Origin of the sequence: Streptomyces sp. NBC_00210, from assembly GCF_045160975.1 — a bacterium.
Taxonomy (GTDB): Bacteria; Actinomycetota; Actinomycetes; order Streptomycetales; family Streptomycetaceae; genus Streptomyces.
This window is the reverse complement of record NZ_CP108120.1, coordinates 5402844-5629984: the sequence shown is the minus strand read 5'-3', so window position 1 is coordinate 5629984 and position 227141 is coordinate 5402844. Positions and strand designations below refer to the sequence as shown.

Annotated in this window: 213 protein-coding genes, 5 tRNA genes, 4 pseudogenes and 1 riboswitch; of the genes and pseudogenes, 105 read left to right on the top strand and 117 right to left on the bottom strand. The window is 69.6% G+C overall.

Features of this window, described 5'->3' with window-relative positions; genetic code table 11:
- Positions 1–264: 264 nt before the first annotated feature.
- On the top strand, positions 265–414 hold the full coding sequence (locus OG729_RS25525) for a hypothetical protein (RefSeq protein WP_405808220.1): 150 nt from the start codon (positions 265–267) through the stop codon (positions 412–414).
- Positions 415–469: 55 nt separating this feature from the next.
- Here OG729_RS25525 and mmsA read toward each other — a convergent pair whose 3' ends face one another.
- The 5 genes from mmsA to iolC are packed head-to-tail and all read right to left on the bottom strand — an operon-like array spanning position 470 to position 6857.
- Positions 470–1969: a CoA-acylating methylmalonate-semialdehyde dehydrogenase gene (mmsA, locus tag OG729_RS25520; protein ID WP_405808219.1), complete on the bottom strand. Its 1500-nt coding sequence runs from the start codon at positions 1967–1969 to the stop codon at positions 470–472.
- An 11-nt stretch (positions 1970–1980) separates the two neighbouring features.
- Positions 1981–3861, bottom strand: a complete 1881-nt coding sequence (gene iolD, locus OG729_RS25515) for a 3D-(3,5/4)-trihydroxycyclohexane-1,2-dione acylhydrolase (decyclizing) (protein WP_405808218.1) — start codon at positions 3859–3861, stop codon at positions 1981–1983.
- The gene (gene iolB / locus OG729_RS25510) at positions 3858–4874 is read right to left on the bottom strand and encodes a 5-deoxy-glucuronate isomerase (protein ID WP_405808217.1); all 1017 of its coding nucleotides are present in this window, start codon (positions 4872–4874) and stop codon (positions 3858–3860) included. Before iolB ends, iolD begins: the two co-directional genes overlap by 4 nt.
- Positions 4875–4890: 16 nt before the next feature.
- Entirely contained in the window at positions 4891–5775 is an 885-nt protein-coding gene (locus tag OG729_RS25505) for a deoxyribose-phosphate aldolase (RefSeq protein ID WP_360875917.1), read from the bottom strand.
- Complete coding sequence (gene iolC, locus OG729_RS25500) at positions 5772–6857, bottom strand: 5-dehydro-2-deoxygluconokinase (protein WP_405808216.1); 1086 nt, start codon at positions 6855–6857, stop codon at positions 5772–5774. The genes OG729_RS25505 and iolC overlap by 4 nt, the downstream gene beginning before the upstream one ends.
- A 129-nt stretch (positions 6858–6986) precedes the next feature.
- On the opposite strand from iolC, the gene OG729_RS25495 reads away from it, so the two are divergent.
- On the top strand, positions 6987–7898 hold the full coding sequence (locus OG729_RS25495) for a sugar phosphate isomerase/epimerase family protein (RefSeq protein ID WP_405808215.1): 912 nt from the start codon (positions 6987–6989) through the stop codon (positions 7896–7898).
- A gap of 215 nt (positions 7899–8113) precedes the next feature.
- Positions 8114–8314 (top strand): MerR family transcriptional regulator, encoded by a 201-nt coding sequence (locus OG729_RS25490; protein WP_360875911.1) that lies wholly within the window; start codon positions 8114–8116, stop codon positions 8312–8314.
- A gap of 7 nt (positions 8315–8321) precedes the next feature.
- Here OG729_RS25490 and OG729_RS25485 read toward each other — a convergent pair whose 3' ends face one another.
- On the bottom strand, positions 8322–10760 hold the full coding sequence (locus OG729_RS25485) for an MMPL family transporter (RefSeq protein ID WP_405808214.1): 2439 nt from the start codon (positions 10758–10760) through the stop codon (positions 8322–8324).
- A 345-nt stretch (positions 10761–11105) separates the two neighbouring features.
- On the opposite strand from OG729_RS25485, the gene OG729_RS25480 reads away from it, so the two are divergent.
- From OG729_RS25480 to OG729_RS25470, 3 genes are all read left to right on the top strand, one after another.
- The gene (locus OG729_RS25480) at positions 11106–11696 is read left to right on the top strand and encodes a TetR/AcrR family transcriptional regulator (protein ID WP_405811282.1); all 591 of its coding nucleotides are present in this window, start codon (positions 11106–11108) and stop codon (positions 11694–11696) included.
- Between the two features lie 175 nt (positions 11697–11871).
- Positions 11872–12180 (top strand): heavy-metal-associated domain-containing protein, encoded by a 309-nt coding sequence (locus OG729_RS25475; RefSeq protein ID WP_405808213.1) that lies wholly within the window; start codon positions 11872–11874, stop codon positions 12178–12180.
- A 164-nt stretch (positions 12181–12344) separates the two neighbouring features.
- Positions 12345–14540 (top strand): heavy metal translocating P-type ATPase, encoded by a 2196-nt coding sequence (locus tag OG729_RS25470; protein ID WP_405811280.1) that lies wholly within the window; start codon positions 12345–12347, stop codon positions 14538–14540.
- Positions 14541–15032: 492 nt separating this feature from the next.
- Here the strand turns inward: OG729_RS25470 and OG729_RS25465 are convergent, their stop codons facing one another.
- The 5 genes from OG729_RS25465 to OG729_RS25445 all read right to left on the bottom strand — a co-directional run bounded on the left by OG729_RS25465 (position 15033) and on the right by OG729_RS25445 (position 22201).
- Entirely contained in the window at positions 15033–16322 is a 1290-nt protein-coding gene (locus OG729_RS25465; protein WP_360882905.1) for a citrate synthase, read from the bottom strand.
- Between the two features lie 133 nt (positions 16323–16455).
- On the bottom strand, positions 16456–18756 hold the full coding sequence (locus tag OG729_RS25460; protein WP_405808212.1) for an ATP-dependent RecD-like DNA helicase: 2301 nt from the start codon (positions 18754–18756) through the stop codon (positions 16456–16458).
- A gap of 282 nt (positions 18757–19038) precedes the next feature.
- On the bottom strand, positions 19039–19845 hold the full coding sequence (locus tag OG729_RS25455) for a sugar phosphate isomerase/epimerase family protein (RefSeq protein ID WP_405811279.1): 807 nt from the start codon (positions 19843–19845) through the stop codon (positions 19039–19041).
- 32 nt (positions 19846–19877) lie between these two features.
- A complete protein-coding gene (locus OG729_RS25450; RefSeq protein ID WP_405808211.1) occupies positions 19878–21053 on the bottom strand; it encodes a dihydrodipicolinate synthase family protein in 1176 nt (391 codons plus the stop codon).
- Positions 21050–22201, bottom strand: coding sequence for a Gfo/Idh/MocA family protein (locus OG729_RS25445; protein ID WP_405808210.1), 1152 nt, complete (start codon positions 22199–22201; stop codon positions 21050–21052). Before OG729_RS25445 ends, OG729_RS25450 begins: the two co-directional genes overlap by 4 nt.
- Positions 22202–22350: 149 nt before the next feature.
- Here OG729_RS25445 and OG729_RS25440 point away from each other — a divergent pair, with 149 nt between their 5' ends.
- From OG729_RS25440 to OG729_RS25430, 3 genes and pseudogenes are all read left to right on the top strand, one after another.
- Positions 22351–23415 carry a LacI family DNA-binding transcriptional regulator gene (locus OG729_RS25440; RefSeq protein WP_405808209.1) on the top strand — a complete coding sequence of 355 codons (1065 nt, stop codon included), beginning with the start codon at positions 22351–22353 and terminating at the stop codon, positions 23413–23415.
- 395 nt (positions 23416–23810) lie between these two features.
- Positions 23811–24746, top strand: a complete 936-nt coding sequence (locus OG729_RS25435; RefSeq protein WP_405808208.1) for a GNAT family N-acetyltransferase — start codon at positions 23811–23813, stop codon at positions 24744–24746.
- Positions 24747–24756: 10 nt separating this feature from the next.
- Positions 24757–25527, top strand: a pseudogene (locus OG729_RS25430) (sugar phosphate isomerase/epimerase family protein); the annotation flags it as partial.
- Here the strand turns inward: OG729_RS25430 and OG729_RS25425 are convergent.
- Positions 25421–26377 carry an EamA family transporter gene (locus OG729_RS25425; protein WP_405808207.1) on the bottom strand — a complete coding sequence of 319 codons (957 nt, stop codon included), beginning with the start codon at positions 26375–26377 and terminating at the stop codon, positions 25421–25423. The pseudogene OG729_RS25430 and the gene OG729_RS25425 overlap by 107 nt on opposite strands.
- An 89-nt stretch (positions 26378–26466) precedes the next feature.
- Here OG729_RS25425 and OG729_RS25420 point away from each other — a divergent pair, with 89 nt between their 5' ends.
- The 3 genes from OG729_RS25420 (at position 26467) to OG729_RS25410 (ending at position 31149) form a co-directional block, all read left to right on the top strand.
- Complete coding sequence (locus tag OG729_RS25420) at positions 26467–27384, top strand: LysR family transcriptional regulator (RefSeq protein ID WP_405811277.1); 918 nt, start codon at positions 26467–26469, stop codon at positions 27382–27384.
- Positions 27385–28413: 1029 nt separating this feature from the next.
- Positions 28414–30309 carry a glycoside hydrolase family 3 protein gene (locus OG729_RS25415; RefSeq protein WP_405808206.1) on the top strand — a complete coding sequence of 632 codons (1896 nt, stop codon included), beginning with the start codon at positions 28414–28416 and terminating at the stop codon, positions 30307–30309.
- Positions 30310–30513: 204 nt separating this feature from the next.
- On the top strand, positions 30514–31149 hold the full coding sequence (locus tag OG729_RS25410; protein WP_405808205.1) for a hypothetical protein: 636 nt from the start codon (positions 30514–30516) through the stop codon (positions 31147–31149).
- Positions 31150–31236: 87 nt separating this feature from the next.
- On the opposite strand, the gene OG729_RS25405 is transcribed toward OG729_RS25410, so the two are convergent.
- The 6 genes from OG729_RS25405 to OG729_RS25380 form a co-directional block, all read right to left on the bottom strand.
- Positions 31237–32670 (bottom strand): S28 family serine protease, encoded by a 1434-nt coding sequence (locus OG729_RS25405; RefSeq protein ID WP_405808204.1) that lies wholly within the window; start codon positions 32668–32670, stop codon positions 31237–31239.
- A 96-nt stretch (positions 32671–32766) separates the two neighbouring features.
- Entirely contained in the window at positions 32767–33132 is a 366-nt protein-coding gene (locus tag OG729_RS25400; protein ID WP_360882878.1) for a hypothetical protein, read from the bottom strand.
- 154 nt (positions 33133–33286) lie between these two features.
- Positions 33287–36997: an ABC transporter ATP-binding protein gene (locus tag OG729_RS25395; RefSeq protein WP_405808203.1), complete on the bottom strand. Its 3711-nt coding sequence runs from the start codon at positions 36995–36997 to the stop codon at positions 33287–33289.
- Between the two features lie 101 nt (positions 36998–37098).
- On the bottom strand, positions 37099–38055 hold the full coding sequence (locus OG729_RS25390; RefSeq protein ID WP_360882872.1) for a serine hydrolase: 957 nt from the start codon (positions 38053–38055) through the stop codon (positions 37099–37101).
- Between the two features lie 96 nt (positions 38056–38151).
- Complete coding sequence (locus tag OG729_RS25385) at positions 38152–39198, bottom strand: esterase-like activity of phytase family protein (RefSeq protein ID WP_405808202.1); 1047 nt, start codon at positions 39196–39198, stop codon at positions 38152–38154.
- A gap of 106 nt (positions 39199–39304) precedes the next feature.
- Entirely contained in the window at positions 39305–40795 is a 1491-nt protein-coding gene (locus OG729_RS25380) for a UDP-N-acetylmuramoyl-L-alanyl-D-glutamate--2,6-diaminopimelate ligase (protein WP_405808201.1), read from the bottom strand.
- A 400-nt stretch (positions 40796–41195) separates the two neighbouring features.
- Between OG729_RS25380 and OG729_RS25375 the strand changes: the two genes are divergently transcribed.
- On the top strand, positions 41196–41666 hold the full coding sequence (locus OG729_RS25375) for a hypothetical protein (protein ID WP_405808200.1): 471 nt from the start codon (positions 41196–41198) through the stop codon (positions 41664–41666).
- A 198-nt stretch (positions 41667–41864) separates the two neighbouring features.
- On the opposite strand, the gene OG729_RS25370 is transcribed toward OG729_RS25375, so the two are convergent.
- The 7 genes from OG729_RS25370 to OG729_RS25340 all read right to left on the bottom strand — a co-directional run bounded on the left by OG729_RS25370 (position 41865) and on the right by OG729_RS25340 (position 46501).
- Positions 41865–42314 carry an NUDIX hydrolase gene (locus OG729_RS25370; RefSeq protein WP_360882862.1) on the bottom strand — a complete coding sequence of 150 codons (450 nt, stop codon included), beginning with the start codon at positions 42312–42314 and terminating at the stop codon, positions 41865–41867.
- 21 nt (positions 42315–42335) lie between these two features.
- The gene (locus OG729_RS25365; protein WP_360882859.1) at positions 42336–43127 is read right to left on the bottom strand and encodes an STM4013/SEN3800 family hydrolase; all 792 of its coding nucleotides are present in this window, start codon (positions 43125–43127) and stop codon (positions 42336–42338) included.
- A 4-nt stretch (positions 43128–43131) separates the two neighbouring features.
- Positions 43132–43635: a hypothetical protein gene (locus tag OG729_RS25360; RefSeq protein ID WP_360882856.1), complete on the bottom strand. Its 504-nt coding sequence runs from the start codon at positions 43633–43635 to the stop codon at positions 43132–43134.
- Complete coding sequence (locus OG729_RS25355; RefSeq protein WP_360882853.1) at positions 43628–44263, bottom strand: thymidylate kinase; 636 nt, start codon at positions 44261–44263, stop codon at positions 43628–43630. The genes OG729_RS25360 and OG729_RS25355 overlap by 8 nt, the downstream gene beginning before the upstream one ends.
- Positions 44260–45297, bottom strand: coding sequence for a radical SAM protein (locus tag OG729_RS25350; protein WP_405808199.1), 1038 nt, complete (start codon positions 45295–45297; stop codon positions 44260–44262). Before OG729_RS25350 ends, OG729_RS25355 begins: the two co-directional genes overlap by 4 nt.
- Before the next feature lie 247 nt (positions 45298–45544).
- On the bottom strand, positions 45545–46060 hold the full coding sequence (locus OG729_RS25345; protein ID WP_405808198.1) for an NUDIX hydrolase: 516 nt from the start codon (positions 46058–46060) through the stop codon (positions 45545–45547).
- A 27-nt stretch (positions 46061–46087) separates the two neighbouring features.
- The gene (locus tag OG729_RS25340; RefSeq protein WP_405808197.1) at positions 46088–46501 is read right to left on the bottom strand and encodes an ATP-binding protein; all 414 of its coding nucleotides are present in this window, start codon (positions 46499–46501) and stop codon (positions 46088–46090) included.
- Between the two features lie 216 nt (positions 46502–46717).
- Here OG729_RS25340 and OG729_RS25335 point away from each other — a divergent pair, with 216 nt between their 5' ends.
- On the top strand, positions 46718–47491 hold the full coding sequence (locus OG729_RS25335) for an aminotransferase class IV family protein (RefSeq protein ID WP_405808196.1): 774 nt from the start codon (positions 46718–46720) through the stop codon (positions 47489–47491).
- Positions 47492–47552: 61 nt separating this feature from the next.
- Positions 47553–48503, top strand: coding sequence for an SUMF1/EgtB/PvdO family nonheme iron enzyme (locus OG729_RS25330; RefSeq protein ID WP_405808195.1), 951 nt, complete (start codon positions 47553–47555; stop codon positions 48501–48503).
- 119 nt (positions 48504–48622) lie between these two features.
- Here OG729_RS25330 and OG729_RS25325 read toward each other — a convergent pair whose 3' ends face one another.
- Genes OG729_RS25325 through OG729_RS25315 form a run of 3 tightly spaced genes read right to left on the bottom strand, consistent with a single transcriptional unit; the run spans position 48623 to position 52783 of the window.
- The gene (locus tag OG729_RS25325) at positions 48623–50305 is read right to left on the bottom strand and encodes a thiamine pyrophosphate-binding protein (protein ID WP_405808194.1); all 1683 of its coding nucleotides are present in this window, start codon (positions 50303–50305) and stop codon (positions 48623–48625) included.
- Positions 50302–51270 (bottom strand): agmatinase, encoded by a 969-nt coding sequence (gene speB / locus OG729_RS25320; protein ID WP_360882833.1) that lies wholly within the window; start codon positions 51268–51270, stop codon positions 50302–50304. Before speB ends, OG729_RS25325 begins: the two co-directional genes overlap by 4 nt.
- A 43-nt stretch (positions 51271–51313) precedes the next feature.
- The gene (locus OG729_RS25315; RefSeq protein ID WP_360882830.1) at positions 51314–52783 is read right to left on the bottom strand and encodes a sodium:solute symporter; all 1470 of its coding nucleotides are present in this window, start codon (positions 52781–52783) and stop codon (positions 51314–51316) included.
- Positions 52784–52910: 127 nt separating this feature from the next.
- On the opposite strand from OG729_RS25315, the gene OG729_RS25310 reads away from it, so the two are divergent.
- From OG729_RS25310 to tesB, 3 genes are all read left to right on the top strand, one after another.
- The gene (locus OG729_RS25310; RefSeq protein ID WP_405808193.1) at positions 52911–54362 is read left to right on the top strand and encodes a PucR family transcriptional regulator; all 1452 of its coding nucleotides are present in this window, start codon (positions 52911–52913) and stop codon (positions 54360–54362) included.
- Between the two features lie 110 nt (positions 54363–54472).
- Positions 54473–55630, top strand: coding sequence for an acyl-CoA dehydrogenase family protein (locus tag OG729_RS25305; RefSeq protein ID WP_360872418.1), 1158 nt, complete (start codon positions 54473–54475; stop codon positions 55628–55630).
- A 34-nt stretch (positions 55631–55664) separates the two neighbouring features.
- On the top strand, positions 55665–56525 hold the full coding sequence (gene tesB / locus OG729_RS25300) for an acyl-CoA thioesterase II (RefSeq protein WP_405808192.1): 861 nt from the start codon (positions 55665–55667) through the stop codon (positions 56523–56525).
- Between the two features lie 4 nt (positions 56526–56529).
- Here the strand turns inward: tesB and OG729_RS25295 are convergent, their stop codons facing one another.
- Both OG729_RS25295 and OG729_RS25290 read right to left on the bottom strand, forming a co-directional pair.
- Positions 56530–57309, bottom strand: coding sequence for a phosphatase (locus tag OG729_RS25295; RefSeq protein ID WP_405808191.1), 780 nt, complete (start codon positions 57307–57309; stop codon positions 56530–56532).
- A gap of 101 nt (positions 57310–57410) precedes the next feature.
- On the bottom strand, positions 57411–58004 hold the full coding sequence (locus OG729_RS25290) for a TetR/AcrR family transcriptional regulator (RefSeq protein ID WP_360872429.1): 594 nt from the start codon (positions 58002–58004) through the stop codon (positions 57411–57413).
- 88 nt (positions 58005–58092) lie between these two features.
- Here OG729_RS25290 and OG729_RS25285 point away from each other — a divergent pair, with 88 nt between their 5' ends.
- The 10 genes from OG729_RS25285 (at position 58093) to OG729_RS25240 (ending at position 71095) form a co-directional block, all read left to right on the top strand.
- A complete protein-coding gene (locus OG729_RS25285) occupies positions 58093–59709 on the top strand; it encodes a carboxyl transferase domain-containing protein (protein ID WP_405808190.1) in 1617 nt (538 codons plus the stop codon).
- A gap of 14 nt (positions 59710–59723) precedes the next feature.
- Positions 59724–61784, top strand: coding sequence for an acetyl-CoA carboxylase biotin carboxylase subunit (locus OG729_RS25280; protein ID WP_405811276.1), 2061 nt, complete (start codon positions 59724–59726; stop codon positions 61782–61784).
- Positions 61781–62722 carry a hydroxymethylglutaryl-CoA lyase gene (locus tag OG729_RS25275; protein ID WP_405808189.1) on the top strand — a complete coding sequence of 314 codons (942 nt, stop codon included), beginning with the start codon at positions 61781–61783 and terminating at the stop codon, positions 62720–62722. Before OG729_RS25280 ends, OG729_RS25275 begins: the two co-directional genes overlap by 4 nt.
- Positions 62723–62724: 2 nt before the next feature.
- Complete coding sequence (locus tag OG729_RS25270) at positions 62725–63885, top strand: acyl-CoA dehydrogenase family protein (RefSeq protein ID WP_405808188.1); 1161 nt, start codon at positions 62725–62727, stop codon at positions 63883–63885.
- 196 nt (positions 63886–64081) lie between these two features.
- Entirely contained in the window at positions 64082–65107 is a 1026-nt protein-coding gene (locus OG729_RS25265; RefSeq protein ID WP_405811274.1) for an ABC transporter substrate-binding protein, read from the top strand.
- Between the two features lie 2 nt (positions 65108–65109).
- Positions 65110–65961, top strand: coding sequence for a siderophore-interacting protein (locus OG729_RS25260; protein WP_405808187.1), 852 nt, complete (start codon positions 65110–65112; stop codon positions 65959–65961).
- A gap of 119 nt (positions 65962–66080) precedes the next feature.
- Complete coding sequence (locus OG729_RS25255) at positions 66081–67523, top strand: aspartate aminotransferase family protein (RefSeq protein ID WP_360872440.1); 1443 nt, start codon at positions 66081–66083, stop codon at positions 67521–67523.
- Complete coding sequence (locus OG729_RS25250) at positions 67507–68790, top strand: lysine N(6)-hydroxylase/L-ornithine N(5)-oxygenase family protein (protein ID WP_405808186.1); 1284 nt, start codon at positions 67507–67509, stop codon at positions 68788–68790. Before OG729_RS25255 ends, OG729_RS25250 begins: the two co-directional genes overlap by 17 nt.
- Complete coding sequence (locus OG729_RS25245) at positions 68787–69317, top strand: GNAT family N-acetyltransferase (RefSeq protein ID WP_405808185.1); 531 nt, start codon at positions 68787–68789, stop codon at positions 69315–69317. The genes OG729_RS25250 and OG729_RS25245 overlap by 4 nt, the downstream gene beginning before the upstream one ends.
- Positions 69314–71095 (top strand): IucA/IucC family protein, encoded by a 1782-nt coding sequence (locus tag OG729_RS25240; protein ID WP_405808184.1) that lies wholly within the window; start codon positions 69314–69316, stop codon positions 71093–71095. Before OG729_RS25245 ends, OG729_RS25240 begins: the two co-directional genes overlap by 4 nt.
- Before the next feature lie 131 nt (positions 71096–71226).
- On the opposite strand, the gene OG729_RS25235 is transcribed toward OG729_RS25240, so the two are convergent.
- Positions 71227–72894 (bottom strand): beta-N-acetylhexosaminidase, encoded by a 1668-nt coding sequence (locus tag OG729_RS25235; protein WP_405811272.1) that lies wholly within the window; start codon positions 72892–72894, stop codon positions 71227–71229.
- Positions 72895–73018: 124 nt separating this feature from the next.
- Between OG729_RS25235 and OG729_RS25230 the strand changes: the two genes are divergently transcribed.
- The 3 genes from OG729_RS25230 (at position 73019) to glmS (ending at position 76117) form a co-directional block, all read left to right on the top strand.
- Positions 73019–73891, top strand: a complete 873-nt coding sequence (locus OG729_RS25230; protein ID WP_405808183.1) for a DUF4429 domain-containing protein — start codon at positions 73019–73021, stop codon at positions 73889–73891.
- A gap of 77 nt (positions 73892–73968) precedes the next feature.
- Positions 73969–74256, top strand: a complete 288-nt coding sequence (locus OG729_RS25225; protein ID WP_360872458.1) for a hypothetical protein — start codon at positions 73969–73971, stop codon at positions 74254–74256.
- A 43-nt stretch (positions 74257–74299) separates the two neighbouring features.
- The gene (gene glmS / locus OG729_RS25220; protein ID WP_405808182.1) at positions 74300–76117 is read left to right on the top strand and encodes a glutamine--fructose-6-phosphate transaminase (isomerizing); all 1818 of its coding nucleotides are present in this window, start codon (positions 74300–74302) and stop codon (positions 76115–76117) included.
- A 204-nt stretch (positions 76118–76321) separates the two neighbouring features.
- Here the strand turns inward: glmS and OG729_RS25215 are convergent, their stop codons facing one another.
- Positions 76322–76891, bottom strand: a complete 570-nt coding sequence (locus OG729_RS25215; RefSeq protein ID WP_360872464.1) for an acetate uptake transporter — start codon at positions 76889–76891, stop codon at positions 76322–76324.
- Between the two features lie 179 nt (positions 76892–77070).
- On the bottom strand, positions 77071–77592 hold the full coding sequence (locus OG729_RS25210; RefSeq protein WP_360872467.1) for a universal stress protein: 522 nt from the start codon (positions 77590–77592) through the stop codon (positions 77071–77073).
- Between the two features lie 405 nt (positions 77593–77997).
- Between OG729_RS25210 and OG729_RS25205 the strand changes: the two genes are divergently transcribed.
- From OG729_RS25205 to OG729_RS25185, 5 genes and pseudogenes are all read left to right on the top strand, one after another.
- Positions 77998–78402, top strand: coding sequence for a hypothetical protein (locus OG729_RS25205; RefSeq protein ID WP_405808181.1), 405 nt, complete (start codon positions 77998–78000; stop codon positions 78400–78402).
- 386 nt (positions 78403–78788) lie between these two features.
- Positions 78789–79994: a helix-turn-helix domain-containing protein gene (locus OG729_RS25200; protein WP_360872470.1), complete on the top strand. Its 1206-nt coding sequence runs from the start codon at positions 78789–78791 to the stop codon at positions 79992–79994.
- 35 nt (positions 79995–80029) lie between these two features.
- Positions 80030–80632 (top strand): oligoribonuclease, encoded by a 603-nt coding sequence (orn, locus tag OG729_RS25195; protein ID WP_404723553.1) that lies wholly within the window; start codon positions 80030–80032, stop codon positions 80630–80632.
- Between the two features lie 92 nt (positions 80633–80724).
- A tRNA-His gene (locus tag OG729_RS25190) sits at positions 80725–80797 on the top strand.
- Positions 80798–81666: 869 nt separating this feature from the next.
- Positions 81667–82017 (top strand): annotated as a pseudogene (locus OG729_RS25185) (hypothetical protein); the annotation flags it as partial.
- Between the two features lie 312 nt (positions 82018–82329).
- Here the strand turns inward: OG729_RS25185 and OG729_RS25180 are convergent.
- The 3 genes from OG729_RS25180 to OG729_RS25170 form a co-directional block, all read right to left on the bottom strand.
- Positions 82330–82878, bottom strand: a complete 549-nt coding sequence (locus OG729_RS25180) for a helix-turn-helix domain-containing protein (protein ID WP_405808180.1) — start codon at positions 82876–82878, stop codon at positions 82330–82332.
- A gap of 239 nt (positions 82879–83117) precedes the next feature.
- Positions 83118–83603, bottom strand: a complete 486-nt coding sequence (locus tag OG729_RS25175; protein ID WP_405808179.1) for a hypothetical protein — start codon at positions 83601–83603, stop codon at positions 83118–83120.
- 289 nt (positions 83604–83892) lie between these two features.
- Positions 83893–84474 carry a hypothetical protein gene (locus OG729_RS25170; RefSeq protein WP_405808178.1) on the bottom strand — a complete coding sequence of 194 codons (582 nt, stop codon included), beginning with the start codon at positions 84472–84474 and terminating at the stop codon, positions 83893–83895.
- Positions 84475–84598: 124 nt separating this feature from the next.
- On the opposite strand from OG729_RS25170, the gene OG729_RS25165 reads away from it, so the two are divergent.
- The 5 genes from OG729_RS25165 (at position 84599) to OG729_RS25145 (ending at position 87455) form a co-directional block, all read left to right on the top strand.
- Positions 84599–85102 (top strand): hypothetical protein, encoded by a 504-nt coding sequence (locus OG729_RS25165; RefSeq protein ID WP_405808177.1) that lies wholly within the window; start codon positions 84599–84601, stop codon positions 85100–85102.
- A gap of 666 nt (positions 85103–85768) precedes the next feature.
- Positions 85769–86089 carry a PadR family transcriptional regulator gene (locus tag OG729_RS25160; RefSeq protein ID WP_405808176.1) on the top strand — a complete coding sequence of 107 codons (321 nt, stop codon included), beginning with the start codon at positions 85769–85771 and terminating at the stop codon, positions 86087–86089.
- Positions 86086–86766, top strand: a complete 681-nt coding sequence (locus OG729_RS25155) for a hypothetical protein (RefSeq protein ID WP_405808175.1) — start codon at positions 86086–86088, stop codon at positions 86764–86766. The genes OG729_RS25160 and OG729_RS25155 overlap by 4 nt, the downstream gene beginning before the upstream one ends.
- 93 nt (positions 86767–86859) lie before the next feature.
- Positions 86860–87180 carry a DUF6233 domain-containing protein gene (locus tag OG729_RS25150; RefSeq protein WP_405808174.1) on the top strand — a complete coding sequence of 107 codons (321 nt, stop codon included), beginning with the start codon at positions 86860–86862 and terminating at the stop codon, positions 87178–87180.
- Positions 87181–87206: 26 nt separating this feature from the next.
- Positions 87207–87455 (top strand): hypothetical protein, encoded by a 249-nt coding sequence (locus OG729_RS25145; RefSeq protein WP_405808173.1) that lies wholly within the window; start codon positions 87207–87209, stop codon positions 87453–87455.
- 29 nt (positions 87456–87484) lie between these two features.
- Here OG729_RS25145 and OG729_RS25140 read toward each other — a convergent pair whose 3' ends face one another.
- The 3 genes and pseudogenes from OG729_RS25140 to OG729_RS25130 form a co-directional block, all read right to left on the bottom strand.
- Positions 87485–88162, bottom strand: coding sequence for a hypothetical protein (locus tag OG729_RS25140; protein WP_405808172.1), 678 nt, complete (start codon positions 88160–88162; stop codon positions 87485–87487).
- 181 nt (positions 88163–88343) lie between these two features.
- On the bottom strand, positions 88344–88925 hold the full coding sequence (locus OG729_RS25135) for a hypothetical protein (RefSeq protein WP_405808171.1): 582 nt from the start codon (positions 88923–88925) through the stop codon (positions 88344–88346).
- 386 nt (positions 88926–89311) lie between these two features.
- Positions 89312–89395, bottom strand: a pseudogene (locus OG729_RS25130) (Lsr2 family protein); the annotation flags it as partial.
- A 925-nt stretch (positions 89396–90320) separates the two neighbouring features.
- Here OG729_RS25130 and OG729_RS25125 point away from each other — a divergent pair.
- From OG729_RS25125 to OG729_RS25100, 6 genes are all read left to right on the top strand, one after another.
- Complete coding sequence (locus OG729_RS25125; protein ID WP_405808170.1) at positions 90321–90524, top strand: hypothetical protein; 204 nt, start codon at positions 90321–90323, stop codon at positions 90522–90524.
- Positions 90525–90526: 2 nt separating this feature from the next.
- The gene (locus OG729_RS25120; protein WP_405808169.1) at positions 90527–91063 is read left to right on the top strand and encodes a DUF6879 family protein; all 537 of its coding nucleotides are present in this window, start codon (positions 90527–90529) and stop codon (positions 91061–91063) included.
- Positions 91060–91902 carry a helix-turn-helix domain-containing protein gene (locus OG729_RS25115; RefSeq protein ID WP_405808168.1) on the top strand — a complete coding sequence of 281 codons (843 nt, stop codon included), beginning with the start codon at positions 91060–91062 and terminating at the stop codon, positions 91900–91902. The genes OG729_RS25120 and OG729_RS25115 overlap by 4 nt, the downstream gene beginning before the upstream one ends.
- A gap of 87 nt (positions 91903–91989) precedes the next feature.
- The gene (locus OG729_RS25110; protein WP_405808167.1) at positions 91990–92193 is read left to right on the top strand and encodes a hypothetical protein; all 204 of its coding nucleotides are present in this window, start codon (positions 91990–91992) and stop codon (positions 92191–92193) included.
- Positions 92184–92354 (top strand): hypothetical protein, encoded by a 171-nt coding sequence (locus tag OG729_RS25105; RefSeq protein WP_405808166.1) that lies wholly within the window; start codon positions 92184–92186, stop codon positions 92352–92354. The genes OG729_RS25110 and OG729_RS25105 overlap by 10 nt, the downstream gene beginning before the upstream one ends.
- Positions 92355–93417: 1063 nt before the next feature.
- Positions 93418–93636 (top strand): hypothetical protein, encoded by a 219-nt coding sequence (locus tag OG729_RS25100; RefSeq protein WP_360872476.1) that lies wholly within the window; start codon positions 93418–93420, stop codon positions 93634–93636.
- A gap of 296 nt (positions 93637–93932) precedes the next feature.
- Here OG729_RS25100 and OG729_RS25095 read toward each other — a convergent pair whose 3' ends face one another.
- Both OG729_RS25095 and OG729_RS25090 read right to left on the bottom strand, forming a co-directional pair.
- Complete coding sequence (locus tag OG729_RS25095; protein WP_405808165.1) at positions 93933–94166, bottom strand: hypothetical protein; 234 nt, start codon at positions 94164–94166, stop codon at positions 93933–93935.
- A 283-nt stretch (positions 94167–94449) separates the two neighbouring features.
- Entirely contained in the window at positions 94450–96237 is a 1788-nt protein-coding gene (locus tag OG729_RS25090; protein ID WP_405808164.1) for a trypsin-like serine protease, read from the bottom strand.
- Between the two features lie 114 nt (positions 96238–96351).
- On the opposite strand from OG729_RS25090, the gene OG729_RS25085 reads away from it, so the two are divergent.
- Together OG729_RS25085 and OG729_RS25080 are read left to right on the top strand one after the other, a co-directional pair.
- The gene (locus OG729_RS25085) at positions 96352–97203 is read left to right on the top strand and encodes a hypothetical protein (protein ID WP_405808163.1); all 852 of its coding nucleotides are present in this window, start codon (positions 96352–96354) and stop codon (positions 97201–97203) included.
- Between the two features lie 243 nt (positions 97204–97446).
- Entirely contained in the window at positions 97447–98874 is a 1428-nt protein-coding gene (locus OG729_RS25080) for a S41 family peptidase (protein ID WP_405808162.1), read from the top strand.
- 81 nt (positions 98875–98955) lie between these two features.
- On the opposite strand, the gene OG729_RS25075 is transcribed toward OG729_RS25080, so the two are convergent.
- From OG729_RS25075 to OG729_RS25065, 3 genes are all read right to left on the bottom strand, one after another.
- Positions 98956–100431, bottom strand: a complete 1476-nt coding sequence (locus OG729_RS25075) for a cellulose binding domain-containing protein (protein WP_405808161.1) — start codon at positions 100429–100431, stop codon at positions 98956–98958.
- Positions 100432–100653: 222 nt separating this feature from the next.
- The gene (locus OG729_RS25070; protein ID WP_360872489.1) at positions 100654–102048 is read right to left on the bottom strand and encodes a HAMP domain-containing sensor histidine kinase; all 1395 of its coding nucleotides are present in this window, start codon (positions 102046–102048) and stop codon (positions 100654–100656) included.
- Positions 102045–102776: a response regulator transcription factor gene (locus tag OG729_RS25065; RefSeq protein ID WP_360872492.1), complete on the bottom strand. Its 732-nt coding sequence runs from the start codon at positions 102774–102776 to the stop codon at positions 102045–102047. Before OG729_RS25065 ends, OG729_RS25070 begins: the two co-directional genes overlap by 4 nt.
- 96 nt (positions 102777–102872) lie before the next feature.
- Here OG729_RS25065 and OG729_RS25060 point away from each other — a divergent pair, with 96 nt between their 5' ends.
- Positions 102873–103427: a hypothetical protein gene (locus OG729_RS25060; RefSeq protein ID WP_405808160.1), complete on the top strand. Its 555-nt coding sequence runs from the start codon at positions 102873–102875 to the stop codon at positions 103425–103427.
- A gap of 14 nt (positions 103428–103441) precedes the next feature.
- On the opposite strand, the gene OG729_RS25055 is transcribed toward OG729_RS25060, so the two are convergent.
- Both OG729_RS25055 and OG729_RS25050 read right to left on the bottom strand, forming a co-directional pair.
- The gene (locus OG729_RS25055; RefSeq protein ID WP_405808159.1) at positions 103442–104338 is read right to left on the bottom strand and encodes a spermidine synthase; all 897 of its coding nucleotides are present in this window, start codon (positions 104336–104338) and stop codon (positions 103442–103444) included.
- Positions 104339–104431: 93 nt separating this feature from the next.
- Positions 104432–104899 (bottom strand): hypothetical protein, encoded by a 468-nt coding sequence (locus tag OG729_RS25050; protein ID WP_360872500.1) that lies wholly within the window; start codon positions 104897–104899, stop codon positions 104432–104434.
- Positions 104900–105151: 252 nt separating this feature from the next.
- On the opposite strand from OG729_RS25050, the gene OG729_RS25045 reads away from it, so the two are divergent.
- Positions 105152–106558 carry a tetratricopeptide repeat protein gene (locus OG729_RS25045; protein ID WP_405808158.1) on the top strand — a complete coding sequence of 469 codons (1407 nt, stop codon included), beginning with the start codon at positions 105152–105154 and terminating at the stop codon, positions 106556–106558.
- Between the two features lie 46 nt (positions 106559–106604).
- Here OG729_RS25045 and OG729_RS25040 read toward each other — a convergent pair whose 3' ends face one another.
- Positions 106605–107201, bottom strand: coding sequence for a histidine phosphatase family protein (locus tag OG729_RS25040; protein WP_360872504.1), 597 nt, complete (start codon positions 107199–107201; stop codon positions 106605–106607).
- 207 nt (positions 107202–107408) lie between these two features.
- Between OG729_RS25040 and OG729_RS25035 the strand changes: the two genes are divergently transcribed.
- The 7 genes from OG729_RS25035 (at position 107409) to OG729_RS25005 (ending at position 113566) form a co-directional block, all read left to right on the top strand.
- Positions 107409–108296, top strand: a complete 888-nt coding sequence (locus OG729_RS25035) for a phosphatase PAP2 family protein (protein ID WP_360872507.1) — start codon at positions 107409–107411, stop codon at positions 108294–108296.
- Positions 108226–109347: a hypothetical protein gene (locus OG729_RS25030; protein ID WP_405808157.1), complete on the top strand. Its 1122-nt coding sequence runs from the start codon at positions 108226–108228 to the stop codon at positions 109345–109347. The genes OG729_RS25035 and OG729_RS25030 overlap by 71 nt, the downstream gene beginning before the upstream one ends.
- A complete protein-coding gene (locus OG729_RS25025) occupies positions 109338–110924 on the top strand; it encodes a hypothetical protein (protein ID WP_405808156.1) in 1587 nt (528 codons plus the stop codon). Before OG729_RS25030 ends, OG729_RS25025 begins: the two co-directional genes overlap by 10 nt.
- Positions 110921–112273, top strand: coding sequence for an AAA domain-containing protein (locus tag OG729_RS25020; RefSeq protein WP_405808155.1), 1353 nt, complete (start codon positions 110921–110923; stop codon positions 112271–112273). The genes OG729_RS25025 and OG729_RS25020 overlap by 4 nt, the downstream gene beginning before the upstream one ends.
- Positions 112274–112335: 62 nt before the next feature.
- Complete coding sequence (locus OG729_RS25015) at positions 112336–112677, top strand: hypothetical protein (RefSeq protein ID WP_360872514.1); 342 nt, start codon at positions 112336–112338, stop codon at positions 112675–112677.
- Between the two features lie 168 nt (positions 112678–112845).
- Entirely contained in the window at positions 112846–113502 is a 657-nt protein-coding gene (locus OG729_RS25010) for a bifunctional DNA primase/polymerase (RefSeq protein ID WP_360872516.1), read from the top strand.
- Positions 113493–113566 (top strand) — tRNA-Lys (locus OG729_RS25005). Before OG729_RS25010 ends, OG729_RS25005 begins: the two co-directional genes overlap by 10 nt.
- A 438-nt stretch (positions 113567–114004) precedes the next feature.
- On the opposite strand, the gene OG729_RS25000 is transcribed toward OG729_RS25005, so the two are convergent.
- Complete coding sequence (locus tag OG729_RS25000) at positions 114005–115261, bottom strand: M6 family metalloprotease domain-containing protein (protein ID WP_405811270.1); 1257 nt, start codon at positions 115259–115261, stop codon at positions 114005–114007.
- Between the two features lie 344 nt (positions 115262–115605).
- Between OG729_RS25000 and OG729_RS24995 the strand changes: the two genes are divergently transcribed.
- Complete coding sequence (locus OG729_RS24995; RefSeq protein WP_405808154.1) at positions 115606–117420, top strand: putative bifunctional diguanylate cyclase/phosphodiesterase; 1815 nt, start codon at positions 115606–115608, stop codon at positions 117418–117420.
- 235 nt (positions 117421–117655) lie between these two features.
- Here OG729_RS24995 and OG729_RS24990 read toward each other — a convergent pair whose 3' ends face one another.
- The 4 genes from OG729_RS24990 to OG729_RS24975 form a co-directional block, all read right to left on the bottom strand.
- Positions 117656–119365 carry a glycosyl hydrolase family 18 protein gene (locus tag OG729_RS24990; RefSeq protein ID WP_405808153.1) on the bottom strand — a complete coding sequence of 570 codons (1710 nt, stop codon included), beginning with the start codon at positions 119363–119365 and terminating at the stop codon, positions 117656–117658.
- Positions 119366–119595: 230 nt separating this feature from the next.
- The gene (locus tag OG729_RS24985; RefSeq protein ID WP_360872524.1) at positions 119596–120693 is read right to left on the bottom strand and encodes an LLM class flavin-dependent oxidoreductase; all 1098 of its coding nucleotides are present in this window, start codon (positions 120691–120693) and stop codon (positions 119596–119598) included.
- A 62-nt stretch (positions 120694–120755) separates the two neighbouring features.
- On the bottom strand, positions 120756–121502 hold the full coding sequence (locus tag OG729_RS24980; protein WP_405808152.1) for a decarboxylase: 747 nt from the start codon (positions 121500–121502) through the stop codon (positions 120756–120758).
- A complete protein-coding gene (locus OG729_RS24975; RefSeq protein WP_405808151.1) occupies positions 121499–122317 on the bottom strand; it encodes a decarboxylase in 819 nt (272 codons plus the stop codon). The genes OG729_RS24980 and OG729_RS24975 overlap by 4 nt, the downstream gene beginning before the upstream one ends.
- Positions 122318–122502: 185 nt before the next feature.
- Between OG729_RS24975 and OG729_RS24970 the strand changes: the two genes are divergently transcribed.
- Together OG729_RS24970 and OG729_RS24965 are read left to right on the top strand one after the other, a co-directional pair.
- On the top strand, positions 122503–123465 hold the full coding sequence (locus tag OG729_RS24970; RefSeq protein WP_405808150.1) for a D-2-hydroxyacid dehydrogenase: 963 nt from the start codon (positions 122503–122505) through the stop codon (positions 123463–123465).
- A complete protein-coding gene (locus tag OG729_RS24965; RefSeq protein WP_405808149.1) occupies positions 123446–124858 on the top strand; it encodes an amidase in 1413 nt (470 codons plus the stop codon). The genes OG729_RS24970 and OG729_RS24965 overlap by 20 nt, the downstream gene beginning before the upstream one ends.
- A gap of 232 nt (positions 124859–125090) precedes the next feature.
- On the opposite strand, the gene OG729_RS24960 is transcribed toward OG729_RS24965, so the two are convergent.
- Positions 125091–125591, bottom strand: a complete 501-nt coding sequence (locus OG729_RS24960) for a DUF3830 family protein (RefSeq protein WP_405808148.1) — start codon at positions 125589–125591, stop codon at positions 125091–125093.
- Positions 125592–125633: 42 nt separating this feature from the next.
- Here OG729_RS24960 and ehuB point away from each other — a divergent pair, with 42 nt between their 5' ends.
- From ehuB to OG729_RS24935, 5 genes are all read left to right on the top strand, one after another.
- Positions 125634–126515, top strand: a complete 882-nt coding sequence (ehuB, locus tag OG729_RS24955) for an ectoine/hydroxyectoine ABC transporter substrate-binding protein EhuB (RefSeq protein WP_360872540.1) — start codon at positions 125634–125636, stop codon at positions 126513–126515.
- On the top strand, positions 126512–127186 hold the full coding sequence (gene ehuC / locus OG729_RS24950; RefSeq protein ID WP_405808147.1) for an ectoine/hydroxyectoine ABC transporter permease subunit EhuC: 675 nt from the start codon (positions 126512–126514) through the stop codon (positions 127184–127186). The genes ehuB and ehuC overlap by 4 nt, the downstream gene beginning before the upstream one ends.
- Complete coding sequence (ehuD, locus tag OG729_RS24945) at positions 127183–127833, top strand: ectoine/hydroxyectoine ABC transporter permease subunit EhuD (protein ID WP_360872546.1); 651 nt, start codon at positions 127183–127185, stop codon at positions 127831–127833. The genes ehuC and ehuD overlap by 4 nt, the downstream gene beginning before the upstream one ends.
- Complete coding sequence (ehuA, locus tag OG729_RS24940) at positions 127823–128608, top strand: ectoine/hydroxyectoine ABC transporter ATP-binding protein EhuA (RefSeq protein ID WP_360872549.1); 786 nt, start codon at positions 127823–127825, stop codon at positions 128606–128608. The genes ehuD and ehuA overlap by 11 nt, the downstream gene beginning before the upstream one ends.
- A 167-nt stretch (positions 128609–128775) precedes the next feature.
- Positions 128776–129534 carry an IclR family transcriptional regulator C-terminal domain-containing protein gene (locus OG729_RS24935; protein WP_360872552.1) on the top strand — a complete coding sequence of 253 codons (759 nt, stop codon included), beginning with the start codon at positions 128776–128778 and terminating at the stop codon, positions 129532–129534.
- A gap of 110 nt (positions 129535–129644) precedes the next feature.
- Here OG729_RS24935 and OG729_RS24930 read toward each other — a convergent pair.
- The 6 genes from OG729_RS24930 to OG729_RS24905 form a co-directional block, all read right to left on the bottom strand.
- A tRNA-Lys gene (locus OG729_RS24930) sits at positions 129645–129718 on the bottom strand.
- Positions 129719–129779: 61 nt separating this feature from the next.
- A complete protein-coding gene (locus OG729_RS24925) occupies positions 129780–132923 on the bottom strand; it encodes an amidohydrolase family protein (protein ID WP_405811269.1) in 3144 nt (1047 codons plus the stop codon).
- A 172-nt stretch (positions 132924–133095) separates the two neighbouring features.
- Positions 133096–134757 carry an AMP-binding protein gene (locus OG729_RS24920; RefSeq protein ID WP_405808146.1) on the bottom strand — a complete coding sequence of 554 codons (1662 nt, stop codon included), beginning with the start codon at positions 134755–134757 and terminating at the stop codon, positions 133096–133098.
- A gap of 26 nt (positions 134758–134783) precedes the next feature.
- The gene (locus tag OG729_RS24915; RefSeq protein ID WP_360872557.1) at positions 134784–135371 is read right to left on the bottom strand and encodes a lytic polysaccharide monooxygenase auxiliary activity family 9 protein; all 588 of its coding nucleotides are present in this window, start codon (positions 135369–135371) and stop codon (positions 134784–134786) included.
- 122 nt (positions 135372–135493) lie between these two features.
- On the bottom strand, positions 135494–136651 hold the full coding sequence (locus OG729_RS24910; protein ID WP_360872560.1) for an SPFH domain-containing protein: 1158 nt from the start codon (positions 136649–136651) through the stop codon (positions 135494–135496).
- Positions 136652–136774: 123 nt separating this feature from the next.
- On the bottom strand, positions 136775–138187 hold the full coding sequence (locus OG729_RS24905; protein WP_405808145.1) for a peptidoglycan-binding protein: 1413 nt from the start codon (positions 138185–138187) through the stop codon (positions 136775–136777).
- Positions 138188–138334: 147 nt separating this feature from the next.
- Here OG729_RS24905 and OG729_RS24900 point away from each other — a divergent pair.
- The 3 genes from OG729_RS24900 to OG729_RS24890 all read left to right on the top strand — a co-directional run bounded on the left by OG729_RS24900 (position 138335) and on the right by OG729_RS24890 (position 142750).
- A tRNA-Lys gene (locus tag OG729_RS24900) sits at positions 138335–138408 on the top strand.
- Positions 138409–138878: 470 nt separating this feature from the next.
- On the top strand, positions 138879–140801 hold the full coding sequence (locus tag OG729_RS24895) for a glycosyltransferase family 2 protein (RefSeq protein WP_405808144.1): 1923 nt from the start codon (positions 138879–138881) through the stop codon (positions 140799–140801).
- Complete coding sequence (locus tag OG729_RS24890) at positions 140798–142750, top strand: galactose oxidase-like domain-containing protein (RefSeq protein WP_405808143.1); 1953 nt, start codon at positions 140798–140800, stop codon at positions 142748–142750. The genes OG729_RS24895 and OG729_RS24890 overlap by 4 nt, the downstream gene beginning before the upstream one ends.
- Positions 142751–143091: 341 nt before the next feature.
- Here the strand turns inward: OG729_RS24890 and OG729_RS24885 are convergent, their stop codons facing one another.
- From OG729_RS24885 to OG729_RS24855, 7 genes are all read right to left on the bottom strand, one after another.
- Entirely contained in the window at positions 143092–144099 is a 1008-nt protein-coding gene (locus tag OG729_RS24885; protein WP_405808142.1) for a glycoside hydrolase family 6 protein, read from the bottom strand.
- A 170-nt stretch (positions 144100–144269) separates the two neighbouring features.
- The gene (locus tag OG729_RS24880) at positions 144270–144935 is read right to left on the bottom strand and encodes a class F sortase (RefSeq protein WP_405808141.1); all 666 of its coding nucleotides are present in this window, start codon (positions 144933–144935) and stop codon (positions 144270–144272) included.
- A 1-nt stretch (position 144936) separates the two neighbouring features.
- Entirely contained in the window at positions 144937–145527 is a 591-nt protein-coding gene (locus OG729_RS24875; protein WP_405808140.1) for a hypothetical protein, read from the bottom strand.
- 198 nt (positions 145528–145725) lie between these two features.
- The gene (locus tag OG729_RS24870; RefSeq protein ID WP_405808139.1) at positions 145726–146505 is read right to left on the bottom strand and encodes an HAD-IIA family hydrolase; all 780 of its coding nucleotides are present in this window, start codon (positions 146503–146505) and stop codon (positions 145726–145728) included.
- 160 nt (positions 146506–146665) lie between these two features.
- A complete protein-coding gene (locus tag OG729_RS24865; RefSeq protein WP_360872580.1) occupies positions 146666–147424 on the bottom strand; it encodes a GntR family transcriptional regulator in 759 nt (252 codons plus the stop codon).
- Positions 147425–147454: 30 nt separating this feature from the next.
- Positions 147455–148387, bottom strand: a complete 933-nt coding sequence (locus OG729_RS24860; protein WP_405808138.1) for a hypothetical protein — start codon at positions 148385–148387, stop codon at positions 147455–147457.
- Positions 148388–148472: 85 nt separating this feature from the next.
- Complete coding sequence (locus OG729_RS24855; RefSeq protein WP_405808137.1) at positions 148473–149777, bottom strand: ROK family protein; 1305 nt, start codon at positions 149775–149777, stop codon at positions 148473–148475.
- 48 nt (positions 149778–149825) lie between these two features.
- Between OG729_RS24855 and OG729_RS24850 the strand changes: the two genes are divergently transcribed.
- Together OG729_RS24850 and OG729_RS24845 are read left to right on the top strand one after the other, a co-directional pair.
- Positions 149826–150947 (top strand): Gfo/Idh/MocA family oxidoreductase, encoded by a 1122-nt coding sequence (locus OG729_RS24850; protein ID WP_360872586.1) that lies wholly within the window; start codon positions 149826–149828, stop codon positions 150945–150947.
- Positions 150944–151420, top strand: coding sequence for a heme-degrading domain-containing protein (locus OG729_RS24845; RefSeq protein ID WP_360872589.1), 477 nt, complete (start codon positions 150944–150946; stop codon positions 151418–151420). The genes OG729_RS24850 and OG729_RS24845 overlap by 4 nt, the downstream gene beginning before the upstream one ends.
- On the opposite strand, the gene OG729_RS24840 is transcribed toward OG729_RS24845, so the two are convergent.
- The 5 genes from OG729_RS24840 to OG729_RS24820 form a co-directional block, all read right to left on the bottom strand.
- Positions 151404–152153 carry a dienelactone hydrolase family protein gene (locus OG729_RS24840; RefSeq protein WP_360872592.1) on the bottom strand — a complete coding sequence of 250 codons (750 nt, stop codon included), beginning with the start codon at positions 152151–152153 and terminating at the stop codon, positions 151404–151406. The two genes, OG729_RS24845 and OG729_RS24840, sit on opposite strands and share 17 nt — an antisense overlap.
- A gap of 170 nt (positions 152154–152323) precedes the next feature.
- Positions 152324–153184: a fumarylacetoacetate hydrolase family protein gene (locus OG729_RS24835; protein WP_360872594.1), complete on the bottom strand. Its 861-nt coding sequence runs from the start codon at positions 153182–153184 to the stop codon at positions 152324–152326.
- Positions 153185–153309: 125 nt separating this feature from the next.
- Entirely contained in the window at positions 153310–154047 is a 738-nt protein-coding gene (locus OG729_RS24830) for a YidC/Oxa1 family membrane protein insertase (RefSeq protein WP_405808136.1), read from the bottom strand.
- A gap of 107 nt (positions 154048–154154) precedes the next feature.
- Positions 154155–154475 carry a DUF6412 domain-containing protein gene (locus OG729_RS24825; RefSeq protein ID WP_360872601.1) on the bottom strand — a complete coding sequence of 107 codons (321 nt, stop codon included), beginning with the start codon at positions 154473–154475 and terminating at the stop codon, positions 154155–154157.
- A 43-nt stretch (positions 154476–154518) separates the two neighbouring features.
- Positions 154519–155298 (bottom strand): class E sortase, encoded by a 780-nt coding sequence (locus OG729_RS24820; RefSeq protein WP_405808135.1) that lies wholly within the window; start codon positions 155296–155298, stop codon positions 154519–154521.
- Positions 155299–155403: 105 nt separating this feature from the next.
- Between OG729_RS24820 and OG729_RS24815 the strand changes: the two genes are divergently transcribed.
- Both OG729_RS24815 and OG729_RS24810 read left to right on the top strand, forming a co-directional pair.
- Positions 155404–156423 carry an SEC-C metal-binding domain-containing protein gene (locus OG729_RS24815; RefSeq protein WP_405808134.1) on the top strand — a complete coding sequence of 340 codons (1020 nt, stop codon included), beginning with the start codon at positions 155404–155406 and terminating at the stop codon, positions 156421–156423.
- Between the two features lie 106 nt (positions 156424–156529).
- Positions 156530–157426 (top strand): restriction endonuclease, encoded by an 897-nt coding sequence (locus OG729_RS24810; RefSeq protein WP_405808133.1) that lies wholly within the window; start codon positions 156530–156532, stop codon positions 157424–157426.
- Positions 157427–157471: 45 nt separating this feature from the next.
- Here OG729_RS24810 and OG729_RS24805 read toward each other — a convergent pair whose 3' ends face one another.
- Positions 157472–158128 (bottom strand): ATP-binding protein, encoded by a 657-nt coding sequence (locus tag OG729_RS24805; RefSeq protein WP_405808132.1) that lies wholly within the window; start codon positions 158126–158128, stop codon positions 157472–157474.
- 206 nt (positions 158129–158334) lie between these two features.
- On the opposite strand from OG729_RS24805, the gene OG729_RS24800 reads away from it, so the two are divergent.
- From OG729_RS24800 to OG729_RS24790, 3 genes are all read left to right on the top strand, one after another.
- Complete coding sequence (locus OG729_RS24800) at positions 158335–159180, top strand: helix-turn-helix domain-containing protein (RefSeq protein ID WP_405808131.1); 846 nt, start codon at positions 158335–158337, stop codon at positions 159178–159180.
- Positions 159180–159374: a DUF397 domain-containing protein gene (locus OG729_RS24795; RefSeq protein ID WP_405808130.1), complete on the top strand. Its 195-nt coding sequence runs from the start codon at positions 159180–159182 to the stop codon at positions 159372–159374. The genes OG729_RS24800 and OG729_RS24795 overlap by 1 nt, the downstream gene beginning before the upstream one ends.
- Positions 159375–159519: 145 nt before the next feature.
- The gene (locus tag OG729_RS24790; RefSeq protein WP_405808129.1) at positions 159520–160314 is read left to right on the top strand and encodes a hypothetical protein; all 795 of its coding nucleotides are present in this window, start codon (positions 159520–159522) and stop codon (positions 160312–160314) included.
- 63 nt (positions 160315–160377) lie between these two features.
- On the opposite strand, the gene OG729_RS24785 is transcribed toward OG729_RS24790, so the two are convergent.
- Positions 160378–160659 carry a hypothetical protein gene (locus OG729_RS24785; RefSeq protein ID WP_405808128.1) on the bottom strand — a complete coding sequence of 94 codons (282 nt, stop codon included), beginning with the start codon at positions 160657–160659 and terminating at the stop codon, positions 160378–160380.
- A gap of 165 nt (positions 160660–160824) precedes the next feature.
- Entirely contained in the window at positions 160825–161481 is a 657-nt protein-coding gene (locus OG729_RS24780) for a flavin reductase family protein (protein WP_405808127.1), read from the bottom strand.
- Positions 161482–161548: 67 nt separating this feature from the next.
- Between OG729_RS24780 and OG729_RS24775 the strand changes: the two genes are divergently transcribed.
- The 5 genes from OG729_RS24775 (at position 161549) to OG729_RS24755 (ending at position 166413) form a co-directional block, all read left to right on the top strand.
- The gene (locus OG729_RS24775) at positions 161549–162298 is read left to right on the top strand and encodes an ArsR/SmtB family transcription factor (RefSeq protein WP_405808126.1); all 750 of its coding nucleotides are present in this window, start codon (positions 161549–161551) and stop codon (positions 162296–162298) included.
- A gap of 46 nt (positions 162299–162344) precedes the next feature.
- Entirely contained in the window at positions 162345–162659 is a 315-nt protein-coding gene (locus tag OG729_RS24770; protein ID WP_405808125.1) for a hypothetical protein, read from the top strand.
- Complete coding sequence (locus OG729_RS24765) at positions 162649–164061, top strand: family 2B encapsulin nanocompartment shell protein (protein WP_405808124.1); 1413 nt, start codon at positions 162649–162651, stop codon at positions 164059–164061. Before OG729_RS24770 ends, OG729_RS24765 begins: the two co-directional genes overlap by 11 nt.
- Positions 164062–164271: 210 nt before the next feature.
- Positions 164272–165522, top strand: coding sequence for a family 2 encapsulin nanocompartment cargo protein terpene cyclase (locus tag OG729_RS24760; RefSeq protein WP_405808123.1), 1251 nt, complete (start codon positions 164272–164274; stop codon positions 165520–165522).
- A 33-nt stretch (positions 165523–165555) separates the two neighbouring features.
- Positions 165556–166413: a geranyl diphosphate 2-C-methyltransferase gene (locus OG729_RS24755; RefSeq protein ID WP_405808122.1), complete on the top strand. Its 858-nt coding sequence runs from the start codon at positions 165556–165558 to the stop codon at positions 166411–166413.
- 275 nt (positions 166414–166688) lie between these two features.
- Here OG729_RS24755 and OG729_RS24750 read toward each other — a convergent pair whose 3' ends face one another.
- Together OG729_RS24750 and OG729_RS24745 are read right to left on the bottom strand one after the other, a co-directional pair.
- A complete protein-coding gene (locus OG729_RS24750) occupies positions 166689–167480 on the bottom strand; it encodes a DUF5753 domain-containing protein (protein WP_405808121.1) in 792 nt (263 codons plus the stop codon).
- Entirely contained in the window at positions 167390–167803 is a 414-nt protein-coding gene (locus OG729_RS24745) for an NUDIX hydrolase (protein WP_405808120.1), read from the bottom strand. Before OG729_RS24745 ends, OG729_RS24750 begins: the two co-directional genes overlap by 91 nt.
- A 123-nt stretch (positions 167804–167926) precedes the next feature.
- Here OG729_RS24745 and OG729_RS24740 point away from each other — a divergent pair.
- Positions 167927–168858, top strand: a protein-coding gene (locus OG729_RS24740; protein WP_405803601.1) for an IS5 family transposase whose coding sequence is annotated in 2 segments (ribosomal slippage) — positions 167927–168274 and positions 168277–168858 — 930 coding nt in all. Because the reading frame shifts where the segments join, the coding sequence is not laid out codon by codon here.
- A gap of 291 nt (positions 168859–169149) precedes the next feature.
- Here the strand turns inward: OG729_RS24740 and OG729_RS24735 are convergent.
- The 5 genes from OG729_RS24735 to OG729_RS24715 form a co-directional block, all read right to left on the bottom strand.
- Positions 169150–169983 (bottom strand): aminoglycoside phosphotransferase, encoded by an 834-nt coding sequence (locus OG729_RS24735; RefSeq protein WP_360872677.1) that lies wholly within the window; start codon positions 169981–169983, stop codon positions 169150–169152.
- A gap of 23 nt (positions 169984–170006) precedes the next feature.
- Positions 170007–170729 carry an aldo/keto reductase gene (locus OG729_RS24730; RefSeq protein WP_360872680.1) on the bottom strand — a complete coding sequence of 241 codons (723 nt, stop codon included), beginning with the start codon at positions 170727–170729 and terminating at the stop codon, positions 170007–170009.
- On the bottom strand, positions 170726–171940 hold the full coding sequence (locus OG729_RS24725) for a JmjC domain-containing protein (RefSeq protein ID WP_360872683.1): 1215 nt from the start codon (positions 171938–171940) through the stop codon (positions 170726–170728). Before OG729_RS24725 ends, OG729_RS24730 begins: the two co-directional genes overlap by 4 nt.
- 9 nt (positions 171941–171949) lie before the next feature.
- Positions 171950–172117: a hypothetical protein gene (locus tag OG729_RS24720; protein WP_360872685.1), complete on the bottom strand. Its 168-nt coding sequence runs from the start codon at positions 172115–172117 to the stop codon at positions 171950–171952.
- 536 nt (positions 172118–172653) lie between these two features.
- Complete coding sequence (locus OG729_RS24715; protein WP_405808119.1) at positions 172654–173145, bottom strand: ATP-binding protein; 492 nt, start codon at positions 173143–173145, stop codon at positions 172654–172656.
- Positions 173146–173394: 249 nt separating this feature from the next.
- On the opposite strand from OG729_RS24715, the gene OG729_RS24710 reads away from it, so the two are divergent.
- The 4 genes from OG729_RS24710 to OG729_RS24695 all read left to right on the top strand — a co-directional run bounded on the left by OG729_RS24710 (position 173395) and on the right by OG729_RS24695 (position 177036).
- Entirely contained in the window at positions 173395–174738 is a 1344-nt protein-coding gene (locus tag OG729_RS24710) for a transcriptional regulator (RefSeq protein ID WP_360872691.1), read from the top strand.
- 137 nt (positions 174739–174875) lie between these two features.
- Entirely contained in the window at positions 174876–175355 is a 480-nt protein-coding gene (locus tag OG729_RS24705) for a hypothetical protein (protein ID WP_360872694.1), read from the top strand.
- A 196-nt stretch (positions 175356–175551) separates the two neighbouring features.
- A complete protein-coding gene (locus OG729_RS24700) occupies positions 175552–175851 on the top strand; it encodes a hypothetical protein (RefSeq protein WP_360872696.1) in 300 nt (99 codons plus the stop codon).
- Positions 175852–176262: 411 nt separating this feature from the next.
- On the top strand, positions 176263–177036 hold the full coding sequence (locus tag OG729_RS24695; protein ID WP_360872699.1) for an excalibur calcium-binding domain-containing protein: 774 nt from the start codon (positions 176263–176265) through the stop codon (positions 177034–177036).
- 235 nt (positions 177037–177271) lie between these two features.
- Here OG729_RS24695 and OG729_RS24690 read toward each other — a convergent pair whose 3' ends face one another.
- A complete protein-coding gene (locus OG729_RS24690; RefSeq protein ID WP_360872702.1) occupies positions 177272–177763 on the bottom strand; it encodes a hypothetical protein in 492 nt (163 codons plus the stop codon).
- 170 nt (positions 177764–177933) lie between these two features.
- Between OG729_RS24690 and OG729_RS24685 the strand changes: the two genes are divergently transcribed.
- Together OG729_RS24685 and OG729_RS24680 are read left to right on the top strand one after the other, a co-directional pair.
- Entirely contained in the window at positions 177934–178890 is a 957-nt protein-coding gene (locus OG729_RS24685) for a CHRD domain-containing protein (protein WP_405808118.1), read from the top strand.
- 61 nt (positions 178891–178951) lie between these two features.
- Complete coding sequence (locus OG729_RS24680; protein ID WP_360872707.1) at positions 178952–179257, top strand: hypothetical protein; 306 nt, start codon at positions 178952–178954, stop codon at positions 179255–179257.
- A 144-nt stretch (positions 179258–179401) separates the two neighbouring features.
- Here OG729_RS24680 and OG729_RS24675 read toward each other — a convergent pair whose 3' ends face one another.
- Positions 179402–180898 carry a DUF445 domain-containing protein gene (locus OG729_RS24675; RefSeq protein WP_405811268.1) on the bottom strand — a complete coding sequence of 499 codons (1497 nt, stop codon included), beginning with the start codon at positions 180896–180898 and terminating at the stop codon, positions 179402–179404.
- A gap of 126 nt (positions 180899–181024) precedes the next feature.
- Between OG729_RS24675 and OG729_RS24670 the strand changes: the two genes are divergently transcribed.
- From OG729_RS24670 to OG729_RS24660, 3 genes are all read left to right on the top strand, one after another.
- Positions 181025–181534 carry a hypothetical protein gene (locus tag OG729_RS24670; protein ID WP_405811470.1) on the top strand — a complete coding sequence of 170 codons (510 nt, stop codon included), beginning with the start codon at positions 181025–181027 and terminating at the stop codon, positions 181532–181534.
- Positions 181535–181875: 341 nt separating this feature from the next.
- Entirely contained in the window at positions 181876–183135 is a 1260-nt protein-coding gene (locus OG729_RS24665) for an SGNH/GDSL hydrolase family protein (protein WP_405808117.1), read from the top strand.
- A gap of 26 nt (positions 183136–183161) precedes the next feature.
- Complete coding sequence (locus OG729_RS24660) at positions 183162–184304, top strand: hypothetical protein (RefSeq protein WP_405808116.1); 1143 nt, start codon at positions 183162–183164, stop codon at positions 184302–184304.
- 6 nt (positions 184305–184310) lie between these two features.
- Here OG729_RS24660 and OG729_RS24655 read toward each other — a convergent pair whose 3' ends face one another.
- From OG729_RS24655 to OG729_RS24635, 5 genes are read right to left on the bottom strand one after another with little or no spacing between them, the layout of a single operon-like run.
- Positions 184311–185375 carry a hypothetical protein gene (locus OG729_RS24655; RefSeq protein WP_405808115.1) on the bottom strand — a complete coding sequence of 355 codons (1065 nt, stop codon included), beginning with the start codon at positions 185373–185375 and terminating at the stop codon, positions 184311–184313.
- 53 nt (positions 185376–185428) lie between these two features.
- Positions 185429–186100 carry a DUF1707 domain-containing protein gene (locus OG729_RS24650; protein ID WP_405808114.1) on the bottom strand — a complete coding sequence of 224 codons (672 nt, stop codon included), beginning with the start codon at positions 186098–186100 and terminating at the stop codon, positions 185429–185431.
- 44 nt (positions 186101–186144) lie between these two features.
- Positions 186145–187107 (bottom strand): ATP-binding cassette domain-containing protein, encoded by a 963-nt coding sequence (locus tag OG729_RS24645; RefSeq protein WP_360872725.1) that lies wholly within the window; start codon positions 187105–187107, stop codon positions 186145–186147.
- Between the two features lie 2 nt (positions 187108–187109).
- Positions 187110–187886, bottom strand: coding sequence for an ABC transporter permease (locus OG729_RS24640; protein ID WP_405811267.1), 777 nt, complete (start codon positions 187884–187886; stop codon positions 187110–187112).
- Between the two features lie 19 nt (positions 187887–187905).
- A complete protein-coding gene (locus tag OG729_RS24635; protein ID WP_360872728.1) occupies positions 187906–188706 on the bottom strand; it encodes an ABC-2 family transporter protein in 801 nt (266 codons plus the stop codon).
- A gap of 203 nt (positions 188707–188909) precedes the next feature.
- Between OG729_RS24635 and OG729_RS24630 the strand changes: the two genes are divergently transcribed.
- Entirely contained in the window at positions 188910–191312 is a 2403-nt protein-coding gene (locus tag OG729_RS24630; protein WP_405808113.1) for a transglycosylase domain-containing protein, read from the top strand.
- A gap of 13 nt (positions 191313–191325) precedes the next feature.
- Here OG729_RS24630 and OG729_RS24625 read toward each other — a convergent pair whose 3' ends face one another.
- The 3 genes from OG729_RS24625 to OG729_RS24615 form a co-directional block, all read right to left on the bottom strand.
- Positions 191326–191646 (bottom strand): DMT family transporter, encoded by a 321-nt coding sequence (locus OG729_RS24625; protein ID WP_405808112.1) that lies wholly within the window; start codon positions 191644–191646, stop codon positions 191326–191328.
- Positions 191647–191680: 34 nt separating this feature from the next.
- Positions 191681–191748, bottom strand: a riboswitch (guanidine-III (ykkC-III) riboswitch).
- Between the two features lie 73 nt (positions 191749–191821).
- Positions 191822–192178 carry a GroES family chaperonin gene (locus OG729_RS24620; RefSeq protein WP_404723631.1) on the bottom strand — a complete coding sequence of 119 codons (357 nt, stop codon included), beginning with the start codon at positions 192176–192178 and terminating at the stop codon, positions 191822–191824.
- Positions 192179–192242: 64 nt separating this feature from the next.
- A complete protein-coding gene (locus OG729_RS24615; protein WP_360872871.1) occupies positions 192243–192563 on the bottom strand; it encodes a DUF3618 domain-containing protein in 321 nt (106 codons plus the stop codon).
- Between the two features lie 139 nt (positions 192564–192702).
- Here OG729_RS24615 and bcp point away from each other — a divergent pair, with 139 nt between their 5' ends.
- From bcp to OG729_RS24595, 4 genes are all read left to right on the top strand, one after another.
- Complete coding sequence (gene bcp, locus OG729_RS24610) at positions 192703–193170, top strand: thioredoxin-dependent thiol peroxidase (RefSeq protein ID WP_360872740.1); 468 nt, start codon at positions 192703–192705, stop codon at positions 193168–193170.
- A gap of 135 nt (positions 193171–193305) precedes the next feature.
- Positions 193306–193971 (top strand): HNH endonuclease, encoded by a 666-nt coding sequence (locus OG729_RS24605; RefSeq protein ID WP_405808111.1) that lies wholly within the window; start codon positions 193306–193308, stop codon positions 193969–193971.
- 2 nt (positions 193972–193973) lie between these two features.
- Positions 193974–194642 (top strand): HNH endonuclease, encoded by a 669-nt coding sequence (locus OG729_RS24600; protein ID WP_405808110.1) that lies wholly within the window; start codon positions 193974–193976, stop codon positions 194640–194642.
- A 50-nt stretch (positions 194643–194692) separates the two neighbouring features.
- Positions 194693–194779 (top strand) — tRNA-Leu (locus OG729_RS24595).
- Positions 194780–194835: 56 nt separating this feature from the next.
- Here OG729_RS24595 and rdgB read toward each other — a convergent pair.
- The 4 genes from rdgB to OG729_RS24575 all read right to left on the bottom strand — a co-directional run bounded on the left by rdgB (position 194836) and on the right by OG729_RS24575 (position 197120).
- Complete coding sequence (gene rdgB / locus OG729_RS24590) at positions 194836–195438, bottom strand: RdgB/HAM1 family non-canonical purine NTP pyrophosphatase (RefSeq protein ID WP_405808109.1); 603 nt, start codon at positions 195436–195438, stop codon at positions 194836–194838.
- 19 nt (positions 195439–195457) lie between these two features.
- Positions 195458–195844, bottom strand: coding sequence for a hypothetical protein (locus OG729_RS24585; RefSeq protein ID WP_360872752.1), 387 nt, complete (start codon positions 195842–195844; stop codon positions 195458–195460).
- A gap of 93 nt (positions 195845–195937) precedes the next feature.
- Positions 195938–196675, bottom strand: a complete 738-nt coding sequence (gene rph, locus OG729_RS24580; protein ID WP_360872755.1) for a ribonuclease PH — start codon at positions 196673–196675, stop codon at positions 195938–195940.
- A gap of 211 nt (positions 196676–196886) precedes the next feature.
- The gene (locus tag OG729_RS24575; RefSeq protein WP_360872758.1) at positions 196887–197120 is read right to left on the bottom strand and encodes a PTS glucose/sucrose transporter subunit IIB; all 234 of its coding nucleotides are present in this window, start codon (positions 197118–197120) and stop codon (positions 196887–196889) included.
- A 242-nt stretch (positions 197121–197362) separates the two neighbouring features.
- Here OG729_RS24575 and OG729_RS24570 point away from each other — a divergent pair, with 242 nt between their 5' ends.
- Together OG729_RS24570 and OG729_RS24565 are read left to right on the top strand one after the other, a co-directional pair.
- Positions 197363–198661, top strand: coding sequence for a PTS transporter subunit EIIC (locus OG729_RS24570; protein ID WP_405808108.1), 1299 nt, complete (start codon positions 197363–197365; stop codon positions 198659–198661).
- A 286-nt stretch (positions 198662–198947) separates the two neighbouring features.
- Positions 198948–200216, top strand: coding sequence for a PTS transporter subunit EIIC (locus tag OG729_RS24565; protein WP_360872764.1), 1269 nt, complete (start codon positions 198948–198950; stop codon positions 200214–200216).
- A gap of 79 nt (positions 200217–200295) precedes the next feature.
- Here the strand turns inward: OG729_RS24565 and OG729_RS24560 are convergent, their stop codons facing one another.
- Entirely contained in the window at positions 200296–201048 is a 753-nt protein-coding gene (locus tag OG729_RS24560) for an MBL fold metallo-hydrolase (RefSeq protein ID WP_360872767.1), read from the bottom strand.
- A gap of 179 nt (positions 201049–201227) precedes the next feature.
- On the opposite strand from OG729_RS24560, the gene OG729_RS24555 reads away from it, so the two are divergent.
- Complete coding sequence (locus OG729_RS24555; RefSeq protein ID WP_360872770.1) at positions 201228–201689, top strand: type II toxin-antitoxin system PemK/MazF family toxin; 462 nt, start codon at positions 201228–201230, stop codon at positions 201687–201689.
- A 397-nt stretch (positions 201690–202086) separates the two neighbouring features.
- Here the strand turns inward: OG729_RS24555 and OG729_RS24550 are convergent, their stop codons facing one another.
- The 7 genes from OG729_RS24550 to clpS all read right to left on the bottom strand — a co-directional run bounded on the left by OG729_RS24550 (position 202087) and on the right by clpS (position 206882).
- Positions 202087–203037, bottom strand: coding sequence for a PLP-dependent cysteine synthase family protein (locus OG729_RS24550; protein WP_405808107.1), 951 nt, complete (start codon positions 203035–203037; stop codon positions 202087–202089).
- On the bottom strand, positions 203037–203315 hold the full coding sequence (locus OG729_RS24545; protein ID WP_360872774.1) for a MoaD/ThiS family protein: 279 nt from the start codon (positions 203313–203315) through the stop codon (positions 203037–203039). Before OG729_RS24545 ends, OG729_RS24550 begins: the two co-directional genes overlap by 1 nt.
- Before the next feature lie 88 nt (positions 203316–203403).
- The gene (locus OG729_RS24540) at positions 203404–203520 is read right to left on the bottom strand and encodes a putative leader peptide (RefSeq protein WP_360872777.1); all 117 of its coding nucleotides are present in this window, start codon (positions 203518–203520) and stop codon (positions 203404–203406) included.
- A gap of 80 nt (positions 203521–203600) precedes the next feature.
- Entirely contained in the window at positions 203601–204023 is a 423-nt protein-coding gene (locus OG729_RS24535; protein WP_405808106.1) for a Mov34/MPN/PAD-1 family protein, read from the bottom strand.
- 162 nt (positions 204024–204185) lie between these two features.
- Positions 204186–205622 (bottom strand): amino acid permease, encoded by a 1437-nt coding sequence (locus OG729_RS24530; RefSeq protein WP_405808105.1) that lies wholly within the window; start codon positions 205620–205622, stop codon positions 204186–204188.
- Between the two features lie 352 nt (positions 205623–205974).
- Positions 205975–206568 (bottom strand): DUF2017 domain-containing protein, encoded by a 594-nt coding sequence (locus OG729_RS24525; protein WP_360872785.1) that lies wholly within the window; start codon positions 206566–206568, stop codon positions 205975–205977.
- The gene (clpS, locus tag OG729_RS24520; RefSeq protein WP_360872788.1) at positions 206568–206882 is read right to left on the bottom strand and encodes an ATP-dependent Clp protease adapter ClpS; all 315 of its coding nucleotides are present in this window, start codon (positions 206880–206882) and stop codon (positions 206568–206570) included. The genes OG729_RS24525 and clpS overlap by 1 nt, the downstream gene beginning before the upstream one ends.
- Before the next feature lie 80 nt (positions 206883–206962).
- On the opposite strand from clpS, the gene OG729_RS24515 reads away from it, so the two are divergent.
- Together OG729_RS24515 and OG729_RS24510 are read left to right on the top strand one after the other, a co-directional pair.
- Positions 206963–208291 (top strand): nicotinate phosphoribosyltransferase, encoded by a 1329-nt coding sequence (locus OG729_RS24515; protein ID WP_360872791.1) that lies wholly within the window; start codon positions 206963–206965, stop codon positions 208289–208291.
- 262 nt (positions 208292–208553) lie between these two features.
- Positions 208554–209141 (top strand): nicotinamidase, encoded by a 588-nt coding sequence (locus OG729_RS24510; protein WP_360872794.1) that lies wholly within the window; start codon positions 208554–208556, stop codon positions 209139–209141.
- Positions 209142–209341: 200 nt separating this feature from the next.
- Here OG729_RS24510 and OG729_RS24505 read toward each other — a convergent pair.
- Positions 209342–209644: pseudogene (locus tag OG729_RS24505) on the bottom strand (hypothetical protein); the annotation flags it as partial.
- A 122-nt stretch (positions 209645–209766) separates the two neighbouring features.
- The gene (locus OG729_RS24500; protein ID WP_405808104.1) at positions 209767–212184 is read right to left on the bottom strand and encodes an immune inhibitor A domain-containing protein; all 2418 of its coding nucleotides are present in this window, start codon (positions 212182–212184) and stop codon (positions 209767–209769) included.
- A 372-nt stretch (positions 212185–212556) separates the two neighbouring features.
- On the opposite strand from OG729_RS24500, the gene OG729_RS24495 reads away from it, so the two are divergent.
- Positions 212557–212901: a hypothetical protein gene (locus tag OG729_RS24495; protein WP_405808103.1), complete on the top strand. Its 345-nt coding sequence runs from the start codon at positions 212557–212559 to the stop codon at positions 212899–212901.
- Here OG729_RS24495 and OG729_RS24490 read toward each other — a convergent pair.
- Both OG729_RS24490 and OG729_RS24485 read right to left on the bottom strand, forming a co-directional pair.
- A complete protein-coding gene (locus tag OG729_RS24490) occupies positions 212890–213615 on the bottom strand; it encodes an RDD family protein (protein ID WP_405808102.1) in 726 nt (241 codons plus the stop codon). The genes OG729_RS24495 and OG729_RS24490 overlap by 12 nt on opposite strands.
- Positions 213616–213784: 169 nt before the next feature.
- Positions 213785–215338 (bottom strand): RDD family protein, encoded by a 1554-nt coding sequence (locus OG729_RS24485; RefSeq protein WP_405808101.1) that lies wholly within the window; start codon positions 215336–215338, stop codon positions 213785–213787.
- Between the two features lie 232 nt (positions 215339–215570).
- On the opposite strand from OG729_RS24485, the gene OG729_RS24480 reads away from it, so the two are divergent.
- A complete protein-coding gene (locus OG729_RS24480; RefSeq protein ID WP_405808100.1) occupies positions 215571–216047 on the top strand; it encodes an SsgA family sporulation/cell division regulator in 477 nt (158 codons plus the stop codon).
- A gap of 29 nt (positions 216048–216076) precedes the next feature.
- Here OG729_RS24480 and OG729_RS24475 read toward each other — a convergent pair whose 3' ends face one another.
- Both OG729_RS24475 and OG729_RS24470 read right to left on the bottom strand, forming a co-directional pair.
- On the bottom strand, positions 216077–216457 hold the full coding sequence (locus OG729_RS24475) for a VOC family protein (protein ID WP_405808099.1): 381 nt from the start codon (positions 216455–216457) through the stop codon (positions 216077–216079).
- 99 nt (positions 216458–216556) lie between these two features.
- Positions 216557–217924: an FAD-binding oxidoreductase gene (locus tag OG729_RS24470; RefSeq protein WP_405808098.1), complete on the bottom strand. Its 1368-nt coding sequence runs from the start codon at positions 217922–217924 to the stop codon at positions 216557–216559.
- Between the two features lie 108 nt (positions 217925–218032).
- Here OG729_RS24470 and OG729_RS24465 point away from each other — a divergent pair, with 108 nt between their 5' ends.
- Entirely contained in the window at positions 218033–219697 is a 1665-nt protein-coding gene (locus OG729_RS24465; protein WP_405808097.1) for a hypothetical protein, read from the top strand.
- 30 nt (positions 219698–219727) lie between these two features.
- On the opposite strand, the gene nthA is transcribed toward OG729_RS24465, so the two are convergent.
- The 5 genes from nthA to hppD all read right to left on the bottom strand — a co-directional run bounded on the left by nthA (position 219728) and on the right by hppD (position 222211).
- Entirely contained in the window at positions 219728–220315 is a 588-nt protein-coding gene (gene nthA / locus OG729_RS24460) for a nitrile hydratase subunit alpha (RefSeq protein WP_360872820.1), read from the bottom strand.
- Positions 220312–220590 carry an SH3-like domain-containing protein gene (locus OG729_RS24455; RefSeq protein WP_360872823.1) on the bottom strand — a complete coding sequence of 93 codons (279 nt, stop codon included), beginning with the start codon at positions 220588–220590 and terminating at the stop codon, positions 220312–220314. The genes nthA and OG729_RS24455 overlap by 4 nt, the downstream gene beginning before the upstream one ends.
- On the bottom strand, positions 220583–220864 hold the full coding sequence (locus OG729_RS24450) for a hypothetical protein (RefSeq protein WP_360872826.1): 282 nt from the start codon (positions 220862–220864) through the stop codon (positions 220583–220585). The genes OG729_RS24455 and OG729_RS24450 overlap by 8 nt, the downstream gene beginning before the upstream one ends.
- Before the next feature lie 88 nt (positions 220865–220952).
- On the bottom strand, positions 220953–221063 hold the full coding sequence (locus OG729_RS24445; protein ID WP_405811264.1) for a pentapeptide repeat-containing protein: 111 nt from the start codon (positions 221061–221063) through the stop codon (positions 220953–220955).
- A 2-nt stretch (positions 221064–221065) separates the two neighbouring features.
- Positions 221066–222211: a 4-hydroxyphenylpyruvate dioxygenase gene (gene hppD, locus OG729_RS24440; RefSeq protein ID WP_360872829.1), complete on the bottom strand. Its 1146-nt coding sequence runs from the start codon at positions 222209–222211 to the stop codon at positions 221066–221068.
- A gap of 133 nt (positions 222212–222344) precedes the next feature.
- Between hppD and OG729_RS24435 the strand changes: the two genes are divergently transcribed.
- Complete coding sequence (locus OG729_RS24435; RefSeq protein ID WP_360872832.1) at positions 222345–222821, top strand: Lrp/AsnC family transcriptional regulator; 477 nt, start codon at positions 222345–222347, stop codon at positions 222819–222821.
- Positions 222822–222941: 120 nt separating this feature from the next.
- Here the strand turns inward: OG729_RS24435 and OG729_RS24430 are convergent, their stop codons facing one another.
- The 3 genes from OG729_RS24430 to OG729_RS24420 all read right to left on the bottom strand — a co-directional run bounded on the left by OG729_RS24430 (position 222942) and on the right by OG729_RS24420 (position 226724).
- Entirely contained in the window at positions 222942–223730 is a 789-nt protein-coding gene (locus OG729_RS24430) for a S16 family serine protease (protein WP_360872835.1), read from the bottom strand.
- 233 nt (positions 223731–223963) lie between these two features.
- Positions 223964–224605, bottom strand: a complete 642-nt coding sequence (locus OG729_RS24425) for a helix-turn-helix domain-containing protein (protein ID WP_360872838.1) — start codon at positions 224603–224605, stop codon at positions 223964–223966.
- A 325-nt stretch (positions 224606–224930) separates the two neighbouring features.
- Complete coding sequence (locus OG729_RS24420) at positions 224931–226724, bottom strand: DEAD/DEAH box helicase (RefSeq protein WP_360872841.1); 1794 nt, start codon at positions 226722–226724, stop codon at positions 224931–224933.
- Between the last annotated feature and the right edge of the window lie 417 nt (positions 226725–227141).

Genomic DNA, 227141 nt, shown 5'->3' with positions numbered 1-227141 from the left:
CCCGGCCACACGTAGCATCGCGCCCATGACGATGAAGAACCCTGGGGGTCGTGCCGCGTAGGCGGCCCTGGCGTGTGCGTGCCGAGCTCGCGGTGCGGCGCAGATGCCGGAAGAACGAGCTGAATCCGATCCGCGGGCTCTCACGGCAGACTCTGACCGAGATCGTCCGGATCGAGGAGACCCGCAACTACCTCTGGCCCGGCGCCGTGGGCGAGTCGCTGCGGCGGTGGCGGTGCTTCGTGTACGAGCCGCATCACCGGCTCTATGATCCCCGCCATCCCGGCTGCACCGAGTGGTTGTGCCGGGGATCCCGTCCTGGCGCGGGGGAATCTCGAAGGCGCGATGCGGGCGCTGCCGCGGCGTGCCGCGCGTGAACTGCGGGTTCTTGTCCTTGAGTTGGACGAGGCGTACTGAACGGGCCCGGCCCGTACGGATGAGGAGTCCGTACGGGCCGGGCCCCGGGGTGCCGTCAGTGGTTGCGCGGGAAGCCCAGGTCCACGCCGATGTGGCCCTCGGCCGGGTCCGGCCAGCGGGTCGTGACGACCTTGCCGCGGGTGTAGAAGTGCACGCCGTCGTTGCCGTAGATGTGGTGGTCGCCGAAGAGCGAGTCCTTCCAGCCGCCGAAGGAGTGGTAGCCCACCGGGACCGGGATCGGTACGTTGACGCCGACCATGCCCGCCTGGATCTCCAGCTGGAAGCGGCGGGCCGCGCCGCCGTCGCGGGTGAAGACGGCCGTGCCGTTGCCGAACGGCGAGGCGTTGATCAGGGCCACGCCCTCCTCGTACGTCTCCGCGCGCAGCACGCACAGCACCGGGCCGAAGATCTCGTCGCGGTAGGCGTCCGAGTCGGTGGAGACGCGGTCCAGCAGCGAGAGGCCGATCCAGTGGCCGTCCTCGAAGCCCTCGACCGTGTGGCCGGTGCCGTCCAGGACGACGTCCGCGCCCTGGGCCGCCGCGCCAGTGACGTACGAGGCGACCTTGTCCCGGTGGACCTTGGTGATCAGCGGGCCCATCTCGGACTCCGGGTCGTTGCCCGGGCCGATCTTGATCTTCTCGGCGCGCTCACGGATCTTGTCCACCAGCTCGTCGGCGATGGAGCTGATCGCGACGACGGCAGAGATGGCCATGCAGCGCTCGCCCGCTGAGCCGTACGCCGCCGAGACCGCCGCGTCCGCCGCCGCGTCCAGGTCCGCGTCCGGCAGGACCAGCATGTGGTTCTTCGCCCCGCCGAGCGCCTGGACGCGCTTGCCGTTGGCGGAGGCGGTGGTGTGGATGTAGCGGGCGATCGGGGTCGAGCCCACGAAGGAGACCGCGGCGACATCCGGGTGCGCGAGCAGCGCGTCGACCGCGACCTTGTCGCCGTGCACGACATTGAGCACGCCGTCGGGCAGGCCCGCCTCGGCGGCCAGCTCCGCCAGCAGGTTCGCCGCGGACGGGTCCTTCTCACTCGGCTTCAGTACGAAGGTGTTTCCGCACGCGATCGCCAGCGGGAACATCCACATCGGGACCATCGCCGGGAAGTTGAACGGCGTGATGCCCGCGACCACGCCGAGCGGCTGGCGGATCGAGGAGACATCGACCCGGTTGGAGACCTGGGTGGACAGCTCGCCCTTGAGCTGGGTGGTGATGCCGCAGGCGAGCTCCACGATCTCCAGACCGCGGGCGACCTCGCCGAGCGCGTCGGAGTGCACCTTGCCGTGCTCGGCGGTGATCAGCTCGGCGATCGAGTCCCGGTTGGCGTCCAGCAGTGCGCGGTAGCGGAAGAGGATCGAGGTGCGCTGCGCGAGCGAGGACGTTCCCCAGGTGGCGTAGGCCTCCTTCGCCGCCGTGACGGCCGTGTCGACCTCCTCCGCCGAAGCCAGCGCGACCTGAGTGGTGACGGCGCCGGTCGCCGGGTCGGTGACCGGGCCCCAGTTGCCGGACGCGCCCTCGACGGTCTTGCCACCGATCCAGTGGTTGACGGTCTTCATTTCGTGCTCCTTCAGAGATGGCGGCGTCGGGCTGCGACTTGCCGGTCGTACTCCTCCCGAGCCTTGACCGCCGACGGGCGGGTCGCGGTCTCGGCCACTGGAACATCCCACCACGCCTGTGCGGGGGGCGCGCCCGACACAGTGTCTGCCGTTTCGGTCTCGACGTAGACACCTGTGGGAACGGTCGCCTCACGCGCCTCGGCGAGCGCTTCACGCAGGTCACGCACCGTCTTGGCGCGGATCACGCGCAGCCCGAGCGCGGCCGCGTTGGCGGCCAGATCGACGGGGAGCGGCGCGCCGGTGTATGTGCCGTCGCCGGCCCGGTGGCGGTAGGCGGTGCCGAAGCGCTCGCCGCCCACGGACTCGGAAAGGCCTCCGATGGAGGCGTACCCGTGGTTCTGCAGGATGACCACCTTGATGGGGACGTTCTCCTGGACAGCGGTGACGATCTCGGTGGGATTCATCAGATACGTGCCGTCGCCGACGAGCGCCCAGACGGGGCGGCCCGGCGCGGCCATCCCGACGCCGATGGCCGCGGGGATCTCGTATCCCATGCAGGAGTAGCCGTACTCGACGTGGTACTGGTCGGCGCTGCGGGCGCGCCACAGCTTGTGCAGATCACCGGGCAGCGAGCCCGCGGCGTTGATCACGATGTCGTCCCCGGTCACGAGCGCGTCCAGAACGCCGAGCACCTGGGGCTGGGTGGGGCGGGTGTCCGGGTCCTCGGCCTCGTAGGCGGCATCTACGCGGTACTCCCAGCGCTCCTTGTCGTCGCCGTACTCCGTCTCGTACGCGGGCTCGACCCGGCGGCGCGTGCCCAGCGCGCCCGCGAGGTCGTCCAGAGCGGCGCGGGCGTCCGCGACCAGCGAGAGCCCGGCCATCTTGTGGGCGTCGAAACCGGTGATGTTGATGTTCAGGAACCGGACCGCGGGGTTCTGGAAGAGGGTCGCGGATGCGGTGGTGAAGTCGGACCAGCGCGTGCCGACGCCGATCACCAGATCGGCAGTACGGGCCAGCTCGTCGGCCGTCGCGGTGCCGGTGTGGCCGATGCCACCGACGTCGCAGGGGTGGTCGTACGGCAGCGAGCCCTTGCCCGCCTGGGTGGAGGCGACCGGGATGCCGGTCGCCTCGGCGAAGGCGCGCAGTGCGTCCTCGGCCTCACTGTGGTGGACTCCGCCGCCGGCGACGATCAGCGGCCGTCGGGCGGTGGTCAGGGCACGGCAGGCTGCGTCGAGAGCGTCCTGGTCGGGCCGGGGACGGCGTACGTGCCAGACACGCTCGGCGAAGAACTCCTTCGGCCAGTCGTAGGCCTCGGCCTGTACGTCCTGCGGCAGCGCGAGCGTGACCGCGCCGGTCTCGGCGGGGTCGGCGAGGACGCGCATCGCCTGCAGCGCCGCCGGGATCAGTGCCTCGGGGCGGGCGATGCGGTCGAAGTACCGGGAGACCGGGCGCAGCGCGTCATTGACCGACACATCGCCCGCGTACGGGACTTCGAGCTGCTGGAGAACCGGATCGGCGGGGCGGGTCGCGAACACGTCGCCGGGCAGCAGGAGCACGGGCAGCCGGTTGATGGTGGCGAGGGCCGCGCCCGTGACGAGGTTGGTGGCGCCGGGGCCGATGGAGGTGGTGACGGCGTGGGCGGAGAGGCGGCGGGACTGGCGGGCGTAGCCGACGGCGGCGTGCACCATGGCCTGTTCGTTGCGGCCCTGGATGTACGGCATGTCCGTGGCGGACTCGAGGAGTGCCTGGCCGATTCCGGCCACATTGCCGTGTCCGAAGATGCCCCAGGTGGCGTTGACCAGGCGGTGGCGGTGGCCGTCGCGCTCGGTGTACTGGCGGGCGAGGAAGGCGACGAGGGCCTGGGCGACGGTGAGTCGGCGCGTACTGCTCATCGGGGGCCTTCCTCGGTTTCGGCTTCGATTTCGGTTGCGGCTTGGGTTGCGTCTTCGGCTTCCCTGGCGGCTTGGGTTGCGTCTTCGGCTTCCCTGGCGGCTTGGGTTGCGTCTTCGGCTTCCGTCACGGCTTGGGTTGCGCCTTCGGCTTCGTACAGGGGCAGTCGGGGGTCGACGGACTGCGTCGGCCAGGTGTCGCGGATCCAGCCGTGCTCCGGGTGGTCGCAGATCAGCCACTCACGGGTCGCGCCCGGGCCCGCCATGACATTGAGGTAGTACATGTCGCGGCCGGGCGGGGCGATGGACGGGCCGTGCCAGCCGTCGGGGATGAGGACGGCGTCGCCGGTTCGGACCTCGGCGAGGACGTCCGTACCGCCGGGCCGGGAGGGGGAGACCCGGTGGTAGCCGATGCCGCCGCGGTCGATCTCGAAGTAGTAGATCTCTTCGAGCTCGGACTCGACGCCGGGGCGGTGCTCGTCGTGCTTGTGCGGCGGGTACGAGGACCAGTTGCCGCCGGGGGTGAGCACCTCGACCGCGATCAGCTTGTCGCAGTCGAAGGTGTCCGCTGCCGCGAAGTTGTTGACCTGTCGCGAGCAGCTGCCCGAGCCGCGCAGCTCGACGGGCACCTCCGGCGCGGGGCCGTAGCGAGCGGGGAGTCGTCGCTCGCACTTCGCTCCTGCCAGGGCGAAGCGGCCTCCCGCGCCGGAGGCAATCTGTGCATGGGCATCGCGGGGTACGTAGGCGAAGTCCGTGACTCCGCTGAACACGCTTTCCCTGCCCTGCAGTTCAAAAAACTCGCCTTGCGTGTGCACCGTGCAGCCACCGCTGAGCGGCAGCACGATCCACTCGCTGTCCCCGGCGGCGAAGGAGTGCGAGGCGCCCGGCGCCAGCTCCAGCACACGCAGGCTGGAGTAACCCCAGCCGGCCTGCTCGGGGTCGATCCGGAGGGCGTAGGGCCCCTCGGCCGCACTGCCTGCCGGCAGGTACCGGCCCTTGTCGTCGTGGTCGCTCATGACTTCTCCGTACCCCCTACAGCAGTCCTACGGCCGTATCGACCGCCCCGGAAACGTCCCCGTCGACCGGATAGAGCAGCGAGCGTCCTACCACCAGTCCCTGGACGGTGGGCAGTTGCAGCGCACCACGCCATTTCTCGTATGCGCCGTCCTGGTCGTCGCCGACCTCGCCCCCGAGGAGGACCGAGGGCAACGTCGTGGTCTCCATCACGGCCGCCATGTCGTCGGGGTCGTCGGTGACGGGGACCTTCAGCCAGGTGTACGCGGAGGTACCGGCAAGCCCGGACGCGATGGCGATCGACCGGGTGACTGCTTCGGCGCTGAGATCGTTTCGGAGCTGTCCGTCGATCCGGTGACATATGAACGGCTCGATGAAGACGGGAAGCTGACGCTCCGCCATCTCGTCGACGGCGCGGGCGGTCGCTTGCAGTGTGTCGAGGGAGCCCGGGTCCTGGTAGTCGATGCGGAGCAGCAGTTTGCCCGCGTCGAAGCCGAGCCGGTCCAGGTCCTGGGCGCGGTGGCCGGTGAAGCGGTCGTCCAGCTCGAAGGTGGCGCCCGCGAGGCCGCCGCGGTTCATCGAACCCATGACGACCTTGTCGTCGAGGGCGCCGAGGAGGAGCAGGTCGTCCAGGATGTCGGCGGTGGCGAGTACACCGTCGACGCCGGGGCGGGAGAGGGCCAGGCAGAGCCGTTCGAGCAGGTCGAGGCGGTTGGCCATGGCGAAGGGGCGGTCGCCGACGCCGAGGGCGCCGCGGGCCGGGTGGTCGGCGGCGATGATCATCAGGCGCCCGCTGTCGCCGATGAGCCGGGGCCGCCTGCGCCGTCGGGTGGCGGCCTCGGCGACGGCCTCGGGGTGGCGGGTGCGGATCCCGACGAGCTCGGCAATGTCGACGCGGCTCACGACGCGGCTCCTGGCGGGACTGGGGCCGGCGGGGGTGTCGGCGGGGTCGAGTGGTGGGCGGGCCCGTCGCCCGGCGGCGGGGTCGAGTGGTGGGCGGGCCCGTCGCCCGGCGGCAGGGTCGGGGAGGGCGGGACCGGGGCGCCGGAGAGGACCTGGTCGACCTCGGCCGCGTACGGCATCGCCGTGGAGCAGGCGAGGCGGGCCGCGACGATGGCCCCGGCAGCGTTGGCGTACCGCATGATGCGCTCCAACTCCCAGCCGGAGAGCAGACCGTGGCAGAGCGCCCCGCCGAACGCGTCGCCCGCGCCGAGACCGTTGACCACATCGACGGGGACGGGCGGGACCTCCGCCTGCGTGCCGTCCCGGTGGACGGCGAGAACGCCTTTGGGCCCCTGCTTGACGACGGCGAGTTCGACCCCGGCGGCGAGGAGCGCACGCGCCGCCGCATGCGGCTCGCGCTCACCGGTGGCGATCTCGCACTCCTCGAGATTGCCGACGGCGACCGTCGCGTGCGCCAGCGCCTCGGCGTAGTACGGCCGCGCCTCGTCCGGGTCCGTCCAGAACATCGGCCGCCAGTCGAGGTCGAAGACGGTCGTGCCGGAGCGGTCCCGGTGGGCAAGCGCCGTGAGCGTCGCCGTACGGCTCGGCTCGGCGCACAGCCCGGTCCCGGTCATCCAGAACACACGCGCCGCCCGGATCTCCTCCAGGTCCAGCTCATGGTCATGGATGTCCAGGTCGGGGGCCTTCGGCTGCCGGTAGAAGTAGAGCGGGAAATTGTCCGGCGGGAAGATCTCGCAGAAGGTGACCGGGGTCGGGTAGGCGGCCACCGGCGTCACCCAGCGGTCGTCGACCCCGAACTCCCTCAGCGCCTGGTGGAGATACTCCCCGAAGGCGTCCTGGCCGGTGCGGGTGATCACCGCCGTCCGCCGGCCGAGCCGGGCAGCACCGACCGCGACGTTCGTGGCCGAGCCGCCGAGGAACTTCCCGAACGTGTCGACCTGCGCCAACGGGACCCCGGTCCGCAGCGGATAGAGGTCCACCCCGATCCGGCCCATCGTGATCACGTCGTACGGCTGAGGCATGCGCGTCCCTTCGGTTCGACGCCGGCTGTGCTCAGGTCTAGTGGTCCTCCATGAACCCTGTCAACATTTTGTCCTTACATTCGGACGAAGCCTTGACACCCTTCTCCGGCGGCCGGAAAGCTGCTCGGCATGACCTCCACCGTCCCCTCCCTGAACCGCATCCGGGTCGGCTCGGCCCCCGACTCCTGGGGGGTGTGGTTCCCCGACGACCCCCAGCAGGTCCCCTGGCAGCGCTTCCTCGACGAGGTCGCCCAGGCCGGCTACGAGTGGATCGAACTCGGCCCCCACGGCTATCTCCCGAGCGATTCCGCCCGTCTCACCGAGGAGACGGCCCGGCGGGGGCTCAAGGTCTCGGCCGGCACGGTCTTCACCGGACTGCACCATGGACCGGCCGTTTGGGAGAAGACCTGGGCACATGTCTCCGACATCGCGGCGCTCACGCAGGCCATGGGCGCGGAGCATCTCGTCGTCATCCCCTCCTTCTGGCGTGACGACAAGACCGGGCAGGTTCTGGAGGACCGCACCCTGACCCCCGCACAATGGCGCGATCTCACGAGCCAGACCGAACGGCTGGGCCGCGAGGTGCGTGAGCGGTACGGACTGAAGATCGTCGTCCACCCGCATGCGGACACCCATATCGACAGCGAGGAGAACGTCAGCCGGTTCCTCGACGCCACGGACCCCGAACTGGTCTCGCTCTGTCTGGACACCGGGCACTACGCCTACTGCGGCGGCGACAGCGTCAAGCTGATCGAGACGTACGGGGAGCGGATCGGCTACCTCCACCTCAAGCAGGTGGACCCGGAGATCCTCGCCGAAGTGGTCGCTGACGAGGTGCCGTTCGGGCCGGCCGTCGGCAGGGGCGTGATGTGCGAGCCGCCTGCCGGGGTGCCCGCACTGGAGCCCGTACTGGCGGCGGCGCAGGCGCTGGACGTCGAACTCTTCGCCATCGTCGAGCAGGACATGTACCCCTGCCCGCCCGACAAACCCTTCCCGATCGCCCAGCGAACCCGCCGTTTCCTGCGCTCTTGCGGCGCGTGACGCGAACGGGCCGGCTCCGTCGTGGTTGTCCTCTCCTCGTCACGCATGTCTCCATTACGCGGGTCTTCTGTCACAGCCGATCAACAGCCCGCCCCTCCACCTCAGCGCATTCGTTCAACGGGCACAGGCTCAGTGATCGCCAGCGTCTGCGCTGCAGCTCCCCCGACGGTCCCCCCGGCCGCCGCTGTTTGCGCACGCAGGGAGGTGCCACACCCATGACGGACAGAAGACTCTGGTCCTACAAAGAGATCGCCGCGCACATCCGGGTGCAGCCGGACACGGTCCGCTCCTACCGCAAGCACGGCCTTCTCCCGCCGCCCGACCATGTGGAGACCGGCAAGCCCTACTGGTACGAGGACACGATCCGTGTCTGGGTGGCCAATCGCCCTGGGAACAGGGGCGGCCGCAGGGAGTAAGGCCGAATCACGTCCTGACCGTGTCCCGTGCCGCGTCCGGGTCCTGCTCGGTGTCAGGATCCGGCGCGCTCTCCGGGTCCGGCTCGATGCCAGGATCCGGCGCGGTGTCGGCGGGATCCGGCGCGGTGTCGGGATCGAGGTCAACCTCGAGGCCGGGCGTCGGTTCCGGCTCCTGATCCGGGTGCGGCGCGGTCTGCGGTATCTCCCCCTCGCTCAGGCCGAACCGCTGATGGAACCGGCGCAGCGGCCCCGGCGCCCACCAGGTCGAGGCGCCCATCAGCTTCATCACCGAGGGGACGAGCAGACTGCGGACCACCATGGCGTCCATCAGCACGGCCAGCGCGATTCCCAGGCCGAGCATCTTGGTGTTGGTCACCCGTGAGGTGCCGATGCCCACCATCACGACAGCGAGGATCACGGCCGCCGCGGTGATCAGACCGCCGGTGCGCTGAAGACCGAACCTCACTGCGTACTCATGGTCGCGGGTGCGGTCGTACTCCTCCTTGATACGGGAGAGCAGGAAGACGCCGTAGTCCATGGACAGCCCGAAGGCGATGCAGAACATCAGCACAGGGAGCGTCGTCTCGATGTCTCCGGTGGAGGTGAAGGCGAGCAGCCCGGAGAGGTGCCCGTCCTGGAAGACCCAGACCACCGCGCCGAACATCGCCGTCAGGCTCAGGGCGTTGAGCACGACCGCCTGGACGGGGATGAGCACACTGCCGGTGAGCAGGAAGACCAGCAGCAGTGTCACTATGGCGATGATCCCCAGCGCCAGTGGCAGCCGGTCGGCTATGGCGGCCTTGGAGTCCTCCAGCACCGCGGCCCGGCCGGTCACCGAGGTCTCGAACGGGGCCGGTACGTCGCGCAGTTCATGCACGAGCTTCTGGGCCTCCTCGCCCACCGCCTCGCCCTTGGGCTGCACCGTGAGGTAGGCGGTTCCGCCCGAGGTGACGGGCCCGTCCACCCGCAGCACACCCGGGAGGGCGGCGATCTTGCCGCGGTACGCGGCGTACTCGGCGGGGGTCGTCGCGGAGCCGGAACCGGTGTCCTCGGCGAAGACTTCGAGGCCGCCGGCTGGGCTGCCGGGGAAGCCGTCCCGTATCTGCTGCTGAACCACATGGACCTCGGAGGTCGACGGCAGCTGGCGGTCGTCGGGGGTACCGAACTTCACGCCCAGGAAGGGCAGTCCGAGCAGCACAAGACCGGCCACGGTGGCGAACGCGAACAGCGGAGCCCGGCGCATCACCAGCCCGGCGACCCGTGCCCACCCGGCTCCGGCCGCCTCCTGGTCCGCAGCCGCTCGCCGGTCCGCGGCCGCTTTCTGGTCCTCGGCCGGCGCCTTGTCCGCCCCAGCCTCGTCGGACGATGTGCCGTCGCGCCGGCTCCGCTTGAACAGGCGGCGCAGATCCAGCGCATTGACCCGGTGTCCAAGCAACATCAGGGCGGCCGGGAGAAGAACCAGCGCGGCCCCCGCCGCCAGAAGCACCACCGCGATCCCGGCGTAGGCGAAGGACCGCAGGAAGTACTGCGGGAAGACCAGCATCGCGGCCAGCGACACGGCCACGGTCAGCGCGGAGAACAGAACCGTGCGGCCCGCGGTGCGCAGGGTGATGCCGATCGCCTCCCGCACCTCGGCCCCGGCGGCCAGCTCCTCGCGGAATCGGCGCACGATGAACAGGGCGTAGTCAATGGCGAGTCCGAGGCCCAGAGCCGTGGTGAGGTTCTGTGCGAAGACCGAGACTTCGGCGAACTCTGTGATGCCGCGCAGGACGGCGTTCGTCCCCAGGATGGCGACGATGCCGACGCCCAGCGGGAGCAGTGCGGCGATCGCGCTGCCGAAGACCATGACCAGCAGCACCAGCGTCACCGGCAGGGCGATCAGCTCGGCCCGCAGCAGGTCCTCCTGGATGGTCACGGTCATCTCGTGCTGCAGGGCGACGGGGCCGCCGATCGAGACCTGCACCGGGCCGTGCGCCCCCCGGAAGTCCGGCGCTATCCGTTCCAGCACCTCGGAGGTGGCTTTCTCGTCGCCCTCGATCCGGGCCGCGATCAGCGCCTGATGCCCGTCGCCGGCGCGCAGCGCGGGTGAGCGGGTCCCCCAGTACGAGCCGACGCCCGTGACGTCCTTCTCGGCAGCGAGCCGCTCCCCGAGCCGCCGCCCCTCGGCGGCGACGGCCGGGTCGTCCACGCTCGCCCGCCCACTGTCCACGAGCAGCAGCAGATTCGGCTGGGAGGCCGGGAACTCCCGCTCCAGCGCCTCTGTCGCGTACGTCGACTCGGCGGCCGGGTCCTGCCAGCCGCCGCTGCCCATGCGCTCGGCGACCCCGCTTCCGGCGAACACGGCGAGTGCGGTGAGCACCAGCGCGGCCAGCAGCGAGAGCCGCGGCCGCGCGGTGACGAAGCGGGTCCATCCCCCGACCGGCGGTGGGCTGTTGACTTCGGACATGGTGCAGTGTCCCCTTCACCGTGGCTCAAGCGCAGGCTTCCCGGCAGGCAGCAAGAACCGACCATTGCCAATAGACTGGCAAACACGAGCTGTCACTCGCATTGACCAAGAATGCGAGCGACCACTCGCGTTTGTCAACCACTCCAGGAAGGCTGGGGATTTCACGTGCCGGAGCCCGCGAAGGTCGAGCCCAGGACGCCCGCGCCCACGCGGGCCGCGACGCCCGAGCCCACCGCCACCCCCAAGCCCGCCGAGCCCGCCGAGCCCGCCGCGACCCCGCGGACCGCCGAGGCCACCGCGCCCGCCGCCAGGCCGCGGCGCCGTCAGGCCCGTGGAGAGCGCCGGATCGCCCAGCTCCTCCAGGCCGCCGCAAACGTCTTCTGCTCTTCCGGCTACACCGCCGCCAGCACCAACGCCATCGCCCGCGAGGCGAGCGTCTCCCCCGGCACGCTCTACCAGTTCTTCCCGAACAAGGAGGCCATCGCCGTCGAGCTCGGCGAGCGCCTGATGCACGAGATGCGCGAGGCCCACGGCCAGGCCTTCACCCCGGCCAACCTCGCCCTCCCCCTCGACCAGATGCTGGACGCCGTTCTCGATCCGATGATCCAGTTCAACTGCGAGAACCCGGTCTTCTTCGCCCTGATGCACGGCTCCGACGTCCCCGGCCGCATCGCAGAGGAGCACGACGCCCTGCACGCCTCCCTGCTGTCCCGGGTCGAGGAGCTGCTGGCCCACTATCTGCCGGACATGCCGGCCGCCGAGCGCAGCCGTACGGCGGACATGACCTTCGCCCTCTTCAAGGCCGGCCTTGACCTCGTACTCGCCCATGAGGACGCGGAACGGGACGCCTACATCGCCGAGTTGAAGCGGGTCATGTTCCGCTACCTCGACCCGGTGGTCGGCAAGGCCGTGCTCACCACGCCTCCGTCCGGCTGACCCGCTCCTCCGGCAGCGCCTCACTCCTCCCCGCCAGCAGCCTGAGCGCCACCATCGACATTCGCTTGATACCCCCTAGGGGTATAGTATGGTGAGTGTTGGAGGGTACCGGGAGTCACCGAGACCTCTGCTACACCATGAGTGCACCTCTTGTAAGCGCTGCGAGGAGAACGACATGACGGCCGAGACCGAGACCCCTCAGACGGCTCCCACCTCCGGCTGCTGCGGCGGCGGTGCCTGTGGCACCGCCGCGGCCGACGTGCAGATCGGCGGCGTCACCGCCGTCTACCAGGTCACCGGTATGACCTGCGGCCACTGCGAAGGCGCGATCTCCAGCGAGCTCTCCGAGCTTCCGGGCGTCACTTCGGTGACGGCGGTCGCCGCGACCGGCCGGGTGACGGTTGTCTCCGAGGCTCCGCTCGACGAGACCGCCGTACGCGAGGCCGTCGACGAGGCCGGATACGAGCTGGTCGGCCAGGCCTGAGCGCCCGAGTCCCGAGCGTTTGAGCGCCTGATCGCCGACCCGCTCCCGCACAGCCCGCAGCCGGGCCGTACCCGACCAGTCCGATACTGACCGGGTACGGCCCGGCCCCCGTTTTTGGAGTCCCGAACGTGGAAACCACTCAGGTCGAGCTCACCATCGGCGGGATGACCTGCGCCTCCTGTGCCGCTCGCGTGGAGAAGAAGCTCAACCGCATGGACGGCGTCAGCGCCACGGTCAACTACGCGACCGAGAAGGCGAAGATCTCCTACCCGCCCGGGCTGGAGGTCTCCGACCTCATAGCCACCGTCGTGAAGACCGGCTACACGGCCGAGCAGCCCCCGCGGCCCGAACCCGCACCCGCACCCGAGCCCGCCACTGCCTCCGGTACGGCCGCCGCCGCACACCCCGACCCCGAGTCGGCCGCCCTGCGCCAACGCCTCACCGTCTCCGCCGTACTCGCCGCGCCCGTCGTCCTCATGGCGATGATCCCGGCCCTGCAGTTCGACAACTGGCAGTGGCTCTCGCTCGCCCTCGCCGCCCCCGTCGCCGTCTGGGGAGCGCTCCCCTTCCACCGGGCCGCCTGGGCCAACCTCCGGCACGGTGCGGCCACCATGGACACCCTCGTCTCGGTCGGCACGCTCGCCGCCTTCGGCTGGTCGCTCTGGGCGCTGTTCCTCGGCGACGCAGGGATGCCCGGCATGCGCCACGGCTTCGATCTGACCATCTCCCGAACCGACGGCGCTTCGACGATCTATCTCGAAGTCGCCGCGGGCGTGACCACGTTCATCCTCCTCGGCCGCTATCTGGAGGCCCGCTCCAAGCGCAAGGCGGGCGCGGCCCTGCGTGCCCTGATGGAGCTGGGCGCGAAGGACGTCACGGTCCTCAGAGGCAATACCGAGATACGGATACCGGTCGGCCGGCTCGCGGTCGACGACCGCTTCGTCGTACGCCCCGGGGAGAAGATCGCCACCGACGGCACAGTCGTCGAAGGCACCTCGGCCGTCGACGCCTCGATGCTCACCGGCGAGTCCGTGCCGGTCGATGTGGCCGCGGGCGACCCGGTCACCGGCGGCTGCGTCAACGCAGCAGGCCGGCTCGTCGTCAAGGCCACCAGGATCGGTGCGGACACCCAGCTCGCCCGGATGGCCCGGCTGGTCGAGGACGCCCAGAACGGCAAGGCGGAGGTGCAGCGCCTCGCCGACCGGATCTCGGCCGTCTTCGTACCCGTCGTCCTCCTGATCGCCCTCGGCACGCTGGCCGGCTGGCTGCTGGCCACCGGCGACGCCACCGCGGCCTTCACCTCCGCCGTGGCCGTATTGATCATCGCCTGCCCCTGCGCGCTGGGCCTGGCGACCCCGACCGCCCTCATGGTCGGCACCGGGCGGGGCGCCCAGCTCGGCATCCTGATCAAGGGGCCCGAGGTGCTGGAGTCCACCCGCAGGGTCGACACCGTCGTCCTGGACAAGACCGGGACGGTCACCACCGGCCGGATGCACCTTCAGCGGGCGTACGCCTGCGAAACCGCCGATGAGGATGAACTGCTCCGCTTCGCGGGCGCATTGGAGCACGCCTCGGAGCACCCCATCGCCCGCGCCGTCGCCGCGGAGGCCGAGGAACGGGTCGGCCCGCTGCCCGTGCCGACGGCCTTCGAGAACATCCCAGGGCTCGGCGTACGGGGCGTTGTCGACGGACAGAAGGTACTCGTCGGGCGCGCCCGGCTGCTTCAGGACGCGGGCGTGGAGCTCCCCCCGGCCCTCATGGCCGCCGATGGGCGTACGGCCGTCTTCGTCGCCCGGGACGGCAAGGCGCTCGGCGTGCTGACCGTCGCCGACACCGTCAAGGGGACCAGCGCCGAGGCGGTGGAGCGGCTGCGGGCCCTCGGCCTCACTCCGGTGCTGCTGACCGGAGACGGCAGGGCAGTGGCCGAATCGGTCGCGGCCGAGGTCGGCATCGACGAGGTGTACGCCGAGGTCACGCCCGAGGAGAAGGTGGCCGTGGTCAGGCGCCTCCGGGCGCAGGGCCGCAGCGTCGCGATGGTCGGCGACGGGGTCAACGACGCGGCCGCGCTCGCCACCGCGGATCTGGGCCTGGCGATGGGCACCGGCACGGATGCCGCCATCGAAGCCGGGGACCTCACCCTCGTACGCGGAGACCTGAGGGTCGCCGCCGACGCGATCCGTCTCGCCCGTCGGACTCTGGCCACCATCAAAGGGAATCTTTACTGGGCTTTCGGCTACAACATTGCCGCACTGCCGCTCGCGGCATCTGGCCTGCTCAACCCCATGATCGCCGGATTTACCATGGCCTTTTCGTCCGTATTTGTGGTGACTAACAGCCTGCGGCTGCGCTCCTTCTCGTGACTACAGATGGGTCACAAGACCTTCACAAGGAGACCTAGATCACAGATATTTAGGGGTAACCATTGAGGCTCCTCGCGAGTCTGAATGGGCGATGCCGAGAACGTCTTGGGGGACGTTCATGGGATGTCTTGGGGGACGTCCCAGGCAAGCTGTTGGCCGGGGCACGTGCCCGGGGAGCTTTGAGCGGCCCTCCCGTGCGTACGTACCCCGGCAGACCGCGTGAGGAGCTTCTGCAACCAGCAGACGCCCGGCCGGATCCCGTGGGGGGAATCCGCTCCGGGGATATGGGAAGCGCCCCGCCCGCCGACCCGTGGGGGGATCGGCAGCGGGGCGCTTTCCGCTGTCTGCGCCGGTGCTGACCGGCACCAGGCAACCAAGCCCGGCACCCGGCCAGAAGCTGACCGGCACCCGGCTACGAAGGCGCGTACGCGCCACGTACCGGGCTCAGTGCCTCCGTCAGCGGGCCTTGTGTCAGCGGGCCAGGGCCTTCCGTCAGCGGGCCTCGACCGGGACGAAGTCGCGCAGGACCTCGCCCGTGTAGATCTGGCGCGGGCGGCCGATGCGTGAACCCGGCTCCTTGATCATCTCGTGCCACTGGGCGATCCAGCCCGGCAGCCGGCCGAGCGCGAAGAGCACGGTGAACATCTCGGTCGGGAAGCCCATGGCGCGGTAGATAAGGCCCGTGTAGAAGTCCACGTTCGGGTAGAGGTTGCGCGAGACGAAGTAGTCGTCGGAGAGCGCGTGCTCTTCCAGCTTGAGCGCGATGTCGAGCAGCTCGTCGGACTTGCCGAGCGCCGAGAGGACATCGTGCGCCGCAGCCTTGATGATCTTCGCCCGCGGGTCAAAACTCTTGTAGACCCGGTGGCCGAAGCCCATCAGACGGACGCCCTCCTCCTTGTTCTTCACCTTGCGGATGAAGGAGTCGACGTCGCCGCCGTTGGCCTGGATGCCCTCGAGCATCTCCAGGACCGACTGGTTGGCGCCACCGTGCAGCGGGCCCCACAGGGCGCTGATGCCGGCGGAGATCGAGGCGAACATGTTCGCCTGCGAGGAGCCGACCAGACGCACGGTGGAGGTCGAGCAGTTCTGCTCGTGGTCCGCGTGCAGGATCAGCAGCTTGTCGAGCGCCGAGACGACGACCGGGTCCAGGTCGTACTCCTGGGCGGGGACCGAGAAGGTCATCCGCAGGAAGTTCTCCACGTACCCGAGGTCGTTGCGCGGGTAGACAAAGGGGTGGCCGATCGACTTCTTGTACGCATATGCCGCGATCGTCGGCAGCTTGGCGAGCAGCCGGACCGTGGAGAGGTGGCGCTGCTTCTCGTCGAACGGGTTGTGACTGTCCTGGTAGAACGTCGACAGCGCGCTGACCACGGAGGACAGCATCGCCATCGGGTGGGCGTCGCGCGGGAATCCGCCGTAGAACCGCTTGACGTCCTCGTGCAGCAGCGTGTGCTGGGTGATCTCGCCCTTGAAGGCGGAAAGCTCGTCGACCGTCGGAAGCTCGCCGTTGATCAGCAGGTACGCCACCTCGAGGAAGGTGGAGCGCTCGGCCAGCTGCTCGATGGGGTAGCCGCGGTAGCGCAGGATGCCCTGCTCGCCGTCGAGGTAGGTGATCGCGGATTTATATGCGGCGGTGTTGCCGTATCCACTGTCCAGGGTCACCAGACCGGTCTGGGCTCGGAGCTTCCCGATGTCGAAGCCCTTGTCACCGACGGTGCTTTCGACCACCGGGTAGGTGTGTTCACCGTCCGCGTACCGCAGTACTACAGAGTTGTCGCTCACGTCATCCCTCACCGACGTAGTGCCTCTTCTTCGAGGTGCCCTGACTGTCTCTACCATCCCCCATTTGGCTGAGGAGAGTGCACTCGGGGTCGACCATTGGGCCTATTGGCGGCACTGAGTGCCGCCAACCTGCTCATCTTGCCCCCTTCGCCCTGGTTCCGGAAGCTGGGGTGGCATTTCCCACCCCGGGGGCCCCCGCCACCTCGCCCGGCCGGCTCAGCACCGGCACCGGGCCGGCCAGCCGGTGATCGAGCGCGGTGAAGCGTCTGCCTGCGGAAACAGTGCGCACTGCCTGTCCTATCGCCTTGCGGGAGCCGACCAGCACGACGAGCTTTCTGGCCCTGGTGACGGCCGTGTACAGGAGGTTCCGCTGGAGCATCATCCAGGCCCCGGTGGTGACCGGAATCACCACGGCCGGATATTCGCTGCCCTGCGAGCGGTGGATGGTCACGGCATAGGCGTGTGCCAGCTCGTCCAGCTCGTCGAAGTCGTACGGAACCTCTTCGTCCTCGTCCGTCAGCACCGTCAGCCGCTGGTCCTCCAGGTGCAGGGAGGTGACCACGCCGACCGTGCCGTTGAAGACGCCGTTCTTGCCCTTCTCGTAATTGTTGCGGATCTGGGTGACCTTGTCGCCGACGCGGAACACCCGGCCGCCGAAACGCTTCTCGGGGAGGTCGGGCCGTGCGGGCGTAATCGCCTGCTGGAGCAGGCTGTTGAGCGTGCCGGCGCCGGCCGGGCCACGGTGCATCGGCGCGAGGACCTGCACATCGCGCCGCGGATCAAGGCCGAATTTGGCGGGAATCCGGCGGGCCGCCACATCGACGGTGAGTTTTCCCGCGTCCTCCGTCTCCTCCTCCACGAAGAGGAAGAAGTCGGAAAGGCCCGAAGTGAGGGGCTGGACGCCGGAGTTGATGCGGTGGGCGTTGGTGACGACGCCGGACTGCTGGGCCTGGCGGAAGATCCTGGTCAGCCGGACGCTGGGCACCGGGCCGCCATCGGCGAGCAGATCGCGCAGCACCTCGCCCGCGCCGACGCTCGGCAGCTGGTCCACGTCCCCGACCAGCAGCAGATGCGCGCCCGGGGCGACTGCCTTGACCAGCTTGTTCGCCAGCAGCAGATCGAGCATGGACGCCTCGTCGACCACCACGAGGTCCGCGTCCAGCGGGCGGTCCCGGTCGTACGCCGCGTCCCCGCCGGGCTTGAGCTCCAGCAGCCGGTGCACGGTGGACGCCTCGGCGCCGGTGAGCTCTGCCAGCCGCTTGGCCGCGCGCCCGGTGGGAGCCGCGAGCACCACCTTGGCCTTCTTGGCCCGGGCCAGTTCCACGATGGAGCGGACCGTGAACGACTTGCCGCAGCCGGGGCCGCCGGTGAGGACGGCCACCTTGCTGGTGAGCGCGAGGCGGACCGCCTGCTCCTGCTCGGGTGCCAGCTCCGCGCCCGTCCGCTCCGCGAGCCAGGCCAGCGCCTTGTCCCAGGCGACGTCCTGGAAGGCCGGCATCCGGTCGTCCGCGGACCGCAGCAGTCGGCCCAGCTGGGCAGCCAGGGAGATCTCGGCGCGGTGGAAGGGCACCAGATAGACCGCGGTCAGCGGCTCCCCGCCGTCGGGGGCCGGCACCGTCTCCCGTACGACGCCTTCCTCCTCCGCAGCGAGCTCGGCGAGGCACTCGATGACGAGGCCGGTGTCCACCTGGAGCAGCTTCACCGCGTCCGCGATCAGTTGCTCCTCGGGCAGGAAGCAGTGTCCCTGGTCGGTGGACTGCGACAGGGCGTACTGCAGGCCGGCCTTGACCCGCTCCGGGCTGTCGTGCGGTATGCCCACCGCCTGGGCGATCTTGTCGGCGGTGAGGAAGCCGATGCCCCACACGTCTGCCGCCAGGCGGTACGGCTGGTTCTTCACGACCGAGATCGAGGCGTCCTCGTACTTCTTGAAGATGCGCACCGCGATGGACGTCGAGACGCCGACTCCCTGGAGAAAGATCATGACCTCCTTGATGGCCTTCTGCTCCTCCCAGGCGGCGCCGATCAACTTCGTACGCTTCGGGCCGAGTCCGGGGACCTCGATCAGCTTCTTGGGCTGCTGCTCGATGATGTCGAGGGTGTCGATGCCGAAGTGCTCGACGATGCGCTCGGCGATTTTGGGGCCGATGCCCTTGATCAGACCGGAGCCGAGGTAGCGGCGTATGCCCTGGATGGTGGCAGGGAGGACCGTCGTGTAGTTCTCCACGGTGAACTGCTTGCCGTACTGCGGGTGGGAGCCCCAGCGGCCCTCCATACGCAGGGACTCGCCCGGCTGCGCGCCGAGCAGCGAGCCGACCACCGTGAGGAGATCACCGCCGCCGCGTCCGGTGTCGACGCGGGCGACCGTGTAGCCGTTCTCCTCGTTGGCGTAGGTGATCCGCTCCAGGACCCCTTCGACCACTGCCTGATTGGACATGATCCGACGCTACCGCCGGGGTCGGACAGTGCGGGGTGCCTGTGGACAACCGGACAGTCAGCGGGACGGTCACCAGGATCGGCACCCGGACGGTTGCCGGGACAGCCGCCCGGATCGGCACCAGAGCAGCCACCCGGACAGTCATGGGGGCCCGGTCCTGCCGACCGGGCCCCTTTCCCCCTCCGTCAAGAGCTCCCTCGATCCCCCCAGATCCCTCCCCCGGGAGCCTTGACGCCAGGTACGACCCACCTCACCCGGAAAGGGTTGTAGGACTGCGGGCAGTTATTTTTTCGGAACTACGTGCTCCACAAAACGGATCACCGTCTCCCTCAGCACCTCCACGCCGTCCCGCGCCCACAGCCCGTCGTTGAACAGCTCCACCTCGATCGCGCCCTCGTAACCCGCCGCGTCCACCAAGTCCCGCCACGCGCGCAGGTCGATCGCGCCGTCCCCGATCTGGCCGCGGCCGTTCAGCACGCCCGCCGGCAGGGGCGTTGTCCAGTCCGCCAGTTGGAAGGCGTGGATGCGGCCCGCCGCGCCCGCCCGCGTCACCGCCGACGGGGCCGTGTCGTCCCACCAGATGTGGTACGTGTCCACCCCCACGCCCACCTGGGACGAGGGGAAGCGCTCCGCGAGGTCCAACGCCTGCGTCAGCGTGGAGACCACGCAGCGGTCCGACGCGTACATCGGGTGCAGCGGTTCGATCGCCAGGCGTACACCCCGGTCTGCCGCGTGAGGAGCCAGTACGGACAGCGCGTCCGCGATGCGTTCACGGGCCGCCGCCAGGTCGCGGCTGCCCGCCGGGAGACCACCGGAGACCAGGATCAGCGTGTCCGTGCCGAGGGTCACCGCCTCGTCGATCGCCGCGCGGTTGTCCGCCAGGGCGCGGGCCCGTTCCGCCGCGTCGATCGCCGTGAGGAAGCCGCCGCGGCACAAGCTGGTGACCGTCAGACCTGCCTCGCGTACGAGCTTCGCCGCCGCGTCGACTCCGTACGCCTGGACCGGTTCCCGCCACAGGCCGACCCCTCCGATACTCAGGCGCACACACGCCTCGGTGAGTTCGGGCAGCGTCAGCTGCTTCACCGTCATCTGGTTGATGCTGAAGCGGCTCAGGTCATCGGTCACTGGTCGATTCCGTACATCGTCAGCAGGGTCTTCATCCGCTGCTCGGCCAGGGCGGGGTCCGGGAACAGGCCGAGACCGTCCGCCAGTACGTACGCCCGGCACAGATGCGGCAGCGAGCGCGCCGACTGCAGGCCCCCCACCATCGTGAAGTGCGACTGGTGACCCGCCAGCCACGCCAGCAGCACGACACCCGTCTTGTAGAAGCGCGTCGGCGGCTGGAACAGATGCCGGGACAGCTCCACCGTCGGGTCGAGGATCTTGCGGAAACCGTCGGCGTCGCCCGTGTCCAGGACTCGCACCGCCTGTGCCGCAAGCGGACCCAGCGGGTCGAAGATGCCGAGCAGCGCATGGCTGAAGCCCCGCGCGTCGCCGGCGATCAGCTCGGGGTAGTTGAAATCGTCGCCGGTGTAGCAGCGCACGCCCTGCGGGAGGCGGCGGCGCAGGTCGATCTCGCGCCCGGCGTCGAGCAGCGAGATCTTGACGCCGTCGACCTTGTCTGGGTGCGCGGCGATGACGTCCAGGAAGACGGCGGTGGCCGCGTCGAAGTCGGCGGAGCCCCAGTAACCCTCCAGCGCCGGGTCGAACATCGGGCCCAGCCAGTGCAGGATCACCGGTTCGGACGCCTGGCGCAGGAGGTGGGAGTAGACGCGGAGATAGTCCTGCGGCCCCTTGGCGGCGGCGACGAGGGCACGGGATGCCATCAGGATCGCCTGCGCGCCCGACTCCTCGACCAGCGCGAGTTGTTCCTCGTAGGCGGCGCGGACCGTGGCCAGATCCGCGGGCCCGGTCAGCTGGTCCGTGCCGACGCCGCAGGCGATCGCGCCGCCCACCGCCCTCGCCTCCGCCGCCGAGCGCCGGATCAGCTCCGCCGCGCCCGGCCAGTCCAGGCCCATCCCGCGCTGCGCCGTGTCCATGGCCTCCGCGACGCCGAGCCCGTGCGACCACAGACGGCGGCGGAAGGCGAGCGTCGCGTCCCAGTCCACGGCGGCGGGCGAGTCCCACGTCGTGTCGGCGTACGGGTCGGCGACGACATGCGCGGCCGCGAAGACCGTACGGGAGGCGAGCGGGGCGCCTGTGGCGAGGGCAGCGCCCCTGGCAAGGGCAGCGCGCCCGGCGAACACGGCCGGTTCGGTGCGGGGTTCGTACGTCCCGTGCGGGAGGCGGATCGTCACAGCGCGAGCTCCGGCACCGCAAAGCGGCGGCCCTCGGCCGAGGACTTCAGGCCCAGTTCGGCCAGTTGCACTCCGCGCGCGCCAGCCAGCAGGTCCCAGTGGTACGGCTCGCCGAGCACCACATGGCGCAGGAACAGCTCCCACTGCGCCTTGAAGCCGTTCTCGAACTCGCCGTTGTCCGGCACCTCCTGCCACTGGTCGCGGAAGGACTCGGTGGCGGGCAGGTCGGGGTTCCAGACCGGCTTCGGGGTGGCGGAGCGGTGCTGGGCGCGGCAGCGGCGCAGGCCGGCGACCGCCGAGCCGTGTGTGCCGTCGACCTGGAACTCGACGAGCTCGTCACGCATCACCCGGACCGCCCAGGAGGAGTTGATCTGGGCGACGGCGCCGCCCGCCAGCTGGAAGATGCCGTAGGCGGAGTCGTCCGCGGTCGCCTCGTACGGCTTGCCGCGCTCGTCCCAGCGCCGTGGGATGTGCGTGGCGACCTGCGCCGTCACGCTCGTCACCCGGCCGAACAGCTCGTGCAGTACGTACTCCCAGTGCGGGAACATGTCGACGACGATGCCGCCGCCGTCCTCGGCGCGGTAGTTCCAGCTCGGGCGCTGAGCCTCCTGCCAGTCGCCCTCGAAGACCCAGTAGCCGAACTCTCCGCGCACGGAGAGGATTTCGCCGAAGAAGCCGCCGTCGACGAGGCGCTTCAGCTTGAGCAGGCCAGGCAGGAAGATCTTGTCCTGGACCACTCCGTGCCTGATGCCCGCGGCGCCGGCGAGGCGGGCCAGCTCCAGCGCGCCGGCGAGGTCGGTAGCAGTGGGCTTCTCGGTGTAGATGTGCTTGCCCGCCGCGACGGCCTGCTTGATCGCGGCAACGCGGGCGGAGGTGACCTGCGCGTCGAAGTAGATGTCGATGCTGTCGTCGGCGAGTACGGCGTCGAGGTCGGTGGAGACATGCGCGAGGCCGTGCCGCTCGGCGATCGCGCGCAGTGCGGGTTCACGGCGGCCGACGAGGACGGGTTCGGGCCACAGGACATCGCCGTCACCGAGGTCGAGGCCGCCCTGTCGGCGGATGGCGAGGAGGGAGCGCACCAGGTGCTGGCGGTATCCCATCCGACCCGTGACGCCGTTCATGGCGATCCGCACTGTCCTGCGTGTCACGAAGGTGCCTCCCTGTTCCCCTCGATTTCCCTCATTACGGCCGTGTTGCCTCGATACAGTCGTAGCAAGCGCTTTCTACGGGGTATGACGCTAGCCTGCCGACAGTGACCCGGACAAGGGCCCTGTTCCATCTCCAGCGAAGGAAAGCGATGACAGTCACCCTGGCGGATGTGGCGGCGCGCGCCCGGGTGTCCCCGGCCACCGTCTCCCGTGTGCTCAACGGCAATTACCCGGTCGCGGCATCGACGAGGGAGCGGGTACTTCGGGCGGTCGACGAGCTCGACTACGTACTGAACGGGCCCGCGAGTTCGCTGGCCGCGGCCACGTCCGATCTGGTCGGCATACTCGTCAACGACATCGCCGACCCCTTCTTCGGGATCATGGCCGGGGCCGCGCAGACGGAGATCGGCGGGCAGGAGGGATCAGGGCGCGCGGGCGGCGAAAAGCTCGCGGTCGTCTGCAACACCGGGGGCTCGCCGGAGCGCGAACTCACCTATCTCACACTGCTGCAGCGGCAGCGGGCCGCGGCCGTCGTGCTGACCGGCGGCGCGCTGGAGGATCCGGATCACATCGAGGCGATGGCCGCGAAGCTCGCGAGACTTGCGGATGCGGGGACGCGGGTGGTGCTGTGCGGGCGGCCGCCACTGCCCGGCAGTGAGGCGATCGTGGCCGCGCTCGCCTTCGACAACCGGGGCGGGGCACGGCGGCTCACCGAGCATCTGCTCACGCTCGGGCACCGGCGGATCGGCTATGTCGCGGGGCCGACGGAGCGTACGACGACCCGGCACCGGCTGGAGGGGCACCGGGCCGCGCTGGCGGCGGCCGGGGTCGACGAGGACCAGGACCGGCTGACCGTGCACGGTCCGTACGCCCGGCGCTCCGGCTATGACGCGACACTCGAACTGCTGCGCCGCGACCCCGACTTGACGGCGATCGTCGCCGCGAACGACACGGTGGCGCTGGGTGCCTGTGCGGCCCTGCGCGACCAGGGGCTGCGGATCCCCGAGGACATCTCGGTGGCGGGCTTCGACGACCTGCCCTTCTCGGTGGACGCGGTGCCGGCGCTGACGACGGTACGGCTGCCGCTGTACGAGGCGGGGGCGCGGGCGGGGCGGCTGGCGATGGGTAAGGAGGCGCCGCCGCCGGGGGGTATCGCGACGATCGCGGCGGAACTGATGGCCCGGTCGTCGACGGCGCCGCCGCGGAAGGGGTGACGGGGGTCGTCCGGGGTGCGAGGCTTCGGACCTGTCCTGGTTGCCCGGGCAAGCGGGTGCGGGCGTTCCTGGTGCGGGTCCCGGGGCCCCGCGGCTCTCCCGCGAAACCACCCACCGGACCGCAACCACCAACGCCCCCTGGCCCACGCCTGCCACGAACCCGGTCACTTGCCGCTACGGGGCTCGAATTCTGGACTGCTTTCCTCACCGCGCTTCGCGCGAGCTGCGCCGCTTTACGTCCAGAACACGACCCCTACGCGTCCCCCTGCACCTCAAGGCTCACAGGCACCCCCAAGCGACTCGGGAGGCGGGGCGGTTACCACCGGCTCTTGCCGGGATCCGACCCCCGCCCTACCGTTGACTCAGTCAAAGGAAATCGCCGCCCGGAGTCGCTCATGCCGATCCACGAGATCCGCGCCTTCAACCGCTTCTACACCAACCTCATCGGCGCCCTCGACTACAGCAAGCACCTCTACACCCCGTACACCCTCACCGAGTCCCGCGTCCTGTACGAGCTCGCCCACAGCCCCCGCACCGACGCCGCCGACCTGCGCGGCGAACTCTCCCTCGACGCCGGGTATCTGAGCAGGCTGCTCGCCAAGTTCGAGCGCGACGGGCTGGTGGAGCGGGCGCCCTCCGAGGTGGATTCGCGGCGGCAGCGGATCACCCTCACTCCCCGCGGGCGCGAGGCCGCCACGCTGCTCGACGAGCGGTCGCGGGAGGCGGTGGGGGCGCTGCTCGCCAAGGTGCCCGCCGAGGAGCGGTCGCGGCTGGTCGAAGCGATGGGGACCGTACGCGAGATCCTCGGCAGCGGCCGGGCGGGGCACCGCGAAGGCCCGGTGCTGCGGGACCCGGGGCCCGGCGAGCTGGGGTGGGTCGTGCAGCGGCACGGAGCCCTCTACGCCGCCGGGTACGGGTGGAACGCAGACTTCGAAGGGCTCGTCGCCCGCATCGTCGCGGACTTCGCCCAGGACCACGACCCTCATCTGGAACGGATGTGGATCGCCGAGCTGGACGGCCGCCCGGTGGGGTCGGTCATGTGCGTACGCGACGACGCCCCGGCCACCGCGCGGCTGCGGCTGCTGCTCGTCGAGCCCGAGGCGCGCGGTCAGGGACTCGGTGACCGACTCGTCCGTACGGTGGTGGATTTCGCCCGCGAAGTGGGGTACCGGGAACTCGTGCTGTGGACCAATGACGTACTGGCCGGAGCCCGCCGGATCTATCAGCGGGCCGGATTCACCCTCGTCGCCGAGAAGCCGCACCGCTCGTACGGCGTGGATCTGGTCGGCCAGGACTGGCGGCTGCTCCTGCAGGAAGAAACGGACAAGTGAGGACGGTCAAGTGAAGTTCGCCTTCTCTACGCTCGGTGTGCCGGGCATGCCCATCCCGGACGTGGTGCAACTCGCCGCCGACACCGGTTACCAGGGGGTGGAACTGCGGGCCGACCCGGAGGAGCCGGTGCACCCCGGGATCGGGGCGCCGGAACGGGCGGCCGTGGTCCGGGAGTTCGAGCGGGCGGGCGTGGAGATCCTGACCGTGTGCGGATACACCGGCGTCGCGGCGGAGGGCGACGACGCTCCCGTGCTCCGGGAGATCGAGGAACTGCTCCAGCTGGCAAAGGATGTGGGCGCGCCACATGTGCGCGTCTTCCCCGGCGGCGGCGACCAGGACCCTGATGTCGCCGAGGCCGTCGCCGCCCGCCGGCTGGGCGCGGCCGCGGAGACCGCGGCCACGCTGGGCGTACGGATTCTGCTGGAGACCCACGACTCGCACCGGGCCGGGGCCGATGTGTCCCGCATCCTGGGACCGGTCGGCCACCGGTACGCGGGCGCGATCTGGGACGTGGTGTCCCCTTGGCTGGAGGGCGAGGAACCCGCGGCTGCCCATGCCGCACTCTCGCCGTTCCTCGGCTATGTGCAGGTCAAGGACGTCGCCTCGGCCGACGACCTCGCGCCGCTCCCCCTCGGCGAGGGCGTACTGCCGCTCGCCGAATGCCTGGCGACGCTCACCGAGGAGACGTGGCTGTGCTGGGAGTACGAGAAGCGCTGGTATCCGAAGGCGGCGGACCTGCCGGGGCTGCTGACGCCGGGGCGGGAGTACCTGGAGCAGCTGCTCGCGACAGCGAGGTGAGCGCGACCCCGCCGACCAGCAGCACCGCGGCGCCCCAGCGCAGCGGACTGACCGACTCGTCGAGCAGCAGAGCCGCGGAGGACATGCCGAAGACCGGCACCAGCAGCGAGTAGGGTGCGACGGCGGAGGCGGGATAGTGGCGCAGCAGATAACCCCAGGCGCCGAAGCCGAAGACCGTCGCGCCCCAGGCGACATAGAGAATCGTCCCGGCGCCGCTCCAGTCCAGCGAGCGCAGCGCGTCCGCATCGGCCCGCGGGCCCTCGAAGAGCAGGGAGAGCGCGAGCAGGGGCAGTACGGGGACGGTGGAGACCCAGATCATGAAGTTCAGCGCGTCCGGCGGGGACGCCTTGCGGGTCAGCACATTGGACACGCCCCAGCAGGCCGCGGCCGCGATGACCAGCAGGAAGGCGAGGACGGGTCCCGAGGTCCCTTCGTCGACGGCCGCGAGAGCGATGCCGGACAGGGCGACGGCCATGCCCAGGACCCGTACACCGCCCGGGCGTTCGCTCAGCGCGAGGGCGGCGAAGAGAGCCGTGAAGACTGCCTGGATCTGCACGACGAGCGAGGACAGGCCGGCCGGCATACCCCGGTCCATGCCGATGAAGAGAAGGCCGAACTTCGCGACGCCCAGGGCGAGTCCGACGCCGATCACCCATTTCCAGGCGACCTTCGGACGGCCCACGAAGAAGACGGCGGGCAGCGCCGCGACGAGGAAACGCAGGGCGGAGAAGAGCAGGGGCGGGAAGTGGCCGAGCCCGAGCTCGATGACGACGAAGTTGACTCCCCAGACCGCGGTGACCAGGACGGCGAGTGCCATGTGTACGGGACGCATGGACCGAGGATCACCGGCCTGAACCATGTAGCACCAGCGCGGATTTCTTCATGGTGGAATTGAGCATTGCTTACGAATGGGAGTCGGCGATGCTCGATCTGGGGCGGCTGAGGGCGCTGCACGCAGTCTCGGTACACGGTTCGGTGGCAGCGGCGGCGACGGCTCTCGGGTACACCCCGTCCGCGGTGTCGCAGCAGATCGCCAAGCTGGAGCGGGAGACTCGTACGACGCTGCTCGAGCGGCAGGGGCGGGGGGTCGCGCTCACCGAGGAGGCGCGGCATCTGGCAGCGACGGCGCAGCAGTTGCTCGCGATCGTGGAGCGCGCGGAGACCACGCTCGAGGAACGCCGGGGGCAGCCGACCGGGCGGCTGGTGATCGGGGCCTTCGCCACGGCGGCACGCGGGCTGCTGCCGGGGGTCCTCGCGGAGCTCGGCCGACGCCATCCGGGGCTCGATGCGCGGATGACCGAGGTCGATCCGCATCTGTCCATCGATCTGGTGGCCCGCGGCATGATCGACCTGGCGGTGGCGCACGACTGGGACATCGCGCCACTGCCGGCGCCGGAGGGCGTCGAGCAGGCGGTCATCGGCGACGACCTTTGCGATTTGCTGGTGCCGGAGGGGCATCCGCTGGCCGCGCGGGCGTCTGTGCGGCGGGAGGATCTGGCCGGGCAGCGGTGGATCTGCCAGCCGCCGGGCACGGTGTGCCACGACTGGCTGGTCCGTACGCTGCGGGCGGCGGGGTGCGAGCCCGAACTGGCGCACCAGGCGGAGGAGTACCACACCCAGGTCGCGCTGGTCGGGGCCGGACTGGGCATAGCGATGATTCCGCGGCTGGGGCGGGGGGCGCTGCCGGCGGGGGTGGTGGCGGTGGCGCTCGATCCGGTGCCGAAGAGGCGGCTGTACGCGCTGTGGCGGACGGGGGCGGCGAGGCGGCCGGCGATCACGGTGACGGTGGGGGCGTTGCGGGGGCACTGGGTGGGGGTGGGTGCGGATGCGTCGGCGTGACGCGCGTCCGGGGGTGCGGGCGGTCCCGGGCGGTTCGGGGTGCGGGCGTCCGGGGCCCGGGAGGTTTGGTCCCCCACCCCGCCCCTTCCCGAAACCGGGGGATGCCCCCAGGCCCCCTGGAGGGAGGAGTACGCGGGGGCTGACGCCCCCACACCCCGGATGCGCCGGCTTCGCGGCGCGGGGGCGCGTGCCCGCCGATTCGCCAGCTTCGCGGCGCGGATGTACGACCCCGCCATTGCGGCGGCTCGGGTGTGCGGCCCCGCCGATTTCGCCGACTTCGCCGCGTGGATGTACGAGCCCGCCATTGCGGCAGGCTCGCAGTTCGGGTGCACCGCAGTGCGGACATACGAGTCCGTCGTTGCGGTGGCTTCGCGGCGCAGCTGGACGCGGGGTGCCCGTGAGCCTTGGGGTGCAGGGGGACGCGCAGGGGTCGTGTTCTGGACGTAAAGCGGCGCAGCTCGCGCGAAGCGCGGTGAGGAAAGCAGTCCAGAATTCGAGCCCCGTAGCGGCCCCCGGACCCGCACCCGCGGACCCTGGCACGCCCTGACACGCCCCCCGGACGCCCGCACCCCGGCCCCCCGCACCCGGGCATCACGGACAACCCCAAGACCCGCACCCGCGGACCCGGGCAACCGGACAAGCCCAAACGCCCGCACCCCGAACAAGCCCAAGACCCGCACGGCAGCCCCGCCCCACCCGTACCAATTCGCCCCTTAACGGAACCCATCGCGAACACCCTCCGTCTAACCCGCCGTACTGCTGGGTGAGTCTCCGCAACGCGGTGTCGGCCCTCGCTGCTGGCTGCGATCGCTGACCACCCCTCTCCAGCCGCCTGCGGCCGGCAGCACACCGCCACCGGTGCGCCCCCTCCGACAGCACCGGTGGCGGGCCCCCGTCCCAGTGAGCTTTCGCGCGTCGCGCGCCCTTTCTGTTGCCACACCCTTGACCTGGCAGTAATTTTCGGGCTATCCGTGAGTCCTTGGAAGTTTCCTTCAACTCCCTTGTCGAGCAAGGCCGGAAGGAGCACCCATGCACGACCGGAGCCACGCCCGGGGTCATGACCGGAGTCACGACCGAAGTCATGACGGGAGCCATGGCCGGAGCCATGACCGGAGTCTCTCCAGACGCACCCTCCTCACCGCAACCGCCACCGCCGCCACCGCCGTCGCTGCCGGCGCCGTCGCCAGCGCATCGCCCGTGTTCGCCGGCCCCTCCCACCACGACCGTCTCAAGCGGCTGATCGCCCGGATGAGCCTGGAGGAGAAGGTCGGCCAGCTCTTCGTGATGCGGGTGTACGGGCACTCCGCCACCGCCCCCGACCAGGCCGACATCGAGCTGAACCTCAAGGAGATGGGCGTCCGCACGGCCGCCGAGCTGATCGCCAAGTACCACGTCGGCGGCATCATCTATTTCGCCTGGGCGCACAACACCCGCGATCCGCACCAGATCGCCGGGCTGTCCAACGGGATCCAGCGGGCCGGGCTCGCCCAGCCGACCCCCGTGCCGCTGCTGATCTCCACCGACCAGGAGCACGGGATAGTGACCAGGGTCGGCAAGCCCGCCACGCTGATGCCGGGGGCGATGGCGCTGGGCGCGGGCGGGTCCCGCTCCGCCGCCCGTACGGCCGCGCGGATCGCCGGGGCCGAGCTCGCCGCGATGGGCATCGTCCAGAACTACGCCCCCGTCGCCGACGTCAACGTCAATCCCGCCAATCCGGTCATCGGCGTACGCTCCTTCGGCGCCGACCCGGACGCGGTGGCCGGCCTCGTCGCTGCCCAGGTCCGCGGCTATCAGAGCGCGGGCATCGCCGCGACCTCCAAGCACTTCCCCGGCCACGGCGACACCACCGTCGACAGCCACACGGGCATCCCGGTCATCACCCACACCCGGCAGCAGTGGGAGGACATCGACGCCCCGCCGTTCCGGGCCGCGATCGCCGCCGGGATCGACTCGATCATGACGGCGCACATCCAGTTCCCGGCGCTGGACCCCAGCAACGACCCGGCCACGCTCTCCGCCCCCATCCTCACCGGCATCCTGCGCGAGGAGCTCGGCTACCACGGCGTGGTCGTCACCGACGCGCTCAATATGCAGGGCGTACGGGACAAGTACGGCGACCACCGGGTGCCGGTGCTCGCCCTCAAGGCGGGCGTGGACCAGCTGCTCAACCCGCCGGACCTGGCCGTCGCATGGAACGGCGTCCTCAACGCAGTCAGGAGCGGCGAGCTCACCGTCTCCCGGCTCGACGAATCGATCCTGCGCATCCTGCTCCTGAAAGAGAAACTGGGCCTGTTCCAGGACCCGTTCGTCTCCCTGCGGCAGCTGGACCGCATCGTCGGCGCCCGCTCGCATCTCGTCATCGCCGACAAGATCGCCGAGGGGACCACGACCCTGCTGGTCAACGACGGCGCACTGCTGCCGCTGAGCCGGCGCAGCCGGCAGAACCTGCTGGTCGTCGGCGCCGATCCGGCCTCGCCGACCGGGACGACCGGACCGCCGACCACGGTGCTGGCGCAGGCCTTGGCCGAACTCGGCTTCACCGCAACCGCGCTGTCCACCGGCATCACGCCGACCGCCGCGAAGATCGACGAGGCGGTGGCTGCGGCGAGCGGCAAGGACGCGGTGATCGTCGGCACGTACAACGTCACCGACACCAGCACCCAGCGCACCTTGGTGGCCCGGCTCGCCCGGACGGGAGTCCCGGTCGTCGCGCTCGCCATCCGCAATCCGTACGACATCGCCAGGCTCGAAGGCGTGGGGGCGGCGCTGGCCACGTACTCCTGGACCGATGTCGAACTGCGCGCCGCCGCACGGGTGATCGCGGGCCGCGCGGAGCCCGAGGGACGGCTCCCCGTGCCCATACAGAGCGCGAGCGACCCCGCCCAGGTGCTGTATCCCATCGGCCACGGCCTGTCCTACGACTGAGCTGCGCACACCGACCGGGGTACCCAAACCGACCGAGATGCCCAAACCGACTGAGCCGCACAAACCGACCGAGTTGCGCAAACCGGCCTCACACACCGGCGTACTCCCGCACACTGTCCCCATGCACGACGCACGTCTGGCGTGGCCCGCTCCGGCGGGCCACGCCTGAGGGACCGGCCGGGTGGCCGGGGCTCGGGGGTCCGTATGGCACAACAGCAGCGGTCCGCCGGGGCGGTGAGCGCCCTGGTACTGGTACTCGTACTGGCGGCAGCGCTCACCACGGGCTGCCAGCAGGCGACGGGCCGCGCGGGAACGGCCGCCGGCACCGTCGATGGCCCCACCGCCACGCCCTCGGGATACGGCCTGGTCTTCCTCGGACCCGGAGACTGCGCATCGCGCGGCCGCGACTTCCATGAGGTGCCCTGTACGAGCGAGAAGGCGGTGGCCCGGGTGACCGCCCGGTACGGCGGGCAGCCTGCGGGCGGCCCCGGCTGCCCCACGACGACCGACTTCGTACTGCACATCTCCGCGAGCCGCCCGGCGACCGACGAGGACGGCGACGGGGAGGCGGGTCAGGGGTACGCCTGTATGCGCAATCTGGAGCCGCCGCATCCGGGCGACCCGGGCGGGGGCGGCGGCCCGCACACCATCGTCGGCGACTGCGTCTACGGCGCGAGCAAGGGGCAGGTGAAGGAGACGGCGTGCGACGGATCGGGCGGGCGGGCCCCGGAGTTCACGGTGACGTCGGCGGTGACGAGCCGGGCGCAGTGCCCGCCGTCCACGGCGCTGTATGTGCGGCTGGGCGGCCACACGCCGGTGGGCTGCGCCCGCCGTGTGTGAGGGTCACTCACACAGCGGCGGGCACAGCCCACCGGGTTACCGGCGGAGCTAGGGCGTGTACTTCCAAAACACGCCCGAGGCGCAGGGTTACGGCCGCAGCGCCGGCTCCCGCTCCACGTCGCGCTTGTCGAGCTTCGCGTCGTACTTCGTCAGCGGCTTCGCCTTCGCCGCGTCCTGCTGGACGGCGGCCGGTGCGACGCCCGCCCACTTCAGGATCGCGGCGGTGGCCGCCGCCTTCTGGTCCGGCACCAGGCCGGCCACATTGGATCCGTGGTTGCCTCCGGGCACGACGTACACATAGCTGTCGCGGGTGCCCTTGCCGAGCCGGAACTGTTCGGCGCCCCACGGGTCGTTCTGGCCGTAGACGAACATCATCTGACGGGCGTTGTGCCGCACCCAGCTGTCCACGGAGCGCATGACCCACGGCTTGAAGTGCATGGGGATGTCACGCGGCACGAAGTTCCGCGGCGGCTGGTACCCGTACCGGCTCAGGCCGCCGAGGTGCGGCTGCTTGATGTCGGGCGAGCCCAGCTCGGTGCCTGCCTGGTAGTAGTACGGCGTGTACGGCGTCAGGCCCTGGTCGGCGTAGAAGGAGAAGCCGGAGATCGCATCCACGCTGTCCCAGATCTGCTGGTCGGTCGCGGTCTTGGCGACCGGGATCGCTTCGCAGTCGGCCAGCAGGCTGTACTGCCAGAAGGCCCAGACGTAGTCGAGGACGACCGCCTCGTACGCCCTGTCGAGGGAGCCGACCGTCTTGAAGGTGTAGCCGTTGTCCGCCGCGTACTTGGCGTAGATGGCCTCAAGCGGCTCGCGGCGCACCAGCGCCTCGCGCTGCACGGCGTTGAGCTTGTCGCGGCACTCCTTGGTGCCGACCTTCTCGAAGAACCGGTCGTACGCCGAGTCCTCCTTGTTCACCACGTCGTTGGGCGCGACGTAGGCGACGACCCCGTCCATGTCGCGCGGATAGAAGCGCTCGTAATACGTGGCGGTCATGCCGCCCTTGGAGCCGCCGGTGGTGAGCCAGTTCTTGGTGTAGATCTTCTTCAGCGCGGCGAAGATGCGGTGCTGGTCGCTCGCGGCCTGCCAGATGTCGAGCTTGGACCAGTTGGCCGGGTCGGGCCGCGACGGGGTGAAGAACCGGTACTCCACGGAGACCTGGTTGCCGTCGATGATGGCCGTCGGCTCACTGCGGCGAGGCGTGGTGCTCACGTTGTAGCCGGAGGTGAACATCACCGTGGGGCGGTTGGTGTCCTTGTGCAGCAGGGTGATTCGCTGCTTGAAGGTGCCCTTGTCCGGGTGCCGGTGGTCGACCGGCTGTGTGTAGTTGAGAACGAAGTACCGGTAACCCGCGTACGGCTTCTCCTCGATAAGACTCATGCCCGGTATCGCGAGGACCCGGTCCTTGATGTCCGTGCCGGTCGTCGGCTCCGCGGCGGTAGCCGCACCGGCCGTCGCGCCGGCCGCGCTCACGGTGCCAATGAGCACCACGAGCGACAGCAGCCATCTGAGCGCCTTGCGCATTCACCCTCCCCTTGATTCACCTGTGGTCGCGGTGAACCTAGCGGGGTCAATGCCCGAGCCGCCAGCCCCAGTTGACTCCCGATTGACCGGGAGAGGTCAGCAGAGGATCCAGCCGGTCGAGCGCGCGACGCCGGAGATGGCGCCGGTGGCCCGTACGCAGCGGTTGAGTGCGTGCACGGTGACAGGCCCCGCCTGGCGGGTGAAGGTGCCCTTGTCGACGGCGGCGTGGCCGCCGCGCGCCTGGAGAGAGAGGGACATGGCGCGCCGCGTGCCCGGCTTGTTGGATACGACGACGGCGCAGGCGTAGTACCGGTTCTTGTAGACGCGCAACTCGCCGGTGGCGAACTTGACGGTCTTCAGCGGCCGGCCGGCGCAGTTGGACGCCACGGCCTCGGCGCGTGGCGTGCCCGGTCCGGCGATGGTGAGGGCCGCCACGGCCATGAGCAGGGCGAGGCCGTGCATGAGCAGCCGCCGCCAACGTCGTCTGTTTCCCGCCCCACCGAACACTCTCACACCCCTTTGCCACTTGTGCGTACATGCGTACGACGCAGCCGGTGTGAGAATGGTTGCGGCTCCGACGAATCCGCTCTCCGCAGGAATCCGTACCCGCCCTGCGTCATACGGTGGCGGGCTCGTCCTCCCCTATGAAGCTGCGCCAGAGCGTGGCATAGGTGCCGCCCCGGGCCAGCAGCTCGTCATGGGTCCCGTCTTCCGCCACCCGGCCCGCATCCATCACGACCACCCTGTCTGCGCGCGCCGCCGTGGTCAGGCGGTGGGCGACCACCAGCGTGGTGCGGCGGCCGGTCAGCCGGTCCGTGGCCTGGTTGACCTGGGCCTCGGTGGCCAGATCGAGGGCCGCCGTGGCCTCGTCGAGCAGCAGGACGTCCGGGTCGACGAGTTCGGCGCGGGCCAGCGCGATCAACTGGCGCTGCCCCGCGGACAGGTTGCGGCCGCGCTCGGCGACCTCGTGCATATAGCCGCCGTCGAGAGTGGCGATCATGTCGTGGGCGCCGACGGCGCGGGCCGCGGCCTCCACCTCGGCGTCGCTCGCGCCGGGACGTCCGTAGGCGATGGCGTCGCGGACGGTGCCCGCGAAGAGATACGCCTCCTGGGGGACGACGCCGAGCCGGTGCCGGTATGCCGTCAGATCCAGCTCGCGCAGGTCGGTGCCGTCGGCCGTGACCCGGCCGCCTGTCGGGTCGTAGAACCGCGCGACCAGCTTGACCAGCGTCGACTTGCCCGCGCCGGTCTCGCCGACGAAGGCGACGGTCTGGCCGGCCGGGATGCGCAGATCGATGGAGTTCAGGGCCGCTTCGTCATCCCCGTACGCGAAGTCGACGTTCTCGAAGGCGATCTCGCCGCGCAGCGAGAGCACATCGAGGGGCTCGCGCGCGGAGGCGGTCGAGGTCGGCTCCTGGAGCAGCTCCTGGATGCGCCCCAGGGACACCGTCGCCTGCTGGTAGCCGTCGAAGACCTGGGACAGCTGCTGCACGGGCGCGAAGAACAGGTCGATGTAGAGGAGGTAGGCGACCAGCGCGCCGGTGGTGAGGGTGCCCGCCTCGACGCGGCCAGAGCCGACGATCAGCACGGCGGCCGCGGCCACCGAGGACAGCAGCTGGACGAAGGGGAAGTAGACCGAGATCAGCCACTGGCCGCGCACCCGGGCCTTGCGGTAGTTGTCGCTGCGGGCGGCGAAGCGGCTCGCGCCGTCGCGCTCGCGGCGGAAGGCCTGGACGATCCGCAGCCCGGACACGGACTCCTGGAGGTCGGCGTTGACGACGCTGATGCGCTCGCGGGCCAGCTCGTACGCCTTCACGCTCTTCTTGCGGAAGAAGTACGTGCCGATGATCAGCACTGGCAGCGTCGCGAAGACCACCAGCGCCAGCTGTACGTCGATGACGAGCAGGGCGACCATGATGCCGAAGAAGGTGACCACCGAGACGAACGCGGTGACCAGGCCCGTCTGCAGGAACGTGGACAGGGCGTCCACGTCCGTCGTCATCCTGGTCATGATCCGGCCGGTCAGCTCGCGCTCGTAGTAGTCGAGTCCGAGCCGCTGGAGCTGGGCGAAGATCTTCAGACGCAGGGAGTAGAGGACCCGCTCGCCGGTGCGGCCGGTCATCCGGGTCTCGCCGGTCTGCGCGGCCCACTGCACGACCACGGTGATCAGCGCGAGTACGGAGGCCGCCCACACGGCGCCGAGCGCCATCTGCGTGACGCCCTTGTCGATGCCGTGCCTGATCAGAATGGGAAGCAGCAGGCTCATGCCGGCGTCGACGGCCACCAGCAGCAGGCTGATCAGCAGCGGGAGGCCGAAGCCGCCAAGCAGCCGGCGCAGTCCGTACGACTCCTCGGGCCGCACCGCCCGTGCCTCGTCGATGGCGGGGGTGTCAGTCGCCGGCGGCAGGGCCTCGACCTGGGCGAGCAGCTCGGGGGGCGCGCCGGGGGCCGCAGACTCCTCGGCGTTCTCCTCGCGCTCCCACAGGCGGGGCGTAATGCCGCGGTTGGCGTCGAACTCCGCCTCGAGCTCGTCGCGTACGGTGCGGTCTTCCTCGGGTTCGGCGGCCGGCAGCGGGGTGTGTCCGGGCGAGACCGCGCCGAGTTCGTCCGGGTCGGTCAGCAGCCGCCGGTACAGGGCCGAGCGACGCGTCAGCTCCTCGTGCGTGCCGATGTCGGCGAGCCGTCCGCCGTCGAGCACGGCGATGCGGTCGGCGAGACCGAGGGTGGAGCGGCGGTGGGCGATGAGCAGGGTCGTACGCCCGGCCATGACGGAGCGCAGGGCCTCGTGGATCTCGTGCTCGACGCGGGCGTCCACGGCGGAGGTGGCGTCGTCGAGGAGCAGCAGCCGGGGGTCGGTGAGGATCGCACGGGCGAGCGCGATGCGCTGGCGCTGGCCGCCGGAGAGGGTGAGGCCGTGCTCGCCGACCTTGGTGTCGTAGCCCTCGGGCAGCTCGGCGATGAAGCGGTCGGCCTGGGCGGCACGCGCGGCGGTGTCGATCTCCTCCTGGGTCGCGTCCGGCTTTCCGTACGCGATGTTGGCGCGCACGGTGTCGGAGAAGAGGAAGCTGTCCTCCGGCACGAGCCCGATGGCGGCGCGGAGCGAGTCGAGGGTCAGCTCGCGCACATCGTGGCCGCCGACGAGGACCGCGCCGTGCGTCACGTCGTAGAAGCGTGGCAGCAGGAGGGAGACGGTGGACTTGCCGCTGCCTGAGGAGCCGACGACGGCAACGGTCTCGCCGGGTCTGATCTCCAGCGAGAAGCCGTCGAGAACGGGCCGTTCCTCGTCGTATCCGAAGGTGACGTCGTCGAACTCCACGGTGGCGGGGGCGTCGGCCGGGAGTTCCTTGGTGCCGTCCTTCATCGTCGGCTCGGTGTCGATGAGTTCGAGTACGCGCTCCACGCCGGCCCGTGCCTGCTGTCCGACGGTCAGCACCACGGCGAGCATCCGGACCGGGCCGACGAGCTGTGCCAGATAGGTCGAGAAAGCGACAAACGTACCGAGGGTGATCTGGCCGCGGGTGGCCAGCCAGCCGCCGAGGGCCAGCATCGCGACCTGTCCGAGCGCGGGGACGGCCTGAAGGGCCGGGGTGTACCTCGAATTGAGCCTGACGGTCCGCAGCCGGCCCGCGAAGAGCTTCCTGCTGACCTCGCGCAACTTGCCGGTCTCCTGGTCCTCCTGGCCGAAGCCCTTGACCACGCGTACGCCGGATACGGCGCCGTCGACGACGCCCGCGACGGCGGCCGCCTGGCTCTGGGCGTACCAGGTGGCGGGATGCAGACGGGTGCGGCTGCGCTTGGCGATGTACCAGAGGGCGGGGGCGACGGCGACGGCGATCAGGGTGAGCGGCAGCGACAGCCACGCCATGATCACGAGGGAGATGAGGAAGAGGAGGACGTTCCCGATGGTCATCGGGAGCATGAAGAGCAGGCCCTGGATGAGCTGGAGGTCGCTGGTGGCGCGGCCGACGACCTGGCCGGTGGAGAGCTCGTCCTGGCGTCGTCCGTCGAGGCGGGTGATCGTTCCGTACATCTCGGTACGGAGGTCGTGCTGGACGTCGAGGGCGAGCCGGCCACCGTAATAGCGGCGTATATATGTCAGGACATATACGACGACGGCCGCGACCATCAGCAGCCCGGTCCAGACGGCGAGGGATCTCGTTCGGTCGCCGATCACATCGTCGATGACGACCTTGGTGATCAGCGGGACGAGCGCCATGACGGCCATACCGGCCAGGGAGGACCCGAGCGCGAGCAGCACATTGCGCCGGTAACGCCAGGCGTATCCGGACAGCCGCCGTGCCCAGCTCTGCTCTGCCGACGCCGCCACGTGGTGCCTCCCGATTGTTTTGATCCGCCGGAAGGCACCAACGCCGCGAGCAGCGGATTTCATCCCGCTGCAACAATTGGGGCCGCACCGAACCCTCTGGGTCAGCGGGTGGCGGGGACCGCGTCCCTCGGAGCCGTCTCCGGGGTGCCCGGCAGAGCCTCCTGCGGGACGGCGGGCGGCGTGAAGACCTCGGACGCCGCAGTGGCCGTGGGGGCCAAGTCCTTGTGGACCGCGCGGGCGACCCGCTGGATGGTGTCGACGCCGTACTGCATGGAGCTGTTGTCGTGCGTCAGCACGGAGATCGTGTAGCTGTGACCGCCGCTGGTGAAGGCGCCGACGCTGTGGACGCGCCAGCCGTGGGTGGCCCGGGAGAGCCAGCCGTTCTTGAGCTGGACGCGGGCCGTGCTGGGGGCGCCGGCCGAGACGCCCCAGCGCTGCGAGGTGACGACCTTGTACATGAGGCCGAGGGTGTAGCCGCGCGAGGCGTCGGTGAGGACGGTGTTCTTCAGGGCCAGCAGATTCAGCAAGAGCATCTGGTCGCCGGCGCTGATCTGGGTGAGGCCCCAGTAGCCGCCCGAGCCGGGGATGGTGCGGGACATCTTGGCGACGTTGAGGAAGCCCTGGATCTTGGTGACGCCGAGCTGCTTCCACAGCGCGCTGGTGGCGGCGTTGTCCGACTTGGTGATCATGTCGGAGGCGAGCTGCTTCTCGCGGTCGGTCAGCTGACGACCGGTCTTCTGGGCATCCCACAGGAGCGTCGTCAGGACGGTGACCTTGACGACGCTGGCGGAGTCGTAACGATCGCCGATCCGCAGCCCGCAGGTGGTGTTCGTGGTGTTGTCGCGCACGGCGACGGCGGTCGTGGACGCGCGGCCCGCGAGCGAGGCGGTGATGTCCTGGGTCAGCTTGGCGGCGAGTCCCGACTTGCCGGAGGTGCAGCTGACCGTCGGCGTGACGGCGGCCGCGGGCGAGGCGCCGGTGGCGAGCGGCACGAGCGTCGCGGCGGCGAGAACCGCGGCGGCGGCGCGTGCGCGACCGCCTATTCGGTGGTGAGTCATGGAGGCTTTTCCCGTCCCCTGTGTGCCTGGTGCGGGCGCGCCCTTTCCGGCGCGCCCGCCACTCATGACTCACGACTGGCCGAAAAGTTGTACAGATCAGTGGCGTGGCAACTGAATCGTCATCCGGTAGAGCCGGGTGGTCTGGGCGGCGTTCTGGTTGTCGTCACTGGCGAGCAGGACGTGCAGCCGCCCGCCGGGACCTCGTGAAGTGACGGCCAGGGCCTCGATGTTGTCGAGCAGAGGATTGGGCTGGGGCTGCTTGGCGGGCGCACCGAGGGAGGGGCAGTCGACGAGGTCGGCGAGCAGTGTCTTGCGTACGAGCCGGACGCCTTCCTGCCCTGCCTGCCCTGTGACGTACGCGACATCGCTGACGTCGGTGGCATGCCGCAGGTCGGCGAGGTAGAGCCGGACGGTGTTGCCGACCCCGGCGGTGAACCCGCGCTCGAGCACCAGCAGCCGCCCGTCGCCGGTGGCGGTGGTCTCGCTGATCCCGAGCTTGGCATCGGCCGGATACGCGTACTGGGCGGAGAGCCGGAAATCGTGTCGGGGGGTGGCCCGCCGCCAGGTCTGCATCCGTACGATCCCCGCGCCGTCTCCGGCGATCGGGCTCTCCATGGCGGCGACGAGAGCGCGGCCACCGGACTGCAGGGTCAGCCCCTCGAAGGTGAGGTTCCGGACCGCTCGCCCGGCCGGAGCGACCTTGAGAGCGTCGGGCACGGGCAGCCTGCCGAGGAGGGTCCCGTCCCGTCCGTAGTGGCGTACGGACGGCTCGGTCTCCGAGGTGACGAGCCGGCTGCCGTCGCGCTCGACGACGAGCCCTTCGGAGTCGAGCTGCGCGCCGTTCTCGTCGGCGAGGGGGACGACGGTGCGGGGCGCGTAGGTACGCGCGTCCAGGGTGAACAGCTCGGACCGGTCGGAGAGCGCGGCGATGCGGCCGTCCCGGTCGACGGCGAGAGCGGAGAGGTTGCCGACGAAGGAGCCCTGGAACTGGGTCTTGTCGAGCACGTCGGAGTAACTGTCGATGCCGACGCGGGCCGAGCAACTGCCGGACGGGGGGTACCCGTTGCCCGAGGGGGCGGCGGCCACAGAGCCGACGACGGCCAGCACGGCACTGACGGCGGCGAGTACGTTTCGCAGACGCATGCCGCCACGTTAGGTCGCGAGGGGTCGAGCCCGGGCGGACTTCCCATGAACGTTCGGCCGCACGGTCCGGACTCGCGTGGCCGCCGCGAACGGCGTCCGCCGCGTACTACTCCTGCACGGCAGCGAGTTCGCGCACCGTCGCCATGTCGCTGAAAGGGAGCAGCTGTTCGCCGACGATCTGGTACGGCTCGCTGCCCTTCCCCGCGACCAGGACGATGTCGTCCCGCTCCGCGGCGGACAGCGCGAAGGCGATGGCCCGGCGGCGGTCGGCGACCCGCTCGAACCGGGTGCCCGTCACCGTGAGACCTGGCGTGATCTGATCCATGATCGTCTCGGGGTCTTCGTTCCGCGGGTTGTCCGAAGTGAGGACGCACAGATCGGAGAGAGTCCCGGCGATCTCGCCCATCCGAGCGCGCTTGGTGATGTCCCGGTCGCCTCCGCAGCCGAAGACGGTGATGACCCGGCCGGTGGCGAAGTCCCGGATGGCCGTGAGCACCTTGTCCAGGGAGTCGGGAGAGTGTGCGTAGTCCACGATCACGGACGTGCCGCGGGGCGTCTCGAAGCGTTCGAACCGCCCCGGAACCGGAGGCATCCGGTCGAGTGCCGCGACCAGCCCTGTCAGGTCGTGCCCCAGGGCATGGCAGGCGGCCACGGTGGCCAGCGCGTTGGCCACCGAGAACCGGCCGGGGACGCGGATCGCAGCCGGGTACTTGCGTCCGGCGTGGTGGAGGATGAAGCGCGTACCGAGGGCGTTCATGCTGAGGTCGCTCGCCCGGTAGTCGGCATCGGCGTCGAGCGCGTACGTGGTGACCGCGCCCGGCATCATCGCCCGGATGCCTGCGCCCACAGGGTCGTCCGCATTGACCACCGCGCGCCGGCACAGCCCCTGGAACAGGCGCAGCTTGGCGTCCCGGTAGTTCTCCATGGTGCCGTGATCGTCCAGATGGTCCTGGGTGAGGTTGGTGAAGATCCCCACGTCGAGGAACGCGTGGTCCACGCGGTGGGTCAGCAAGCCCATGGACGTGGCCTCCAGGACCACGGTGCCCACCTCGCGGTCGCGCATGTGTCCCAGCAGGTACTGGAAGTCCGGCGACTCCGGTGTGGTCAGCACGGATCGCGGCATCGGGATCAGTTCGTCGCCGATCCGGCTACCGGCCGTCCCGATCACCCCTACCCGCGCGCCCTCGGCGATGCGCAGCACGGACTCGACCATGTACGACACCGACGTCTTCCCGTTGGTGCCGGTGACGGCCACCATGTCCATCTCCCGCCCGGGGTCGCCGTAGTAGCGGGAGGTGACGACCGCGGCCGCCTGCCGCGTGTCCGGCACCCGTACGACACACACTCCGGCGGCCGACGCCCGCACGGCCGCCGGGAGATCGGGTACCGCCTCGTCGACGAGTATCGCGACCGCGCCACGCGCCAGAGCGGGTCCGACGAGCTCGGGGCCACCCTCGCAGTGACCGGGCACCGCGATGAACAGCGAACCCGGCGAGACGCGGTGGGCGTCGAAGCACGTTCCCGCGGTGATCCTCGTCTCCGGATCGCCCAGAAGCACCTCATGGTCGTGCCCGGCCAGCAACTCACTCAACTTCACAAGGGTCCTCTCGAGGGTGCGGCAGCCGGCCGTCCGGCCGTCGCCGAGGGCGATGCCGGCGGCACACCGAGAAGCCGCGGGGGTGGTGCTCAGGAGACAGAAAAGTGGTGCGGTGTTCCGCAAACCGAAAAGAGGGCCTGACAGCGCGGAGAAGCTCCACGGGCGGGGCAGGGGCCGGGCTGGGCCCGTAGGGAACTGATCAGCCGTGGCCGTGCAAGGCGCGGCAGCGGGCCCCGGGGCCGGTGGTGCACAGCGCGCGAGGTGCCTGTCGCAGGCCCTCTGTCACCGCATGTGTGCAACCCATGGGTGGAGTGTACGTCCCACGGAGCGGCCCGGGCTCCGCGCTGCTGTCGCCCCCCGGGCGGACGGGGACGGACGTTCTGCGCCCTACACTCGCCCCGTGGGTTTGTCGGCGGCTCTGCCCGCTCTGCTCGGCACGATCCTCGGCGCTCTGGTCACGTTGCTGGCAGACCGGGTGCGGTGGCGCCGTGAGCTGGCTCTCCGCTCACACGAGGCACGGCGTGACGCCTACGCCGGCTACCTCGCCGCGCTCCACACGGGCAGCGAGGGCATACGTTCGGTCGCGCTGGGCGACACCGCTGCGGCCGGTCGGCTGTCCGAGGCCGGGGAGGCGTTCCGGACGGCAGGCGTTTACCAGGCGCGCGAGCAGGTCTCACTGCTGGCGCCTGAGGCGGTAACGCGGTTTGCCGGTACGGCACTTCACCGTTTGCGTGACCTCAGGGACCTTGCGTCCCGCGGTTGCGCCGTCGAATCGCCCGACTACCAGCGGGCTCTGGCGCTGTACGACGAGGCGGTGGCGGGCCTGCGGACGGCCATGCGCAGGGACATCGGCAGCGCGCCTTCCTCTTAGCTCACGGTCGGCCGACCACCCCGGGGCTGCCGGGCCGAGTGCTTCTCGCCATGGCCGGCATAGCGGCGGTGTTCATCTGCTCCCGTCGGCTGTCGCCTGAACCAGGGCTGCCATCGCAGACAAAGGGGTCGGCAGCCCGGAGGAAGGCTTCGGCACCACCGTCGTAGGGATGGTGACTGCGCTTCATCCGAGTGTCGCTCAGTAAGCCTCAGCCAACCTGTCGGCGAGGAGCAGGGCCAACGGCCCGGCGGGTAGGAGAAAGCGTCCATCAGACGCCGCCGTGATCGCGTCGCTCATGGGCCACCAGGCGAGCTTGAAGTCCTCCTCGGTGGGGGTGAGCTCCTGCCGGCCGTACGTCAACTGGCGAGCTACGAAGAGGTGGACGCGCGCCGTGGAGTCGAGGGTCATGGCGTACGAGCCGAGCGACCTCCACGACTCGGCGGTGATGCCGGCCTCTTCACGCAGCTCGCGGCGTGCACACTGCTCCGAGGTCTCACCGTCTTCCCTCCGCCCGCCCGGCAAGAACAAATACTCGCCGCCGTGACGGGGAAAACCGGAGCTCAGGAGGGCCACCAGGCCATCAGCGTCGAGGGCCACCACAACGGAAGCGTCGCGTACTGGCCCGCGGCCTTGGAGGTCGTCGCTCATGCCTGCCGAGGGTAGCGGTCATCAGCGCACCATCGCCGCGAACGGCACGTTCATGACGACGGGGTGAGCGATGCCCCGGCCGCGGAATCCGTCATCGCCGAAAGCGTCGCCGTGGTCGGCGCACATGATGATCAGCCACCGTTGCTTCGCGGTCAGAGTGGCGATCAGGCGCCCGAGGTGATCGTCGGCGTAGGCGAGCGCGGCACACTGGGACGCGAGGGTGTCTCGGCTGTCGCCGAGGTAGTGGCCGTGAGGGACGTGGGTGGCCGAGACGTTGACGAAGAGGTACAGCGGGCGGCCGTGGTACTTCTCGGCGATCTCCAGGGCCTGGTCGACTTGGTGGCGTGTGGAGTCCATCTCGGGCGAGCAGAACTCCGGCCGCCAGTGGTCCTCGTCGAACATGTCGGGCAGGACGGCGCCGAGCGGTGTCTCGCGCGAGAAGTAGGTGACGCCGCCCATGCAGACGCTTCGGTAGCCGTGCTCCGCGAGGCCGCCGAGAAGGTTCGACGCCTCAAAGACGAACGTCTCCTTGGCGACTGCCTTGAAGGCCGGCGGGCGGCACTCCCACAGGCGCGGCGGCTGCTCGGGCTGCGGAAGCTTGGGTAGGAACCCGGAGAAGAACGCCATGTGCGCGGGGAGCGTGAAGCTGCCGGGGGTGTGCCGACGCTCCCAGCCTCCCTCGGGCAGCAGGCTCGCCATGCGTGGCGTCAGCCCGTCGTCGAGAGCCGTGCGGGCAGCGTCGTACCGTAACGAGTCGAGGGTGAGGAACAGGATGCTGGTACCGGTCCGGATGATCTCGGCTGCGTCGATCACTCCATCACCCCTTCCTCGAACGATGCGGGACGTAGTCCTCCACTCGGCCCTTGGCCTGACCATTGACGGGGATCGGCACACGATCCTCCGCGATCATTCGGCGAATCCGGGCCAGCCCAGCCTCTTCGCCGAGTGGCTGCCCTTCACAGTCGTACAGCGAGATCCTCACGGTCTCGGCGCCGTCATCGCCTACCGTTGTGGTGACCAGCGCGCCCGGTAAGGAGCCCAGCTCCTTCATGGTCCAGATCAGCGAGGCCTCGTCAGCTACATGGAGGTCGGCGACGCTGCAGGCGAAGTGCTGGGCATTGATGGCGCCCCGGCAAAGGCGCTTGTAGAACGCGGCACTGGTCTCGTGGCCGTCGCGAGCGACCGCGATTCGGTTGGCCTTGGCGGTGACGACGAGGCAGGCGCCCACCCACCAGCCGACGCCTTCGTGGATCTCACCGGGAAACCGGCCGATGGCGCCGCCGTCGCGGATGACGGCTTCGGTGTTGATGGGGTTAAGCACCCTGGCCCTCCAGATGGGCAATGATCCCGTCCGCGAGATCGTCGGGCGTCTTGTCGTCGGTTTCGACGACAACGGCCGTACTGTCAGCGGCCGCCACCGCCTCAAAGTTGGCCAGCAGTTGCGCCAGTCGTCCGGGGACGGAGAAGAGGTCTGTGTCGTCCTGCTTCATGTCCGGTTTACTGGCCATTCGCTCTCCCAGCACCGATTCTGAGCAGCGCAGGTAGAACGTGTGGGTGGGGATCTCCAGATACGGCCGGAAGGGATCCAAGAGCTCGGTGACCGCTTCTGTCTGCACGCCATGAACGGCGCCGTGACACGCGATGACCGAGGAGATGTAGCGGTCAGCGACCACGGGGCCGATCATCCGGGATTGGCGGATGCAGTCGGCGGCGTGGAGGACTCCCGAGAGGTAGAAGGCAAACTGCGGCAGGGGCCGCAGCCGCTTGTTCACTGACGAAGACCAGCGGGAGTGGGGCATCGGGAGAGTGTGCAGTTTGGTCGCCTGCAGGCGCTTGGCCAGGGTTGCGGCGAGCGTCGACTTCCCTATCCCGGAGACACCTTCGAGGACGACGAACGGATTGTGGGGACCGTCGAAGTCGATGGGCAGGTACGAGTGCAGAAGGCTCATAGAGTCCCCTCGGTGAACGATGTGACGTGCCCGGCAACGACCTCCGCGAGCCGGGCCGGATCAGTCAGGAGTTCCTTGATGTCCAGGCGCAGGTCATCGCGGAGCAAGCAGGGCTGGATGCCACCGTCGTGGTCAACTCGCAGCGCCCAGAACCCCTCGACGCACTTCGTGCGAAGTTGGCATGCGCCACACTGGCCGACGTGGTGGCGCCCGAGGTTGCGGTGGATGACATCGATCTCGATGCCATCGACGGTGAAGACCCGTCGGCCCTGCCCAACGCCCGCCACTTCGGTGTGCTCGTCGCTGGTCAGCGTGCGCAGGTAGGTAACGATCTCGTCGGCCGACACGGCAGAAGACGCCCGACCTTCGTTGAAGTCGGTGCCAACGAGTTCGATGAACTGCACTGGCATCCGCCGCCCCAGCGCGAAGTCGAGGATCTGCCGGACCTCGTGAGCGTTCTCCGTTTGAAGGAGGGTGTTCAGCTCCACCCGCTCGAAGATTTCCCGCGTGGCCTCGATGCCGTCCAGAACCGCGTTGATCCCGATTCGGGTTCCGGCGATGGCCTGCAAGGAGTCGTCGGAGAAGTAGTGCAGGGACACCTTCACCTTGTCCAAGTGTGTCTTGGACAGCCAGGACCGATGCGTACGGATACGGGTGCCGTTGGTGATCAAGGTATACGAGGCGTCCGGGCCGGGCTCGGGGAGCTGCTCCAATACTGGGCGGGCCATGGGGGAGGTCAGGGGCTCGCCGCCGGTGAAGTAGACGCGCTTCAGCCCTGCTTCCATCAGGGAGGTGATGAGCGCGACGTACCCCTCCGGGGCGAGTCCTCGAGGGCGCGGCTGTTGCGAGCGGTCCTGCCGGGTCAGCGGGGGCGGTACGTCGCCCTCGTTATGGCAGAACCAGCAGGCGATGTTGCAGCGGGGGGTGAAGGACACCCTGAGCTGGCCCCGAAGAGCAGCAAAGTTCCGTAGGGCAGTCCAGTCGACTTCGGAAGTAGCAATTGGAAGGTGAGCGGTATGCACGGCAACCTCCACGGAGGGAGCGAACTCGCTTTGGACAGCAACGGCGACGGCCGGGCCTGCTCGCCGTTGATGAGCTAGGGAAGGGCTGTAGATGGCGTGTGGCTCGTCCATATGCCAGGTCGAGTTGTCGGGGAAGATCAAGACCTTTGGCCGACGGGCCCGGTGACTCATCAGTTGCCGCCCCTGAGGAAGGCCCAGACCAGCGAGCCACCGATCGCCAAGACGGTTAGGACGTAAGCGACTTGCTGAGCTCTGGGGCTCATGGCGCAGCTGCCAACTGAGACAGCAAGCGATCCTGAATAGGTGGGGTCCCAATCTCAGGCATGAGAAGCCAGCGCACCTCGCCCATCTCGATCACGCTGGGGCAAATGGCTCTGGAGTGAGCACGGAAGAAGTAGCGGAACCCTACGCGTAGGCGGGGGCCGAGCTCTGGGGCCGCCATCGATACATCGATCACCAACGGGCCCTCGCTTCCGGGGACCGTCCATACGTCGCGGACGCCTGCGAACTCTTCCAGGACGCGGAGCGCCACGTGGCTCAGCGATTCGTCCTCCTCTCCAGGAACACCCTCGGCGAACGCCCACCGATTCCCGTCCCGCAGGGCAAATACGCGGTCCTGCTCATTGACGAGGAGGGCTCCGGCAGTGACCAGCGGGCACCTGTTGTCGTGGAGACAGGTGCCTCGCATCGCGTGATCGCGTGTCGCGTCGTAGAGCGGCAGTAGCGCCAACGCCTCGTCCGGATGTTGGTGAATGTACTGCGAGAGCTCCCTCACGATCTGGCTTCCTTCGAGGGCCACAGGTCACCCCTCCCGAGTCGGCCGGCTCGTGATCTTGAACATGCAGGTGACGACCTTCCCGGAAACCGTGATCGTCGTCTCCCAGTGCTCTGTCAGGGCGTCCACCAAGAGAAGCCCCCGCCCTCCTTCTGCGGTGCTTGAGTGAGGGCTTATGGACGGCGGATCAATCACCGTGTCGCTGACGCTGACGAAGAGCTGATCCGCCAGGGCCTGGATCTCCAGATCGCAGGTGCCTTCGGCGTGCTCAAAGACGTTGGTCAGCAGTTCGACAACAACTGAAACCACATCGTCGGCCATGGCCCCGAGGCTCCACTCGCCCAGACGGCTTGCGATGTCATGGCGGATGGCCCGCAGCCCAGCAGGCTCGACGGTGAGGTTCATGCTCAGTCTTTGCTCGACACTCACCACGGTGGCCACGGGATCCTCCTGCGTCTTGTGGGCGCGAGTCGTCTGCAAGGTCTCCGCTCTCAAGTGGATGGAGCGTGACCTCAACCTTGGGTCACCAGCCTGGCGCGCACAGTTATGCGGTCGGAATGTCGTCCCACTGTCGTGGCCCTGAAGTTTCACCGAAGTTCGAGCCCGCGCGAGAGCTCGCAGCAAAGGCGCGCGGGGCGCGACTGCCATGCTGGGCCCATGGCAGAACTCAACGGACGCCCCGTCAGCCTGGATGAGCTCCAGACGCTCGCCCTCACCAACTACGGCCACTTCACGAGTCTCCGAGTGGACGAAGGCCGAGTCCGCGGCCTCTCACTTCACCTGGACAGGCTCGCCCGCGACTGCCGTGCCCTGTTCGGAGCTGACCTCGACGCCGAGCGTGTACGCGAACTCATCCGGCGGATGGCACCTGCCCACGGGTCGACCACGATCCGCGTCACGGTGTTCGACCCGACCACGGACCTGGGACATCCGGACCACGCCACGGACCCCAAGGTCCTCGTCACGCATAGGCCGGCCGCCGCCCTGCCCCTCCCACCTCTGCACGTGCAGTCGTCCTTGTACGTACGAGACGCTCCCGAGGTGAAGAGCGTGGGGCTCTTCGGACTGCTCCGCCATCGGCGAGCGGCTCAGCTCAACGGATTCGACGACGCGCTCTTCGTAGACGAGGGAGAACTCATCTCCGAGGGCGGCACCTGGAATATCGGCTTCTTCGACGGCGAACAGGTGATCTGGCCGGAGGCTGACTGCCTCGTAGGCGTGACGATGCGGCTCCTCCAAGAAGCCCACGAACACCAGGGCGCACCCGTCTCTCTCGGTGACCTCGCTTCCATGGAGGCGGCCTTCGCGACCAACGCCGCCATCGGAGTGCGCGCCATCACGCGCATCGATGACACACAGATGCCCGGCGATCACCCCATCATCAGCATTCTCCGCAAGGAATACATGGACGTAGCCGGCGACTCGATCTGATCCAGAAACCGAGCATGGGGCTGGTGGCTAGGCTTGGTCACGCAGAAAGCAGGGAGGACGGGTGGCCACGGTAGAGCGCTGGACGGGCCGAGAGGCCAAAGCATTACGCAAGGCGAAGCGCATGAGCCTTGAAGCTTTCGCTGCTCACCTCGGAGTCAGCGAGCGAACCCTCTCCACCTGGGAGCTCCGAGGCGAGACGATAGCCATTCGCGAAGTCAACCAGGCTGCCCTGGACACGTCGTTGAAGGCATCCAGTCCAGACGTCCACGAACGCTTCGTCAGCCTCACGGGTGGCTACGAATCGGTCTTGCCGGGCCAGAGTCCAAACGGTACCCATGACCTTCCACAACAACAGCAAGAAAGGCACCCGAACGACGGCAAGCAAATGGCGTTCGTCGATGCTGGCGTCTACTTGAGCGGGGCCGGCAACAAGCCTGTCTGGCTCCCCGCCTTCTACATCGACATCTTCCCGGTAACGAACTCCGATTACGCGCGGTTCGTTGCTGCAACGGGACGCCAACCTCCAGAGCATTGGCCCAAGGGTAAGTGTCCAGACACGCTCTTCGATCATCCGGTTACCTTCGTCACCTGGTGCGATGCGGCGTCGTACGCCTCCTGGGCAGGTAAGGAGCTGCCGAGCTCTCAACAATGGGAGAAGGCGGCCAGGGGCGTAAAGGGCAATGTGTATCCGTGGGGGAACGGCGCTACACCCGCGAAGTGCAACGCCAGGGAGAGCGGGATCGGCACCACCACGCCCGTAAGCCGCTTCCACAGTGGTGTAAGTCCGTACGGGGTGTACGACATGTGCGGCAACACTTGGGAATGGTGCAGTACTCGGAGCGCTGCCAGCCGCTACGAGTTGAAGGCCGGCGCGTTCACCAGCCCCTTCTCTCGTGCCACGCCCTCATCGTTCAATGATGCCTCGTCGACCATGCTCGACGACGACACCGGATTTCGGTGCTGCATCGCTGGAGCCGCGCTCCAGGCGCTGTTGAAACCCCGATCTGCCTGAGAAGAATCCGCGCCCTCCATGTCCTCGTAACTGTCCACGTTTCCTGGGCCGTTCAGAGATGACCTGGCCCCGCTGCCCAGGGGGATGGGGCAGCGGGGCCAGGGATTCAGAGCGACGTCTCAGGCGTGCGTCGCAGCGAACATCCGCAGGAGTGCCGGGAGCACCACCACCGACGGGCCCGGCTCCATCAGCGCCTTGCCCAGGTCTTCCGTCAGGGACTGGGGAGTCGTACGGACCGCCGGCACCCCGAAGGACTCCGCCAGCGCCACGAAGTCGGGGCGGGACAGTTCCGTCGCCGTCGCCTCGCCGAACGCGTCCTCCATGTACTCGCGCAGGATGCCGTAGCCACCGTCGTCCACGATCAGCCAGGTGACCGGGAGGTCGTACTGGCGGGCCGTCGCCAGCTCCGCGATCGAGTACATCGCGCCGCCGTCGCCCGAGACCGCGAGGACCGGGCGGGAGCGGTCCGCCGCCGCCGCGCCCAAGGCCGCCGGGAAGCCGTAGCCGAGGCCGCCCGCGCCCTGGGCCGAGTGCATGGTGTTCGGGTGGCGGGCGTCGAAGGCCGACCAGGCCCAGTAGGCCAGGATCGTCATGTCCCAGAAGCTCGGAGCGTCGTCGGGCAGGGCCTCCCGTACCGACGCGAGCACCTGCTGTTCCAGGGTGAGGGACTGGGAGTCGATGCGGGCTCGGACCTCGGACAGGACCGTGCGTACGGACTCCGCAGCCGACTCGTCGGAGCGCTCCTCCACCGTCTCCAGCAGCGCCGACAGCGCGAGCCGCGCATCCGCGTGGATGCCGAGGCCCGGGTGGTTGGACTCCAGCTTGCCCGCGTCCGCCTCGATCTGGATGACCCGGCCGCGCGGCGCGAACGTGTGGTAGTTCGAGGACAGTTCGCCCAGGCCGGAGCCGACGACCAGCAGTACGTCCGCGGACTCCAGGAAGTCCGTGGTGTGGCGGTCCTCGAGCCAGGACTGGAGTGAGAGCGGGTGCTCCCACGGGAACGCGCCCTTGCCGCCGAAGGTCGTGACGACCGGGGCGTGAAGCTTCTCCGCGAGTGCGAGCAGCTTGCCGGACGCGTCGGAGCGTACGACTCCGCCGCCCGCGATGATCGCCGGACGGGAGGCGCGGGACAGCAAGTCGGCCGCCACCGCGGTCAGTTCGGGGCGCGGTACGACCTCGTGCGGGGTCGCGTCCATCGCCGTGACGACCGGCAGTGTCGTCTGGGCCAGCAGGACGTCCTGGGGGATCTCCACCCACACCGGTCCGTGCGGAGCGGTCAGTGCCGACTGCCACGCCGCCGCGATGGCCGACGGGATCTGGGACTGCTTACGGGCCGTGTGGACCGACTTCACCACATCCCTGAACGACGCCTGCTGGTCGCGCAGTTCGTGAAGGTAGCCGTGCCGGCCGCCGCCGAGACCGGCGGTCGGAACCTGGCTGCCGATCGCGAGCACGGGTGCCGAAGCCGCGGCCGACTCCTGGAGCGCGGCCAGCGACATCAGCGCACCCGGGCCGGTGGAGAGCAGCAGCGGGGCCACCTCACCCGTCACTCGGCCGTACGCGTCGGCCGCGAAGCCCGCGTTGTTCTCGACGCGCAGTCCGACGTACTCCAGCTGCGAGCGGCGCAGTGCGTCGAACATGCCGAGCGCGTGCTGGCCGGGGAGGCCGAAGACGGTGGTCGCGCCCAGGCCGGCCAGGGTCTCGACGACGAGATCGCCGCCGTTGCGTCCGGGCGGAGGAGACAGCGCGGCCGCCGTCTGGGCCTTTGTCGGACGCAGTACGAGGTCGTGGTCGTGCGTCACTTGGCGCGACCCTCCGCGATCTGGCGGGACATGATCGTCGTCAGCTCGTACGCCGTGTGCGACGCCGCGACCGAGGTGATCTCGGCGTGGTCGTACGCCGGCGCGACCTCGACGACGTCCGCCGAGACCAGGTTGCAGGAGGCCAGTCCGCGCAGAATCTCCAGCAGCTCGCGGGAGGTCATGCCGCCCGCCTCGGGGGTGCCGGTGCCCGGGGCGTGGGCCGGGTCGAGACAGTCGATGTCGATGGAGATGTAGAGCGGACGGTCACCGATGCGCTGGCGCAGCTGGTCGGCGACCTCGTCGGCGCCCCGGCGGTAGACGTCGGAGGAGGTGACGATGCCGAAGCCCATCTTCTCGTCGTCGGTCAGGTCCTGCTTGCCGTACAGCGGGCCGCGGATGCCCACATGGGAGAGGGCGGAGGTGTCGAGGATGCCCTCCTCGACGGCCCGCCTGAAGGGAGTTCCATGGGTGTACTCCGCGCCGAAGTACGTGTCCCAGGTGTCCAGGTGCGCGTCGAAGTGCAGCAGCGCGACCGGGCCGTGCTTCTTGGCGACCGAGCGCAGCAGCGGCAGCGCGATGGTGTGGTCGCCGCCGAGCGTCATCATCCGCGCGCCGGTGCCGAGCAGGTCGTCGGCCGCGGCCTCGATCGTCTCGACGGCCTCGTTGATGTTGAAGGGGTTCGCGGCGATGTCACCCGCGTCCGCGACCTGCGCGAGCGCGAAGGGCGAGGCGTCCTGCGCCGGGTTGTACGGGCGCAGGAGCCTCGACGCCTCGCGGATCGCGTTACCGCCGAAGCGTGCGCCGGGACGGTAGGAGACCCCGGCGTCGAAGGGAACACCGACCACGGCGACGTCGGCGCGGCCGACCTCGTCCAGCCGGGGCAGCCGGGCGAACGTCGCGGGTCCGGCGTACCGCGGAATACGGGACGAGTCGATCGGGCCGCGCGGCTGCTCGTTGCTGCTCATGTGAATTGCCTTCTTTCGTACGCTTCGTTGCGGTAATTCGACTTTAGCTCGGGACAGCCACTGGCTCGGCCGCGGCCTCTTCGTCCTCGGTGGACCGGCCCGCCAGGCGCTCACGCCAGTTGGCCAGGATCGCGGGGTCCGTCGGCCTGGTCGCCAGAGAGACGATCACGTACGCCGCCAGCGACAGCAGCAGGCCGTAGTAGACGGGCTCGTTGGCGAGAATTCCGTACGACGCCATCAGACCGATGACCGCGACGCCGCCGACGACCACCGAGGCGAGCGCGCCGTACACGGTGCCGCGCTTCCACAGCAGGCCGCCCAGGATGGGCACGAGCAGACCGCCGACGAGCAGGTTGTACGCGACGGTGAGGGCCTCGATGACGTTGTTGAGCGCGATGGCGATACAGATCACCGCGACGCCCATGATCAGGATGAAGGCACGGTTGCCCTTCACCTCGTCGTGGTCGTCACCGCGCCGGGACGTGAGACCGCGCAGCCGCGACCAGATGTCGTTGTTGGCGACGGTGGCGCAGGCGATGAGCGCGCCGGAGGAGGTGGACATGACGGCGGCGAGGGCCGCGGCCAGCACCAGACCGCGCACACCGATGGGCAGTTCGTCCTTGACGATGGTGGCGAAGGCGTCGTCGGCGTTGGACAGCTTCGGGTAGAGAACCCGGGCGGCGGTGCCGATCACGGCGCCGGCCAGGGCGTAGACGAGGCAGTACGTGCCCGCGACCGTGCCGCCGTAGCTCGCGACCTTGTCGCTGCGCGCCGTGAACACCCGCTGCCAGATGTCCTGGCCGATCAGCATGCCGAAGGTGTAGATCAGGACGTACGTGAAGATCGTCTCGCCGCCGATGCCGAGAGGAGAGAAGTACTCGGTGGGCAGCTGCGCCTTCATCTCGGCGAAGCCACCGGCCTTGACGACCGCGATCGGCAGCAGGAGCAGGAGCACGCCGACCGTCTTCACGACGAACTGCACCATGTCGGTGAGGGTGATCGACCACATGCCGCCGAGGGTCGAGTACGCGACGACGATGGCGCCGCCGAGGATGATCGAGGCGGTGCGGTTGATGTCGAAGAGGACATCGAAGATGGTGGCGTAGGCGATGGTCGAGGTGACCGCGAGCATCAGTGTGTACGCCCACATCACGACGCCGGAGATGAGGCCGGCCTTGCCGCCGTAGCGCAGGTCGAGCATCTCGGAGACCGTGTACACCTTGAGGCGGGCGATGCGGGCCGAGAAGAAGATGCTCAGCGCCAGCAGGCCGAGGCCGATGGTGAAGACCATCCAGGCACCCGAAAGGCCGTACTTGTAGCCGAGTCCCACGCCGCCGATGGTGGAGGCGCCGCCGAGGACGATGGCGGCCATGGTGCCGGAGTACATCGTGGGGCCGAGGCGACGGCCCGCGACCAGGAACTCGCTCTTGGTCTTGGCGCGGCGCATGCCCCACCAGCCCATGCCGAGCATGCCGGCCAGATAGACAACGATCACTGCGTAGTCGACAGCCATCGGCTTTCCTTCCGTCTCGTCCCCCGGGGTCCTCAGGTCTTGTTGTCTGACGACGCTAGGTGGCCGGAAAGAAACGCTGAAGTGTACGTTTCATCCATTGTTGATACCGCCTATGGATGGACTGTCCATGCCGGAGACCGCGGCAGCCCCGCCCACCCCACCGATCCCTCTCGTCGCACTGCTCGCACGCGAGGAACTGGGCCTGCGGCAGATCGCCGGGCCGGTGGAGGCGGGCGCGGCGGTGCACATGGTGCACACCTCCGAGATGGAGGATCCCTATCCGTATCTGCTCGGCGGGGAGCTGCTGCTGAGCGCGGGGGTGCTGCTGAAGGACCCCGACAGATATGTGTCACGCATCGTGCAGGCGGGCGCCGCGGCGCTGGGATTCGGGCTCGCGCCGGTGTACGACACGGTGCCCGCGGCCCTGATCGAGGCGTGCGACCGGCATGGGCTGCCGCTGCTGGAGGTGCCGCCGCAGACCACGTTCACGGCGGTGGCACGGGCGGTGTGGCGGCTGATGGCGGAGGCACGCCACCGGGAACTGCGCCGGGTCACCCAGGCCCAGCAGGGCCTCGCCGCGGCTGCGGCCCGCCCGGACCCGGTTCCGGCGGTCCTGCACCAACTGGCATCCCGCCTGGAAGGCCAGGCGGTCCTGCTGGGCCCGGACGCCACAGAACTGTCCACGGCGGGCCGCGCGCCCGTCCCGGAGGCGGCGGCGGCGTTGGCGCGCCTGGCGCGCGTGGTGAACCCGCCGTCGGGCGGGGCGGAAGGGCCCGCGCCCGCGTCCGCCAGTGACAGCATCCCCGGGGCGCATCTCGCCGCATACGCCCTCGGGGGCAGCCAGGGGTTCACCCTCGGGCTTGCCACCCCCGCGCGGGAGGCCGGCGATCACACTGTCGCCGGGGTCGCCGTCGTGCTGCTCTCGTTGCTGACCGCGCCCCACCAGGGCGCCGACGGCACCGGGCGCAGTGCCGCACTCGTACGGCTGCTGCTGGGGGCCGGGCCCGAGGAGGCCGCGCGGCTGCTCGGGGCCGAGCGGTGGACCGTCGTACACGCGCGTGGCGGCCGCGGCACCCGCTTGGACGCGTCCGCGCTCGGCGCCGCGCTCGGCAGCGCGCTCGTCGACCCCGCCGACGACGGGACCGTACGCATCCTGCTGCCGGCCGACCACGAGGTCACCCCGCAGCCCGGCTGGATCCTGGGCGTCAGCGCCCCCGTGAGCCCGCAGGAACTTCCCGCCGCCGACACCCAGGCGGCCAGAGCCGTCCACCGCGCAGCGGCCACCCGTACCGACCTGGTCAGACACCGCGGGACCTCGCTGTCCGCACTGCTGTCCCCCGAGGAGGCCGCTGCCCACGCGCGTCTGCGCCTGGCCCCTCTCGCGGACTCCCCCGCCCTGCTCGACACGCTGCGCAACTGGCTTTCCCTGCACGGCAGCTGGGATCGCACCGCCACCGCGATGGAGGTCCATCGCAACACCGTCCGCCAGCGCATCGCGCGCTGCGCGACGCTGCTGGAGGAGGACCTGGACGATCCGGACGTACGGATGGAGCTGTGGTTCGCGCTGCGCTCGCTGTGACGCGGACGACCACTCACGACCCTGGACAGCACTTGCGACCGCCGGGTAACTTAGAGCTGAGCAAGCGCTTAGACAGCGCAGCGTACCCACACAGTCACGAGGAGGCGTCCGTGCGCCGTACCGTTTTCAACGAGGACCACGAGGCGTTCCGCGAGACCATACGCGCCTTCATCGAGGCCGAGGTCGTTCCGGTCTACGACGAGTGGTTCGCGGCCGGCCAGGCGCCTCGCGACTTCTACTACAAGCTCGGTGAGCTGGGCGTCTTCGGCATCAACGTCCCCGAGGAATTCGGTGGCGCAGGCCTGGACACGCACAAGTTCGAGGCCGTGCTCTACGAGGAGACCTCGCGGGCGGGCGTCAACTTCGGCGGCTCCGGCGTACACGTGCTGCTCGCTCTCCCCTACATCAAGCTGCTCGCCACCGATGAGCAGAAGAAGAACTACCTGCCGAAGTTCGTCACCGGCGAGGAGATGTGGGCCCTGGCGATGACCGAGCCGGGCACCGGCTCCGACGTCGCGGGCATGAAGACCACCGCCAAGCTCTCCGAGGACGGCACGCACTACGTCCTCAACGGCGCCAAGACCTTCATCACCGGTGGTGTGCACGCCGACCGCGTGATCGTGTGCGCCCGCACCTCCGCCCCGCGCGAGGACGACCGCCGCTTCGGCATCTCGCTGTTCGCGGTGGACACCAAGTCGGAGGGCTACTCGGTCGGCCGCAAGCTGGACAAGCTCGGCCTGCGCACCTCCGACACCGCCGAGCTGGCCTTCGTCGACGTCAAGGTCCCGGTCGAGGACCTGCTCGGCGAGGAGAACAAGGGCTTCTACTACCTCGGCCAGAACCTGCCGTCCGAGCGCTGGGGGATCGCGTTCGGCGCGTACGCGCAGGCCAAGGCCGCCGTCCGGTTCGCCCAGCAGTACGTGCAGGACCGCACGGTCTTCGGCAAGCCGGTCGCGCACTTCCAGAACACCAAGTTCGAGCTGGCCGCCTGCCAGGCCGAGGTGGACGCCGCCGAGGCCGTCGCCGACCGCGCCCTGGAGGCGCTGGACGCGGGCGAGCTGTCCGCCGCCGAGGCGGCGTCCGCGAAGCTGTTCTGCACCGAGGTCGCGCACCGCGTCATCGACAAGTGCCTTCAGCTGCACGGCGGTTACGGCTACATGAACGAGTACCCGATCGCCCGGCTGTACACCGACAACCGCGTCAACCGCATCTACGGCGGCACCAGCGAGGTCATGAAGTCGATCATCGCGAAGTCCATGGGCCTGTAAGGCAGTTGAGTAAGCATTCAACTACCTTCACCTCATGAGCTCAGCACTTGACGCCCTGCTCGATCTGCTCGACCTCGAGCGGATCGAGCAGGACATCTTCCGGGGGCGGTCGCGCTCCGCCGTGGTACCGCGCGTCTTCGGCGGCCAGGTCGCCGCGCAGGCGCTGGTCGCCGCGGGCCGCACCGTCCCCGAGGACCGCACGGCCCACTCCCTGCACGCGTACTTCCTGCGCATGGGCGACCCCGGGGCGCCGATCGTCTACACGGTCGACCGCATCCGCGACGGCCGCTCCTTCACCACGCGCCGGGTCGTCGCCGTCCAGCACGGCCAGCCGATCTTCCATCTCTCGGCGTCTTTCCAGACGTACGAGGAGGGCCTGGAGCACCAGGCGGCGATGCCGTCCGCGCCGGCTCCGGAGACGCTGCCGACCGCGGCCGAGATGCTGCCCCGTCATCTGCCACCGCACGTCGCCAAGCGGCTCGTGGAGGCGCGGGCCGCGGTGGATCTGCGCTACGCCGACGTACCCCCGTGGGGCAGCGTCGGACAGCCCCGCGAGCCGCGCTCGCAGGTGTGGTTCCGTACGAACGGCAAGCTTGCCGACGACCCCCTGCTGCACGTCTGCCTCGCCACATACGTCTCCGACATGACGCTGCTCGACTCGGTGCTGCTGGCGCACGGGCGCGGCGGCTGGGCCGTCGGCGACGTGGTGGGCGCGTCGCTGGACCACGCGATGTGGTTCCACCGGCCCTTCAGGGCGGACGAATGGCTGCTGTACGACCAGGAGTCGCCGTCGGCGTCCGGCGGCCGGGGCCTGGGGCAGGCCCGGATCTACACGCAGGACGGGCGTCTTGCGATCACGGTCATCCAGGAGGGCGTGGTCCGCGTCCCCCGCTGACGGTTCAGACGAGCCCCGCCGCGTCCAGCAGATAGGCCGTCATCGGGTCGTAGAAGCGCGGGTCCGTGACATGGTCGTCCAGCGGGACGGTCACCTGGAGGGTGCCCTCCGCCTCGCCGATGAACAGCGCCGGGTCGTTGCTGTCCGCATACCCGACCGAGTCCAGGCCGCGCTGCCCCGCGCACCCGGCCCAGCCGTGGTCGGCGACCACGAGGTCGGGCTGGGGTCTGCCGTCCCTCTCCAGGCCGTCCAGGATCGCGGCCATGGGTGCCGGTGAGTGCGTGTGCCACAGGGTCGCGCCGCGCTCCAGCATCGCGACGTCCGCGAACTGGAAGACCATGCCCTCGTCCGCCGTGAGCCCGCCCGGAATCCGTACGATCTCGCACCCGGCCGCCCGCAGCGCGTCGGCCGTCTGCCGGTGCACGTCCAGCAGCCCGCCCGGATGCCCGGTCGCGAACAGCACCCGCTCCTGCCCGGCGACGGCCTTGCGCAGCCGCGCGGCGAGCCGCTCCAGCGCGTCGACGGTCAGCTCCGGGTCGATGGTGTCCTGTCCGCTCCGGTGCTCGGGGTCGTCGCTGACACCGCACCGCTCGGCCATCACTGCCAGCACGTCCTGCTCGTCGGTCCAGCGGTCCCCGAGCTCCAGGCCGAGCCAGTAGTGGCGGTCGCCGTTGGCGAGCTTGCGGTAGTGGGAGAGGTTGTTGTCGCGGGGGGTGGCGACATCTCCGGCGATACGTGAGCGGACGAGGTGATCGACAAGGGCGGCACGGCTGGGTATCGGCATGAAGCCCATTGTGCCGTCAGGTGCCCCGCCGGCACCCGTCGTCCCGAACCCTGGACGTGTCGCGCGCGGACCTGCGGCGGGCCACGGGCGGAACCCAGCCGTCAGCCCGTGAGCGAGGCGAACGCCCCGTGCGCCAGACGGCGCAGCAGCGTCTCCGTCGCAGCGCGGCCCGGCAGGCCGCTGCCGTACGAGCCCAGGTGCGGCGTCGAGTTGAGCAGGCCGAAGACCGCGTGGACCGCCGCGCGGGCTTCCGATTCCGCGACGTCCGGGTGCAGGTCACGGACCGCCGTGACCCACAGTTCGACGTACTGCCGCTGCAGCTGCCGCACCAGCTTGCGGTCGCTGTCCCGCAGGCGGTCCAGCTCCCGGTCGTGCAGGGTGATCAGTGGACGGTCGTCGAGCGCGAAGTCGATGTGGCCGTCGATGAGGGCGGCCAGCAGCACCTCGGGGTCGGCCGCCGCCTCCTCGACCCGCAGCCGGCCGCCGCTCAGCAGGCGCTCACTGATGCCCACGAGCAGTTCCGCGAGCATCGCGTCCTTGCCCGGGAAATGGCGGTACAGACCCGGGCCGCTGATACCGACCGCGGCTCCTATCTCGTCGACGCCCACGCCGTGGAAGCCGCGCTCGGCGAAGAGGCGCGCGGCCTCCTTGAGGATCTGCTCGCGTCGCGTCGGTGCCGCGGTCCTGGTGCTCATGAGAATTCATTCTAGACAGAGGTGTTAGCGGTCGTTAACCTAGGTGAAACACGTTAACGCTCATTAACCGAGCAAGGGAGCTCGAGCGATGCAGCAGGCACCTGTGCTGGCGAGCGCGGCAGATCCCGCCTCCCCGGCCTGGCAGGCCAATGAGGCGGCGCACCAAGAACTGGCCGACGCCCTGCGCGCCAAGCTCGTCGCGGCCCGCGAGGGCGGCGGCGAGAAGGCCCGCGCGCGCCACACCGCGCGCGGAAAGCTGCTGCCCCGCGACCGCGTGGACACCCTCCTCGACCCGGGCTCGCCCTTCCTGGAGCTGGCGCCCCTCGCGGCCGAGGGGATGTACGGGGGTCAGGCCCCGGCGGCAGGCGTCATCGCGGGCATCGGCCGGGTCAGCGGCCGCGAGGTCGTCGTCGTCGCCAATGACGCCACCGTCAAGGGCGGCACGTACTACCCCATGACGGTCAAGAAGCATCTGCGCGCCCAGGAGGTGGCGCTGGAGAACCGCCTGCCCTGCGTCTATCTCGTCGACTCCGGCGGCGCCTTCCTGCCCATGCAGGACGAGGTCTTCCCCGACCGCGAGCACTTCGGGCGGATCTTCTACAACCAGGCCCGGATGTCCGGCGCCGGCATCCCCCAGATCGCCGCGGTCCTCGGCTCCTGCACGGCCGGCGGGGCGTATGTCCCGGCGATGAGCGACGAGGCCGTCATCGTACGCAACCAGGGCACGATCTTCCTCGGCGGCCCGCCCCTGGTGAAGGCCGCGACCGGCGAGGTCGTCACGGCCGAGGAGCTCGGCGGCGGCGAGGTCCACTCCCGTATCTCCGGAGTCACCGACCATCTCGCCGAGGACGACGCCCACGCGCTGCGGATCGTACGGAACATCGTGGCGACGCTCCCCGAGCGCGGCCCGCTCCCCTGGTCGGTCGAACCGGCCGAGGAGCCCAAGGTCGATCCCGCCGGTCTTTACGGCGCGGTGCCGGTGGACTCCCGCACCCCCTATGACGTGCGTGAGGTGATCGCCCGGGTCGTGGACGGCTCCCGGTTCCAGGAGTTCAAGTCCGAGTTCGGACAGACCCTCATCACCGGCTTCGCCCGCATCCACGGCCACCCGGTCGGCATCGTCGCCAACAACGGCATCCTGTTCTCCGAATCCGCCCAGAAGGGCGCGCACTTCATCGAACTGTGCGACCAGCGCGGCATCCCCCTGCTCTTCCTGCAGAACATCTCGGGCTTCATGGTCGGCCGCGACTACGAGGCGGGCGGCATCGCCAAGCACGGCGCCAAGATGGTCACAGCCGTGGCCTGCACGCGCGTGCCGAAGCTGACGGTCGTCATCGGCGGTTCTTACGGCGCGGGGAACTACTCGATGTGCGGCCGGGCGTACTCCCCGCGCTTCCTGTGGATGTGGCCCAACGCCAAGATCTCGGTGATGGGCGGCGAGCAGGCCGCCTCGGTGCTGGCCACGGTGAAGCGCGACCAGTTGGAGGGCCGCGGCGAAACGTGGTCCGCGGAGGACGAAGAGACCTTCAAGAGCCCGATCCGGGCCCAGTACGAGTCCCAGGGCAATGCGTACTACGCGACGGCCCGGCTCTGGGACGACGGTGTGATCGACCCGCTGGAGACCCGCCAGGTGCTCGGTCTCGCGCTCACCGCCTGCGCCAATGCCCCGTTGACCGACCCCGCCTTCGGCGTCTTCCGGATGTGAGACGGACCATGACGATGTTCAGCACAGTCCTTGTCGCCAACCGGGGCGAGATCGCGGTGCGCGTCATCCGCACGCTGCGCGCGATGGGCATCCGCTCGGTCGCCGTCTTCAGCGACGCCGACGCCGATGCCCGGCATGTACGGGAGGCGGACACCGCGGTCCGCATCGGCCCCGCACCCGCGGCCGAGAGCTATCTCTCGGTGGAACGCCTGCTGGAGGCCGCCGCGCGCACGGGCGCGGAAGCGGTCCACCCTGGCTATGGCTTCCTCGCGGAGAACGCGGGCTTCGCGCAGGCCTGCGCGGATGCGGGCCTGGTCTTCATCGGCCCGTCCGCCGAAGCCATCTCCCTGATGGGCGACAAGATCCGCGCGAAGGAGACGGTGCGGGCGGCGGGTGTGCCCGTGGTGCCCGGCTCCTCGGGATCGGGCCTGACCGACGATCAACTGGCCGATGCCGCACGGGAGATCGGCATGCCGGTGCTGCTGAAGCCCTCGGCGGGCGGCGGCGGCAAGGGCATGCGGCTCACCCGGGTCGAGTCCGCGCTGCTCGAGGAGATCGCGGCGGCCCGCCGCGAGGCGCGCGCCTCCTTCGGCGACGACACGCTGCTCGTGGAGCGGTGGATCGACCGGCCCCGGCACATCGAGATCCAGGTCCTGGCGGACGGCCATGGCCATGTGGTCCATCTCGGCGAGCGCGAGTGCTCCTTGCAACGCCGCCACCAGAAGATCATCGAGGAGGCGCCGTCCGTCCTGCTCGACGAGAAGACCCGCGCCGCGATGGGCGAGGCGGCGGTGCAGGCGGCCCGCTCGTGCGGCTACCGGGGGGCGGGCACGGTCGAGTTCATCGTCCCGGGCAATGACCCGTCCGCGTACTACTTCATGGAGATGAACACCCGCCTCCAGGTCGAGCACCCGGTGACCGAGCTCATCACCGGTCTTGACCTGGTGGAGTGGCAGCTGCGGGTCGCGGCGGGCGAGCAACTGCCGTTCGCGCAGGAGGACATCACGCTCACGGGCCATGCGATCGAGGCCCGTGTCTGCGCGGAGGACCCGGCACGGGGCTTTTTGCCCTCCGGCGGTACGGTGCTCGCGCTGCACGAGCCACAGAGCGACGGTGTGCGCACCGACTCCGGGCTCACCCAGGGCACCGAGGTCGGCAGCCTGTACGACCCGATGCTGTCGAAGGTCATCGCGTACGGCCCGGACCGCGCGACGGCACTGCGCCGGCTGCGGGCGGCCCTCGCGGACACGGTCACCCTCGGCGTCCCGACGAACGCGGGCTTCCTGCGCCGGCTGCTGGCCCATCCGGACGTGGTCTCGGGCGACTTGGACACGGGGCTGGTGGAGCGGGAGGGGCCGGGCCTGGTGCCGGTGGGTGTGCCGGACGAGGTGTACGCGACGGCGGCGCTGCTGGCGCAGGGGGAATTGCGGCTCCGCGGCGTGGCTGCCGGGGGCTGGACGGATCCTTTCGGGGTGGCCAACGGCTGGCGCCTGGGCGGCGTCCCCGCCTGGACGGTCCGCGACTTCCGGGTACCGAGCCACGACCCGGTGACGCTTCGCGTGCGCGGCAGAGCGACGGACGCGGAACTCCTGCCCGGCGAAGCCGTGGCAGCACCCGGCGAGGTGAGGGCAGCACCCGGCGAGGTGGAGGAAAAGCTCCCCGCCCGCACCCGGCTCGTCCACGCCGCCGCAGGCCACGTCACCGTCGAACTCGACGGTGTCACCCACACCTTCACCCACGCCCCCTCCCCGGAGGGGACCTGGCTCGGGCGGGACGGCGACAGCTGGCATGTCCTGGACCACGACCCCGTCGAGGCGAGCCTCACCGGCGCCGCGCGGGCCGGTGTGGACACGCTCGCCGCGCCCATGCCCGGCACCGTCACCGTCGTCAAGGTCGGCGTCGGGGACGAGGTCGACGCGGGCCAGAGCCTGCTCGTCGTCGAGGCGATGAAGATGGAGCACGTCATCTCCGCCCCGCACGCCGGCACCGTCACCGAGCTCGACGTCACACCCGGCACGACCGTCGCCATGGACCAGGTCCTGGCCGTCGTCACCCCGAGGGAGGAGGAGGCATGACCGACGGGCTGCCCATGGAGGTCCCCGCGCAGGATCTGCCGCCCCGCGTCCGTATCCACGAGGTCGGCGCCCGCGACGGGCTGCAGAACGAGCAGTCGGTGGTCCCCACCGAGGTCAAGGCCGAGTTCATCCACCGGCTCGCCGACGCCGGGCTGACCACGATCGAGGCGACCAGCTTTGTGCACCCCAAGTGGGTGCCCCAACTTGCCGACGCCGAGCAGCTGTTCCCCCTCCTCGGCGACATCGAGGGCGTCGCGCTGCCCGTCCTCGTGCCGAACGAACGCGGCCTGGAGCGGGCCATTGCCCTCGGCGCGCGCAGGATCGCCGTGTTCGGGTCCGCGACCGAGACCTTCGCGCAGCGCAATCTCAACCGCAGCGTCGACGAGTCGCTCGCCATGTTCGAGCCGGTCGTCGCCAAGGCGCGCGCCGACAAGATCCATGTCCGCGGCTATCTCTCCATGTGCTTCGGCGACCCGTGGGAGGGCCCGGTCCCGGTCCACCAGGTCGTGCGGGTGGCCAAGCAGCTCATGGATCTCGGCTGCGACGAGCTGAGCCTCGGCGACACCATCGGCGTGGCCACGCCCGGCCATGTGCTGGCGCTTCTCGCGCAGCTCAACGAGGAGGGCGTGCCCACCAGCGCCATCGGTGTGCACTTCCACGACACCTACGGCCAGGCCCTGGCCAACACTCTCGCCGCGCTCCAGCACGGAGTGGGAACCGTGGATGCCTCCGCGGGCGGCCTGGGCGGCTGCCCGTACGCGAAGAGCGCGACCGGAAACCTCGCCACCGAAGACCTCGTGTGGATGCTCGACGGCCTCGGCATCGAGACCGGGGTCGACCTCGGCCGGCTCACCGCCACCAGCGTGTGGATGGCCGAACAGCTGGGTCGTCCCAGCCCCTCCCGCACCGTACGTGCCCTCTCCCACAAGGAGTCGTAGCAATGTCGCTCGACCATCGCCTCACCCCTGAACACGAGGAACTGCGCCGCACCGTCGAGGCGTTCGCGCACGACGTCGTCGCGCCGAAGATCGGCGACTTCTACGAGCGCCATGAGTTCCCGTACGAGATCGTCCGCGAGATGGGCCGCATGGGCCTGTTCGGGCTGCCTTTCCCCGAGGAGTACGGCGGCATGGGCGGCGACTATCTCGCTCTCGGCATCGCCCTGGAGGAGCTGGCCCGCGTCGACTCGTCCGTCGCGATCACTCTGGAGGCGGGTGTCTCGCTGGGCGCGATGCCCGTGTACCGCTTCGGCACCGAGGAGCAGAAGCAGGAGTGGCTGCCCCGGCTCTGCTCGGGCGAGCTGCTCGGCGCGTTCGGGCTGACCGAGCCCGGCGCCGGCTCGGACGCGGGCGGTACGCGGACGACGGCCGTCCGCGACGGCGACGAGTGGGTGATCAACGGCTCGAAGTGCTTCATCACCAACTCCGGCACGGACATCACCGGACTGGTCACGGTCACCGCGGTAACCGGTCGCACGCCCGAGGGCAAGCCGCTGATCTCCTCGATCATCGTGCCGTCCGGCACCCCCGGCTTCACGGTCGCGGCCCCGTACTCCAAGGTCGGGTGGAATGCCTCGGACACCCGGGAGCTGTCCTTCGACGACGTCCGGGTGCCGCTGGCCAATCTGCTGGGCGAAGAGGGCCGTGGATACGCCCAGTTCCTGCGCATCCTCGACGAGGGCCGGATCGCCATCTCGGCGCTCGCGACCGGGCTCGCGCAGGGCTGTGTGGACGAGTCCGTGAAGTACGCCAAGGAGCGGCACGCGTTCGGCCGCCCGATCGGTGACAACCAGGCCATCCAGTTCAAGCTCGCCGATATGGAGATGCGGGCGCACATGGCCCGGGTCGGCTGGCGGGACGCGGCCTCGCGTCTGGTGCTGGGCGAGCCGTTCAAGAAGGAGGCGGCGCTCGCCAAGCTGTACTCCTCCACGGTCGCGGTGGACAACGCCCGGGAGGCCACCCAGATCCACGGCGGCTACGGCTTCATGAACGAGTACCCGGTGGCCAGGATGTGGCGCGATTCCAAGATTCTGGAGATCGGCGAGGGCACCAGCGAGGTGCAAAGGATGCTGATCGCGAGGGAGTTGGGCCTGACCGGCTGAGGCCGCCCGGAGGGCTGATACGGCCCGAGGGCAGGAACGGGGACGGCCGGCTTCCGGTCGTCCCCGGTGCGGGTTCGGTCCCCGACCACCGGACGTGCCCGGTTTCCGGCTGCGCACTGGACAGCGAGTGAGGTTAGGCTAACCTATCCTCGAACTGCCAGTGGCCGAACCGGCACGTACGAAAGCGGACATCATCATGCCCAACGCCCGCCCCTCCCACCCCACCCGCCGCGGCGTGCTCGCCGCGGGCAGTGCCCTCGGGCTCGGCGCCGTGCTGGCCGCCTGCGGCAGCGGGGACACCAAGGACAGCACGGGCAAGTCCGCCGAGAAGTCCGGCCCCTGGTCCTTCAAGGACGACCGCGGCACGGATGTGAAGCTGAAGTCCACGCCGAAGAACATCGTCGCCTTCACCGGCACCGCCGCCGCCCTCCACGACTACGGCGTCGAGGTCAAGGGCGTGTTCGGCCCGACCAAGACCAAGGACGACAAGCCCGACGTCCAGGCCGGCGACCTCGACGTCACCAAGGTCACCATCCTCGGCAACGTCTACGGCAAGTTCAACATCGAGCAGTACGCGGCGCTCAACCCCGAGCTGCTCATCACCAACATGTGGGCCAAGAACGACCCGTGGTACGTACCGCCGCAGTCCAAGGACAAGATCATGAAGCTGGCCCCCAGCGTTCTGCTGTGGGCGGCCGAGACGACGATGGCCAAGGCCCTGCAGCGCCACGCCGAGCTCGCCGAGTCGCTCGGCGGTGACGTCAAGGGCAAGAAGGCGGCCGATGCCAAGGCCCGCTTCGAGAAGGGCGCGGCCCGGCTGCGCGCCGCCGCCAAGGCCCGGCCGGACATCAAGGTCCTGATCGGATCCGGCAGCCAGGACCTTCTCTATGTCTCCGTACCGAAGATGTCCGCCGACACCCTGTACTTCCAGGAGCTTGGCGTGAAGTTCGTCGAGCCCAAGCCGAACGCACAGGGCTTCTTCGAGGAGCTCAGCTGGGAGAACGCCGGCAAGTACGGCGCCGACCTCATCATCCTGGACAACCGCACCGGAACCCTGCAGGCCGACTCGCTGAAGACCAAGCCGACCTGGGCCGGGCTGCCCGCCGTCAAGGCCGGCCAGGTCATCCCGCGCGTCACCGAGCCGATCTACTCCTACGACAAGTGCGCGCCGATCATCGAGGACCTGGCCAAGGCCATCGAGACCGCGAAGAAGGTCGCCTGACCATGACGACGACTGCCGAGCTCGCCCCGTTCCGCTTCTTCGACCTGCAGGTTGTACGGACCAGGCGGCTCGGCCCGTCCATGGTCCGCATCACTTTCGCTGGAGAGGCCCTCAAGGACTTCGCCGCCGGAGGCCGCGACCAGTCCCTCTCGCTGTTTCTGCCGCACCCGGGCCAGCAGGCCCCGGTCGTGCCCGTGGACGCGGGCGACGGCAGTGCGATATTCGCGGCCTGGCGCGCGCTGCCCGACGACGTACGGGCCGTGATGCGCTCGTACACCGTGCGGGAGCAGCGCCGGGACTCCGATGAGGTCGACATCGACTTCGCGCTCCACGCCGATGGCGGGCCCGCCTGCCGTTGGGCCCAGCAGGCCGCGCCCGGGCACCGCGTGATGGTGCTCGGCCCCGCGATCGCCGACAACACCGCCGTACGCTTCCGGCCGCCCGAGGACACCGACTGGGTGCTGATCTGGGCCGACGAGACGGCCCTGCCGGCCGCCGCGGCGATCCTGGAGTGGCTGCCCGCCGGGACGAAGGCCCGGGTCTGGCTGGAGGTGCCGCACACCGAGGACCGCCAGGACCTGAAGACGGCGGCGGACGCCCGCATCACCTGGCTCGTACGGGACGAAGGCGCGCTCTCGGCCCTGGAGGCGGTGAGCGGGGCCGAGTTGCCCGAAGGCACTGCGTATGCCTGGATCGCGGGCGAGTCGGGCAGTGTGAAGGCGCTGCGCCGTCATCTGGTGCGTGAGCGTGAACTCGACCGCCGCCGCGTCACGTTCGTCGGCTACTGGCGGCGCGGCGTGAGCGAGGACGGCCTGCGCGAGGAAGCCGCGACAGAAGAGTCCTCCGACATGTGAACCACGGCAGGAGCGCCGTACCCCGAGGGGGCGAGGATCCACTGCCGAAGTAAGTTAGGTTAGGCTAACCTTGCTTCGACAGTCCCTCGCCCCCCTCGCTTGTCCGGAGGACATTTGCCATGCGCTCGCACCTGCTCAATGACGTAACGGCGGAGAGCTACCGGCGCTCCGTGACCGAAGGAGTCGAGCGGGTGGCGAATCGACTCGCCACAACCCGGCGGCCGTTCACCGGCGTGAGTGCCGACGATCTCGCTCCGGTGATCTCCGCGGTCGACCTCGACCAGCCGCTCGGCGACGCCTCCGCCGCGCTCGACGAGCTGGAGCGGGTCTATCTGCAGGACGCCGTCTACTTCCACCACCCCCGCTACCTCGGCCACCTGAACTGCCCGGTCGTTATCCCGGCCGTCCTCGGCGAGGCGGTGCTCTCCGCGGTCAACTCCTCGCTGGACACCTGGGACCAGAGCGCCGGCGGCACCCTCATCGAGCGCCGCCTCATCGACTGGACCGCGCAGCGCATCGGCCTCGGCACCGCCGCCGACGGGGTCTTCACCAGCGGCGGCACCCAGTCCAACCTCCAGGCGCTGCTGCTCGCCCGCGAAGAGGCCAAGACGGGCGACCTCGCGAAACTGCGCATCTTCACCTCCGAGTGCAGCCACTTCAGCGTGCAGAAGTCGGCGTCCCTGCTCGGCCTCGGCCGTGAGGCCGTCGTATCGATCCCGGTCGACCGCAACAAGCGGATGCAGACCGTCGCACTCGCCGCCGAGCTGGCGCGCTGCTCGCGCGAGGGCCTGGTCCCGATGGCGGTCGTGGCGACCGCCGGCACCACCGACTTCGGCTCCATCGACCCGCTGCCCGAGATCGCCGAGCTGGCGGAGCAGTACGGGACCTGGATGCATGTGGACGCCGCGTACGGCTGCGGCCTGCTGGCCTCCCCCAGCCGCCGCCATCTCCTGGACGGCATCGAGCACGCCGACTCGGTCACCGTCGACTACCACAAGTCCTTCTTCCAACCGGTGAGTTCTTCCGCCGTGCTGGTGCGGGACGCGGCCACGCTCGGCCATGCCACGTACCACGCGGACTACCTCAACCCGCGGCGCACCCTTGAGGAAGGCATCCCCAACCAGGTCGACAAGTCCCTGCAGACCACGCGCCGCTTCGACGCGCTGAAGCTGTGGATGACGCTGCGCGTGATGGGCGCGGACGGCGTCGGGCAGCTCTTCGACGAGGTCTGCGATCTGGCCGGGGCGGGCTGGGAGCTGCTGGCTGTCGACCCGCGCTATGAGGTGGTCGTCCAGCCGCAGCTGTCGACGCTGGTCTACCGCTACATCCCCGAGGCCGTTACCAGCCCCGCGCTGATCGACCGGGCCAATCTCTATGCCCGCAAGGCGCTGTTCGCGTCCGGTGAGGCGGTGGTGGCCGGGACGAAGGTCGGCGGCCGCCAGTACCTGAAGTTCACCCTGCTCAACCCCGAGACGACGACCCAAGACATCGCCGCCGTACTCGATCTGATCGCCGGCCACGCCGAGCAGTACCTGGGAGCAAATCTTGTCCACGCCTCTTGAGCCCCGTGAGTCTCTTGAGCCCCTCGATTTCATCGGCATCGGGCTCGGGCCCTTCAACCTCGGCCTGGCCTGCCTGACCGAGCCGATCGACGAACTGGACGGCCTCTTCCTGGAGTCCAAGCCGGACTTCGAGTGGCACTCGGGCATGTTCCTGGAAGGCGCTCACCTCCAGACGCCGTTCATGTCGGACCTGGTCACCCTCGCCGACCCCACGTCCCCGTACTCCTTCCTCAACTATCTGAAGGAATCGGGGCGGCTGTACTCCTTCTACATCCGCGAGAACTTCTATCCGCTGCGGACCGAGTACAACGACTACTGCCGCTGGGCCGCCGCCAAACTGAGCTCCGTCCGCTTCAGCACGACGGTCGAGCGGGTCGAGTACGAGAACGAGCTGTACGTCGTCCACACCACGGCCGGCGAGCGGTTCCGCGCCCGCCGCCTCGTCCTGGGCACCGGCACACCGCCGTACATACCCGAGTCCTGCCAGGGCCTCGGCGGCGACTTCCTGCACAACTCGCGCTACCTCGACCACAAGGAGGCGCTCCAGCAGAAGGAGTCGATCACCCTCGTCGGCAGCGGGCAGAGCGCCGGGGAGATCTACTACGACCTGCTCTCCGAGATCGATGTGCACGGCTACCGGCTCAACTGGGTCACGCGCTCCCCGCGGTTCTTCCCGCTGGAGTACACCAAGCTGACGCTGGAGATGACCTCTCCGGAGTACATCGACTACTTCCACGCGCTGCCCGAGGCCACCCGCTACCGCCTGGAATCGCAGCAGAAGGGCCTGTTCAAGGGCATCGACGGGGAGCTGATCGACTCGATCTTCGATCTGCTCTACCAGAAGAGCCTGAAGGGTCCGGTCCCGACCAGACTGCTGACCAACTCGGCTCTGCACAGCGCGACTTACAACGAGGGGTGCTACACGCTGGGGCTGCGCCAGGAGGAGCAGGGCAAGGACTTCGAGCTGCAAACCTCCGGCCTGATCCTGGCCACCGGCTACAGATACGTCACCCCGCAGTTCCTCCGGCCCGTGCTCGACCGGATCCGCCGGGACGGGCAGGGCCGCTTCGACGTCGCCCGCAACTACGCGATCGACACGGCCGGACGCGAGATCTTCCTGCAGAACGCGGGTGTGCACACGCACTCCATCACCTCGCCCGACCTGGGCATGGGCGCATACCGCAACGCCTACATCATCGGCGAGCTGCTGGGGTCCGAGTACTACCCCGTCGAAAAGTCCATCGCGTTCCAGGAGTTCTCGGTATGACCTTCACCGTCCGCCCCCTCGATCCTTTCGCCGACGCCGAGCTGGTGCACGGGTGGGTCACCCACCCCAAGGCCGCCTTCTGGCTGATGCAGGACGCGAAACTGCAGGACGTCGAGCGCGAGTACATGGCGATCACCGCCCATGAGCACCACGACGCCTTCATCGGGCTGAAGGACGGCGTGCCCGTCTTCCTGATGGAGCGCTACAACCCGGCGGAGGTGGAGCTGAAGGGTCTGTACGACGCCCAGCCCGGCGATGTCGGCATGCACTTCCTGGTCGCGCCGGCCGACACCCCCGTGCACGGCTTCACCCGCGCGGTGATCACCGCGGTGATGGAGACGCTGTTCGCCGACCCGGCCACCGAGCGTGTCGTCGTCGAACCGGACGTGCGCAACAAGGCCGTGCACGCGCTCAACGAGGCCGTCGGCTTCGTACCCGCACGAGAGATCAAGAAGCCGGAGAAGGACGCCCTGCTGAGCTTCTGCACCCGCGCCCGGTTCGAGACAGCACGAGGAGTGACGGCATGACCCTGTCCGACGCCGTATCGCATCTGACGCCCGAACTGTGGGAAAAGGCCAACCGGCTGCTCATACGCAAGGCACTGGCGGAGTTCTCGCACGAGCGGCTGCTGACCCCTCAGTCCCTCGGCGAGGACCACTACCGGGTCCTCAGCGACGACTCCGCCACCGAATACCGTTTCACCGCACGCCGGTTCGCGCTGGACCACTGGCAGGTTCTCGCCGACTCCATCACCCGGCACCGGGACGGCGAGTACCAGCCCCTGGACGCACTGGACTTCTTCATCGAGCTGCGCACCTCGCTCGGCCTGAGCGAGACGATCCTGCCGGTCTACCTGGAGGAGATCTCCTCCACACTCTCCGGCACCGCGTACAAACTGGCCAAGAAGCCGGTGACATCCGCCGAGCTGGCCACGGCCGGATTCCAGGCCATCGAGACCGGCATGACCGAGGGCCACCCCTGCTTCGTCGCCAACAACGGCAGGCTGGGCTTCGGGGTGCACGAATACCTCTCGTACGCCCCCGAGACGGCTGCCGATGTCCGCCTGGTCTGGCTCGCCGCCCACCGCGACCGCGCCACCTTCACATCGGGCGCGGGACTGGACTACGAGTCGCTGGTGCGCGCCGAACTCGGCGAGGCGGCCCTGGCCCGGTTCGGCGGACAGCTGAACGCGCTGGGCCTCGACCTCGCCGACTACTTCCTGCTGCCCGTCCACCCCTGGCAGTGGTGGAACAAGATCTCCGTCACCTTCGCCGCCGAGATCGCCCAGCAGCGCCTGGTCTGCCTGGGCACGGGCGACGACGAGTATCTGGCGCAGCAGTCGATCCGCACCTTCTTCAATACGAGCGAGCCGGCGAAGCACTACGTCAAAACCGCCCTGTCCGTCCTCAACATGGGCTTCATGCGGGGCCTTTCGGCCGCGTACATGGAGGCGACCCCGGCGATCAACGACTGGCTCGCGGGTCTGATCGAGCGCGACGACGTCCTCAGGGCGGCCCGCTTCTCGATCATCAGGGAGCGGGCGGCGATCGGCTACCACCACCGCCAGTACGAGCGGGCGACCGACCGCTACTCCCCGTACCGCAAAATGCTCGCCGCGCTGTGGCGGGAGAGCCCGGTGCCGCAGCTGCGGGAGGGCGAGCGGCTGGCGACCATGGCGTCGCTGCTGCATGTGGACCACGAGGGCGCCTCGTTCGCGGGCGCGCTGATCGACGAGTCGGGTCTGCGCCCTGTCGATTGGCTGCGTGGCTATCTGGACGCGTATCTCACGCCCGTACTGCACAGCTTCTACGCGTACGACCTGGTCTTCATGCCGCACGGCGAGAACGTCATCCTCGTCATCGGCGAGGACGGCACGGTCCAGCGGGCGATCTTCAAGGACATCGCCGAGGAGATAGCGGTGATGGACCCGGACGCGGTGCTGCCGCCGGCGGTCGAGCGGATCCGCGCGGACGTGCCCGAACCCATGAAGCTGCTGTCGATCCTCACCGATGTCTTCGACTGCTTCTTCCGCTTCCTGGGGGCGGTGCTGGTGTCGGAGGAGCGGCTGGACGAGGAGACGTTCTGGCGGACGGTGGCTCAGAGCGTCCGCGGGTACCAGGAGTCGGTGCCGCATCTCGCGGACAAGTTCAGTCAGTACGACGTGTTCGCGGACGAGTTCGCGCTCTCCTGCCTGAACCGGCTCCAGCTGCGGAACAACGAGCAGATGGTGGATCTGGCGGATCCGTCGGGCGCGCTGCAGCTGGTCGGCGCGCTGGAGAACCCGATCGCGAGGTTCGCCCACTGAGCGGGACGGGCGCGCCGGTGACTACGGTCCCTCACCGGCGCGCCCGTCTCTTGTGGGGGCAACGGCCCCGGCAAATCAAGCCCCGTGGGGTCCCCCGGGAGATTGAGGCGGGGGCGGGGCGAAGCCCCCGCTCAGCCAGAAGGCCACGGCACCTGCGGGCTGCGGTAGAAGTCGATGCCCAGCGCCGCCATCCGCGGCCCCTGCGCCGCCAACCGCAGCCGATACGCCTCCCACCCATGCGTGGACGCGGGCGACCAGCCCAGCTCCGCCACCCCCACCACCCGCGGGAACGCCATGAACTCGATGTGGTCGCTCGTCGAGATCGTCTCCGACCACAGCGGCGCCTCGACCCCCGCCACCGCGGACGCCGGCGCACCCGGCAGATACCTGCCCGGGTCCCAGTCGTAGGACCGGCGCACCTCCACGAATCCGGCCCAGTCCAGGCCCAGCGGGGTGTCCTTGTTGTACTTCATGTCGAGGTAGATCCGGTCCGCGGGCGACAGGATCAGCCCGGTGCCGTTCCGTGCGGCCCTGGCGACCTGTGCCTTCTCCGCGTCGCTGGTGTCGTCCAGACCCCAGTACTGGGCGAGCGCGCCCTTCGCCGGGGTCGCGCCGGTCAGCTGGTGCCAACCGACCACGGTCTTCCCGTACTTGGCGACGATCGGCTGCACCTTGTCCATGAACGCGACATAGTCCGCATGGCTGGTGGAGTGCGCCTCGTCGCCGCCGATGTGGAGGTACTTGCCGGGGGTGAGCGCGGCGAGCTCGCGTACGACGTCGTCCAGGAAGTCGTACGTCACCGGCTTCGGCACACACAGCGAGCTGAAGCCGACGTCCGTGCCGGTGTAGAGGGGCGGCGCGACGCCGGAGCAGTTCAGCTCGGCGTACGAGGCGAGCGCGGCGTTGGTGTGCCCCGGCATGTCGATCTCGGGGACGACCTCCAGATACCGGGAGGCGGCGTGGCGCAGGATCTCCCTGTACTGGTCCTTGGTGTAGTACCCGCCGCGTCCGCCGCCGACCTGGGTGGAGCCGCCGTACGTGGCCAGGCGCGGCCACGAGTCGACGGCGATCCGCCAGCCCTGGTCGTCGGAGAGATGCAGATGCAGTTTGTTGATCTTGTAGAGCGCGAGCTGGTCGATATAGCGCTTGACCTGGTCGACGGTGAAGAAGTGCCGGGAGACGTCGAGCATCGCGCCCCGGTAGGCATAGCGCGGGGTGTCGGTGATGGTGCCGCCGGCGACCTGCCAGGGGCCGGGCTGCCGGGTGTCCTTCTCGACCACGGCGGGCAGCAGCTGGCGCAGTGTCTGCACGGCGTGAAAGAGCCCGGCGGGCTTGCGGGCGGTGAGGGTGAGCGCGCCGGGGGACGACTCCAGCCGGTAGCCCTCGTCGCCGAGGGCTCGCTCGTCGGAGCTCAGCCGCAGCCGGATGCCGCCGGGACCGCGGTCGTGGGTGACGGGCAGACGGTAGCCGGTGGAGGGCCGCAGCAGCCGAGCGAGATAGGAGCCGATCCGGCGCACCTCGGGGGAATGGTGGTCGGCGCGGATACGGGTCAGCGGGGTGAGGGTGTACGGGTCTCCGCCCGGGTGGACGGAGGCGGGCGCCGGGACGATCCGGCCGAGCTGCCGCGGGGCGGCAGCGGGCTGGGCGGGTGCGGGTCCGGCGCCGACGGCGGCGATGCCCGCGGCGGCGACGAGCAGCAGCGAGCCTAACAGTCGGGGTAACGCTCTTGGCTGTCTCACAGGCTGGGTCCCTTCAACGGGCGTCGCGACTGTGGTGCTGAACAACCGAACGGCAGTCATCATGCGTACCGCGCACCCCAGTTGAGGTCAAGGCGGCTGTGCCTTCCCGGGGGCCACCCCCGGGACCCCCGGCCGAGCCTCCCGGACGCGCCCGCGCACACCAGCCCGGTGAAAGAATCCCCGCATGGCGGAAATCATCCAGAAGGACGGCACCTGGGCCTTCGACGGCGACACGGTGCGCATCGTGCCCGGCAACGACAAGAGTGTGAGCCTGCTGCGCAAGACCCTCGGTGAAGTCGCCGTACCGCTGGGCGCGTTGGCCGGGATCTCCTTCGAGCCGGGCAAGAAGTCCGGACGGCTGCGGCTGCGCCTGCGCAACGGCGCCGACCCGCTCCTCCAGATCACCGGCGGCAAGCTGGAGGACGGCTCCGACCCCTACCGGCTGACCGTCGAGAACGACCGCACCGGCGTCGCCGAGTACTTCGTCGACGAGGTCCGCAACGCCCTGCTCCTCGAGCAGGTGGAGACAGGACCCGTCGACAGCTATCTCCTGCCGGGCCCCGCCCTGCCGATCACCGTCGGCGCGGGCGACGGCACCGCCACCTTCGACGGGGAGCGGATCCGCCTGGAGTGGAACTGGAAGACCGAGGAGTCCAAGTCCTCCGGCGGCGCCCGCACCCTCGCCCTGGAGGATGTGGAGTCCGTCGAGTGGCTGCCCTCGGCCGGTCTGGAGAACGGTTACCTCCGCTTCGCCGTGTCCAAGGCCCCGACCAAGGCCCCGCCCAAGTACGACCCGCACGCCGTCGAGCTCTGGGGCTTCCGCAAGGACCCCCTGATGGCACTGGTCGGGGCTGCCGTGGCGGCCCGCATGCCGCACCCGTACGCCCCGGCCCGGATCGCTCCCGCCGATGCTGCACCCGGCGGCGCCGCGCCGGGCGGCGACGATCATGACGTGCTGCTGCGCCGACTGCGTGAGCTCGGCGAGCTGCATCAGGCCGGGATACTGACGGACGAGGAGTTCACCACCGCCAAGCAGGCCGTTCTGAAGCGTCTATGAGGCCCCCGTGACCGCCGACTGCCCGGAATCGGGCAGGATTCTTGCAATCACAGGCGGCGACCCCCCAATATCTACGGGTGCTCGAACATCGCCAGTCGGGGCGCTCGTCCCACGACGACCTCATCGATCACCTGGTGCGCAGCACCGCGCTCCAGCGCGGTGAGGCGGCCCGGGTGGTACTCGACGTGCTGGCGTACTTCGACGAGAAGACCGAGGAATTCGTCCGCCGCCGTCACCGTGAGCTGCAGTCCGGTGGCCTGGCGAACGCGGAGATCTTCGAGCGGATCGCGGCCGAGCTGCCGCACCGCGCCGTGGCGCCGCCGGAGCTCTCGCTCCGCCAGCTGCGCCGCATCGTCTACGGCTGACCGGCCACGGGCACACACCTGATCCACAGAGGGGTAGAACTTTATGTGCGGAATTGTCGGATACATCGGCAAGCGTGATGTGGCACCACTGCTGCTGGAAGGCCTGCAGCGGCTGGAGTACCGGGGTTACGACTCCGCAGGCATCGTGATCACGAGCCCCAAGGCCGCCGGCCTGAAGATGGTCAAGGCCAAGGGCCGGGTCCGTGACCTGGAGGCCCGGGTCCCCAAGCGCTTCGCCGGCACCACCGGCATCGCACACACCCGCTGGGCCACGCACGGCGCCCCGAGCGACATCAACTCGCACCCGCACCTCGACCCCGAGAACAAGGTCGCGGTCGTCCACAACGGCATCGTCGACAACGCCGCCGAGCTGCGCGCGAAGCTGGAGGCGGACGGCGTCGTCTTCGCCTCCGAGACCGACACCGAGGTGATCACCCACCTGATCGCCCGCTCCCAGGCCGAGAAGCTCGAGGAGAAGGTCCGCGAGGCGCTCAAGGTCGTCGAGGGCACCTACGGCATCGCCGTCATGCACGCCGACTTCAGCGACCGCATCGTCGTGGCCCGCAACGGCTCCCCGGTCGTCCTCGGCATCGGCGAGAAGGAGATGTTCGTCGCCTCCGACGTCGCCGCGCTGATCTCCCACACCCGCCAGGTCGTCACCCTGGACGACGGCGAGATGGCCACGCTGAAGGCCGACGACTTCCGCACGTACACGACCTCGGGCACGCGCACCACCGCCACCCCCGAGACCGTCGAGTGGGAGGCCGCCTCCTACGACATGGGCGGCCACGACACGTACATGCACAAGGAGATCTCCGAGCAGTCCGACGCGGTGGACCGCGTCCTGCGCGGCCGCATCGACGAGAAGTTCTCCACCGTGCACCTGGGCGGTCTGAACCTGGACGCCCGCGAGGCCCGTGGTATCCGCCGCGTGAAGATCCTCGGCTGCGGCACCTCGTACCACGCGGGCATGATCGGCGCTGGTCTCATCGAGAACCTGGCCCGGATCCCCGCGGACGCCGAGCCGGCTTCCGAGTTCCGCTACCGCAACCCGGTCGTGGACCCCGACACCCTCTACATCGCGGTCTCCCAGTCGGGTGAGACGTACGACGTGCTCGCCGCGGTGCAGGAGCTCAAGCGCAAGGGCGCCCGCGTCCTCGGCGTGGTCAACGTGGTGGGCTCCGCGATCGCCCGCGAGGCCGACGGCGGCGTGTACGTGCACGCCGGCCCCGAGGTCTGCGTCGTGTCCACCAAGTGCTTCACCAACACGGTGGTCGCCTTCGCGCTGCTCGCCCTGCACCTGGGCCGCATCCGCGACCTCTCGGTCTCCGACGGCAAGCGGATCATCGAGGGCCTGCGCAAGCTGCCCGCGCAGATCAGCGAGATCCTTGAGGGCGAGGCCGAGATCAAGAAGCTCGCCGAGGAGTACGCGGGCGCCAAGTCGATGATGTTCATCGGCCGCGTGCGTGGCTACCCGGTGGCTCTCGAGGCCTCCCTGAAGCTCAAGGAGATCTCCTACATCCACGCCGAGGCCTACCCGGCCTCCGAGCTGAAGCACGGCCCGCTGGCGCTCATCGAGCCCGCCCTGCCGACGGTCGCGATCGTCCCGGACGACGAACTGCTGGAGAAGAACCGCGCTGCCCTGGAGGAGATCAAGGCCCGCAGCGGCCGGATCCTCGCCGTCGCGCACCGCGAGCAGGAGAAGGCCGACCACACGATCATCGTGCCGAAGAACGAGAACGAGCTGGACCCGATCCTGATGGGCATCCCGCTGCAGCTCTTCGCGTACCACACGGCGCTGGCCATGGGCCGGGACATCGACAAGCCGCGCAACCTGGCGAAGTCGGTCACGGTCGAGTAGCTCCTCTTTGCGGCTAAACCGCCGCCGCTCTCGCGGAGGTGGTTGCTCGCCGTCGGGGTTGCTCAATTGATGGTTGCCGTACGACCAGACAAGGGGCGGTCCCTCCGCGCGTTGCCACCCAGGCGCGCGGAGGGACCGCCCTTTTCGTCAGCCGGTGCCGCCCACAGCACCGGCTGCATGGCTGCCCAGAGGCCCGTCAGGACCTCAGCCGGTGGCCGTCACTCCCCGGCCGGCAGCGCGTCCGGAGAAGGTCGGCCATTTGGCGAGGGCCGCCGTTGCGCCGTACCAGGCCGCGAGGCCCGCGACCGCGCCGGCCCAGCCGCCCGCCTTGGCCAGCCCGTCGTTCTCCGCGAACGATGCGATGCCGAGCAGCAGCAGCGATACGAACAAGAGCCCGTACACACCCTGTCCGAACAGTCCGCTGCCCGCGGACGCGGCGGTCAGGGTCAGCGCCAGCAGCGCCCACAGCAGCAGGAAGAGACCTGCCGCCTCTGCCGGCACCTCGGTGCCGACCCCGGTGCCCCAGGTGAACCAGAAGGCGCCGAGACCCGAAAAGGCCGTGCCCGTACCGGCGTTGCCCGCGCGGAACTCGAGCAGTCCGACGATGAACAGTGCGACGCCGCCGACCCACGTCGCGAGTCCGGCCGCGTCCGCCGCCGTCACATTGTCGATCACACCGGTGTTGCCGACGCCGAACGCCAGCAGGGTCAGTCCGAGCGCGAGGTGGCCGAGAGTCGAGGTGCTGGCGCTTCCCGCAGAGACTTCATTGTCCACGGCGGGCTCCCTTCGTGTCCTGTGCAGTTGTTCTGCATCGCTGATTCCCAGCCACCGTTAATTACCCTTCACAAGCGCACAATCCACCTCTACGCGTGGGTAGATTTACCTGCGCACAAAGGGAGTTGACCCCGCCCGACCTGGTGGAAAGCGCAAGTGGAAGCGCGATTACGGGTTGGCTACGGGATGACAACGACGGGCCGCTGCGCGCGCCGCGCGAGCCGTCCCGCCACCGAGCCGAAGATGCGCCCGACGATTCCGTGCGTGGAGCCGACCACGATCGCGTCGGCCGAATACTCCCGGCCGACCTCCTCCAGCTCGTGACAGATGTCGCCACCGCGCTCGACCAGGATCCACGGCACCTCGGTGAGATAGTCCGCGCAGGCCAGCTCCAGACCGAGCACTTCGGTGCGGTGATCGGGGACGTCCACGAAGACCGGGGGCTCGCAGCCCGCCCAGACGGTGGTCGGCAGCCGGTTGGCGACGTGCACGATGATCAGGCCGGAGCCGGACCGCCGGGCCATGCCGATGGCGTACGCGAGCGCCCGCTCACTGGAGGTCGATCCGTCGAAGCCGACGACGACTCCGTGCCGGAAGGCTGGATCGCAGGACTGACATGTCTCTTCCGCCGCCTGCAGGTCCGACAGAGGGTCGGCTACCTGCTTGCGGTCCGCGGGTTCGGGGTTTTCGTGACCGGCCATCGGTGTCTCGGCGAAGAAGTCCTCTGAGGGAGGGATCGTCTCGGGGAGGGTGGTTCGATTGCCCCGGCTGGCATGGCAGTGGAGCTGTGTCCGGGAATCATCTTCCCTGCCCCATACCCCCAAGGGTACGGCGACACTCCTCTCCTGCCCAGAGCTGGCTGCCCCATGCCGCGGCGTTCCAGGGAGCATGCCCGAGCCCGCCCCGTATGGCAATGCCGCTTGGCGTCTACAGCGGTCTGGACACCGCCTCCCGGCCAGTCCGGAGGCAGAGCCCCGTCCGGGGGCTGAGCCCGTCCGGGGGCTGAGCCCGCCCGGAGGCGGAGCCCGTCCGAGGCGGCCCCGGGTGACCGATCCACTCCGCTCCTCGTTGCACCACGGTCATCCCACTGCCTCCAGGGAGCTTTTGTGCCCGCACGACCGCCCGGCCCGCCCCCTGTACCCTCGCCGGTCCCGCGGCGCGGCCGGCGCAGGGCGCCGCGCCGGGTGCAGGAGACGGCCGCCCGGCCCAAGCACTCCCCGGGCCCGTCCGCCGACTCGGCGAGCGACGTGGTGCGCTGGGCGGCGTTCAGCTGTGTGCTCGTACCGGTGGTCCTGGTCGTGTACGGGACGTCGGTGGGCGGGGCGGCCGCCGCGGCCCTCGGCCTCGCCGCTGTGACGGCCGCCTGCCGGGCACTGCTGCGCAAGTCCGAGCGCGAGGCGGCCAGGGCGCGCGCCGCCGGGTCGGCGCCGGCCCGCGGACGGCGCGCGCGGGTGGCCCCCAGGACGCAGCGCGGCGGTCGGCACGGGTCGGGAAGTGCGCCCGTCGACTGACCGTTTCGCACACCCGCACCCATATGTTTTCAGCCAACTTCACGCGAGTGGCCCTGCCTTGGCGAAATGGCCTGCCAACCCCCTTGCCACCAGGGAAGAAAGGACCATTCGCGGCGCTTGCACCCTACGTGGACGGGCCATGCGCGTGACGCGCACTTCCCTGCGCGGCCCCCGAGTGGAACGCTTCGTGATCGAATGCTTCGCGCCAAGTTGCCATGTCGACATAGCGGGGCATGCCGAACTTGTCACGTCGGCGCCACGGGACACAGTAGATTCGATCATGAGTATCGAAGACTCGGGACTCGTGCAAAACCGAGGGGAAACGTGCAGGAGCGAAAGGCCCGAAACGAACGGGGAGACGCGAACACCGAGGGGGGCTTAGCGTCATGAGTCAGGACTCCGCCGCACCGGAGGCAGCACGGAAGCTCTCCGGCCGCCGGCGAAGGGAAGTCGTCGCGGTGCTGCTGTTCAGCGGTGGCCCCATCTTTGAGAGTTCCATCCCGCTCTCGGTGTTCGGAATTGACCGTCAGGACGCCGGAGTTCCCCGCTATCGACTGCTCGTCTGCGGTGGCGAGGAGGGCCCGCTGCGGACCACCGGCGGGCTCGAACTGACCGCGCCGTACGGCCTGGAGGCCATCGGCAGAGCAGGCACCGTCGTCGTACCGGCCTGGCGGTCGATCACGTCACCGCCACCGCCGGAGGCGCTCGACGCGCTGCGTCGCGCGCATGAGGAGGGGGCCCGGATCGTCGGACTGTGCACGGGTGCGTTCGTGCTCGCCGCGGCCGGACTGCTGGACGGCCGCCCGGCCACCACCCACTGGATGTACGCGCCGACACTGGCCAAGAGATATCCGTCCGTCCATGTCGATCCGCGCGAGCTGTTCGTCGACGACGGCGATGTGCTCACCTCCGCGGGGACGGCGGCCGGAATCGATCTCTGCCTCCACATCGTGCGCACCGACCACGGCACCGAGGCCGCCGGGGCGCTCGCCCGCAGGCTCGTCGTGCCGCCGCGCCGCAGTGGCGGGCAGGAACGCTATCTGGACAGGTCTTTACCAGAGGAAATCGGGTCGGACCCGCTGGCCGAGGTCGTCTCGTGGGCGCTGGAGCATCTTCATGAGCAGTTCGACGTGGAGACTCTGGCCGCACGTGCGTACATGAGCCGGCGCACCTTCGACCGGCGATTCCGTTCGCTGACCGGCAGCGCGCCGCTGCAGTGGCTGATCACCCAGCGGGTGCTGCAGGCCCAGCGGCTGCTCGAGACCTCCGACTACTCGGTCGACGAGGTGGCGGGCCGCTGCGGCTTCCGCTCGCCGGTGGCGCTGCGTGGCCACTTCCGGCGCCAGCTGGGTTCTTCTCCGGCCGCCTACCGCGCCGCGTACCGGGTCCGCCGTCCACAGAGCGACCCGGCCCCGCCCACGGTGGTGGAGACGGTCGTACCCGCCCAGACCAGACGCGCCGCCGCGGCGGCGGGCCCGTCGGGACCGGCCGCGACCACGGCCGCTCCGCCGGAGCTCGGCAAACCTCCGTCCGACGCGTATGCGACAGGTCACGGCCGTCCGAGCCTGCCCGGCCAGCGGAGTGCGCCATAGACCGACCGACCGCCGGTCGGCCTAAGGTAGGACGCATGAACGATCGCATGGTGTGGATCGACTGCGAGATGACCGGGCTCTCGCTGACGGACGACGCACTCATTGAGGTGGCCGCACTGGTCACCGACTCGGAACTGAACGTGCTCGGCGAAGGGGTGGACATCGTGATCCGCCCGCCGGACGCGGCGCTGGAAACGATGCCCGAGGTGGTGCGGCAGATGCACACCACCTCGGGCCTCCTCGACGAGCTGGCGGGCGGCACCACGCTCGCCGACGCCGAGGAGCAGGTCCTGGCGTACGTACGCGAGCACGTCAAGGAGCCCGGCAAGGCCCCGCTGTGCGGAAACTCGGTCGGCACCGACCGCGGCTTTCTGCTGCGCGACATGCCGAAGGTGGAGCAGTACCTCCACTACCGGATCGTCGATGTCTCCTCGGTCAAGGAACTGGCCCGGCGCTGGTACCCGAGGGCGTACTTCAACAGTCCGGAGAAGAACGGCAACCACCGGGCACTGGCGGACATCCGCGAATCCATCGCGGAGCTGCGCTACTACCGGGAGGCGGTCTTCGTGCCGCAGCCCGGACCGGACTCGGACACGGCGAAGACGATCGCGGCGAAGTACGTCCTGCCTGCGGAGTAGCGCCCGCCGGCGGGGGCCGTAAACCCGGGAGCGAGCACCCTCCCCGACCCTGTACACTTTTTCTCGGCCGGTCGGGAAAGAGACCGGTCGTGGTGGGTATAGCTCAGCTGGTAGAGCACCTGGTTGTGGTCCAGGATGTCGCGGGTTCGAGTCCCGTTACTCACCCTAGATGATCAGCCCCTGACCTGGGACAAGAGGTCGGGGGCTGATCTTGTTTCTAATTGGGCCAAACGTGGGCCTAACGTGGGCTCCAAGTCGCCCGTACTCTCCCCTCCAGGCGACCATCAGGAAGCGTGAACGCAAGGACGGGAGCTGCATCTACCAAGTCCGGTGGCTCCAGGGCGGACGCGGCGGCAGCTGGGAGTCCGAGCCCTTCGGCGACGAGACGAGCGCCGAGGACTTCAGGAAGCTCGTGGACGCGCACGGCCAGCAGTGGCCACATGGCTGGGTCAAGGGCCGCGGCTTCGTCGAGCCCGACGCCCACCCGAACGACGTCCCCTTCGCCGACTTCGCGACTCGCTACGTGAACCGGCTCACGGGCATCGACGACCGCGCCCGCGAGGACTACCACCGCGAGATCCGCATCCACTTCTCCGCACTCAGGCACACGGACCCGTACGGCGCCGCGCACGCGCCGACGATCTGCACCCTGAACCAGGACGACGTCACCGATTGGGTACGCGCCGAGGAGGAGGGCGAGCGGGACCCGGACGACCCCGAGAAGTGGAAGCGGCGGCCGGCGGACCCGAAGTCCATCGCGAACAGACACGGGCTGCTGTTCTGCATCGTCCAGGCCGCCATCGACTCCGACCCGCAGCTGCGCACGCTCAGCTGCTGCAAGGCCACCAACCTCCCCCGCGTGGACGACCACGTCGAGGAGGAGATGACGTTCCTGGAGCGCGACGAGTACCAGCGGATCGCCGCCGAGATCACCGACCCTGACGCGCGGGACCTGGCCGACTGGCTGGTGGGCACCGGCATGCGCTGGGGCGAGGCTACGGCCCTGAAGGTGAGCGACCTCAACCTGCTCTCAGATCGCCCCTCCGTCAGCGTCCAGCGGGCATGGAAGAAGGCGAAGAAGGGCGCCCCGGGGGGCGCGTTCTACCTCGGCCCGCCCAAGACGAAGAAGGCTAGGCGGCTCCTGCGCCTCTCCCCCGTGCCGGTCGACATGGCGCGGCGGCTGGTGGCCGGGCTACAGCCGGACGGCTACGTGTTTCGCGCACAGATGGGCGGGGCGTGGCGGCACGCCAATTTCCACAAGCAGGAAGTGGAAGCCGGCCGTCGAAGCGGCGGTGAAGAAGGGGCTGCCGAAGCGGCCGAGGATCCACGACCTTCGGCATACGCATGTCTCGTGGCTGATCGCTGCCCGCATTCCTCTGCCCGCGATCCAAATCCGGTTGGGGCACGAGTCGATCCAGACGACGGTGGACCGGTACGGGCATCTGGCGTGCTTTGCGAACGGCCCGAACAGGTGCGTGGACTGCAAGGGGTCGATGATGTTCCGCTCGATCGTCTGCAACGTCCTGCCGACAACGACGATCAGGCCGAGGTCCGGAGCAGCGTCCACAGCGCCCAGGAACGCGACGAGACTCGCGATCGTCTTGCCGCTGGAGACCGCCCCGGACCACAGTCCGATCGGAGCATGCTGCACCTCGGCGATCGAGACGATCTGCTTCCGGGACAGCGGGAGGGCGAGGTCACGGAGCATCACCGTCCCCCTTGTCTGCGGCCTCCCGCTCCTCCGCCGCCTGCTGCTCGCGGTAGACCGCGGCGATGCCGGACATGAGCTGTCCGACCATCGAGCGGGCAGCCTCAGCGCCGCCGTCGTCGGTGGGCGGGCACAGCTTCAGCGAGCGGTCGATCGCCATTCCGGCGGAGGCCATGAGGTTCTTCTTCGCGTCGGCCGGCGGCTCGGGGACCTGCTCCCAGTTGTAGTCGTTGTCCTTGCCGCCGAAGTTGTAGATCACGGCGGGCTGCCACATCTGCTCGGTGAGGCGTTCGGCGTCGGCCTGGAGGTCTTCGGCGAGGGCGACGCGGCGTTCGGCGAGCTGCGCCATGCGATGGCGGGTCGCTTCCTCGGTCCAGGTGCAGTCGAAGACGAGGCCCATCTTGGCGGCTTCGACGCTGACGGTGCGCTGCGCCCGGCCGATGGTGCGGGCGATCTCGTTGCGGCCCATGCCTTCGGCGTGCAGCGCGCGGATGCGTTCGCGTTCTTCGTCGGTGACGAGGGGGTGGTTTCCGCCCATGGGGTCACCTCCGGGCATGCGAAAGGCCCCGCGGGTGGGCGGGGCCTTCGTGGTCTTTGTTTCCGGGCATGCCGGATCTGCCGCCCATGATGGGGCACGATCATCGGTTGTGCAACTACATGTAGAGCGTCAGAACAGCTGAACGCTGGTGCCGAACTGGATGGCCCAGGCGATCACCGCAACGGCGATGGCGCAGAACATCAGGATGACGAGGACCCATTGGAAGTCGGTCACAGCGATCAGTAGTTGCCGTTGGACAGGATCTGGCCGTCCTTGTCGTAGACCGTGACGAGACCGTTCTTCGACGTCTTCCAGTCGGCGAATGCCGAGGCGATCAGCTTCCCTTCGCCCTGGTGCGGGCCCACCAGTCCGCCGCTGAAGTCGGTGTACACGTCGGCCGTGTCGGCGATGTCGTTGTGCTCGTCGGCACCTTGCACCTTGGTGACGTGCTTGATCGCGGCCTTTTCAGCGGCGGTGCCGTTCTTGGCGACGAAGGCTTTGAACTGGTCGGCCTGGGAGAGCTCCTCCGCGGGCTTCTCCTTGGGCGCTTCCTTCTTCTTGGCGGGCGTGGTGTCCGCCTTGGACGCCGGCTCCTTCGGGGTACTGGCCGCGGTGTCGGACGGCTTGTCTTTGGTGTCGTTTCCGCCGCCAACGGCGATGCCGATGACGATCAGGAGGGCAAAGATGCCCCCGATAGTGATCCCTGCGATGGCCCATCCGCTCATGGGCTTCTTCGGGGGCGGTGGGGGCTGGTAGGGCGCGGGGCCTTGGTATGGCTGGTTGGGCTGTGGTGGGCCCTGGTATTGGCTCATGCGCCTGTTTCCCCTCGGCTGTACGGGTGTTGTGGGGGGAAGTTGAATGTATCGGCCCGCTTGTGGTGGGGGGGCAGCTTCAGCCAGATCTGTTACCGCGCCGGTACGCGCTGCACATGCCGCAGTCCCTGCCATCATGCGAGCGTCGCGACCTATCCGCGCCCGCTGCGCGGGCTGCCGACCACGGGCGCTCACCTCCGGGCTACGCCTTGGGGACGGACCACTCTGGCGGCGTGGTGAACAGCTCGGTCGTGTAGAGGACGCGCTCGGGTCGCTGCTTGTCGGGGACGGCGAACACGGTCTTTCCGCGCACGCAGTCGCCCTCTTTGATCATCGCCTCGTGCGGGTACTCGGGCTTAGGAAGGTCGTCGTAGGTCGTGCCGCTAGGTTCGATGCGCGAGCCATCGGCATAGGCGAGCACCCACGGGTAGCGCGTGATTCCGACGCTGCCCTTGGTGCTGCAGACCTTCAGCTCGAGGACGGCCCAAACGTACCCAGTAGTGCCGAACTCCTCGTCTGCGGTGGTGGCTGCCTTCATGGAGCCCTGCTCGTAGCCCAGGACGGTGGCTGTGGCGACCGTTCCGTCTTCGCTGTCCGGGACGGTGAGTGTCTTGCCGAAGGCCAGGGGGCCGGCTTGCGTGGGCGTGGGGCTGGCCTTGGCCGGGGTGGTGCTCGGGGCCTTGGTGCTCGACCGTGCCTTGGGCTTGTCGTCGCCGCCTCCGCTGCAGCCGGTGAGCGCGAGCAGGAGCGTGGCGGCGATGGCCGCAGCGGTGCGGGTGCGCATGGTTCCCCCAAGGGCGTTGCGGACGTGTGGGACATCCTGCGCTGCGTGCGCTCTGAGTGATGATGTCACTCATCTGTGACTCAAACGGGCGCGGTCTGCGCTGCATTGTGGGCACGCTTGCCGGATGCAGATGACCGAACCCTTTGCGGCCAGCATCGCCGCCGTCGCACCGGTTCTCGTGCTGGTGGCAGCAGTCGAGCTGGCCAACTCAGAGCGCAAAGCCGCTGCCGCCCTTGTCGAGATCGGCGACGAGATGGAACGGGACCGGGCCAACGGACTCCCGCCACCCGACAGGGGAGCCGCTCTCAAGTATCTGCGCCCATTCATGAGAAGCATGTTGGGGCAGGTCGTCGCTATGGCTTGGGCGGTGTTCGGGATCTTGCAGGTCGCCGCAGTCGCAATCTCGCTTGTTTGGCTCGCGACGCCGAAGGCGAAGCCTTGGACCGGCTCGGCCATTGTGTGCCTGGTGGCCATTCTCGGGGGCATGGCCTGGCTGGTCGTGTTCCCCTTCATTCGCTCGCTGTTTTCTCCGTTGGCCCAGGCGTCGCGCCTCGTCCGAATCGTCCGAGAGTGGGATGAGTCCGAGCGCGGAGACGCCTCTCCGAGTGGGGCCCCTGACGGTTCCTGATGCGGGCGCCGCGCGCACATGGCGAAGGCCCCGACCGGAGGGGCTGTTCGGAACCTTCATATTCAGTGTCCTGCTCTGGGCTACTTCTTGGTCGCGCCCGGGTGGGGTTCTTGGTCGGCTTGACCCAGCCGTCGCGGCTGGCGCTGTACGTCGTCTCGTGCCCTTGACGCGGCGGTCGTGGCGGCGCCAGTTGCGTAGATTGCCAACCACGGGCGCTCACCTCCGGTCAGCCCACCATCTGCCGTACCCGGCCGTATAGGTGGGGCGTGCTCGTCGAGCCAGCCACCGTGCTTGATCGCGAACCCGTATCCATCCGGATTGCAACTACGGGCACAGTGAGGCCCTGTCGCCTGGAAGGAGCGATGTCGGAATCAACATTCGTGAACGAGTTCGTGTTAGCCATCCGAGATGCTCGGTGGCAACGTTCGCGGACTCAGATTCAGGATTCGTGGTACCGGGCGGCCGTGATACTTGGCGGCTGTCGCCATCGCGGGCGGGCGTTATCCGACCTGAGGCAGGGGCAGCGCACGACCTGAAGGGCAGGCCGCACGCTGAGTAGCCGCACGCGGATGGCCCGCTTCGCTGGACGTTGGGGCTCCGCCGTCTCATGCGCCGTTCTCGACACACGCCTTGTGTCTCGTACTCGACACATGCCTCACTGATGGCATGTCAACTTTAAGACTGACTAAGCCGACCATCGCCGTGTTGGAGGTGCTGCTGGCGGCCACGAGCGATGCCCCTGCCTGGGGGCTCAGCATCTGTCGCGACGCAGACCTTGGCTCAGGCACCGTCTACCCGATCCTTGATCGTCTCGCCCAACGCGGCTGGATCGCCAGCCGGGACGAGACGGACCCGCACCCCGGGCGTCCACCCCGCCGCTACTACGAACTCACTAGCACTGGACGCCTTGAGGCCCGATCTGCGCTCGAAGCCCGCACGGCACGTCGCCGAAGGTTCGGCCTAGGCCTGGCTGGAGGCCACGGATGAGCGAGCGGGCCCTGGACGCCCTGGTTGGCTTCACGAGCCTCCTCGGGGGCGCCGCGATTCTCACAATCTCCAACCTGGCAATTCCGGAGGACGGCAACCTCCCGCTGGCCGCCCTGGCTCCCATGCTCTACGGAATCGCGAGGCTGGCGCCCGTCATCATTTCCTCCTCAATCAAGCTCAGCGAACTCGTTACCTCGGCGCGAGCGGGCAATCGCCTGCATCCAACTCCTCGCCAGAGGACGCCGATAGCGCGGAGAGTCACCTCCTTGGCGGCATGGATCGCGGGGCCAGCGCGGGACATGAAGAACGCCTGGCTCGCCCACCTCGCTGGCGACCTCGATTCCGGCATCCGGCTCACCCGCTGGCAGCGAACCAAGGCGTCTACAGGCTTCCTGCGAGCCGCCCTGATGTATCGGTTGACCGATCTCTGTGCACCGCTGATCTGGGTACTCCGCAAGGACTCCCGAGTGAACGGGCTCATCGCCTTGATCGTAGGTGCACAGGCGCTCTACATCACCGGGTGTGGCGGGTTCCCGGCATTCGTTACCGATGTCCCCGAGCCCTGCGCCATCACGGCTGGCGCTCTGTACCTCTTCCTACGCTGGCTGCGGGGTCCGCTCCAGGTCGACGTGATCACTGCGCAGCAGCGTGCGCAAGCGAACCCGCCGCGGGACTGAGTCAACTCAGCACGAGGCGGTGAGCCCCCGGCGTGATGCTCGGGGGCTCCCGCATGTCCGGCCCGATCTAGAATCGAATATGCGTCCGAAAACGTGCCTCGCCTGGAGCTGCTCCGGTTCCTCCGCCGAGTCCAGAAGCAGCAGCTCCAGCAGACCGACCGGTGGATAGCGCAGGAGGAGCAGCGCGCCGCCGCAGCCGAACGTGCAGCACGCACCCGGCCGCCCGCCGAACCGGGCTGGTGCGTCTCGTACGGCATCGGCGGCGACCGCAGGCCGATCGAGGTCCACATCGGCGACTGCGGCATGGCGAAGCACACCAAGATCGTGACTCAGGACCAGGCGCGCCAGGCGCTGACCGAGGGCGTCGAGCCGTGCCAGTTCTGCCAGCCTGACACGGCCCTCGGTGTGCTGTGACTGGGCCCGAGGCGCAGCCTGGAGGTATGGAACACGCCCCGATCGTCGTGCACCGGATCTCCCCGTCGGGCGGGCGGCGCGTCACCGTCCGCGTCGAGGGCGATGAGCGGATCCTCGGCCTCGCTCGGTCGGACGCTGACGTGATCGAGTTTCTGCGCCGTGCGGGCGTGGAGGATCCTGACGATTTGGTCCTCGGTGGCTCGAAGCTGATCGACTGGGTGGGCGGGGAGCCGGGGAGGTACGAGGCTGAGCCGTCCGACACCGATATCCCGTAGTGCCGTGCGGACTCGGCGTAGGGTCTACGTCAGTCGTCGTGGAACGAGGCGCGCACTGATGACACCAATTCCAGCCCATAGAACCAGGTTTCCAATTCGGCGTACGGCGGCATGTTGGCCGAGGTTGCTTGCAGGATCCTCATAGCTCCGCGGTAGGTGCTCTCCACAAGCTCGTCGTAATGCTCAATGATCATTGACGTGTGAAGGCGCATGCCGTTCTCGGCGAGCCTCGGTTCAGCGGTACCTCGGACAAGTGCCCAGGCGTCCCGCAGGCGATCCATACAGCCCCAATTGCTCAGGAGAGTTTGATGGAGCCGGTCGAATGCGGCCGCCTCCTCCTCGGTGTTGGCCGGTACCAATCCATTCATCCATTGCAGAGCCCGGCTCAGCTCGGCGACTTCGGCCTTGGCCGCCTCGTACTTGGTGATCCAAAGCTCAGCGACCCGTATTGCCGAGCGCCTTTCCGCTGCGATGGCGTGAGGTTCCGCAAGACGGTCGAGGATGAGCAGGGCAAACGGCACGGCGAAGGCCAGCCCGGTAACGCTGGACAGGAGGTTCGTGATGAACGACAGGCCGTCCCACCACTGGCAGAAGTCGCCGACGACTCCCACTGCCGCGAGCGTCATGCCCACGGGTATGGAGACCTTGCACACGAGCTTTGTGAGCGGTGGCGTTTCAGCCCAGATGTCACGCAGACTCTGCACCACGAGGACCCCCGAGCGTGGCAGTACACCGGATACGAGGCGCCCGGCTGGCTTGGCGATGCCCGCCGAGCATCAATGAGCCGGAGTTGATCGAATGGCGGTACGGCGGCCCGGAAACGTGGGCCGAGTCGCCGCCCTGGGCCGGAGTTGTCCATAAGGCTGGGCGGGAGGTGAGTCGGGCTGGTCAAGGCACTGGCGGACCGCCCGGGGGCTGGGCGCCGACGTTCGCAGCTTCTCGCGCGGTCCTTTCCGATGCGCGCATATCGGCCTCGTCGCTGCGCTTGAGAACAAAGATTTTCACCAAGGCGAGCATGCTTGGACCGCACAGGCCAGCGGCCAGCCACGGGTTGTCGGGAGCCACGTAGATACCGCTGCCAAGCATGGAAATGGACGCCGCCATGCCGACGAGGAGCGTGGCCATGCGGTAGGTGTGGTGGCGCTTCTCGATCGCCTCCCGGGCGGCACGCTCGGCGTCCGCTTGCAAGGCGGCCTGCTGCCGGGCCGCTGCTGCTTCCTCGGCCGCCTGTTGCCGGGCCGAAGCCGCTTCCTCCGCTGCCTCCCGTCGTTCCGCTGCTGCCGCCTGAATATCCAGCTGACGAAGACGCATCTGATGCTCACGCTTGAGAACGGGCTCCAGAGCCTTCAGCGAGACCTCAAGCTTCTCGGGACCTCCGAGCGCTGCGCCCCACTGGGCAGCGACGCTCATGCCAGCGGCGGTGAACAGGTCCACTTCGGGAGCAGGGGGGCGGTGCTCTTCAAGGCTCATGCCTGGGCACCTCCGTCTCCGCTACCAACAGGGGCAAAGTCCTGTTCGGTTGGGTCTGGGGGTGGGCCGAGTCGGAGGAACAGCCCGGCGAGCGCGTGGTTTAGCGTGGCGATGGCCGGCGCGATGTCCTCCGCGTCGAGGGTGCTCGGGGTCTCGGAGGAGTCCTCGTCGAGCGGTGCCGCGGGGTCGTCCCACAGGATCGACAGGTGGCGACCAATGGGGTCCGCAACGTCCGCTTCTTCCCTCTGCGACCAGTCTCCATCCCTGCGAAGCGCTCTCCCCAGCTGCTCCCAGTGGGATGGCAACGACACATTCTCAACGACACCGTCGGTATAGAGCATGAATGGAGAATTCGGCAGCTCCTCCCCAGTCTCGGCCTCGCCAATCGCGCGTTTGAGTTGGATCTCGTACGACTTCCCGTCCAGCGTGAACGTGACCGTTTCCGCCGCTTCTCCGCCCCCGACGTCGTCGGCACCCGAGCCCTCCCGCGGACTCTCTGAGACGGAGCCTTCGGTAAGCCAGCGGACCTTCTCTGCGTGGTTCGAGCGCCGCACTGAAGGCGCACCCGCACGTCGAGACTTGAGTACATCGAGCACATCTCGGAGCGTCGGGTTGTCCGCACGCATTGCAAGCGATCTGATCTGTTGGAGCCTGAAGCGCCACAATTCAAGGGACGCTGGATGGAGAGCCTGGAGCTCTCGCGCCCATGCATCGACTTCTGCTGCCATGACCTCTGAGGGCGGGTCGCTCCGGAGAATCTCGTGTGTTCGATTGAGCCGACCCTTCCACTCGGGTTGGCTATGGGCTCGCGCTGTCAACACTTCGAGGACGAAGGCGAGCTGTTCGGCGTTCCTTTCCCAATTGGGATCGTCGGATGCCGCTGCTCTAACGATGGCTAAGCCGAATCCGCGTTCTATTTCGTCCATGGTCGCCCCCTTATACCCCGCCCGTTCGACGGTAGCGGTAGGCGCCAGCCACGGGGAGCGTTTCGGCGTGATCCGCGGAGGTGACCTGCCCAGGCCTACGCTCCCTATTTCGCGATGTCGATTCGGCGCAGGTCACGCGGCAATGACGCCTTCCTCGGAGGGATGCGAGGGCGACCCGGCGGCGGATGGCCCCGACTCGAAATGCTCCGCTGTCGTCGGGGTGACGGTCGGGGCGTCGACATTGCAGATGACGCTCGCCACGGACGACCTCAGATCACAGCGGCGCCCGTAGCGTCGAACACGTTGCCCCCTGTTCTCCCTTCGGGGAGGGCAGGGGCGCTTTCGTCATGCCCGGGTTGCGCGCAACGATCCGCCGAGCAGCCCACCTCGGCAATCTCGCGCAACCGCCCACCACCGCAACCGCGATGCCAGCATGCTGGAGCCCCGACCAGCGAGAACGGAGCACCCCATGACGCTCAAGTTCATCGGCACCACCTCCGAGCACGGCAACTGCCCCACGCTGTACGAGGTCGAGGAGACCGGCGACATCATCGTCCAGGGCGACCAGCTGACCGACCCCGAGCACCTCGCGCAGCTCCGCGACGTCGGCGAGCATGAGACGTTCGTCGTCATCCCCCGCGAGCTGCTGACCCGCTTCGCCCCCAAGGAGTAACCGTGCCACCGCTGATCCCCTTCGAGGAGATCACCCACCTGTTCACGGAGTTCGAGCACACCGCGTTCCGCCTGGAGACCCGCCGCGGCTACGCCTCCGACCGAGCGGGGGCCCGCTTCCAGGCATTCATGCACGGCATCGAGCCGCCGCCAGAGCCAGGCCACCCGTGGAACCTCAACGTGTGCGCGAAGGCCGAGCAGGGCGCCACCTTCTCCCGCGTCCGGATCATCGACGAACCGCCCACGGACGGGCAGCGGTTCCTCATGGCGACCGCGGCCGGCAACGTCGAGGCGGGCGAGGACATCCGCGTCCTGACCCGGACCGAGGCTGAGCGACTGGAGCTGCCGGGGCACGACCTGTGGCTCTTCGACTCCCGCGTCCTGGTCCGCATGCACATCGACGACACCGACACCACGATCGGGGTGGAGCTGATCGACGACGAAGCGGAGGTCCTCGCGGCCTGCCGGGCGAGGGACGCAGCATGGCGCGTCGCTGTCCCTACTGCTGAGGTGTGGGCGCAGGTACGTTCGTCCGTGTGAGCACGGACTTTCAGAGCGCGAGGGTCGCCCTCGGCGCGCGCTTGCGCGAGCTGCGCGCCGAGGCAGGCCTGAACGTTAAGGACATGGCCGAGCGGCTCGGCTGGCAGCGCTCGAAAGTATCGAGACTCGAAAACGGGAAGCAGACCGCTACCGCGACCGACCTCGAGGAATGGGCCCGTGCTGTCGGCGCACCATCGCAGGCCGCCGACCTGGAGAGCCGCCGACGCGGACTGGAGTCCCAGCAGCGCTCATGGCGCCGGCAGCTCGCCGCCGGCCACCGGTCCGTGCAGGACCGGTACGTCGTCGAGTACCAGCGCACCGCCACTATGCGCGGGTACGAGGCCACCGTCATCCCCGGCCTGTTCCAGACGCCGGGCTACGCCCGGAACTTGCTCGTCCAGAACGCCGAGTTGATGCGTTCCCCTCGCGACACCGAGGAGGCTGTGCACGCCCGGATGCGCCGTCAAGAGGTGCTGTACGAGGCGGGCAAGCTGTTCCGTGTCCTGGTGTGGGAGGGCGCCCTGCATGCGCTGATCTGCCCGCGCGAGGTGATGGCCGGGCAGCTGGACCGGCTCGTTGGGCTGATCGGGATGAGCACGGTAGAGCTGGGCATCGTGCCCCTCGGCGCGGCGTTGCCGCTGACCCCGAAGCATGGGTTCTGGATCTTCGATGAGGAGCGCGTCGTCGTCGAGACGATCAACACGGAGTTGTCGTACGACTCGGCCGAGGACGTCGAGCTGTACGGCAGGGTGTGGGACGGGCTGAACGAGGCTGCGGCGTACGGGCCACGGGCGCACCGGCTGATTGCCCGAGCACGAGCTCAGCTCCAGCCCGTGTGAGCAACCCCGATCAACCGCACGGGCGGCTCGCGCAATCCCGCGCAATCGTGGCGCGCGCCACCCCGGGCCGTTCCTACGGTCCAGAGCATGGACTCCAACACCCGCCCCTCGGGGGCCTCCGACGCGGGACCGTCCGGCTTCTGCCATTTGCACGGCAGCATGTCCGAGACGGCCGAGGTGATCCAGGTTGTTGAGCGCCCGTCCGGCGCCGCCCCGTATGCACTGTCGGCGTGCGCACCGTGCCGTGAGGAGCGCGGGCTGAAGGTGCTGGCGGTCGCGTCATGCCCGTGAAGCCCGTCACCACGCCGGGGCGCGTGCTGCTCCCCTTCCTCTGCTGGGTCAAGAAGCCCGGCGCCGAGACGCGTTGCAGGCTGCGCCCTCACGCCACGGGCAACCACCGCAACATGATCGCGCGCAAGGAGTGGCCCAACCGCGGGCCGGAGCCGCAGTGAGCGCCGACGAGAAGGCGCCTGCCTGCCGGATCGGGGAATGCGGCGAGTGCCCGGGGCCGGCCGTCGTGCGTCGTGCAGGTGCGCCAGCGTGGGAAGAGCCGATCGAGGTGCTGCGCTGTGGCTGTTCCTGCCATGCGTCGCGGCGTCTGCGGCGTGACGTGAACCGCGCCGCATGAGCCCCGCGCCCGCGTGCTCTTCCGAGTGGGCCGCGCGGGCGCGGAAGCGGGTCGCCCGATGGCGAGCAGTACGGGCGTCCGCTGCCTGGCCCCGGTCTGCCTGCGCCCCCGTCGTGGGCAGGCCGGGGCTCTTCTCTGGCCCAAAGACGTCGGCCTCGTCGGGACGGACGGGCCGAACTGCCCCGTAGAGCAGATGTGGGCTCCACCTACCCGGGCCCCATTCCAGACCGGCCCTCCGTGCCCACCCCAGGCGGATCGGAGCGGCCGTCGGCGCCCCTGTCTTCGGACGGAGGCGCTGTCTTTTGCTGATCGCGATACCGGAGTTTGCTACTCACCCCGCGGCCGCGCTGGCGGCTCCCCTGTTACCCGTTTGGCCGTGGCCAAACGGACGGGCATCGAGGGGGCCTGAGCGGCATCGAACGACATCGAAGAAACCCCATTTGGCCCGGTTTTCGGCATCGTCGCAGGTCACAATAGGGTCAAAAAACAGGTTCGAGTCCCGTTACTCACCCTGAATGATCAAGGGCCGACCTGTGAGAACAGGTCGGCCCTTCGTCATGCCCGAAACCACGGGGTCCCGTGGGGGTCCGCTGCCGCTGAACCCGGCTCATGGTCTCCGCCATGGCGTACATCCCGTGGCCCGCCCGGCGCCCCGCCGTCAGGCGCCGCGCCATGTGTTCCGCGCCGCCAAGGCCGGGGCGTGCCGGCACGCCAACCACTACAACCGCACGTGGCTGCCTGCGGTGAAGAAGGCGGTAGAGAAGGGACTGCCGAAGAGCCCTCACTTACCGAGGAGGAGCCCGTGCACAGCTGACCCCCGACTGTCATGGTCGGGGGCTACGTGCTGTCCGGATGCGTCGGGGCCCGTTCGGATGGACGCTGAGATCATGGATGGAGCGCCTGTGGTCGTTCACTCGTTGTCGCCGGACGGCGGTAGGCGGGTGACGATCCGTGGCGAGGCCGCGGGTACCGCGTACAACCTGTTCGACGTGCTGGAGTTCTTGCGCCGTGCGGAGCTGCCCGAGGCGGACACTGCGATCGATGACCCGGAGCTGATCGAGTGGCGGGGCGGCGGCCCGGAAACGTGGGCCGAGTCGCCGCCCTGACGCCTACTGGTGGGGCTGTTACGCGGCGATGACATGTTCTGTCCAGATGTGTCCGAGCGCGCTGGAGCCCGGTTCGGGGTAGTGCAGCTGACGCAGTGTCCGGTCATGAACTGGGGAGATCCGCCGGCGTGGTTGGCCCCCGCGCTGTCTGGCGCGGCGGTGTGGATCAGCTTGAAGGCGCGCGGTGACGGCACACGGTCCGCTGCCGCTGCCGAGCGTTCTGCCGTGGCGGCAGAGTTCGGGTACGTGGGATCCCGTATTGGAGTAACCGGACGGTGGCAGTTGGGGTGAGCGCCTTACTGGTGCTGACCGATGGAGTTGTTCAGGCTGCCGTCGGCGCGGGTGTTGGCGTTGGTGTTCTCGGTGGTCTGCGGGTCGCTGTTGATGTTCGTGTTCAGCGCCGAGACATGGTCGATGATGTGGGCGTTGTCGAGAGTGCCGTCGAGGAGTCCTGCGTGTGCTGGTGCGGCGGCGAGGACGGCCGTGCCGACAGCGAGAACGGCAGTGGCGAGGATGCTTCGCTTCATCATGATCTGATCAACGGCCGTCGCTGTCGGAGGTCACGCTCGCCAAGGGGTGTCCTTCAGGCACCCCGAGCCATGTGACCTGCGGCGACGGGATTGGATGACAAGGACGGCCGCGGACTGGGTTCGCTTCGACGGACAGCTGGCCCCGCCGCGGGCGACCCGCCCGGGATCGCTCCGCCTTTTCGTCACTCCGAGGCGCCTTTTGCTGATCGCGATAGGGGGCTTTGCCCAGCACCCGCATCGTGCCCCCCGGCCGCCGTGGACGGCCGGGAGGCACGTCAGGGGTTCAGGGCGCGACCAGCATCACCCCGTCGCCAAGCGCGTCGGCCCGTGTGTCCGTGTACATCGTGGTCTCGCCGTCCGACCACCGTACGAGGAGGTCGTCGGCCAGGCCGTTGGCGGTGTAACCGCCGGCGGAGACGACGGAGCCGTGCTGCGCCCACAGCTCATTGCTGTCCAGGACGCGCTTCACCGTGCCGAGGCCGGCTGTCGTGGTGCCGACGTAATTGTCGACCTCACCGTCGGACCGGCGGATCATGAGGTCCCACTTGTGGTTCCCGGAGAACTGCCCGCTGGTGAGCAGCGTGGCCCGCGCCCAGAGCGGGTCGGCCGCCCGCAGCCTGTGCTCCTGCCCGAAGGTCCCGGAGCTCACCTTGGTGTAGAGGCTGAGCTCGCCGTCCTTCCAGCGCACCACCAGATCCGTGACGTACGCGCCGGCGTTGAAGCGGCCCGCCGATATCTGCGTGGCGGATTTCCAGATGGAGCCCTTCTTGGCCATCTGGGTCCCGGGCTTGCTGAGGCCCTTGGTGCTCACGTCCGGGTGGAGGGTGACTGCTCCGTCGTTCCAGCGCACCAGCAGGTCGAACTGGTTGGAGCCGGTGAAGTCGCCGCCGGTGATGGCCCCGGCGTTCTTCCAGAGGGCATTCGCCGGCAGCAGCCGCCGCCCCGGCCTGAAGCCGCCCTTGCCGTCGCCGGGGTAGAGGGCGGTCGCGCCGTCCGTCCACACCACGATCAGATCGCTGTGGCCGGTGTTCGAGAAGTCGCCGGAGGCCAGGAGCCTGGCGTGCTTCCAGAGCGCGCCGTTGCCCGGCAGATACGGGCGGCTGTTCGCCGGCACGTACGGAGGGCGCTTGATGTCCTCGTCGCTGGTGCCCGCGACAGCGTCGTTGTAGAGGGCCTGGGCATCCTTGCCGTAGACCGGCGCGTAGCTGATCCAGTCGACGTTCTGGTCATTGCCGCCGCCGTTGTAGCCGCCCGTGTTCCCGATGACCTTTCCGGTGCGGGTGGTGGGGTTGTAGCCCGTGATCCAGGGGCCGCCGGAGACCCCGCCGTAGAAGCCGCCGCAGGTCATCTGTATCTGGCGGAAGTTGGTCAGGCGCGAGGTGGCGACGTTGCAGCGGAGCGCCTGGTGCTTCTTGTTGACGCTCTCGCCACTGGGGTAGCCGATCACGGTCGCGTTGTGGCGGTAGCCGGAAGCCTGGGTGAAGGTGAGCGCTCCGGTGACGTCCTCGGCCTTGCCCTTGCCGTTGGGGGCGACTCGCACGAACGCGAAGTCCAGGTCGGAGACGGGCTTCTTGGTGTTCTGCTCGTACCTCGGGTCCACGAAGACTCTGTTCACCCCGAAGACGCCACTGGGCTGGTCGGCGACAGCGGCTCCATGGCGGTACTGCGGCACGAAGATGCGCTGCGTGGCTGCCTTGAGGCCGTTGCCGCAGTGACCGGCGGTCAGGACCAGGTCCTTGGTGCCGCTGTGGACGACGCTGCCCGTGCAGGAGGTCGCCTTGCCGCCGAACGGCCTCGCCTTGTAGAAGAACGTGCCCACCATCGGCAGGCCGCCGAAGTACTCACCCTTTTTGGTGCCGGGGGGCGCGACCCGCGGACCGGCCGCCCGGGCCGAGGCCATCGACGGCGCCCTGTCCCTCGCGGCGTCGACCGGCACCGCCTCCGCCATGCGCTCGGCCGTCCAGAACTCCTCCTCGGCCACGGTCGGCTTGGGGGTGGGCGGGCCGGTCGCCGCCGTGGCGGGACCGGTGCCGAGTGCTCCCGCGAGAAGAAAGAGCGCAAGAGCAGGCAACCAATGTGAGCGCAACACACTGTCTTTCTAGTAGAGGATCAACATCCGTAACCCAGCGACAATTGCACAGTTGTACGGTTCAATGGGTGTAAACGCCACAAAAACGGGGCCGCCATGAGTCACCTCCGCGCCGCAGCCGCCGCACTGCTGTCCCTCGGGTGCGTGCTGAGCGCGGCGGCTCCCGCCCTCGCGGCCGACCCGCTGCCGTACGGCCCCAAGAACACCCGCCCCGTCCGGCCCGGCGACGTCCTCGCGGTGGACCTCCGTGCGGGCGAGGTCGCAAACGGGCTCACGGTCCGTTCGAAGGCCTTCCTCTCCGACGGCACCCTGCGGATGAACGCGCCCCGGCTGACCGCGACCGTCGCCGTCAAGTGCGATGCAAAGCCCGGCACCTACCCGGTCCTGCTCGGCGACGACGGCTCGCTCTTCACGAAGGTACGGGTCGAGAAGGCAGACGCGGCCGCGCTGCAGAAGTGCCGGACGAAGCTGAAGAACCTGCCGCCCACGTCGAAGGAAGAGCACTGGGACAAGGGTGCGCCATGGCCTCAGACCGAGTGGGACGTACGGGCCGTCCCGGCCGGCGGCCGGATCACGGCCAGCGACAGCATGGCTGCCGACGGGGCGGTCGCCCTCAACTCCCCCGCCTTCACCGGGAAACCCGTACTGCGGGGCGGGAAGAACGTCCTCACGGCCACGGCGACGATCGCCTGCGACGCGAAACCCGGTCTGTACGCCGTCTACCGCGACGACAAGAACGACCCACGGCCCGAGGCCCGGCGCACCGTCTGGGCGCGGTACCGCGTCGTGTCCGGCACGGGCGACTGCGCTACCGGCAAGCAGCCCCTCGCCGGCGACTCGGCCGGCACTGGAGCGCCCACAGCCGCGTGGGCGGGCGGAGGCGCGGTCGCCCTCACTTCGGTGGCAGGCGCGGTGGTTGTGCTCAGGAGGCGCGCCAGGGCTCGGTGAACCGCCGGGGCTCGGTGAACCGCCAAGGCTCAGTGAGCCTCAGTCCTCGCTGAGCACCGGCCACGTCACCCCGACGGGCGTGCCGCAGCAGTACCGGGTTGCCCATCAGTACGCAGTGGCGGCATGAATCACTCACACCTCACGGGGGTTTTCCCCACCCCATACCGACCTGACAGCGGGATGTCCCACAAGACGCCGCGGGCCGATCGTGGTGCTACCGGATCGACCACGTACGGGGAAGGCATGACCATGCAGCGCAGGAGTGGATCGGGCACCATCTGCAGGACCGTCGCGGCAGCCGCGCTGCTGGCCGTCACCGCGGGCATGGCCCTGCCGCTCGCCCCCGCGGCGAGCGCACAGCCGGCGACGCCGCCGACCGGGGTGTGGCGGGTGGACGGATACGGTGAGGTGCTGACGCTGGACGCGGGCCACCTGCAGGAGTACCAGGTCACTGACGTCAGCTGCGTCAAGGGCATCGGCGCCGAGCGCGCGGGCGGGCAGGGCGGGACGGCGCGGTACGCAGGCGACGACGGCTTCGTCTTCACCGTACGGTCCAAGGGGCGGCCGGACCGGGCGGCGTTCCACATCGACGGCTCGCCCGGCGACCGCGGGCTGCGGCGGATCGACGCCCTGCCCGCCGGCTGCCTCACACCGGCGCCCGGCGGTCCGGTCGCCGCCTTCGACATCTTCTGGCAGACCTTCGAGGAGAACTACCCCTTCTTCGCCGCCAAGGGCATCGACTGGCACGCCGTACGGGACCGCTACCGCCCCCGCCTCCACGCGGGCACGACCGACGCCGAACTCTTCGCGGTCTTCCGGGAGATGGTCTCGCCCCTGCATGACATGCATGTCGCCGTGTTCGCGGGCAAAACCGGGGCCTACGGCATGGCGCGGCCGGGGACCGTCATTCCCACCAAGGAACTGGACGCGAAGGTCACGTCGTACATCGAGAAGCGGGACCTGTCGGGCAAGAAGCTGCAGCAGTTCGCGAACGGCCGCATCTCGTACGCCGAACTTCCGGGCAGGCAGGGGTACTTGCGGGTGTCCGGATTCGGCGGATACGCCAAGGCCGAGGACTTCGCGGCCAACAGCGCCGCACTGGACGAAGCCCTGGACGCGATCCTCACCCCCGCGAACACCGCCCGCCTGCGCGGCCTCGTCATCGACCTGCGGATCAACGGCGGCGGCTCGGACTCCCTGGGGCTCCAGCTCGCCGGGCGGCTGACCGACCGCCCCTACTTCGCCTACGCCAAGCGGAACAGGAACGAGCCGGCCGACCCGACCCGTTTCACCCGCCCGCAGCCGCAGTACGTACGGCCCGCGGCGGCTCCCCGCTACACCGGCCCGGTGGCCGTGCTGACCGGCGGCTCGACGGTCAGCGCCGGGGAGACGTTCACCCAGGCTCTGATGGAGCGTCCCGGCCGGACGGTCAGGATCGGCGAGCACACGCAGGGCGTGTTCTCGGACACCATGATGCGCGCGCTGCCGAACGGCTGGGCGTTCATGCTCCCGAACGAGGAGTTCCTGACCCGTACGGGAGCGACCTTCGACGGTCCGGGCATCCCGCCGCACCTGCGCGAACCGGTCTTCACCGAGGAGGAGTTCGAGCACGGCCGGGACTCGGCCTTCGACCGGGCCGTCGCCGTGCTCGGCGGGCACGCACCGCACTGACCGGCGAGAGCGCGCGTCCCGGCCGGGTGGGGGGAAGTCCGGCCGGGACGCGCGGGTGGGGGGACGACGTGCTCGTCGTGCCTACTTGAAGGCGGCGAACGCCTTCGTGAAGGCCAGCGGCTCCTGAACGATCGAGCTGCACGTCGCGTCCGCGGTCGGCTTGGCGCCGCCCGCGCACTCCTTGTCACGCGCCGAGGACCACATCGCCAGCCAGCCCAGGTTCTTCGACTTCGCGAAGTCGACCAGCTGAGTGGCGTCCTCGACCTTGAAGATCTCGGTCGCGACGTCGTTGACGCCGATCATCGGGGTGACGGCGACGGCCTTCCACGCGGCCGCGTCCGAGAGCCCGAGCACGCCCTTGATCTGCGCCTGGGTCGCGGTCGCCGCCTGGATCGCGTACTGGCCCATGTCACCGCTGTAGGCCGGTCCGTAGTCCATCGCCATGATGTTGACGGCAGAGATCTTCACGCCGTTCTTCTTGGCGTCGGCGACCAGGTCCACGCCGGGCTGGGTCAGCCCCTCGGGCATCACGGGCAGCGTGAAGGAGACATCGAGGTTCGGGTGGGACTTCTGGAGCTGCGCGATGGCCTGCGAGCGGCGGGAGTTGGCGGCGGTGTCCGGCAGTGCCGCGCCCTCGATGTCGAAGTCGGCCTTGGTGAGCTTGTACTCGTCGACGACCTTGCCGTAGGCCTTCGCCAGCTCGTCGGCGGAGGAACACCTGAGCGCGAGCTCGGAGCCCGCGGCGCCGCCGAAGGAGACCCGGACGTCACCGCCCTTGGCGCGCAGCGCGCCTATCTGGGAGGCCACCTTGTCGCTGGCGAGGTCGGTGACGCCACCCCAGAGGGGGGCGCAGCTGCCGCCGGAGGTGATGAAGGCCAGGTTGAACTCCTTGACCCCGGTCTTGGTCGCCGTGTCCACCAGGTCGTACGCGGGGTAGAGGGACGTGTCGACGTACGGCGCGAAGCCCGCGCCGGACCCGGTGCCGGGCGTCGTGGGCGTGGGAGTCGGCGTCGGAGTCGAGGTCGGGGGCTTGGTGGGCGTGGAGCTCGCCGTCGGGGTGGGGGTGGGCGTCGGCTGCTCGGTGGGGCGGCCGCTCGGCTGCGGGGTCGCGCCGTCGTCGACCGAGCACTTCACCTTGTCGATGAGACAGGAGGTCGGGTCGGCGACGGTCGCGCTGCCGCTCGCGGCGGTGACGAAGCCGACGGTCACCGAGGCACCGGGCGCGAGCTGCTTGTTCCAGCTGGCGGGCTTCACGGTGACGTGTTGACCGCTGACGGTGTGCTCGCCGTTCCACAGCGAGCTGATCGTGGTACCCGCGGGCAGATCGAATTCGAGCGTCCAGTCCGACTGCGCCTTGTCGGTGTCGTTGGTGATGACGTACTGGCCGGTGTAACCGCCGGTCCAGGAGCTCGTCTTGGTGTAGGCGGCGCCGACGGACGCGGCCTGCGCAGTGCCCGTGAGGGCGAACGCCGCGCCGCCGATCACCGCGGCCGCGACAATGGCGCCGAGCGCCTTGGTCTTTGCGCTTGCCGTGCGCCGGTGCGTAGTGCTGCCCATTGCGTGCCTGCCTCTGCGTTACGGGGGTGGGGGATGTGGCAGCACGCTAGCGGTCGTGAAACGGACAAATGGCCTGTTCGGGGCGGGGGTTGGACTTCTTAGGGCGGCCTTAAGGAAGGCATCGGAGCGGATTAATGGTCGAGACCAGTGCGAGCGCAGGTGAGCCCGGTCGAGCCGGCTCGGGCGACCCACCGAGTGGTCCGCGGCACCGGCCTCAGCGCACTACGCCGTCGCCCGCCTGCGGCGCCTGACCGTCCCCCGGTGTCCCCGGCTCCGCTCCCCCGGCGCGCCCTCGCGTGGGTCGAGGCCGATCCAGATCCGTACCTCCGTGCCGCCGAGCACCGACCTGCCGATCCGTACGTCCCCGCCCGTCGACTCCGCCACCCTGCGCACGATGTCCAGGCCGAGCCCCGTCGAGCCGTCCCTGCCCCCGCTGTTGCCGCGGGCCATCGCCGCCTCCGGGTCGTCGATGCCCTCACCCGCGTCCGAGACCAGCACGATGACCGCGTCCCCGCCGTTGTGCAGGTCGACCGAGAAGGCCGTGCCCTCCGCGGTGTGGCGGAAGACATTGCCGAGCAGCGCGTCGAGCGCGGCGGCCAGTTCGGGGCGGCCCACCGGGATGCGTACGGGCCGGTCGACGCCCGCGACCCGCACCTTGCGGCCCTCGTCCTCCGCGAGCGCCGACCAGAAGTCCATCCGCTCCCGGACGACTTCGGCGGCGTCGCACCCCGCGCCGGGGCCGGTCGCCGCGGTCTGCGGCTTGGCATCGCGCGCCGTGCGGATGATCGTGTCGACCTCGCGCTCAAGCTGTTCGACGGCCGCCCTGGTCTGGTCGGCGGCGGGTCCTTCGCCGAGCGAGGCGGCGTTGAGGCGCAGCACGGTCAGCGGTGTACGCAGCCGGTGCGACAGGTCGGCCGCGAGCTCGCGCTCATTGGCGAGGAGCTGGACCACCTGGTCGGCCATGGAGTTGAAGGCGATCGCGGCGGAGCGCAGTTCGGTCGGCCCCTCCTCCGGGACGCGCGCCCCCAGTTTGCCCTCGCCCAGGTCGTGCGCGGCGCCCGCGAGCCGCTGGGCGGGCTGCACCATCCGCACGCCGAGCCGGTCCGCGACCGCGACCGAGCCGACGATCAGCGCGATGCCGACGCCGCCGAGCACCAGCCAGGCCGTGCCGACGCCGTTGGAGACCTCGTCCTCGGGTACGAAGACCTCGACGACCGCGATCTGGCCGGTGCTGATGGCGGTCGGCTGGAGCAGCGCGGAGCCGTCGGTCACCTCCGTGATGGAGGCGCGGCCGAGGCGTTGGGTGGTGGCCAGGTCCTTCTGCGCGGCCCGGCGGGTGCCGATGGTCACCGGCTGGCTGCCCGGCTCACCGGAGGCCGGGATGTGCACGGCCATCCGCCCGGCCGCGCCGGCCTGCGTGGACATCACGGCCCGCTCCAGCGGATCGCGTTCGGCCGTGATGGAGAGGGTCGGGCCGATGGCTGCGGCCTGCCGCTCGGCGTTGGAGAAGGCCCGGTCGCTGGCCATCTCCCTGATGACGAGCCCGAGCGGGAACGCGAAGGCCACCACGACCATCGCTGTGACGGCCAGGGAGACCTTGACCAGGGCCCATCTCATGGCCGGTGTCCGTTCGACTGGGGTCCGCTCGACCTGTGTCCGTTCGGCGGCTCCAGCTTGACGCCGACTCCGCGCAGGGTGTGAAGGTACCGGGGCCTGGCCGCGGTTTCGCCCAACTTCCGCCGCAGCCACGACAGATGTACGTCAATGGTCTGGTCGTCGCCGTAGCTCTGCTGCCAGACCTCGGCGAGCAGTTCCTTGCGTGGTACGACGACGCCCGGCCGCCCGGCCAGGAACGCCAGCAGGTCGAACTCGCGGCGGGTGAGATCGAGCGCCACCCCGTCCAGCTCGGCCTGCCTGCGCAACGGGTCGATGGAGAGCCCGCCGACCTGGATGACGCGCGAGGGCGGCGCGTCCGCGGCCGAGGCCCGCGATCGGCGCAGCACGGCGGCCATCCGCGCGGACAGATGCTCCACCGAGAAGGGCTTGATGAGGTAGTCGTCGGCACCGTCGTTGAGCAGCCGTACGATCTCCGCCTCGTCGTCCCGCGCGGTCGCGATGATCACCGGTACGTCGGTGATGCCGCGCAGCATCTTCAGCGCCTCGGACCCGTCCAGATCGGGCAGGCCGAGGTCGAGGATGACGACGTCGAAACGGAAATGGGCCACCTCGCGCAGCGCCTCGAGGGCCGTGCCGACGCTCCGTACCGTGTGGGAGGCCTCGGTCAAGTGCCGGATGAGGGCGGAGCGCACGAACTGGTCGTCCTCGACCACGAGCACACTTGCCATGGGCGGCACCGTACGCCATTCGGAGTACGTCGGTCCCGTGGGTGAACCGAGAGACAACCATGGGACGCGGGACAGCTGTGGGGCGCGTGGTGCAGTATGGGCCCGATGCGCAGAGGACTCGTACATGCCATGGCGTGGTCGCTGTCCACCGGAGCGGCGGTCACGCTCTCCTGGTGGGGCGTCCACACCGTCATGTCCGGGACTGCGTACGACCGGCCGCGCGCGCTGCCCATCAGCGCCGACTCGGTCACCACGCAGGGCGCGAAGCCACTGGCCTCCTCCACGCAGCGGCCGCCGAGCCCGTCGCCGTCGAAATCGGACGCGGCAAACGCGGCAAACAAGGACCGCAAGCCGTCGGCCACACCGCCGGCCGCGAAGCCGTCCAAGAACACGTCGGCGTCGTCGCCTGCCTATTCGCCGCCAACGTCCGGAAATGTGAAGGGCTATACGGTCGATGGCGGCCGGGTCGTCTTCGACATCGGCAAGACGTCGGCCGAACTGGTCTCGGCGACGCCGGACTCGGGCTGGCAGATGCAGGTCTGGAAGCAGCCGGAATGGATCCGGGTGACGTTCACCCAGAACGGCCGCGAGGTCTCGGTGTTCTGCACCTGGAACGGCCATCCGCCGACGGTCGAGTTCGACGACCGCTGACGGTCACTGGCGCCCTAGCGGAACGCCTCCGGCGGCGGTACGGGCGAGGGCTTCGCACGCGCGTCGGTGACCGCGGCCGCGCCGCCCGTGAAGTCGACCAGCGCTCTGCCGTGTTCGACCCGGCCGGGGTGCGGGTCGCTCGCCACCCGCCTGGTCAGTTCGGCGACGGGCAGCGGCAGGTCGGAGGCGAGCAGCACCGCATTGCCGAAGCGGCGGCCGCGCAGCACGGTCGGATCGGCCGCGAGCGCGAGTTCGGGGAAGACGGCCGCGGCGGTGGCGACCTGGGCGCGAATATGAGCCAGCGGCGGCCCGTCGGCGAGGTTCGCCGTGTACTGCCCGCCCGGCGCCAGAACCCTGCGCACCTCGGCGAGGAATTCCGTACTGGTCAGATGCGCGGGGGTGCGGGCGCCGCTGAAGACATCGGCTATCAGCAGGTCCGCCCAGCCGTCCGGGACCTTGGCGAGCCCGGCACGGGCATCGTTGGACCGGACCCGTATGCGGGTGCCGGGGTCCAACGGGAGCTGTTTGCGGACCAGTTGGACCAGCGAGGCATCCAGCTCGACGATCTGCTGAGTGGAACGGGGGCGGGTCGCCGCGATGTAGCGGGCGAGTGTGAAGGCCCCGCCGCCGAGATGCACGACCTGAAGCGGGCGGCCCGGCGGGGCGGTGAGATCGGCGACATGGCCGAGGCGGCGCTGGTACTCGAAGGAGAGATGGGCCGGGTCGTCGAGGTCGACATGGGACTGCGGGGCGCCGTCGACGAGCAGCGTCCAGCCGCGCGGCCGGTCGGGGTCGGGTATCAGCTCCGCGAGCCCGCCGTCGACGTACTCGACGACGGGCTCAGGGCCCTTTTTGCGCTCGGCTCGCCTCCGGGCACTCGTACCCCCGCTCGACGCTCCTCGACGCTGCACGCGCTCGTTCCTCGCTCGCTGAGTCCGCGGATGCCCGGCCCGCCGGCTGCGAGCAGACCGGCCGGGATTCCCTCTTACTCAGCCATTATCGGCTCATACGCAGTTGTCGGCGGCCTCAATCAGGCGGGCCGCCTCGCCGAGCGCCTCGCGCAGCACCTCCGGGTCGGTGACCGGGCCCGTGTCGTCCGGCGGCAGCAGCCAGCCGGAGCCGGTGACCGGGGGCTCGGCGGGGATGCGCAGACCACGTCCAGAGGTCTGCGTACAGGCGCTGCCCGGCATGTCCCAGCCGTCGGCGGTGCCGGGCGGCACCAGGAAGCCGAGGGTGTCGCAGGCGCCGTCGTGGATCACCGGGCCGACGGCCGGGGCGTCCGCGCCGCGGCGCAGGATGTCCACCGCCTCGAGCCCCTGGCGGGCAGGGACGGTCACCAGGTCGCAGGGTTCGGTGTCGTCATCGGCCGGGGCTCTGTGGGGTGGTGCGCTGCTGTCCGGGGTTGGCCTGTGGCGAGCAGTCGTCGCAGTCGTGCCGGAGCCGTTCGCGTCGCGGTTGGCGCTGGTCTTCATGCCGACCTCCAACAAGGGGATCCCCTCCTCGCTCGAGTGGAGACACGTATCGGGCCTCCGAAGGGTTCAACGCCTGTACGCGTCAAGGGCTACGGCGGCACGCCGCCGCAAAGGGTGGCAGTTCATGGCAGATCGAGGAGGAGATATCCCTTTTGTAGGCAAACTCTGTGTAAGTGGCCCGTCACAGCGGGTACGTTCTTGCTCCGCCGGAACACGGCTGCATGAAGAGCTGCACCAAGAGAGGGCTCGGCCATGGCGTCGTCATCGTCATCGTCTCAGGCAGCACGGGCAGTTCCCAACCTCGCCTTTCGCAGGCTGCGCGGACAGCGCTCGCCTGGGGAGTTCGCGGCGGCCGTACGCAAGGCCGCCCGGCAGATCGGCGAGCAAGTCTCGTGCGACGCCCGCTACATCGGGCGCGTCGAGGCGGGCGAGATCCGCTGTCCGAACTACGCGTACGAGCGGGTGTTTCTGCACATGTTTCCCGGTCTGGCGCTGGCGGACCTGGGGTTCACGGCACGGGAGCAGGTGCGGGGCGGGCGGGGCGGTAGGGGCCGCCCGCCGGAACCAGACAGTGCTTGTCTCCGTCCATGTGACAGCCCCACCAGTTCCAGCAGTCTCGCCAGTCCCAACAGTCCCTTTGACAGCAACATCGACGAGGTGAGCGACGTGCTGCGTCGCGCATTCATGACGAGCGGCCCCGCCACGGTGGCGGCCGCGTCCCTCGGGCTCGGCCTCGGTCTCGTGCCCGCTCAGCGCCGGGTCGGCGACGCGGAGGTGAACGCCGTCGAGGAAGCGGTACGGCGCATCCGGCTGCTCGACGACCGGCACGGCGCGGACGGGCTCTACCAGCGGGCCGCGCAGCCGCTGCGGGCCGCGTACGCGCTGCTCGACGCGGGACTGACGGCACGCCGTTCGACCGCGGACCGGCTGCACGCGGGGGCGGGCGAACTCGCCATCTCGGTGGGCTGGCTCGCGCACGACTCGGGCCGCTTCGACGATGCGCGTTCGCACTACGCGGAGGCGCTGGCGACGGCGCGGGTGGCGGGCGACGAGGCACTGGAGGCGCACGCCTTCTGCAATACGTCGTTCCTGGCGCGGGACGCGGGCCGGCACCGGGAGGCGGTGCGCTCGGCCCAGGCGGGCCAGCAGGCGGCCCGCCGGCTGGCCTCACCGCGGCTGCTGTCGCTGCTCTCGCTGCGGGAGGCGGGCGGCTGGGCGGGGCTGGGGGACCGGTCGGGCTGCGAGAAGTCGCTGGCCCGGGCGCATGCGTACTTCGACCGGGGGGCGGCGGAGGCGGATCCGGAGTGGATGTCGTTCTTCGGGGAGCCCGAGCTGGAGGCGCTGCAGGCGCAGTGCTGGGCGGCGCTGGGCGAATGGCCACGCGCGGCCCGCCACGCGCGCCGGGCGGCGGCCCTCCAGGACCGCCGCTTCACCCGCAACCTGGCGCTGTATCGCGCGGAACTGGCGGCGGACCTGGCGCGCGGGGGTTTCCCCGACGAGGCGGCGGAGGCGGGCCACCAGGTGCTGGACCTGCTGGACGGGGTCCAGTCGTCGCGCATCCAGTCGATGCTGTCGGACACGGCGAGCGTGCTTGCGCCGGAGCGGGGGCGGGGGGAGGTGGGTTCGTTCCTGGACCGCCATGCGGAGGCGGTGCGGTAAGTGTGACGGGCGCGGTGGCTCGGGCCGGGGCTCCGCCCCGGACCCCTCACACCTCCATGTGCCCCGTGTCGTTCCACCGCTCCACCGCCGGCTCCCCGTACGCCCAGCCCAGAATCGACAGCGACGTCGGGTCCAGCTTGATGCGCGCGGCGAACGACGGGTCCTCGTTCAGCCAGCGCGCGCCCAGGACCCGCAGGATGTGGCCGTGCGCGAAGACCAGCACGTCGCGGTCCGCCGAGCGCGCCCACGCGATCACCTCGTCCGCCCGCGCGCCGAGTTCCGACAGCGTCTCCCCCTCGGGGACCCCGTCGCGCCAGATGAACCAGTCCGGGCGGTCCGCCTGGATCTCCGCCTGGGTCAGACCCTCGTACGCCCCGTAGTTCCACTCCATCAGCGCGTCCCACGAGGACGCCCGCTCGCCGAACCCCGCCAGCGCGCATGTCTCGCTCGCACGCAGCAGCGGGCTGGTCCGGACCTCGACGCCCGACAGGCCCGACCACGGCGACCGATGCAGCCGCTCGCCGAGCAGTTTCGCCCCTTGCCTGCCCTCCTCCAGCAGCGGGATGTCCGTCCGGCCGGTGTGCTTTCCGAGCAGTGACCATTCGGTCTGGCCGTGCCGGGCGAGCAGGATGCGCGGTGCCATGAGGGGGCTCTCCTGAGGTTCACATTCGGTGTCGTTCCATCATCGCGCACCTGAAGCCGGGGCAACCTGGTGGACGCTCCGAGCGTCCCTCTACAGGTCGGGTGCAGGGCAGTTGCAGTCCGGGACCCGCTGACGGAGCGCTTTCTCGTACACCGTACGGTTGATCGTTGGCCAATGGTCGCCTGAACACAAATGGAGAACGTTCGGATGCCGTACACCGCGCCTCGCCATCGGCTCCGCTGGTGGACCGAACTGCCGCTGATCGCCGTGGTCTACGTGGCGTACTCGGCCGGCCGGCTGCTCGCCCGCGGCGATGTGACGACCGCGGTCGACCACGGCATGGCGATACTCCGGGCCGAGAAGGCACTCCACCTGAACGCCGAGCACCCCCTCAACCGCCTCTTCACCAAGATCCCCGCCCTCGGCATCCCCGCCGACTTCGCGTACGCCTCACTGCACTATCTCGTCACTCCGGTCATCCTGGTCTGGCTCTTCCGCCGCCGCCCCGCCCGGTACCGGGCCGCGCGCACCTGGCTGATGCTCTCCACGGTCCTCGGTCTCGTCGGCTTCACGCTTCTGCCGACCTGCCCGCCACGGCTCCTCGACGCCGGTCAGGGCTTCGTCGACACGATGGCGCAGTTCAGCTCGTACGGCTGGTGGGGCGGCGAGGCGAGCGCGCCGCGCGGCATGGGCGCGATGACCAATCAGTACGCGGCGATGCCGAGTCTGCACGTCGGCTGGGCGCTGTGGTGCGGTGTGATGCTGTGGCGCCACGGGCGTACGCCGCTGCTGAAGGTCCTCGGCGTCGCCTACCCGCTGCTCACCACGCTCGTGGTCATGGGCACGGCCAACCACTACTTCCTGGACGCGGTCGCGGGCGTCGCGGTCATGTGCATCGGCGCGCTGCTGACGCGCCCGGCGATGCGCCTCGCCGACCGCGTGCGCACCCGCTTCATCTCCGCACCTTCCGGCTCTTCCGGCTCGAAGTCCACGATTGTCGGTGGCGGATGCGAGACTTCCGCGGGTGAGCGAATCCCTGGACAGCGGACCACCTCCGCAGGCGCCGACGACAGCACTACGGCAGCGGCTCGCTGAGCTGCGCGGCCCCGCCGCCCAGCCCCATCCGCTCGACGCGCGTGCGCTCGCAGCCCTGGCCGCCAACCCCGGCTGCAGACGGCGCGCGCTGCTGGACGGCGCCGGGGTCGACAAGGCGGCGCTGGCCTCCGCGCTGGGGTCGCCGGCGGCGTTCGGGCAGTCGCAGTTCGCGTTCATGCGGGGCAATGCCTTTGAGGCGAAGGTCAAGTCCGACGGCGGCAAGGAGCTGCTGCGGCTGCTGGGCGTGGACGATCCGGCCGAGGTCCGGCTGCCCGATCTGTCGGCGGCGGGCCCCGAGGGCCGGGCCGCGCGTACGGCGCTGGCGCTGCGGGAGGCCACCGCGGCAGACGCGTGGACGCTGCTCGACCACCCCTTGCTGGCGCTGGAGGTGGCGGGCTCCCCCGCCTATCTGGAGCCGGACGCCGTGGTCGTCGCGCCCGACGGACGGTGGACGGTCGTCGAGATCAAGTCGTTCCCGATGATCGACGCATCGGCGGACGCGGCGAAGGTGGGCGCGGCCGCGCGCCAGGCCGCGGTGTACGTACTGGCGCTGGAGCGGGTCGCCGCCCTCACGGAGGGCGCGCAGGTGGCGCACCGGATTCTGCTGGTCTGCCCCAAGGACTTCTCCAATCTGCCGACCGCGTCCGTCGTCGACGTGCGCAAGCAGCTGTCGGTCACCCGGCGGCAGTTGGCCCGGCTGACCCGGATCGAGGACATCGCCGCCGTGCTGCCCGAGGGCACGACCTTCGATCTGGAGCGCCCGGCGCACGAACTGACGGCGGCCGTGGAGTCGGTGTCCGCCGCGTACGCACCCGAGTGCCTGGCCGCCTGCGAACTGGCCTTCCACTGCCGGGACAAGGCCCGTTCGGAGGGCGCGGTGGAGACGCTGGGCCGCGGGGTGCGCGGCGAGCTGGGCGGTCTGACGACGATCGGCGACGTCCTGGCGGCGGCGCGCGGTGCGGCAGGTGATCCGGACGACCCGGCGGTCGCGGCGCTGCGCCGGGCGGCGGCGCTGCGGGCCGAGGTGCTGGGGGCTGCGGGATGTCGCTGATCTCCACACTCGCCAGGCTCGAGGCCGTGGAGTCGGGGCGGGCGAAGCCGCTCGCGACGGTGCGGCACCGGCATCTGTCCGAGCGGCCGCTGGTCTTCGTGCCACTCACCACGGCGGGTGAGGCGGGCGCACCGCTGGGTGCGCTGGTCGGCACGGATGCGGACGAGCCGCGGCTGCTGGTGGTCGCCCAGCCGCGCGACCGCGATCTGCGCTTCACGTTCCTGGCCGAGCTTGCCGATGCCCTGCTGCCGCATCTGGAGGTGTACGCAGACGATGTCGAGCCCGCTGAGCGCAGCGAGACCGACCCGGAGACCGGCAAGAGGGTCAAGGTCGAGGTCGAACTGTGCGTGGACGCCCCGCAGTTGATCGTGCCCGGTCGGGCCGGCATCGAGTTCGTACGGCTGCTCGGCCGGTCGATGCGGTTTCGCCGTACGGCCGAGCAGGACCCCGACGCGCCCCATCCCGCACCGCCGCGTGTGCCACTGCTGGGCCGCTGGCTGACGCACTACGGCGAGCGGGCGCGGGTGCCCGGGTCATCACTGCTGCTCGCCGCGACCGATCTGCTGAACCGGCACTGGGCGAGTGGCCAGTCGTCGCTGGAGGACCAGCATCTGGGGGCGCTGCTCGCCTGGATCGACGTGCCCGAGGGCGAGTCGGGTGCGGAGGCTGCGCTGCGGGCCGAGCTCGCACGGGACGCTGCGGGCCAGCTGCGCTGCCCGCCGGCCGGGCCTGCGACCGACCCGGCCTTCGACAACAGGCTGCTGGCACCGGCCGTCGAGCGGTACGACCGGGCGCGCCAGGCGCTGAGCGCGGCCGAGGACGGCGCCGTGGCAGATGCGCGGCTGGGTGAACTGGCAGCCGCCGAGCGGGAGATCCGCCGGCTGCTGCTGACCCAGCTGCGGCCCACCTGGGACGCGGTGTGGCGCAGCCTGGAGCTGGTGCGCGAGCTGCCGGAGGGCTCCCGCGCGGCGGACCGCTGGACGCGGGACCGCTGGTCGTTCACGGCGCACCGCGACCGCATCCGGGCCGGGGAGCCGCCGCAGCCGCGCCGCGACGACGCGGTCACCGCCGCGCAGAAGCTCGCCTCCCGCGAGAGCGCCCAGGCCCAACTGGAGGCGCAGGAGGCCCTGGACGACCCGCTGGTCCTGGCCGGGCGCAGGCTTGCGGGCGAGGCGTTCCTGAGCGAGGTGACCGAGGTGGTGATGGCCTGGTCCGACTCGAAGCGCCCGAGCCCCCGCCCGCTGCTCACGGTCCGCACGGACGACCGCCCGCATCTGGGCGAGCGGGCGAAGGTGTACCGCTCCCTGGACGGCAAGCCGCAGACGGCGGAGTTCGTACGCTACGAGCAGCCGGGCACGATGGTGCTGCGGCTGACGGACCGCATGGGCCGTTCCAAGGACCCGGCGGAGGGCTCCGTACCGGACAAGGGCGAGCGGATCGCCTGGACCCTGTTCGAGCATGACCAACGCGGCGGCCCGAAGCTCCCGTCCCCGGAGGAGACCCCGTGGACCCACGGCGGTCCTCCCGGCACCGCCGCGGAGAACCCCGACCCCGTGACCCCGGAGGACCTGCTGTGAGCGGGCACGCATTCGACCCCGCCGGCTTCGACCCCGCCGGTGAGGCCGCTCGCGCCACCGAGGCGATCCTCGGCGACACGCTTCATGGGGCCCACCGCGGCGTCGTCGTGGACTCCCCGCCCGGGGCGGGCAAATCCACGCTCGTCGTGCACGCCGCACGTGAACTCGCCGCGGCCGGACGGCCGTTGATGGTCATCGCGCAGACCAACGCGCAGGTGGACGACCTCGTCGTGCGGCTCGCCGAGAAGGAGCCCGACCTGCCCGTCGGGCGGCTGCACAGCAATGACCCCAACCCGTACGACAAGGCCCTCGACGAGCTCGACAACGTACGCAAGTCCGCCAAGGCGGGCGACCTCGCGGGCCTGGAGATCGTCATCTCGACCGCCGCGAAGTGGGCGCATGTGCAGGGCGTCGAGCCGTGGCGGCACGCCATCGTCGACGAGGCCTACCAGATGCGCTCCGACGCGCTGCTCGCCGTCGCCGGGCTCTTCGAGCGCGCGCTGTTCGTGGGGGACCCCGGGCAGCTCGACCCGTTCTCGATCGTCGGCGCGGACCAGTGGGCCGGGCTGTCGTACGACCCCTCCGCGAGCGCCGTCTCCACGCTGCTGGCCCACAATCCGGAGCTCCCGCAGCACCGGCTGCCCGTCTCCTGGCGGCTCCCGGCATCCGCCGCGCCGCTGGTCTCCGACGCGTTCTACCCGTACACCCGCTTCCGCAGCGGCACGGGCCCGGACGACCGGCGGCTCGCCTTCGGGGTGCCGTCGGACGGATCGGGGCCCGACCGGGTGCTCGACGAGGCGGCGGAGTCGGGCTGGGGCCTGCTGGAACTGCCCGCCCGGCACACTCCCCGTACCGACCCCGAAGCGGTACGGGCCGTGGCGCTGGTCGTCCGCCGGCTCCTGGACCGCGGCGGCGCGGCCACCAGCGAGCGGTCCGCGGAGCCGGTCCCGGTGACCGCCGACCGGATCGCGGTCGGCACGGCCCACCGCGATCAGGCGGCGGCGGTCCGCGCGGCGCTCGCGGAGCTGGGCGTCGCGGATGTCACCGTGGACACGGCGAACCGCCTGCAGGGCCGGGAGTTCGACGTCACGGTCGTCCTCCACCCGCTGTCGGGCCGCCCGGACGCGACGGCGTTCCACCTGGAGACGGGCCGGCTGTGCGTGCTGGCGTCGCGCCACCGCCACGCATGCATCGTGGTGTGCCGGGCGGGCGTCGGCGATCTGCTGGACGAACACCCGTCGACGGAGCCGGTCCAGCTGGGCGTCACGATCAAGTTTCCCGATGGCTGGGAGGCCAACCATGCGGTCCTGGGACACCTGGCGGAACACCGTGTGAGCTGGGCCCCGTAGGCCCACTTGCGGGGAGTTGGAGAATAGAGGGTGGCCCGGAGGCAATGAGCAGGAGGAAGCGCATGTCAGAGCACGAGCGGACCGAGCGAAGGCTGCGGCCCGCACCGCTGCTCTTCGAGCCCTCGGAGGCCGCGGCGGACCCGGAGCACTTCTTCGATCTGGAGTCGATGGACGACCCGGGGGAGCTGCTGGCGCGCGCCACCGAGCTGACGCTCGCCTTCCGCGCGGCGGCCGACCGGGCGCTGGAGTACCAGGCCATCGCGGCGGCCCAGCTGGCAGATCCACGCCACTTCGACCGGCTGACGCCCGGGGACATCGCCGAGCGGGCAGAGTGGACCGAGGACTATGCAAGGAAGATGATCGAGTTCGGCCGCGACCTGCTCCGGGGCGGATCTCAGCAGTAGCGCGATGCCGGGAGCGCCAAGCCCGAAGCGCAATGCCGGGAGCGCGATGCCGGGATCATCAGCCTCATGGCATATGCCGGGGCGCAAGATACCGCTCCCGGGCGCGCCGTGTCCCCGATTTGTTCAACTCTCAGAAACGGATCGGTCACTCCCAGTAGATATTGCTGCATGAGTGCATGGCTGCGAGACGACTCCCTGCTGACTTCCGGCGCCGGTGACGACGAGCGCCGGGCCGACACCTCCGCCCTCCCGTGGGAGGACAGCCGCCACCACGTCACCCAGGTCACCGCGCCCGGAGCGAACTGGCTCGCCTCCGCCGGGGCGTATCCGCGCTCCGTGCTCTCCCTCTGGGAGGACAGCCCCACCGCTCCCGCCGTGCTTCCCTGCGGCTCCGTCTTCGACGTCGTGAACGTGCCCACGATCTTCGGGCGCCGCATGCTCGACCGGCTCTGGGAGGAGGGGCCCGGCTCCGGCCCCGTCGCCATGCACCGCGGCCGGATGCTGCTCTTCGTCGCGCCCGGCACCGCGCAGCGGCTGCCGGCGCTGCTCGACTGGGAGGAGTGGGGCGAGGCCGTGCCGCCGCTGCTCTGTCACGGCATCGGGGACGCGATGACCGTCCCGCCGCTGACCCGGGTTCCCGGTGCGCCGGGGCCGCGCTGGCTGGTGGCTCCGGACACCCGGCACCCGTGGCTGCCGGGGCCCGAGGTGGTGCTCTGGGCGTGCGTACGGGCGGCCCGCGCAGCGTCGTCGGCGAGCGTCCGTATATCGATTTTTCCTCGCGGCGAGCAGGATGCTAAGGTCTACGACGTCAGCAGGCGCCGCTAGCTCAGTTGGTTAGAGCAGCTGACTCTTAATCAGCGGGTCCGGGGTTCGAGTCCCTGGCGGCGCACAGACGGAAGAAGCCCCTCGCGAAAGCGGGGGGCTTTTTCGTGCGCCGATGAGGCAGCCGGGCCGGGCGCGTGCCGGCCGGAGGCCGGGCGCCGGGACCCCAAGCCCGGGACCGGACCGGAACCCGCGGGCCGGAGGCCGGGAGCCGAGCCCGGGACCGGAGCCCGGGACCAGTAGCCGGACGGCCGCGGGCCGGAAGCCGATCGACTGGGAGCCGGGACCTCAAACCCTGGGCCGGAAGCCGAGCGCCGCCGAGCCGCGGGCGGGGAGCCAGGACCCTCAACCCCAGGACCGGAAGCCGGACGGCCGCGAGCCGGAGGCCGGGATCCCCGAGCACCTGGGCCGGAAGCCGGGAGCTGCCGAGCCCAGGACCGGAAGCCGGGAGCCCCGCCAGCACCAGCACCAGGAGCGCGCCCGCACCCGCCGGCCGGCGCGCCGCCTACGCCGTCGTGATCTTGACCGTCCACGCGCCCGTCCTCGTACGGTCCGCCACCTCCACCCTCGTCCGCTCCCCCGGTGTCCCCGGCATCGTGAACGTCTCGCCGACCCCCAGCGGCGCGTCCGCCAGCGGTGGATACACCGACTGGTCCCAGCACGCCGCCGTGTCCGGGTGGGTGTCGATCACCTCGATGGGCCCGCCGCCCGAGGCGGTCTCCGACTGCACGCGATAGAGCAGCAGCCCCTCCGTACACGTCGTCTCGTCATTTCCCGTCGCCCCCCGCGCCTCGATCGCCAGCGCCGTGCCCTCGCCCGTCCTGACGACCGCGAGCCGCGTGCCGAGGCTGCCGCCCGGGGCCGGCGCCGCCGCCAGCGGCTCCAGAGTGATCAACTCGGACCTCGTCACGCACCGCACGGCCCGCCCGTCCAGCCAGCCCAGCTTCCACTTGTGCCAGCCGAAGAAGTCCGGGGCCAGTCCGAACTGGCTGCCCATCACATCCCAGTCGCCGACATACGTGTCCCAGTCGCCCTTGCCGTCCGTCGGCCGGTGGTAGAGGTCCGGCAGGTCGAAGACATGCCCGGTCTCGTGCGCCAGCACGTTGCGGTCCGGCGGATGCTGCTCGAAGACGGTGACGACCCGCTTGATGTCGGTGCCGTCGGCGGACAGCGGCTGTTCCAGGTTGACGACCTTCGTCGCGTCGGAGTCGACGCCGGGCGCATCCGGGTCGGCGACCAGGTAGACGATGTCGTAGCGGGAGAAGTCCACCGTCGGATCGGCCGCGGCGATCGCGTCGCGCAGATATGCGCTGCGCTGCCCGGAGTCCCAGTCCCGCCTTATCCCGTACGCCGTCGAGGCCTTCGGCATCGTCACCCACCGGTGCTGCGGATGCGAACGCAGCACGAACTTCCCGTAGGAGGCGCGTGAGTAGAAGTCGCTGGTGGCGGGGAAGTGGTCGGCCGCGATCTCGGCCGGCGCGTTCACCGGCACATGGTCCGGGAACGAGACGAAGACCATGACCGCGTCGAGGTCCCTGGACGGGCGCGGATACGCGGTGTCCCAGCTGTCGAGGCCGAGGGAGTGGTGCGCGGAGGTGCGGGACAGCGCGCACGGAGCAGCCGAGGTCTTGGCCACCGCGGGGCCCGCCACCAAGGACGTGGCGGCGAGCGCCATGAGGGAGGTGAGGGCGGCCGCGGCGCTGCGCAGGCGCGCGCGTTCCACTCCCCCGGGTGTTCCCTCGGACGACTGCTGACCCTCCACGTGGACCTCCGGCGACGGAATGGGGGACACCTCAACCACCCTGTTCCGGTTTCGGGTGGTATGCCCTGTTCCACTGCCCCACCCGGGTGACCGACCCGACGTCGGCCAGCGACTCGCCCGACACTCCGATGGCTCACGGAACGTCACATTCGGTCAGCATGGATCCGGGACGGTTCCGACCTGTGCAGAAACGATCGGCCGAAGGTGGCGACGGGCTCGTCCCGACGCCTTGTCGCTGGAACGGCCCAGAAGCAGCCTCTATGATCGGCACACTTTCCCCGATTTCTACTTCCCGACCACATCGGTACGACCGTGTACGACACAACCCCACTGCGGGAGCGACGGTGAGCGGAACCTCCGAAGGAACAGGGCCCGCGGGAGTCGCCGCCCCCGGCCGCACGCGGCCGCCGGTCACGGAGCGTCACAACTCCGGCCGAGCCGTCGCCGAACTGCGTGACTACCGCGCCGCGTTCAACGCCGCGCAACTGGCGATGGCGGTCGTGGACCAGGAGGGCCTCGTCGTCAACGCGAACGCGGCTCTCGCGGCGCTGCTGGGCACTGCGCCCGCGGAGGTGGCACAGCAGTGCGCGGCGGATCTGGTCGACCTCGCGTCGGACCGCCGCACCTGGCACGCGTACCGCGAGGTGCTGCGCGGCCGCCGCTCCCGCTTCCGCTGTACGCGGCGGCTCAAGCACCCGGACGGGCGGACGCTGTGGGCGGAGGTCACGGTCGCTCCGGTGCCCGACAGCCGCAATGTGCTGCTCTCCATCGCGGACATCAGCGACCGGCGCGAGCTGCATGCGCGGCTGCGGCATCTCCAGATGCACGACCCGGTGACACGGCTGCCCAACCGTGCGCTGTTCTTCGAGCGGCTGTCGTCGGCGCTCGAGTCGTCGGCGTACGAGCGGGGCTCGACCGGGCGGATCGGGCTGTGCTACCTCGATCTCGACGGCTTCAAGGCGGTCAACGACACGCTCGGGCACCGGGTCGGCGACCGGCTGCTCGCGGCGGTGGCCGCGCGGCTCACCGCGTGCGCGGACGGCGACGGCTTCACCCGCAGCGGCGGCCATCTGGTGGCGCGGCTCGGCGGCGACGAGTTCGCGATCCTCGTCGAGGACTCCACCGGCACGGAGCAACTGGCCGATCTGGCGCGGTCCGTACTGGCCGCGTTGCAACAGCCGTTCGACCTGGTGGGGCAGTGCCTTTCGGTCTCGGCGTCGATCGGTGTGGTGGAACGGGCGATGGCGGGGACGACCGCCACCGCCCTGATGCAGGCCGCGGACACGACGCTGTACTGGGCGAAGGCGGACGGCAAGGCCCGCTGGACCCTCTTCGACCCCGAGCGCAACGCGCACCGGATGACACGGCAGGCGCTCTCCTCGATGCTGCGACCGGCCGTGGAGCGCGGGGAGTTCGCGCTGGAGTACCAGCCGCTGGTGGGGATGGCGGACGGGGTGACGCGGGGCGTGGAGGCGCTGGTGCGCTGGAACCACCCGCAGTTCGGGACGCTGGCGCCGAATCGTTTTATCGGAATTGCGGAGGAAGACGGTTCGATCGTTCAGCTGGGCCAGTGGGTGCTGCGCACGGCGTGCCGCCAGGCCGCGCAGTGGCAGAAGGACCACCCGCAGGCCCTGCCGCTGTTCGTGAGCGTCAATGTGGCTGTACGCCAGGTCTGGGACTCGGACCTGGTGGCGGACGTGGCGGAGATCCTGGCGGAGACGGGACTCGCGCCGCATCTGCTGCAGCTCGAGCTGACCGAGTCGGCGGTGATGGGCTCGGCGGGCCGGCCGCTGCAGGCGCTTCAGGCGCTCAGCGACATGGGTGTGCAGATCGCGATCGACGACTTCGGGACGGGTTACTCGAACCTGGCGTATCTGAGCCGGCTTCCGGTATCCGTACTGAAACTCGACGGATCGTTTGTCCGCGGCTTCCAGGACGAGGCGCACCCGAACCCGGCGGACGAGACGATCGTCGAGGCGATGGTCCAACTGGCGCACCGGCTGGGCCTGACGGTCACGGCGGAATGCGTCGAAACGGCGGGCCAGGCGTCGCGGCTGAGGCGGATCGGCTGCGACACGGGGCAGGGCTGGCTGTACTCGCGGGCGGTGGCGCCGGAGCGGATCGCGGAGCTGCTCGGGGTGGGCGCGGCGGCGGTCTGAGGGCGCGGAATTGGAACCGCCCCCGGCCGGAAGGGGCGGCTTCCGGGCGGGGGCGGGGGTTGTGGGGGGTGTCCTCAATCTCCCCCGGACTTCGTCCGGGGGGACCCCCGGACGGGCTTGATTTTCAAGCCCCGCCGGCGATTGAGGAGCGGGGGTCCCCCCACGCCCGGCGGGCGTGGGGGGAGGGTCCGGGGCGGAGCCCCGGCGGGGTCAAAGGCGCGGAGCCCCGGCTACATCAGCAGGCGCCCTGGTCCCGCCAGACGCCCCATTCGCCCGTCGTGCCCGGCTCTTCGCCCTGCGTCCACCACTGGGCCTTCCAGGTGTGGCCCTTGTGGGAGACCAGGCCGCCGCCCGTGTAGACCGCGGTGCTGGACCAGGCAGCCGCCGTGCAGCCGGTCTGCGGAGTGCTCGGGGAGGGGGACGGGGTCGGGTTCGAGGGCGACGGCGTCGGACTGGACGGGGACGGCGTCGGGTCCGGCGTGGTCGGAGAGCTGCCGACCGCCGTCACGATGTCGTTGAACAGCGTCGCGTTCGCATCCAGGCCGAGCAGCGAGTACATCATCGCGCCCGCCAGTCCCCTGTTGTGCGCATAGTCCGCACGGGCCTGGATCGCGCGCTTGTCGAGGCCGGTGAAGAACTCGCCGTCCTTGTAGAAGTACGAAGCCTTCGCCTCGTCGTCCCAGAACGTCGTCGCCGCGTTGTCGACGATCCCGCCGAGCTCCTTGTAGTGCGCGATGCCCGCCTGCTGGCTGATCGGACGGGCCGCCGACGCGCCCGTCGCGGACTGCGCGAGGCCGTTCTTGGCGCCCGCCGGGACACCCTTCCAGCCGCGGTAGTAGAACTCGTACCCGAGCGTCAGCTTGTTCGCCGGGAAGCCTCCGGCGATGCCGTACGCCGTGTTCCCGTCGAGCCAGGAGTCGATCGCGTTGTCGATCGAGTACTTCTGCGTGCCCGGGGCGATCACATCCGTCGGGTCGGACGCCGGCGAGTACAGCGGCGACTGGTGGTAGGTCGGGCCGTCCGAGTCCCAGGCGCCGTGCATGTCGTACGTCATGATGTTCGCGTAGTCGAGATACGCGCCGATCTTGTCGGTCTCGATGTTCTTGATCTTGTCCTGGCCGGCCGGCAGCGCCGCCGTCAGCAGGTACTTCTTGCCGCCGTGCGCCGTGCCGTACTCGTCCAGCTGCTTGCGGAACTCCGCGAGCAGCAGCGTGAAGTTGGCCTTGTCCTCGGGTCCGTAGTGGTTGCCGAGGTGGCCGCCAGCCGAGCCCGGGTACTCCCAGTCGATGTCGATACCGTCGAAGATCCCGGCCGCGGTGCCCGCGCCGCCGAAGCCGCCCTCGACCGGCAGGTCACCAGCGATGTACTGCTTGACGCAGGAGGCCACGAACTTCTTGCGGCTCGCGTCCGTCAGCGCCGCGTCGTGGAAGTACTTGGAGTACGTCCAGCCGCCCAGTGAGATATTGATCTTCAGCTTGGGGTACTTCGCCTTCAGCTCCTTGAACTGGTTGAAGACGCCCACGATCGGCTGGTTCCAGGTGTCGGCCACGCCGTCGACGCTGTCCGCCGCCGTGAAGGACTTCTGGTAGTCGGCGTACGAATCGCCCGCGCCGTCACCGGCGTTGGGGTTGGCGTCGTCGCCCGCCGCCTTGTTCGCCTCGAAGCAGGTCAGGTCCGTGGGGTGGATGTTCCCGAACGAGTAGTTGAGGACATCGAGCTTGCTCGCGATGCCGCGGGTGTCCAGGTGCTTGGGGTAGAAGGCGTTGCCGTACACGCTCCACTGGTCGTAGTACGCGATCTTCACCCCGCCGGTGGACGCGGCGGCGGTCGTGACATCGTCGCGGGCGGCTGCGTCGGCGGTGCCGAGGCCGGTGAAACCGGCCAGGGCGCCTGCGGCGAGCGCCGCGGTCGTCAGGGCCGCGAGCAATGGTTTACGGGAGCGCACGGTCTTCCTCCGAGGGGCTGTGTAACGGAAGTTGAAGAAGAAAACGAAGCGGGTGGGAGAAAGAGATAGCGATCCGGCCAGCGCCGCGTCAATGGTCTGGACAAAACAAGGACTAGACCAATTTTGACGAGAAACCGCTTGTCAGGGACGTGCACCCCCAACGCAGAACCGCCCGCCACCATCGGTGACGAGCGGTTTAAGCCTCGGTTAAGGAGCCGCGGACAGACGGTTCAGGAACGAACCGCTCCACCCGGCAAGTCGTACGCGTCCGCGATCAGTTCATAGCTGCGCAGCCGCGCGTCGCCGCCGTGCGCATTGGCCGTGAGCATCAACTCATCGGCGCCGGTGCGCTTCTGGAGGTCGTCGAGCCCGGTGCGTACCGCGTCCGGCGTGCCGTGAACGACATTGCCCAGCCAGCTGTCCACGAACTCCCGCTCCAGGGAGCTGAATTGGTACGCCTCCGCCTCATCGGGCGTGGGGATGAGCCCGGGGCGGCCGGTGCGCAGCCGCAGCATGGAGAGCGCGCCCGTCAGCACCTCACGGCGGGCTTCGCGTTCCTCGTCGGCGGCCAGCGCCGAGACGCCGATCAGCGCGTACGGGGAGTCGAGCACCGCGGACGGGCGGAAGGACTCGCGGTAGAGGTCGAGCGCCGGGATGGTGTGCTGCGCCGAGAAGTGGTGGGCGAAGGCGAAGGGCAGCCCCAGCACTCCCGCCAGCCGGGCGCTGAAGCCGGAGGAGCCGAGCAGCCAGATGGGCGGGCGGGCGGAGGGACCCTGGACCGGGCCGGGCACGGCGTGGATGCGGCCGTACGGATGCCCGTCGGGGAAGTCGTCGTCCAGGAAGCGGGTCAGCTCGGCGAGCTGCTGCGGAAAGTCGTCCGCGCCATCTCCCCCGGCCGCCGGCATGGGGGACCCCAGTCGGTCCGTCCGCCGCAGGGCCGCGGCGGTCGCCCCGTCCGTGCCCGGCGCGCGACCGAGGCCCAGGTCGACCCGGCCCGGGGCCAGGGCCTCCAGCGTGCCGAACTGCTCGGCGATGACCAGCGGCGCGTGGTTGGGAAGCATCACGCCGCCCGAGCCGAGGCGGATGCGTTCGGTGTGCGCGGCGAGGTGGGCGAGGATCACGGCCGGGGACGAGGAGGCGACGCCCGGCATCGAGTGGTGCTCGGCGACCCAGTGACGGTGGAAGCCGCGGCTCTCGGCGAGCCTGGCGATGTCCACGCTGGTGCGCAGGGCGTCGGTGGCGGTGCGGCCGACGCCTACGGTGACCAGGTCCAGTACCGACAGCGGTACGGGTGCGGTTCCGATCGCCGTGCCTCGTATCTCGTCCACGGATGGGCCCTCCTGCGCATGAAGTTACGTACGGCAGAAGCTAACAGGAGGGCATCTCCGCTTTATTCCCCGCCGGCCGTCATCCAGTCCGGCTTCCGGAAGAGCGTGCCGAGCTTCGGGCCGTACACCCACGCCCTGCGCTGCGCCAGCCGCAGCCCCTCCCACACCGTGACCTGGTTCGCCGTGAGGACCGGCTTGCCCAGCGCCTCCTCCAGCTCCGCCAGGTACGCCGCGGTGTGCAGCGCCGTGTCGGGCAGCAGCACCACCTCCGCGTCCGGATGGTCACCCGCGCGCGCCAGCTCGAGCACCTCGTCCCGGCCCCAGGCACCGACCTCGGCCGCCGTGATGATCCCGCTCGCGCGGTCCGCGACCACCTCGGCCCCGGACGCCTTGAGGAAGGCGGTGAACAGTGCCGTGACGTCCTCCGGATAGGTCGCGGCGACCGCCACGCGCACCGCGCCCAGCGCCCGTACCGCATGGGCGAAGCCGAAGGACGTACTCGACGCGGGCATGCCCGCGGCCATGGCCAGCGCGCGGATCTGCTCGTGCGCACCCTCCCAGCCATACACGAAACTGCCGCTGGTGCACGCCCACACCACCGACTCCGCGCCCGCCAGCCGCAGCTCCTCCACACCCGCGGCAAGCCGCTCGGCCGACCCCATCTCCAGCAGCGCGTCGACGCGGTGGGCGTCCTCGCCGATGTCGGTGTGGACGACGGGCAGTCTGATGTCGCTGTCGAGCAGCACCTCGAACCGGGGGTAGTCGTCCTCGGCCGAGTGCCCGGGGTAGAGAAGTCCGACCGTGGTCATGTCCAGCCTTCCTGTTCTTCGGGCTGAGGGGGATGCGACGGCGAGGCGGGCTCGACGGGAGGTGCTGCGGGCTCGGTGGCTTCCGGCTGCAGCAGCAGCCCCTGATACGGACCTACCGCGTGCACCCCGATCCGGCGCAGCGCCGACCACATCGTCACCTGGTTCGCGGAGAGCACCGGCATCCTCAGTTCGGCCTCCAGCTGCGGGATCGCGTCGTACGTCGGCAGATTCGTGCAGCTGATGAAGAGCGCGTCGGCCGCGCCCACCACCGCCTGCCGCGCCATGTCGACCACCGACCGGTAGGGCACCTTCCAGATGTGCCGGGTCAGCCCCAGAAAAGCGCGACCCGTGACCGTTACCCCAGCTTCTCCCAGATACTCCTCCAGTGCCTGGGTGACCGACTCCGTATAGGGCGTGACCAGGGCGATACGCGCGGCGCCCAGCTCGTCGAGTGCTTCGAGCAGGGCGCCGGACGTGGTCAGCGAAGGCACTTCGCCGGCCGCGCTCATCGCCTCGCACATCGCCCGCTCCCCGGCGAGACCACCGACGAAACTGCCCGACGTACAGGCGTATGCGAGGACCTCCGGCTCGGACACGCTGAGCGCCTGGACGGCCTCGCGCAGCGTCTCGTGCTCGCTCACCAGGCGGGCCAGGTCGAGCGAGACCTCAACGGGCACATAGGGCGTACGCGTCAGGCGCAGGGAGACATCGTCGGGGACCCATCGCCACAGTTCACGGTCCAGCGCGAAGTCGAACGGGGCGACCACGCCGATACCCCGCTGGGGCTGTGGACCGCCGAGAAAGGAGACATCCATCGCAGGCCCCCTAAAGGTCCTGTCCGGCCGATCAGGCCAGGCTCGGCCCGATCGGCCGGACAGGACCTGATGCGTTGTTGACGACGTTAGGTTCGGGTGCGAGCGTGGTCAATCCGTACATGTGTCACACTCCCCCGTTGCCCTGTCGGGCACGGGAGGGGCCCCCACGAAACGGCTTCCGCTTGATGTCCGAACCCACCCTTCTCGTACTGTCCGCCGACCCTCCACCCCGCCTCGGACGGCTCGCCGGGCGGGTCCGCGTCCAGTACGCCGACGAGCGGACGCTCGCCGAGCGACTCCCGTACGCAGACGCCCTGTTGGTGTGGGACTTCACCTCCGACGCGGTACGGGCCGCCTGGCCCGGCGGGGGTCCGCGGCCCCGCTGGGTGCACACCCCGAGCGCCGGGGTCGACCGGCTGCTCTGCCCCGAGCTGATCGCCTCCGAGACCGTGGTCACCAACGCCCGCGGAGTCTTCGAGGAGCCGATCGCCGAGTACGTCGCCGGTCTTGTGCTGGCGATGGCGAAGGACCTCCCCGGGACCCTCGAACTGCAGCGTCAGCGGCGCTGGCGGCACCGTGAGGGCCTGCGCGTCGCGGGCACCCGCGCGGCAGTGGTCGGCGCGGGCCCGATCGGCCGGGCCGTGGCCCACACGCTGGAGGCGCTGGGCGTCACCGTCGCGGTGGTCGGCCGCACCGAGCGCTCCGGGATCCATGGCGAGAAGGACCTCGATCCGCTGCTCGCCCGCGCCGACTGGGTCGTGTGCGCGGCGCCGCTCACCGATGCCACGCGCGGCATGTTCGACGCCCGGCGCTTCGCGCTGATGCAGCCGTCGGCCCGGTTCATCAATGTGGGGCGCGGGCCGCTGGTCGTCGAGCACGATCTGGTCTCCGCGCTGAACCGGCGGGTGATCGCGGGTGCGGCCCTCGATGTGTTCAGCTCGGAGCCGCTCACGCCCGACAGCCCGCTCTGGGACGTTCCGGGGCTGATCGTCTCGCCGCACATGAGCGGCGACACCGTCGGCTGGCGCGACCGGCTGGGCGAGCAGTTCGTCGAGTTGTACGAGCTGTGGGAGGCCGGAAAGCCGTTCCCGAACGTGGTCGACAAGAAACGTGGGTACGTCCCCAGTCATGACTGCTCCGCTGACTGACCTCACCGCCCTGACCGCACGTCAACTGCTGGCCGGCTACGAGAGAGGCGAGTTCTCCCCCGTCGACGCGACCCGCGCGGCGCTGGAGCGGATCGAGGCGGTGCAGCCTCTGGTCAACGCCTTCGTGCGGGTCGACGCCGATACGGCGCTGGCCCAGGCACAGGCGTCCGCCGGGCGCTGGCACCGGGGGGAGCCGCAGGGGCTCCTCGACGGCGTGCCGGTCACCGTCAAGGATCTGCTGCTGCAGCGGGGCGGGCCGACCCTGCGCGGCTCCAGGACCGTCCAGGCGGAGGGCAGTTGGGACGAGGACGCGCCCTCCGTCGGCCGGCTGCGGGCACACGGCGCGGTCTTCCTCGGCAAGACGACGACTCCCGAGTTCGGCTGGAAGGGCGTCACCGACTCCCCGCGGCACGGGGTCACGGGCAATCCGTACGACCCGGCACGGACGGCCGGCGGCTCCAGCGGCGGCAGTGCCGCGGCGGTGGCGCTCGGCGCGGGCCCGCTCTCGCTCGGCACGGACGGCGGCGGCTCGGTCCGCATCCCCGCGTCCTTCTGCGGGATCTTCGCGCTGAAGCCGACGTACGGGCGCGTGCCGTTGTACCCGTCCAGCCCCTTCGGGACGCTCTCGCACGTGGGGCCGATGACACGGGACGCCGCGGACGCCGCGCTGCTGCTCGATGTGATCAGCGGCGAGGACTGGCGGGACTGGTCGCATCTGGGCCCGGCGGACGGGGTGCGCGGCACGCTCACCGAGGGCGTCAAGGGGCTGCGGATCGCCTACTCGCCGTCCCTGGGCGGGCAGGTGGCGGTGCGCCCGGCGGTCGCGTCGGCGGTACGGCGGGCGGTGGGGGCACTCGCCGGACTCGGCGCGTACATCGAGGAGTCCGACCCCGATATCGCCGATCCGGTGGAGGCGTTCCACACGCTGTGGTTCAGCGGCGCGGCCAGGCTGCTGCAGCCGCTGGGCGCCCGGCAGCGCGAGCAGCTGGACCCCGGGCTGCGCGAGATCGCCGGGCGCGGCGCGCGGTACAGCGCGCTGGAGTATCTGGCGGCCGTGGACGTCCGGATGGCGCTGGGCCGGCGGATGGGCCGGTTCCACACCTCGTACGACCTGCTGGTCACACCCACCCTGCCGATCACGGCCTTCGAGGCGGGAGCGGAGGTCCCGGCGGGCTCGGGACACCGCCGCTGGACCGGGTGGACGCCGTTCACATACCCCTTCAACATGACCCAGCAGCCCGCGGCGACGGTGCCGTGCGGGGTCGACGAGGACGGGCTGCCGATCGGGGTCCAGCTGATCGGGGCGCGGCACGCGGACGGGCTGGTGCTGCGGGCGGCGCACGCGCTGTACGAGTCGGGCGCGACGACGATCCCGACGCCCACGGTCGGGTAACTGGGGGCAAGCCCCCAGACCCCGGTACGCCCGCTGAGGGCCCCCACGCCCGCAGGGCGTAGGGGGAGTGTCATGAATCGCCGGACGGGCTTGATTGCCCCGCCCGAACTTCGAGCTCGGCCGGGCAAATCAAGCCCCTCCGGCGATTGAGGAGCGGGGGTACGGGGGCGGAGCCCCCGAAAAGAAGCCTCGCCGGCATTGAGGCGCGGGGTCTGGGGCGGAGCCCCAGCTCCTACGCTCGCCGGAAGCTGAGCGTCTCGCCCCGCGCCCCCGCCCGCCACAAGTCCTGGCACGCCTCCGCCATCCCGTCCAGCCCCTCCACCACCGTCCCCCACACAATCCCCGGCACCCACCCCGTATCCCCGTTCAGCAGCAGGTTGTTGCGCTCGTAGAAGAGGGCCAGGTCGACGACGGTCGAGCGGCCGTGGTGCGCGGCCTGCTCGCCGTATCCGTACGACGCCGTGCCCAGCTGCACATCGGAGAAGGTGAAGTAGCAGAGATCGCCCGGAATGGGCGTCACCGTCGGGTTCTCCAGCGGCGGTTCCTGCTCCGCGAAGGCCGGGAACAGGGCATAGATCTCATTTCGGGCGTACTTGGCGTGGTACACGTCCCCTGCCAGCGGCAACGCGTCCCACACAGCCGCACAGGTCTGCGGCGCCTTGTCGTCGAGAAGCAGCGCGGTGCACCGCACGCCGCGCTTGTCGAGGGCTACGGTCACATATCGGTCGGCCATTTCGTACGCATACCCCGCAGGGACCCGGGTAGCCGCGCGCCCATGGCTCGTACTAGAGAGACACCATCGATTCGCAGACGCACACTGCTGCTCGGCAGCACGGCGGCCGGGGCGCTCGGGGCCGCAGCCGCGGCAGGCTGCAGCCGTGTGCCGTCAGGTGATGCGCTGGCCCGGTTGAGATCCGCGCGCACGGTGCGCCTCGGCATCGCGGGCGAGGTGCCCTACGGATATGTCGACGACCAGGGCGAGTTCACCGGCGAGGCCCCTGAACTGGCCCGAGTGATCTTCAAGCGGCTCGGCATCGACCAGGTCCAGCCGGTCGCCACCGACTTCGCCTCGCTCATACCCGGACTGAACTCCCAGCAGTTCGACGTCGTCTCGGCCGGGATGTACATCAACAAGGAGCGCTGCGAGCAGGTCGTCTTCGCCGACCCCGAGTACCAGATGCTCGACTCCTTCATCGTGCGCAAGGGCAATCCGAAGAATCTGCACAGCTACGAGGACGTGGTGAAGGCGAAGGCGAAGTTCGCCACCGGCACCGGCTATGCGGAGATCGACTACGCGGTCGCCGTCGGCTACCCGGAGAAGGACATCGTCATCCTCCAGGACCAGGTGGCGGGGCTGAACGCCGTCGAGTCGGGCCGCGTCGACGTCTTCGCGGGTACCGCGCTCACCACCCGCGAGGTGGTGAAGAAGAGCCGGAAGGCCGAGGCGACCGAGCCGTTCGCGGCCGTCGTCGACGGCAAGAAGAAGATCGACGGCGGGGGCTTCGCCTTCCGCCCCACCGACACCGAGTTGCGCGACGCCTTCAACGTCGAGATCCACAAGATGAAGAAGAGCGGCGAACTCTTCCGCATCCTGCGCAAGTTCGGCTTCACGCAGAACGAGATGACCACGCTCACAGCCAAGGAGCTGTGCCGATGACAGCCGGACTCTGGCAGAACTGGGTACTCCCGGGCATCTGGATCACCGTTCAACTGCTGCTCTACAGCGCGGCGCTGGCCGGATTCGTCGCCTTCGCCGTCGGCATCGCCCGCACCCACCACTCGCGCGTCGTCCGCTTCCTGGCGGGCACCTACACCGAGATCTTCCGCGGCACGTCCGCGCTGATCCTTATGTTCTGGCTGTTCTTCGTGCTGCCGCCGCTGCTGGGCTGGCAGCTGGTCCCGATGTGGGCCGCGGTGCTCGCACTGGGCCTGTCCTACGGCGCGTACGGCGCGGAGATCGTGCGCGGCGCACTGAACTCGGTGGCTCCGGCGCAGCGCGAGGCGGGGATCGCCCTCAGCTTCACGCCCTGGCAGCGGATGCGGCTGATCCTGCTGCCGCAGGCCGTGCCGGAGATGATCCCGCCGTTCTGCAATCTGCTGGTCGAACTGCTCAAGGGCACGGCGCTGGTGTCGCTGCTCGGCGTGGGCGACGTCTCCTTCGCGGCGTACCTGGTGCGGCTCGCGACCCAGGAGAGCGCACAGATCTACACCATCAGCCTGGTCATCTACTTCGTGATCGCGTTCGTCATCACGCGCTCCATGAAGGCACTTGAGAAGAAGGCCAAGACCAATATCGGGGTCGGGGCCCTGGGAGGTGGCGCGAAGTGAACTGGGACTGGTCCGCTGTCGCGGACTTCATGCCGCGCTTCTGGGACGGCGTGCTGGTCACGCTGGAGATCCTGGTGCTCGGCTCGCTGATCTCCTTCACGCTCGGCCTGGTCTGGGCGATCGGGTTCCGGGCGCCGACCCGCTTCGTACGGTGGCCGGTGAACGTCGTCACGGAGTTCATACGCACCACGCCCCTGCTGGTGCAGCTGTTCTTCCTGTACTTCGTACTGCCGGAGTGGGGCGTGCAGTTCTCGGCGCTGACCACCGGCACGATCGCGATCGGGCTGCACTACTCGACGTACACCGCACAGGTCTACCGGGCCGGCATCGACGCCGTGCCGGCCGGTCAGTGGGAGGCGGCGACTGCGCTGAGCCTGCCCGCGCACCGCACCTGGTTCGCGGTGATCCTGCCGCAGGCGGTCCGGCGCATCACGCCGGCGCTCGGCAACTACGTCATCGCGATGCTGAAGGACACACCGCTGGTCGCCGCGATCGGCGTGCTGGAGATGCTGCAGCAGTCCCGGCTGGAGAGCGCCGCGACGTTCCAGTACACCGAGCCGCTGACCGTGATCGGTATCGCCTTCATCCTCATCGCCTACCCGGCTTCCCTTCTTGTACGAGCCCTGGAGCGCCGCCTTGTCCACTGACACCCAGCCCCCCGCCGATGCCGAGACGCCCGACGAGACCCACGAACTGATCCGCTTCGACAACGTCACCAAGCGCTTCGGTGACAACACCGTCCTCGACGACCTCTGCTTCTCGGTACGCCCGGGCAAGCATGTGACGCTGATCGGACCGTCCGGCTCCGGCAAGACCACGATCCTGCGCCTGCTGATGACCCTGACGTCGCCCGACACGGGCACGATCCAGGTGAATGGCAACCGGCTGTTTCCGGCCGCCGAGAAGGAGCGCCGCGAGGCACGCAAGAAGATCGGCATGGTCTTCCAGCAGTTCAATCTGTTCCCCAACATGACCGCTCTGCGGAACATCACCGAGGCCCCGGTGCGGGTCCTCGGCATGTCCAGGGACGAGGCCGAGGAGCGCGCCAAGGAGCTCCTTGAGCTGGTGGGCCTCGGCGACCGCCGCGATGCCAAGCCGACCCAGCTGTCGGGCGGCCAGCAGCAGCGGGTGGCGATCGCCCGCGCGCTGGCGATGCGGCCCCAGGTTCTGCTTCTTGACGAGGTCACGTCGGCACTGGACCCTGAACTGGTCGCCGGGGTACTGGATGTGCTGCGGGACATCGCCCGCTCCACGGACATCACGATGCTGTGCGTCACGCACGAGATGAACTTCGCCCGGGACATCTCCGACGAGGTGCTGATGTTCGACTCCGGGAAGGTCATCGAGTCCGGATCTCCGGAAAAAATCTTCTCCGATCCGGAGCACGAACGTACTCGCGAGTTTCTCAGTGCGGTGCTCTGACCACTCACTCCGAGGCATAGGTGTGACTCTGGCATATGCCAAGAGGATGAGCCCCAGCGTATGACGTTGGGGCTCAGCATCATTCTCGCCAACAGCCGCCCCCGAAACGGCTCTTGGCGGCTATCGTGGTACGGAAGCTTGCGGTCACAACCTGGTAGGGGGAAACCGTGGCGCTGAAGCCTGAGCCCACCGCGCCGTTCCATTCGGTGCAATACGTCTTACGCGTCCTGGAGACGATCTCGAAGCACGGTGGCGGTGTCACCGACGTCCAGGTCGCACGCGAGACAGGGCTGCCGACCGGCCACCTGGCTCCCATGCTGGCGATGCTGCGCCGCGAGGGCTATGTGGAGCAGGTCGCGGACGGCGCATATGTGATCGGCGACTCCCTGATACTGCTCGGCTCGGGAGCCACCCGCCAGCAGGCACTGGAGGCGAAACTCCAGGAGACGCTCACCGAGCTGCGCGACTCGGTCGGCGCTGCGGTCTACATCAGCCGTTATATCGACGGCGAGGTCAAGATCACGCAGTACGCCGACAGTCCGCACGCTCCCAAGGTCAACGAGTGGGTGGACTTCCGCTCGGCGGCGCACGCGAGCGCGGTCGGCAAGTGCCTGCTGACGCAGCTCGATGTCAACGGGCGCCGCGACCACCTCTCGCGCCACAAGATAGCCCGCCTCACCTCGCGCACGATCACCAGCGAGAGGCTGCTCTTCTCCAAGCTGGACGCGCAGCCGCCGACGGTTCCGATGCTGGACCTCCAGGAGTACGCGGTGGGCACGGTCTGCGCGGCGGTGCCGCTGACGGCGGGTTCGGCGGTGGGGTGCCTCGCGCTCTCCATGCCGGTCGAGCACGCCCACCGGCTGCGCTCGGCCGCGGACACACTGAACCGCAGGGCCGCGCCGGTGGTGCTGTCGCTCGCGATCTAGGAGGACGACCCGACGGGTGGCCCGTCGGCCAGGGCCGCACGAAGGCGGACTCAGGCGCACGCAGGCGCACGAAAAAGCCCCTCGCTCTCGCGAGGGGCTTTTTCCGTCTGTGCGCCGCCAGGGACTCGAACCCCGGACCCGCTGATTAAGAGTCAGCTGCTCTAACCAACTGAGCTAGCGGCGCCCGCTGACGTCGTAAATAGTACCTGGTCCCGAGGGGTGCTCCGGCACCCCTGAGGCGTGCTCTACCCGCAGCAGCCGTCCCGGTGCATCAGCTCGCTCACAGCCGCCCAGTGCGGTTCGGCGACGACGACCGCCCGCGCGGAAGGGCGGCTGTACACCGCCTCCAGCGCAGCGCGATCATGGACCCGGCCCCCGATCAGGACGCGGCTCGTCCTGGCCAGATCGTCGAAGTCCGTGAACGGATCACCGTCCACGATCGTCAGGTCCGCCAGCTTGCCCGGCTCCACCGTCCCCAGGTCCCTCTCGGCGCCGAAGGCCCTCGCCGCGTTCGCCGTCGCCGTCAGCAGCGCCTCGGACGGGGAGAAGCCGTACGCGACCAGGGCGCGCAGAGCCAGGTGGAGGTGGAGGCCGACCGGGGTGAGCGGAGTGTCCGTGCCGAGAGCGACGAGACCGCCCGCGGAGCTCACCTGGCGGAGGGTGTCGAACTCGCGGCGCAGCGCGAGGCGTTCGATGTCCGTGGCCGGCTTGCCTGCCCGGTCGCGGATCGCCAGGACGTCCCACGGCGGCATCATCGCGGTCACCCGCGGGTCCTCGACCAGTTCGGGGTTGTCCGCGAGCAGCGTGAACGCGGTGAACGGGGTCTCGATCAAACGGAAGCCGCCGCGCGCGTAGGTCTCGATCGTGTCCTGGTGGGTGAGGCCCCCGGCGGTCGCGCCGTGGCCGTACTCCGCCCGTTCCGTCGCCACCAGGTGGGTGGTGAGGTCCTGGCCGGTCTGGAAGCCCTGCGAGCACAGGTGCGAGCCGGAGCGTACGCCGAGCCGCTCATGGCCGAAGCGCGCTGCCTCCGCCATGATCCAGGCAGGGGCGCGCACGTATGTCTTGACGAAGTCCCAGTCCAGCGCGGCCCCGCGGGCGAGGGAGCGCGCGAGCCCCCGAGGGGTACGGTGCGCGCGGCCCATGCTGTACGCGACGCGGGAACCGTCAAGGAGCTCGCCGGTGGTCAGCAGGCGCGGCCCGTGGAGACGGCCGGCGGTGATGTCCTCGCGCAGCCTGGCCTGTTCGTAGGAGAAACCGGCCAGCGAGACGGTGGTGGTGATTCCGTACGCAAGGGACACGGCAGTCTGGCGGGCGCCGTAGGTGTACTGCCAGGGGTGGGTGTGCGTGTCCCACAGCCCGGGCAGGACCGTCTGCCCGGAGGCATCGACGGTCCGTGCCGCGCGGCGGACAGTGTGGCGGGCGGCGCGGTGCGGTTCGACGGATGCGATACGGCCGTCCCGGATCAGCACATCCACGTCCTCGCGGGGCGCGGAGCCGGTCCCGTCCCAGAAGCGGCCCGCGTGGACGACCGTGTCCACGGCGGCCGGGCGGCGGTAGCCGAGCGCGACCGGGACCGTGCGGGTCGTGCCGTCCAGGTCTCTGAGCCGCAGCCGGGCGCCCGACAGATACAGCAGCCTGCGCGAGTCGGCCGACCAGGTCGGATGGTCGGCCGGCTCATCACTGAGGAGGCGCGGCTCGCCGTCGGGGGTGCCGTCCGGGCGGACCGGCAGCAGCCAGAGCGCGGACTCGCTGACGCAGGCCAGATGGCGGCCGTCCGGGGACCAGACGGGTCCGCTCGCATAACGGTCGGAGAGCGAGACATGCGGCGCGAGCGGGTGGAGCACCGAGCTCCCGGTCGTGGTGTCGACGACGCGGATGAGGTTGTAGCCCTCGCGGAAGCGGAGGTTGAGACGGTTGCGGTCGCAGTAGGCGAGGTAGCGGCCGTCCGGCGACCAGCTGGGCCGCCCCGGCAGCCCGCCCCCGCCCAGGGGCGCGGCGAGCTTCTTCTCCGCACCGCTCGCGAGATCGCGTACGACGAGATTGCCGGCCATGTCGAGGCAGCCGAGGCGGCCGCCGTCCGGGGAGAGCGCGGCATGGGCCCGGCCGCCGGGGGCGAGCACCGTGTCCTTGCCGGTCGCCAGGTCGAGGCGGCGGACGGTGTTGAGGCCGCCGTCGCGGTCGTCGACATACAGCAGCGCCTGGCCGTCGGCGGTCCAGGAGGGCCCCTGGAGGTACGTCGTGGGGGCGGCCTGCAACACCTTGCGCGGCCCCGCGCCGCCCGAAGTGGGGCTGATCCAGAGGGCGTTGAGGGAGACGAAGGCGACCGAGCGGCCGTCCGGGGAGAGCGCGGGGAGGTGGATGCCCCGCACCGGCCGGGTCCCGCGCGGCTCGAAGTCGTACTCCTTGGTGCGATAGCGCGGGCGGGCGACGGGGAGCGTGGCCGAGAAGCCGATCCGCTCGGCCGCCGCCTCCCGGTGCGGCCGCAGGAGTGTGAACCGGCCGTCGACCGTGAGCAGCAGCCGCTCGTCGTCGATCCAGCGCGGGGGCGCGCCCGCGATCTCGCCGTCCACGGCGACGGGTTTCCCGTCCACGACGAGGACGACGTTCTCGTAGCGCGTGGTCGAGCCGACGGCACGCAGCCAGGCCCGCCGCCCGGCCGGGGAGATGGCAGGGGTGAGCAGATTGCCCGGCTCGGTCTCGGCGTGCTCGACGGTGACGGGGCCACCCGCGGCGGGGACGGCGGCGAGGGTGCGGGCCCTGAGTGTCGTGCCGTCGAGCGCTGCCCGTACGAACAGGATGCGGGCGCCGTCCGGGGACCAGACCGGGTCGTAGTCCTCGAAGGGCGTGGCCGGGGTCTCCTGTCCGGGCAGTCCGGTCAGCCGGGTGAGCTCTTCGCTGCGGACATCGACGGTCCAGATGCGGTACGGACTGCCCTTGACCGGGTCGCCGCCGCGCTCGGAGGAGAACACGATGCGGGTGCCGTCCGGCGACCAGGCGGGGGCGCGGTCGTCCCAGGGGCCTTCGGTCAGCTGCCGCAGGCCGGAACCGTCCACGGCCATCGTCCAGATGTGGAACTGGCCGCCCTTGAAGGCGGTCATCGCGACCCGGCGGCCGTCGGGCGAACAGACCGGGCGGCCGGGCTCCAGGTCGGGTGAGGTGAGCGCGGTGGCCGGTGAGCCGTCCGGCGGGATTGACCAGAGGACGTTCTGCACCTCGGCGATGAAACGGCCGCCGGGGGCGGGGGTGGCAGCGCCGTTGGTGGCGGCGGTGAAGTGCAGAGCGACTTCGGCTGTGGGTGCTGCGACGGCCTGTGGGACGTCGAGCGTGCCTGCCGCTCCGGCCGCCAGGGCTGTACCGGCGGCACTCTGCAGAAACTGGCGGCGCGGCATGGACGGCACGGCAGGCTCCCTGTATCGCCTTCTGTAACGGAAGCCTGGGACCTTCCCACCGGCCCCTGTGCCCACTCGGCCGTTACGCCAACTTGCCCTGAAGCAGACGCTCAGGCCGGAAATCAAGCCGTCCGGGGGTCCCTTCGGACGAAGTCTGGGGGAGATTGAGAACTCACCGCCCCAGCAACCCCTCCCGGCCGTGCGCCCCGAACTCCGCCCGCAACCGGGCCCTGTCCCCCTCCGTCAGCACGCAGTACCCCGCCACCCCCCGCGGCCGCCACCACACCTCGCCCCCGTCGAAACCCTCCCTCCGCAGCCCCACCCGGTGGATCTTGTTCGTCGCCGTCACCGGCAGCCGCCTCAGCACGCGCACAAATCGCGGCGCCATCTTCGTGCCCAGATCCGGCTGCGCCGCCAGGAAGTCCTGGAATGCTGCCGGGTCGAACGCGGTCCCCTCCCGCAGCGCCACCGCCGCCATCACCTGGTCGCCCGCCACCGGGTCCGGGACCGCGTAGACCGCGACGCCCGTCGCTGGCGGCCAGCGGGACAGGATGTTCTCGATCACCGCGGCCGCGAGGTTCTCGCTGTCCACCCGCAGCCGGTCGTCGCTTCGGCCGGCGAAGTACAGGAAGCCCTCCGCGTCACGGAAGAACAGGTCGCCGGTCCAGTACCAGCCGCCGCGCGTCCGCGCCGCGTCCGCCTCGGGGTGGCGCCAGTAGCCCTCGAAGGGGTTCGGGCCGCGGTTCACCAACTCCCCTATCGCCAGGTCCCCGTTGACCAGCCGGCCGTCCGCGTCCAGCACCGCCGCTGCCCGTTCCTCGCCCGTGTCGGGGTCGACGACGGCGAGGTCCTCGCCGGCACCCGCCCGGCCGATCGCGCCCGCCGGGGTGTCCGGGGTCCGCTGGATCGCCGCGCCGCCCTCGGAGGAGCCGTAGCCCTCGACCAGGCGCACCCCGAACCGCGCCTCGAAGCGGGCCACGTCCACCGCGCCCGCCTCCGTGCCGAAGCCCAGCCGCAGCCCGTGCTCACGGTCGTCGTCACGCTCGGGCGTGGCCAGCAGATACTGCACCGCCCGGCCCACATAGGTGAAGTACGTCGCGCCGTACTCCCGTACGTCGGAGAGGAAGCGCGACGCGGAGAAGCGCCGCCGCAGTGCCACCGACGCCCCGCCGGCCAGGGCGGGCGCCCAGTTGGCGATCACCGCGTTGCCGTGGAACATCGGCATGCAGATGTAGTGGACGTCGTCGCGCCGTACGCCGAAGTGCGAGACCAGCGACGCGCCCGCAGCCGCCAACCGCCCCTGCGAGCAGATCGCGGCCTTGGGCGCGCCGGTGGACCCGGACGTGAAGTACAGCAGCAGCCGGCTGCCGGGCCCGACCGGACGGAGCGTTGCCTCGCCGGGGGCCGCGGCGGCGTACGGGGCGAGCAGCTCGGCGTAATCGGCGTTGTCGGGATCGGTCACCAGCACCCGGATCCCCGGCAGGTCGAGCCCGTCGAGGAGGGGAAGTCGGGCGCGTTCGGTGACCAGTACCCGGCAGTCGGTGTGCACGATGTCGCGGGCCAGCTCAGCCCCGCGTCTGGTCGGGTTGATGCCCGCCACGGCGGCCCCGGCCAGAGCCGCCGCGCTGAGCCACAGGGGAAACTCCGGGGTGTTGTCGAGCAGCACTCCGAGGTGTGGCTCGGCCCCGCGCGGCACGAGGTCCACGAGGAGCGCGGCCCGTGCGGCGGCGCCGGCGGCCACCTGGTGGTGGCTGAGTACGAGTTCGGACTCCCTCAGCCCCACCCGGTGATCGCCCCACTGGCGCTGTACGAGCTCGGCGACAGTACTCGTCATGGCGCCGCACGGTAACTGACTACCTGTCAGAACTGAACATCCGAGCAGGCATAGAAGGCGTTGGTGGTGTCATTCACGGTCCACACCGCGAGGATCACATGCCGGCCGGACTTCGACGGCAGCGTCCCGGAGTGGCTGAGCGTGGCCGGCGGGCGCTGGCCGTTGTACGGGATCGTCAGGAACGGCTGCGAGTCGAGCGAGGCGCGGGTGAGCTTCTGGCTCGGGTTCCAGCCGTTCTTGGTGATGTAGTACTTGAAGTCGGTCGTCGCATGCATGGCGGTGAACTGCCACCGGAAGGTGTAGTTCTGCCCCGAGGAGACCTTGGTGGTGGGCCAGGTGCCGCCGCGCGGGTCGTCGAGCTGCGAGAAGCGGCTGTTGCCGCCGGCACAGATCGTTCCGTCGGCCGGACCCGCCGCGGGGAAGCCCTTGGGGCCTTCGACGCTCTGGGGTTCGTAGATGATCTCGCCGCAGTTGGCGACCGTGCGGTTGGCGCAGAGCTTCTGGCGGCTGATGGGCGAGTCGGTGTAGCCATGGCTGCTGGCGCTGCCGGTCGCGAGCACGGTGGTGCCCGCCACGACGAGGCCGACCACGGCCGCACTTGTCTTCTTGCGCATGCTTCGCTCCAGGAGAACGTGGGGGAGTTCAGGTGAGCCGTGCTGCACGCGTGCGGGTGGTACGTATTCCGGTCTAGACCAAGTCCCAGAGTATTAACGTAACTTGAACATGTCCAGACCAATCACGTACCTTCCACCGGCCCGGAGCGCCCGGTGTAGAAGGCGACCGTGAGGTCCTTCACCAGAGCCTTGCGTTCGTAGTCGTCAAGCTCCACGAGCCCGCACGCGGTCAGCCGGTGCACCGTGTCGCTCACCGCGTCCACCACCGAAGTCAGCACACTGTCCCGGTGCTTGGCGTCGATCGCCGCGATCCGCCGACGCTGCATCGCGGCCGCCACCTCCGGCGCGTACTCGATCCCCGTCGGCTGCGCCGAGAACACCTCGATCCCCACCGGCGCGCACTCCGCCGACAGCAGCCGGGTGAGCGCGCCGCCGACCGCCTCCGCGTTGCGCAGGGTGGGAGCGTCTTCGTGGAAGGCGTCGGCCGGCAGCTGCGAGAGCACCCGCGCCATGGAAGCCTCGACCTGCTCGCTCAGATAGCTCTCGTGGTCCTCGACGCCGAGCGCGGCCCGCGCGGTGTCCTTGACCCGCCACACCACGAGCACGACGACGCGCAGCGCCGTGCCGTCCGCGTCGACCGCGGGCATCGGCTGGCTGCGCCAGTGCCGCAGCCGTACGTCGACCCGACGGCGCAGCACCAGCGGACTGATCCAGATCAGTCCCGTACGCCGCACGCTCCCCCGGTAGTCGCCGAACAGCGTGAGGACCCAGACGTGTCCGACCCGGCCGCGCCCGAGCCCTCCGAACGCGAACAGCGCCAGGACGACGCCCAGCGTGAGCAGACACCACAGCCCGAATCCGATGCCGACGTACGGATACGAGGTCAGCCCGAACAGCCGCGTCACCGGGCCGGGCACCGCCCCGGCCCCCCACAGCACCGCGCCGATCCCGCCGAGCGCACACGCCCCCGCGACCAGCCCGGTCCAGCCGGGCAGCGCGGCCGCGGCCCGCTCGACCAGATCGGGGTCCCCGGGTGGCGCCGGCCGCGACGGGGCGGCGGCCGGACGCAGCGGCGCGGGCCTGCGCCCGATCCTCGGCTGCTCGCCGGTGCCCTGCCGCCGCGCCACGATGGCGGAGGGCAGGGCGATCGGCTGGGAGTCGTCGTCACGGAAGAGGAGATGCACCGGGATCTCGGTGGTCACTTCCTGGGAGATGACCGGGTGGCGCCGCGGGCCGTCGGACGGCCCGCCGCCGTCCGTCTCCGACGGGGTGGGATTCACTTCGCTTCACCTCGCGAGGGTGTTCGGGATCGAGCAGCGGGGACGGAGTGGAGGGAGCCGGGAGGAAGCAGAGGAGCCGGGCGGCCGGGCGAGGACCCGGGACGGGCAAGGACCCGGGACGGCTCAGCCGAAGAGCCGGCGCCAGGTCTCGGGCCCGGGGAACCCGTTCGCCGCCCCGCCGCGCCAGCCCTGAGCCCGCTGGAAGGCCTCGACATTGCGCCGGACCTCCTCGCCCCAGGCCGGCCCGGGAACCGATGTGTAGTGCTTGCCGTAGCCGCGCTCGACCAACTGACGGCCGAGCCGGGTGATGTACGCATTGGACCGGCCCGGTCGGAAGTACGCGCGGCCCGGGTACGTGGGCACCACCGCGCTCACACCGCCGGGCCCGCCCGCGCCCGCCGCGGGGATGTCCTTGCCCTGCCCGGTCACCAGCAGCCGCCAGGTCTCCGGGCCCGGCCGCCCGTCCGCGTCCCTGCCGCGCCAGCCCTGTGCGAGCTGGAACGCCTCGGTGGCCAGCCGCTCCGCCTCGCCCCACCGCGGCCCCGGCTCCTCGGGGTAGAAGCGCTCGGCGCCGCGCGCGCGAAGCATCTCGCGGAGCTTGGTGACGTACGCGCTCTCCGCGCCGGGACCGAGGGCCGTGCGGCCCGGATAGGCCTCGGCCGAGGCCGCCCCGCCCGGATAAGTCCCGGTCGAGGAAACGGCGCTGACGTCGGCCGTCCCGCCCGGATAGGCCTCGGTCGAGGTCGACCCGCTCGTCAGGGCCGCTCCGGTGAGGCCCTTGTAGCGGTAGGGCAGATAGAGGTCCGAGTTGGTCCAGTAGCCCATGGGTGTGGCCTGCTTACGGGTGTGCGGCTTCACCTGCTCGTATGCGACGTAGTAGGTGTGGGTGTAGTCGGTCCAGCCGCCGAAGATCGTGACGTGCGAACCCTTGGTCGGGTCGTCCGGGTTGTGGAAGAGCAGGATGTCGCCCGGCTGCAGCTGCTCGCGGGTGATCCGGGTGGCGAAGTCCGCGAGGCTTCCGGTCCATTCGTTGCTGCCCAGGTTCCAGGCCATCGAGACATAGCCGGAGCAGTCCTGGCGGTAACCGTCGGACCAGTACTGCTCCATGCTGTACGGGACCTTGGCACTCAGCCATCCCTTGGCGCGGTTGATGATCTGGGCCCGGGTCGTCTTGTTCAGCGGGGCCACGGTGTCGACCGACTCGCCCAACGGCCCGTGCAGCGGTCCGGCGCCGCCCTGCTCGGTGACGCCCTGTTCTTCGGTGCCCCTGCCGGTGCCGGGCCCCGGTTCAGCGGCCCCCCGGTCCACCCGCACGGTCCCGGCCGCCGGGCCGGCGGTGTGGCCGACCGCGCTCGCCGCGTCCACTCCTCCGCCGCCGCCCAGCACCACGCCCGCTGCGGTGAACAGGACGATCGCCCGGCGGCAGCCGTGCGCGGCGGGGTGCTCTCCCGCGGCCAGGGCCCGGCGGTGCTGGACGCACCCGGCGCAGTCGCAGTCGGCGGCTGGTTCGAACTCCTCGAATACCGGCACGGTCATACGTGGCCCCTCGTCACTGTGCTGACTGTCACGTTCGATCGCATTTTGGCGTAATTCAGGTAATAAGAGGCGATTCGACAGGCCGGAACGATCAGATAATGGTCTGGAGCACCCCACACCGTCCGGTAGAGTTCTCCAGGTCAGCAGGCGCCGCTAGCTCAGTTGGTTAGAGCAGCTGACTCTTAATCAGCGGGTCCGGGGTTCGAGTCCCTGGCGGCGCACGCAAAACGAAGGCCCCCTCGCCACGCGCGAGGGGGCCTTCGTCGTACACCCAGACCGCATTCGGTCGTACGTACGGTGATTTTCAGCCGCGCATGCACCCTCAGGCACCCTCCCGCAAGGGTGCCTCAAATCGTGCATATGACCGGTTAACAGTCCTATCCACCCTTGCGATCATGGCGGGGGTCGTAGAACCTATCCTGAAGCCAATGCCCTCAATGGGGCATCCATTTCGCGTAGTTGGGGGTAGTACCAGGGCATTGTCCCGTTGCGGCACCGCGGGGATGGGGGCCCCTTCACGAACCGAACACGTGACGGGCATGATGCAACCGACGGGTGACTGTTTCGTGTCTGTACGGACGGTGGCCCGCCACTCATGTGTCCACGGCAGCAGGTCGAGGGGGACCGCGGTCAGGACGATTAACGACCGACCACATCACACGCACACACCATGCGTGCGGGGGGATGACTCATGACGTCGACGCCAGACGGCGCCCGGCAGCCCAACGACCCTTCCCGGACGACTCAGCTCCGGATACCGGCGAACGTGCGCACCGCAGGCCACCGGCTCCGCCCCAAGAAGGCGCTGCCCCGGTACGACTACGAGCATTACAGCCGCCTCGCCGGCCCCCTCACCCAGCCCGACCCGGGCAAGCCGTACACCGTGCAGTACCGCTCCCTGCTCTCGCAGGAGCCGCACCGCATCCGGGCCGCTCTGCTGCTCGGGGCCGCGCCGCTGGTGTCCCTCGGCCTGTTCGCCTGGCTGATGCAGCCCGAGCACTGGACCGAGCGCGACCCGAACCTCAAGAACGACACGCTGCTCATCCTCGACATCGTCATGCTCGTCTCGATCGGCCTGATCGAGCTCTTCCGCACGATGAACGTCCTGTCGAACGCGCACGCCACGCTCGTGGCGCGCGACCCCGTCCCCGTGGTGCCCGAGAGCGGCACCAAGGTCGCCTTCCTCACCTCCTTCGTCCCGGGCAAGGAGCCCCTGGAGATGGTGACGAAGACCCTGGAGGCGGCCGTCAGGATCCGCCACCGCGGGCTGATGCACGTCTGGCTCCTCGACGAGGGCGACGATCCCGCCGTGAAGGAAGTGTGCGCACGGCTCGGCGTACACCACTTCTCCCGCAAGGGAGTTCCGCACTGGAACCAGACCAAGGGCGCGCACCGGGCCAAGACGAAGCACGGCAACTACAACGCCTGGCTCCAGGCGCACGGCGGCAACTACGACTTCTTCGCCTCCGTCGACACCGACCATGTGCCGCTGCCCAACTATCTGGAGCGGATGCTCGGTTACTTCCGCGACCCGGACGTGGGCTTCGTCATAGGCCCGCAGGTGTACGGCAACTACGACACCTTCGTCACCAAGGCCGCCGAGTCCCAGCAGTTCCTCTTCCACGCCCTGATCCAGCGCGCGGGCAACCGCTACGGCGCGCCGATGTTCGTCGGCACCTCCAACGCCGTACGGATCAAGGCGATCCAGCAGATCGGCGGTCTGTACGACTCGATCACCGAGGACATGGCGACCGGCTTCGAGATGCACCGGGCCAAGAACCCCGCGACCGGAAACAAGTGGCGCTCGGTCTACACCCCGGACGTGCTGGCCGTCGGCGAGGGCCCCTCGGCCTGGACCGACTTCTTCACTCAGCAGCTGCGCTGGTCGAGGGGCACGTACGAGACGATCCTCAAGCAGTACTGGAAGGGCTTCTCCTCACTGCCCCCGGGCAAGCTCTTCAACTACACGATGATGATCATCTTCTACCCGATGTCCGCCCTCAACTGGATTCTGGCAGCGCTGAGCTGTGCGCTGTTCCTGGGCATGGGCGCATCGGGTGTGCAGATCGACCCGGCGATCTGGATGATGCTGTACGGCAACGCCTCGGCCCTCCAGATCGGCCTCTACATCTGGAACCGCCGCCACAATGTCTCGCCGCACGAGCCCGAGGGCTCCGGTGGACTCGCGGGCATGGTGATGTCCGCGCTCTCCGCGCCGATCTACGCACGCTCGCTGATGGACGCCGTACTGCGCCGTAAGAGCAAGTTCGTCGTGACCCCCAAGGGCGACTCGTCCAGCCCGGACACCCTCTTCGGCACCTTCCGGATCCATCTCTTCTTCATCCTCGTCTTCGGCGGGTCGATGGCTGCCTCGTTCTTCAACGGGCACAGCCATCCCGCGATGATCACCTGGGCCACGCTGGCTCTACTGATCACGGCGGCGCCGATCTTCGCCTGGCGGCACGGCATCCGCACGGAGAAGAAGAAGCGCAGAAAGCGGCACGGCGGCGGGCAGCCGCCGGCCGAGCAGGCACCGGCCCATCTGCCGCAGCAGCGGCCCAGTGCCACCGCCGAACAGACCATGCAGATCGCCCTTGGGGGACGTAAGAAATGAGCACGCTGCCCGTCCGGCCGAACTACCGCAAGAACCGCGCCCGTCGGATAGCGATAGGCGCGGCGGTGGTCGTTGCCGTCGCCGGGTTCAACGGCCCCGCCATGTGGCGCTTCGGCTCGGAGCAGTACCACGAGTACAAGATCAACAAGCCGGAGTACAAGGCCGAGAACGGCCACTGGGACTATCTCAAGGTCCCTGACGAGTACAAGATCAACAGCATCCATGCCGCGCTGCTGCACACCGGCAAGGTGCTGCTGGTCGCCGGCTCGGGCAACAACCAGAAGAACTTCGACGCCAAGAAGTTCGAGTCGGTGCTGTGGGATCCGAAGACCAACGACTTCAAGAAGATCCCCACGCCGAAGGACATGTTCTGCGCCGGGCACACCCAGCTGCCCGACGGGAAGCTGCTGATCGCGGGCGGCACCAAGCGGTACGAGAAGCTCAAGGGCGACACCACCAAGGCCGGCGGCCTGATGGTCGTGCACAACGAGGACCCGGACGAGCCCAAGACGCTGCCCGCAGGCACCAAGTTCACCGGCAAGGAGAATGGAAAAACGTTCGTCTCCAAGGACCCGGTCCTGGTGGAGAAGGCGACCAAGGTCTTCGACAAGGCGACCGGCAAGTTCCTGCGCAACGACCCCGGCCTCGGCCGGATCTATGTCGAGGCCGAGGAGTCCGGCAAGGAGCACGAGACCGGCACCGAGGACAACTACCGGGTGCAGGGCCTCACGGGCTCCGACGCCCGCAATGTCTACGGCATCGCGCAGAAGCTCGCACTCGACAAGAAGGACTTCCAGGGCATCAAGGAGGCCTACGAGTTCGACCCGGTGGCGGAGAAGTACATCACCGTCGACCCGATGAACGAGGCCCGCTGGTACCCGACGCTGACCACCCTCAAGAACGGCAAGGTCCTCGCGCTCTCCGGCCTGGACGAGATCGGCCAGATCGTCCCCGGCAAGGACGAGATCTACGACCCGAAGACCAAGACGTGGAAGTACACCGGGATCATCCGGAAGTTCCCCACCTACCCGGCGATCTTCCTGATGGACAACGGCAAGCTCTTCTACTCCGGCTCCAACGCCGGGTACGGACCTGCCGACGTCGGTCGTGACCCGGGCGTCTGGGATCTGAAGACGAACAAGTTCGACAAGATCCCCGGCCTGAGCGACCCCGACAGGATGGAGACCTCCGCGACCGTCATGCTGCCGCCCGCCCAGGACCAGCGGTTCATGGTGATCGGCGGCGGCGGGGTCGGCGAGTCCGAGAAGGCCAGCGAGAAGTCCCGTCTGGTGGACCTCAAGCAGCCCAACCCCCGCTTCAAGGACGGCGCTTCCCTGGAGAAGGGCACGCGCTACCCGAGCGCGTCGCTGCTGCCGGACGACTCGGTCCTGGTCACCGGCGGCTCCTCGGACTACCGCGGGCGCGGCGGCTCCAATGTCCTCCAGGCGCGTACGTACGACCCGAAGACGGGAACGTACAAGCGGGTCGCCGACCCACGGGTGGGGCGCAACTACCACTCGGGCTCGGTACTGCTCCCCGACGGGCGGGTCATGATCTTCGGCTCGGACTCGCTCTTCGCGGACGCCGCCAACACCAAGCCGGGCGTCTTCGAGCAGCGCATCGAGATCTACACCCCGCCGTATCTCTACCGGGACTCCAAGCCGGTGGTGAGCGGCGGTCCGAAGGCCATCGAGCGCGGGGAATCGGGCACGTTCAAGGTCAAGACCGAGGGCACGGTGAAGACGGCGAAGCTGCTGCGGCCGAGCGCCGTCACGCATGTCACGGACACGGATCAGCGCTCCATCGCGCTGGACATGAAGAAGACGACGGACGGCATCGAGGTCACGGTGCCGGAGAACCGGGCGTTGGTGCCGTCCGGTTGGTACATGCTGTTCGTCACGGACGACAAGGGGACGCCGTCCGAGGGCGTGTGGGTCGAGGTTCCCTGACGGTTCCCCACCCCGCCCGTTCCCTCAACCGGGGCTGCGCCCCCGGACCCCGCAGCGCGAGCTTCGCGGCGCGCTGCGGGCGGCGCCCCGGGCTTCGCGCCCGCTTCGCGGCGCGGGCTGCGCCCCAGACCCGCCCCCTGCGGGCGTAGGGGACCCCAGTACGCCCTCCGGGCGTGTCCTCAATCGCCGGACGGGCTGGAGTGTGCGGCCCAGCCGCACACTCCAGCCCCGCCGGCGATTGAGGCGCGGGGGTCCGGGGGCGGAGCCCCCGAAAACAAGCCCCGCCGGCGATTGAGGCGCGGGCCCAGGGCGGAGCCCCGACAACACCCCGCACCCCGTGACTACTTCGTCGCGCGCGCCAGGCCGAGCGCGTACTCGGGCCACCACTCCCCCGCCTTCGGCCCACCCCGGCACTCGCCGTCCGACTCGCCCGGCCGCTTCACCCACAGATACGCGTCCACCAGCGGGTCACCCGTCTTGGAGGTCGGTGCCTCGCCGAGCGCGCGGCCCGGCGGGTTGCACCAGTTCTCCTTCGGATCGCCACCCGTGTAGGGGCCGTTGCCGTTGCGGCTGGTGTCGACGACGAAGTGCTTGCCGCCGACCTTCGCGGAGAGCTGCTTGCCGAAGTCCTTGCTCGCGGCCGTCGCAAAGAAGTTGGAGACATTGACGGAGAAGCCGTCCGCCTTGTCGACACCCGCCCGCTGGAGCGGTTCGAAGAGCGCATCGGGGTGCGACCACCCCGCATTGCCCGCGTCCACGTACACCTTGGTGTTCGGCTGCTGCTTCAGCCGCTCGACCGCGCCCTTGAGCAGGTCGTACCGCTCCTCGTGGAACTCCTGAGGCGTGCAGCTGTCCACCAGGTGCAGTAGCGCGTCCGGCTCCAGGATCACCGTGGCCCGCCGGTCGCCGATGCCCTTGGCCACCTTGTCGACCCAGGCACGGTAGGAATCACCGTCGGCGGCACCGCCCTTGGAGAACTGTCCGCAGTCGCGGTGCGGGATGTTGTAGAGCACCAGCAGCGCGTCCCGGTCCGCCTTCGCGGCCGCCTCGGTGAAACCCTTGGCCTCGTCCTGCGGGTTGTCGGGGCCGATCCACTCGCCGACCGGCTGCCCGGCAATCTTCTTGAGCAGCTCGGCGTTCTTGTCGTCGCCGTCCTTCAGATAGGCGGCGACCTGCTTGGCGGCGCTCCCGTCGGGGTTGACCCAGTACGGGTCGGACTCCTTGGGCTGCTGACTGACCGCCGGTTTACCGTCGTTGCCGTCGTCGGAGGAACAGCCCCCGAGCAGCAGCACCGCCGCCCCCGTCACGGCTATGCACAGCCGGGCACGCCCGATGTGGCTCGCGTACATCCACTCCCCCTTGGCGCACTGAGTCCGAGCCGCACCCCGGGGGCCGGTCCCGGACAAGACCGGTCGAATCCATCCTGGCACAACCGTCCTGAGTCACTCGACCCGATGCCGCTCTCTCTCCCTCTGGGCCGGGCTCGTTGACCGCTCTGCATTTCGACGTCCTCGCACACTCAGTTCCGCACAGCGGTCAGATACGCCGACACGACCACATTCGCGGTGTACGTGCGCGTCGCCCGGTCGAAGGAGCCGCCGCAGGTGATCAGCCGCAGCTCCGCCCGGCCGTCCTCGCGCGGGCCGTATACCTTGTGCGGATCGAAGCGCTCCCGGTCGAAGACCTGGACGTCGTCGATGGTGAACTCGGCGACCGAGCCGTCGGCCCTGGTCACCTTGACCTTGTCGCCCGGGCGGGCGGAGCTCAGTCCGAAGAAGACGGCCGGTTTGGTCTCGGTGTCGGCGTGGCCGACCAGCAGAGCCGTGCCCATCGCTCCCGGCTGCGTACCGCGGCCGAACCAGCCGACCGTATGCGGCATCGCGTACGGGGGCGGGTCGACCGCGCCACTGGCGTCCAGGCCGCGGGGCACGACCGCGGCGGTGATCCCTATCGACGGGATGTCCACACGCTGCGGCGGCGCGGGCCGCAGCGGATCGTGCGCGGGTGGCAGGGGGACCCCCAGCGGCCGCCCGACGGCCGCCACGTCGCCGGTGGTGGGCGCGGAGGTGCCGCCGGGGCCGTCGGTGATCTCCCGGCCCCAGAACCACAGCCCGAGCAGGAGTACCGCCCAGGCCACTCCCGCGAGCAGCCGGCCGGTACCCGCCGGGCGATCGGCGGCAGACATGTCAGTCCGTGTCCGTCCGGCGGAGTCGTGAGCTGCGGAAGGCCACGGCGAGTGCTGCCACGCCAGCGAGGACGAGGCCCATCACGGCGTGCCCGGTGCCCGGTCCCGCGTCTGCCGGGTCCGCCGCGCCGTGGGCGCCATGAGCGTCGCGGGCGGTGAGCGCGGCCGCGCCGCCACCGCCCGCGCGGACCGGGGCGACAGGGGTGCGCAGGTCCGTCGGCTCGCGCGCCGGCGCTTTGGCCGACAGATTGCGTACGACCTGGGCGCGGCCCGATGCGGCGTGGTCATGGCCGTCGCAGGTGACGCTGACGTCGTACGTACCGGGGTTCACGTTGGACTTCACGGTCGTCTCGGCGAAGAGCTCGGAGCCCTTCTGGCCGGAGAGCTCGGCATCCGCGACGAAGGCCTGGGACGTGACGGCCCCGGTCTTGCCCTGACAGCCCAGGACGCGGATCTCCACCTCGCCCCCGGGGACGGCCGGGGCGAGGGTGGCCTGTACGGATTCATCGGCGTACGCGCCGGTGGCGCCGGGCGCCAGGACGAGTACGGCAGCCACCCCTGCGGTACGGAGAGCAATCAAGCCTGCACGCATCGTAAACCTCCTGATATCCAAAAGATTCACGCTTGCGGGCCGTTTTCGCATCCGCAGGGGCGGCCCGGTCGTCCGTACGGGCCCCTGACATGCCCAAATACGGTGAGCCGAACGAGGTCGGCCGGACCTCGGCCGGCCGCTCAGACCCGGCCGGTCACGGTCGGTCGCGTTCGGACGCCGCCAGTCAGACGCGGCGAGTCAGACGCGGTCGACGAGGTCGGCGATCGAGTCGACGACCTTGGACGGGCGGAACGGGTACCTGTCGACATCCACGGGCGTCGTCAGACCAGTGAGCACCAGGAACGTCTCCATTCCCGCCTCGAGCCCCGCCAGCACGTCCGTGTCCATCCGGTCCCCGATCATCGCGCTGGTCTCGGAGTGCGCCCCGATGGCGTTCAGCCCGGTCCGCATCATCAGCGGGTTCGGCTTGCCCGCGAAGTACGGGTCCTTGCCGGTCGCCTTGGTGATCAGCGCGGCCACCGAGCCGGTGGCGGGCAGCGGGCCCTCCGGGCTTGGACCGGTCTCGTCCGGGTTGGTGCAGATGAACCGCGCTCCCGCGTTGATCAGCCGGATGGCCTTGGTCAGCGACTCGAAGCTGTACGTACGGGTCTCACCCAGGACGACATAGTCCGGCTCGTGGTCGGTGAGGACATAGCCGATGTCGTGCAGGGCGGTGGTGAGACCGGCCTCGCCGATGACGTACGCCGTGCCGCCCGGGCGCTGGTCGTCCAGGAACCGGGCGGTGGCGAGCGCCGAGGTCCAGATGTTCTCCACGGGCACGTCGAGCCCCATCCGGGCCAGCCGGGCGTGCAGGTCGCGTGCGGTGTAGATGGAGTTGTTGGTCAGCACCAGAAAGGGCCTCTCGGCCTCCCGGAGCCTCTTGATGAAGGCGTCGGCGCCCGGGATCGGTACGCCCTCGTGGATAAGGACACCGTCCATGTCGGTGAGCCAGGATTCGATCGGCTTGCGCTCTGCCATGGGGGCGGACTCCTGCCGTACGCGGTGTGCTGGGCGCGCCGCGACAACGCTGTGGCGACGACGCCCTCAGCCTAGTCAGGAAGCCGTGACCTTGACCCGGTCGATCACGCATCGACCCATGCGCTGACTGCCGGTGCGGTCACCGAGGCCGAGCTTTGCCTTACTTGGCCAGATGCGTCGTGAAGCTGAAGCGGTCGCCGCGGTAGAGGGTGCGCACACGCTCCAGCGGGCGGCCCGACGTGTCCCGTGAGAGGCGGTGGAGCAGCAGCATCGGCAGGGCGGGCGGCGTGCCGATCAGCAGCGCCTCGCGCGGGGTGGCGAGCACTGTCTCGATCCGCTCGTCCGCGTCGCCGAAACCGATGCCGAGCCGCTCGCGCAGATAGGCGTAGAAGGAGGAGTCGGGATCGAAGTCGGCGTCCAGACGTGGCACGCGGGCCACCGAGACGTACGTACTCTCCAGGCCGACGCGTTCGTCGTCCGCGAGCAGCACCCGTTCCATGTGCCAGACGCTCTCGCCGCGCTCCGCGCCGATCTCCGGGGCCAGCGCGTCGGAGCAGGGGAACCTGTCGAGGCTGATCAGGGTGCGGCCGGGCCGGCTCCCCTGGCGGCGTACGCCCTCGGTGTAGCTGGCGAGTGAGAGCGGCTGCTCCAGCTTGGGCCCCGCGACGACCGTGCCGCGCCCCTGCCGGCGCAGTCGCCCCTCCAGCAGGAGTTCCCGCAGCGCCTGGCGGACAGTCTCGCGCGAGACCTCGTACCGTACGGCGAGATCGCGCTCGGTGGGCAGCAGTCCCCCCTCGCCCAACTCCTCGATCAGGAGCGAGATACGGGCCTTGACGGCGTAGTACTTGGGGATGCGTCCGTGCTCCGGGATGCCGGAGCGGACAGGGGCGCCGGGCGCCTGGTCGTTCGGGTAGTCCACCAGGGGATGGTCGCAGACGTACGTGAACGATCAGCGCCGCCCCGTTCGCAGCCGCCGGGACGCGAGCACCAGGGCCCCGCCGCCCAGCAGGACCGCGCCGAAGGCGACGCCGAGGCGGATCAGGGAGCCGGTGCCGGTGGTGGCGAGCTCTTCGAGGGTGACGGCGGCGCCGGGACCCTCGTCGTCGAGTACGGCGAAGCGGTAGTCGCCTGACTCCCCGATCCAGTCGCCGTCGTCGCCGTGCCGCTGGACGATCGCGGCGTTGACGGTGACCTGGTTGGGCGGGGTGTCGGCGGCAAGCGCGAGCCGGACGGTGACGGTGACGGCCGCGCGGGCGGGAACGACGAAGCCGGGGAAGCGGCCGCCTCTGCGCTCGCCGCCGCTGTCGTCGAGTACGCCGACGAGCTCGTCCTCGGCGGTGGTCTCCAGGGTGGCGGGACGCCAGCGGTCCCCCTGTGTGTCGTAGAACTCCAGGGTGACCCGAGGCGGGGTGAGACCGGGGTCGCGGCCGGTGAAGACGATCACCGGATAGATGTTGCGGCAGATCTGGTCGGTGGTGTTGGCGAGATCGACGGACCACTCCTCGTAGCCGCCGCCGGGGCGGTGGACGGTGGGGCCGCCGTGAATGCGGGTGTCGATGGGGAAGTCGGAGCTGGCGGCCTGGCCACATACGGGCTGTCGCTCCCGGGGCGGCGAGGGGATTGGCGTCGGGGCGGTCGACCTGGTTGCGGCCGCGTGGAGCGTCGGGGCGGGGGCCGCCGGTCCGGCCGCGTTGGGCGCCGGCGCGGTGGCCGCCTTCGCGTTCGCCGGTCCGGCCGCGGGCCTGGCGATGGTGTCCGCGGCGGCGTGGGCAGTCACCGTGGCCGCCGTCGCCGCCGGTCCGGTGAGCGCCGCGGGCGCGATCGTGGCTGCGGTGACTCCGACTGCGAGGGCATTGCGGGCGAGGGCATTGCGGCGTCGCATGGGGGACCTTTGCTGCTCGGACGGCTCGGCTGCGTCCTCGAGAACCTGCCACGCGCGCGCGGCCGTACGCGGCGCCACGCCCGTCCTACTGCCGATCCGCCGCGGAACTCCGCCCTATCAGCGTATTTTCAGTCCGCCCGAACAGGGGCGCGAGGACAAGCTGCGCGGCGCCCTCGGCGACGACGTTCGCCCCGCCGTCGGCGAGAGAGACCGGGATGCGGACACGCTCGCCGACTCCCCGTACGAAGGGTTCGGCGTCCGCGGCGACGACCCGTCCGCCGAGCAGCACCCGGTCGATGTCGAGCAACTCGACGAGATTCGCGGCGCCTGTGCCGAGGACACGGGCGGCACCCTCGATGTCGCCATCTCCGACGGCCGCGAGGCAGAGCGCCTCGATACAGCCCCGCCTGCCGCAGCTGCACTTGGGCCCGTCGAGCTGAATGACCTGATGCCCGAACTCACCGGCGCCGGTGCGGGCACCTCGGTAGAGCACCCCACCGAGCACCAGCCCGGCGCCGAGCCCCGTCCCCAGATGCAGATACGCGAACGAGTCCCCACTGCCACGCAGGGCAAGCCCGAGGGCGGCGGCATTGGTGTCCTTGTCGAGCGCGACGGGCAGCCCGAGCCGCGCGGCGAGCGCGTCCCGGAGGGGATATCCGTCCCACTCGGGAAACCCGGTGACGCGGTGCGTGACGCCGGAGGAGTGATCGAGGGGCCCGGGCATGGCGACCCCCACACCGAGTACGCGCGGGGCGAGCGCGTCAGGCCCCGTGGCCTGACCTCCCGCCGGGGCCTGGGACGAAGCCCCTGTCCCGGAAGGGGTCCGGGGCGGAGCCCCGGTTTCGGGATGGGGGTGTCTCCCAGGCGAAGCTCCGGGGGAGGGCGGCGTGGGGCCAGACTCCCCCTGCCCCGACAGCAGCGCGTCCACCTCCCGCGCCACCCCCTCCACCACAAACCCGACCCCCGCGCCAAGGTCCAGCGGAGCAACCCGGACGCCCACGACCGCCCCGGCCAGGTCCACCAGCATCACCGTCAGCTCGTCCCGGTCCAGGTGCAGCCCCACCGCATGGCCCGCCGACGGCACCAGTCGCAGCGCCGTGCCCGGCCGCCCGCCGGTCGAGGCGCGGCGGCCCGCGTCCGCCACCAGGCCCTCCTCCCGCAGCCGCGCCGTGATCTTGCTGACCGCCTGCGGAGTCAGCCCGGTGCGCCCGGCAAGCTCGAGCCGGCTGATGCCGCCCTCCCCCGCCGTACGCAGCAGATCCAGCACCAGCGCAGCGTTATGGCTGCGCAGAGCCGCAGGATTCGCCCCTGCCACCCTCGTCGCCCTCGTCTCGCCGGCCACCCCGCTCCTCCCGGTCGCCCCGCCAATGCTTGCCTTCACACGCCCCATTCTCCTCTGCGCTTGCACTTTGGCAACACCGTTGCTTAAGTGGAGTGCATGACTGGCACCGGCACCCGCACTCCCCTCCGCGTCGGACTCGTCGGCTACGGCCTCGCGGGCTCCGTCTTTCATGCCCCGCTGATCGCCGCCACAAAGGGCCTCGCCCTCGACACCGTCGTCACCTCCAACCCGGAGCGGCAGGAGCAGGCCCGCGCCGAGTTCCCCGACGTACGCCTCGCGGCCACGCCCGACGAGCTCTGGCCCCGCGCCGACGAGCTCGATCTCATCGTGATCGCCTCCCCCAACAAGACTCATGTCCCGATCGCCACCGCCGCACTCAAGGCCGGCCTCCCGGTCGTCGTGGACAAGCCGATCGCGGGCACCGCGGCCGAGGCACGCGAGCTCGCCGCCCTCGCCGAGGAGCACGGGCTGCTGCTCTCGGTCTTCCAGAACCGCCGCTGGGACAACGACTTCCTCACCGTCCGCCGGCTCATCGCGGACGGCGAGCTCGGTGACGTACTGCGCTTCGAGTCCCGCTTCGAGCGATGGCGGCCGCAACTCAAGGGCGGCTGGCGCGAGTCGGGCGACCCGCAGGAGATCGGCGGCCTGCTGTTCGACCTGGGCAGCCATGTCGTCGACCAGGCGCTGACGCTGTTCGGCCCGGCCGTACAGGTCTACGCCGAGTCGGACGTACGCCGCCCGGGCGCCGAGGCCGACGACGACACCTTCTTCGCGCTCACGCACGCGAGCGGCGTCCGCTCGCACCTGTACGTCAGCGCCGTAACCGCACAACTCGGCCCGCGCTTGCGGGTGCTGGGCTCCACCGCCGGATACGTGAAGTACGGACTCGACCCGCAGGAAGCCGCCCTGCGCGACGGCAAGCGCCCGTCCCCCGACCGGACGGGCAAGGCCGGCCGGACCGACCGGACCGGCGAGAGCTGGGGCGTCGAGCCCGAGTCGCTGTGGGGCCGGATCGGCGCCGGGGAGTCCCCGCTGACCGGCGGGGGCCGCCCGGTCGAGACGGTGCCGGGCGACTACCCGGCGTACTACGAGGCGATCGCCGCCGCCCTGCGCGGGACCGGCGAGAACCCGGTCACCGCCCACGAGGCCGCGGCCACGCTCGACGTCCTGGAGGCGGCCCGCCGGTCCGCCCGCGAGGGAATCACGGTGTCGCTGTGAGCGCCCCGGCCGGCCCCGAGATCGCGGAACTCGAAGCGCAGGAAGCCCGCCTGACGCTGCGCCGGTTCACGCATGACGACGCGTGGGCGCTGGGCAGCATGCTGGTCGAGATGGCCCGGCTGCGCGAGGCTCCCGTCGCGATCGGCATCCACCGCGGGCCGCAGCAGCTCTTCCACTGCGCGCTGCCGGGTTCGAGCGCGGACAACGACGCCTGGATCGACCTCAAGCGCCGGGTCGTCGAGCGCTACGGCGAGAGCTCGCTCCTCGTCGGCAGCCGCTTCCGGGTCAAGGGCAGGACGTTCGAGACGGACTCGCGTCTCGACCCGGACACGTACGCGGCGCACGGCGGCTCGTTCCCGATCAGGATCAAGGCCGTGGGCGTCGTCGGCACCATCACGGTCTCGGGCCTCGCTCAGCTCGAGGACCACGCGATGGTGGTCGAGGCGCTGGAGCGGTTCACCGCAGATCACTGAGCAGGTCCGTCACCCGCCGCCAGGAGTCCTCGGCGGCCTCGGGCCGGTATGTGTCGCGCTCGTCGCAGAAGAAGCCGTGCGGCGTGTCGGGATACACGACGAGCTCGTGCCGTACACCCGCGGCTGTCAACTCGCCCCCGATCTGCTCCACTTGGCCGCCCGTTACCGCATGGTCCGCGCCGCCCACCAGGATCAGCAGCCGCCCCTTGATCCCGGAGGCAAGACCGAGCGACGGCTCGGGCCGGCTGACGGGGATGTCGGTGCTGGTCAGCCAGCCCGGGTAGAAGGCGGCGGTGACCGCGAGGTCCAGCCGGGCGGCGGCGATGAAGGCGAAGTGCCCGCCGACGCTGAAGCCGACCATGCCGGTGCGCGCGGTGGTGCTCTCGTGCTCACGCAGATACGCCATCGCGGCGGCCACATCGCGCACCACCCCGTCCCGGGTGAGCCGGTCGATGAGTTCGAATCCGCGCGCCCGGCCCTCGTCCCCGTACGGGAGGGCGGCGCCGGGCTCGGTGCGATGGTGGAAGTCGGGGGCGACGGCTACATACCCGAGCGCGGCGATGCGGCGGGTGACCTCCTCGATGTGCCCGTTCACACCGAAGAGCTCGGGGGCGACCACCACTCCGGGGAAAACGCCCGGTGCGTCGGGGCGGGCGACATAGGCAGCCATGACGGTGGGGTGCGGGAGTTCGTCGGGTACGGGTATCTCGACCCGGCGGTTCTCGGTCTTCATGCCGCGAACCGTATGACGCGTACCCCATGGCCAGCCAATAGGGTTCAGACGGGGAGCCATTGGAATCCCAATGCGTGTCCCGGGAAACGAAGGGTGCGGCCCACCCGTCAGGAGGCGGACCGCACCACTTCACCCACGCGCGGCGTACAACGCGCGTTAAGCGAGGCGAGTTACGCGTCCCCCAGCTCCTGGCGCTGCCGCCCGAGCCCGTCGACCTCCAGCTCCACCACATCCCCTGCCCGCAGGAACGGCTTCGGCTCGGGCCGCCCCAGCGCCACCCCCGCCGGTGTCCCCGTGTTGATCACATCACCGGGATACAGCGTCATGAACTGGCTGACGTAGCGCACGACTTCGGCCACCGGGAAGATCTGGTCCGCCGTCGTGCCGTTCTGCTTGAGCTCGCCGTTCACCCACAGCTTCAGGCTCAGCGCCTGCGGGTCCGGCACCTCGTCCGCCGTCACCAGCCACGGGCCCAGCGGGTTGAAGGTCTCGCAGTTCTTGCCCTTGTCCCAGGTGCCGCCGCGCTCGATCTGGAACTCCCGCTCCGAGACGTCGTGCGAGACCGCGTACCCCGCCACATACGCCAGCGGATCCTCGTCGTCCTCCACGTAGCGGGCCGTACGCCCGATGACCACCGCGAGCTCGACCTCCCAGTCGGTCTTGCGGCTGCGGCGCGGCACGAGCACGGTGTCGTACGGCCCGACCACCGTGTCCGCCGCCTTGAAGAAGACGACCGGCTCGGCCGGTGTATCCGCGCCCGTCTCGGCCGCGTGGTCGTGGTAGTTCAGCCCGATGCACACGACCTTGCCGATACGGGCGAGCGGCGGCCCGGTCCGCAGACCGTCGGCCTCCAGTACGGGCAGCTCGCCGGCGTCCGCCGCGGCCCGTATCCGGGCGAGGGCGGAGGCGTCGGCGAGCAGCTCCCCGTCGATGTCCGCGACAAGGCCGGACAAGTCGCGCAACGTCGTCCCGTCCTGGTCGAGCAGGGCCGGTCGCTCGGCGCCCGCCGTGCCGACACGCAGCAGCTTCATGGTCTGTCTCCCCTGGTCGAGTGCGAGCCCAGTCGATGGGTAGCGGCCATCGGGAGGATCGGAGGATTGGCTGATCCTCCAAGACATCGGACCACTCCGCAAGACCCCGTTCACAACCTGGACCTTTACGCGGCAGTAGCAAGCGCGCCCGCGGTCGGCATGTCCCGATACAGGAACGCGCGCTCGACAGCCGTCCAGGTCGTGGTGGTGACGACGTAGAGCGCGGCGGCGAGCGGCACCACGGCCACGGTGAAGAGCGTGGCGAAGGAGAGCAGCGGCATGATCTTCGTCATCGCACCCATCCCCGGCGTGCCTGCCTGGGGCAGCGGCGTGGCCGCCATCTGCCGCTTCGTACGCCGGTAGTTGAACGTCGCCACGGCCACGACAACCGCGAAGAGCACCGCGTACACCGTCCCCGCCCCGCCGAAGAACCCGCCGTGCGCGAGGGCGTCGGTCCAGCGGTCGCCGAGCGGCGCGGCGAAGAGGGTGTGCGTGAGCAGACCGTTCGGCTCGCCACCGATCCGCGAGCTGGAGAACAGGTGGTACATCAGGAAGAACGCCGGCAGCTGCAGCAGACTCGGCAGGCAGCCGGACAGCGGCGAGACCTGCTCCTTGGCATGCAGCTCCATGACCGCCTTCTGCATGCGCTCGGGATTCTCGGCGTGCTTCGTGCGCAGCTCGGCGATCTGCGGCGAGAGCCTGGCCTTGGCCTTCTGGCCGCGGGCGGCGGCCCGCGAGAGGGGGTGGACGGCGAGCCGTACGAGCGCGGTGAAGACGACGATCGCGGCGGCGGTGGCGGACGTGTGGAACAGCGGCTGCAGGAGGTCCGCGAGATGCGCGACCAGGCTGGCGAAGATCGACATGGGTGAGCCCTCCGAGGGTCTCGTCGTGCCGGAAGAAGGACATATCGGCATGACGACCCGCGAGGGGTGTGTACGAGAAGGGGTGTGTACGAGAAGTGCGGTTTCCCCTACGCGGCCGTCAGGAGGGCACGGCCGGGCGCTCGGGGCCTGGTGCGCCCCTTCGCATCGGGATCGCGCTGCGGCAGGAACGCGGTGCGCTGCTCACGGTCGCGGATGGCGGTACGGACCCGGGTGCGCGGCACGGCGGGCGCGCAACGCGCGCTGATGACGGCGCAGAAAACGAGCGCCGACCCGGCCGCGGCGGTGGCGGTCGCGGCGAGCGCGAGGGCGGCGGAGAGGCTGCCGCCGTCGATGATCAGGACTTCGACGAGAAGGAGGAACAGAAGCGCGGCGGGACGCAGCAGCTGCATAGGCCTGAGCCTGTCCATGCCCGCCTCCTCTCCTCACGTCTGTGGTTCGACTCAGCAGAGCTTAGCGCGGCCGCATGGATCTGAGCTTGCCCCAGACGACAAGCCGGTACTTCGAGCTGAACTCGGGCGTGCAGGTCGTGAGGGTCAGGTAGTAGCCGGGCTCGCCGTACCCGGCGGAGGGTTTGACGAGGCTGCGCGGTACGCGGGCGATGACCCCCGTATCGCGGGAAGAGGTCTGCGCCAGCGAGGCGTCGATCACATACAGATACACCCCCTCCCTCGTCTCCACCTGCACCTCGTCCCCGCCCCGCAGCCGGTTGATGTGACGGAAGGGCTCGCCGTGGGTGTTGCGATGCCCGGCGACGGCGAAGTTCCCGGCCTCGCCGGGCTGCGCGGTCCCGGGGTAGTGCCCGACGTAGCCCTTGTCGAGGATTCCCGTCTTCCCGATCCCCTGCGCGACGGGGGCGACGACGCCGAGGCGGGGGATGCGGAGGATGGCGTACGCCTGGTCCCAGCGGGGAGCGGAGTGCTGCGCGGCGGGCCGGTCGCGGCTCTCACTGGCCTCGTTGCCGCCCGCGGCCGGCTCGGGCGCGGGCGGCGACTCCACCGGCCCGGGCAACCCGGCAGCAGGCGCCTCCCACTCCCGCTCCATGGCCTGCACCTTGTGCTCGGCATCCTGCCGGGCCTGCCGGTTGGTCCACCACAGCTGGTGTACGACAAGGAGGAGCACGACGACGCCGAGGGTGACAGTCACCTCGGCCGCGCCCCACAGCCCATGGGCGAGCGTGGGCCGCCTCCGCGAGCTGCGCCCCTGCACCACGACCCGTATCCGCTGCCGCACGGACGCAAGATAGGGGCTGACCGCCCAAGTCACCAGGCGCAGGCAACGTACTCAAGAGATCAGGCTCACCCCGCCGAACCGCCGTACAGCAGTACGGTGTCCCCCATGCGCCCCGACACGCCTGCCGATCACATCGCCGAAGCCGAGCGCCTGCTGCGTACCGCTGCGCAGTACCCCGAGGACCACGAGCCGCTGCTCCTCCAAGCCGCGGCCCACCTGGAACTGGCGGGCGACCGCGAACACGCCTCCACCCTCTACGACCGCCTCCTCTCGGCGACCCCCGAACACCCCCTGTTGATCAAGGCCCTCCAGGCGGCGAACCTCTGGGAGTACGGCCACGAGGCAGAGGCCCGCGCCCTGATCAACGGCATCCGCACGGCGGCCCCGGCAGACCCCCTGCCGTGGGAGATCATCGCCGAGACGCTGGAGTCCCACGACGAGCTCGAGGCGTCCCACGACTGCTTCACCACGGCCCTGACCCTGCTCCTCCCGGGGGACGACGACGAGGTCCCGTACGCCACCCGGTCCCTCCTCACGGGCCGCCACCGCGTCCGCCGCCTCCTGGGCCTGCCCCACGACGACCGGGACGCCCTGGCCGACATGGTCCACGCGTCCCACACGACGGACGTCACCCTGGACGAACTCCACGACCCGAAGCGCCTGTGGGCCCTCGGCTCGGACAACCCGGCAGAACTCCAGGCCGAAATCGCCCGCCTCCGCTCCGAACTGGGCTCGTTCCGCTCGGCGTTGTCCCGCCCGTTCCCGGTGGCGGTCCTCCACTGGCCCGAGTCCGAACTGGACGAACTCCTGGCGGCCTACCCGGAGTTGGAATCGGAATACCCGACGCACACGGCCCATCTGACGGACCTCGAGGCGTCGCTGCGGGACCTGTCCTCCACGGGCACGGAGAATCTGGGCATCGTGACGGGGACGGTCCCGTCGTACGAGGCGTTCGCAGCCTCGGAGCAGTCATCACCGGCGAACGCGGACCTGCTGCCGCAGTACGCGACGACGCTTGCGGCGAGGGGGAGGGCGGTGGCGTGGCCGCCGGCGAAGGGGGCGGCTTGCTGGTGCGGGTCGGGGGTGGCATACAGGGATTGCCACGGCGGGCCGGTTCAGAGCTGAGCCGTTGGAACTCCGCTCAATCGTGATCGCGGCCAAACCAAACAGTCCAATGTCTGCCGGTGGTTGCTGTTAGAACTGATGGGGAGCGGATTCTAGGAGGCCCGAGTTGGACATAGCAGTCGGCGCAGTGCTCAAGCGGCGAGAGATCCACACGCGCTACGGCGGGAGTTGGCAGGGCGGCATCAGCCCATCAGGGACGGCACCTCACGTCATGCTGTTCACCGACCCATCTCGGGGCCACCAGCACGGCTATTTCGACGGCTGGGGCGCCGATGGCTGCTACCACTACTGCGGTGAAGGTCAGCAGGGCGACCAACAAATGGTTCGTGGCAATCTGGCCGTCCTCAAACATGTTGAGAAGAATCGTTCTCTCCATGTCTTCAGGTCCGTGACAAGCGGCGTCGTCGCACACCTTGGACAGTTCACCCTCGACCCTGAGCGCCCGTGGTACACCACAGACGCTCCGGATACGGACGGCGAGATCCGTAGCGTCATCATGTTCAGGCTCCGCCCCGTTGACTCAGCCTCATCTGACGCCGAGCTTCCGTTCACTCCGGCAAGCTCCACGATCGTCGAAGACGTAGAGGTCGAGCAGCACAACGTTGAACAGATGGCCATCAACCCGAGCAGCAGGCCCCGGTTCGCTGACCGCCGGGAGGCGAAGCTTGTTACCGCATATCGTAGGTACCTGCGATCGCAAGGGCACACCGTCGGACGCAAGAAGATCGTCCCTGAGGGAGAGCTGAAGCCGCTTTACACGGACCTGTTCGACGTCACAGACAACGTGTTGATCGAGGCGAAGGGTACCGTAACCCGCGAGGCTATCCGCATGGCCATTGGTCAACTATTCGATTACCGGCGCTATATAGCACCACGACCAAACATCGCCTTGCTGCTGCCCGCCGAACCCCGCCCAGACCTCATCAAGCTCTGCCACTCAGACGAGGTCGCCGCATTCGCAATCTGGCCAAAAGACGAGACATACGCAACGAGTCGAGATTGATCAGCGGAAGTCTCGCCACGGTGACCGACCTCTTCGGTTCGCACCTTAGCTGACTTCCTTCAACGCTGCTTCAAAGTGCATTTGAGCGCGGTCCAGCGTCTCGTCGGGATCGCAGCCATGGGCGCGAAGCCAGTGAAGGACATCGCCAATCAGACCGACGGCCGCTTCTTCGGCCAAAGCGAGGCTGAGCGGGGTGGCGTTCCGATGCCGAGACTCCTCCCCCACGTCATAGAGCGTGAGGAACTCTTCCACCTTCGCAACTCGCCGCCCACCTGCGTGACCATTAGCCGTGGCGAGGCCGGTATTGAGTTCGCACCAGGTCGTCTTGCCTGAGTCACTGATGATCACGCCCCAGCGATCGGTCAGAGCATCCACAAGTCCCACCCCGCGACCACGCTCCGCATCAGGCCCAAGGTCCAGGAGCATTGGAAGTGCTCCGGAGTCAGGGTCGCGCATCTCGAGTCGAAGATGGGTACCCGACATCGAGACGCCGAGTGTGGCCGGGGTGCCAGGGCCGATGTGAGTGATGACGTTCGTGGCCAGCTCACTTACGCAGAGCTGCGCAGCCTCGACGAGATCCGGCAGGCCCCACAACCTCAAGTGCAATCGCATCACCCGTCGCAGTCCCGCAACCTCCGAAGCCTCCGCCAGGAACGGCAGCTCCCACGGCTTCCTTGGGACCTTGCATCGACATTCGTCCATGGTGCCCACTCCATTCGACCATGATGGTGGTTGCGCTCCGTAGCGCTCCGATGCCTCCAGGGTGACAGTGAAACTCTCAATATGGAACTCTCACAAGGTAATTCAGGGAGCACGTCCTCTCTCCGCACGCCCCCAGCGTGCGCTGTCTTGTCGGCATCGCGCTGCACCGTGCACGCTCTGGGAGATCGACACGAAGGGCCTCGACCATGGCAGTTGGACCCACAACCCGCAGGCGCCAACTGGGCGCCGACCTGCGCCGCCTACGCGAGCGCAAGGGCCTCACTCTGGAGGAAGCGGGCGCTTTGGTTGGCGTCTCCAAGGCCACCTTGAGTCGCTACGAGACCAAGGAAGGCACCGTCAAGTGGCCAGCAGTGGATGCGCTCTGCCGCGAGTACGGGGCTTCGGACCAGGAACGCGCGACACTCGTCGAGTTGGCCAAGGGCGCGAAGATCCAGGGCTGGTGGCGATCTCTTGCCGATCCGATCCCTGACTCGATGAACCTCATGCTGACCCTCGAGGACGAGGTGGTACGTGAGGACCACTACTCCTGCATGTACGTACCTGGCCTGCTTCAGACCCGCGCGTACGCAGAAGCGGTACACCGCGCTTCCGAGATGCGTTGCACAGATCAAGAGATTGCCCACATGGTCGACATTCGCATGAAGCGCCAGGAACTCCTCGACCGGGAGGAACCTCCGCACATCTGGGCCGTGATCGACGAGGCAGTCATCCGGCGCATGGTCGGCGGTCGCGGAGTGATGCGGGAGCAACTAGAGCACCTGCAAGCGCAGGCTCACCAGCCGCAAGTGACCGTTCAAATTTTGCCGTTCGCGGCTGGGGCCCATGCCGCCGCGGTCGGAAGCTTCGTCATCCTCGGTGGACCCACACCCGAACTCGACGTCGTGTATGTGGACATCATCGGCGGGGGACTCTTCATGGAGAAGCCGCAGGAACTGGAGCGCTATAAGTTGGCGTTCGAGTACTTGCGTGCGCAGGCGCTGGACATTGACGCGTCAGCCGCGCTCCTGAGTCGGGTCTGCAGGGAGCTGTGATGGATCAGAAAGACGTCCGCTGGATCAAGTCCTCATACAGCGGCGGGAGCGGTACCGAGTGCGTCGAGGTTGCCGCGTCCGACCAGGACGTGGCCGTGCGCGACTCCAAGGACCCGCACGGCCCTAGCATCGCTCTCCGGTCCCCTGCCTGGGGTGACTTCGTGACCGCCCTGCGCCAAGGGCGGCTCAGGTAGGCCCCCAGGCAGACCGGAGGTGGCGGGTGCGCCGCGCCCGTGGTGAGCCGTGCGTTCAACGGATGCCCTCCAGTCCGGGTACTCGCCCCGAGCCCAAGGTGACGTGCCCGCGGGGCGGTGGTGCGCGTGACGTAGCGTCATGGCCATGACCACGCCGTCACAGCCACCACACCAGCAACCGGGCCCGTACGGTCCGCCCGCGCAGCAGCCGTATGCGCATCACGTCCCGCCTCAGCACCCGTACGGTCAGCCTGGGCCCTATCCGCAGTTCTCGGGCACCTGGGCGCCGCCGCAGCCGAAGAAGAGGACGGGTCGGGTCGTCGGCATCGTCGCCAGCTCCTTGGTCCTGCTCGGCGGCCTCGGCTACGGCCTGTTCCTCGCGCTGAACGCCGCCGGGGTCGCGGACGGCGACTGGCCGAAGGCCACACACCAACTGAGCGTGCCGCAGACGCTGCTGGACGGCGAGTACACGCTGGCCAAGGACTCCTCAAAGACGGAGGGGAAGCAGCTCCTCAAGGATCTGCAGGACCACCGTATTCGGGTTCATGCAGCGACCCTCGCCACGTACACCGGCGGGGCGTCCGGTTCCGAGACGCTGGTCGTCACCGGTCTGCACGGACAGATCCGGGAGGCGAAATACGTCCGCCGGGAGATGCTGCAGGGCCTCGAGGAACCGTCCGAGGGCAACGAGCTGTTCGCCCCGCCCAAGGACGTCACCCCGGCAGGCTCCGACGTGACGCTGAGCTGCGCGGTGATGAGCTCCCAGGACGACAAGCCGGTCACCAGCCCCGCCTGCGCGTGGGCCGACGGGAGCACCGCCGCCGCTGTGTTGTTCGCCGGCGCCGAGCTGGACGAGCAGCGCCCAGAGAACATCGACCTAAGGAAGTACGCAGAGCTCACCCTCAAGGTCCGCTCTCAGACACGTCAGCCGATCAGCTGATCCGACCCAAAGGCCGCCCAGGGTGTTCAGCCAGCAGGGAGGCACAGCCGTTTGAAGGGCTCATCAGACCTCCATCACGGCATCGCACTCGGCACAGACGAGCCGGGCGTACTTCGGTGTGTACCACGATGAACCGGGATGCTCCGAGGGCTTCCAGGAGGCCGCCTCCATGGCGAACGTGTCCTGACCGCACAAGGTGCGCGGCCCTGGAGTGGTGGAAGACCCGGGAGCGGCGTTCGCCGCGTGCACGCGCAGGACTGGCCGCTCCTCTGCCGGTGACCTTCCGGTGAAGGATCGCGCTGCAGGCAGCTGATCGAGCTCGTACATTACGAAGATCTCGCTCATGTTCCGACGGTAGGCCGATACGGCGGATCATGCATTGCTGACGTGGACCCGTCGGCTGGGCCGCCCTGCCAGGCGGCCGCAGCACCCCGTACCCGCAGAGGTAGGCGTCCGCCGGCGCGGACGGCCCCTCGCCATGGCGGCCCGACTGGACCGCTGCCGGCGCGTCTACGGCCGTGAGCCCGCGGTCTCCGAGCGGAAGCCGTGACCGAGTTCCGGGCGCCCGAGGCCGAAGTAGTGCCGGAAGTTGTAGATCAGCGGACTCCAGGCCGCGGGGTCAATGTGCTGGGTGCCAGGAACCACTACTGAGGCAGCGGCGTGGATTCGTACGACGTCGCATTCCACGATCCGGAACCCGCCCTCGGGGCCGGCCGGCGTGATGGTCCGCACTGTGGCCTCCAGCTGCATCGGGCACTCGGCGACGCGTGGTGGCCCGACCACCTCCGAGTCCTGGGGATGCAGTCCGGCGGCGGCAAACTTCTCCGGCTCATAGCGGTATATGCCTCGTTTGGTCGCCGGTACCGGGGTCGCGCCGGTGAGCGGGGCGAGGCGCTCCACCGCCTCCCACAGGTCGGGCGAGGGAAGATTGATGACCAGTTCCGGGCGGTCCGCGAGATTGGCGATGGTGCGGCCCTCGGCGCCCAGGCCGAGGACGACGGTGTGGCCGAGTGCCCAGAGTGAGGAGATCGGGGCGAGGTTGGCTGTGCCGTCGGGGTTCGCGGTGGTCAGCAGGGCGACGGGGGTGCCGAAGTACAGAACGCTGGGGGACAGGGGGAGATGGTCGGTGGCCGCCGTGGTGGGCGTCGGAGTCGTGGCGCTGTTCATGTTGCGGCACGCTAGAGCGCCGAAACTTCGGTGACCGCCGAAGCATCGACCGGCCAGAATGGCCGCCATGAGCCAGTCCCAGCCCCCGAGTCCGACAGCGGGCAGCGTCGCCAGCCCCGACCTCGCCTTCCTGGCAGGGTTGCTGGCCGACCGCACCCGCGCAGCGATGTGCCTGGCCATGCTCGACGGACGCGCCTGGACCGCGACCGAGCTGGCCCGGCACGCCGCGGTCGCGCCCTCAACGGCCACCGGGCATCTCCATCAACTGGTCGCGGGCGGACTGCTGGCTGAGGAACGGCAGGGACGGCACCGGTATCTGCGCATCTCCGGCCCCGCCACCGCGGAGATGATCGAAAGCCTGGCATCGCATGCCCCTCTGCAGACCATCCCGGTCCGATCGCTGGCGGACGCCCACCGGCGCCGCGCACTGGCGCACGCCCGGACCTGCTACGACCACCTGGCGGGCGCGGTCGCCGTAGCGATCACCGACGCCATGGCCGAGCGAGCCCTGCTGACCTGGGACTACGGACCTTCGCTCACCGAGACGGGCAAGATCTGGCTGCGCGACCTCGGCATCGACGACCACCGTCCCCGCGGGTCCAACCGCGCCCATATCCGAACCTGCCTCGACTGGACGGAACGGCGCCCGCACCTGGCGGGCGCGGTGGGTGCCGCACTCTTCCAACATGCCCTCGACGACGGCTGGGTCACACGCAAGGGCACGACCCGCGTCGTCGCTCTGACAGACACAGGGCGCGCCGTACTGCGAGAGCAGCTGGGGCTCCGGGACGCGGTGCTGAACGCTCCCGCCTGCTGAGAGCCGCCAACGGGTAGCCGCCGAACACGGCCACCACGACCCGCGCATGCTCGAGGCCTCGCCCAGCGGTGTGCGTGCCTCCGCGGCCCAGCATCAGCCGCCACAGATCCACTTCCGGGCAAAGATCCGCCTCGCCGTGGAGGTCCTCACCATCAGCTACTCCACCCGCGCCGAGATCACCCACGGCGCCGCCAGCGATCGACCGCATGTGGACATTTGCACGAAGAAACGACACGGCGGCCTGGCTACCCCGGACGGGAAAGGGGCATTCACCTTCTTTCGTGTGATGACAGACGAACTGATTAAGAAGGAGGGTAAGTCGGCACCTACAGCAGAGCTGAGGATCACATATGACCGTTGAAGCCGACCGGGAAGCCGTGCAAGCACAAGCGTCCAAGCAGCAGAGTCTTGCGACGTCCGCCGCGCGGAACCTGGCGACGACGTCGAAGTCCGTTCCGCAGATGCAGGAGACCTCCTCGCGGTGGCTGCTGCGGATGCTGCCGTGGGTGGATGTGCAGGGCGGCACATACCGGGTGAACCGGCGGCTGAGCCATGCCGTGGGTGACGGACGGGTGACGTTCGTGCAGACCGGCGGGCGGGTCTCGGTCATCCCGGCTGAGCTGGGGGAGCTGCCGGCGCTCAGGGGATACGGCGACGAGGCGGTGCTGGGCGAGCTGGCCGGTCGTTGCGAGCAGGTCGACTGCGCGCCGGGCACGGTGCTGGCACAGGCCGGCGACGCGAAGGACCGCGTCTTCCTGCTGGCGCACGGCCGCGTCGACAAAGTTGGCACCGGACCGTACGGCGGAGACACCGTTCTGGGATTCCTGGCCGACGGCGCCTACTTCGGCGACCGGTGTCTGACCGAAACGGAGCCTGCCTGGGAGTGCACGTTCCGCGCCACCACCGCCTGCACGCTGCTGGTGCTGTCCAGGGGGGACGTCGACAACCTCGCGGTACGCGCCCCGTCGCTGCGCAGCCACCTGGAGACGGTCGCGGCGCTCCCGCAGCAGCGCACCAACAGGCACGGCGAGGCGGCGATCGACCTCGCGGCCGGACACGTGGGCGAGCCACTCATCCCCCACACTTTCGTCGACTACGAGCCCACGCCGCGCGAGTACGAGCTCTCCGTCGCGCAGACGGTCCTGAAAGTCCACAGCCGCGTCGCCGACCTCTACAACGATCCGATGAACCAGACCGAGCAGCAGCTCCGCCTCACCCTTGAGGCGCTGCGCGAGCGCCAGGAACATGAGCTCGTCAACAACCCGGAGTTCGGGCTGCTCAGCAACTGCGACTACGCGCAACGCCTCCAGCCCCATGACGGGGTGCCCAGTCCCGACGACATGGACGAGCTGCTCTCGCGGCGGCGCGGCAACAAGTTCTTCCTCGCCCACCCGAGGGCCATCGCCGCGTTCGGCCGTGAGTGCAACAAGCGCGGCCTGCCCATGAAGCCGGTGGACATCGGCGGCCACCGCATCCCTTCCTGGCGCGGTGTGCCCATCTATCCGTGCGGGAAGATCCCCGTCAGTGAAGCTCGTACGACCTCGATCCTGTGCATGCGCACGGGTGAAGACGACCAGGGCGTGATCGGGCTGCGGCAGTCGGGGATCCCGGACGAGATCGAGCCGAGCCTGTCGGTGCGGTTCATGGGCATCGACGAGCAGGCGATCATCTCCTACCTCGTCACCGCCTACTACTCGGCCGCGATCCTGGTCCCCGACGCTCTCGGCATCCTGGAGAACGTCGAAGTCGGCCGCTGGCGCTGACCGCAGCCGACAGGCACCCCAACCGCCCCGCTGCCCCGGCGCGGCCGGCCGCACGCCGTCCGCGGCCGCTCGGGCCTTCGCCCTCGTATGACGCCCCACGCAGGTACACCGCGCATGCCTCGCACGCGCGGCCACCAGCACGCGCGGCCACCAGCACGCGCGGCCACCAGCAGGCGCGCCCACCCGCCCCGTCCGAAAGGCACTCCTCGCATGACCCGAACCAGTGGCGCCGGCGTCCCCCCGTGGACGTGGAACGGGCCGCCGGCCGCCCACCCACCAGTCCTCCCCGCCGCCCCGACACTCCATACGACCGCGCAGGCCCTGCCGGCCCCGCCCTCGCACGTCGCGCTCGATCGCCTGCTGGCCGGCCCCGCGGGGCTGGGCACGGCCGCCGCGCACGCCTTCCGCTCCCTCACCCCGTCCACGGCGTCGCGAGCGGCGCAGTCCGCCCGACCGGACGAAGTCCCACCGTCCGCCGCGCAAGACCCCTCGGCCGGCCAGGACACAGCGGTGCGGATCCCGCCCCTGTACTGCCCCGACGCGGTGCGTGACGACCCCGCCCTCGGGGAGGAGGTCAACAACCGTCTGGTCGACTGGGCCGCGGAGATCGGCATCTTCACCGGCCGCCTCGAACGCCTGCGCTCACACCAGTTCGGGCGCCTGTTCATGCTCGCGCATCCCGACTGCGACGACCCCGACCGCCTGCTGGCCGCGGCCCGCTGCGGGCTATCGGAATGGTCCGTTGACGACCACTGGGTCGACGAGGGCGACGACACGGAACCGGAGCTCCTGGGCTCCCGCCTCGCGATGGCCCACGCGGTGATCGACCCCGTCCGCCTCCCCGCCCGCTACCTCGCGCAGTTCGAAGAACTCGTTCAACGACAGCCCGTCCTGCGCGCCTTCCGATCCAGCCTCGCCCACCTGTCCCAGTTCGCCAGCACCACCCAAGTGGCACGTCTGCGCCACGAACTCGACGTCATGTTCGTCGGATACGGGCAAGAAGCCGAATGGCGCAGCAGCGGGCGCAAGCCCGCGGTGTGGGAGTACCTCCTGCACCGCTACGAAAACGCCTTCTACCCCTGCATGGTGCTGATCGACCCGGTCGGCGGCTACGAGCTGCCCGCCCACGAGTTCGCCGACCCCACCGTGCGCCGCACCTACCTCTACGCGGGCATGGCCAACGTCCTGCTCAACGACCTCTATTCGATGGCCAAGGAAGACCCCGGGGACACCAACCTGCCCAACCTCATCGCCGCCGAGGACGGCTGCTCCCTCCAAGAAGCCGTCGACCGTACGGCAGCCATCCACAACGAACTCATGCACACCGTCGAGGCCGACTGCGCAGTCCTGACAACGGCCGGCTCCCCTCAGCTGCGCCGCTACCTGGCCGGTCTGTGGGCGTGGATGGGCGGCAGCAAACAGTGGCACGCCACCAGCGCCCGTTACCAGAACGCGAACTGACCCCATAAAGAAACCTGCAAACAAGGAGAAGCCATGACTGTCCAGGGCACCGCCACCCATCCCCTGCGCAGCCTCTACCAGAAGTCCGTCGCCAATTACTGGAACGAGGAGAAGAACCCCGTCAACCTCCGCCTGGGTGAGGTCGACGGCATCTACCACCACCACTACGGCATCGGTGAGGTGGACTGGTCCGTCCTGGAGGGCCCCGAGGAAACCCGCCAGGAACGCCTCACGGCCGAGCTCCATCGCCTGGAATGCGCCCAGGCCGACCTGCTGATGACCCACCTCGGCGACATCACCCCTGCGGACCGCCTCATGGACTCCGGTTCGGGCCGCGGCGGCAGCAGCTTCGTTGCCCACAGCCGCTTCGGCTGCCGCGTCGACGGCGTCTCCATCTCCGAAACCCAGGTCGCCTTTGCCAACGGCCAGGCCAAGGAACGCGGGGTGGACGACAAGGTCCGCTTCCACCTCAAGAACATGCTCCACACCGGCTTCGAGAGCGGCAGCTTCCAGGCCATCTGGAACAACGAGAGCACCATGTACGTGGACCTGTCCCTGTTGTTCCCCGAATACGCCAGGCTCCTCAAGCACGGCGGTCGCTACGTCACAATCACCGGCTGCTACAACGACGCCTACGGACTGCCGTCCCGAGCCGTCAGCGAGATCAACGCCCACTACATCTGCAGCATTCATCCCCGCCGCAGCTACTTCAAGGAAATGGCCGCCAACCGCCTGGTCCCCGTCAGCGTCATTGACCTCACCGCGGCCACCATCCCCTACTGGGAACTGCGTGCCAAGTCGCCTCTGGCCACGGGCATCGAGAAGGCCTTCCTGGACGCCTACAAGGACGGCAGCTTCCAGTATCTGCTGGTCGCAGCAGACAAGGTCTGAACTGCGTCGGCCACCGAGCCGCTTGGCCCCAGCTGCTCGGCCAGCCCCCGGGGGAGGGCCTGTTCACCCCGGTCCATGAGGGCTGACGCCCGTGGGTTCCGTGGGCGGGCGCGGAGCACGTTGCCTTGTGCTCAGGCGCTCTGGATTTCGGTGAGCACATCATTTTGCGTGGACTGAAATTCTGCGGGGCTGTCGTCGGGTGGGTTCAGCGCGGCAGCTTCGCAGTGCGCTCCGGGTAAGCGGCGGCGACGTAGTGCATGGGCGTGCGTCCTGGGTTAGTTCAGGGCATCGATTGCCTTCACGATCAGCGCCCGTGCCGCCTGCCCGTACACGGCCATAGTCCGCAACTCTTCGAACGCCTTCAGGTACAGGGCGACCTCACTCGGCTGCGTGATGTTCACCTGCGCCGACAGCAGCTCAACCGAAACGAGGGTGTCGTCGTATATGTGGAACGTCTCCTGCGGCCAGAGCCGACGCTGCGGGGTGGCCATCGGGATCACACCGAGCGACACAGACGGCAGAGCGCCCGCTGTGAGGAGGTAATCCAGCTGCGCGGCCATCGCGTCCCCGTCGCCGAGCTGGTGGCGCAGAGCGGCATCCTCGACGAGGAGGACGAACCGGTGTCCCTGCTCGTGGATGACACGGGAGCGTTCGACCCTGGCAGCCGCCGCCTCGGCCCCATCATTGGGGATCTCGCGGAAGTCGGCGATTGTGCTCAGCAACGCGGCTGCGTAGCCCTCGGTCTGCAGGAGACCGGGGACGAGCGTCGACGAGTAGATGCGGAACAGCTGGGTTTTGTGAAAGAACTCCACATAGCTGTCCTGGAGTTGCTTCAGACCGTTGCGCACCTGGTGGAGCCACTCGCTGTACGTCGGCTCCGTGTCGAGGGACTCAGTGATGAGGTCGCCCGCCTGATCGGCGGGCGACACATCACGGTCCGTCGCTGGGAAGCAGGCGACTCGGCGACTGTGCCGCATCACTGGCTTAGCGAGCTGTCGAGATACGCCTGCACCGGATCGAAGAGGCCGTATGGCACGTACTCGGGAATCTCGGCGAGCCTGACCCATGCAACTTCGGTCAGCTCGTCGTCGTCCGCGACGTACGCAGTCCCGGACTCCACGGCGCATGAGACGTACGACATGCTCCGACCGGTCTTGGGGTGCACTCGTTCGCCGAGGACCTTGAGCGCGGTCACGCTCATGCCGACCTCTTCGTGCGTCTCGCGCACAGCTGCCTGCTCCGGGGTCTCACCTGCCTCGATCTCGCCGGCGGGCAACTGCCAGGACAGCTGGCCTTCCGCAACCCGGCGTCGGACCATCAGCACGCCATCGTCCTGGACCACGATCGCGGCCGCGATTCCGGGTCGCCCTGCTGCCGTCTGCTCGGTCATGCGTCTTCCTCCAGTGTTGCCAGGATCGGCGGTCAGATCGTGTCGGCGGAAATGGAGCGGCCGCCTAGGCACTGTTTCTCGGATCTCGGGACGTGAGCGGGGGGTTGGGGTCAGGCTCGGGGTATGGGCCGTGGGGATCTGACAAATGCGGAATGGGATCGGCTGGCTTCGTGCTTACCTCGTGGTGGTACTCGTGGGGGCCGGTGGAGCGATCACCGTCGGGTGATCAACGGGGTCCTCTACCGGGTGCGGACGGGTGTTCAGTGGCGGGATCTTCCGGAACGGTTCGGGCCGTGGGAGACGGTCTATAAGCGGCATCGCCGCTGGTCCGCGGATGGAACGTGGGAGATGCTGCTGTCGAAGGTCCAGGCCGCCGAGGACGCCGCGGGCCGGATCGACTGGGACGTCTCGGTGGACTCAACAGCGGTGCGGGCCCACCAGCACGCCGCCGGCGCAAGGAAGGCTCGGCCGGCCGCGGTTGTTCAAAAGGGGGCCGTCCGGGGGACGAACCAGGCCGATCCGGTGCTTCGGAAGCTGGCCGCCCGATTGGCGGAGGTGGTCAGATCGGCGAATGCCTGGGACGCTCCCGCGGAGGCTTCACGACCAAAATCCACCTCGCCGCGGAGGGACGATGCCGACCCCTCGCCCTCGTCCTGACACCCGGACACTACGGCGACGGCCCTCAGCTCGAGCGCGTGCTGGAGCAGGTATCCGTGCCTCGCACCGGAGTCGGGCGGCCCCGCACCCGCCCCGACCATGTCCTGGCGGACAAGGCCTACACGTCCCGAATTAACCGTCGTTACCTGCGACGACGTGGAATCCGGCACACCATCCCCGAACGTCTCGACCAGCAAGAACACCGCCGCAACCGCGGTTCCCGAGGCGGCCGGCCCACCGGTTTCGACAGCGAGCGCTACAAGAAGCGCAACACCGTCGAACGCGCCATCAACCGGTTGAAGGGCTTCCGAGCCGTCGCCACCCGCTACGAGAAACGCGCCTACATCTACCTCGGCACCGTCACACTCGCAGCACTCCTGATCTGGCTCCGCACATGATCCGAGAAACAGCGCCTAATGCACTCTTCGGTACCCAAGTCACATCCACGTTCTCCACGGCGTCGCTGTTCGTCGTCTCCCGGCCAGGTACTCGCACAGGAAGTACGGGCAGTGACCCGTTGCAGGTCGCCGACGAGCACATCTACGGCGAGCTCCTCGTCCCCGATGGACCTGATGCAGTCGCCGAACTCGAGGTGTTCGGAAGCGCAGACAACCTCGCCCCCTGGCCTCGGACGGGGGCCCGGCCATCAGCAACAGTGGGGAGCGGACGACCGGGGTCGATTTGAGGCGTCAGTGCAGTTCGCTGATGAGTGACTCTGCGACTGCGGCCATCGTTTCGGTCAGAGGGGCCGGCTTGCCTGTCCGGCGCAATGCCCGTGCGGTGTTGGCGCACAGCAGTAGGCGGGACAACCGGCCGGTGCGGGTGGACAGGACATCGTCGAAGAGAGTGAGGACCCGGTCGGCGAGAGCCGGTACGGGCAGGGAATTGGCCCACAGGCAGGCGGCATCCCAGCCCACTGGACCCATGCCCCAGCTCTCCCAGTCGATGATCGTCAGTCGTGGTCCGCACAAATTGGCGTAGCCGAGATCGCCGTGCGCACAAGCCCAGTCGGTGATCGTGGTGTCGACCTGATCGCCATAGATCTCGTTGATCCGGGCGCTGAGATGGACCTGTCCCATGCACACCCGGTCCGTGGAGTGCCCGGCCAGGTTGGTGAGTGCGGAACGCAGGTCAGTCCACCACTGCTCGGGCAGTTGAGGATCTGTGCTGATGTCGCCTGTCGCCGAGAGTGCCGGATCGTCCACCAGGGTCATCTCGTCAGCGCGCCACACGATGCCTCTGGGCGAATCTGACCAGATGGCCGCGGCGGACCACTCAGGGCGCGGTACTCCCTCGATTGCTCCTGCCGCCTCGAAGCCGGACCAGGCTTGAGTGTTGATCCTTCCGGTCCGACGCCAGGCCAGGCGAACCCAGCTGCCTGCGTCGGTGGGGAATCCAGCAGTGCCGTTGTACTTGCTGTAGTGGCCGTCCTGACGCTTGAGTTGACGCCCCAGACGCTGCTCGACGCTCTCCAAGACATCGTCGAGCGAAACGGTGGAGAGGTCATCCAAGTTGAGCTGCACTGTCGGTCCTTTCCGGCCGCGACTCATCCGCTCACCGTAGCCCTCCGGCGCAGCAACGCCCGGTACTGCTTCACCGTCTCGACGTTGACCTCCAGAGAGCTGGCACGCGCCAACTCGGCAAGGTGTTCGAGGTGCGAGGTGCCGACGGCAAGGCGAGCCACCTCCGGAATCGCGAAGGCTGCCGCGAGACCTGCCTGAAGTGCCGAGCCATGCTGCCCTGGAGCCAAGAACAGCGAGGTGTCGACGGTCGCCCATATTGGGTCTGCCGTATCTCCTGCGAATGGCGCCATGCCCCAGAGCTCTCGCGGACAAGTCCGTTCGACCAACTGCTCGCCAGCATCGAGCAGAGCGGCAGAAACAGTCAGGCCGGAACGGACCATGGCCACGTCTGGAGGTGGGATTTCCCAGGTTGATGCGAGCAGGTTCCGGGGGTCCCATGTTGAGATTCCCCAGGCCCGGCACAAGCCTGCCTCGCGCATCTGCGCCAGGGCAGCGCAGGCAGCTCCGAAGCCGTCGGGCGAGCATTCGGGGTTGTGCAGCAGCACGGTGTCCGGAATCCGTCCGAGCTCCCTGGCCGACTGCTCAACCGCCGCGCGAAGCTGCCCTGTATCGAGATCGTGGCCATCGGGGAAGTAGCCGACCTTCGTGGAAATGGAGAAGGCTGGGAGCAGGTCGGCGGCGATGCTCGCCAGGGTCCGGTGTGAGGCGAAGCGGCGGTAATTGAAGGCGGTGTCGAGAGCCGTCACGCCGAGCTTGAGGGCTTCTTCGAGAAGGTCACGGGTGTGACCAGTCCGGTGTAGCCCGAGGACGATTCTGCGGTCAGCGGTGCGCACAGCCCCTCCTTGATTAGAAGCTCGGCCAACGTCGTGAGGTCCGGGTTGCTGTCCGCGAGGTGAACCGGATGTCCCGAGAGCAGGGCGCGGAGGCCAGGCTCGGCCCGACTGTGGAAGGTGAGCCGCTTGCCTCCGGCGATCACCTGGACGGTGTCGTCGACAGTCGTCATCACCGGTTCGAACTCGGTGACAGCCGCGACCTCATCCAGCGGCCCGAACACTGGGATGTGCGGCATGTGTCGAGCCGGTGGCGTGTTCGCCCGTAGCTGCTTCAGGTAATGCCCCGGGTGATACTCGCGAGCAAGTGCAGCCAACTTTGCCGTCAGGACACTGTGTTGTGCCAGCCCCTCATTGCACTCCAGGTCGGTACGGAAGTCCTCGTCCGCGCGTGCGGCGTCAGAGAGGAAGTTGGCCCAGGTCACGCCGGTGCGCTTGGTGAGGCCGAAGGTCACGTGCAGGGAATGCCCCTCGCTTCCGGAGCCGATCCGGGTTGCGGTGTGCCAGTACCCGCGGGGTACATGCATGACGTCCCCGGCGGTCATGGTCCCGGCCCACAGGACTTCTTCCGGTTGGATCAGGTTGCGTTCGGCGTCCCGGTACATCGGCACGGGCCGAGACGGTCCGCGCACTTCCCAGGACTTCTCGCCGGACAACTGGACGGCGATCACGTCATGGTCGTCCCAGTGCAGGTGGAAGCCGTCGGTGTCGCCAACTGCCAGATATGCGTTGGCGGAAGCCAGTTCGCCCGACCACCAACCCAAGGCCCGGCACGCGATCTCCAGCGTCGGGTCGAAGAAGTCCACATGGTCGAGGACCACGGTTCCGCCGCCGTTGAGGACGCGGCCGAGAGCTGCCATGTCGGCCTGGTTCACCGCCTGCCTGCGCCGGTTGACGGCAGTGGACAGGAAGGCAGAGGGGTGTACTTCGTCGCCGTCGGCATAGCATCGCAGCTGCGGGTTGGACAGGTGGCGACGCTGGATGGTCTCCAGCAGCCGGTACGGCGTCATCAGCCGAGTGATCAGGTCCGGGTCCGCGAGGTGCCCGCGTGCGAACGCGGTGCCCACGGGTCCCGGCCCGCCCCAGCCAAGCGCCTTCTCGATTCCTGTGACGAGCCGGTGCTCCATGGGTTCCTCCTACTCCTTGGGAAGATTCAGATCGCGGTTGTCGCCGTCATCGCCCGCGCTGTTCTGCGAGCTGGTGACGTCGGAACGCTCTGCCTCGCTCCGGTCGTGAGCCGTTGCCAGCACTTCGACCGCGATCAGCAGGCCGACGTCCGTGCCGGCCTTTTCCTCGCTCTTCACCTGGTTCTCCCTTCAGTCAGGCCTCTCGGCGTGAAAGGCCATGCAAGGTGCTCGGATGCGCCACGGGGTGCATCCGCCGTGCTGTGATGCAGCCTGGTGCGCTTGGCACCAGGGCCCGCCCCCACGGCCGTGGAGATTCGAATAGCGCAGGGGCGGTGTTCAGTGGGCGGCGCTGTGTGCCGCACTCCTGCGGGCACGGCCAGTAACAGACAAGTTCGACGCGCCCCTCCTGGACAGGGCGCTGCCGTCCTTCCGCAGGTTGGTGTTCAGGACTCGTTGGTCCAGCTCGTACAGACAGGCACGGCAGGACATGAAGTCGGCGTGCATACCACTGGACTGGACCGGACCAATCCACGTCACCTCAACGTCACTGCGCCCGCACCAGAGCCAGCATTCGCCCTCCGCTTGCCAGTCATGGCGGTCCCACAGGGCGTCTGCAGTGGGCTCACCCGAAGCAGGGTCAATGTCTCGGCGGGTCGGCCGGTACACGACATCGGGGTCCGGAAGCGGCGATGCAGGTAAGTGATGCGGCGGCATCAGGCAACCGCCAAAGAGAAAGGCAGGACTGCGGGTCTGACATCAAGGCTTGGCCGGGTCGCGAAGAATCGGCGCAGAACTGCAGCACGGACCGCCGGCGCCGGCTTCGGGAGCGTGATCTCCGCCCAAACGCGTTTTCCGCGTTCGGTCGCCTCCCACCCCGATCGTGCCGCGAAGGAGGTCACCAGCCCGATGCCGCGCCCGCGCTCGTCTTCCTCCCCGGCAGTCCCCACAAGCGGCGCCCCGGGATTGCCGTCGTGGACTTCGATCACCAAGCAGCCAGGACGGTGGTAGAGGCCGACCGTGACCGGTCCCTCCCCATGAACTACCGCGTTGGTGACGAGCTCAGAGGCGACGAGACGGATTACGTCGGCCCTCTCGTCATCCAGCGGCACACCCCACGCTCGCACTCTCTCAACGACCGCGCACCGGGTAGGAGAGACCTCTCCTACCGTGCCCGTGAGGAAGATGCGACTGACGAGCGTAGGCATGGCAAACGCCTCCGAAGCGGGTAGAGAGCGGCTCCATCCCCGACGGGGGACACGGGGATGGAGCCGCCGATCTGAGTAGCCGAACCACTCTCTGTTCGAGCAGCCCCTGAGCGGCATGACACTCAGTCAACGGCCCCTGGGTGCAAGGGCGGAACGTTTCCAGGGGGTTCCTCTTGGGGACGGCCATCCGTAGACGTACCCACACAGGGAGTAGCCTCCGGACTACGCCATGAGAGACGGGGGGACGACGTGGCTGGTGAGCCGTTAGCAGTGCATCCGCTGACCTTCATCCGCCAAGTACAGGGATGGGGGAAGGCTGAATTTGCCCGACTCATGCAGGCCCGCGGGAAGCGGCTCGGCATCCCACTGGCGACCAACCGTACGACCGTATGGAAGTGGGAACAGGGGCAGGAGCCGGATGTCGATGCCCAGCTAGTGCTTGCTGACCTGCTGCGCGTCCCATTTGAGCGGGCCCAAACCGAGGGATGGCCGCGCTGGCTCCCTGTCTGGGAGGTAACGGGTCTAACTGCGCCCTGGAGTGAAGCCGGTACCGTTGAGGCATTGGCTGATCTCGTCGGGAGTGGTCACATGGATCGTCGGGGATTCCTCACCATCACGGGCGCCTCGCTCGCGGGACTGGCTGCGAGTTGGGCGGAGGCGCCATCCGCGTTCGCCTCAGCGCTCGATGGGGACCGCGTAACCGACAGAATGGTCTCGACTATCGAGCAGCGCGTAGGCACGCTCCGCACGCTTGATGACCAACTCGGGGGCGCCCGACTCCTGGAGCAAGCACGTGGTGACCTCGCTCTGATCTCCGGTCTCCTCAATGCCGGCCGATTCACGGAGCAAGTGGGCAGCCATCTATATGCGTTGGCGGCACGGGTGTCCCACCTGACAGGTTGGATGGCCTACGACGCGGGTCTGCGATCAGCCGGCCAGCAGTATTACGTGGGAGCCCTCCGCAGCGCCCGCACCGCCGGAGACGACGCCTTCGGGGCCTTCGTCCTCGCGGAGATGGGGGTCCACGTCTCTGAAGCCGGGCGGACGGCTGAACGAGTCGAACTCATCTCGACCGCCATCGACAACGCCCCTCGAATGTTGTCCCCGTATACCCAGTCATTCCTCTACCTGCACCGGGCCGAGGCGCTGTCCCGTGACGGCAAACACCAGAAGGCCGGCACAGCTCTGAATCGCGCCCTCTCCCTGTGGGACCGACGTACGGAGGAGGAAGTCCCCGACTGGCTTGACTGGTACGGAGAGGCACAACTGAAGTCGACCGAGGGCAAGGTAATGCTGCGCTCAGGCCAAGTGGAACGCGCCACCAGTTCCCTGGAGACCTCCGTCAAGAAGGCCGCGCCTCGGGACAAGGCCGTACGGTCCAGTCGGCTGGCCGAAGCCCGGCTTTCCGGCAACGACCTGGACGGAGCACTTGATGCCGCGAACTATGGCGCCGAACTCCTGGAAAGCCAAGTCAGCTCGATGCGAGCCCTGGGCCGGCTGAAGGAGTTCTCCGAGCAGCTCGACCCGCACCGGTCGGTTCCGGCCGTCCGCGAGTTCCGTGAGCGGCTCCATGCTCTGCCCGCAGCAGCCTGATCCAGGCCGCACTTGTCCACCGACACAATGAGACCAACGATGGCGTCCCGCCGATCGTGTAGTTGGCGAAGGCTGAGGGTTGGTGTTCCCACTACTTCAGGGAACGCTGGCCGCGTCCGAGTCGAGGAGTGACAGCGTTGGCCGAGAGTCCGGGTACCGATCCGGTATGCATGGCTTGCGGGCTCATTGCCGGTACCGAGTTCTTGCCGGGTGGGACGATCCTGAGAACCGGCACGTGGGTTGTTGAGCACTGCGTGGGGCCGCTGGGTCTTGGAACTCTGGTGGTCAAGCCCATCAGGCATGTGATCCATGTGGCCGACCTGACGGCAGACGAATCCAGTGAGCTCGGCCCACTGCTGCAGAGGGTCAGTTCTGCGGTCACTGCGACGATGGAGCCGGAGCAGGTCTACGTATGTCTCTGGTCCCATGCAGGCGCGGTGCCGGGGCACATTCACTTCGTGGTGCAACCCGCGCTCAAGGACGATCTCGCCCGGTACGACGCTTACGGGCCTGCGCTGCAGATGGCCATGTTTGATGCGGGGCATCTGCCGGATGAGGCGGCCGTGGCCGAGGTGTGCGCTCGCCTGCGGACGGTTCTCGCTGAGGCTGGGGACTGAGGCTGAGGTGTCCCGGCCGAGTGGATGGGGCGCAGATACGGCCCCGCGGAACGCCCGCCGTGACCAGCGGGTCATGACTCTCCACTGGTCGCCCGAATGGCCGACCCCGAGCGCGTAGTCCGCCCGAGCCGCCTAGCGTCGTCGTAAAGAGACGCCGGCTACCACGTCGGCGTCGAGACGGTTGAAAGGCCTTCCCATGGCGATCGCTATGTCCTTGCAGTGGCCCGGTCTCACCCCCGATCAGTACGACGCTGTGCGCGCCCGGGTTCGCTGGGAGGAGGAGCCTCCTGACGGGGCGGTCCTGCATGGGGCCTGGTTCAAACCCGATGGCCTGCACGTCTTCGACATCTGGGACTCCGAGGAGCAGTTCCAGCGCTTCATCGCCGAGAAGATCATGCCCGCGGTCAAGGAAGTCGGCATCGAGGGCGAGCCGCAGACCCAGATCTCCCCGCTGCACCGGCGTTTCGTGGCCCCCGGCGTCACTGGCGCTGCCTGACGCTTTGCCGCCCGCCCCCTGCGGCACCGCGATGGCGCTCGGGGCGCCGCGCTTCGAGGCCCCCGGCGCGGGTCAGAACTTGCCCAGCTGCTCCGCCGTGCGGCGCCCCAGCTGTGTGCTGAACTCCGCACAGAAATCCACACTGAGCGGCGGCCGGCCCCACACCGCGGCGCGCCTCCACGAAGGCGCCTCGCTCGCGCCGTCCTGGCGGCTCCAGCGTCACAGCCCGATCTCACTCTCCGCACACAGCTCGGCACACTTTCATCACAACTAGGCATCGGTCAGTCACAGTTGACACCCGATCACTTAAGCGGAATGTCATGCTCAGCTTCCCAGGTCGGACACATCATCTTTGGGGGGCACATGTCAGTGAGAAATATGGAAGGGCGCTTTGGGTGGGTTGCCTGTGCCGTGGCGATAGCCCTGGGGGTCGTGGGATGCGGTGACGGCAGCGAGAACGCGAAGCCCCTCGCGGCGACGTCCAGCCCCGCCGCGACGACGGCCGCACCCACGCCTTCTGTCGAGCCGGCACTCGATCTCGTCGACGACCAGGAGAGCGCCGACGCCGGGAAGGCGATCGAGGTGAAGGTGCTGGGCAACGACAGCGTCACACTCAAGGACGGTACGAAGTCGAACATCGAAGTCGCTCTGGCTGCGAGTGAGTTCACCGTCGTCGTGGACATCCCGCCGGCGCACGGGGCCGCCAAGGTAGACGGCGCCACCATCGTGTACACCTCCAGCCCGGGGTACGGGGGCGACGACGAGTTCACCTACCGCGTGGACGTGGCCGGGCAGCAGTTGACCGGGACCGCCGTCGTGCGGATCACCGTGGCCAAGCCGACGCCCACTCCTACGCCGAAGCCCGCCAAGCCGGAGGTTTCATACGCCAACTGCGATGCCGTACGGGCCGCCGGAGCCGCTCCCCTCCACGAGGGCGATCCGGGCTACGGACCGCATCTCGACCGGGACGGAGACGGCATCGGCTGTGAGACCTCGTCCGGTGGGGGCAGCGGGTCGACCGGCGGCGGAGGCGGTTCCGGCGGCGGGAGCGGCGGGGGCGGCGGAAGTACGTACTACGCCAACTGTGCCGCCGTACGCGCCGCCGGTGCCGCGCCCATTCACGCCGGGGAACCCGGCTACGGGCGGCACCTCGACCGCGACGGAGACGGCATCGGCTGCGAGTGAGTGAACGAGTGACGGCTGAGCGAGCCAGCGATGAGTGAGTGAGCCGCCGCATTCCCGGTAGCCGGCGCCTCGGGGGGAGTTGAGGACGAGCGGCTACCGGGAATGGGCATCGCCGCGACGGCCCAGGATGGGCTGGAGCCGTCGCAGGTCTATTAGGAAGTCCTGAATCAAGGATGGAATGAGGAATTCAGGATTGGTTGCACGGGAAAGATGAAGAGACGGTTAAATTCTCGGATCAGACCGCCTTCTTGATGAGCTTTCCGTCCGCCGCGATGACGAACCACTCGCCGTCCAGGCCCTGCCCGTTGACGTCCCCCGGTGTCGCGTCGCCCACGTAGTAGTACAGCGGCCAGTCCCCGTACGTCGCCTGTTCCGCGCCCTCGCCGAGCTTTGTCTCCTTCAGCAGCGCGGCCTTCGCGCCCGTGCCCGCCTGCACGTCCTTCGCCGATGTGAGCGCCGGCCACACCGCGATGCAGTCGGCGTCGCACTTGCTCGCGCCGGGCTTGTCCTTGGTGAATCCGTACAGCGTACGGCCGGAATCGTCGACCAGGATGCGGCCGAGTGACGAGTCGGCGACCTTGACGAAGGCGGACGCGGCGGGCTTCTGCGCGGGCTTGGCCGCGTCGTCCGAGTCGCCGTCCGACGAGCCCCCGCAGGCGGTCAGCGTGAGCAGTGCCAGTGCGCCGGCCGCAGCCGCGGCGAGCATGGTGGATCGGTTCCTGCGCATGGTGGTCCCCCGTTGATGTGTTTTCTCTGTACACCCGGTTGTACGGCGGCAACTGATCGGCGGTTCAATCGAATTCCAGATTCTTCTCGTTGAACGTGGCGAGCTGACGGGCCGTACTCCATCGCGACCGGCCCAATGCAGAAGCCGGTTCCAACGGGAGGACGAAACTAATGCAGAAGCGTTATCTTGCTGTTACCGCAACCGCAATTGTGCTTGGTGTTGCGGGTGTTACTCCGGCAGTCGCGCACGGTGGACACAGCGGGCATGGCGGTCAGGGCTCGGACAGCAGCTCGGACAGCAGCGCGAGTACCTTCACCAAGCCCTCCAGCGGGCACGCCGTCGCCTTCGCCGCGCATCTCTCCGGTGCCAACGAGGTGCCCGTCGCCGGCGGGCCCGCGGTCAACGACCCCGACGGCAAGGCTCTCGCCCTCGTCAAGGTGAAGGGCGATCGCGTCACCTTCGCCCTTCAGTGGAAGGGCTTCACGCCGAGCCTCGGGCACATCCACGAGGGCGTCGCCGGGAAGAACGGCGCGGTCAAGGTCCCGCTCTTCGGCACCGCGATGCCCGACTCCGTGAGTTCGGCGGCCGGGCAGGTGGCCATCACCGACGCCAAGCTGGCCGAGAGCATCCGTAACAACCCCTCCGGCTTCTACGTCAATCTGCACAGCGCCGAGTTCCCGGGCGGAGCCGTACGAGGGCAGCTCAAGCCGCTCCACCAGAACGTCAACCCGCTCGACATCATCAAGGGCGGCAAGCTGAGGGCGCTGTCCAACGGCGACCAGGAGGTCCCGAAGAACGACGCGTCCAAGGTGGGCGACCCGGACGGGCACGCGATCACGTTTCTGCAGCCGAAGGGCACGAGCGTCGGCTACTCGCTCGCCTGGATCAACATCAAGGCCCCCACCAACGGTCACATCCACAAGGGCCGGTTCGGCAAGAACGGCGACGTCGTCTTCAACTTCTTCAACCGGCCCGTGCCGGACGGGATCTTCGCCGTCTCCGGGAAGATCGACGGTCAGAACCCGGACGTCGTCAAGCGCGTCCGATCCAACCCGGGCAACTACTACTCCAACATCCACACCTCCGAGTTCCCCGACGGCGCGGTGCGGGGGCAGCTCTTCCACTGAGACGCCTGAGACGTCATAGGCTCGGACCTGTCCGAGTCAATGGCAGTGGGAGGCGGCAGCGATGGCCAGGGTTCCGGCGGCAGCGGTGGCGGCGAGTGGGCTCGTCGGTGGGTACGGGATCGCCCGGTGGACCAAGAAGCGTCCGCTCGGTGGTGTCGCCCTCGCGGCAGCCGGGGCCGTCGCTGCGCGTCAGTGGCACCAGGCCGCGGGCGGCAGGGCCGCAGCCGGCCTGAGTGCCGCCTACGTCGCGGCCTTCGCCGGGTCGCACCCGCTGGCCAGGAAAGTAGGCGCCTGGCCCGCGGTGTTCGCCGTGGCGGGAGGGGTGGCCATAGCCTCGTGGGCCGTCACCCGCCGGGCTGCGATATAGCTGCGGGCCAGGGCCCGTCCTCCGGATCAGCCAGGCAGGCTCCGGGAGACGGGCCCTCGGCGCCTGAACGCTTCGGTCCCGCCGTACGTACTCCTTGGCACCTCCCCCAGGTGGCTGGGCGCGGGACCGTACGGCAGGGTCCGGTCACGCGCCCAGTCCGTGTGCCACGGTGTAGATCAGCAGGCCGGCCATCGCGCCGACCACCGTGCCGTTGATCCGGATGAACTGCAGGTCCCGTCCGATGTGCGCCTCGATCTTGCGTGAGGTGTGCTCGGCGTCCCAGCTCGCGACCGTCTCCGAGATCAGCGAAGTGATCTCGGTGCGGTAGGTCGTCACCAGGTAGACCGCGGCGTCCTCGACCCAGCCCTCCAGCTTCGACTGGAGCCGGCTGTCCGTCGCCAGCCGCGCGCCGAGCGAGAGCAGGGATGCGCGGGCGCGCAGCCGGAGTTCGCTGCGGTCGTCCTCGGCGGCGGAGATGATCATGGTTCGTACGGAGGACCAGGCGCTGGCGATCACATCCTGGACCTCGGCGCGGGCCAGCAGGTCCGACTTCATACGCTCCACCCGGGTGCGGGTGTCCGTGTCCGACTGCAGGTCCGCGGCGAAATCGGCCAGGAAGCGGTCGATCGCGCCCCGGGCGGGGTGGCCGGGCATGTCGCGCATCTCTTTAACGAAGCGGAGCAGTTCCCTGTAAACGCGCTCGCCTACCTTGCGGTCGACGAAGCGTGGGGTCCAGCCCGGTGCGCCGCCCTCGACGGCGTCCATCACCGAGTCGGAGTGGAGGACGAGCCAGTCGTGTGCGCGGGCACAGATGAGGTCGACGGCGCGGTGGTGGGCGCCGTCGGCGACGACTTTCTCCAGTGTCTTGCCGATGCCGGGGGCGATCTCCGCGTTGTCGGCACGACGGGTGATGGCCTCGCCGACAACCGCCTGGACGTCGGAGTCACGGAGCACGGTGAGCGCGCCGCGCAGGGCGGTGGAGAGCTCGGCGGTGACCCGGTCGGCGTGGGCGGGCTCGGCGAGCCAGGCGCCGAGGCGACTGCCGATGCCGAGGGCGTGCAGGCGGGCCCGTACGACGTCCGCGGAGAGGAAGTTCTCCCCCACGAAGAAGCCGAGCGAGGCGCCGAGCTGGTCCTTCTTGTTCGGGATGATCGCGGTGTGCGGGATGGGGATGCCGAGGGGGTGGCGGAAGAGGGCGGTGACGGCGAACCAGTCGGCCAGGGCGCCGACCATGCCGGCCTCGGCGGCTGCGGCGACGTAGCCGGCCCAGGGGCCGGCGCCGGAGTTCTTCGCCCAGGTGGCGAGGACGAAGATGAGCGCGACGAGGAGGAGCAGGCCGGTGGCGGTGAGCTTCATATGGCGTACGCCGCGCTGCTTTTCGGCGTCCGCGTCGGTGTAGGCGAAGGAGGGAAGGGGCGCGATACGGCGCCCCTCGGCCTGCTGCCCACGGCCGTCCCGCGCCCGGCCCGCGTCGCCTCCGGGCTGTCCTCGTCGGTCGGCCCCGCCGACGTCGCCTCCGGGCTGTTCTCGTCGGTCGGCCCCGTCGACATCGACTCGGGTCGAGCCTGGCCGGTCGGCCCCGTCCACGGTGCTTTTCGGCAAGGCGGGCCGGTCGGCCCGGCCGCCGTCGGCTTGCGGCAGCCCTGGCCGACCGGCCGGACCCGCATCGCCTTTCGCCGAGCCGGGCTCCCCGGTTCGCCCAGCCCCGGCCGGCCGGCGCTGCTTGTCCGGCCGGCCGCGTCGGTCTGTCTGGCTCGGCTGGTCCGGGTGGCCAGTCTCGGGCGGCTGGCCCCGCTCGCCCTGCTGATCTGCCGAGCCCGGCTGGCCAGACTGACCGGGCTCGTCCGCCTGGCTTCGCCGGTCTGCCTGGTCCGGCTGGTCTGGGTGGCCCGCCTCGGGCGGCTGGCTCCGCTGGTTCTGCTGGTCCGGCTCACCGTGCTGATCGGGCCGGTCCGGCTGGACCGACTCACCGGCTCGGGGGTGGACCGGCCGGCCCGGCTTGCCGGCCCGGGGGTGGACCGGCCGCGTGCCGGCCAACTTCCCCTGCCGTTCCTGCCGAGGGTGCTCCGCCGCCGTGGTCGGCTCGCGCGATTGTCCCGGCCGGTCTCCCTGGTCCGGCTCGTCCGCCTGGCCCCGCCTGTCCCGCTGCTCCGGCTGCTCCGGCTCGCCCCGTCGGTCTGTCTGGCCCGGCTGCTCCGGCTCGCCCGCCTGGCCTCCACCCCGCCGGTCCGCCTCCCCCGGCCGCGTCGGCCCGCCCGCGCGGTCCGGCGGGTCTGACTCCCGGGCCCGGCCGGGACGGCTCGTCCCGCTTGCCCCGTCCCGGCGCTCCGGCCCGCCCGTTTCGCCCGCCCGGTCCGTCCGGCCCACGGGATCCGGTCGGCCCAGCCCCCCGGCCTGCGCCGATTCGCCGGTCCGACCCGGGTCACCCGCCTGCCCCGACCACGTCGGCCCGCCCGCCCGGCCCCGGTCGTCCGGTCGGCCCGGCTCGGCCGGCTGTTCCGTTCCTGAAGCTTCCATACCGCTCCACCCGTCAGCGCGCGCCCCGTACGCATTGTCCTTACCTCAGGTACTCCTGGGGCGCCCATCGAGTTCCCCGCAACATGTCCCATCATGTGCTCATGAACATGCGCCGCGGGTACGCGAGCACCATGCCCCGCGGGTACGCGATCCTCGCCGCCCTCATCAGCCTGGTCGTGCTCGTCTGCGGCGCGATATACCTCGGCGTCGGGCCCGCCCACGGCGGGACCGCCGGGCGAACGCCGCCCCACGCGGTCGTCGGCTGGGTCGGGACCTGGGCCGCCGCGCCCGTCGAGGCCCGGACGGAGGGACACCGCTCCGAGCGGTCCGTACGCAATGTCGTGCACACCAGCATCGGGGGGAGCGCCGCCCGGGTCACCCTGTCCAATCTCCTCGGTCGCCGCCCCCTCACCGTCGCCCATGTCTCGCTCGCCCTCCGCGCGGGCAACGGCCCCGCCGCTGTGCCGGGGACCCTGCGGGCGGTGACGTTCCAGGGGGCCACCGCCGTCACCATCGCGGCCGGGGCGCAGTCCATGAGCGACCCGGTCGCCATGGATGTCCCGTACGACCGCGATCTCCTCGTCACCGTCCACACGCCCGCCGGCCACGGGACCGTCACCGTCCACCCCCGGGCGCGGCAGACCTCGTACGTCGCGGACGGCGACCGTACGCGGGACCTCACCGGCGACGCGTACACCACCCGGACCCGCGTCTGGCAGTACCTCACCGCCGTCGATGTGCTGACCGGCGACGCCCGGGGCGCGGTCGTCGCCGTCGGGGACTCGATCACCGACGGCGTCACTTCCACGGCCGACACCAATCGCCGCTGGCCGGACGTCCTCGCCGACCGGCTCAACCGTCGCGGCACCGGCCACTACGGCGTACTCAACGAGGGCATCAGCGGCAACCGTCTCCTCCACGACGGCCGCGGGCCCAGCACGATCGCCCGCTTCGACCGCGATGTGCTCGCGCGGCCCGGGGCGCGGACGGTGATCCTCGCGATCGGCATCAACGACCTGCTGCACGGCCCGGGAACCCCGGCCGCCGCCCCCGTCACGGCCGGGCTCGCCCGGCTCGCCCACCGGGCGCACGCACACGGCCTGCGGGTCATCGGCGCGACGCTGCTGCCGTGCGGCGGGCACCACCGCTGTACGCCCGCAGTCGACGCCGTACGCGGACAGATCAACGCGGCCATCCGTACGAGCCGGGTCTTCGACGCGGTCGTCGACTTCGACCGCGCGCTGCGCGATCCGTACGCACCCGCCCGGCTGCGCCCGGCGTACGACAGCGGGGACCATCTCCACCCGAGCGACGCCGGATACGCGCGCATGGGGCGGGCGGTGGACCCGGCGCGGCTGTGACGGCGGGCGCTCGCTAACCTCCTCGGATGCGCATGCGCGAATGGTTCAGGCAGGGCGGGCGGCGGCGAATACTCGCCGTGGCGCTGCCGGTTGTGGTCCTTGCGGCGGCAGCCGGAACAGCCGTCGCCCTGACAGCCGGGGACGACGCAAAGCCGTGCTGGAAGGTCCCGGCGGCCACCGCAGCCCTCGCCGAGAACCACGCGGCAGCCACGAAGGCCCTCGACCCCGGTGACGATCTGTCCCGGTACAAGGTCATGAGCGGGCTGCTGAGCAAAGAGCATCTGCACGCATGCGACGGGCAGGGCGCCATCCTCGGCAAGGTTGTCCTGAACGCCTCCACCGGCGGCGCGGGCACTCCGCACACCCTTGGACAGGCACGGGTCGCGTACGCCGCGGCATCGGCGCTCTCCGAGGAGAGCGATCCGCTGCCCGCCGGGATGAGCCCGTACGTCGCCCGGCTTCTCGCCGACTACATCGTCGACGTACAGCGCACCTGGTACGGCAGCCCTGACCGCAAGGACTTCTTCCAGCCCGCCGGGACGTACCAGGAGAGCCGCGAGTGGGCCGGTGACTTCCCCAACCGCCAGGACGCCACGGCCGCCTTCAGCTTCAAGAGCGATCTCTACGACACCGACGTGTTCTTCGAGCGGGTGATCGGCAGGTTCGCCGCCGACCCGGAGGCCTTCGCCGTCCTCTACGACGCCTACCGTGCCCACTTCGCGTACTACCTCGAGCGGCTGAGCAGCGAAGGCGCGGTGCCGAGGCTGCGCGACGACAAGTACAGCACGAGCAAGCTCGGGGCCGATCTCGATCTGGGCATGGACGCCCGCAGCATCGGCTCACTCGTACAGCGGCGCGCGAACGCCGCCCACGACGGCACCATCCGCGATGCGGCCGCCTTCAACCGGGCCGTACAGAAGCTCAGCCGCGGCGTCTTCCCCGCCGCGTCCAAGCCGGTCACCAGCACACCGCCGATGGGCGACATCACGCGCCGGGCGGCGGCGGGCGGTGCGAAGCCCCGGGCCATGGCACTGCTGGACGGCCGCCACCAGCTCTACGCCGTACTCGAACAGTGGGGCAAGGACCGCAAGATCTCTGCGGGTCGGATCGCCGATCTGCGGGTCAAGATCGACGACTCGTTCGTCAACGGGATGCTGGAAGTCCGCTGACCTCAACTACCGTTTGGCAGCCGGGAGTTCGCGGGTCGGCAGGGCGAGATCCTTGCAGCCGCCGTGCCGCTTCACCTGGTCCTGCGCGAAGGCCGTCAGCAGCGCACGCAGCTGCGGGGCCTTGATCCCCGCGTCCTCGTCCGCGCCCGCCTCGAAGTTCGCCGCCTCGGCGTCGCACCTGGCCTTTGCCCGGCCCCAGTTGGCGGTCAGCACCGGACGGGTCTTCCAGCCGTCCGCCGCCGAGGACCCGTGGCGGGCCGCGGCCTCGCTGAAGGGACCCTCGCTCCAGTCCCCGTACCAGGCGTTGAAGACCAGCCGCGGCCGCTCCTCGCCGTCACGGTGCAGCTCGCAGCGGCTCACGGGCGCGGCGTCGTTCGCCGCGACGCGCACCGTCCACCCGGCGCCCGTGGGCAACTTCGCGCCGCTCAGCCAGGAACAGGCGGTGCCTGCCACGGCGGACAGTGCCACCGGCTTCGACTCACCGGGCAGCGCATGCTTCGGGGCCTTCAGCGGCTCGGCGCCGCAACCGAGCTTCTTCGACGCCTGGTTGGCCAGCGCGACCGCGGTCCGCAGCAGCGCGTCGGGCTGCTCCTCCATCGCGTCGCGCTCCGCCGACGTACGCACGAGCAGGCGGCGCGGCCTCCCCTCCATGTCCTTGCCCAGGTCCGGACAGCTCACCAGCAGCCGCACCCGGCCCTCGTCCGTGAAGCCCGGCAGCCCCTCCGGCAGCGCGCCGACGGAGCGCGCGGTCCCGTCGTAGAAGACGGTCTTCATCGCCAGGTCCTGGCTGTCCCGGTCGGTGTGCGCGAGCGCGCTGACGCCCTTGGCCCGGTAGCTGTCCTCATGGATGAGCGCGCAGCTGTAGACGCCGAGCTCCTCGTTGAAGTACTCGTAGTCGGAGTCCAGGTGCTCGCCGTCCGGGATCAGTTTGTCGACGGCCTCGTCCGGCATCGCCCCGCCGCAGACCCGGCTCGCCAGCCACCAGTCGTTGGCGTACGGCCTCACGAAATACCCGACGGCGGCCAGCACGACCGCGGCGACCACGCCGACCTTGACCCACCGCGGCAACATCCCAGCCCCCGTCGTACCGTCTCAGCAACCCGACCGACGGGACACTACCGGGCTCAGCCGAGCTCCTTGCGGTCGCCCTTCTCCAGCTTCGACCGCTGCTCCGCCTTGAGCCGCTGCTTCTCGGCCCGGGTGCGCTTGCGCTCCACGCCCACCCCGCCCATCAGCGCAAAGCCCGTAATCTTCACGCGCGGCGCCGCCGGGTCGGGGGCGGACTCGACGCTGCCGTGTTCGCCGAAGCCGCCCATCAAACCGATGCCGCTGACCTCGACGTTCAGGCCGGGCGGTACGACGATCTGGACCCCGCCCATGATGGCGAAGCAGCGGATCACCGTCTCGCGGTCCTCGAACCGGGCCTCGCGCAGGTCGAGTTCGCCGCCGCCCATCATCGTGAAAGAGGTGAACCGCCGGGCCACGGTCCAGGTGCCCTTGCGGCCGAAGCCGCCCCAGAAGGCGAACGCGACCTTGGAAGTGGCCGGTCCGCCCACGCGCCGCGCCCAGGCGCCGGAGCCGGTGGCGAGCGCCGGAGCCGCCGCTGCCGTGCCCGCCGGGAGGTCGCTGACCAGCGGCTCCAACTCGCCGTGCGTACGCGCCGTGTAGGCCGCTTCCAGGCGCTGCTCGAACTCCTCCATGTCGAGCCGCCCCTCCGCCACCGCGTCTCGCAGCCGCTCGGCAACCCGCTCGCGCTCGGCGTCGGAAGCACGCATCTCAGGGAGTTCGCTCGTCATGGACGAAAGCCTAGGCCCTGGGTGCGCCGCGCTCACAGACCCGATCACAGACCCGGGCGTTCGGCGTACATCTTCGCGATCACGGCCTCGATGTCCGGCTCCCGCACCGACAGATCCACCAGCGGGTACTTGTCGGCGACCGCGGCCACCACCGGGGCCGCCGACTGGGCCGCCGGGAACGCCAGCCACTGACGCGGACCTTCTATCTTCACCGTGCGGGCCAGATCCAGCACGATCGGCGGCATCTCCCGCTCCAGGTCCACCACCAGGGTCCGCTCGCTCTCCCCCACCTCGTGGAGTCCGGCGAGCGCCCCGTCGTACATCAGCCGCCCGTGGTCGATAACCATCACGCGCTTGCACAGCTGCTCGATGTCGGTCAGATCGTGCGTGGTGAGCAGCACGGTGGTGCCCCGCTCGGCGTTCAGGTCGCGCAGAAAGTCCCGGACCCTCGCCTTGGAGATCACATCGAGGCCGATCGTCGGCTCGTCGAGATAGAGCACCTCGGGGTCGTGCAGCAGAGCCGCCGCGATGTCCCCGCGCATCCGCTGCCCGAGCGAGAGCTGACGCACCGGCACGTCCAACAGCTCGGCCAGGTCGAGGAGTTCGACACACCGGTCGAGATTTTCACGGAATCGCCGGTCGGGGATCCGGTACATGCGATGCACCAGCCGGTACGAGTCCTTCAGCGGCAGGTCCCACCACAGGGTCGTACGCTGCCCGAAGACCACGCCGATCCGCTGCGCAAGACGCGTACGCTCCCGGGACGGGTCGATGCCCGCCACCCGCAGCCGTCCTCCGCTCGGGGTGAGAATGCCGGTGAGCATCTTGATGGTGGTGGACTTCCCGGCGCCGTTGGGTCCGATGTAGCCGACCATCTCGCCGCGCGGGACGCGGAAGCTGATCCCGTCGACGGCCCGCACCTGGTGCTTCTCGCGGCGCAGCCGACCCGCCTTGCGCCGTACCTCGAAGACCTTCTCCACCCCGTCGAGCTCAATGAAGTCCGCCATGGTCAGCTCCCTGTGCTCCGGTACGAACGAAGGGCCACCCGCCAGGCCAGTGCGGCCAGTGCGCAGCACAGCCCGGCGACGAGAGGCGCCAGGAACGCCAACCAGTCGGGCAGGCCGGCGGGGGCGTCGCGCCCCAGGACATAGAGCGCGGGCAGCCAGTTGACGAAGGCCAGCGGTACGACGTAGACGACGCCGCGCACCAGGTCCTGGGCGAAAATCGTCGGCGGGTACTGCAACAGCGTATTGCCGCCGTAGGTAAAGGAGTTGGTGACCTCCGAGGCGTCCTGCGCCAAGAACTGGAAGGACGCACCCGCCACCATCACCGCCGAGAAGATCAGCGCGCCGCAGACCACCATCAGCGGCATCATCGCCACCTTCGCGGCAGTCCACTCCACATCGACGATCACCACCGACCAGATCAGCACCAGCAGCCCCTGGCTCATCCGTCCGAGGCGGCGCAGCGCGAACCGGTCCGCCGCCACCTGCGCAAGCACCGGCACCGGCCGTACGAGCAGCGTGTCGAGCGTCCCGTCCCGCACCCGCTTGCCCAGCCTGTTGACCTGCCCCATCGCCAGGTCCGCGAGCCCGAAGGCGGTGCTGGTGGTGCCGTAGAGGAAGGAAACCTCGGCGAAGGAGAAGCCGCCCAAGCCCTCCACCTGACTGAACATCAGCACGATGACCACGAAGTCGAAGATCGTCGCGGTGAAGTTGGAGAAGAGGGTCATCGCGAAGGAGAAGCGGTACGTCATCGTGGAGCGCACCCACATCGCGGCGATCATCCGGTACGTACGCCAGGACTCACCCACCCTGCACCACCACCCTGCGGGTGGCCGCGGACTGCACCAGCCGCCCCGCAGCCAGCAGGACGACCGCCCAGCCGAGCTGGAACGCGTACGCCTGCACCAGCCCCCACCCCGTGCGCTTCTCCAGGAAGACATCCGCCGGGATCTGGAGCATCGACGCCCAGGGCAGCGCCCGTGCGACCTCGCCGAGCACGCCCGGGAAGACGGTCAGCGGCAGCAGCATCCCGGAGAAGAACATGCCCGCGAGCCACGCGACCTGGGCCGTGCCCGCGCCGTCCATCGTCCAGAACGCGCTCAGCGCCACCAGGTACCAGACCGCGAAGCTCACGGTCACGCCCAGCGCCACCGACAGCAGGAAGGCCGGCCAGGTGAGCGGCCTGGACGGCAGCGCGAGATCGAAGGCGAACGCGCCGACGACCATCGGCAGCACGCCGCGCCCGAGCAGATGGAAGGCGGCCCGCCCCAAGTTGGCGGAGAACCACCACAGTTGGAGGTCGACGGGCCGGTAGAGATCGATGGCGATGTCGCCCGTCCTGATCCGCTCGATCAGCTCGTCCTCGAAGCCGCCGCCCATCAGTCCGGCGGTGGCCAGCAGCGCCTGGCCGATCCACACATAGGCGAGCGCCTCGGGCATGTCGTACCCACCCAGGTGGGGCCGCTCGTCCCAGAGGGCTGTATAGGTGTACGCCAGGATGAAGCCGAAGACGGTGTTGGTGAACACCCCCGCCGCCGTGGCCATCCGGTACGTCGCATGGCGCCGGAAGCCACCCGCCGCAACGGCCGCGTACAGCCGCACCTCGACCCCCTCCGCCTGCAGGCACCAAAGCGCACGACCCTAGCCCACGGCCGCGCGCCGCCGCGACAGCTTTTCGGCCGGGGGTCCGGGGGTGTCCGCGGAAGAAGCGGCATGGCCGGGAGGTGAGGGTCCCCCGGAAAGATGCAGCACGTCAGGAGGTCCGGCTCCGAGGGATATCCCGGCCAAAAGGGCAGTATGGGCGTATGAGCGACGAGCCACAGCAGCAGGGCTGGACACCCCGGGACGCGACCGTCGCAGATCCCGTCGGACAGGAGCCGGCACCGGGTACGCAGGGCGGCCGGCCCCGCCCGGGGCGCACCGGCCGGCGTCGCTTCGTCCCCACCTGGCGCACCGTGCTCGGCACGATCCTGCTCGTCGCACTGCTGCTGATCGGCCTCTTCCTGGCCGGCTACATGCTCGTCGACATCCCGCCCGCCAACGCCGCGGCCACCGCCCAGTCCAATGTCTATCTCTACAAGGACGGCACCCAGATCGCCCGCGACGGCGAGGTCAACCGCGAGAACGTGACGCTCGCGCAAGTCCCCCTGACGGTGCAAAGGGCCGTACTGGCCGCCGAGGACCGGGACTTCTACTCCGAGCGGGCCGTCGACCCCAAGGCGATGACCCGCGCCGCCTGGAACACCCTGACCGGCAAGGGCAAGCAGTCCGGCTCCACCATCACCCAGCAGTACGTCAAGAACTACTACCTGGGCCAGGAGCAGACGATCTCGCGGAAGTGGAAAGAGTTCTTCATCGCGATCAAGCTGGGCCGCGAGGAGAGCAAGAGCGACATCCTGGAGGGCTATCTCAACACCAGCTACTTCGGACGCAACGCGTACGGCATCCAGGCCGCCGCCCAGGCGTACTACGGCATGGACATCGAGGACCTCGACACCGCGAAGGGCGCCTATCTCGCCTCGCTGCTCAACGCCCCGAGCGCGTACGACGTCGCCACGCACCCGGAGAACCGGGCGGCCGCCCTCGACCGCTGGAACTACACGCTCGACGGCATGGTCAAGAAGCACTGGCTCAGCCCCGCCGACCGTGCGGCCATGAAGTTCCCCGCGCCGGGAACCGCCAGGCCCGCGACCGGTCTTTCCGGCCAGCGCGGCCATATCGTCCAGGCCGTCGAGGACTACCTCACCAACAACAAGATCATCGACGAGAACACGCTGGCCACCGGCGGCTACCGGATCACCACCACGCTGGAGCGCAAGAAGCAGGACGCCTTCACCAACGCGGTGAAGGACCAGGTGATGTCCAAGCTGGACAAGGACCGTAAGGCGGACCGCAATGTGCGCGTCGGCGGCGCCTCCATCGACCCGGCCACCGGCAAGGTCGTCGCCATGTACGGCGGGGTCGACTACACCAAGCAGTACGTCAACAACGCCACCCGCCACGACTACCAAGTCGGCTCCACCTTCAAGCCGTTCGTCTTCACCGCCGCCGTCGAGAACGCCTCGACCACGCAGGACGGCCGGCCCATCACCCCCAACACGGTCTACGACGGCACCAACAGGCGTACGGTCGAGGGCTGGAGCGGCAAGCCGTACGCCCCCGCCAACGAGGACGACATCTCGTACGGCCCGATCACCGTCCGCACCGCCACCGACAAGTCCGTCAACGCGGTGTACGCACAGATGGCCATGGACGTCGGACCCGCCAAGGTGAAACAGACCGCGATCGACCTCGGGATCCCGGCGAACACGCCGGATCTCACCGCCTCCCCCTCCATTGCCCTGGGTCCCGCCACGGCGAGCGTCCTCGACCTGACGGAGGCGTACGCGACCCTCGCCAACCACGGCGCGCACGGCACGTACACCCTCGTCGAGAAGGTCACCAAGAACGGCACGGACATCCGGCTGCCCAAGGAGGACAGGACACAGGCCGTCACCCGGGAGGCCGCCGACACGACGACGTCGATCCTTCAGAGCGTGGTCGACGGCGGCACGGGCACCGCCGCCCAGTCGGCGGGCCGCCCGGCCGCCGGCAAGACGGGCACGGCGGAGGAGGACAAGGCCGCCTGGTTCGCGGGGTATACGCCGAATCTGGCGACGGTGGTCGCGGTGATGGGCCAGGACCCGGACACGGGCGTGCAGAAGCCGCTGTACGGGGCGATGGGACTGCCGCGGATCAACGGCGGCGGGGCGCCGGCGAAGATCTGGGGCCAGTTCACGGGCGCCGCGCTGGAGGGGACCCCGATCGAGGAGTTCGACCTGCAACTGCAGGAGGGCGCGGAGGAGGTGGAGCCGCCGGTGGAGCCGGAGCCGCCGACCGAGTCCTCGCAGGAGCCGAGCACGCCGGGCCCGACCGAGGGCGGGAACCAGGGGCAGGACCAGGGGCAGACGCAGGGCCAGGACCAAGGACAGGACCAGGGGCAGGACCAAGGACAGACGCAAGGCGAGAACCAGGGCCAGAACCAGGGCCAGATCAACGGCGGGACGACGAGCGGCACGGACAGCGGCGGCGGGACGACGACCGGCACCACCGACGGTTCAGACGCAACGGGCGGTACGAGCGACGGAGGGCCGACGACCGGCGGCGGCACGGACGACGGAGGCGCAGGCAGCAAGCCCACGCCCATCCGCCCGCCCCGGACTCAGTGACCGTCGCCCACCGTCAGTGCCCCGAGGTCGCCTTCAGCCCGACCACCGCGACCAGCAGCAGACAGACGAAGAAGATCCGAGCGGCAGTCGCCGGCTCGTTCAGCGCGACCATGCCGACGACCGCGGCACCGGCCGCACCGATGCCGACCCATACGCCGTACGCGGTGCCGATCGGCAGGGTCTTGGCGGCATACGACAGCAGCACCATGCTGGCGACGATCCCGAGGCCGGTGATCACGCTCGGCCACAGCCGGGTGAACCCGTCGGTGAACTTCATCCCGATCGACCAGCCGACCTCGAGCAGACCGGCGACAAGAAGAAGAACCCAGGCCATGACGGCACCTCCGAACGAGAACGCGGAATCAACAGGTGCGTCGTCTTTGCGGGCAACCCGGTACGGCGCGTCTCGTCGGGATCGCACAAACATAGCAAAGGGCATGTAAAGGGGCGTTCAAGGAGCATACGAAAGGGCTGGTGACATCCGCCACCAGCCCTCTCACCTGCGGTTCTTACAGATACAGCCCGGTGGAGTCCTCGGAGCCCTGGAAACGGTCGGCGGCGACCGCGTGCAGATCGCGCTCCCTCATCAGTACGTACGCCACACCCCGCACCTCGACCTCGGCGCGGTCCTCGGGGTCGTACAGCACCCGGTCGCCCGGCTCCACGGTCCGTACGTTCTGCCCGACCGCGACCACCTCGGCCCAGGCCAGCCGCCGGCCCACCGCCGCGGTCGCCGGAATGACGATGCCGCCGCTGGAACGCCGCTCGCCCTCCGGGATGTCGGTCCTCACCAGCACGCGGTCGTGCAGCATCCGGATGGGGAGCTTGTCGTGGGTGGGGCTGTGCTCATTGCTGTTGGGGCTCACGTGTCGAACCTACCTGCCCCGGAGCGTTTCGTAGGCCCGAGGGTCACGCCCGGCCGCCCGAGGCTCACGCCCGGCGCCTTTTCATGGAGAACGCGAGCAGCCCCACCAGGCCCACGGCCACCAGCGCCACCGGCAGCACTCGCTCCAGCCGCGGGGCGCCGTCCTCCTTCACGAACTGCGCCCTGACGTCGGACACCGTGCGGTTCACCGCGACGAAGGCGCGGCCCGCCGTCTGGTCCACGGTCGAGGCGATCCTTGCCCTGGCGTCGCCGATGACCGTCTTCGGGTGCACGCGCACCCCGATCTCGTCGAGCGTCTCGGCAAGCTGCTCGCGCCTGCGGACGATGTCCGCCTCGATCTGCGCAGGGGTCCTGGCATCCGACACCGCGCTGCCTCCGTGGTCGTGGGTGGTCATCCTTCCTCGACAGTCTGTCAGCTCGGCCGCCCCCGCACCCCACGGCACCCCTATTACGCTCGACGGCGTACACCCACACGTCCCCCGAGCACGTCCTTCGAGGAGAACCATGAGCGAGCGACTCCAGCCCGGCGACACCGCCCCTGCCTTCACCCTGCCCGACGCGGACGGCAACGAGGTCTCGCTCGCGGACCACAAGGGCCGGAAGGTCATCGTGTACTTCTACCCGGCGGCACTGACCCCCGGCTGCACCAAGCAGGCCTGCGACTTCACGGACAACCTGGAGCTGCTGGCGGGCGCGGGCTACGACGTCATCGGCGTCTCCCCGGACAAGCCGGAGAAGCTGGCGAAGTTCCGCGAGAAGGAGAGCCTGAAGGTCACGCTGGTCGGCGACCCGTCCAAGGAGACGCTGGAGGCGTACGGCGCCTTCGGCGAGAAGAAGCTGTACGGCAAGACGGTGACGGGTGTGATCCGCTCGACGGTCGTCGTGGACGAGGAGGGCAAGGTCGAGCGGGCGCTGTACAACGTGAAGGCGACCGGCCATGTCGCCAAGATCATCAAGGACTTGGGCATCTGAGCCCCGGCTCCCTTGGGAATGGCCCGTACTGCGCGAGCGGTACGGGCCATTCCGCATTCCGGGCGTGACCATCCGATAACCGGTTCGTTACTCAGTGCGAGATGGCGAACACGCAGCCGGATGCGGAGGGGAACCATGCGGGTGAGTCCGTACACACACAAGCGCCTGACCGAGGCGGCCAGTTCGTCGCGGACACTGTCCGAGGCGCTGACGAAGCTGGGGGTGGATCCGAACAGCCCCACCAGGCGCTATGTCCGTGACCGCATGACCAAAGCAGGGGTGGACACCTCGCACTTCGAGCGCGAAGGCGCGCGGTGGACGAGTGACGTCCTGGAGCCGGTGGTCGCGGCCTCGACAAGCATGTGCGAGGTGCTGCGGCGGCTCGGGCTCGAGGTAGTGGGCGGGCACCACACCCACATCAGCCGCCGGGTCAAGACGCTGGGCATCGACACATCGCATTTCACCCCACCGAGTCGGGCCGGAGAATCGAGGTCACGCCGGACCCCCCAGGCACTGCTCGTGGAACAGGCCCCCGGAAGCGCCCGCCGTATTCCGAGCGAGCGGCTGAGACCGGCCATGACGGCACTCGGTGTGGCGGAACGCTGCGCGCTCTGCGGCACGGAGCCGTTCTGGCGTGGGCGCCCCCTGCCGCTGGAGGTGGATCATGTCGATGGCGACTGGCGGAACAACCGTCCGGAGAACCTGCGCTTTCTCTGCCCCAATTGCCACTCGGCAACGGACACTTATCGCGGCAGGGGCAAGGCGCGTCGGGCCACGGCTTCACACAGCACGAAGAGCTGACGATGAGCCAGACGCGCCGGTACACAAGGGACCTTCTGACCGAGGCGGCCGAGCAGTGCGCCGACATCGAAGAAGTGATCGCCTTTCTGGGCACCCAGCCGTACGGAAACCTACGACGACACCTACGCAAGCGCTTCGAAGACTTCGACATCGACATCTCACACTTTCCACCACCCCGGCGCGGTCCTCACGGCGTCAAGGCACTGCCGAGCGCCGGCGAACTGAAGCAGGCAGTCGCCCAGTCGACTTCCATAGCGGGTGCCCTGCGCGTCCTGGAGCGCCCGGACAACACCAGAGTCCGCAGGCTCTTCCATCAGTTGATCGCGGAGTACGGAATCGACACATCGCACTTCCTCGGGCAGGCCCACCAGCGGGGCAAGCCCAGCCCGGCGGCCAAGCCGCCGGGAGAAGTGCTGGTGAAGCACCAGCACGGCCGTCGCACGAAGACCGCACTGTTGCGTCGGGCTCTGCGCGAGATCGGCGTTCCCGAAAGATGCGACGAATGCGGGACAGGCCCTGAGTGGCTCGGGAGGCCGATCACGCTCGAGGTCGACCACCTCAATGGCGACTGGAGCGACGACCGGCGCCGGAATCTTCGGCTGCTGTGCCCCAATTGCCACGCAATCACAGATACCTGGTGCCGGGGAGGGAAGCGTCGCGGCAGTCGGTGAGAACACACGCGCCACAGCTACCGGCATCCCGCTACGATGGCTCGCGACCGGCGGCCGTTGCTGAATTGGCATAAGCGCGACACTTAGGATGTCGTGGGAGAAATCCCATGTGGGTTCGAGTCCCACCGGCCGCACCACGCGGGAGGGCAGCTCACAGAGGTGAGCCGCCCTCCTGCATGCTTACGCTCCGGCGTCAGCCCAAGAGCTCCCGCACCACCGGGACCAGCGCCCGGAACGCCTTGCCGCGGTGGCTGATCGCGTTCTTCTCCTCCGCGGTCAGCTGCGCGCACGTCACGTCGTACCCCTCCGGCTGCAGGATCGGGTCGTAGCCGAAGCCGTTCGTGCCCACCGGCTCGTGGCGCAGGGTGCCGAGCAGGCGGCCCTCGACGACACGCTGCGTACCGTCCGGGAGGGCGAGGGCCGCCGCGCAGGCGAAGTGGGCGGCACGGTGAGCGTCGTCGATGTCGGAGAGCTGGGCCAGCAGCAGATTCAGATTGGCGGTGTCGTCGCCGTGGCCGCCGGCCCAGCGGGCGGAGAAGATGCCGGGCGCGCCGCCGAGGACGTCGACGCAGAGGCCGGAGTCGTCGGCGACGGCCGGCAGGCCGGTGGCCCGAGCCAGGGCGTGCGCCTTCAGCAGTGCGTTCTCGACGAAGGTGACGCCGGTTTCCTTGACGTCGGGGATGTCGGGGTAGGCATCCGCGCCGACGAGGTCGTGACTGAGGCCCGCGTCGGCGAGGATGGCCCTGAGTTCGGTGATTTTCCCGGCGTTGCGGGTGGCGAGGATCAGACGGGTCATGCCCCTGATTATCAGGGCGCTACCCGGGCGTGCAGACCTTGCCGATCTCGGCCGCCGCATCGGTGACCGGCGTGATGTCCGGAGTGTTGTCGCCGTTCTCGATCGACTTGCGGACATTGTCGACACCGGTGTTGAGGTCGTCGACGGCCTTGCTCAGGTCGGCGTTGTCGGTCTTGTCGCTGAGGCTCTTCAGTTCCTTGTCGATGTCGTTGAGCGCCTCGCGGGCCTGCGTCGGGTCGTCGGCGGCGCTGGAGACCGCCTGCTGGAGCTTGTCGACGCTGGTGGCGATCGCGTCGGCGGTCTCGACGCAGTCGAGGGCCTTGTCGATGGCGCTGCAGCCGACCGTGATCGGTACGACCAGTGCGGCGGTGGCGAGCGTGAGTGCTATGCGGCGGCGCGCAGGCATGGAACTGTCCTCCCCGGATACGGACGGGCGCACGGTTCGGCCCGTGCGCCCGTGAATCCTACGACGCCCGATGGGGCGTTCTTGGTTGCTTCTTTACCCTTCGAGTGTGTGCTCGAGGGCATCGCGCTGGAGCGCGGCGAGGTCGGCGCAGCCGCCCGTCGCCAGGTCGAGCAGTGCGTTGAGCTCCTTGCGGTCGAAGGGCTCGGCCTCGGCCGTGCCCTGGACCTCGACGAAGCGGCCGTCGCCGGTGCAGACGACGTTCATGTCGGTCTCGGCCCGCACGTCCTCCTCGTAGCAGAGGTCGAGCAGCGGGGTGCCGTCGACGATGCCGACGGAGACGGCGGCGACGGTCCCGGTGAGCGGCTTGCGGCCGGCCCTGACGAGCTTCTTGTTCTGGGCCCAGGCAACGGCGTCGGCGAGGGCGACGTACGCGCCGGTGATCGCCGCGGTGCGGGTGCCGCCGTCGGCCTGGAGGACGTCGCAGTCCAGGACGATGGTGTTCTCGCCGAGAGCCTTGTAGTCGATGACGGCGCGCAGCGAGCGGCCGATGAGGCGTGAGATCTCGTGCGTCCGTCCGCCGATCTTGCCGCGTACGGATTCTCGGTCGCCGCGGGTGTTGGTGGAGCGCGGAAGCATCGAGTACTCCGCGGTGACCCAGCCTTCGCCGCTGCCCTTGCGCCAGCGCGGGACGCCTTCCGTGACGGAGGCGGTGCAGAAGACCTTGGTGTCGCCGAAGGCGATGAGGACGGAGCCCTCGGCGTGCTTGCTCCATCCGCGTTCGATGGTGATGGGGCGGAGCTGTTCGGGGGTGCGGCCGTCGATTCGAGACATGGCGTCGAGCCTAGCGGCTGCGCGGGAGGGCCCCGCTCCGGGCGGAACGGGGCCCTCTCGACGCGGGCTCAGCGACGCGGTCAGCGACGCGGTCAGCGACGCGGGCTCAGCAGCTGGGGGCTTGGGCTGGGACCGGTGCCGGGGCTGGGGCCGAATCCGGGGTCGCGGCTGGGACCGAGGCCCGCGGCTGCGGCCGAGACGTGCGCCGAGGTCACATCATGTCTTCGATGTCCGCCGCGATCGGGTCGGCGTCCGTGCCGATGACAACCTGGATCGCGTTGCCCATCTTCACGACGCCATGCGCCCCGGCGGCCTTCAGCGCGGCCTCGTCGACCTTGCTCGGGTCCACGACTTCGGTACGGAGGCGAGTGATGCAGCCCTCGATCTCCTCGATGTTGTCGATCCCACCGAGCCCGGCGACGATCTTCTCAGCCTTGCTGGCCATGTCTGTCTCCCTGCGTTCCAAGAGCGCCCCCGCAGGGCGCTCAGCGCTGCCTCGGCCCACCAGTTGGCCCGTTTTGTCACGGTAACGCACGGTCGGACCATCTTCACTAGCGAGTAACCATCTCGTACCGAATGATGACGATCACCGATGCCCTGTCCTGCGACCGGGGCCCCGGGCCTTACCGCAACTGGTCTACACCAGTCTGCAGCACCTGCCAAACCAGGCATGTTCCGGGAGGACGGATGAGCTCCGACAGCGCTGCCGCACCCCGGCAGAAGCGGTGGACACAGAGCGCCTTCCAGGGCATGCAGAAAATGGGCCGCAGCCTGCAGCTGCCGATCGCCGTCCTCCCGGCGGCCGGCATCCTCAACCGGCTCGGCCAGCCCGATGTCTTCGGCGCGGAGGGCCTCGGCTGGGACGATGTCGCCAAGGTGATGGCCGGCGCGGGCGGCGCGCTGCTGGACGGCAACCTCGGCCTGCCGCTGCTGTTCTGTGTCGGCGTCGCGATCGGCATGGCCAAGAAGTCCGACGGCTCGACGGCGCTCGCGGCAGTGGCGGGGTTTCTCGTCTACTACAACGTCCTGCGCCAGTTTCCCGAGGACTGTGTGGGCGGGGCAAAGGCGGCGGCCCTGGGCTGCCAGGCACCCGACGGATCGGTCGAGGCGTTCACGTACCAGAATCCAGGTGTCTTCGGCGGCATCGTCATCGGCCTGCTGACCGCCTACTTCTGGCAGCGTTTCCACCGCACCAAGCTGGTGGACTGGCTGGGCTTCTTCAACGGCCGCCGACTGGTCCCGATCATCATGTCCTTCGTCGCGATCGGCGTCGCGGTCCTCTCCGTGTGGGCCTGGCCGCCCCTTGGCGACGCGCTCGAGAATTTCAGCGACTGGCTGGTGGGTCTGGGCGCCTGGGGTGCGGGTCTCTTCGGTCTCACGAACCGGGCGCTGCTGGTGATCGGCCTGCATCAGTTCCTGAACGTGCCGATCTTCTTCCAGTTCGGCAGCTACACCAAGCCGGACGGCACGGTCGTGCACGGCGACATCACCATGTTCCTGGCGGGCGACCCGAACGCGGGGCAGTTCACCACGGGTTTCTTCCCGATCATGATGTTCGCGCTGCCGGCCGCGGCGCTGGCCATCACCCACTGTGCCAAGCCGCACCGCCGCAAGGAGATCGGGGGCCTGATGCTCTCGGTCGCCCTGACGTCGTTCGTCACCGGCATCACCGAGCCGATCGAGTACTCGTTCCTGTTCGTGGCGCCACTGCTGTACGCGATCCATGCGCTGCTGACCGGCGTCTCGATGGCGCTGAGCTGGGCTCTCGGCGTCAAGGACGGCTTCAGCTTCTCTGCGGGCCTGATCGACTACGTCATCAACTGGGGCCTGGCGACGAAGCCTTGGCTGATCATTCCGATCGGGCTCGGCTTTGCGGTGGTGTACTACGCGATCTTCCGGTTCGTGATCACGAAGTTCAACATCCCGACGCCGGGGCGCGAATCGGAAGAGGTCGCGGAGGAAATGGAGCGGGACGTCACCAAGTGATCCCGCACGGGATTCCGTGCGGGATCCCACACATTTGGGCCCCGTAGCCCTCCCGTAACGCCCCATAAGGCCCTTGGACCAGTCGTCCGAGGGCCATATGTCGTGCATTTCGCACTATGGCCCAGCCCACAGGAATCACTGGTTCCTTATCTCGCCTTCACGTGCTACAACAGGTCTACACCACTCAGTGGTGTAGACCACGCGGCCGTCGCCGCGTTCCCCTTTGAGACGCCGCCCTCCCCGTGTTATGCCCCCTCGGCGGCGCCTTGCCCATTGGAGGAAGTTGATGTCCACGGCTAGCGCCGCCCCCGCGGCGGACAAGAAGAAGACGGGCGCCGGCGCGATGGCTGTCATGCAGCGCATCGGCCGCAGCCTCATGCTGCCGGTCGCGGTGCTGCCCGCCGCCGCGCTCCTGGTGCGTTTCGGCCAGCCCGACATGCTTGCCAGGGACTCGTTCCCGACGTTCATCACCAAGATCGCCGGGTACATGGCGGCCGGCGGCGACGCGATCCTCGCCAACATGGCGCTGCTGTTCGCCGTCGGTATCGCGATCGGTTTCGCCAAGAAGTCGGACGGCTCGACCGCACTCGCGGCCGTCACCGGCTATCTGGTCTTCAAGAACGTGCTGGCCACGTTCACCGACCCGAACCTGGACAAGGTCGCCAAGGTCGTCGACGGCAAGATCGTCATGACCGAGGCACCGGTGGACGCCAAGGTCCTCGGCGGCGTGGTGATGGGCATAGTCGTCGCCCTGCTGTACCAGAAGTTCTACCGGACCAAGCTGCCGGACTGGGCCGGCTTCTTCGGCGGCCGCCGTCTCGTCCCGATCCTCTCCGCCTTCGCGGGCCTGGTCATCGGCATCGTCTTCGGCCTGATCTGGCCGGTCCTCGGCACGGGTCTGCACAACTTCGGTGAGTGGCTGGTCGGCTCCGGCGCGGCCGGCGCGGGCATCTTCGGTATCGCCAACCGTGCGCTGATCCCGATCGGCATGCACCACCTGCTGAACTCGTTCCCGTGGTTCCAGGCCGGTACGTACGAGGGCAAGAGCGGCGACATCGGCCGCTTCCTCGCCGGTGACCCGACCGCCGGACAGTTCATGACCGGCTTCTTCCCGATCATGATGTTCGCCCTCCCGGCGGCCTGTCTCGCGATCGTCCACTGTGCCCGCCCGGAGCGCCGCAAGGTCATCGGCGGCATGATGTTCTCGCTCGCGCTCACCTCGTTCGTCACCGGCGTGACCGAGCCGATCGAGTTCACCTTCATGTTCATCGCGCCGGTGCTGTACGCGATCCACGCGGTGCTGACCGGTGTCTCCATGGCGCTGACCTGGGCGCTGGGCATGAAGGACGGCTTCGGCTTCTCGGCCGGTGCGGTGGACTTCTTCCTCAACCTGGGCATCGCGTCCAACCCGTGGGGTCTGGCGCTGGTGGGGCTCTGTTTCGCGGCGGTCTACTACGTGGTCTTCCGCTTCGCGATCATCAAGTTCAACATTCCGACGCCGGGCCGCGAGTCCGACGAGGAGCTTGCGGAGCTGCAGAAGGCGGAGGCCAAGTAAGCCTCGCGCATCCGGACCGAAGCCCTGTCTCTCGTACGGGAGACAGGGCTTCGGCTGTTGAGGCGTCGTATGGGCAGACCTAGACGTCGTAGACCGCGCCCGCGTGTGCGATCTGGGTCGGGCCGTCGTAGACCAGACGCGCGTCCGCCAGGGTCTGCTCGGCGTCCGTCCACGGCGGGATGTGGGTCAGCACGAGCCGGCCGACGTTCGCGCGCTGCGCTTGGGCGCCGGCCTCGCGGCCGTTGAGGTGGAGGCCGGGGATGTCCTCCTTGCCGTACGTGAAGGACGCCTCGCACAGGAAGAGATCGGCGCCGGCGGCGAGTTCCTGCAGCGGCTCGCAGACGCCGGTGTCGCCCGAGTACGTCAGGGTCTTGCCGCCGTGCTCCAAGCGGATGCCGTACGCCTCGACGGGGTGGCTCACCCTCTCCGTACGGACGGCGAACGGGCCGATCTCGAAGCTGCCGGACTTCAGCGTGTGGAAGTCGAAGACCTCGCTCATGGAGGAGGCGGAAGGGGTGTCCGCGTAGGCGGTGGTCAGGCGCTGCTCGGTGCCTTCCGGGCCGTAGACCGGGAGGGCTCCGCACCGGCCGCCGTCGTGGCGGTAGTAGCGGGCCACGAAGTACGCGCACATGTCGATGCAGTGGTCCGCGTGGAGATGACTGAGAAAGATGGCGTCGAGGTCGTAGAGACCGACATGACGCTGCAGCTCGCCGAGGGCGCCATTGCCCATGTCGAGAAGCAGCCGGAAGCCGTCGGCCTCTACGAGGTAGCTCGAGCAGGCCGATTCCGCGGACGGGAACGACCCCGAGCAGCCGACGACGGTGAGCTTCATGGAGCCGGAACCTCCGTTACGGGGAGGGCTGGGGGAGGGTCGTGCGGTCTGTTGAGCGTAAGGCGCAAAAGGATGGGTCGCTTCCCCGGGGCGGGCCGTTGTGGGAGAACTCACCTGCTCTGTCACCGGTTCGGGCGTTCGTGGTGGGGGGCGCGGGGGCGCGCCGGTACGGTCTGGGTATGGACACGTCATGGTGGCTCGCTGTGTGCGCGGTGGTGGTGGTCGCGCTTGTCGCCGCGGTGGCGGACGGCCGCGGCCGCGGCTCGCGCCGCCCACACGGCCGGACGCGCCCGCCGGGCCGCCCCACGGGCCCTGGTCGGGCCCCGAAGCAGCGGCCGAAGCCGGGCGAAATCTGGTGGGCAGACGTGCCCTACGAGGACGGACCGGGCTCGAAGGACAGGCCGTGCCTGGTGCTTACGGTACGCGGCCGGACGGCGCAGGTCGCGAAGATCACGAGCAGGTACCGCGACGAACGGCCGGGCGTGATCTCACTGCCACCGGGGACGGTGGGGGATGCGCGGGGCAGGCCGAGCTTTCTGGAGACGGATGAGCTGCGGGACGTGGCGGTGTGGGAGTTCAGGCGGCGGGTGGGGGTGCTGGACCCGACGGTCTGGGACCAGGTCCGCCACCTGTCGCCTTGAGCGCGTTTTCCCCACCCCGCCCTTCCCCATAACCGGGGGCAGGCCCCCGGCGCGGCCTCGCGCGCCGGGACCGGTCTCACGGACAAGGACCCGAGTGACGAAGGCCGCGGCGCGAAGTTGCCGTGGAGGTCCGGCCCCTGGGGCGGTGGCACGCCCCGGAACCCAGGGCTGCGCACGCTTCGCGGCGCGCGGCTCGGGCAGGGATCCCGCTGCTTCGGGCTGCGGCAGGTCGACGCACTCCGCGCCGGCCGGCCGGACACCGGGTCGAGGCGGCCGCCCCGGAGCAGACCGCGGACGAGACCCCTGAGGCGGCTCCCGGGACCGGACCCGATGCCGCCCCGTCCCGGAGCCCGAGCCGGAGGCCGACCGCAGGGGGGCCTCGGCAAAGCCCGCCCGCCTACGCCCAGAGCTGGCCCTGCAGTGCTTCGATCGCCGCCTCCGTCGTCGGCGCCGTGTAGACGCCCGTCGACAGGTACTTCCACCCGCCGTCCGCGACCACGAACACGATGTCCGCCGGCTCGCCCGCCGCCACCGCCTTCTTGCCGACGCCGATCGCCGCGTGGAGCGCCGCTCCCGTCGAGACGCCCGCGAAGATGCCCTCCTGCTGGAGGAGTTCGCGGGTGCGGGTCACCGCGTCCGCCGAGCCGACCGAGAAGCGGGTGGTGAGGACCGAGGCGTCGTACAGCTCGGGGACGAAGCCCTCGTCCAGGTTCCGCAGGCCGTAGACCAGGTCGTCGTAGCGCGGCTCCGCGGCCACGATGCGGATGCCGGGGACGTGCTCGCGCAGGAAGCGGCCGACGCCCATGAGCGTGCCCGTCGTGCCGAGGCCCGCCACGAAGTGGGTGATCGACGGGAGGTCCGCGAGGATCTCGGGGCCGGTCGTGGCGTAGTGCGCGCCCGCGTTGTCCGGGTTGCCGTACTGGTAGAGCATCACCCAGGACGGGTTCTCGGCCGCCAGTTCCTTCGCGACGCGGACCGCCGTGTTGGAGCCGCCCGCCGCCGGGCTGGAAATGATCTCCGCGCCCCACATCGCCAGGAGCTGGCGGCGCTCCTCGCTCGTGTTCTCCGGCATCACACACACAATGCGGTAGCCCTTGAGCTTCGCCGCCATGGCGAGGGAGATCCCGGTGTTGCCGGACGTCGGCTCGAGGATCGTGCAGCCCGGCGTCAGCCGGCCGTCCTTCTCCGCCTGCTCGATCATGTGGAGCGCCGGGCGGTCCTTGATCGAGCCCGTCGGGTTGCGGTCCTCGAGCTTGGCCCAGATGCGGACCTCCTCCGAGGGCGACAGCCGCGGCAGTCGGACCAGCGGAGTGTTGCCGACCGCTGCCAGCGGGGAGTCGTAACGCATCAGCGCATGCCACCGGCGACGGCAGGAAGGATGGTCACGCTGTCGCCGTCGGCGAGCTTGGTGGAGATGCCGTCGAGGAAGCGGACGTCCTCGTCGTTCAGGTAGACGTTCACGAAGCGGCGCAGCTGGTCGCCGTCGACGATGCGCTCCCGGATGCCGTTGTGCCGGGTCTCGAGGTCGGTGAAGAGCTCGGCGAGAGTGTCCCCGCTCCCCTCGACGGCCTTCGCGCCGTCGGTGTACGTACGGAGGATGGTCGGGATGCGGACCTCGATGGCCATGACATGGGCTCCTGTCGGGAGTGTGGCGGGGTTGCGTAAGTGCGCGCGGCTCAGGCCCCCCGCGCAGGGGGTGGTGCGGTCGATGCGCTCAGAGCGCAGCGCGGGCCGTACACATCGCGCTGGCGAGGCGGCACAGGTCGACGTGCAGCCGCGCCACGAGCAGCACGGTGCTCGGCGTCCTGTCGCTCACGTCATGGGGAACCATGCGGTCATCGTAACGATTCCCCGTCCGGGTTCCGGAATGTGATCTCGCATGATGGACAGAACCGGCCCACTATGTGGGCGTCAGTACGCCGCGACGACCTTGACCTCCTCCTCGGTGACCTCGCCCTCCACAATGCGGAACGAGCGGAACTGGAAGGGGCCGGCCTCGTCGGCGTCGGCGGTGGAGACCAGGACGTAGTGCGCGCCGGGCTCATTGGCATAGGAGATGTCCGTACGCGACGGGTATGCCTCGGTCGCGGTGTGCGAGTGGTAGATGACCACCGGCTCTTCGTCGCGGTCGTCCAGCTCCCGGTAGAGCTTCAGCAGATCTGCCGAGTCGAACTCGTAGAACGTGGGCGAACGGGCGGCGTTCAGCATGGGGATGAAACGCTCGGCGCGGCCGCTGCCCTCGGGGCCCGCGACCATGCCGCAGGCCTCGTCGGGGTGGTCGGCGCGGGCGTGCGCAACGATCTGGTCGTACAGAGCCTGGGTGATGGTCAGCATGAGCGACAGAATAAACATCGAGTCAGGAGGGGCCGACGCGATGGGGGTCCCCCCGGACGGAGTCTGGGGGAGGGTCAGGCAGGGTGGCGGCGGGCGACGGGAGGGCAGACCTGTACCGAAGAGCGGTACAGGCCTGCCCGGATGCTGGACCGGGGTCCAGCGTCAGCGCTTGTTGAAGGCCGCACCCTCGGGGTTGCGGGACTTGAGCACCAGGTAGGTGACGCCGAGGATCAGGGCCCACAGCGGCGCACAGTACAGCGAGATCCGCGCGTCCTTGTCGACGCCCATCATCACGATGACCATGCCGATGAAGAGCAGTGCGAACCAGCTGGACCAAGGGGCGCCGGGAGCCTTGAACGTGGACTGCGGCAGCTCGCCGCGGTCCGCCTTGGCGCGGTAGCGGATCTGGCAGACCAGGATCATGATCCAGGCCCACATGCCCGAGATGGTGGCGAAGGAGACGACGTAGTCGAACGCCTTGCCCGGGGCTACGTAGTTGATCCAGACGCCGACCAGCATCAGCGCGGCGGAAACCGTGGTGCCGATCAGTGGCGTGCCGCTCTTCGTCAGCTTGGTGAAGAACTTCGGGCCCTGGCCGTTGAGCGCCAGGTCGCGCAGCATGCGGCCGGTGGAGTACATACCGGAGTTGCAGGACGACAGGGCGGCGGTCAGAACGACGAAGTTCACGATCGCGGCGCCGACGCCGAGGCCCATCTTCTCGAAGGCCGCGACGAACGGGCTGACGCCCGGCTGGAACTCGGCCCACGGGACGACCGACAGGATCATGATCAGCGCGCCGATGTAGAAGACGGCGATGCGCCACGGCACGGTGTTGATGGCCTTGGGCAGCGTCTTCTCCGGGTCCTTGGACTCGCCGGCGGTGACGCCTACCAGCTCGACCGCGAGGAAGGCGAACATCACGATCTGCAGCGTCATCAGCGTGCCGCCGATGCCCTCGGGGAAGAAGCCGCGGTCGTTCCAGAGGTTCGACACGGTCGCGGTGTCGGCGGCGTCGGAGAAGCCGATGGTGAGGATGCCGGCGCAGATGAGGATCATGCCGACGATGGCCGTCACCTTGACCATCGAGAACCAGAACTCCAGCTCACCGAAGAGCTTCACGGAGATCAGGTTCGCGGCGTACAGAATGACCGTGAAGATCAGCGCGTACGCCCATTGCGGGAAGCTGTCATGGGTCCAGAAGGACATGTACTGCGCGGCCGCGGTGACCTCGGTGATGCCGGTGACGACCCAGAAGAGCCAGTACGTCCAGCCGGTGACGAAACCCGCGAAGGGGCCGACGAACTCGCGCGCGTACTCGGAGAAGGACCCCGAGACCGGGCGGTACATCAGCAGCTCGCCCAGCGCCCGCATGATGAAGAAGATGACCAGGCCCGCGATGGCGTAGGCCAGGATGAGGCTCGGTCCGGCCTTGGAGATGGCCTTGCCCGCGCCGAGGAACAGGCCGGTGCCGATGGCACCGCCGATCGCGATCATCTGGATCTGACGGGCACCCAGTCCGCGCTGGTAGCCCTCGTCCGCGCCTGCGGACCCCGCGGCCTCATTGCCGTCGTGTTGCTCGTCGACCTGCAGTGAGGTCATGGTGATGCGCCCTTTCTCCATGCTGATCCGCGTCCGCAGCAACTGCCGCGCGACTGCGGATCAGGTCCTGATCCCCCCGGATGTGGATGGAGTGCTACCGGCGGTCAGCCGGTCCAAGCGCCCCCGGGGACATGGGTGGCGTCCCCGGGCGGTCGTGAAGATTTATCACGGTTGCAACAGCGATGAGCCCAGGCGCTGTGGCGCACGCCACAGAAAGAAGCGGACAAAATTCCATCGGCACGGCAAAGCATGCCGATGCGGTGACGTGATCGTTATCCGGATTTGAGTGTCCGTTGAGCGAACGGCAGAGCGAACAACAGGGGGGACGACTCGGGACATCCAGGGGGACGACTCAGGACATCAGGGTCTCGACGAGCGTCTCCTGGAGCGCGCCGAGCCAGAGATACGCCATCACCATCGGCTTGCGCGGATCGGAGTCCGGCAGCCGGTACAGATCGTCGTTCTCGTCCTCGTCGGTGACCTCGAGCCGGGTGCCGATGGTCAGCCTCAGGTCGTTGAGCGCGCCGAGCCAGTGCAGACAGTCGTCGGCGGTCAGCTTGAGCACGGCGCCGCCCTCGCCGACCGCGGTGAGGGAGTCGAGGGTGCGTACGAGACACAGCGCGTCGTCGCGTTTGCGGGAGCGCAGGTCCTTCTCGGTGAACCGCCTGAACTCCGCGGAGGCGGCGCGCAGTTCCTCGTCCGCCTCGTCGGCGTCGGGGCCTGCGTACGCCTCCGGGAAGAGCCGGGCCAGCGCCGGATCGGCGGGCGGCTCGCTCGGACCTTCGGCGAAGAGCGCGGCCAGCGGGTCCTCTCCCTCGACCGGCTCGTCGCCCGGCCCGATCAGCTCGAGCAGCTGCACGGCCAGCGAACGCAGGATGGAGATCTCGACCTCATCGAGGGCGACAGCGGCGCCGCCGCCGGGGATCGGCTCGAAGTGCCCCGACATCAGCCGCGGTCCTGGGAGAGGGTCGCCCACAGGCCGTAACCGTGCATTGCCTGCACGTCACGCTCCATCTCCTCGCGGGTGCCGCTGGAGACGACGGCGCGCCCCTTGTGATGAACGTCGAGCATCAGCTTGTGCGCCTTGTCCTTGGGGTAGCCGAAATAGGCCTGGAAGACATAGGTGACGTAGCTCATCAGGTTGACCGGGTCGTTGTGGACGAGCGTCACCCACGGCACGTCGGGCTCGGGTACGGCGAAGGTTTCCTCGGCCGACTCAGGGCGTTCGATCTCTGTGGGAGCAACACTCACCTGGTCCATGCTGCCACCCGACAGGGCTCATCGCACAAACGACCCGCACATCTCGTCACTTTGACGAAATGTGCGCTAGCATCGTCGCCATGAACACTGCGGACCTTGGCCTGCCGGTGGATGTTCCCTCGACAGCGCTCTTCACGGACCAGTACGAGCTCACAATGCTCCAGGCGGCACTTCGGGCCGGGACGGCACACCGCCGCTCCGTCTTCGAGGTCTTCACCCGCCGACTGCCCGAAGGGCGGCGGTACGGCGTCGTTGCGGGCACCGGCCGGGTCCTGGACGCCGTCGAGAACTTCCGCTTCGACGCGGGCGTGCTGGGCTTTCTGCGCGCACAGAAGATCGTCGACGAACCGACGCTGCAGTGGCTCGAGTCGTACCGCTTCAGTGGCGACATCTGGGGCTACCCGGAGGGCGAGGTGTACTTCCCGGGCTCCCCGGTCCTGCGGGTCGAGGGAACCTTCGCCGAGTGCGTGCTGCTGGAGACGGTGGTGCTCTCGATCCTCAACCACGACTCGGCGATCGCGGCGGCGGCATCCCGGATGCACACGGCCGCGGCCGGGCGCCGGCTGATCGAGATGGGCGCACGGCGTACGCACGAGCTCGCCGCGGTCGCCTCGGCCCGTGCGGCGTACGTCGGCGGCTTCGATTCCACCTCCGACCTGGCGGCCGGCTTCCGTTACGCCATCCCGACGGTGGGCACCAGCGCACACGCGTTCACCCTGCTGCACGACAGCGAGCGCGACGCCTTCCAGGCGCAGGTGGACTCGCTAGGGCGGGGGACGACTCTGCTGGTCGACACGTACGACGTGGCCGAGGCGGTGCGCGCGGCGGTGGAGATCGCGGGTCCCGAGCTCGGCGCCGTACGGATCGACTCCGGGGATCTGCTGCTGGTCGCGCACAGGGTGCGGCAGCAGTTGGACGCGCTGGGCGCGCGCAACACCAAGATCGTCGTCACCTCGGACCTGGACGAGTACGCGATCGCCTCGCTGGCCGCGGCGCCGGTGGACGCGTACGGCGTGGGCACGCAGCTGGTCACCGGCAGCGGGCACCCCACCTGCTCGATGGTCTACAAGCTCGTGGCCCGCGCCCAGTCCGCCGACCCCACGGCGCCGCTGCACGCCGTGGCGAAGAAGTCGCTGGGCGGGAAGACCTCGGTGGGCGGCCGCAAGTGGGCCGCGCGGCGACTGGACGCGGACGGGGTCGCCGAGGCGGAGGTGATCGGTGTCGACGCCGTGCCGGACGGGCTCGCGGACCGGCAACTGCTGGTCGAGCTGATCAAGGGCGGCCAGATCGTGGCACGCGAACCGCTGGACGCCGCGCGCGAGCGGCACATCACGGCGCGGGCGGGGCTGCCGCTGTCGGCGATGCAGCTCTCCAGGGGCGAACCCGTGCTGCCCACGGAGTACGTGTGACCGCCCCGGGAAGCCCTCTCCCGCAGGGTGGGCGAAGTCTCCAAGCGGTGTCGGGGAAGTCCGGGTGGGGAAAGGAGCGGGTCGAGGGCCGAGTCTGGCAAGGCGGAGGAAGGAGTCCACGCGGAGCGTCGGCGACTGACGACAACGCAGCCAGGCGACAGCCATCGGCCCGCGACGCCGCCCGGACTTCCCCGGGGCCGCTTAGGCTCAGTACATTCGCTTGCCGGTCTCCCCCACCGATCCCCATCGAAGGACACCTGTCATGCACCGCGCATTGATCGTCGTGGACGTTCAGAACGACTTCTGCGAGGGCGGCAGCCTCGCGGTGAGGGGGGGTGCCGATGTCGCCGCCGCCATCACGGACCTGATCGGCCAGGCCGCACCGGCCGGCTACCGCCATGTGGTGGCCACCCGCGACCACCACATCGAGCCCGGCGAGCACTTCTCGGACCACCCGGACTATGTGAACACCTGGCCGCCGCACTGCGTGGCGGGCACGGAGGGCGTCGGCTTCCATCCGAACTTCGCCCCGGCGGTGGCTTCGGGGGCGATCGACACGGTCTTCGACAAGGGCGCGTACGCGGCGGCGTACAGCGGCTTCGAGGGCACGGACGAGAACGGCACGACGCTGGCGCAGTGGCTGCGGGCGCGCCAGGTCACGGAGGTCGACGTGGTCGGCATAGCGACGGACCACTGCGTACGGGCGACGGCGCTGGACGCGGCGCGGGAGGGCTTTCGCACGCAGGTGCTGCTGGACCTCACCGCGGGTGTGGCGGAGGCGACGACGGAGCGGGCGCTGGAGCAGCTGCGGGGAGCCGGCGTGGAGCTGTCCGGCAAGCCGGTGGTGTGACCCGGGGGGCCTGCTCCTCTACTCGACCTCCCCCTGAGCTTCGCCGGGGAGTCACCCGCTGAAACTCAGCCCCTGGTGGTCCCCCGGACGAAGTCCGGGGGAGATTGAGGCGCCGGGTCCGGCGCGGAGGCCCAGTTCGGGAAGGGCCGGGGTGGGGAGCAGACCCGCGCACCCGGCTCCCGCGCCGCCGGACCGCCCCGCGGCGGGCTGAGCAGCGTCCGTATCGGATGCCACAGCTCGTCGTGGTCCTCGGGCGTCGTGCGCCACAGCAGGCCGTCCGGATGGTGCAGTACCGCCGTGATCTCGTCCGGCGTCGGCGGCTCCGCGTTGCCCCGCAGATACACCGCCCGCAGGCCCAGGTTCCGCAGCCGCGTCAGCGCCCTCGCGCGGTTCACCGCGTGCACCAGGAAGCGCACCGTGCTGCCGTCACCCACCGGGCTGGGCAGGCTCAGTGCGACCACCACGCTGCCGTTCGGCAACTTGCAAAAACCTCCGCCGGGCATGCTGAACCACTCCCCCGTGAGATGGCGTGTCAATAAGGGTCTGCAAGACGCACCTAAACACGATCGGCCGCCGCCCGCTAGAGGGCGACGGCCGATCGTGCTCTGACCTGCGGTTATACGAATTACTTGGTCGACGGACCGACCTTGACCGTGATCGTATCGCCGCTCAGCGGCTCCCGCACGACCGTGATCTTGGTGTTGGTGTCAGTAACCTTCACACCGGCGGTCGGGTTCTCGGCGAACCAGTAGACGCCCTTGCGGTCGTCGAAGACCGGGTTCCCCGCCTGCGGCTTGATCCGCAGGGCCACGTCCGCCTTGTGCAGCGTGAAGCCGTCCGTCGGCCGCAGGCTGAACGGCGAGTCGAAGCTCTGGATCTTGTTCCGCATCACCGTGCCGTCAGCCCACTTCAGGGCCTTCGGGTGCGCGTCCACCGGCAGGACCAGACCCTGACCCGGGTGCTGGCTGGTGTTGTTGTCCTTCTGGGAGGTGTCCCAGTACCAGATCATCAGGCCGTTCTGGTACGGGTAGTGCTCGACCCAGGCGTCCTTCGGAGCCTTGAAGCCGAAGTTGTACGGACCGACCTTGAGGGTCTTGTCGTACGACACGTACTGACGGTTCTCGGCCAGGTAGTACTGCTCGTACTCCTTGGTGAAGGACTCACCGATGCGCGAGAAGCCCTTCGCGGTCCAGCCCGCGTCGTCACCCTCGGCGTTGTCGGTGAACAGCGGCGTGCCGTCCGCCACCACGCTCAGCGCGTCGGCCGCGAAGCCCTTGCCGCCCGCGCCGCCGTCCGTCTGGTAGCGGAAGCGGACGTCGACCTTCTTGCCCGCGTAGGCGTCCAGCGAGTACGCCAGCTTCTTGTACGCGCCCGAAGCACCGGTCAGCGCCGGCTTGTCGGACGAGTCGCGGGTGATCGGCTTGCCGTCGGCCGTGCCGTCCACCGGCGTCCAGTCGGCGCCGCCGTCCGTCGACACCTCGGCGTAGAGGTAGTCGTAGTCGGCCTCGATGTCCCACCAGCCCGAAAGCTCAAGGGACGCCTTGGACTTGCCGGTGAGGTCGACCGAGCGGGTGAGGGTGTTCTTGAGGTTGTCACCCATGTCGCTCCACCACTGCTTGGAGCCCTCGGCGGGCTTCACGACAGACGTGGTGACGGCCTTCTTCGGCAGCTCGACGACGAGCGCCTGCGGCTTCTTGGTGTTGTACTCCGCCACACCCAGCGTGTGGGTGGACTTCGTCGCCGCCTTGGCCTTGGTGTAGTTGAGCCAGCCCAGCTGCAGCTTGTCCCAGGCGTTCATGTCGCCCGGCAGGTCGCCGATGGAGTCCTTGCCGGTGCCGAGCCAGGAGCCGGCCGACATGAGGGTCCAGAACCCGGTGGAGTTCTCGCCGCCGCCCGAGGTGTCGTAGTGGTCGGGCAGACCGAGGTCGTGACCGTACTCGTGGGCGAAGACACCGAGGCCGCCGTTCTCGGGCTGCATGGTGTAGTCGCCGACCCAGATGCCGGTCGAGCCGATCTGGGTACCGCCGGCCTTGTTGTTCGCCGGGCCGGTCTTGCCGGCGTCGGTGCCGTAGGCGTACCAGCGGTGCGCCCACAGGGCGTTGGTGCCTTCGACGCCGCCGCCCGCCGACTCGTCCTCGCCCGCGTGGACGATCTGGAAGTGGTCGATGTAGCCGTCGGGCTCGTTGAAGTTGCCGTCGCCGTCGAAGTCGTAGCGGTCCCAGAGGTCGTACTTGGACAGGTCCGCCTTGATCTGCGCGTCCGTACGGCCCTTGGCCTTCTGGTCCGCGGCCCAGGCGGTGACGCCGTCCTTGACCGTGTCCCAGACATTGGAGCAGTTGGTCTGGCCGCAGTAGTTGGAGCCGTATCGGCCCTCGTTGTAGTCGACCTTGACCCAGTCGGCGACCTCGCCGTCGACCGAGTAACGACCCGAGGAGGTCTTCTCGTAGAAGGTCTTCAGGGAGTGCTTCGGCTGCCCCTTCTTGTCCTTGCCGGTGCCGAAGTACAGGTCCTGGAAGTGCTGCCGGTTGTAGTCCGCCTGCCAGGCCGTGGAGTTGTCGACCTTACGGTCCGGCTGGGCGATCTTGTTGTGCAGCGGGCCGGGCGCGCCGCCGTACTTCTTGACGGGGGGCTTGGGCCCTTCCGGGCCGTCCGGGTCGAACATCGTGGTGTCGTCGACCTTGTCGCCGAACTCCACCAGGATGGTGAAGATCTTGTCCGTCTTCTCCCGGCCGAGTTCGACGTACTTCTTGTCGCCGAGCTTCACGACCTTGGACGCGCCGCGCTGCTGCACGGTCGCGTCGCCGGCTATGACCTGCTCCAGCGCTGCTTCGCGCTGCTGGTCCTGCTGCTTGCTGAACGGGCCGTCGAGGTCGTGCTCGACCTGGCCCTGGCGCGGCGCCGGGTCATGGCGCTCGATCCCGGCCGGGCTCGACGACCTCTGGTTGTCGGCCTGGGCGCTACTGAACGCCGAGGCCGACGCGGTGGTCGCGGCCAGGGCCACGAGCACCGCGGACGCTCTGATCGTCCTTCGCTTGGTGGTCACTTGATGTTGTCCTCCCCCGCGCTCCGTCGCCGCGGACCGGATGTGGGGTCGTCCGCGCGCGGTGTGCGCGTCACAAGTGACGACATTCGACCGGAGTTACCGGAGAAAAGACAGACCTTGACTTGCACAGAGCAACTGCACTATGCGTGAGCACAGTTCCGTTATCCGGACGTGGAACGAATCGGACAACGGGCGCACCCAAGGGGACAGTTGCCCGAACGAATGACTCAATGCGCCCCCCATGCACCGGCACCGTGGGTTAGGTCACGCTTACCGCCGGTTCCTCCCGGGCATCCACCGTCGTAGAGTCATTTGTCAGTGCGACCGAGTTGAGAGACACCCCCCGACAATGTCCCGAGGACGGATACCGTCATGCCGCGTCCGACTGCCGCACAGCTCGCCTACGGTTCGGCGACCGTCGTCTTCTCGACCCTCGCCCTGCTGCTGCTCACCCGTACCACCCACGTCCTGGGAGTCGCCGCCATAGGCGCCGCCTCGATGGCGATCGGACTGGTGGTCGCCGCCGCCCTGCCGATGGGCAGGACGCGAAGGGCACAGACGGCGAAGGCGACGCGAACGGTCCGTACGAACCATCCCGCCGCCTCCGCCATCTCGGCCACGGCCGCCTCCGCGGACGGTCTCACCACCCGGGTGCCCGCGGCCCGTCCGCGCACCGGGGCCGAGGCCCTGGCCGCCGAACACTCACTACGCCGCTGACACCACCACCGTCTTGCCCGCCTTGTCGTGCAGCCCCTGCTTGTACGGCTTGTCGCTCAGGATCGTCAGGATGATGACGAGCCACCAGAGGCAGAAGCAGCACACCCACGCCGGCACCCAGAGCACCACGGCGCGCATCAGCGCGGAGGGTGTGTCGGGCACGCTGCCGTCGTTGAGCATCGCGACCCGGATCTTCATCAGGTGCTTGCCGACGGACTGCCCGTCCCTCTTGACCATGATGGTGTCGTAGGCGACATACACGGCCAGGGAGATCAGCGACCAGAGCCACTGCCTGCCGGTGTTCACCTGCCTGGTGATCTCGTCCCAGGTGTCGCCGTTGTCCGTGGTCACGTGCCATCCGCCGCCGAGCAGCGAGAGCAAGAACAGCGGCACGAAGATGATGAGAGCGTCGATGACGCGGGCGGCGAAGCGCCTGCCGAAGTCCGCGAGCGGCGGCATCCCGGCGAGCGGGTCCGCGCCGCCGTACCCGCCGCTGAAGGCGCCCGGATCGTACGGAGGGGGCTGGCCGCGACCACTGTCGGACGGGCCTGAGCCCCCGTAGGGCGAGCCGGGCGGGGGGCCCTGGCCCGGTGGGGGGCCCTCTGGCGGCGGGGGCTCCTGCGGACCGCCCGCCGGCGGCGTCGGTTCCTGCGGCTTCTTGAGGAAGGGGTCGTCCTCGGGCGGCTCGCCGGGCGGCGGCTGGTCGTTGCTCATGGGGGCAGTGCATCCCGCCCCGGGGGCCCCCGCAACGGCTCGCGCGCCGTTCGGGGGAACCCTGGCCGGACTTCCTTGCCCGACTTCTTGCCGGGCTTGCTTGCCCCACTTCTTGCCCGACTCCTGGCCGGACTTCCTCGCCCGGCCCCGGTGGACTCCTGCCGGGGGGTCAGCTCGTCACGAAGGTGTGGGCCGTCTTGTCGTGCCAGCACTGCCGCCACGGGCGGTCGAACAGGCACCACAGCACATTGAGCACACCGACCACGAGTACGCCGAGCACTCCGTAGACCAGCCAGCGGCGCAGCGCCGCCCCGAACGACGGCGGCTCATGGGACTCGATGTCCCAGACCCTGATGCCGCAGAGCTTCTTGCCGAGGGTGCGGCCCCACTTGGCGGTCGGCAGCGCCTCGTACAGCACGCCGAGGACCAGCAGGGCGCCCAGGACGATGCCGAGCTGACCGGCGGTGGTGGAGTCGACCAGCCAGACGGTGACCGTCTCGCCCGACTGCTTCGCCGCCTCGATCTTCTCGTCGATATGGTCGCGCGCCTGCGATACGACCGGTACGGCGACGGCGCCGACGAGCGCCCCGAGCAGCAGGGTGTCGATCAGCCGGGCGGCGAGGCGCTTGCCGAGAGAGGCGGGGCGGGCCGCCGCCTGGGCCTGGGCGGCCTGCAGGAAGGGGTCGTTGACCGGCGGCTTCCAGGGCGCTACCGGCTGCTCGCCCTCGGGGCCGGTCCTGGCGAGCTGGTGGACCTGCTGCGCCCAGGAGGCCGAGCCGCCGCCGGGGCCGTCGGTGACGGGAGTCTGGGACTGCGCGGGCGCCTCGGGCTGCGGCTGGGCGGGTGCCGGGGGCTGCGGGCCGCGCTGGGCCGGAGTCTGCGGCGGGGTGGGCGCGGTCGGTGCGCCCGGTGCGCCCGGCGTCATGGACCGGACCGACAGCAGGCCTTCGGCCTGCCCGGCGGCGCCCGTGGGCAGACCACGGCGCATGGCGCGGATCGCGCCGGTGCTGTCGACAGGCGGCTGAGGCTGGGGCCGGCGGGCGGACGGCTCGCCCGTGGGCGCTGCCGCCGAGGGGTCAGCGGCGCCCGAGGCGGCGGACGCACCCTGGCCGGGGCGCAGCGGACGGATGGCGACCGTGCCGTCGACGGGCGGCTCGCCCCCGGCGGACGGAGCGAGGGAGCGTACGCCGGGCAGGGCGCCGCCGGTCGGGTCGGCGGGCGTGCCCGACGCGGCAGGACGGCGCGGGTCTGCGGGCGCACCGGAAGCACCCGGAGCACCAGAGGTGCCCAAGTCGCCCTGGGTTCGCGGGTCCTGGCCGCCGCCCGTTCCTCCCGTACCGCTGGCGCCGCTGGCGCCGCCCCAGGAGACGCGGCTGTCGCGCTCGCCGCCGAAGCCGGTCTGCCGCGAGGTGTCGGCCTGCCAGGCGGTGGCCGGCTCGGGGCGGGACGGCTCGTCGCTCGGCTCCTCGTCGAGGAAGACCGGACCGGTCTCCTCCAGGGGAGACGGAGCCGGGGCGGGCACCGGCCCCTGGCTCGCGGCGGACGCGGATGCCGCCGAGCCGGGCGCCGCGGGCATCGCCTCGCCCGTCTTCGGCGCGGGGCGGCTCGTTCCGGGCACCCACGCGGCACCGTTCCAGTACCGGACGTATCCAGGGATGGATGGGTCCGGGTAGTAGCCGGGCGTGGGACTGCCGTCGCCTGTGGCCGGGGTTGGGGCGCTCATCACCGTGGTCCCGTATCTCCTCGAGAGCCGCAATACAAGGCACCACATCTATCAGACGCTCGCGTACCCCCGGGCCGGTCCTGCCGTAACGACCACTTTCCGGTAACGGGCCGCACCCACGGCAGAGCACGGAAAGTTGCCCCCGAAAGTCGCGTCATAGCGGCCGGGCAACGCGCTCTCTCCTGGTACGGCCGGCTCACAAGGCCTCGTACCGGAAGGAAGGAGCACTGTCATGCACACCGTGGTGGAGCGCGAGCTGGAGCTCAGACTGGTGCTGTCGCACGAGCTGAGCATCCCTGTCCCCGCTCGACTGGCCTACCGCACGGACGACCCGTACGCCGTGCGCATCACCTTTCACATCGGCTCCGACCACCCCGTCTCATGGACCTTCGCCCGCGAGCTGCTGGTCGAAGGGGTGTTCAGGCCCGGCGGCCACGGCGACGTCCGGATCTGGCCGACCAAGATCGACGGCCGGGGCGTGGTGCTGATCGCCCTCTGCTCCCCCGACGGCGAGGCGCTGCTCGAGGCGCCCGCGGAAATGGTGTCCGCCTGGCTTGAGCGGACCCTGCGGGTGGTCCCCGCGGGCTCCGAGTCCGAGCAGCTCTGCCTCGACGACGGCCTCGCCGAGCTGTTCGCGCCCACTCCGGCCGACGATCTGCGGCTGCGGGACCCGTGTCTCCCGGACGAGTCCAAGGACGGCGATGCCTGAGCGGTGACGGATGCGTTGTCGGTGCGGGCCTAATCGGTCACGTACGTATGCGTGATGAACTCCAGGGAGTGGCCGTCGGGGTCGTCTATGTACACCCCGCGGCCCCCGTAGTGGTGGTTGATCTGCTGCGGCTTGGCGTGCATCGGATCGGCCCAGTACGGGAGTTCGCGGTCGGTGATCCGGCCGAAGATCTCGTCGAACTCCTCCTCGGAGACGAGGAAGGCCAGGTGTTGCGGGGTGATGGCGCTCCCGGCGTCGAGGTAGTCGAGGGTGACGCCGCCCGCCAGCGGCAGGCTGGCGAACGGGCCGAACGGCCTGGGCTCCGGCTCCCCGATCAGCTCGGCGAGAAAGCGTGCGCCGGCGAACCGGTCGCGGCTGTGGACGATGGTGTGATCAAGCTGTGCTGGCACGGCTCCTCCTTCATCTGCACCTTCACGTTATTGCGGAGGGCCCTGCCCGGACCATCGGGCATTCGCCTTAGGCCTGTGGTCCCAGAAGGAGCCACGGCCTCAGAAGAGTTTGCCGGGGTTGAGCAGGCCCAACGGATCGAAGGTGTGCTTGATGGCTCGCTGCATCTCCACGCCCACCGGGCCGAGTTCGCGCGCCAGCCACTCCTTCTTCAGTACGCCGACGCCGTGTTCGCCGGTGATGGTGCCGCCGAGTTCCAGGCCGAGCGCCATGATCTCGTCGAAGGACTCGCGGGCCCGTCGGGACTCGTCCGCATCGGCGTGGTCGAAGCAGACGACGGGGTGGGTATTGCCGTCGCCCGCATGGGCACAGACGCCGATCGTGAGGTCGTACTTGCCGGCGATGGCAGCCGTGCCCTGGATCATCGCGCCGAGCTTGGAGCGCGGCACACAGACGTCGTCGATCATCGTGGCCGTCTTCACGGTCTCCAGGGCGGTGAGCGACAACCGCCGCGCCTGGAGGAGGAGTTCGGACTCGGCGACGGTGTCGGCGGGGACGACCTGGGTGGCGCCCGCCGCGCTGCACAGCTCGCCGACGGCGGCCAGGTCGGCGGCCGGGTCCGGGGTGTCGAAGGCGGCGAGCAGCAGCGCCTCGGTGGTGTCGGGCAAGCCCATGTTCGCCATGGCATTGACGGCACGCACGGTCGTACGGTCCATGAGCTCCAGGAGCGAAGGCGTATGGCCGCGTTCCATGATCGCGCAGACTGCCTCACAGGCGGCGGCCGCCGAGTCGAACTCGGCCGCGAGCACGAGCTGCGCGGGTGGCTGCGGCCGGAGCGCGAGGATGGCTTTGACAACGATGCCGAGGCTGCCTTCCGAGCCGACGAAGAGCCTCGTCAGGTCGTATCCGGCGACGCCCTTGGCGGTGCGGCGGCCCGTGTTGAGCAGTCGGCCGTCGGCGAGGACGACCTCCAGGCCGAGCACGTACTCGGCGGTCACTCCGTACTTGACGCAGCACAGCCCGCCGGAGGCGGTGCCGATGTTGCCGCCGATGGTGCACATCTCCCAGCTGGAGGGGTCCGGCGGGTAGTACAGACCGTGTTCGCCCACCGCGCGGGACAGGACGGCGTTGACGACACCCGGCTCCACGACGGCGATCCGGTCGACCGGGCTGATCTCCAGGATCCTGTCCATCTTCGTCAGGGACAGCACGATGCAGCCGTCGGAGGCGTTGGCCGCCCCGGACAGGCCGGTACGGGCGCCCTGCGGGACGACGGGGACACGCAGCCCGGTCGCGGTGCGCATGACGTGCTGGACCTGCTCGACGGTGCGTGGCAGCACGACGACCGCGGGGGTTCCCGCGGCGCAGAAGCTCGCCATGTCGTTGGCGTACGAGGCCGTGATGTCCGGGTCGGTGATCAGGGCCTCGGCGGGCAGCCCGGCACGCAGCCGGTCCAGAAGATCGTCCATGGCACCAGCCTCGCACCGGGGGCCATCGGTGTGAACCCGTCCGCCTTCCGCTGCGCAGGGCCGAGTGCTTTCTTCGTACTGGCTGCTTAATGACGCACAGTGAGCGCCATGAACAGCGAACATGTGAAGAACGTCGCGATCGGCACGCTGGTCGGCGCGACGCTGGTCGTCGGGGTGATCACACTCGCGCCGGGGTGGGGTGATGACGGACCGCCGCCCGCCCCGGGAGCGCTGGGGCGGGCGGCTGAGGCCGTGGCCGGTGGGGCGCCGGCCTCCCTCGCCGATCTGACCGCCCTCATCGAGGACCGCGAGCGGTGGGTGCGGGCGCACCCGAAGGACGAGGAGTCGTGGGCGGTGCTCGGCTCCGCATATGTGGAGCAGGGCTCCCGGCTGGCGGACGCGGACTACTACCCGAAGGCGGAGAGCGCGCTGCTGCGTTCGCTGACGGTGCTGCCGGGCGGCAAGGGCAACGTCGAGGCGCTGGTGGGGCTCGCGGCGCTGGCCAACGCCCGGCACGACTTTGCCCGGGCCCGTGCGCTGGGCGAGAGCGCGCGGAAGCAGCAGCCGACGCGGTGGAGCGCGTATCCGGCGCTGATCGACGCGTACAACGGACTCGGCGACTACAAGGCAGCCGGCAAGGCGATGGACAAGCTCATGGAGCTGCACCCGAGCGCGCAGACGCTGGGCCGGGCGGCCGAGATCTACCGCGACCGCGGCTGGCGCGAGGACGCGGCAGCGCTGGCGTATGACGCGGTGGGCGGCGCGCAGGCGCCCGAGGAGAAGGCGACCGCGCGCCACCGGCTGGGCGATCTGGCGTGGGAGCGGGGCGAACCGATGGAGGCGCTGGAGCAGTACGACCTCGCGCTGAAGCTGGCGCCGGACCACCATCCTTCACTGGCGTCGCGGGCTCGTGCGCTGGCCGCGCTGGGGCGTACGGACGAGGCCTTCCGCGACTACGAGTCGGCGCTCGGGATGGTGCGGTTGCCCGAATACGCTCTGGCAGCGGGCGAGTTGTACGAGTCGCTGGGGCTGGACGGGGATGCGGAGACCCAGTACGACCATTTGCGCGACCTGGCCGAGAGGTCCGACAGGTCGGACGGGACGGACGCGGACGGGGTGGACGACGAGGTCGTGCTCGGCCTCTTCGAGGCGGACCACGGCGATCCGGCCGCGGCCGTGCGCCGGCTGCATGCCGAATGGGACCGGGGGCACCGGAGCGTGTACGCGGCGGACGCCCTGGGGTGGGCGCTGTACCGGATGGACAGGCCGAAGGAGGCGTTGCCCTATGCCAAGAAGGCGACGGAGCAGGGGCTGCGGAGCGCGCTGTTCACCTACCACCGCGCCGAGATCGAACGCGCACTCAAAATGACCGGCCCGGCCCGCAGGCACCTCGAGGAGGCGCTGCGGATCAACCCGTACTTCTCGCCGCTGCTGGCACCTCAGGCACGGGACGCCTTGGACGTGCTGGGGGAACCGCCTCCGGGCGGCCCGAAGGATGTGACGGGGACGGAAGGGGAAGAAGACGCGGCGGATGAGGTCCCGCCGGAGGCCCAGGAGTCACCGTCGGCCACGGCGGAGGAGAGCGCGCCGCAGGCCTCGCCGTCCAACACTGCCGAGGAGGGGCCGTCGCAGGCCTCCTCACCGTCCGGCACTGCCGGGGCGAGCCCGTCGCAGGCCTCGCCGTCCACCACGGCCGGGGCGAGCCCGCCGCAGGCCTCCTCACCGTCCACCACGGACGGGGCGAAGCCGACAGCGTCAAGGCGGTCCGGGTGACAGAACCCGGCGCCCGGCACTCGGCGCCTCTCAGACCTCCGCCGTGCCGATCAGCCCGTTCCGTGTCACCCGTGCCGCCAGTTCCGTCTCCGTCAGCGACTCCGTACCCTCGGGGCGGCGCGGCAGCACCATGTAGCGGGTCTCCGATGTGGAGTCCCACACCGTGATCTCCACATCGGGCGGCAGCCGCATCCCGAACTCCTCCAGTACCGCGCGCGGTTCGCGGACCACGCGCGAGCGGTAGGCCTCGCTCTTGTACCAGCTCGGGGACGGGCCGAGCAGCCGGAGCGGGTAGCACGAGCAGAGCGTGCACACGATGACGTTGTGCGTGTGCGCGGTGTTCTCGACGACGCGCAGGCGCTGCGTCCGGACTCCCCCCGCCGCAAAGCCGAGTTCACCGACGGCCGCTGTGCCGTCCGCCAACAGCCGGGCGCGGAAGGCCGGGTCGGTCCAGGCCCGGGCGGTCACCCGGGCCCCGTTCGCCGGGGACGCACCGCTCAGGAAGGCGTCGATGACCTCGTCGAGCGCCGCGCCCGCGACGACACCGCGCTCCTCCAGGAGGGTCTCCAGTCGGCGTACGCGGCGGGAGATCAAGGCGTCCGAGTGGGTTCCGGTCACGGCTGGTCGTCCTCCAGGTAGCTCTCGAACAGATCCAGTACGACGTGGTGGTCACCCTCGCCCCACAGCTCCCGGGCCGCGAACCGTACGGCGTAGACCTGCTCGACGGGTGCGTCGTCGCGCCCCTGCGAGCGGACGTCGGAAAGCGGCGCCCGGCCCTCGGGCTCGACGACGGTGCCGTGCTTGCCGCGGGCGTACCGCGGCAGCCGGGTGTGGTGCGGCGGATCGTGGTGCACGGTCTTCACATGGGCGCCAGGAGCGAAGCGGTCAGTCATCGAGCTCGCCCGCCTCGATGACGCCCTTGCTCTCCAGCAGAGTGACGATGGCGTGGAACCAGCGCTCGTAGTACGAGGCCGCCAAGTACTCGGCGGGCGCCATCGATTCGATGGCGTCGCGGAACTCGTCGAGATTGAAGACCTTCCCGGCGACGAGCGCGCGGTTGAGGGCGAACACCCGGGCCTCCCAGTCCGAGTGGAAGGGTTCGGTGTCGTCGGTGGTGTCGATGGGCCCGAAGCCCTGCATCCCGCCTACGTCGTTGATCCTGGCCATGTCCTCAGCCTAGGGGTGTGTTTCGGATCTTGCCGGGCCCGCGTGATCAGTGGCCGTCACCCTCGGCGCATGCGTGCGGCCCCACGGGTCAGGATCCGTGGGGCCGCAGGGACTTGCAGCGCAGGGACGTCCGGCGCAGGGACGTCCGGCGCAGGGACGTCCGGCGCAGGGACGTGCGGCGCAGGGACGTGCGGCGCAGCGTCAGAGGTTTCCGCGCTTCTCCTGCTCGCGCTCGATCGCCTCGAAGAGCGCCTTGAAGTTGCCCTTCCCGAAGCCCATCGAGCCGTGCCGCTCGATCATCTCGAAGAAGACCGTCGGCCTGTCCTGCACCGGCTTGGTGAAGATCTGCAGCAGATAGCCGTCCTCGTCACGGTCGACCAGGATCTTCAGCTCGCGCAGCGTCTCGACCGGCACCCGGGTCTCGCCCGCCCACTCGCCGAGCGTGTCGTAGTACGAGTCGGGCGTGTCCAGGAACTTGACTCCCGCCGCCCGCATGCTCCGTACCGTCGCGACGATGTCGTTGGTGGCGAGCGCGATGTGCTGGACACCGGCCCCGCCGTAGAACTCCAGATACTCGTCGATCTGCGACTTCTTCTTCGCGATCGCAGGCTCGTTGATCGGGAACTTCACCTTCAGCGTGCCGTCGGCGACGACCTTCGACATCAGGGCGGAGTACTCGGTGGCGATGTCGTCGCCCACGAACTCCTTCATGTTGGTGAAGCCCATGACCTTGTTGTAGAAGGCCACCCACTCGTTCATCCTGCCGAGCTCGACATTGCCCACGCAGTGGTCGATGGCCTGGAAGGTGCGCTTGGCCGGCGGCTCGACGATCGGGTCGGCGGCGACGAAGCCCGGAAGGTACGGGCCGTCGTAGCCGGAGCGGTCGACCAGCGTGTGCCGGGTCTTGCCGTACGTCGCGATCGCGGCCAGCACGACCGTGCCGTGCTCGTCCTTGATCTCGTACGGCTCGGTGAGGCCGGTGGCGCCGTGCTCGGTGGCGTACGCGTACGCGGCCCGCGCGTCCGGCACCTCGATGGCCAGGTCGACGACGCCGTCGCCGTGCTCGGCGACATGGTCGGCGAGGAAGCGGCCCCAGTCGGTGGACTGCTTGATGACGGAGGTGAAGACGAAGCGCGCGGCGCCGTTGGTCAGCACGTAACTCGCGGTCTCACGGCTGCCGTTCTCCGGTCCGGAGTACGCGACGAGCTTCATGCCGAAGGCCGTGGAGTAGTAGTGCGCGGCCTGCTTGGCATTGCCGACGGCGAAGACGACCGCGTCCATTCCCTTCACCGGGAAGGGGTCTGCCTTGCGCGCGGTGGCGGGGGTGTGATCGATGGTCTCAGTCATAACGGCAGACTCCCTCCGATCCACAAGGTGCGCAATAGTTTCTGTTTCCTCTGGTCAATCTGCACAGCAGAGGAGCACGATGGTGGGGCTATCTGTACATGATGACCACCAGGATGACCTTCAGGGAGACGTCATGGCGATCGATCATCTGGACGGCCGGCTCATCGTCCTGCTGGCCCGCGAACCGCGCATCGGGGTGCTGGAGGCCTCCCGCCGGCTCGGCGTCGCCCGCGGCACCGCGCAGGCCCGGCTCGACCGCCTTCAGTCCAATGGAGTGATCCGCGGATTCGGCCCCGACGTGGACCCGGCCGCGCTCGGCTATCCCGTCACGGCCTTCGCCACGCTGGAGATCAAGCAAGGACAAGGCGCGGATGTGCGGTCCCATTTGGCAACCGTCCCCGAGGTGCTCGAGCTGCACACCACCACGGGCCACGGCGACATGCTCTGCCGACTGGTCGCCCGCTCCAACGCGGATCTCCAGCGGGTGATCGACCGGGTTGTCGGTTTTGAGGGCATCGTCCGGGCCTCCACAGCGATCGTCATGGAGAATCCCGTGCCCTTGCGGATCATCCCGCTGGTGGAGCAGGCCGCGGAGGACGACAGGGCCTGACGAGGTGACTCGGTGTGAGCTTGCCAGGATCAGCGGTAAGACCCGGCGCGGGCAGCGCGGGCAGGGTCAGCAGCGCGGGCAGCGCGGGCGGGGTCAGCAGCTCGGGCAGCGCGGGCAGGGTCAGCAGCTCGGGACCTTCCCGCCCTTCTCCAGAGCGCGGAGCGAGTCCACCGCGCCGCGCAGGGTCGTCACCGGGATCAGCCGCAGCCCCTTGGGGAGTTCGGCCTTCGCGTCGGAGCACTCCTTCTTGGGCACAAGAAAGACACTCGCGCCGTCCCGCTTGGCGGCCTGAGTCTTGAGCGACACCCCACCGACCGCGCCCACCTTGCCGTCCGTGCTGATCGTCCCCGTACCGGCGATGGTCCGGCCACCGGTCAGATCGCCGCCCGCGCCGTCGCCGTCGAGTTTGTCGACGATCCCGAGCGAGAAGAGCAGCCCGGCGCTGGGCCCGCCGATGTCGGCGAGGTGCAGGGTGACCTTCACCTTCGCCGGGTTCTCGCCCAGGTAGGCGAGCGCGGCGGTGGTGGCGGCGTCCTGCGACTGCTCCATGTCCTCGAGGTTGTGCTCTTCGACTTCCTTGTCCGATTTGCCCGGCGGATAGACGGAGTCACGCGGCAGGACCGCACGGTCCGTCCTGAACCAGGCATCGGCCACATCGCCGAGATCGACATCGGCGGACGGCCCGGTCGCCACGATGGTGGTCATCCGCAGCTCCCCCTTGGTCTTACGGGTGGGCGCGCCGGCGATGGTGATGACCGGTGTGCCCTTGTCCTCGCCGAGCACGTTCGCGGTGGTCCCGGGCGCAGCGATGGCGTACGGCAACGGCGCGAGGCCGGCGGCGGCGAAGAGGGCGAGGACGGGGAGAGCGCACAGGGCGATGGCGCGGGTGCGCGTGAGACTGGAGAGCACGGTGCTCAATGTATCGGGGGCGCGGGCGAGGGTAACGAGGTGCGGGGACGGGGATCCCGGGTCCGCCGGCCGGCCCGGTCCGGGGCCGGGGACAGAACTCCCGCCCGGGAACCTGGGTGCGCGGGTCCGCGCACCGGCCGACCCGGGAACCTCGGCACCCGGGCCCGCGCACCGGCCGGCTCCGGGGCGGAGGACACAACAGCCCGCGCCCCGGACCCGGTGAGCGCCGAACCTCAGCGCAACGCGTCCGCGACCTCGCGGGCCGCGTCCACCACCCGCGGCCCCACCCTCTCCGGCACCGAGTCCGCCAGCATCACCACACCCACGCTCCCCTCCAGCCCGGTCACCCCGACCAGCGCCGCGGCCGCCCCGCTCGCGCCCGCCTCCAGTTCGCCGTGGGTGAGCGTGTACCCGGGTTCGTTCGACTTGCCCTGGCGTGCCGCGAGGATCGCCTTGCCCGCCGCGCCCCGGTCCAGCGGATGCCGGAAGCCCGCCCGGTAGGCCACGTGGTAGTCCGTCCAGGTCGGCTCGACGACCGCGACCGCAAGGGCCTCCGAGCCGTCGACGAGAGTGAGATGCGCGGTCGCCCCTATGTCCTCCGCGAGCGAGCGCAACGCCGGCATCGCCGCCTCGCGCACCAGCGGGTGCACCTGGCGGCCGAGCCGCAGCACGCCGAGCCCGACGCGGGCGCGGCCGCCCAGGTCGCGGCGTACCAGCGCATGCTGTTCGAGCGTGGCCAGCAGACGGTAGACGACGGTTCGGTTGACGCCGAGTTTGTTGGACAACTCGGTGACGGTCAGCCCGTGGTCGGTGTCGGCGAGCAGTTTGAGGACTCTAAGTCCCCGGTCGAGCGTCTGGGAGGTCTCCGCGGTCACGACGCCCTCTCCTTCGGAGTGAGGCGGTCCTCCACGGATACAGCGACACCGGTCCCATCGGCGACGCACCCAGAGGCCGCCGGCAGTTCATGGCACAAGCACACCGGCTGCGCTCCGCGGCGGCGCTGCCACGGGGCGTATGCATTGCGGGGACAGTAGCGACCTGGTCCGCTCAGCGGAAGACCTCGTCCAGAATCCGGGCGCTTCCACGATGGCCAGCTCTTCCGCGCGCCCCCTGCCCGGGGAAGGGCCAACGTCGCCGCGGGATGAGCGGGGCCCGGGTGCGTACCCACGCACCCGGGCCCGTTCGGCATCCGTACACGCGTCACCGCATACGGGTCGCCCACTCCTGGACCTTCTTGATCCGCTCCCGGATCTGCCCGGCGGTCGCCTCGGCACTCGGCGGCCCGCCGCACACCCGCCGGAGCTCGGTGTGGATGACGCCGTGCGGCTTTCCGCTCTGGTGGACGTACGCACCGACCATCGTGTTGAGCTGCTTCCTGAGCTCCAGCAGCTCCTTGTGCGAGACGACGGGTCGCCGCTCGGCCGGCAGCTCCAGCAGATCGGCTTCCTCGTCCGGCTTCTTGCGGCTGTGCGCGATCTGCCGGGCCTGCCGCTTCTGCAGGAGCAACTGCACCTGGTCGGGCTCGAGAAGCCCCGGGATCCCCAGGTAGTCCTGCTCCTCTTCACTTCCCGGGTGCGCCTGCATGCCGAACTCGGCGCCGTCGTACAGCACTCGGTCGAAGACGGCGTCGGACTCGAGCGCCTCGAAGGGGAGCATGTCCTGCTCGCCGGTGTCCTCGTCCTGCTGCTTCTCCGCCTCCGCCATCTCCTTCTCGGATTCGGCGTACGGGTCCTCTTCCCCGTCCTTCTTCGGCTTGTCGAGAACGTGGTCGCGCTCGACCTCCATCTCGCTCGCGAAACCAAGGAGGTTGGGGATGGTCGGCAGGAAGACGGACGCGGTCTCGCCGCGACGGCGGGAGCGTACGAAACGTCCCACGGCCTGTGCGAAGAAGAGCGGCGTCGAGATGGTGGTGGCGTACACCCCCACCGCGAGCCGCGGCACGTCGACGCCCTCGGACACCATGCGCACCGCGACCATCCAGCGGTCCTCGTTCTCGCTGAACTCCTCGATCCGCTTGGACGCGGCGGCTTCGTCGGAGAGGACGACGGTCGCCTTGGTGCCGGTGATCTCGCGGATGAGCTTCGCGTACGCGCGCGCCGAGTCCTGGTCGGACGCGATGACGAGTCCGCCGGCGTCCGGGATGCCCTTCCGCACCTCGGTCAGCCGCTTGTCGGCGGCGCGCAGCACATTCGGCATCCAGTCACCGCGCGGGTCGAGCGCGGTGCGCCAGGCCTGCGAGATCGCGTCCTTGGTCATCGGCTCGCCGAGGCGGGCGGCGATCTCGTCACCGGCCTTGGTGCGCCAGCGCATATTGCCGCTGTAGCTGAGAAAGATCACCGGCCGGACGACGCCGTCCCCGAGAGCATTGCCGTATCCGTACGTATAGTCCGCGGCGGACCGGCGAATCCCGTCGTTCCCCTCCTCGTACTGCACGAAGGGGATGGGATTGGTGTCGGACCGGAAGGGCGTACCGGTGAGCGCGAGCCGCCGGGTCGCCGGGTCGAAGGCCTCGAGGCAGGCCTCGCCCCACGACTTCGAGTCACCGGCGTGATGGATCTCGTCGAGGATGACGAGGGTCTTGCGCTGCTCGCAGCGGTTGCGGTGCAGCATGGGCCGCACGCCGACGCCCGCGTATGTGACGGCGACCCCGTGGTACTCCTTGCTCAGCGGCCCGGCGCTGTACTCCGGATCAAGCTTGATCCCGACCCGCGCGGCCGCGGCCGCCCACTGCTTCTTGAGGTGCTCGGTGGGGGCGACGACGGTCACCTGCTGCACGACGTGGTGGTGCAGCAGCCAGGAGGCGAGGGTGAGCGCGAAGGTGGTCTTGCCGGCGCCGGGGGTGGCGACGGCGAGGAAGTCCCGCGGCTGCTCCTGGAGATACCGCTCCATGGCGCCTTGCTGCCAGGCCCGCAGCTTGTTGGCCGTACCCCAGGGGGCGCGGCCGGGGAAGGCGGGTGAGAGGTGGTGGGAGTGGGAGGCGGTAGTAGTACTCACGGTCTCCGGGTTCGACGCTCGTCCAGCTCTGACAGTCCAGGTATGACAACCGGGCCACCCTACCGGTGTGACTGCGGGGGCTGGGGCGGACGGGCCGGGTCGACGAGGGGTGAGACGGGCCTCACAGGTCTTGGGGTGTCCGCGGGTCCAAGGGCGCGGGCTTGGGGGTTGTCCGGGATGCCCGGGTGCGGGCGTCCGGGGCGCGGGTCGGGGCGCGCCCGGGTCCGCGGGTGCGGGCGTCCGGGGCGCGGGCGCCCTGGGCCTGTCCCGCGAACCGGTCCGCGGGTGCGGGTCCGGGGGCCGCTACGGGGCTCGAATTCTGGACTGCTTTCCTCACCGCGCTTCGCGCGAGCTGCGCCGCTTTACGTCCAGAACACGACCCCTACGCGTCCCCCTGCACCCCAAGGCTCACGGGCA

Bases quoted from the DNA above. Each gene is read 5' to 3' on its own strand.
- OG729_RS25525 (WP_405808220.1), top strand. From the start codon at position 265: ATGATCCCCGCCATCCCGGCTGCACCGAGTGGTTGTGCCGGGGATCCC.
- mmsA (WP_405808219.1), bottom strand. From the start codon at position 1,969: ATGAAGACCGTCAACCACTGGATCGGTGGCAAGACCGTCGAGGGCGCG.
- iolD (WP_405808218.1), bottom strand. From the start codon at position 3,861: ATGAGCAGTACGCGCCGACTCACCGTCGCCCAGGCCCTCGTCGCCTTC.
- iolB (WP_405808217.1), bottom strand. From the start codon at position 4,874: ATGAGCGACCACGACGACAAGGGCCGGTACCTGCCGGCAGGCAGTGCG.
- iolC (WP_405808216.1), bottom strand. From the start codon at position 6,857: ATGCCTCAGCCGTACGACGTGATCACGATGGGCCGGATCGGGGTGGAC.
- OG729_RS25495 (WP_405808215.1), top strand. From the start codon at position 6,987: ATGACCTCCACCGTCCCCTCCCTGAACCGCATCCGGGTCGGCTCGGCC.
- OG729_RS25490 (WP_360875911.1), top strand. From the start codon at position 8,114: ATGACGGACAGAAGACTCTGGTCCTACAAAGAGATCGCCGCGCACATC.
- OG729_RS25485 (WP_405808214.1), bottom strand. From the start codon at position 10,760: ATGTCCGAAGTCAACAGCCCACCGCCGGTCGGGGGATGGACCCGCTTC.
- OG729_RS25475 (WP_405808213.1), top strand. From the start codon at position 11,872: ATGACGGCCGAGACCGAGACCCCTCAGACGGCTCCCACCTCCGGCTGC.
- OG729_RS25470 (WP_405811280.1), top strand. From the start codon at position 12,345: ATGACCTGCGCCTCCTGTGCCGCTCGCGTGGAGAAGAAGCTCAACCGC.
- OG729_RS25460 (WP_405808212.1), bottom strand. From the start codon at position 18,756: ATGTCCAATCAGGCAGTGGTCGAAGGGGTCCTGGAGCGGATCACCTAC.
- OG729_RS25455 (WP_405811279.1), bottom strand. From the start codon at position 19,845: ATGACGGTGAAGCAGCTGACGCTGCCCGAACTCACCGAGGCGTGTGTG.
- OG729_RS25440 (WP_405808209.1), top strand. From the start codon at position 22,351: ATGACAGTCACCCTGGCGGATGTGGCGGCGCGCGCCCGGGTGTCCCCG.
- OG729_RS25435 (WP_405808208.1), top strand. From the start codon at position 23,811: ATGCCGATCCACGAGATCCGCGCCTTCAACCGCTTCTACACCAACCTC.
- OG729_RS25425 (WP_405808207.1), bottom strand. From the start codon at position 26,377: ATGCGTCCCGTACACATGGCACTCGCCGTCCTGGTCACCGCGGTCTGG.
- OG729_RS25420 (WP_405811277.1), top strand. From the start codon at position 26,467: ATGCTCGATCTGGGGCGGCTGAGGGCGCTGCACGCAGTCTCGGTACAC.
- OG729_RS25415 (WP_405808206.1), top strand. From the start codon at position 28,414: ATGCACGACCGGAGCCACGCCCGGGGTCATGACCGGAGTCACGACCGA.
- OG729_RS25410 (WP_405808205.1), top strand. From the start codon at position 30,514: ATGGCACAACAGCAGCGGTCCGCCGGGGCGGTGAGCGCCCTGGTACTG.
- OG729_RS25405 (WP_405808204.1), bottom strand. From the start codon at position 32,670: ATGCGCAAGGCGCTCAGATGGCTGCTGTCGCTCGTGGTGCTCATTGGC.
- OG729_RS25400 (WP_360882878.1), bottom strand. From the start codon at position 33,132: ATGCACGGCCTCGCCCTGCTCATGGCCGTGGCGGCCCTCACCATCGCC.
- OG729_RS25390 (WP_360882872.1), bottom strand. From the start codon at position 38,055: ATGACTCACCACCGAATAGGCGGTCGCGCACGCGCCGCCGCCGCGGTT.
- OG729_RS25385 (WP_405808202.1), bottom strand. From the start codon at position 39,198: ATGCGTCTGCGAAACGTACTCGCCGCCGTCAGTGCCGTGCTGGCCGTC.
- OG729_RS25370 (WP_360882862.1), bottom strand. From the start codon at position 42,314: ATGAGCGACGACCTCCAAGGCCGCGGGCCAGTACGCGACGCTTCCGTT.
- OG729_RS25355 (WP_360882853.1), bottom strand. From the start codon at position 44,263: ATGAGCCTTCTGCACTCGTACCTGCCCATCGACTTCGACGGTCCCCAC.
- OG729_RS25335 (WP_405808196.1), top strand. From the start codon at position 46,718: ATGGCAGAACTCAACGGACGCCCCGTCAGCCTGGATGAGCTCCAGACG.
- speB (WP_360882833.1), bottom strand. From the start codon at position 51,270: ATGAGCAGCAACGAGCAGCCGCGCGGCCCGATCGACTCGTCCCGTATT.
- OG729_RS25315 (WP_360882830.1), bottom strand. From the start codon at position 52,783: ATGGCTGTCGACTACGCAGTGATCGTTGTCTATCTGGCCGGCATGCTC.
- OG729_RS25310 (WP_405808193.1), top strand. From the start codon at position 52,911: ATGCCGGAGACCGCGGCAGCCCCGCCCACCCCACCGATCCCTCTCGTC.
- tesB (WP_405808192.1), top strand. From the start codon at position 55,665: ATGAGCTCAGCACTTGACGCCCTGCTCGATCTGCTCGACCTCGAGCGG.
- OG729_RS25295 (WP_405808191.1), bottom strand. From the start codon at position 57,309: ATGCCGATACCCAGCCGTGCCGCCCTTGTCGATCACCTCGTCCGCTCA.
- OG729_RS25290 (WP_360872429.1), bottom strand. From the start codon at position 58,004: ATGAGCACCAGGACCGCGGCACCGACGCGACGCGAGCAGATCCTCAAG.
- OG729_RS25285 (WP_405808190.1), top strand. From the start codon at position 58,093: ATGCAGCAGGCACCTGTGCTGGCGAGCGCGGCAGATCCCGCCTCCCCG.
- OG729_RS25280 (WP_405811276.1), top strand. From the start codon at position 59,724: ATGTTCAGCACAGTCCTTGTCGCCAACCGGGGCGAGATCGCGGTGCGC.
- OG729_RS25275 (WP_405808189.1), top strand. From the start codon at position 61,781: ATGACCGACGGGCTGCCCATGGAGGTCCCCGCGCAGGATCTGCCGCCC.
- OG729_RS25270 (WP_405808188.1), top strand. From the start codon at position 62,725: ATGTCGCTCGACCATCGCCTCACCCCTGAACACGAGGAACTGCGCCGC.
- OG729_RS25265 (WP_405811274.1), top strand. From the start codon at position 64,082: ATGCCCAACGCCCGCCCCTCCCACCCCACCCGCCGCGGCGTGCTCGCC.
- OG729_RS25260 (WP_405808187.1), top strand. From the start codon at position 65,110: ATGACGACGACTGCCGAGCTCGCCCCGTTCCGCTTCTTCGACCTGCAG.
- OG729_RS25255 (WP_360872440.1), top strand. From the start codon at position 66,081: ATGCGCTCGCACCTGCTCAATGACGTAACGGCGGAGAGCTACCGGCGC.
- OG729_RS25245 (WP_405808185.1), top strand. From the start codon at position 68,787: ATGACCTTCACCGTCCGCCCCCTCGATCCTTTCGCCGACGCCGAGCTG.
- OG729_RS25240 (WP_405808184.1), top strand. From the start codon at position 69,314: ATGACCCTGTCCGACGCCGTATCGCATCTGACGCCCGAACTGTGGGAA.
- OG729_RS25235 (WP_405811272.1), bottom strand. From the start codon at position 72,894: ATGACTGCCGTTCGGTTGTTCAGCACCACAGTCGCGACGCCCGTTGAA.
- OG729_RS25230 (WP_405808183.1), top strand. From the start codon at position 73,019: ATGGCGGAAATCATCCAGAAGGACGGCACCTGGGCCTTCGACGGCGAC.
- glmS (WP_405808182.1), top strand. From the start codon at position 74,300: ATGTGCGGAATTGTCGGATACATCGGCAAGCGTGATGTGGCACCACTG.
- OG729_RS25210 (WP_360872467.1), bottom strand. From the start codon at position 77,592: ATGGCCGGTCACGAAAACCCCGAACCCGCGGACCGCAAGCAGGTAGCC.
- OG729_RS25200 (WP_360872470.1), top strand. From the start codon at position 78,789: ATGAGTCAGGACTCCGCCGCACCGGAGGCAGCACGGAAGCTCTCCGGC.
- orn (WP_404723553.1), top strand. From the start codon at position 80,030: ATGAACGATCGCATGGTGTGGATCGACTGCGAGATGACCGGGCTCTCG.
- OG729_RS25180 (WP_405808180.1), bottom strand. From the start codon at position 82,878: ATGGGCGGAAACCACCCCCTCGTCACCGACGAAGAACGCGAACGCATC.
- OG729_RS25175 (WP_405808179.1), bottom strand. From the start codon at position 83,603: ATGAGCGGATGGGCCATCGCAGGGATCACTATCGGGGGCATCTTTGCC.
- OG729_RS25170 (WP_405808178.1), bottom strand. From the start codon at position 84,474: ATGCGCACCCGCACCGCTGCGGCCATCGCCGCCACGCTCCTGCTCGCG.
- OG729_RS25165 (WP_405808177.1), top strand. From the start codon at position 84,599: ATGCAGATGACCGAACCCTTTGCGGCCAGCATCGCCGCCGTCGCACCG.
- OG729_RS25160 (WP_405808176.1), top strand. From the start codon at position 85,769: ATGTCAACTTTAAGACTGACTAAGCCGACCATCGCCGTGTTGGAGGTG.
- OG729_RS25155 (WP_405808175.1), top strand. From the start codon at position 86,086: ATGAGCGAGCGGGCCCTGGACGCCCTGGTTGGCTTCACGAGCCTCCTC.
- OG729_RS25145 (WP_405808173.1), top strand. From the start codon at position 87,207: ATGGAACACGCCCCGATCGTCGTGCACCGGATCTCCCCGTCGGGCGGG.
- OG729_RS25135 (WP_405808171.1), bottom strand. From the start codon at position 88,925: ATGAGCCTTGAAGAGCACCGCCCCCCTGCTCCCGAAGTGGACCTGTTC.
- OG729_RS25125 (WP_405808170.1), top strand. From the start codon at position 90,321: ATGACGCTCAAGTTCATCGGCACCACCTCCGAGCACGGCAACTGCCCC.
- OG729_RS25110 (WP_405808167.1), top strand. From the start codon at position 91,990: ATGGACTCCAACACCCGCCCCTCGGGGGCCTCCGACGCGGGACCGTCC.
- OG729_RS25105 (WP_405808166.1), top strand. From the start codon at position 92,184: ATGCCCGTGAAGCCCGTCACCACGCCGGGGCGCGTGCTGCTCCCCTTC.
- OG729_RS25100 (WP_360872476.1), top strand. From the start codon at position 93,418: ATGGATGGAGCGCCTGTGGTCGTTCACTCGTTGTCGCCGGACGGCGGT.
- OG729_RS25095 (WP_405808165.1), bottom strand. From the start codon at position 94,166: ATGATGAAGCGAAGCATCCTCGCCACTGCCGTTCTCGCTGTCGGCACG.
- OG729_RS25085 (WP_405808163.1), top strand. From the start codon at position 96,352: ATGAGTCACCTCCGCGCCGCAGCCGCCGCACTGCTGTCCCTCGGGTGC.
- OG729_RS25080 (WP_405808162.1), top strand. From the start codon at position 97,447: ATGACCATGCAGCGCAGGAGTGGATCGGGCACCATCTGCAGGACCGTC.
- OG729_RS25075 (WP_405808161.1), bottom strand. From the start codon at position 100,431: ATGGGCAGCACTACGCACCGGCGCACGGCAAGCGCAAAGACCAAGGCG.
- OG729_RS25070 (WP_360872489.1), bottom strand. From the start codon at position 102,048: ATGAGATGGGCCCTGGTCAAGGTCTCCCTGGCCGTCACAGCGATGGTC.
- OG729_RS25065 (WP_360872492.1), bottom strand. From the start codon at position 102,776: ATGGCAAGTGTGCTCGTGGTCGAGGACGACCAGTTCGTGCGCTCCGCC.
- OG729_RS25060 (WP_405808160.1), top strand. From the start codon at position 102,873: ATGGGCCCGATGCGCAGAGGACTCGTACATGCCATGGCGTGGTCGCTG.
- OG729_RS25050 (WP_360872500.1), bottom strand. From the start codon at position 104,899: ATGAAGACCAGCGCCAACCGCGACGCGAACGGCTCCGGCACGACTGCG.
- OG729_RS25045 (WP_405808158.1), top strand. From the start codon at position 105,152: ATGGCGTCGTCATCGTCATCGTCTCAGGCAGCACGGGCAGTTCCCAAC.
- OG729_RS25040 (WP_360872504.1), bottom strand. From the start codon at position 107,201: ATGGCACCGCGCATCCTGCTCGCCCGGCACGGCCAGACCGAATGGTCA.
- OG729_RS25035 (WP_360872507.1), top strand. From the start codon at position 107,409: ATGCCGTACACCGCGCCTCGCCATCGGCTCCGCTGGTGGACCGAACTG.
- OG729_RS25025 (WP_405808156.1), top strand. From the start codon at position 109,338: ATGTCGCTGATCTCCACACTCGCCAGGCTCGAGGCCGTGGAGTCGGGG.
- OG729_RS25015 (WP_360872514.1), top strand. From the start codon at position 112,336: ATGTCAGAGCACGAGCGGACCGAGCGAAGGCTGCGGCCCGCACCGCTG.
- OG729_RS25010 (WP_360872516.1), top strand. From the start codon at position 112,846: ATGAGTGCATGGCTGCGAGACGACTCCCTGCTGACTTCCGGCGCCGGT.
- OG729_RS24980 (WP_405808152.1), bottom strand. From the start codon at position 121,502: ATGACCACGGTCGGACTTCTCTACCCCGGGCACTCGGCCGAGGACGAC.
- OG729_RS24975 (WP_405808151.1), bottom strand. From the start codon at position 122,317: ATGGATGTCTCCTTTCTCGGCGGTCCACAGCCCCAGCGGGGTATCGGC.
- OG729_RS24970 (WP_405808150.1), top strand. From the start codon at position 122,503: ATGTCCGAACCCACCCTTCTCGTACTGTCCGCCGACCCTCCACCCCGC.
- OG729_RS24965 (WP_405808149.1), top strand. From the start codon at position 123,446: ATGACTGCTCCGCTGACTGACCTCACCGCCCTGACCGCACGTCAACTG.
- OG729_RS24960 (WP_405808148.1), bottom strand. From the start codon at position 125,591: ATGGCCGACCGATATGTGACCGTAGCCCTCGACAAGCGCGGCGTGCGG.
- ehuB (WP_360872540.1), top strand. From the start codon at position 125,634: ATGGCTCGTACTAGAGAGACACCATCGATTCGCAGACGCACACTGCTG.
- ehuC (WP_405808147.1), top strand. From the start codon at position 126,512: ATGACAGCCGGACTCTGGCAGAACTGGGTACTCCCGGGCATCTGGATC.
- OG729_RS24925 (WP_405811269.1), bottom strand. From the start codon at position 132,923: ATGCCGCGCCGCCAGTTTCTGCAGAGTGCCGCCGGTACAGCCCTGGCG.
- OG729_RS24920 (WP_405808146.1), bottom strand. From the start codon at position 134,757: ATGACGAGTACTGTCGCCGAGCTCGTACAGCGCCAGTGGGGCGATCAC.
- OG729_RS24915 (WP_360872557.1), bottom strand. From the start codon at position 135,371: ATGCGCAAGAAGACAAGTGCGGCCGTGGTCGGCCTCGTCGTGGCGGGC.
- OG729_RS24905 (WP_405808145.1), bottom strand. From the start codon at position 138,187: ATGACCGTGCCGGTATTCGAGGAGTTCGAACCAGCCGCCGACTGCGAC.
- OG729_RS24895 (WP_405808144.1), top strand. From the start codon at position 138,879: ATGACGTCGACGCCAGACGGCGCCCGGCAGCCCAACGACCCTTCCCGG.
- OG729_RS24890 (WP_405808143.1), top strand. From the start codon at position 140,798: ATGAGCACGCTGCCCGTCCGGCCGAACTACCGCAAGAACCGCGCCCGT.
- OG729_RS24885 (WP_405808142.1), bottom strand. From the start codon at position 144,099: ATGTACGCGAGCCACATCGGGCGTGCCCGGCTGTGCATAGCCGTGACG.
- OG729_RS24880 (WP_405808141.1), bottom strand. From the start codon at position 144,935: ATGTCTGCCGCCGATCGCCCGGCGGGTACCGGCCGGCTGCTCGCGGGA.
- OG729_RS24875 (WP_405808140.1), bottom strand. From the start codon at position 145,527: ATGCGTGCAGGCTTGATTGCTCTCCGTACCGCAGGGGTGGCTGCCGTA.
- OG729_RS24870 (WP_405808139.1), bottom strand. From the start codon at position 146,505: ATGGCAGAGCGCAAGCCGATCGAATCCTGGCTCACCGACATGGACGGT.
- OG729_RS24860 (WP_405808138.1), bottom strand. From the start codon at position 148,387: ATGCGACGCCGCAATGCCCTCGCCCGCAATGCCCTCGCAGTCGGAGTC.
- OG729_RS24855 (WP_405808137.1), bottom strand. From the start codon at position 149,777: ATGGGGCGTGTGAAGGCAAGCATTGGCGGGGCGACCGGGAGGAGCGGG.
- OG729_RS24850 (WP_360872586.1), top strand. From the start codon at position 149,826: ATGACTGGCACCGGCACCCGCACTCCCCTCCGCGTCGGACTCGTCGGC.
- OG729_RS24840 (WP_360872592.1), bottom strand. From the start codon at position 152,153: ATGAAGACCGAGAACCGCCGGGTCGAGATACCCGTACCCGACGAACTC.
- OG729_RS24835 (WP_360872594.1), bottom strand. From the start codon at position 153,184: ATGAAGCTGCTGCGTGTCGGCACGGCGGGCGCCGAGCGACCGGCCCTG.
- OG729_RS24830 (WP_405808136.1), bottom strand. From the start codon at position 154,047: ATGTCGATCTTCGCCAGCCTGGTCGCGCATCTCGCGGACCTCCTGCAG.
- OG729_RS24825 (WP_360872601.1), bottom strand. From the start codon at position 154,475: ATGGACAGGCTCAGGCCTATGCAGCTGCTGCGTCCCGCCGCGCTTCTG.
- OG729_RS24815 (WP_405808134.1), top strand. From the start codon at position 155,404: ATGCGCCCCGACACGCCTGCCGATCACATCGCCGAAGCCGAGCGCCTG.
- OG729_RS24805 (WP_405808132.1), bottom strand. From the start codon at position 158,128: ATGGACGAATGTCGATGCAAGGTCCCAAGGAAGCCGTGGGAGCTGCCG.
- OG729_RS24800 (WP_405808131.1), top strand. From the start codon at position 158,335: ATGGCAGTTGGACCCACAACCCGCAGGCGCCAACTGGGCGCCGACCTG.
- OG729_RS24795 (WP_405808130.1), top strand. From the start codon at position 159,180: ATGGATCAGAAAGACGTCCGCTGGATCAAGTCCTCATACAGCGGCGGG.
- OG729_RS24790 (WP_405808129.1), top strand. From the start codon at position 159,520: ATGACCACGCCGTCACAGCCACCACACCAGCAACCGGGCCCGTACGGT.
- OG729_RS24785 (WP_405808128.1), bottom strand. From the start codon at position 160,659: ATGAGCGAGATCTTCGTAATGTACGAGCTCGATCAGCTGCCTGCAGCG.
- OG729_RS24780 (WP_405808127.1), bottom strand. From the start codon at position 161,481: ATGAACAGCGCCACGACTCCGACGCCCACCACGGCGGCCACCGACCAT.
- OG729_RS24775 (WP_405808126.1), top strand. From the start codon at position 161,549: ATGAGCCAGTCCCAGCCCCCGAGTCCGACAGCGGGCAGCGTCGCCAGC.
- OG729_RS24770 (WP_405808125.1), top strand. From the start codon at position 162,345: ATGCTCGAGGCCTCGCCCAGCGGTGTGCGTGCCTCCGCGGCCCAGCAT.
- OG729_RS24765 (WP_405808124.1), top strand. From the start codon at position 162,649: ATGACCGTTGAAGCCGACCGGGAAGCCGTGCAAGCACAAGCGTCCAAG.
- OG729_RS24760 (WP_405808123.1), top strand. From the start codon at position 164,272: ATGACCCGAACCAGTGGCGCCGGCGTCCCCCCGTGGACGTGGAACGGG.
- OG729_RS24755 (WP_405808122.1), top strand. From the start codon at position 165,556: ATGACTGTCCAGGGCACCGCCACCCATCCCCTGCGCAGCCTCTACCAG.
- OG729_RS24750 (WP_405808121.1), bottom strand. From the start codon at position 167,480: ATGGGTCAGGCTCGCCGAGATTCCCGAGTACGTGCCATACGGCCTCTT.
- OG729_RS24745 (WP_405808120.1), bottom strand. From the start codon at position 167,803: ATGACCGAGCAGACGGCAGCAGGGCGACCCGGAATCGCGGCCGCGATC.
- OG729_RS24725 (WP_360872683.1), bottom strand. From the start codon at position 171,940: ATGGAGCACCGGCTCGTCACAGGAATCGAGAAGGCGCTTGGCTGGGGC.
- OG729_RS24715 (WP_405808119.1), bottom strand. From the start codon at position 173,145: ATGCCTACGCTCGTCAGTCGCATCTTCCTCACGGGCACGGTAGGAGAG.
- OG729_RS24700 (WP_360872696.1), top strand. From the start codon at position 175,552: ATGGCGATCGCTATGTCCTTGCAGTGGCCCGGTCTCACCCCCGATCAG.
- OG729_RS24690 (WP_360872702.1), bottom strand. From the start codon at position 177,763: ATGCGCAGGAACCGATCCACCATGCTCGCCGCGGCTGCGGCCGGCGCA.
- OG729_RS24685 (WP_405808118.1), top strand. From the start codon at position 177,934: ATGCAGAAGCGTTATCTTGCTGTTACCGCAACCGCAATTGTGCTTGGT.
- OG729_RS24680 (WP_360872707.1), top strand. From the start codon at position 178,952: ATGGCCAGGGTTCCGGCGGCAGCGGTGGCGGCGAGTGGGCTCGTCGGT.
- OG729_RS24665 (WP_405808117.1), top strand. From the start codon at position 181,876: ATGAACATGCGCCGCGGGTACGCGAGCACCATGCCCCGCGGGTACGCG.
- OG729_RS24660 (WP_405808116.1), top strand. From the start codon at position 183,162: ATGCGCATGCGCGAATGGTTCAGGCAGGGCGGGCGGCGGCGAATACTC.
- OG729_RS24655 (WP_405808115.1), bottom strand. From the start codon at position 185,375: ATGTTGCCGCGGTGGGTCAAGGTCGGCGTGGTCGCCGCGGTCGTGCTG.
- OG729_RS24650 (WP_405808114.1), bottom strand. From the start codon at position 186,100: ATGACGAGCGAACTCCCTGAGATGCGTGCTTCCGACGCCGAGCGCGAG.
- OG729_RS24645 (WP_360872725.1), bottom strand. From the start codon at position 187,107: ATGGCGGACTTCATTGAGCTCGACGGGGTGGAGAAGGTCTTCGAGGTA.
- OG729_RS24640 (WP_405811267.1), bottom strand. From the start codon at position 187,886: ATGATCGCCGCGATGTGGGTGCGCTCCACGATGACGTACCGCTTCTCC.
- OG729_RS24630 (WP_405808113.1), top strand. From the start codon at position 188,910: ATGAGCGACGAGCCACAGCAGCAGGGCTGGACACCCCGGGACGCGACC.
- OG729_RS24625 (WP_405808112.1), bottom strand. From the start codon at position 191,646: ATGGCCTGGGTTCTTCTTCTTGTCGCCGGTCTGCTCGAGGTCGGCTGG.
- bcp (WP_360872740.1), top strand. From the start codon at position 192,703: ATGAGCGAGCGACTCCAGCCCGGCGACACCGCCCCTGCCTTCACCCTG.
- OG729_RS24605 (WP_405808111.1), top strand. From the start codon at position 193,306: ATGCGGGTGAGTCCGTACACACACAAGCGCCTGACCGAGGCGGCCAGT.
- OG729_RS24600 (WP_405808110.1), top strand. From the start codon at position 193,974: ATGAGCCAGACGCGCCGGTACACAAGGGACCTTCTGACCGAGGCGGCC.
- rdgB (WP_405808109.1), bottom strand. From the start codon at position 195,438: ATGACCCGTCTGATCCTCGCCACCCGCAACGCCGGGAAAATCACCGAA.
- OG729_RS24585 (WP_360872752.1), bottom strand. From the start codon at position 195,844: ATGCCTGCGCGCCGCCGCATAGCACTCACGCTCGCCACCGCCGCACTG.
- rph (WP_360872755.1), bottom strand. From the start codon at position 196,675: ATGTCTCGAATCGACGGCCGCACCCCCGAACAGCTCCGCCCCATCACC.
- OG729_RS24575 (WP_360872758.1), bottom strand. From the start codon at position 197,120: ATGGCCAGCAAGGCTGAGAAGATCGTCGCCGGGCTCGGTGGGATCGAC.
- OG729_RS24570 (WP_405808108.1), top strand. From the start codon at position 197,363: ATGAGCTCCGACAGCGCTGCCGCACCCCGGCAGAAGCGGTGGACACAG.
- OG729_RS24565 (WP_360872764.1), top strand. From the start codon at position 198,948: ATGTCCACGGCTAGCGCCGCCCCCGCGGCGGACAAGAAGAAGACGGGC.
- OG729_RS24560 (WP_360872767.1), bottom strand. From the start codon at position 201,048: ATGAAGCTCACCGTCGTCGGCTGCTCGGGGTCGTTCCCGTCCGCGGAA.
- OG729_RS24555 (WP_360872770.1), top strand. From the start codon at position 201,228: ATGGACACGTCATGGTGGCTCGCTGTGTGCGCGGTGGTGGTGGTCGCG.
- OG729_RS24550 (WP_405808107.1), bottom strand. From the start codon at position 203,037: ATGCGTTACGACTCCCCGCTGGCAGCGGTCGGCAACACTCCGCTGGTC.
- OG729_RS24545 (WP_360872774.1), bottom strand. From the start codon at position 203,315: ATGGCCATCGAGGTCCGCATCCCGACCATCCTCCGTACGTACACCGAC.
- OG729_RS24540 (WP_360872777.1), bottom strand. From the start codon at position 203,520: ATGGTTCCCCATGACGTGAGCGACAGGACGCCGAGCACCGTGCTGCTC.
- OG729_RS24535 (WP_405808106.1), bottom strand. From the start codon at position 204,023: ATGCTGACCATCACCCAGGCTCTGTACGACCAGATCGTTGCGCACGCC.
- OG729_RS24530 (WP_405808105.1), bottom strand. From the start codon at position 205,622: ATGACCTCACTGCAGGTCGACGAGCAACACGACGGCAATGAGGCCGCG.
- OG729_RS24525 (WP_360872785.1), bottom strand. From the start codon at position 206,568: ATGTCGGGGCACTTCGAGCCGATCCCCGGCGGCGGCGCCGCTGTCGCC.
- clpS (WP_360872788.1), bottom strand. From the start codon at position 206,882: ATGGACCAGGTGAGTGTTGCTCCCACAGAGATCGAACGCCCTGAGTCG.
- OG729_RS24515 (WP_360872791.1), top strand. From the start codon at position 206,963: ATGAACACTGCGGACCTTGGCCTGCCGGTGGATGTTCCCTCGACAGCG.
- OG729_RS24510 (WP_360872794.1), top strand. From the start codon at position 208,554: ATGCACCGCGCATTGATCGTCGTGGACGTTCAGAACGACTTCTGCGAG.
- OG729_RS24495 (WP_405808103.1), top strand. From the start codon at position 212,557: ATGCCGCGTCCGACTGCCGCACAGCTCGCCTACGGTTCGGCGACCGTC.
- OG729_RS24490 (WP_405808102.1), bottom strand. From the start codon at position 213,615: ATGAGCAACGACCAGCCGCCGCCCGGCGAGCCGCCCGAGGACGACCCC.
- OG729_RS24485 (WP_405808101.1), bottom strand. From the start codon at position 215,338: ATGAGCGCCCCAACCCCGGCCACAGGCGACGGCAGTCCCACGCCCGGC.
- OG729_RS24480 (WP_405808100.1), top strand. From the start codon at position 215,571: ATGCACACCGTGGTGGAGCGCGAGCTGGAGCTCAGACTGGTGCTGTCG.
- OG729_RS24470 (WP_405808098.1), bottom strand. From the start codon at position 217,924: ATGGACGATCTTCTGGACCGGCTGCGTGCCGGGCTGCCCGCCGAGGCC.
- OG729_RS24465 (WP_405808097.1), top strand. From the start codon at position 218,033: ATGAACAGCGAACATGTGAAGAACGTCGCGATCGGCACGCTGGTCGGC.
- OG729_RS24455 (WP_360872823.1), bottom strand. From the start codon at position 220,590: ATGACTGACCGCTTCGCTCCTGGCGCCCATGTGAAGACCGTGCACCAC.
- OG729_RS24450 (WP_360872826.1), bottom strand. From the start codon at position 220,864: ATGGCCAGGATCAACGACGTAGGCGGGATGCAGGGCTTCGGGCCCATC.
- hppD (WP_360872829.1), bottom strand. From the start codon at position 222,211: ATGACTGAGACCATCGATCACACCCCCGCCACCGCGCGCAAGGCAGAC.
- OG729_RS24435 (WP_360872832.1), top strand. From the start codon at position 222,345: ATGGCGATCGATCATCTGGACGGCCGGCTCATCGTCCTGCTGGCCCGC.